Source organism: Sulfurimonas limnophila (assembly GCF_059705345.1).
Window position 1 is genome coordinate 1093762 of record NZ_AP046127.1, and the last position, 230686, is coordinate 1324447.

Below are 230686 nucleotides of genomic sequence, written 5' to 3' on the forward strand. Positions count from 1 at the left end.
CTAAAAAATGTTGAAAAGTATAGAGCACAAGGGTGTATCCCTGGTGGTTCTCGCAAAAATTTTATGAGTTATGGGCACAAGATAAACGCTATGAGTGATGAGCAAAGAGAGATACTTTGTGATGCTCAAACTTCAGGTGGGCTTTTAATTTTTGTGAAAAAAAATGGGGTAGAGGAGTTTTACGAAAGTGCTAAAACTTTTGGAATGAACCTTGAGCCAATTGGTGAGACAACTCCAAGGGGCAAATATTTAGTAGAAGTTTTATAGTGAGCCTTTTATTTGATGATTTTAAATCAATTGTCCTAAACAAAACTCCACTTCTTGATGTTCGTGCTCCCGTAGAGTTTAAAAAAGGGGCTTTTTTAAACGCGGTAAATCTGCCTATCATGAATGATGAAGAGCGCCATAAAATAGGAATATGCTACAAAAATGAAGGCAATGCAAAAGCAGTAGAGCTAGGGCACAATTTAGTTAGTGCAGATATAAGAGAAGCACGTATAAAGTCATGGATATCGTTTATGGATGCTAATCCTTCTGCTTTGCTTTACTGCTTCAGAGGTGGTCAGCGCTCAAGAATCTCTCAAGAGTGGTTGCGCGAGAGAGGCAGAGATATAGTACGCCTAAAGGGCGGCTACAAGGCATTTAGAGCTTATCTTATAAATGAGATAAAAGAGTCAACACAGCACTTTAAACCAATAGTACTTGGCGGAAGAACAGGCTCTGGAAAGACTATCGTACTTAAAAAAATGCAAAACTCAATAGATTTAGAGGGTTTGGCAAATCATAGAGGCTCATCTTTTGGAAGCAGATTTGGTATCCAACCAATGCAGATAGATTTTGAAAATAATTTAGCATATGAGCTAATACAAAAAATTGAAGATGGTTTTAAAACTATTGTTTTTGAAGATGAGGGAAAACATATAGGCAACGCTTTTATGCCAGAAAATCTCGTTACAACAGCTATAAATGCACCGCTGGTTATACTTGAGACAAAAATGCAAGAGAGAGTAGATATAACACTTGATGAGTATGTAGTCCAAGCTCAAGAGGCTTATATAGAAGCTGGTTTTGATGATGCGCTCAAAGAGTGGAGTCAAAACATACAAAATGCTATGAGTAGAATAACGAGACGCTTAGGAAATGAAAAATACACAAAAGTATCTGCTATATTTGAGAGCGCTTTAGATGAGCAAAAAAGAAGTGGTTCATATGATGGGTATAGAGAGTGGGTTAGGTTTCTTTTAGAATACTATTACGATCCTATGTATGACTATCAGATACAAAAACGCGCAGATAAGGTCTCTTTTAGAGGAGACGCTAAAGAAGTTAAGAGCTATATAGAAAATTTTTTATAACTGTTTCCAAGCTTGAGAGCTTGGAAACGATAGAACTAGTGGCTTGAACAACCGCCACCACAACAGCCATTGCTTGTTGAATCATTCATAGCTATTACAAAACTGTTTTCAACTTCTTGAACTTTGAAATTATGTTTTCCACAAAATTCGTTATTCATAAAATCTCTCATCTCAATTGATTTCATAAGTGCTTCATCTTTAGACTCCAACTCAATTCCATTTTTTAGGTCACTTCTAATAAAACAACCACACTCTTTTTCTACAACAACTTTAAACATACTATTTCCTTATTTGATATTGATTATTGAATAATATCTCAAAGTGCTTCTTCTGTTCTTAGTTTTATACAGAGCTAAAAAGATTAAGGAAAAAGTAACATTTATAAATAAACTCTTCACTTATCACAGCACTTTTTATATTTTTTACCGCTTTGACATGGACAGAGGGTGTTGCGCTCTATTTTCGAGTTAAAGAGTTTTCCATCTTTGTATAGCCAGATGCCATCCTTAAATATAAAGTTGCTTCGCTCATGTTGTACATGTAATCCGTCATTATCTTCATAGTAGGCTTTGAACTCAACTATATTTTTTTCTGCTTTTACTATCTCAAGACCTAACCATTTTACACTTCTAGCATACTCTTCAATTAGAGCTATATCGTCTTCATAACGAGCCTCTTTTAAGGCACTGTTTACTATGTAATGACCATCGCCTAAAACATAAGCGCTGTATCTGCTTCTCATCAGTTCAAGCGCATAAAATGGACTTTTAGTGGCACTTAGAAATGGCTCACAGCACTCACTAAACTCTTTTTTACTTTTACAATAACACTCCATAACGTCTCCTGCTAATAAATCTCATATAATTTGTATATTTACTCACTAATGCTTTGCCTTTGGCGAGAGAAGCCATTTCAACTCTCTAAATGATAATATTATAAACAAGCCATGTAGTTACAAAGGAGATTAAAATTCCATAACCAACAATTGCAGAGCTAAGTCTTGGAGCAAGTCCAGCCATGGAAGCGATGGCGGCCGCTGTTATCATGGGTGCCATGGATGACTCCATGATTGAGACTTTTGCTGCCATAGAATCCCAGCCTAAGATAGCACAAATCAAGATTGCAACAAGTGGAGCAAAGAGTAGTTTTACACCAAGTGCCACACCAAATGGTTTTAGCTCATGTGATGGGAGTTTAAACTTTAGTTGAAGCCCAACTGCTACAAGTGCCAGAGGAACTATTGTACTCGCCAAAGATGAGAGCACACTTGAAATAACTGGATGAAAAGAGATTCCCATTAACAAAAAAGCAAGGAGCAGAGCTATAAAAGGGGGAAAAGATAGCATTTTTATAAAAAGTGCTCTCTTGTCAACTTTACTTGTACTTGAGTAATAAACAGAGACAAAAGTTCCATAAGTAGAGAGGGCTATAAATGTACCTAGTTGATCATACATAAGCACATATCCAAGTGCATCACTGCCAAAATAGGCTTCTATGATAGGAATTCCAAGATATGTTGTGTTTCCAAGAACACCCACAAGCATCAAAGAGCCAGTTACCTCTTTTGAAAATTTAAATAGTTTTGATAGATAAAAAATAGCAACAGCACTTGCAGTTAATACAACCCATGCGATAAAAACAGGGATAAGAACTTCAAGTGAGAGAGTGAGTTGTGGAACTTTAAGCAAAACGAGTGCAGGAGCCGAGATATAGAGGATAAATTGGTTTAAGATAAGTGGTGTATTTGCTGCAAATATCTCTTTTTTGCCAATTATATAGCCTATAAAGATAGCGCTAAATATAAGTGCAAAATTATCCATACATAGCTCCATTGGTTGGTTTATTAGGTTTGGAAGTATATAATCTTATAAAATAAAGAGAGGTAAAAGATGAACAATACATTTATGGATGCTATGGATTTTAGACACGCATGTAAGCTTTTTGATGAAGACAAAAAGATAAGTGATGCGGATATTAGAGAGATTTTAGAAGCTGGTAGAAAGTCGCCATCATCTTTTGGTATGGAGCCGTGGAAATTTTTGGTTATTACAAATGAGGAGCTAAAGGCAAGGATTAGACCATATTGTTGGGATCAGCCTCAGATAACTTCATGCTCACATTTAGTCATAATCCTAAGCGCAATTGAGAGCCTGAGAGTAGAATCAGGTGTAGTACAAAAAAGATTTAAAAGAAGAGAGATGTCTCAAGAAAAATTTGACTTTTACGTAAATCTTTATGCAAAACATTTGGAAAATACTCTTTTGAGTGATGATAGTATCTACTGTTGGAGTTCAAGACAGGCATATATAGCTGCTGCAAATATGATGACTTGCGCAGCAACACTAAAGATAGATAGTTGCCCTATAGAAGGATTTGAGAGAGAAAATCTGCAAAATCTATTAAATCTTGATACTAGTAAATATCAAATTGCTTTGCTTCTTCCTTTTGGGTACAGAATAAACCCTCAATCAACGCAGTTAAGAGTAGCGTTTGATGAAGTAGTAGAGTTTATAAACTAGAGTTTAAACTTTCCTCGTTCCCAAGCTATAGCTTGGGAATGCATACATCTAAAATAGAATATAAATTGATGTACATACTCCCAAGCACAGCATGGGAGCAAGATAGAGTTTAAACTTTGCGATTATAGGGTTGTCCCTCGTTCCCAAGCTATAGCTTGGGAATGCATACACGTAATACAAAATATAAATTGATGTACATACTCCCAAGCACAGCATGGGAGCAAGATAAAAATAGAATATAAATTGATTCCTCGTTCCCAAGCTATAGCTTGGGAATGCATACATCTAAAATAGAATATAAATTGATGTACATACTCCCAAGCACAGCATGGGAGCAAGATAAAAATAGAATATAAATTTATGTACATACTCCCAAGCACAGCATGGGAGCAAGATAATCAATGCAGTTAAGAGTAGCGTTTGATGAAGTTGTTGAGTTTATAAACTAGAGTTTAAACTTTGCGATTATAGGGTTGTGGTCTGAAATCTTTTTACTGTTGATAACGTTTGAACTTACAAGCTCAACGCCTCTGTAAAAGATATAATCGAGTCTGTTTGAAAAAACTCTTTTGATATCTTTTTCATTGTTAAAATTTACCTCTTTTAGCTCTAGTGATAGGCTAAATTCTCTTAAGTAAGCAACTCTCTTTGCATTCCATGTGTTAAAGTCACCCGCTACTATCATAGCTCCTTGATGGTTTTTTATGCTTAGATATATCTCATCTAGTTCATGCTTGAAATCACCGCTTTTTACAAAATTTATAGCATGAAGGTTTACGATAAGAAGAGTCTGCTCATTAGAGATTTTATGATTTGTTATGAGAGTTGTTTTATGGGTTGCATAACGCAACTCCTGCTTTTTACTAAGAAGAGATAATTCATTTACGCATGAGGATTTAAATGCGCTAAGAACGCCAAAAATATGCTTTTTAGTCTCTATATTTGGAGAGAGTACATAAGAGTAGTCATGAAGCTCTATCTCATTTGAGATATTTTTTTTAACCTCTTGAAGGAGTAAAATATCTAGTTTATGCTCATTTACAAGCTTATCTACGAAATCTTTAAAAGAGCTCTTTAGAGTTAACTTTGCAACATTCCAGCAGAGAATAGTGAACTCTTCCTCTATTGATATCTCTTGATGTTTTAAAGATTTTATAATACTTTTTGGTTTAAACATTTTTATCTCTTCTAAAGTTGCGGAGAGAAAATTCGCATAAAATTTTCAAAGATTCTTCTGGTTGTAGAGACATCTTTAGCCCCTATAGCAGAGCTTTTTATAAGCATATCGCTCCAGTTTTGTACCTCTTTTATAACTGTATCGTTGTATATAAAAGTAGCTACTTCATAGTTTAGAAAAAGGCTTCTATTGTCAAAATTTGCGCTTCCAAGAACAACAGACGAGGAGTCAAAAATAATTGCTTTTGCATGAATCATAGCCCCTTGATGCAGATAGATTTTTACACCATTCTCTTCAAGCTCTCTCATATATGAGCCTCTGGATAGATTTATAATAATATGATTTGCCTCTTTTGGCGTAATCAGTGTTATCTCTATGCCTCTGTGTTTTGAGATGATAAGTGCTTCCATAAGAGAGCTGTTTGGTATAAAATAGGGAGTGATTATAGAGATTTTCTCTTTTGCTTCATAGATTTTACATAGAAGCATCTCATAGAAAACATCTCTTTGCATATCTGGTCCAGATGGAACAACATGAAGCATAAAATCACCGCCTTGAGGCTCTTGCTTGAGCGGTTTTAGCTTTTCTTTAGAGGCATAAAACCAATCAGATGCAAAAAGCTCAAAGTACTCTCTAGCTGATTTGCCCTCAACTAAAAACATGATCTCTTGCCATCTCTTTTTTGAGTATGTTTTGCCAAGATACTCATCTGAGATATTTCCTCCAGTATTTAAAACCTTTTGATTGTCAAAAATATATATTTTTCTATGGTTTCTGAGATTTATATAGTTTCTAAGTGGCATCTCAAAGATAGGCATAAAAAACTCAACTATAGCTCCAGAATCTCTTAATTTTTTAAGTCTGTATTGCGTGAAATAGAGATATATAGAGCCTATGGAGTCAAGAAGTATCTTTATCTCTACACCATCTTTTGCACGTAATATCAACGCCTCTATAATCTCTTTGGTTGTTTTATCGTACTCAAATATAAAAGTACTGATATAGATAGAGCTTTTTGCCTCATTTATAGAGTCAAGAAGCACTTTATATGCTTGTGTTGACTCTGTGTAGAGTCTAAAATTTTTATTTGCCAAAGGAGAGCTGAAATCTTGATTATCAAGCAAGAGCGGGTCTTTTTTATATCTGTTTTTTCTTTTTCTTAGACCTATTATAAAGTAAAGAGGCAGAGCCACATAAGGCATAACGATGATTGAGAGAATCCATGCGATGATAGCGCTTGGAGAGCGTCTGTGGTAGAGCATGTGAAGAAGCACCACAAAGATAAGTAAAGAGCCAAGTAAAATGAAGCTGTGATATAAAATAATCTCTTGTTTCATAAGGAGATTATAGCACAAGGTTTTATATCTAAAAAAATATTAGTATAATTGCATAAAAAATTAAAGGTTATCAATATGTCAACATATATTTTTGGTCACACAAACCCAGATTCTGACTCAATCGTTGGAGCTATCTCTTTAACATATCTCAAGAATAAGCTAGGCGAGGATTGTATAGCAACACGTCAAGGCGAAATCTCTCCAGAGACTGAGTTTATACTTGAAAAGTTTGGAGTAAAAGCACCTGAACTTAAAACATCTTATGCTGGTGAGAGCGTTTATCTAATAGATTTTTCAGACCTTGCACAAGCGCCACAAGATATAAAAGAGGCAACTATTTTAGGAATAGTAGACCACCATAAACTAGGAGATATCACAACAGATACACCTCTTGAGTGCTGGATTCGTCCAATAGGGTGCTCAAACACTATTGTAAAAGAGATGTATGACTATCACAAGATAGAAATTCCAAAAGAGATAGCAGGGATGATGATGTGCGCTATTTTAAGCGATACTGTAATCTTTAAATCTCCTACATGTACAAAAGCAGACACAAAAGCTGTAAAAGAGCTCTCTGCTATTTGTGGGATTGAGGATTATAAAGCTCTTGCTATGGAGATGTTTATAGCTAAGTCAGCGGTTGATGGCGCTAGTGCTAGAAATCTAAACACAAGAGATTACAAAGCTTTTGATATGAACGGAACTAGAGTTGGAGTTGGACAACTTGAGATGGTTGATATCTCAGTGTTACAAAGCAGAATAGATGAACTTTTTGCAGATATGAGACTTATGAAAGAGGAGGATGGGCTTCATACTATACTTATTCTTTTAACTGACATTATGAAAGAGGGTTCACAGCTTTTAGCACTTAGTGATGATATGAGTAAAGTTGAATCTGCATTTAACATTAAGCTTCAAGACAATCAAGCGTGGTTAGATGGAGTTCTTAGTCGTAAGAAACAGGTCATCCCATTTCTTCAACCACAATTTTAGTATTTATAAATCTTCTGCTTTGCAAGGTCTAGCCAAAAGGTAGCCTTGAAAGTAGTTGCATCCAAGCTCTTTTAATATCTCAAATTGCTCTATCGTCTCCACTCCCTCAGCTATAACTTCATAACTAAACTCTTCTCCAAGCATAATGATAGCTCTTACAATCGTTACATCCGAGCTATTTTCGCTAAGTCCAAAAACAAACGATTGGTCTATTTTTAGTTCATCAATTTGTAGATTTTTTAGATACCCCAAGTTTGAGTATCCTGTCCCAAAATCATCTATGGAAGTTGTGATGCCAAATCTTTTTAACTCTCTTATCTTATCTATTGCTTCTTCTTTATCTTCTATAAACACACCCTCTGTAAGCTCAATTCTCAGCTTTGAAGAGTCTATATTTTTAGAAATTAGCAACTCTTTTGTGTTATGGACAAAGTTCTTTTCTCTAAACTGAAGAGGGCTTACATTTACAGAGATTCTCCACTCTTTTTTGATGCTCTCTTTGCTCCACAGCAGTAGCATATCGGTAGCACTCTCTAGCACAAACGCTCCTATCTCTCTTATAATCCCAGACTCTTCGGCAAGAGGTATGAACTCTGCTGGTGAAATAAAGCCAAGAGATGGGTGATTCCATCTTATAAGAGCTTCAACACCTACTACTTTTTTATCTTTGTCGAACTGTTTTTGGTAATTTAAGAAGAGCTCATTTTTTTTGATAGCCTCTTTTAGATTTTGGAGCATTTGAGATTTCTGCTTTGTCATAATCTGAAGAGATTCATCATAAAACCGTATAGTGTTTTTCCCATCACTTTTTGCTGTTCTCATCGCATATTCTGCTTGATTTAGAAGTTTGTTTGCAGATGTGTTGTCTAAAAATAGAGTAATTCCGATACTACAAGTAAGATAGATAGAATTTTGAAATGGCTCAGTTATTGTCTCTTGAAGAGAGAGCGCACTGTTTTTTACTATCATTGCACTCTGCTTCTCATCTTTTGATATATTTTCAAAAAGAATCAAAAATTTATCACTGCTGTGTCTTGCTATAAGAGATGCAGTTATAGCTTTTTTTATCAGTCGCTTAGATATCTCTTTTAAAATCTCATCCCCAGCAGTTTTGTCCATAATGTCATTTATGTTTTTAAAATTATCTAAATCCACAAATAAAAGAGCACCATATTTAAGCTCTTTTCTGCTCTCTTGCAGAGACTGTTCGAGATGAGTTTCAAAGAGTTTTTGATTTGCAAGAAATGTAAGTTGGTCATAAAAAGAGAGTCTCATAATCGCATCTTTTTGATAAAATGAGTTCATAGCAAAACCAATATCGCCAGAGAGCTCGTTTATCATATCTTGCTCCTCTTTGCTTAGTCCAAACTCTTTCTTTGTGCAGATGCGAAGAACACCAATAGCCTCATTTGAGTGAATATTTTTTCTAAGCGGAACAATATATATCTCAGTTACACCATTTTGTTTCATATTTAATTGACACTGAGGTGATATTTTTTCATTAAAGTTTTTGATTGATACAGAGTTGTTGCTTTTAAAAACATCTCTCTCTATCTCATATATGTCAAACTCTTTATCAAGCCCAAGAGATGCTTTTACGGTTAGCTCATTATCTTCAATTGTCAATATTTTAACAGCAGAAAAAGCACTGTTTGAGTAGATAGATTCGGCTGTATTTTTGATTAGTTCATCTATATCTTGTGCTGTGATTAGTATCTGGTTGCAGTCAGCTACTGTTCTTAGTATGGAGAAGAGCTCTTTTTGAGTTTTATTTGCAACTTCAAGTTGCTCTTTTTGCTCCTCAAGTGTTGCTGTTTTTTTTCTAACTTCATCTTGTAGAACTATCTTTTGTTCTACCTCTTGAGTTGTTATTTTTTTAATAGAGAAGTAGATTACTAAAAGAAGTATAGATATAACGATCCAATTAAAAAAAGTGCTTTTGTAGAAGTTGTTTACTACTATCTTTTCTAAATTTTCTATAGGAATTTTAATACTTGTAACTCCCCTTACATCACCTATCTTGTAGTCATAAGCAGAGTCATATCTGTCTCTTATGTATGGATAAACATCCTCTTTTTTCCCATGACACGATAGGCAGTATCCCTCTATAAGAAGAGGGGCTGTGTATCGAAACACCTCTTTCTTGTTCTCTACTACTTTTTCTATGATTGAGCTTATTTTTGGGTTGTTTTTAAACTGCTCCATAGCTCTTAGCTCAAAGCTATCAGCCATATTTTTAGGATTTCTTGGTCTGTCTGTAACATTTCTGATAGATATTTTGTCTTTTGAAATCTCTGAAAATTTATCGCTTATGGAAGTTGAAGCATGTGCTGGAAGAAAACCTACAGTTGAGTCATTTAGGTCTATACCGCTATCTACAAACTGTTGATGATAAACATACCGCATAGATATAAAATACTCTTTTAGTGATTCAGCTTTTGATAATGCTCTTGTTTGAATATGCTCATTAATTTGCTGGTATGTATGAAAAGTTAAAATAGAATTTGAGATTATGACAAGGGTAGAGGTTAACCAAAAGATTTTTTTATTAAGATGAATAACCATAACTTTACATCCTTATTTTGGATATTTCACATTATTTCAATATATTAGCACAGATTTATATCTTTTGAGGATATGTTTTATTGAACGATAAATTTGTTGAAATAGACCTCTTCAACAGTGCTGTCTTTGAGATTTTGATTTAATTTTTTTTTGATATTTTGACTTATTTTGTTGTTATTTAGATTCATCTCAAAATTTTTACTCTCTAGCATTGCGTCGATAGTTGCATCTCTAAGCAGAGCAGCTTTTTGTCTAAATTCATCTCTTGGGCTATCTAAAAAGGTTACGTTATCTTTTGGTTTGTGGATAATTGAGATATTTGCTATAAGTTTTTTATTTCCAGATACATTAAAGACGAAATCTCCTAAATTTACCTCGTTTTGACCAACTATTGAAACGGACATAGAGTCACTTTTAGAACTACCGATTTGTTGTATAAAACCTCTTGGTGATTTGTCGGCAACATCATATTTTTTTAGTTTGGAAAAATCAGAACTTTGTACTCCTAAAATAAGTAGTAAAACAGTAATTGCTAAAATGACTATAATGATTGCTTTTTTGATTATAACTCTTCTTCTGTTTTTCATATTTGCCTCAATTATATAAATTTTTGATTGATTAACTATTATTACTCAGCTTTCGCACATAAAACCCAACTCTTTTTGAGTATAAGCGTTGAGTACAGCGAGAATAGTCAGTAAATCTTTATTATCCTTGACAACATTTTCAATTTCAGAGATTTTTGTCAGTATTTGAATGAAGAGTTGCATTGATATTGCAAGAGTTTCAAGCTCACACTCTAAGTCTCTAAATAATTCTCCTAGAGTTTGTGGCTCATGTTTTATGCGATTGATATAGCTTACAATGTTGTAGGCAAACATTGAGAGAGTTATTTTTGCAATTAGTGATTCATAGATACGATTCTCTTCTTTGCCAAACCCAAACAGGTTTCGCAAATCTTTGTAACCTTGCTCAATATTCCATCTCTTTTTATAAGTTGCTAGAATCTCTTTGCCTATAATGATAATATCAGTTGAGATAAAAACCAACAAGTCTTTACCTGTGTGCAAAAATACGAGCTTGACTTTGCCTAGAACAGCATGTTCTACAATTGCATCGAAATATTTATAAGATATTTTTCCATGTTTGCCACTCTGTTTATGACGAGAGTTTTTCATACTATCATAGATTGCATTCATAGTTTTATGTTTGCCCTTAAAGTTCCAAATGAGTTTATTATTTGGAAGTCTTGCTATTACTGGCATGCCAAGCTCATTAGCTTGATGTATGAAGTCTGGTTTAGCGTACCAACTGTCTATAAGTAGGTAGTCTGCATCTACCCCTTGCTCTAACGCTCTCTCAAGCATCTCAATAGCTAAAATGTTTTTACCTTTGAGAGATTCAACTTTACGCTTATGAGAATTACTACGATGATGAACAGTTGAAGTGAATTCAGATATATCTTTTCGACGACTATCATTCATCTTGATGGAAAAATCAAGTTGAAATGTTGAATGTGAATCTGCATAATTTAGAGATACGATATTGAGCGCATTTATGCTTCTGTGCTCTTTATTGCTCCAAATATATTTACAGCTTCCTTCAATATGTTTACCACTTTTAGCTTCGACTGTGTCATCAATAATGAGCAAGCGATGTTCACCGTTTTTATGTAGAGGTTTTATTCTTTGCAAAAGCGCAGTAGTGCTTAGTATTAAAAACTTTCGCCAGTTGTAACGACTCTCTTTGATAAATCGGTAATAAGCGTCTTTGCCAAATGCACTATCGCTCTTTTTTATGAATGTAGACTGTCTTTTATTCATGATAAGCATATACACGAAGTGTAAGATTATTTGAAATGGTGGATAGCCGACATTTCGTTTAATGAAGTTGCTCTGCTTGAGTATTTTTGTGATTTTTATCTCTATTAGCACTTCAAGGATTGGATTCTTTAATATGCTTTTCATAGCAGTTTCTATATAATTTGCAAGTTCCATAAAATAGACCTTTATAATGATGTTAGTGGTAACATAATTATACTAAAAAGCGCCTATTTATGGGCTTTCGTAGATAAATTAAACATCAAAATCTATGTGCGAAAGTTGAGTATTATTATACATAAAAAATAAAAAAAGAACTTTGACGCAAAAAATGTTCCACTTCTTACATTCTTTTCAGTTTTATTACTCTACAATATACGAAAAAATCAGGGCAGTGTTTTAAATGAGAATAGATAAATTTTTAAATGCGGTAAATATAACTAAAAGACGCTCAGTTTCACAAGACATGATAGCAAACGGGGTCGTTTTAATTGGTACTACGGTTGCAAAAGCAAGTAAAAATGTTGAAGTCGGCTCAATCATCACTATAAATTACTTAGAGTCCTCAAAAAAATATAGAGTTCTTAAAATACCAACTACAAAATCAACACCAAAAAGTCTTCAAGATGAGTATATAGAGGAGGTAGTATGAGTTACGAGGAGGCAAAAAGAGCGTTCAATGCGCTTTTTATGCATGAGATGAGCGATAATGAGATGCTTGAGTTTTTACTGAGTATAAAGCTTGATGAAGAGACTAAAACAGAGGTTATCGCTGCTGCTGCAGAAGTTATGCGCTCTTTTGCTATCAAGCTACCAATCTCAGATGAACTTCGCTCTAAAGTCATAGATATAGTGGGAACAGGTGGCGATAAGATAGGAAGTTTTAATATCTCATCAACAGTTGCCATCCTATGTGCATCATGTGGAAGTATGGTTGCAAAGCATGGAAGCAGATCTGTTACTTCAAAATCTGGAAGTGCTGATATGTTTGAAGAACTAGGCGTTAGACTTGACTTAAATCTAAAAGATAGCGCAAGGCTCTTAGAAGAGAGCGGATTTACTTTTATGTTTGCTCAAGCACACCATCCAGCTATGCATTTTATCATGCCAATTAGAAAAAAGATACCTCAAAAAACTATCTTTAACATACTTGGCCCTCTGACAAATCCAGCAGAGACTAAAAAATCTCTACTTGGTGTTTTTCATAAATCTTTTGTTTCCAAAATGGCAGAAGCACTCCGCATAAATGGTGCAACTTCTACTATGGTTGTTAGCTCTGCTGAGGGAATGGATGAGATAAGTATAAGTGACATAACGTATGCTTCTCAGTTAAAGAGCGGAGTTGTTCATGAGTTTATAATCGACCCTCAAGAGTACGGCATAAAAAAAGCCCCATTAGCGGCGATAATAGGCGGAGAAGCAAAAGATAATGCACTCATACTACATAATATCTTTAATGATAAAGCGACAGACGCTCAAAGAGATATTGTTATGTTAAATACAGCCTCTGCTTTAATAGTTGATGGTTTGGCTCGTGATATTCAAGATGGCTTAGAGATAGCGCAAAGTGCTATAAAAACAGGAAAAGCCAAAGAAAAGTTAAAACAAATCATTGAAATATCAAATAAATTATGAAAACATACACTTTATCACTTAATGAAATAGATACAATTGTTAGAGATATAGCAAAAGAGTTTAAGAGTGGTGTAGTTATCTTGCGAGGTGACTTAGCAGCTGGAAAAACAACATTTGTCAAAAAGATGGCTCTTTATTTGGGGGTTGAAGAAGAGGTTACATCACCAACTTTCTCACTTCAACACGCATACTCTAAAAATGTATTTCATTACGATATGTATAACCATGGACTTGATCATTTTATATCTTTGGGGATGCTTGAAGAGCTTGAAAAAGAGGGCCTTCATTTTATTGAGTGGGGTGATGAGAAGATTATAGAAATTTTAATGGAAGCAGGAATTGATGTGATGAGTATAGATATAGAAAAAATTTCAACCGATAAAAGAGAGTATAAATTATGCATATATTAAGAGCTGTAAATTTAAAAAAGAGTATCAAAGAGTTAGAGATAGTAAAAGGTATGAGCTTAGAGGTTAAAAGTGGCGAAGTTGTAGGGCTTTTAGGACCAAACGGAGCTGGAAAAACAACTACTTTTTATATGATTTGCGGACTTGTAGAATCAAGTGGCGGAGAGGTCTATTTTGATGATGAGAATTTATCTGGAATGCCACTGCACCAAAGAGCACTAAAGGGTATAGGCTACCTTCCACAAGAGGCATCAATCTTTAAGGATTTAAGTGTTGAAGAGAACCTTTTAATCGCCGCAGAGGTAGAGATAAAAGATAAAGAAGCTCAAGAGAAAAGAATACTAGAACTTCTTGATATGTTCAACATTGAGCCTATTCGCTACCGTAAGGGTGTAAGCCTCAGCGGTGGAGAGCGTCGACGTGTCGAGATAGCACGAGCACTTGTAAATAAGCCTAAATTTCTGCTTCTTGATGAGCCTTTTGCTGGAGTTGACCCGATAGCAGTTATGGATATCCAGACAGTTATAAAACAGCTTGTATCTTATGGAATCGGTGTTTTGATAACTGATCATAATGTTCGTGAGACGCTTGATGTTTGTGACAGAGCTTATGTTATAAAATCTGGCTCACTTTTAGCGAGTGGAACAAGTGATGAGATAGGTAAAAATGCTGATGTTAGAACGCACTATCTAGGCGAGGAGTTTAAGCTTTAAGAGGCTTATATAACCATGGCACAATTAAGGCAGACGCAAAGCGTAGAAAATAAGCATAAATTATCAAATACTTTACGCAATTGGTTACCTATTTTGCACTCAAGTCTGAGCGATTTGGGCGAGGCTATGTCTCCATTTGTAGATGCAAATCCAATCATAGAGATAAGTTCTGGATTTGAAGATAGTTTTGAGAAACTTCTTCCAAAAAAAATAGTTAGCAGTTCTGTTGCCAACACAAGAACTGAACAGATAGAAGCGCTTACTTTTGTCAAAAAATCACTCTATGATGTTTTGGATGAGCAGATAGAAGCGCCACTGTTTCCAACTCCAATTTCGCAAAAAATAGCCTCTTTTGTAGTTTGCAATCTTGATGAAAATGGCTATTATGAGGGCGATAGTGAAGAGTTTTGCGAAAATAATTCTATAACGATAGAAGAGTTTGAAAAGATACGTTTGCGTTTCGCACATGCCGAGCCAGTCGGTATTTGCGCTAAAGGACTCTCTGAATCATTTTTGTTTCAGTTGGATAGCTCAGATATAAGTGATGAAGTCTATCCTTTGGCGATAAAAGTTATAAAAGATATATCAAATATTTATGATTATTCAAATGAGGCTGGATTTTCTGAAGTTATGCGAGTTCTTACTACGTTTAAAAACCCTCCTGCTATTGAGTATCTTGAGGAATCTGCACAGGTTATTCCAGATTTGATGATATTTTTTAATGAAGATGACTCAATAGAGGTAAAACTAAACGATGCCTACTACCCAACCATAACCATTGATACGAACTACTCAGTAGAGCATGATTACATCTCACAAAAAATCAAAGAGGCAAAAAGCTTAGTTGATGCCCTTGATATGAGAAAAGCGACACTCTACAAAGTAGGGCTTATGATAGTTGAGTATCAGTATGAGTTTTTTACAGGTGGCGCTATTATGCCACTCACGTTAAAGACGTTAGCAGATGAGTTTGGACACAACCCATCAACCATATCAAGAGCTATTGCAAACAAATATATCGCATGTGATAGAGGTGTTTACGCTATGAAAGAGTTCTTTACAACTGCCATAGATGAAGATGTCTCAAACGCAGCGATAAAAGAGTTTGTGGTAAATTTGGTAAAGAGTGAAAATAGAAAAAAACCACTAAGCGATATGAAGCTCTTAGAACTTATCCAAGATAAATTCAAAGTCCAAATGGTACGCCGTACTATCGCAAAATATAGAAAACAATTAAACATAGCAGGTTCAAGTGAGCGAAAAAAACTCTATCATCTACATTAAAAATAAAAAAGGGTTTAAATGATTTCAATTACAAACTATCTTAACAGTGTCAATAGACTTTTTCAAACTGGAAATGCAAGAGAACATAGTTATAGAGGCGATTTACAGCATCTTTTAAATGAAATCATAAACGACAAAGATATAGTTGTCACAAATGAACCTGCAAGGATTAGAGAGGTTGGTGCGCCTGATTACAGCATCACAAAAAAAGACATTCCAATCGGCTACATCGAGGCTAAAGACATTGACAAGCCACTTGATAGCAAAGAGTATAAAGAGCAGTTTGAGCGTTATAAAAATGCACTTGACAACCTCATTATTACCGATTATTTGGATTTTTGGTTTTATAGAAGTGGTGAGTTGATAGAAAAAATTTCTATCGCTAAGATAGAAGATGGCAAGATAGTTGCGCAAGAGAAAAACTTCTCTCTTTTTACAAACAACATTTTAAACTTTACCGCGCATGTATCACGAAGCATTACAAGCCCTATAAAACTTGCAAAACTTATGGCAGGAAAGGCACGACTTCTTGAAAATGTGATAGAAAAAGCTATTTTAAGCGATGAAGAGAGTGATGCAAATAATTCACTCCGTAATGAGATGAAAATCTTTAAAGCCAATCTCATCCATGACATAACTCCAAGCTCTTTTGCCGATATTTACGCGCAAACCATAGCCTATGGAATGTTTGCTGCAAGGCTTCATGACACGACTTTGGAAGACTTTTCAAGACAAGAAGCGCAATATCTCATCCCAAAATCTAACCCTTTTTTGAGAGGGCTTTTTAGCTACATAAGTGGAGCGGATTGTGATGACAGACTTATTTGGATAATCGATTCTCTTGCAGAGGTATTTTTAGCGACGGATGTTGCCAAAATTCTTGAGGGCTTTTTTCAAAAAAGCGGAATGAACGACCCGATAATCCACTTTTATGAAACATTTTTGGCGGAGTACAATCCCGCACTTAGAAAAAGCAGGGGCGTTTGGTACACTCCCGAGGCGGTTGTAAATTTCATCGTTCGGGCATGTGATGAAGTGCTCAAAGATGAGTTTGATTTGCCAGAAGGTTTAACAGATGACACCAAAATCAAAATAAGCGTAGATGATTTAGATGCTGGAAGAACAGCAGGTGGAAAGCTCAGACAAAAAGAAAAAGAGGTTCACAAAGTCCAGATTTTAGACCCTGCAACGGGAACGGGAACATTTTTGGCAGAGACTATTAAGTTTATAAAAAAAGACTTTTTTGGCTCGTGGAGCTCTTATGTAGAAAACGACCTTATTCCAAGGCTCAACGGTTTTGAGCTTTTGATGGCAAGTTACGCGATGGCTCATCTAAAACTTGATTTGCTTCTCATGGAGAGCGGATACAAGCCGATTAATCAAAAAAGATTTAATGTTTTTTTAACAAACTCTCTTGAAGAGCATCATGAACAAGCGGGAACACTTTTTAGTTCGTATTTGGCAAACGAAAGCAAAGAAGCAGACCGTGTAAAAAAAGAGACTCCCGTGATGGTTGTGATGGGAAATCCGCCGTATAGCGGAGAGAGTTCCAATAAGGGCGAGTGGATTATGAATCTCATGGAAGATTATAAAAAAGAGCCAGAGGGAAAAGAAAAACTAAAAGAGAAAAATCCAAAATGGATTAATGATGATTATGTAAAGTTCTTACGCTATGGACAGCACTATATAGAAAAAAATAGTGAGGGGATTTTAGCGTTTATCAATCCACATGGGTTTTTGGATAATCCTACTTTTCGTGGAATGCGTTGGAATCTACTCAAAACTTATGACAAGATTTATACAATCGATTTACATGGCAATAGTAAGAAAAAAGAAGTTTGTCTTGATGGAAGTAAAGATGAAAATGTCTTTGACATTATGCAAGGTGTTGCGATTACGATTTTTATTAAAACAGGGAAGAAAAAAGCAAATGAGCTTGGGAGAGTGTTTCATTATGATTTGTTTGGAAAACGAGAGTTTAAGTATGACTTTTTAACAAACAACTCTTTAAAAACTATCTCATTTCAAGAGTTGCCAAATATTGCTCCAAACTATTTTTTTGTGGCTAAAAATTTTGATGAGCAGAAAGTTTATGATAAGGGATTTGCAGTTAATGAGCTTTTTTCTTTAAGTAATGTTGGAATTGTAACAGCAAAAGACGCAATTTTAGTCAATAGCTCAAATGAAGAATTAACAAAGAATGTAGAAGATTTTTATAAAATCGAAGCTAATCAAAGTTTGATTCAAAAAATTTCTTATCGCCCATTTGATGATAGGTTCGTTTATTATGATACGAAACTTATCGAAAGAGCAAGAGAAAAAGTTATGAAGCATTTTTTGATGGGTGAAAATATTGGAATATCACTTTGTAAGCAATTCAAATCAGGTGAAACATATCAACATATTTTACTTACTAATAAAATTATTGAGAGTTCTTTTGTATCAAATAAAACAAGCGAAATTACAAGTATTTTTCCTCTTTACCTCTACCCAGATAATAACTCACTAGAAACCAAGCGTTCGCCAAATCTAAATCTTGAAATAGTTGCTAGTATTGAAAAAGCATTGAATCTAAAATTTGTAAATGAAAAAATAGAAGATAAAACCACTTTCGCACCTATCGATATACTAGATTATATCTACGCAGTTTTGCACTCGCCAAATTACATAGAAACCTACAAAGAGTTTTTGAAGATAGATTTTCCTCGTGTACCGTTTCCACATGCCGACACTTTTTGGCAATTGGTGGCATGTGGAACTGAACTCAGAGCCTTGCATTTGCTAGAAGATGAGAGCTTAAATGAACGAATCATAGAGATAGATGACGGAAACCCGCTCATTACAAATAAACTAAATCAAAAAGATTTTATCGTAGCAAATGAAAAAGTTACCCTGCAAATCAACCCTGAAGTAACCATCTCAAACATTCCTCTCATCGCATGGGAATTTTACATAGGCGGCTATCAACCAGCCCAAAAATGGCTCAAAGATAGAGTAGGGCGAGAACTAAGCAGAAGTGATTTGAAACACTACAACCGCATCATAAACGCACTCATAAAAACAGATGAGATTATGAAAAAAATCGATACGATTTTTGAGGTTTGAGAAGTGAGTGATACTTCTCGTTCCAAGCGTCTTCGTTTGGAATGCATACAAAAAAATATTTCAAAATGACATACTTTTCAATAAAAATAAATTATTTTAGTATTATGTACAAAATCAACACTTGGAAATCTGAACAATGAACAAGTTAGAAACTGTAAATAAACAAAACCTGCAAGACAAAATCCACACTATCAGAGGGCTTCAAGTTATGCTTGATAGAGATTTAGCGGAGCTTTACGAGGTAGAGACAAAGAGAATCAACGAAGCTGTAAGAAACAATCAAGATAAATTTTTAGATGATTTTCATTTCGAACTTAATGATAGTGAGTTTGAGAATTTGCGGTCGAAACTTTCGACCGCAAATTTTTCTAAGACAAGAACAAATCCAAAAGTTTTTACCGAACAGGGTATTTATATGTTGGCAACTATCTTAAAAAGCAAGATTGCTTCACAAATAACGGTATCTATCATAAGAACTTTTGCAAATATGCGAAAACTTGTTTCTCAAAATATTGTTATGTTTGAGAGATTTGAAAGAATTGAACAAAGATTATTCGTTCATGATAAAAATTTTGACAAACTTTTTGATGCATTTGAACAAAAAATGCAAAAACCAGATAAAGGAATTTTTTTCGATGGGCAAATATACGATGCGTATGCCTTTATAAATGATTTGTTTCGTAGTGCAAAAAGTGAAGTGGTGCTGATAGACAACTATATAGACGACACTGTTTTTACATTTTTTAGCAAATATACGAACTTAAAAATAAAAATTTATACACAAACAATCTCAAAACAACTTCGTCTTGACTATCAAAAATATAGTTCCCAATATAAAAACATAGAGTTAAAAGAGTTTAAAAACGCTCATGATAGATTTATGATAATCGACAACAAAGAAGTTTATCATATCGGAGCAAGTCTCAAAGATTTGGGTAAAAAATGGTTTGCATTTTCTAAGTTTGAGATGGAGGCTTTGGAGATTTTGGGCAGATTGAAATAACTTATAAAACTTATTGATATTTTGTGTTAGCATACGCTTAAAAAATTAATGATGTTTTTGAGGTTTAAGAAGTGAGTGATATTGATATTAAAAAACTCCTAGATTTAGAAGTTATAAAACGCAACTGCGAGGGCGAGGTTTGTGAAGAGCGACTAGACCCTATCATGGTCGCGCACCGTTACAAAGACCCAACTATATCGCTTATTTGCGCACTCTTTGCGTATGGAAATGTTAAGCAGATTGTAAAATTTTTAAACTCTCTTGATTTTGAACTGCTTAAAAAAAGTGACGAAGAGATAAAAGAGGCTCTAAAAAACCATTATTATAGATTTCAAAAAAGTGAGGATGTTATAGCTCTGTTTATAGCGCTTAAGAGAGTAGAAGAAAAAAGTACACTAAGAGATATTTTTAAGAGTGGTTACGACAACAATAGAGATGTTGTAGAGGGGATAAATGCACTTATAAAGGCTCTCCAAGAGATATATCCACATTCATCTATGGGATATAATTTTTTAATCTCGCAAATAACTACAAAAACAAAGGGCGCAGGTGCTCTAAAGCGCTGGATGATGTATCTTAGATGGATGGTAAGAGAGGACAATATTGACATGGGGTTGTGGAGTGGAGTTGATAAAAGTGACCTTATTATCCCACTAGACACACACACTTTTAATGTCTCAAAAAAGCTAGGATTACTAAATAGAAAAAGTTATGACTTAGAAGCCGCAATCGAGCTAACTGCTAAGCTTAGAGAGTTTGATGAGAGCGACCCTCTAAAGTATGATTTTGCACTTTATCGAATCGGACAAGAGAAGCTTTTGATAGATTAGATTAGATAGAATTGCTTTATTTGCTTGGCACCCATTTAGATTTTATATCAGCCTTTTTTTTAGCTCGTTGCGCCACTTTTTTGTGACGAGGTTTGTTTATTCTCTCTTTTGGAGTTGTTGTTTTACGGGCTGTATGCTCAAAATGTTCCATCTCAACTTCAGCCATTTCACACTTCACCATTAGCTCAATTGTAGCTAACATTCCCTCATCTTCTGGGTCTATTAGTGATATTGATTGACCAATTTCATCAACTAAAAGCAGAGCTTTAAAATAATCAGGCGCATCTAAAGGAAGATCGTAATTTACAACTGCGTGAATACTCTCAAGTTTTAGCGTTTCTAAGATTCTATTTGTAGTTATTAAGATTTTTGTCTCTTTAGAATTAAACGATTTTTGTGCATCTTCTATTTGAGCAACTCTGTGGTTTCCATGAACTGATATAGATTTAATTTCTTTGGTATTTAGATGTCTCATGATCTCATCAGCATTTCTCTTACTCTTTACAAGAACAATAATTTGCATGTTTTGTAGAGTTTTTAATAACTCCTCAAATATCCTATTTTTGTCATGTTGTTGTACAAAATATGCTGTTTGCTTGGTTCGGTTACCGACACTAATATAGTCATAATATTTTTTAGTTGGTTTAATGCTTTTTTCGCTCATTGGTAGTTGTATCCTTAAATGTAGAAGCGAATTATAGCTAAAGTGCATTTTATATAACTACCTAAAGCTCTTTATAAAAAAAATATTTTGATAAAATACAAAAATAGGAGATTTTATGAAAAAGATAATTTTAATAACTATCGCATTGTTATTTACAGCTTGTGTAGGCACAACACCCGTGACAAATAGAAGTCAAATAGTTTTAATGTCGCCAAGCCAAGAGAATAAAATGGGGGCAGAGGGGTATAGAGAGTTCCTCTCAAGTGCAAAAATAAGCACTGATAAAAAAGAGGCAGAGCGAGTAAAAAGAATTGGGCAAAGAATAGCACTCGCTGCCGATAAAAAAGATTTCGTATGGGAATTTAATCTTGTAGAGGACAAGCAAGTAAATGCTTTTTGTATGCCAGGAGGCAAAGTAGTTGTCTACACAGGCATCCTTTCTATAGCACATAACGATGACCAGCTTGCAACAGTAATGTCACACGAAATTGCTCACGCCTTAGCGCGACATGGAGCAGAGAGAATGAGCCATAATAAGATTTCAAGCGGTGTACAAAATCTCGGAAATATCCTCATAAAAGTAACAGCTCCAGAGTACAGTTCAGCGTTTAATACAGCTTATGGATACGGTACACAGCTAGGCATAATGCTTCCTTACAGCAGAAGTCATGAGTATGAAGCCGATGAAATAGGGATTCACTTAATGAAAAAAGCAGGGTACAACATAAATGAAGCAATCATTTTTTGGCAAAACATGAAACAAGCCAAAGGTGCTCTAAAGCCAGAGTTTCTCTCAACACACCCAAATGATGAGAATAGAATTCAGAGAATCACAGAGATAGTAAAAGAGATTAATAAAAAATAGGGCATACATTATGGGCCAGTGAGGCTATTTGCGCATTTGCTGTTTCGCTACTTGTCATTGCACTTAATAGGTCCTATCATTGTTCTTGGATGGCTTAGAATCTATTTTGGATAGCAAATCATTTCTATCTTAGTTATATCTGATAAGCTCTTTTTCGCTATAATCGCCCTAAATAAAGTAAAAAGGTTTTACCATGGAGTGCGAATTCCCGACAATAAATTCAAATAAAGATGAAATACAAGAAATTTTTAAGATGACTAAAACTATAGCTGTTATAGGGCTCTCTCCAGATGAGAGCAAGGCGAGTAACAGAGTTGCAAAATACCTTCAAGAGCATGGCTTTAAGATAGTTCCTATCTATCCAAAAGAGGAGACTATTTTGGGCGAGAAGGTTTATCGTTCACTTTTAGAAGTTCCGTTTGAAGTTGATATGGTAGATATTTTTAGAAAACCAAAAGAGCTTGATAATGTTGCGAATGACTGCATAACTCGCGGTGATGTTAAAATATTTTGGGCACAAAAAGAGATAGTAAATAATGAAGCTGCCGCAAAAGCAAAAGAGCATGGAATGAGAGTTGTACAAAATATGTGTACGATGGTAGAACATCGCGCTCTTAGTTAGGAGTTCTTTTTGTTTGATGTAAAAAAAATCTATGAAGCAAGAGAGCGAATAAAAGGCGTTGTTGTGGATACTCCGCTCTCTTATGCACCGCATCTTAGTAAAGAGAGCGGATGTGAAGTCTATCTCAAAAAAGAGAATCTCCAAGTCACTGGTGCCTTTAAAATTAGAGGTGCATACAACAAGATAGCAACTCTAAGTGACGCTCAAAGAGCATGTGGAGTAATTGCCGCAAGTGCAGGAAATCATGCTCAAGGAGTCGCACTCTCAGCTTCAATATTTGAGATAAAAGCAGTTATCATTATGCCAGAAGCAACGCCTCTTACAAAGGTAAATGGTGTTAAAAATTATGGCGCAGAAGTTATCTTGCATGGTGCAAATTATGATGAAGCATATGCTCATGCACTAGAATATGCAAAGAAAAACTCACTCACTTTTGTTCATCCATTTGAAGATGAAGAGGTTATTGCAGGGCAGGGTACTTTAGCTCTTGATATTTTAGATAAGTGCCAAGACCTTGATGCTATTGTGATACCAGCGGGTGGTGGCGGACTTATATCTGGAATGGCATGTGCGATTAAGAGTGTAAACCCTAATATCGAGGTAATTGCAGTAAGTGCGAAGGGCGCACCTGCTCTTAAGAACTCTTATGATTTAAAATCACCAATAGATAGCCTTAGTGTAAGAACTATCGCCGATGGTATAGCTGTTCGTGATACTTCTGCTATCACTTTAGCCTACATGCTAGAGAGTGTTGATAGATATATCAGCGTTGATGATGAAGAGATTGCAAGTGCTATTTTATTTTTACTTGAGAAACAAAAACTTGTAGTTGAGGGTGCTGGAGCTGTTGGAGTCGCAGCACTTTTACATGGAAAACTCTCTCATTTAAAGGAAAAGAAAGTAGCTATCGTCCTAAGCGGTGGAAATATGGACGTGACACTTCTCTCTGTTATCATAGAAAAAGGACTTCTAAAGTCTGGCAGAAAGATGAAGCTAACCGTTACACTTGTAGATAAACCAGGCTCACTTATGCGCTTTACACAGATACTCCAAGAATTAAATGCAAATATCGTTCATATCGCCTATGACAGGACTTCTATCTCTTTGGATTATGGAGATGCAAATGTTATGGTTCATGTTGAAACTAAGGGTGAAGAGCATCAACAGCAGATATATAGAGTGTTAAAAGAAGAAAATTACATAAGAGAGTAAAAAAGTATGGTGCCAGTTAAAAAAAGTAGTTTTGAAGAAGCTGTAATATACCTAAAATTTTTAGATTCAAAAACAGTTGTTAGCATAGACACTGCTACTACAATAAGGTATTTTGATACAAATAATTTAACACTTAAAGATGAGTGTAAGATGCTTGTCTTACATCACAGATACTCCACAGAGGTTGTCTCTCTAAGTTCAACTGCTACCTATTTAGCTTCAATAACTCAAGATGCAAAAGAGGCAAGACTCTATGATATTAAACACAAAAAAGTAGTAGCGTCACTGGATAGACATCAAGGGGATATTTCATGTGTTGGTATAGACCCACAAGATAAATATATGTTCTCTTGTGGAGATGATGGAGGTATATTTGGCGTAGATATCAAAACTGGACAATTGGCTTTGACTCTTCCAAGACATCTCGATATTGTCTTAGATATAGCATTTAGCAGTGATGGCAATTTAGTAGCAACTGGAAGTTATGATAAAAATATCTCTATTTTTAATTTAGCAACGAAGCTACCAAAAGGGAAGATAAAAGTTCACTCTGCACCAGTAGTTAAAGTGCATTTTTTAGATAACAACAGACTCTTTAGTATTGATAAAAAATATAGTGCCTATGTCTGGGATGTCAATACTCTAAAGGCCGTTGGAAAGTTTCCTGATATACATGATGATATTACAAGCGTTACCACAGGATATAACAATAATTTTATTTTTTTTGGCACAAGACTTGGTTATATTTTAGTGTATGATATAAATAAATATAAGCTTATTTCAAGAAGATATATAAAATTTGATCGTTTAGTGAGTGCTCTTGCCTTCAATGAAACTACAAATGAATTAGTTGTAGCAACAGAAGATGGAGAGCTTCTTGTTTATAACATTTTTCAAGGTGAAGATGAATTTATAGAGATTATTAAAGAGAAAAGATATAGTGCTATGCTCTCTTATATAGAAAAAAATCCTCTATTAAAATATACAAAAGTATCAATAGCTTTTGATGCTTTATGGGCTAAAACTATAAAAAATGCAAAAGAGTTTCTTCAAAACAGTGATAAAGCAAGTGCAATAAAGTTGTTTGAGAGCTTTAATTCTATCCCTTCAAAACGTCAATTTGCACAAAAACTTATTGAAGAGTATTCAGAATATGATAAGTTTTTAATACTTATTAAACAGAACAAACTTGCTCTTGCTTATGCATTGGCAAATCAACATCCTATATATAAAGAGACGAAAGTTTATAAAGAGATGGAATTGCAGTGGGAAAAGACATTGATTCTTGCAAAAAAATATCTTCTTGATACAAAATTAAGCCATATGGCACAAGAAATTTTCTTGCCATACAGAGGTATAAGTGAAAAAACTATACTTATTCAAGAACTTGTTTTAAATATGCGTGTGTATAAAAGATTTAGAACTGCAATCAGTCAAAAAGAGTTTAAAGTCTCTTTTGAGCTAATAAAACAAAACCCATTTTTAAAAGACTTTCCAGAGTATAACGCTTTAATTAAATACTCTGATTCTCTATATATGAGAGCTCAAACACTCCTTAACAATGGCGATACCCATGCAGCTATAAAAGTCTTTCGTATTTTGTTAGATTTTGATGACTTTAAAGATGAAGTAAAGCAAATTATAACAGAGATAGAAAATAGACACAAATTTTTTAACGCGATTGAGACTCACAATGATCTCTTATCTTATGCTATCTTAGATATATCTCCTTCATTGCAAGATACTGAAGATGGAAAAAAGCTTCAACAGCAATGGGATGATGATTTTATTAAAGCCAGTTTATTTGCACAAGAGACAGATATAGATGCAATGAAAAAAATCTTAGATAAGTATATAAAAATAAGAAGTAAAAATAGCTCTATCGCAACGGTCTTTTCTATTTTACATTTAGCACAAATAAAAAACATAATGAATGGTGAAGGAGATCAAAAAATAGTAGAGAGCGGTATAAAAAACTATCTCTTGTATTATGGTTTAACAGAGCCGATAAAAGAGTTCTTCTTGCTATTTCAAGCACAGTATCCAGAATCAAAGTTAAATATAGATTCTCAAGTATATGGAGATATGAGTAGATGGAGACCATCTATGGCAGTTGATACAATATTGTGATTAAATTGTTACTTTTTGAAGCATTTAGATAAGTTTTTATTATTAATGTAAGAAATTTGTAAAAAGTATAGATAATTTTGTTATTATTTTATCACATTTGTATTTTGTTTATCACTATTTGATAATTAAATTTACAAAAATTAAATTTTAAAAAAAGGAAATTTTTATGAAAATAGTTATTTCAACTCTGCTTTTAATGCTTAGCATGGCAGCAACATTAAGCGCAGAGAGTAGTTCAAACAATGATAAAACAGTTATCATGGGCGATGAAGTTCACCCAGATAAAGGTCTTTTATATTAATAAAAATATATATGCTCTAACTCTTTGAGACTTGTAGGAGAGAATTTTAGAGTTTTTGCATACTATATTTAAAACTTAACAGCAGCAATTAAGCGGATAGCATCAACTACTTTGCCTGTTGCTTGTCTGTTGTCTACATCTTGATGAATATACATCCCAGTTAAATCTACATATTGAGCTATTTTTGCAGTTGCAATTAAGTCAAATTCTGTTCCTTTTTCTTGTTTGCCAACTACAGCAGAACCCATCTCTACACTTTGAAGTGAAGCAGTAAGTTTTAATAAGTCAAATTTGTAACTAGCTGCAACTCTCATCGCATCTGTATCACGTCCACCAACTACTGCACCATCTTGAAAAACAGATTGTGTGTATACTTTTGATTTGTCACCAGTTGCAGCATTTGCAATCGGCGCTGTATCTGCTTCACCTGTTGCAGTTGTCGAATAAGATACGTCTGTACTAAAAGCACCAGCGCTATAACCAACTTTTGCTGCTGTAATTGTTGCATTGTCTATACTTGAATTAGTTAAAGCTATTCCTGCATTTTGAAGACCAAAAGTCAATCCTGAAATTTTATACTCAGCATCTGTCCAATAAGCAGTAAAATTAGAATTTACATCGTAATACCACAAGTTAACTGCTAACTTATCTGTTGGTTTAATCATTGCACCAAACGCATAAGCCCCTTTTTTTCCATCGGTCATTTTGTGTGTAGTTGCATTGTAGCTACTTCCAAAACCATAAAATTCACCGTTATGCATTGTAGTACTTGGGAAACTACTAGTAGCAGTTCCATTTCCTGCATGACCACCACCATTGCTTTGATAAACATATCCTGCAACAAGTGTAGTATATGGAATATCATTGTTAATTAAAACAGCAGCATCAAATGTATTGTAAGTTGCATTCCATCTCTCAGTAAATAAAAGTGGAGTATTTAACGCTTGACGACCAACTATTGCAGAAGTATTACCAATCTTGTAATCAAGATTTGCTTCTGTTACCCAAATTTGTGTTCTGTAATAGCCATTGTCACTATCCCATCCAGCACCTGCAGTTGAGATATCTTTTACGAAACTCTTCTCCAAACCAAGACTATCAGCACCAATAGCGCTAACATTTCCTTTTAACCCTTTAAATAAGTCTGCACTTACCCCTAATTCTGCTACAGCTGTACCAACACTAGTGTTTTGTTGAAACATATCATTGTTAGCAGTATCTTCTGTTGCAGTAGTTTGATACCAGTATTTTACTTCCCCTTTTACTTTCACATTTTCTACGGCGTACACTGACGTTGCTAAAAGTAAAGCTAGAAATGGAGCGGTTGTTTTTGATACTATCATTTGTCATCCTTATTTTTTGTGATACCGACAGTATAACAAAACTTTATATTAAAAAGTGCTTAAAATGTCTTTTTGTTAAAAGATATTCTATAATTTGTTATCACAAAGTTATCACAAAATAAAAATAGCCAAACTTTTTAATTTTTTTATATCCCATTTTTAAACTCCGATATAGTTCATTTTTTATATAATTGGCGAATTTTTTAATATAGGAGACTTTTCATGCAGATTAGTGGCGCACAGATAGTCATTGAAGCTTTAATTGCAGAAGGGGTAGACACAGTTTTTGGTTACCCTGGTGGAGCAATTATGAATGTCTACGATGAGATTTATAAACAAGATAACTTTAAACATATATTGACTAGACATGAACAAGCTGCCGTACATGCTGCAGAGGGCTACTCAAAAGCAAGTGGAAAAGTTGGTGTTGCTATGATAACAAGTGGACCAGGATTTACAAACGCTGTAACTGGACTTGCAGACGCATATATGGACTCAATTCCATTAGTTGTTATTAGTGGTCAAGTTCCTATGAGTTTAATCGGGACAGATGCATTTCAAGAGATAGATGCGGTTGGGATAAGTCGTTCATGTACAAAACATAACTATTTAGTTACAGATGCTAAAGATTTGGCACGTGTCTTAAAAGAAGCTTTTTATATAGCTTCAAGTGGTCGTCCAGGTCCTGTTCATGTTGATATTCCAAAAGATGTCACTGCTCAACTAGCAGATTTTGACTACTCGATAGAGCTTGATTTAGAGACTTATAAGCCTCATACAAAGGGAAATCCACGTCAGATTAAAAAAGCGATGGAAGCTATTGCAAAGGCAAGAAGACCTATCTTTTATCTAGGTGGGGGAATTATAAACTCAAACGCAGCCTATGAAGTAAGAGAGCTTGTTAAAAAAACAGGTATCCCAGCGGTTGAGACATTTATGGCAAGAGGTGTTTTAAGTCACGATGACGAATTGCTTATCTCTATGCTTGGAATGCATGGAAGCTATGCGGCAAATATGGCTATGAGTGAAACTGATTTAGTAATCGGACTTGGAGCAAGATTTGATGATAGAGTAACTGGAAAGCTATCGGAGTTCGCAAAAAATGCAGGAGTTATACATGTTGATATAGACCCAGCTAGTATCTCAAAGCTTGTAGTTGCTGATTATCCGATAGTTGGTGATGTAAAGAACGTTGTAAATGAGATGATAGAACTCTCATCTGCAATAAATCCAGCTAAATATGCTTCATGGAGAGAGACTATCAGAAACTTTGATGAGCTTCATCCTCTTACATATCATGAAGATACTGATAGATTGAAGCCTCAGTGGGTTATAGAGAGGGTTGGCGAACTTCTTGGTGATAGTGCAAACATATCAACTGATGTTGGACAGCATCAGATGTGGACGGCGCAGTTTTATCCGTTTACTCGTCCTCGTCAATGGGTAAGTTCTGGTGGACTTGGAACTATGGGCTTTGGTTTCCCAGCTGCTATGGGCGTAAAAGTTGCTTCACCTGAAAAAATTAGTATCAACTTTACGGGGGACGGCTCTATTCTTATGAATTGCCAGGAGCTTATGACAGCAGTTGAAAAGAAGTTGCCAGTTATAAATATAATTTTAAATAACAACTATCTTGGAATGGTTAGACAGTGGCAGACACTTTTTTATGATAAGCGTCACAGTGAAACAGACTTAAGCGTACAGCCAGACTTTGTAAAACTATCAGAAGCATTTGGCGGAATAGGTTATAGAGTAACAACCAAAGAGGAGTTTGATGCAGCACTCAAAGATGCTGTTGAGAAAAATATAGTCGCTTTTATAGATGTTGTTGTTGAGAGATTAGAGAATGTTATGCCAATGGTTCCAGCAGGTGGAAGCTTATTTAATATGATGTTATTAGAGAAAAAGGAGAGTAAATAATGCAAGATGAAAACGCAAGAAGAGTTATCTCTGTTATCGTGGTAAACGAAGCTAGTGTACTATCTCGTATAACTGACCTTTTCTCTGGCCGTGGATACAATATCACATCTTTAACTGTTGCTCCGATTCCTGATAGCAAATACTCAAGACTTACAATTGTAACGTCTGGATCAATTAGAGTGATAGAGCAGATAACAAAACAGTTGCACAAGCTTATACCAGTTCTAAGAGTATATGAGCATGCAGATTTAGTTGAAAAAGAGATGGCTTTGATGAAGTTTCCAATCTCTGAAAATATTACAGAGATAGCAACGCTTTGTGCGGCTTATAATGGCAAAATAGTAAATGTTGGCGACAATGTAATTATCGCAATGGTTGCGGATGAGCCAAAAAGAGTTGATAATTTTTTAAAAATTATCAACAAATACAATCCAAAAGAGATTGTAAGAAGCGGTGCCGTAGCACTAGAGAGATAAATAGATGCTGCTAAGCAATATCGCACAGCATCTAAAACTCCAATTTATTGGCAAAGATTTGGAAGTTGACTCTATGAATGAGTTGGCTCTATCTTTGCCTACTCAACTTACTTTCGCCATAAATAAAAAATACTCTCAAGAGTTAGAAATATCAAAATCAAAAGCTTTTTTAATTATGGATGCACTAATAGAGAACCTTCCAAAAGATTCTTCTTATATTGTCTGTCCAGATGTCTCTATCTCTATGGCGCAGGTAACAAAACTTTTTAACAAGAGACCAGTAGAACCACAACTACCTCCTCCAAGCATAGGAGATAATTCAATCATTGATACAATGGCAAGAGTAGAAAATGGAACATGGATTGGTTCAAATGTAATAATTATGGCTGGAGCTTATATTGGAACTAATTGTGTTGTCGGTGATGACACAATTATATATCCAAACGTTACTATTTACAGAGACAGCGTGATAGGAAAAGAGTGCATTATACATTCAGGAACAGTCATAGGTGCTGATGGTTTTGGCTTCTCTCATACAAAAGAGGGCGAACATATTAAGATATATCAAAATGGAAATGTTATCATAGAAGATTTTGTAGAAATTGGTGCTAATTGCGCTATAGATAGAGCAGTTTTTAACTCGACTATCATAAGACGCGGTACAAAACTTGATAATTTTATACATATTGCGCACAATTGTGATATTGGTGAACACTGTATCTTTGTGGCTCAAACAGGGGTAGGCGGATCCACAAAACTAGGAAGAAACTGTGTTGTGAGTGGGCAGAGTGCCTTTAGCGATCATTTAACTATTGCGCCATTTTCAACATTTAGTGCAAGAAGTGGTGTTACAAAAAGTATAGAAAAAAGCGGTGGAGTCTACAGTGGTTTTCCACTTATGAATCATAGAGAGTGGAAAAGGCTTCAGGTAAGGATAGCAAAGCTAAACGATTAGGAGTAGATAATGGATTTAAAAGATATAGCAAAAATAATAAATAGTGATTTTAGTGGCGAAAACTTTGAGATTACGAAGATGAATACTCTGCGTGATGCAACAAAGAGTGAGATATCTTTTGTAGCAAATGCAAAATATATAAAAGAGATACAAGACTCAAGCGCAGGTGCGATAATAGTAAGTAAAGAGACAAGAGAGTTTGTTCCTAGTGGATGTATTGTTTTAGAGGTTGAAAACCCTTATCTTTCGATGGCAATATTATCTAAGTATTTTGCACCACCTATTGAAGATAAAACGTTGCCAGAGCCAATAATCGGTGAAGGTACAACTATCTCTGATAAAGCAGAGATAGCAAATGGTGCAATTATCGGTAAAAACTCTACAATCATGGCACACGTATATATAGGAGCTAATGTAGTTGTTGGCGATAATACTATAATTTACCCAAGTGTGACAATATATAGAGATTGTAAGGTTGGCAGTAATTGTATCATACATGCAAATACAACAATTGGAAGTGATGGTTTTGGTTTTGCTACAAATAAAAAAGGCGAACATACAAAGATCTATCAAAACGGAAATGCCCAAATAGAAGATAATGTAGAAATTGGCAGTTCAACGACTATAGACAGAGCGGTATTTGGTACAACTCTTATAAAGTATGGTGTAAGAATTGACAATCTTGTTCAAGTTGGGCATAACTGCGTCATAGGTGAACACTCTGTTTTGGTGGCTCAGTCTGGTATTTCAGGCTCTACTACAATGGGGCGAAATGTTGTAATGGGTGGACAGAGTGCAACGGCAGGACATTTAAGCATTGCTCCATTTACTACAATGGCAGCAAGAAGCGGAGTTACTAAAAGTATTAAAGAGAGCGGCTTAACGTTCGCTGGTTTTCCGCTTATGGAGCATAGATTGTGGCTGAAGCTTCAGGGTAAAATAGCTAGACTAATAAAATAAAATTTAAAGGAAAAAAATATGTCAAAAACAATCGCATTAAATGGAACAAAAAAAGGTGTTATCTCGGTAGCTAAGATAGATGAGCCTTATGGAGCTGGAAGCCATAGTGTAGCTAGTATCGGTATTTCATTGGCTGGAAATGCAAATGAGCCTGAGTGGAAAGTTCATATTCCATTGGAGAATTTAGACGAAGTTATAGAGGCTTTAAAAAGCCTAAAATAGTAAATTATTATATTGGAGTAGCTTTGAGAAAAAAGTTTTTTTTATATCTTTTTGTCTCGACTCTCCTTTTTTCAGATAAGCTAGAGCTCAATTTTAATGGAAACGCTCATATAAACTCTAGCCAACTCTACTCTTTGCTTGATTTATATGAACCATCTTTTTATGAATTTTATAAACCGCCCCCATCTATTGACTCCAAAACAATTGATTTTGTCATACAAACACTCAAGGATTATTACAAAACAAGAGGTTTTTTTGACGCCATAATTGACTTTAAAATAGACAAAGAGAGTATTTTTTTGGTTATACAAGAGAATAAACCAATAGTCATAAAAGATATTTCAAATATTTCAGATTTGGAGTTAGGTAGTGTTATCTCCTTTAAAGTTGGTGATATTTTTGATTCAGAGCGCTTTGTACAAAGTAAAAAAGATATAAAGCTCTTTTATGCAAACGCTAACTTTTGCAATCCCTATCTTGAAGCAAAAGCATGGATAGACACTGAGAATAATGCGGCATATATAACTTATGAATCAAGCAAAAATAAAAAGTGTTATTTTAAAAATATCTCTATAAAACCTTCACGAGATATAGATGAAAATAGAGTGCGTTCAGTTTTGTACATACAAGAGGGAATGGAGTTCTCTTTAGGTGCAATTTCTCAAAGCTATGAGGAGTTGTACTCATATGAGGGCATTTCAAAGGCGATAATTGATACAGATATATCAAAAGATGAGTTTGTTGATGTTAGTGTCAGTATAGTTCAAAATGAGAAACCACTACGTTTTGAGTCTGGGGTAGGAGTAAGTAGTGATGAGGGGGCTATGCTCTCTTTAGGGGTATTAGATAGAAATTTTTTAGGAAATTTAAAGACTCTTAGTTTAAAAACACGAGTGACTCAAGTAAAGCAAAATATAAAGTTAAATTTTGATATGCCAATGGCAAATAGAAATTTTACTGGTTTTGAAGTGGGTTTTGAAAATGAGAAATTTTTAGGATTTGAGGAGTCAAAAGTTTATCTAAATGGGTATTTAAAGCAAAGACGAGATAAGCATACCTTTAAAGAGAGCCTTATCTTTGATAACATCAACACATATAAGAGTGAGGACGTAGAACTCTTCCCAATAAACCAACTTTTTGTGCTATCTCCAAAAATAGAGTATGCTTATGATACAAGAGATAAGATCTTAGACCCAAGCAGCGGCTATTTTATAAAAAGTGAGTTAATGGGCTCACTTAAGGGAAGTGTCTCTGATGCAACATACTACAAGTTTAAGGCAACTGGCGGAACGATAAATAGTTTGGAAGAAACCACACTTGCACTTAAGGCAAATTATGGGGTTATAAAGCTCTTTGATGGAGAGCTTCCAACTTCTTATCGCTTCTTTGCTGGAGGTATGCATAGCAATCGTGGGTATGGTTATAGAAAGCTAGGTCCACAAAACAGCATGGGTGACCCTATCGGATTTGACTCTATTTTTGAAGCAACTGCTGAAGTACGGTTTAAGATTTATGGCGATTTTAAGGGAGTGGTTTTTAATGATAATAGTTTTCTCTCGCAAGATAGTACACCAGATTTTAGCAGCGGTTATCATAGTGTTGGTTTTGGATTTCGTTATCTAACTCCAATCGGACCAATTGCAATTGATGTTGGTTTTGATACTAAAAACCCTACCAAAGAGTATGCTATACACTTTCATATCGGGGAGTTATTTTGATAAAAAAAGTTCTCTCCTTTGCTCAAATAACGCTAATTTTTTTAATTTTAACTATCTTTATAGCAATATTTGTCTTTTTTCAAAAAGACATAGTCCCTGCTTTGGCTGGAAAATATCTAAAAGAGTTAAATATAGAGTACAAATCACTAAGGGGGACTCTCTTTAGTGGAGTTGAAGTTTCTGCTTTTAAGTATGAAGATAGCATAAGTGCAGATAAACTAACTATAAAATATAAGTTTTTATCTCTTTTCAATCCAACTCCAAGGATTGATTATATAGCTGCATATGGAGTTAAAATAGAGCTAGATAAACTACTTGAAAAAATGCAAAATAGTGATGATTCAACATTTATCGCTTTTAATATTTCAAGGGCAACTATTGAAAATGGTACGCTAAATTACAAAAAAGAGAAGATTTTATTTGATGTTATTACAGATGAACTAACCTTTAGGGATTATATAGATATAGAAAAAATTTCTTTAAAGGCAAAGAGTAAATATGCAAATATAGAGTTCTTGGGCTCTTTAAGAGAAGAGACTCTGCGTGGTGTTTCATCATTTGTTTTTTCTGATTTTATAGAAAAAAAGTATCTTCATTTTTTAGAGTATAAGCCAAAAAAAATAAAAGCTGAGATTGAGATAGACTCAAAACATATAAATCTCTCAACAACCATAAACGAGGCAAGTGTGAAGTCTGTTTCAGACTTTTTTATAAAAGATATAAAACTTAACCTTATATATTTTATTGATAGTGAAAACATTACCATTAAAACTAGATATAAAGCGCTATATAGAGAGTTTGAGACCTTAATTAAGCAAGATACTGAGATAGATGAAAAACTGGATGTTAACTCTAGGATGGATGGAGAGATAATTACTAAAGATAGCGATATTCCATTTGATACATTTGCCATAGATGCAAAATATAGCTCAGATAGAACCTATGTAAAGTTTAATGCAAAGGATATTGAGGCTGATTTTACAACGCTTGATTTTAAAAAATATACAATTAATGCAGATACAGCCTATGCTAAGTTTGATGCAAATCTCTCTTATGAAAACAGCGAAACATTTGTGGAGTCAAATATATATCCAAAAGAGGAGCATCTACACTACAAAGAGTACGATTTGATGAGATTTTCAAAAATAACTCTTAATGCACATGAAAAAAACAGCAACATCTCAATATTTGCAAAATCAGATATAGCATCTGTCTCAATGTTTGCAAACGAAGAGAAGGCCGATGGTTATATAAATCTTGGTTCTGCTGTTTTTGATTATAGAGTTGATTTGAATAATAAAACAGCCGTTATAGATACAAAGATAAACTCTGTGGATAAATTTTTAAAAGAGCTAAAAATCAGACCAAATGAAGTCTTTTTTGATGCTAAAGTAGAAGCAAAATCTACTATAAACTTCAAAGATTCACTAGAGATAGCCTCTAGTGTAAAGGCTTCATCTTATATTTTAAAACTTGATTCAACAAGAAGTTTTTCTGGCAAAGATAACAGTTTTGAGTTTGTATATAAAGATAAAGAGCTTATTTTAAACAGATACAACTTAAATATACTGGACAAAAGAGTATCTTCTGATAGAGCGTCAAAAATTGGCTTTAGTGATGACTTTGATATAGAGTTTAAAGAGTTTTGGATATATGACAATATCCTTCTTCGAGGAGTTTTAAAGAGTAGTGATATGAGCGGAGATTTCTATTTATTTAGTGATAAATATCACTATAAATCAAAAGATGCAAATGTTACTCTAAAGCTTGATTTACACGCAACTATTGATGCAGATGGACGACAAGATATTAGCGGAGATGTGGAGATAAAAGATGGCGTGATTATGTATAAGCCTAAAAAAGATTATAGTATTAGAGATAAAGACATCATAATAATCCAAGATATGAAAGAGTTAAAAAAGCAAGACGCAAGAGCCATAAACATAAACATAACCTCGTCAAAACCTCTAAGATATGAGCTAGAGGATATTTCACTATTGGTACGTCCATCTTTGGTTTTATATAAAGAGATGGAGTCAAGTATACAACTTTTTGGTGTTTTAAATATCAAAAGCGGAGAGGTAAATCTTGATGATAAAGTATTTGAGTTTGATGAGAGTGAGATATATTTTTATGGAGGAGATGAGATAGATCCATACCTTAATCTAAATCTTCACTACTATACGATTGATTATGTAGATATTGAGGTGTATATCACAAACAAAGCCAGTTCTCCTGTTGTGCTTTTCTCCTCAAAACCTGCAATGAGCCAAAATGACATACTCTCTTATATACTATTTGATGCAAGTGCATCTTCTATTTTTGATGCGTCTCAGGATAAAGCATCAAAAACATCAGTAAATACACTTCTTCTTGGAAGTGGAATTAAGAAAATGGTAAATAGTTCAGGGGCAATAAAAGTAGATACTATAAATATTTTGACAAATAAAGAGGGTACACTTGGCTATGAAGTTGGAGCTAGATTTAACAAAAATATCCGTATAGTCTATAAAAATGATGAAATTTCAAGTTTGATATTGCAGTATTCGTTAAGTAAATCCTTAAGGGTAGATGTTGATGTGAAAGAGACGGGGCAGGGAGTTAGTATAATTTATATAAAAGATTTTAGCATCCGCACGCCTTAGCGCTTGGATACAAACTCTTCTATTCTTTTTATACCTTTACGAATACTCTCTATATCTGTTGCAAAACTAAATCTAGCATATCCTTCGCTTCCAAAACCAACACCTGGAACCAAAGCCACACCTTTTTCTTCTAAAAGCTCTTTACAAAACTTCATAGAGTCATTAGATATTTTTTTGATATTTATAAATAGATAAAATGCACCGTCTGGCTTGTAAACACTAAGTCCATCTATCGCATTTATAAGCTTTACAGCCTCATCTCGGCGCTCTTTAAATGCCAATCTCATCTTCTCAATATCAGCATCAGCGTCACCGTTTAAGCCAACAATCGCAGCTTTTTGAGTAATAGAGTTAATGTTAGAGGTGCTTTGGCTTTGAAGTTTTTTTGTTGCTTGAATTATCTCTGTTTGGTGCGCAGCCATATAGCCAAATCTCCAACCAGTCATAGCCACTGATTTACTAAGACCATTGATAGTGATAGTTCTTTTATACATATCTTCACTAACAGCTGCAGCAGATGTAAACTCTCCATCATAGATTAGTTTCTCATACATCTCATCACTTGCAACTAAAACATCAGTTCCTTCTAAAACTTTACCAAGTGCTGTAAGTTCATCTTTAGAGTAAACTGAACCAGTTGGATTTGAAGGAGAAGTTAAAATTATCATTTTAGTTTTTGGAGTAAGAGCGTTTTTTAATTGCTCTGGTGTGATTTTAAATGAGCTCTCATCATTTGTTTCAATCTCTACAACAGTTCCGCCATGGTATAAAACTAGCTCAGGATAAGTAACCCAATATGGAGCTGGAATGATTACTTCATCACCTTTTTGAATAACTGCTGCAAAAAGATTAAAAAGGGAGTGTTTTGCGCCGTTGTTTGTGATAATTTGATTTGGTGCATAAGTTAGACCATTGTCTCTTTTTAGTTTGTTTGCTATCGCGGCTTTTAGTGCAGGGATTCCCTCAACTGGTGTATATTTTGTAAAACCTTCGTTTATAGCAGCAATAGCTGCGTCTTTAATAACTCTAGGAGTATCAAAATCAGGCTCACCAGCAGAAAAGCTTAGAATGTCTTTTCCAGAAGCTTTTAATTCACCAGCGAGTGTTGAGATTGCAATTGTAATTGATTCGGATAGTGTGTTTACGCGATCACTAAGCATGAAGAACCCTTTATTAAAAATATTGGGCGAATTATACTAAAATAAATTTAATTTTTCATTGCTCTAATGAAGGATTCGTAAATATTTTCTAGCTGTAAATCTTGCTCTAAGAGCTCTTTGTTGTCTTCAACCAAGATATGCTCAAGCACTGCAACACGCTTTAGTAGATATTCAAACATCTCTTTATTTATATCTGGAAGTAAGTTATGCATAAGTGGGTCTTTACATCTCCCTTTTTCTATCACATGCGCAGGAATACCAATAGCGGTTGCATTGTTTGGAACAGGTTTTACCACAACAGAATTTGCACCTATTTTTGCATATTCTCCGATGACTATATTTCCTAGTATCTTTGAACCTGCACCTAAAACAGCACCTTTTTTTACAGTCGGGTGTCTTTTTCCTTGAGTAAGTGAAACACCACCTAGCGTAACGCCTTGATATATTAGAACATCATCTTCTATTATTGCTGTTTGACCTATAACAACGCCAGTTCCATGGTCTATAAAGACTCTTTTTCCAATTATAGCGCCTGGATGAATATCTATATTTGTTAAAATTTGAGTTAAACCCATTATGATTCTTGCTAAACTTTTAAAGTTAGCCATGTACAGCTTATGTGCTACTCTATACCATGCAACAGCCCAGACTCCTGGATAGTTAAATAAAAAATCTAATTTTGAATTTAACGCTGGATCATTTTTATATGCGTTTGAAAAGTCCTCTTTAATTTCAGTAAAAAGTCCCAAAAGTAACTCCTAGTTCGTGGTTCGTAAATAACCGTTTTGTTGTAAAAAAAGTTCTAATTTTGCAAGTGTATCACTTTTTTCTTGTACTGAAGTAAAGCTAGAGTTTGATAAATCATTTTTAAGTTTTTTTGATACTTCTGCTGCATCGTAACCAAGGGAGTCTAATATATCTAAGATACTTTTTGACTCAACTGCATTTTTAATCTCATAGTCATTTTCATCAATAATAATTGTATATTCGCTTGGGTGAGTAAATAGGTTGTGGTTCATTCCAAGAGTCTCTTGATACGCTCCAACGTTAAAGAAGCCTAAGAAATACTCCTCTTCATCAAGATTTACATCATGAAGATATAGCGGTTTGTCTGGGTTAAAGCCAATTTCACCATCACTGTCACATGTTATATCCCAAAGTGATGCTGCTCTAAGAGGAGTAGTATTTAGGTGGTGTAGTGGCATGACTGGAAAATGTTGGTTTAAGCCCCAATAATCAGGCAAACTTTGAAAGATAGAAGCATTTATAAGATAGCGCTCTTGAAGTTTTACTTGAAGCTGAGCTAACTCATCCGTTGGATTTGATGATTTTAAATATAGAGCTCTTTTTATGATGTTGTGAACTAAAATCTCTGCATTTGAACGGTCTTGAAGGTCTATATAGCCTAAATCAAAAAGAGTTAAAACAGACTCCATGTGATCTAGTGCATCGTGAAGATACTCGATACAGTTTGTATTGTTGAGTAGTTTATTTAGTTCAATTAACTCCTCAATTAAAGGTGGGTTACTGCTTTTAAAATTTAGTAGTTTTTCTTGAAAATCTTGGGTAAAAAGCTCTAAAACAGGCGTGATTAAGACCGCGTGAGAAGCGACAATAAATCTACCAGATTCTGTAAATATATCTGGATGAGAAACGTTTTTTGCGTTCATAATCTCTCCAAGCAAGAAGACAACACTGCTTGAAAACTCATCTATTGAGTAGTTGCGAGAGTTTGAGTGAGTATGTTGGTCGTACTCAACCGCAAGACCACCACCAATATTTATACTGTTTAGTTTAGTTGCACCCATTTTTTTTAGTTCAGCATAGATGTTTCCAGCTTCACGAAGAGCTTTTTTAAGAGGTGCAATGTCAGACATTTGAGAACCAATATGAAAATGAATCATATTTAGATAGTCTAAAAGATTTGCTTCTCTAAGAAGTGTGATTGCTTCTATTATCTCTGTTGAAGTCAATCCAAACTTTGCATCCATACCTCCACTCTTAGCCCAGATACCGCTACCTGCGCTATGAAGTCTTACTCTGATGCCGATATTTGGAACTTTTAAATTACACTCATTTGCTACTTCTATGATAGTCTCTAGCTCTCCCAATCCCTCGATTGTTATCGTGATATTGTGTCCACTTTGAGCTGCCATGAACCCAAGTGTTATCATTTCTTTATCTTTAAAGCCGTTTACAGTTATATTTGCACCAATTGGAGTTTTGCTCATAGCAAGAATTAATTCAGCTTTACTTCCAGCTTCAAGACCATAGTTGAACTGTGCTCCTTGTGCTGTTATAGCTTCAATTGCATGAGGAAACTGATTTACTTTTAGAGGAAAAACAGCGTTAAATGAGCCTTGGTAGTTATTTTGTTGTATTGCTTTATCAAAATAGCTATACAGCGTTCTTATTTGACTCTTTATGAGATGTGGGAACCTAAGTAAAATAGGGCCTCTTACATCATCTGAGCGAATATCTTCAACGATTTGAAGAAGTGAAGGCATACATTTGTAGTTTAATCTGATTTGTCCATCTTCTATTATAAAGTTATTATTTGACCAAATGTCAAGTCCAAAGTTATTCATTTTTCATCCTATATGTGTAATTTTTTATGAAAATATTTATCTATATCAAAATATATTTCACCGCTTCTATTTTTAAAAGTAAGATGTGCTTTGCTTAGCTTACTTATATGGCTAATACCCATAACAGCGAGAACTACTTTCATCCCTTTTATCAAGTTAATATGATAGTTTCCTATCTCTTTTCCCTCTTTTACCACAAGATAAGATGCTCTTTTTTTCTCATCTTGAGTTGCCATTCCAACAGGGCATACATGCGAACCAAAACCAGAACACATTCTAGCACGGATGCAGCCTCCACTCATCATAAAACCTCTTGCAATTCCAATTGCATCAGCACCCATGCACATCGTGATAATCACATCATCAGGTGTTAGTATCTTTCCACTTGCAATGATTTTTATATCTTCTCTTAGGTTGTATTTTCTAAGCATTGTATCTAAGATATAAAGGGCGTTATTTGTAGTTAATCCGACTGATTCCATAAGTTCTAGTGGTGCTGTGGCGCTTCCTCCTTCACCGCTATCTATCGTGATAAAGTCTGGAATATTTCCACCCTTTGATTTTTTTAATGCTATCTCTCTTGCCATATCTTCAACGCTATTTGCGTCAGAGATTACTATCTTAAATCCAACTGGCTTTAAAGATAACTTTTGGAGTATTTCAACAAAATCAAGAAGGTGAGATGTCGTATCTGCATAAGGAAATCTATTTGGAGAGAAGACATCTTTACCCTCTGGAACACCTCTGTAGTACGCAATATCAGCTGTAACTTTAGCACCTGCAAGTTTTCCGCCAGTCTGCTTTGCCCCTTGAGCAATTTTTATCTCAGTCATACGACAAAAGGTCATAACCTTTTTATATTTTTCTGCGTCAAAAGCACCGTGCTCATCTCTTACTCCATAAAGACCAGAGCTCATCTGAAATATCATATTTGCTATATCTTTTGGAGGTTCTTTTGGAAAGCTCTCTAGAGGGGCACTCCAGTTTACGCGAAAGAGCACATGCGAAGCTGTATCGTAGATATAAGTATTTTGAGTTTTTTTATTAAGAAGTATAGTTCTGTATAGTTTCAGTGCAAGTGAACGATTAAATACTTTATTTACAACTTTAAATGCTATCTCGGCGATGAATGAACTTTTAATAATCTCTAAATAATCGCAATCTTTTAAATTTGGTTTATGGGTAAAGAGATGATTTGACGTAAGTGAACCCTCTCCTGTGTTTATAGTTAAGTTTGTAGTGGCTCCTGCAATTGAAAAAGCACGAATAGCTTCAGGACTAAGTGCGCCATCACTCATAGCAGAACGAATAATAGGAGTATGGGAGATGAAAGGAAACTCTCTATCTTTACCAAATACAACAGAAGTATCTTTGCTTACTTCATTGTCATTGAGCACATTTGAAGAGTGTTTTATGATAAATCTTGAACCAGAAAATGGTTGTGAAACTGAAAAAGATTTGTAGTTTGGTACATCTTTTGCCGCCTTATAAACCCAATCAACTTTGTCTTTAGATTCATAAAAAGTCTCATCCGCAAAATATTGACGAAGAGGCTCTCTAAGAGCTTCAAAAAAGTATCTAAACCTGCCTATCACTGGATAGTTTATGAGAAGAGCGTGTTTGCGTTGAACGTATTTATCATATATGTATAAAAATATAATACCAGCAATTATAAGTATAATAAAAAACTCAATAAAGTCTATAAAAATACCCCAAACAAAATGAAGCGCATCCAAATTAAAATGCCCCAATTAAGATAGTATTTTCTGTTTTGTCTTCTAAATTTTTTACCCAGATAGTTCCATCTTTAATCTCGTTTGAGCCAATTACTGCGCAATATTTTACATTTGCTTTATCAGCAGCCTTTAGATGGTTCTTAAGATTTTTTGTTTTGTACTCAAGCGTCACAATGTCATCTTTTCTTTTTTTATGTGCGATTTTAACAATCATATCGAGAGCTTCATCGTCCATAGCACCTAGATAATAGCCATCTTTTTTAACCTCTGGCATAACTATAAGCTCCATGAGTCTCTCGATTCCCATAGCAAAACCAACCGCGGGAGTTGGGCGTCCATCTAAAAACTCAACAAGTCTGTCGTATCTTCCGCCACCAGCTATCGCACTTTGGCTTCCTATATTGTCGCTTACAAACTCAAATGCTGTTTTTGAGTAGTAGTCAAGCCCACGAACCAAATTTGTATCTATCTCAAAATCAATACTGTTTTGTGTAAGAATGTTTTTTAGAACAATAAAATCACTCTCACAAGAAGAGCACAAGCTATTTATAAGCTTTGGAGCATCTTTGTAAATATCTTGACACTTCTCATTTTTACAATCAAGAACACGTATAGGATTAGTCGCTACTCTTCTAGTACAATCTTCACAAATCTCATCTTTGAATTTTGTAACAAAATTAACTAAATTCTCTTTATATGGAGGCATACATTCATTACATCCTAGTGAGTTTAACTGAAGTCTGTAGCCAATGCCAAGCTCTTTTAAAATATCACTTGCCATCATAATCATTGAAGCATCTTCATAGACACTTGCCTCGCCAAAACTCTCAACACCAAACTGATGGAACTGTCTTAGACGACCTTTTTGAGGTCTCTCATATCTAAACATAGCTCCATGATAAAAGAAGCGGTGAGTTCCACCAGCACGGTCAAGTTTTTTTTGTACAAATGCACGAACAACTCCAGCAGTTCCCTCTGGACGAAGGCAGACATCGTTATCGCCTTTATCTATAAATTGATACATCTCTTTGCCAACAATATCGCTAGATTCACCAACAGAGCGTTTAAAAAGAGCAGTCTCTTCCAAGAGTGGAGTTTCAATAAAATGAAAGCCATATCTTTGGGCAACTTTTGTAGCAACGCTTATGAAGTAGGTAAACCTCTCATAATCTTCACTCAAAATATCATTCATTCCTCTTAGCGAACTAATCATCTAAACCCTTTATCCGTAACATAATTTTTAAGTTTGAAAGAATACCATTTTTTTATTTTATATAGGGAATTTTATTTTAAATAAATTTTAATAATAGTATCTTACAACTATACAGAAAAGTAAATTCAAAAAAGTGAGGATAAAGCCATGATAGAGCTAACAAAGTTGCCTTTTGCGCAAGATGCATTAGAGCCATTTATTTCAAAAGAGACAATAGAGTATCATTATGGTAAACATCATACTGGTTATGTAAATAAGCTTAATGAGCTTATTAAAGATAGTGAGTTTGATAAAATGTCACTATCTGCCATTATACGTGACTCTGATGGAGCTGTATTTAACAATGCTGCTCAGGTATTTAACCACACGTTTTATTGGAACTCGCTCAGTGCAATAAAGTTGAAGCCTAGTAAAAAACTACAAGAGAAGATAGATAGTGATTTTGGCTCTTTAGAGAAGTTAAGAGAGGAGTTTATAAAAGCTGGAACAACACTTTTTGGTTCAGGCTGGGTGTGGCTGTGCAGAGAGCCAAAAGGTATGCTTGTGCTAAAACATACAAGCAATGCGCACACTCCTCTATCTTCAAATCTTATCCCTATTTTTGTTTGTGATGTATGGGAACATGCTTATTATTTGGACTATAAAAATCTGCGTCAAAAATATTTAGAGGAGTTTTGGGAACATATAAATTGGGACTTTGCATCACAGACCTACGAAAAAACAGATACTCATCTTTTTATAGGGATAGAGCCTTGTAACGACATACATGACCCATTTTGTCAGGTACTAGATGAGCTTCAAAATCAAGATAGAGTGACTAGTTAAAATAGTTTTTTTTGCGTATAATTGCAAAATATGAACAAAAAGGTTTATGATGCAACAACATGATAGTTTAAAAGCAGATTATAAATTTAGTGAAGAAGAGGCGCGTATCTTAGCGACTCTTCAACCAAAAATGAGTGAGATTTCAGAGAGATTTATAAATGAGTTTTATGACTATATCTGGGGCTTTGGCTCAACTGCAAAATTTCTTAAAAATCAAAAAATTATCGATTATCATAGATCAAAAATAAAGGCATGGTTTGTAAATCTTTTTTGTGGAAAATATGATTTGCAATATTTTATGTATCTTTACAAAATAGGTGAGATACATGTAAGAATAGGGCTTCCAACACACTATGTTAATTCAGCTTTTACTTTTGTAAGAACATTTATAATAAAGAGTATACAAGAGAGTGTGGAGGATGAAGAGAGTCGTTTAATAGCAATAAAAGCAGCTGAAAAGATTGTGGATATAAACCTTGATACACTTACTAGCTCATACAGAGAAGAGGAGCTAAGTAAGTTTTTATCACTATCTAAATTTGAAAAAACAATTTTAGGCGGACTCAAAAAATTTAACTCATATATAAACTTCTTTTTAGCGGGTTCACTGGCTCTTGTTGCCTTTTTTGCTATTGGACTTTTTTCTTATGATATTTATCTTCTATTTTTCTCAGATATAGGAATAGAGAAGGGGATTTTAACAGTTCTTGGAAGTTTACTTGTTTTATGGGCGGCGATTGAGCTTATACATGAGGAGATAAACCATCTTCAAGGCAAAGGTTTTGCGATAGGTGCATTTATAATGTTGGCTATGGCAGCGCTAATTAGAAAAATTCTTATCTATTCTCTCTCATCAGAAAAAGGAAATGAGCTCTTAATAATAGGTGCCGTAATTGTATCTTTAGCAGTTGCTTACTGGCTTGTAAACGTTAAAAACAAAGCCCCTCTTTAGTACCAATAAAGAGGATAGTGTCTTTGTGTATTAGTTGACATATTATTTACCACAAGAGCAATAATAAGCATAATAATAACTCCTAATCCAATCGGAGTAAATGGGTATAACCATCCAAGTGATTGAATATGCTCACTACCAATGACATACAAAAGAGCCGTTGCACCTCCAGGAGGGTGCATAGTTAAAGTAAGATGCATTGCTAAAACCGAGAGAGCCACACTAAGAGAGCATAAAAGCTCTATACTTAATACATCACCAAACATTTTCACTAAAAATACTGCTATAAAAGCAGATATAACATGCCCACCGATTAGATTTCTTGGCTGTGAAAAATGCACCTCTGGAGCTCCATATATCAAAACTGCAGATGCTCCAAATGAGCCAAGAAGAAAGAAACTATCTTTTGCTGAGAAAAAATTGCTAAAAATAGACATTACGTATATACCTATAAATGCGCCTACAACAGACCAAACTATTTTACTAAATGGTTTACGAGAAGGACGTATGTCTTTAGATCTCATTCTGTTGAAGTAGTTTCTAAGACGCATCTAATCTCCATTTGCATATAACAATAACGAATAATAGAGATTTTTTTAATTACAATAGTTGATATATATCAACATTGTAAAAGAAAGAAAGATAGTTTAGATATTTATATTTCTTAATATCTCTTGTGTGATAGAATCAATATCTTTAGTTGCATCAACGATGACAAGCTCTATATTTAGGAGCTTTGAGGCCTCTATGATGGCTTCTTGTATACTCAATAGATACTCTTCACCTCTTAGCTCAATTCCATCTAGTTTTTTTTGTGAGAGTCTAAATGACAGCTCTTCTTTTGTTAGTTTAAGTAGAAAAACTTTTTGTGGATATATACCGCCTGTTGCAAATCTATTTAAGTGAACTATAGCAGTTTCGCTTATCTCGCCTTGAACTAAAGCATAAGCAACCCCACTTATTATACTTCTGTCGGAGATAATAAGTTTGCCTAGATTTGGCTCAATTACCTCTTTTATATGTTCCGCTCTATCAGCTAAAAAGAGCAAAAACTCAGCTTTTTTACTCTTTGTTTTTGCACCAAGAACTATCTCTCTAATCTCTTTTCCAGCTTCTGTACCACCTGGCTCTTTAGTTATGATTGCATCACCAAAATACGCTTTTAGCTTCTCTATCTGGGTGCTTTTTCCAGCAGTATCAATTCCTTCTATTGCAATATACATGATTTTTTATTCCCTATAATTTTTTGAACTTCTTTTGGTACTAAATGCTCTGTTTTTGCGTTAAATTTGAGAAGATTTCTAACAATAGAAGAGCTTATAAAAGCGTGTTGAAGTTTTGGCATAAGATATACAGTTTCGATAGTGTCATCCAAAGAGTTATTTAAGTATCCAAGTTGAAGTTCATATTCAAAGTCGCTAACAGCACGAAGACCACGAATCAAAACAGTGGCATCGTGAGTTTTTGCAAGTTCCACAGTCAAGTTATCAAAACCTACAACAGTTACATTTTTTAGACCGATAAGGGCAGCTTCTACCATCTCTATGCGCTCATTTAATGTGTACATAGGCTTTTTATCAGCAGAGAGAGCGATAGCAACTATCACTTCATCAAAAAGATTTAATGCTCGTTCTATTATGTCAAAATGCCCATTTGTTATTGGATCAAAAGTGCCTGGATATAGTGCTATTTTTTTCATTATTCCCATCTTTTGTAGAGGTTGTTTTCAACACCAAGTAAGTCAAACCACTTGCCGATGATAAAATTTTCCATATCATCGAGCGTTTGTTGTTCTGAGTAGTAAGCCATAATTGGAGGGGCAATTATTACTCCTAGTGTTGAGAGTTTGTGCATATTTTCTAACGCTATCGCAGAAAAAGGCATCTCACGAGGAGCTAAAATGAGTTGCTTACGCTCTTTTATTATGACACTTGCACATCGTGTGACTAAATTGTCAGCTATACCACATGCGATTTTAGCAAGAGTATTCATGCTGCACGGCGCTATAATCATAGCATCAACACCAAATGAGCCAGAAGCGATACTTGAAGCTATATTTTCATTTTCATGCATTGTGATATGCAACTCTTTATCTAAAACAACTTCTGCATGTTGTGTCATGATAAAGTGCTTCTCTATCTCTAATGGGAGAAGTTTAAGAATTTTCATACCTAAATTTACTCCACTAGCACCACTTGAGGCTACTACAATTTTTCTATTTTTCACTCTATCTCCGCCGTGTTACTACCTGTAACTCTTACTTTTAAAATTTTCCCATTGCTGCTTTGAACTTTTATTATATCATTTACTTTAGCGTCTTTTAGAGCTTTTGCACTAAAATTTATTACCATGCCATCCTTGAGTAGCGTAACATTAACAATAGCATCTCTCTTGAGTGCATCTGCTATTTCTACATCTCTTATGGTTAATATCATATCTTTTGGAATATGTCGCTTTGCTTGAAGAGATGTTTTATTGATATTTTGAAGCGGTTTGTCTCTAAATTTTTCTAGTCTAACGCTCTTTTTTATGGTGTTTGATGGAGATAGATTTGTATCTTTTTTTAGACTGTTTCTGCTCTTGTAAACTTCAACATCGGCAATTATGTTGTAGTCAAAAAAAAGCTTTTTGTTATCTGCAGTTTTTATACTGATAACGCCATCCCTTGATAAAAAGTCATCATCTCTCATCTGTATAGTATAAACTTCAGGAATTGATGATAAATAGCCTCTTGGAGCTACGTGTATGGATTTTATCTCTACATTTTCATAGTTTTTTTTGTAATACTCTTCTATTTTTTGCTCTATTTTTGATGTATCAACTGGACTTTTTAAGATAAAGTTTATATAGCTACTATTAGCTGTGTAGTTTTTGTAACCATATTTTGAGAGTAATTTTATAAACTCTTTTGATTTTATTTTTTGAGAATATCTGTTTTCTTCTATTTTTAGAATTGAGGCATCATTTTTTACATATGGGATAATTGTTGAGAGTTTTACATCCTTACTATCAACATAGTAGACCTCTTCAAGTGCGTTGTCCGCGTAAATATTTGATAATATTAAAGATAGAAACAGTATTTTGCTAAACATAAAATAGACTCTTTGGTAATTAAGTTTTTTTGTATTTTAGCATATAAAAGAGGAGTGGTACCAGTGGGCGGACTCGAACCGCCACATATTTCTATACCTGATTTTGAATCAGGCGTGTCTACCATTTCACCACACTGGCTTTGAGCGAAATAATAGTGACTTCTAACTTAAAAGATTGTGAAATCAAGTCAAAATATTTTTTATTTAGCCGATATAAGAGAGATGGAACTTATGTTGCTTTATATAAAACAGTTATGAGTGTGGCAGAGTTAAACTGGAGGTTAGAAGATGAGAGTTACTAGCAATATGTATTATAAAAATGTATTTGGTGAGAGCAATTCACGCTTGAGTCAGAGTCTTTTTGATGTAAATAAGCAGATAGCCTCTGGAATCAAAATTCAATACGCTCAAGAAGATATAAGAACTTTTACTGAAACTATGAGACTTGACAATGAAATCACAACATTAGACCAGAGCAAAAACAGTATAACAAATGCTTTAAAATTTTCAAATCAGACAGATTCAGTTTTAAATGAATTTTCATTATCTATGGACAGAATGAAAACTCTTCTCATAAATGCTTCAAACGCTGCAAATAGCGAGACGTCACTTGACGCTATCTCTCAGGAGCTCAGAGGGCTGGAAGATCATCTTAAAAATTTGGCAAATACATCTATAAATGGTCAATATTTATTCTCAGGTTCGGCTATTGATACGAAACCGATTTCTGATGATGGCTCGTATAATGGGAACGCTGCTTTACTTAAGGCTTTTGGTGGTTCAGGTATATCACAACAGTATAACATTAGCGGTCAAGAGCTATTTTTTGGGGAAAAGCAATCAACAAGAAGAGAGATAACAACAAATGTTACTCAATTGAATTTAAGCTCAAAATATCCAGATTTTACAGATGCAGCGGTAGATGGCGCTACAAAATATCTAAAAAGCAGTGATACTATTAGAGATTTGATGGGTGATACAGATAATATTTCTGATGTCGGAGTTAATAAACACTTTTTTTATATAAGTGGAACAAAAAGTAATGGAGAATCTTTTAAAGAGAAACTTCCAATGTCTGACGATGAAAAGATTAGTGATTTGCTCAAAAAAATTGGAGACATGTATGGAAATACACCTGGAATAGATGTTGTCAATGTAAGTATGAATCCAAATGGACAAATAGTTATTGAAGATAAAATGAGAGGTTCTTCTAATATAGAGTTTCATATGGTTGGTGCAACTGATTTTAGTGGTGGTGCTGCTGCAAATGTTACAAATATAGATGATTTAGGGGTAGGTGAGACAAGCTTTGATAGTATTATTTTGGGTGCTTCAACCGCAACTAACCCAAACTTACATGTAAGAGAGTTTGTTAAATCTTCTATGACTTCTGCTGATAATGTTGCTGCTACAAATATTATAGAGGGTACTCTTTATGATAGAGTGGAATTTAGCAAAGATGGTTCAAATTTGTTGTCTAGTAGTTCTCAAATCATAAAAGGAACTAATGCTTTTGCAACAGCATCTACGAAATTATCAGAAGTTGCGGATCTCTCTCAAGGGACTGCTGGGACATTGGATGGAACTTCTTTTGTGCTAGAGGGTATGGATGTAAACGGAAGTCCATATGCTGCCCAGATAGATTTATTAACTGCTGGTTCGACTTTTACAGTTGGTGGTAATACGTATGATATTTTCAATATGGAATCGCCACGAGTAGCTGTAAAAGCTGATGAAATGACATATAAACAACTTAGTGATGTTATAAATATGGTTGTTACTGGAAACTTTCCTGCTACACCTTCTCCTGCGGGTACAGCTACAGAGTATGATGCTGCCATAATAGATGCAGATTTAAGAGGAAGAACATTTTTAAGTGATGACGGAAAACTAGGATTTGAAGAGATAAATGCAAGCAACACAAAAGCAACAATTGCCATTTATGATTCAAATAGCGGTAACTTTAGCGCAGATGCTTCAGCTATGACATTTAACAGTAATAATGCCCTAACAGTGCGTGATCCAAAAACAGATTTTTTTAAAACATTAAATGATGTTATAAGTTCAGTCGAGAATTATAAACTCTACCCAGATAGTAGCTCTGGAGATGTGAGAAGTATGGGAACCGAGAATGCTATCGCGATGATTGATGATTTAAAAGAGCATATTGGCAAATCTCACTCTCAAGTTGGGGCACAATCAAATACGCTTACAAAGTCGTTAGAGAGAGTAGAGATGCTTAAGATGAGCTCCATAGAGCTTAGATCTTCTGTAATTGATACTGATTTGGCAGAAGCATCACTTACTTTAGCCCAATTAAATACTAATTATCAGGCGATGCTCTCAACTGTAAGTAAAATTTCTAAACTAAGCTTGGTTAACTACCTCTAAAAATAGGCTTTATGGAACACTTTTAGCTATAATTCTTTTTTATTTTATGCTTAAAATATTATAGCAAAAAGGAAGTTTTGGTTTGAAAGATACTCTATTTATACTCTGTTTTGGTCTTCTTATATATTTTGGATTTGCTACAATCTTTGGAGATACCGCTTTAATGGGAAGTTATGGCGCTATCTTCGCTTCATATAATCATAAATATTTTGGCTATATCTCTTACATATATATATTTGCTTCGATGGTTCCTCTCTATATTTTTTATAAACAGATCAAATTTAACAGCAGAGTAGTAGAGCTAACTCTCGCCTCTTTTTTAATTTTCTTTGCATTTTTACTTGCACAAGCACTTCTGGTAACAAATGAGCTAAGAGGAGAGGTCGTTGGTGATTTTGTTGACTTTCTATCCCCATTTATAGGGCTTTTTGGTCTTTGGGTTTTTTGGTTTATTATCACAATCTTGTCTATGGTAATCATTTTTGATAAAAGCGCTCATGAGATGGTGGATGCACTATATGCAAATTTTAAAAAATTAACTATTCAAAGTAGAGAAAAAAGCATAAAAAAACCATCTGAGTCTAAAGCTAAAAGCGACAATATTGCTAAATTATATGCAACTGCTAAAGATGAAAAAATGGAACAAAAAGCCAAAGAAGAGATTGTGCAAAATTATGAGGAGCAGAGTTTTGAGCCAGAAGTGGAGCAAGAGATAGATAAGCCTACTTATATTAGAAACGAGCAACCTCTCGATACAAAAGAGAGTAAAAAAGTAAAAGAACACAATATTTTAGAGCTAGTGCATGAGATAAAAGAGCAAAAAAACACGATAGTTGTAGATGAACTAGAAGAGAATGCAAAGCTCTTGGCTACTATCGAAAAAGGAAGTGTTGAAAAGCCAAAGAACTTTAAACTCCCCTCTGTTGAGTTTTTGCAAAAACCAAACAACAAAGCTCACAGTGTTGATGAGAGCGAACTTGATGGAAAAATAAAATTTCTTATAGAGAAATTAGCACATTTTAAAATAGATGGTGATGTTGTAAGAACTTATGCTGGGCCAGTTGTTTCCACTTTTGAGTTTAAACCTGCTGCAAATGTTAAAGTCTCTAGAATTTTAAATCTTCAAGATGATTTGGCAATGGCTCTAAGTGCTGAAACTATCCGTATTCAAGCACCAATCCCTGGAAAAGATGTAGTTGGAATTGAGATTCCAAACGAGAAGATAGATACTATCTACTTACGAGAACTGATTGATAGTAAACTGTTTCAAGAGTCATCTTCTCCTCTTACTATCGTCTTGGGTAAAGACATAGTTGGCAAACCCTTTATAACAGACCTCAAAAAACTTCCGCATCTTCTTATAGCTGGAACAACGGGAAGTGGTAAGAGTGTCGGTATAAATGCGATGATACTCTCTCTTTTATATAAAAATTCGCCAGACCAGCTTAGACTTCTTATGATAGACCCAAAGATGCTAGAGTTCTCTATCTATAATGATATTCCACATCTACTAACCCCAGTCATCACAAAAGCAAAACAGGCTATTGTAGCACTAAATAACATGGTTCATGAGATGGAGAGACGCTACGCTTTGATGAGTGAGAACAGAACAAAAAATATAGAGAGCTATAACGATAAAGTTAAAAAAGAGGGTGGAGAGCATCTTCCATACATAGTTGTTATCATAGATGAGTTGGCAGACTTGATGATGACAAGCGGTAAAGATGTAGAAATATCCATAGCAAGACTTGCTCAAATGGCAAGAGCTTCAGGGATTCATCTTGTTGTAGCGACACAAAGACCATCGGTTGATGTCGTAACTGGGCTAATTAAAGCAAATCTTCCATCTCGTATATCTTACAGAGTAGGGCAGAAAGTTGATAGTAAAATCATACTAGACCAACAAGGCGCGGAGTCACTCTTAGGTAAAGGCGATATGCTCTTTACTCCTCCAGGTTCAACTGGACTCGTGCGTCTTCATGCACCATGGAGCACTGAAGAGGAGATAGAAAAAATCGTTGATTTTATAAAATCTCAAAGAGCTCCAAACTATGACAAGAGCTTTTTGGTAGAGGAGAATGAAAACAGCTACTCATCAAATGAGAGTTACGAAGAGCTTGACCCTATGTTTGATGAGGCTAAAAATGTAGTACTTAGTGATAGAAAAACATCTATCTCATATCTTCAAAGAAAACTACAAATCGGCTATAACAAATCTGCAAGATTAATTGAACAACTCGAAAATGAGGGTATCTTATCTGCTCCTAACTCAAAAGGGATGCGTGATATTTTATAATGGCAAAAATATACTTTGTCTTTACAAAATTACAAAACTCTTTTAACGTGCATGTTAAAAATTTGGAAGAACTCACAGTTGAACAGATAAAAAGCATAGAAGCATTTGTTAGTCTCAGAAGAGGCTTTTTTGATTTTAATACATACACATTTTCAATCCCAAAAAGAGTTGAATTTATAGAGTTTAAAACTCTGATGGAGACTATTTTTACAAATTTAATCTGTGAAGAGATTATTTTTAAAACCCCACAAATGAGCAAAGTTGAGTATGGAAAATACAAAGGGATGCTCTACTGCGATTTACCAGATGTGTATCTTCTATGGCTAAAAAGTAACTATCATGGAAAAGATAGAGAGATTATTGAGGCAGAATTAAAATCAAGAGATTTATAAAGTTACTATATGAAACATATTTTAAATAAAATATAGAGAATTTGTTTACTATGGTAACACTATGTTTTTTGTGTTTCTTTATTTAGTTACAATCTTACTAAATTTTAAAACAGAGGAATAATGATGTCATTTATTGAAGATTATAAAGCACATATAGCAGAAAGAGAAACCCTTGGAGTCCCACCACTACCATTAAATGCTGAGCAAACTGTTGCTTTAGTAGAGATGATAAAAGATAAAGTGGGCGATATGGCTCAAAATGTAGATCTTCTTACAAATCGTGTATCACCAGGTGTTGATGACGCTGCGTATGTAAAAGCTGCATTTTTAAATGATATTGCTTCAGAGAAGATTAGCATAGCTGAGATTTCAGCTCCTCGTGCAGTTGAGATGATGGGAATGATGCTTGGCGGATACAATGTTAAACCACAAGTAGATGCACTGACTTCTAAAAATATTGCGGTTGTTGAAGCTGCAAAAGAGGCGCTTAAGCATACTCTACTTGTTTATGATGCTTTTAATGACGTAGAAGAACTTTATAAAGCTGGAAACACTCATGCAGCTGAAGTTATAAAATCATGGGCAGATGCTGAGTGGTTTACATCAAAACCAGCATTAGCAGAAAAAATGACTCTGACAGTATTTAAAGTAGCTGGAGAGACAAATACGGATGACCTCTCACCAGCTTCTGAAGCGTTTACTCGCTCAGATATTCCACTACATGCAAACTCTATGCTTGTTGCTAAGATGGATAATCCTATCGAGAGTATCAAAAAGCTAAAAGAAAAAGGCAATCCAATCGCTTACGTTGGTGATGTTGTTGGAACTGGAAGCTCAAGAAAATCTGGTGTAAACTCTGTTCAGTGGCATATGGGTGAAGATATCCCAGGTGTTCCAAATAAGCGTACTGGCGGTGTTGTTCTTGGAAGCATTATCGCTCCAATCTTCTTTGCTACATGTGAAGATTCAGGCGCATTGCCACTTGAGCTTGATGTATCTGAAATGGAAACAGGCGATGTAATTACTATCTATCCATATAAGGGTGAAGCTCACAAAGATGGCAAATGTATCGCTACTTTTAAACTAAATCCTAACACTATTACTGATGAAGTACGTGCTGGTGGACGTATTCCGTTGATTATCGGTCGTGGCTTAACTTCTAAAGCTCGTGGCGTTCTTGGTCTTGGTGCATCTGATAAATTTTTAACGGCTGAACAGCCAGCTGATAGCGGTAAAGGTTATACTCTAGCTCAAAAGATGGTTGGTCGTGCATGTGGCATGAGCGGTGTTCGCTCAGGAATGTACGTAGAGCCTGAAACATCTACAGTTGGTTCTCAAGATACAACAGGACCAATGACAAGGGATGAGATAGTAGAACTTGCAGCTCTTGGCTTCTCTGCTGATTTAGTTATGCAGTCATTTTGTCACACAGCAGCGTATCCTAAGCCATCAGACATTGTAATGCACCACACGCTACCAGACTTTATCTCTAAGCGTTCAGGTGTCGCTCTCCGCCCAGGCGATGGAGTTATTCACTCTTGGTTAAACAGAATGGTTCTTCCAGATACTGTTGGAACTGGTGCTGATAGCCATACACGTTTCCCAATTGGTATATCTTTCCCTGGTGGTTCAGGAATAGTTGCGTTTGCTGGTGTAACAGGCTCTATGCCTCTTACTATGCCAGAATCTGTTCTTGTTCGCTTTAAAGGAGAACTACAGCCTGGTATCACTCTTCGTGACCTAGTAAATGCTATTCCTCATCAAGCGATAAAAGAGGGTCTTTTAACTGTTGAGAAAAAGGGTAAGAAAAACATATTTGCTGGTCGTATCATGGAGATAGAAGGTATGCCAGATATGAAGTGTGAACAAGCTTTTGAACTCTCAGATGCATCTGCTGAGAGAAGTGCAGCTGCTTGTACGGTTTTACTAAATGAAGAGCCAGTAATTGAGTACCTAAAATCAAATGTAACTCTTTTAGAGTCTATGATTGAAGCTGGATACGAGGACAAACGTACTTTAGAGCGCCGTATAGGTAAGATGAAAGAGTGGTTAGCATCTCCATCACTTATGAAACCAGATGCTGATGCAGAGTATGCAGCGGTAATTGAGATAGATTTAAACACGATTACAGAGCCTATTTTAGCTTGTCCAAATGATCCAGATGATGTTGCAACTCTTAGTGAAGTTCTTGCATCTTCTCGTCCTACAAAAATTGACGAAGTATTTGTTGGCTCATGTATGACAAATATCGGTCACTATCGTGCTTTAGGCGAAGTTTTAAAAGGCGAGGGTAAAGTTCCAACAACTCTTTGGGTATGTCCTCCAACAAAAATGGACGAGAAACAACTAATTGAAGATGGTTACTATATAACTTTTGGTGAGTCTGGTGCTAGAACTGAAATCCCAGGATGTTCACTGTGTATGGGTAATCAAGCAAGAGTTGCTGATGATGCGGTTGTATTTTCAACTTCAACTCGTAACTTTGATAACCGTTTAGGAAAAGGCGCTCAAGTTTATCTTGGTTCTGCTGAGTTAGCTGCAGTGTGCTCTATACTTGGACGTATTCCAACTAAAGCTGAGTACTTAGAAAAAACTAAAAAAATCATTGGTAAAGAGAGTGAGATATACAAATATCTTAACTTTAATCTTATTAAAGATTATAAATTATAATCTTCATAGCGCAGATACATCTTCTGCGCTACTAAAAAATATACCTCTCATTATTAAGTAACAACACTCTTTTTATCTTCTTTTGTTAAAATATCTAAAATATTACATATCGGATTTTATTAAAAATGCAAAAAATATATAAATTTATCATTTTAATTCTCTTTTTAATTGGCGGAACACTTTTCTTATTCAACAACTTTATAAGCAACTACAACAGTGAAATAGAAAAAACAAAATATAAAATTAATGGTATTGAGGTTGCTCAAAAAGTCCAAAGATTTATACTTAAAATTCAAAAACTAAGAGGATATAGCCAATTTGATCAATTTTCTGTAAACGAAACAGAATATAACAATATACTAAGCAGTGTTGATATAATTAAGAGTGATGTTAAAAAAGATATTCAAGAGATAAAGGCTCTCAAAGAGTTATATCCAGCGCTTTATGATAACGATTATGACTATGTTATGGATGAAATTAAAAATATAATAGATGCTTCATCGCAAGATAAAACTATTCTTTATGAAAAATACACACACAGTATTGAAGAGCTAAAAGAGAAGGTTTACTACCTTGGTTTTAAATCAAAACTACTCTTAGAATCTGATGGTGACAAATACTTTTTTGTAGAAATTATGCTTAAGCATCTGCCAAATCTCATAGAAGTTGTAGGAAAAATCAGAGCAAAAACAAGCAAGGCGATTTTGGATAACTCTACTGACAATGATCTTTTATACTCTATTAAAAACAATTGTCTATTGTGTGAAGAACATATAAAACAGATATATAAAACAATAAATGAGATACATGATAATGTTGAAAAAACAAGACTTTTAGCACTTCTTGAAAATATAAGCAGTGAAACAAAAAAAATGCAGGAGTACGTTAAAAATACAGTTCTTTTGCATGATGCAAATATTGAGGCTTTAGAGTTTTTTAAAATATCAACTAGCGTCATTGATAAAATGTTTACGCTATATACAACAGATGCAGAATTTTTAAATCAAAAATTAAATCAAAAATTAAATGAGCTTGAAAAAACAAAATTTTATGGAGTTATAATAGGAGCTTTTGTAGTTCTGCTTATATTTATAACGATTGCCTCTATGGTAAGAAGCTATATGCTTTATGCAAGAAGTGAAAATAAGATAAAAAATAATTTAACATCAATAATAAACCTTAAAAATGATTTAGAAAAATGCAAAACAATCGAAGAAATTGCATCATCATCTCTTTACTTTTTTGCAAATAAATTTGATGTTGTTCAGGGTGCAATTTATCTATTTAATGAAGAAAATAATAAACTCTACATTGCTTCATCTTATGCTACAAATGAAATGAAACCTATTGTAGAGCTTGGAGAAGGGCTTATTGGAGAAGTTGCAATACAAAAAAAGAGTATTCATACGGAATTGAGCGATACTAAAAAAGCAAATTTTCGTATGGAAGAAATAACGGTTGAACCATCAAGTATCTGTACGATACCACTTATAAGTTATGAGAAAATATTTGGTGTTCTTCAACTAGGTTTTATTCAAAAACATGAAATAATACATAACGAAGATTTTGCATATTTTATAGATATGATCATAGGTTTTTTACGTGATGCAAAATATTTAGATACAAGTAAACAATATATAGAATTGATAGACAAATATGTAATCACATCAAAAACAAACAAAAATGGAGTCATAACAAATGTAAGTGATGCCTTTACTAAAATATCAGGATATTCAAAAAAAGAGATTGTAGGAAAATCACACTCCATTGTTGCACATCCAGATACGCCAAAAGAGCTCTATAAAAACATGTGGGAGACAATTCTTGCAGGTAAAATATACAAAGGTGAGATAAAGAACTTAAATAAGAGTGGAGCAGAGTACTGGATAGAGACTACAATAACTCCAAAAACAGATAAATATGACAATATTTTGGGCTTCTCGGCAATTATAAGAGATATTACAGATAAAAAAAGGATTGAGGAGTACTCAATTACTGACGCATTAACTGGGCTATATAACAGACGTTTTTTTGATACAAATTTCACTAAAGAGCATAACATATCAAAAAGAGATAATAAAAATTTAGTTTTATTGATTGTAGATATTGACTACTTCAAGCAGTATAATGACCATTATGGACATCAAAAGGGCGACGAGATACTAAAAGCAGTCTCATTGGCTATGAAGTCTTTATTTAAAAGAGCAAATGATTATGTGTATAGACTAGGAGGAGAGGAGTTTGCCATATCTTTTTACGCAAACAATAAAGAAAGCGCCATAGACAGAGCAGACTCTCTGCGTAAAAATATAGAAGATTTAAAAATAGAACATACATCTAGTAAAATCTCAAGCTATCTCTCTGTATCTATTGGAATCTCCTTCATACCAAAAGAGTGCTCAATGGAAGATGATGAGATATATAAGATTACAGATAAGGCGCTATATAAGGCTAAAAATATGGGGAGAAATAGAGTTGAAGAAGCATCTCTTAATCTCTTATGATATCAAATTCTAAAGGATAAAGAGGAGTAAATAGACTCTTATTTATTGATTGATTCTGTTTTTGATTTTTAAAGATAATTGTAACTCTGTTTTCAAACTCATCAAGATACGAGATAGATTCTATTAGATTGTCATTTTTCTTTATCTTAAAGAGTGTCTCTCCGTATGTAGCTGTATAGTTATCTTTTGAACTCTCTTTTGCATTTGCTATCATCTTAAAAAAGTCAAAATTTGATTCAATTTTTCTAATTACTACCTGCTCAATCTCGGGCTCAACAATAGTTACTTCATAATCGTTAATATAAACCTCTTTTTTTACAGGTTTAAAATAACTCCATCTCGCATTTTGTGGTTTAGTTGCCAATATATGACCATTGTAGCTGATTGTTTTATCTTTATCATCTGTAATGCTCTGAACAAAATCTGCATCAAATGAGACGATAGTATCCAAAGAGGCAAAGAGTTCAGCAGTAATGAAAAGTGCTATAAAAAATGGTTTCATTTTTATCCTTTATTTCTAAAAATTATATCTTAGTGACCGTTTACATATTATTTAATATACTTAGAAAAAAGAATGATTTCTTCGTTTATGCAATTTCTAATTATATGTATGATAAAATAAAAATAATTTCAATGATAGGTGCCTATTTCAGGCATTTATCTATAATAAGGTTGCGAATGCTACAAGCATTAATGGGTAAGATTTTTGGTACTACAAATGATAGAGAACTAAAAAGATACAATCAAATAGTAAGTAAAATAAATAACTTAGAGAGCAAATACAAAGCTCTTAGTGATGATGCGTTGAAAAGTGCGTTTAATGAGATAAGAGAGAGTGTTTTATCTGGCGCTAAAAATATAGATAACGTTTTGGTTGAATCTTTTGCGATTACAAGAGAAGCTAGTGTTAGAGTATTAAACATGAGACATTTTGATGTTCAGCTTATTGGTGGAATAGTTCTGCATGAGGGCAAGATTGCTGAGATGAAAACAGGGGAGGGGAAGACTCTTGTAGCTACTCTTCCAATAGTTCTAAATGCCATTAGTGGCAAAGGTGTTCATCTCGTAACCGTCAATGACTATCTTGCCTCAAGAGATGGTAATGAAATGCGCCCATTATATGAATTTTTAGGCTTTAGCGTTGGTGTTATCTTAGAAAATATGAATGACCCTGCTATAAAAAGAGAAGTTTACGGCGCAGATATTACATATGGAACAAATAATGAGTTTGGATTTGATTATCTAAGAGACAATATGAGTTACTCTCGTGAGAACATGGTTCAAAGAGGACACAATTTTGTTATCGTTGATGAAGTTGACAGTATCTTGATTGATGAAGCAAGAACCCCGCTAATTATTTCTGGACCTACAAACAGAACACTCAGAGATTTTAAAGATGCGAACGACATAGCTCTTAAGCTATTAAAAGATGAACATTTTAGCGTAGATGAAAAAGATAAAACAGTTCTTTTAACAGAAGATGGTATTACAAGAGCAGAAGAACTTTTTAAAGTTGAAAATCTTTATAGCCCAGAAAATGCTTCATTGTCTCATATACTCGATCAAGCCCTAAAAGCAAACTATCTTTTTGAAAAAGATGTTGATTATGTTGTAAATAGTGGCGAAGTTGTAATAGTAGATGAGTTTACAGGGCGCTTAAGCGAGGGTCGCCGTTTCTCAGAAGGTCTTCATCAAGCACTAGAAGCAAAAGAGAATGTAGAGATAAAAGAAGAGACTCAAACACTGGCTGATATTACATTTCAAAACTACTTTAGAATGTACAACAAACTAGCGGGTATGACAGGAACAGCACAAACAGAAGCTTCAGAATTTGCACAAATCTACTCTTTAGATGTTATCTCCATACCTACAAATATACCTATTTCAAGAAAAGATTTAAATGACTTGATTTATAAAACAGAAAAAGAGAAGTTTGAAGCAGTTATAAATACTATTAAAAAACTCTCATCTACTGGTCAGCCTATTCTTATAGGAACAGCATCTATAGAGAAGTCAGAGGTGCTACATGAGGTGCTTAAAAAAGAAAAAATTGCACATACTGTTTTAAATGCTAAAAATCATGCGCAAGAGGGTGAAATCATCAAAAATGCTGGTGCAAAAGGTGCTGTAACTATTGCTACTAATATGGCTGGACGTGGTGTTGACATCAAAGTTAATGATGAAGTAAAAGCTCTTGGCGGTCTCTATATTATAGGTACAGAACGTCATGAAAACAGAAGAATTGATAATCAACTTCGTGGAAGAAGTGGTCGCCAAGGAGATAATGGAACGACACAATTTTATCTCTCATTAGAAGATTCTCTTCTGCGTATATTTGGAAGTGATAAGATTAAGAGTATCATGGAGAGACTTGGTGTTGAAGATGGAGAGTATATAGAGTCAAAAATGGTAACACGTGCAGTTGAAAAAGCTCAGAAAAAAGTTGAAAACATGCACTATGAGGGTAGAAAACATATTGTTGAATATGACGATGTTGCAAATGAGCAGAGAAAAATCGTATATAAATTTAGAAATCAACTACTTGACCCAGAGTTTGATATATCTGTAAAAGTTGATGATATTAGAGTTGAGTATGTAGCTCATCTTTTAGCTAATGCTTCTATCTTTAACGGTGGAATAAAAGAGGACTTTAATCTAGAAAAACTATTTAAGCTTCTTCACGAAGAGATAAATTTAGAGCTAAATCCAGATGATTTTACATCTTACGAGTATGAAGAATTGTTAGATGCCCTAACACAAAAGATTAAAAGCAACTATGATAAAAAAATGGGTGTACTTGATGCATCTATTTGCAGTGAAATAGAGAGAGAACTATACTTAAAAGAGCTAGACAATGCATGGAGAGAACATCTTTATGCTATGGATAATATGAAAACAGGTATAAGACTGCGTGCTTATAACCAAAAAGACCCACTTGTTGAGTATAAAAAAGAGAGTTTCAACCTCTTTACAGAGCTTGTTGAAGATATAAAATTTAACACTATAAAAACTCTTCAGATTATTCAATTTAGAGTACAGGACCCAGAAGAAGAGGCGAGAGAAGTAGCCCAGAAACTAGAGCTACAAAGAAAGATAAATGAAGCTGCAATCCAATTTAATCATTATCAAAATGAATTAGAAAATGAGAGTAAAAAAATATCTAGAAATGATCTTTGCCCTTGTGGAAGCGGAAAAAAATACAAACTTTGCTGCGGTAAAAGTGGTCCAAAAAAAGGTATGTTTGCTTCTTGAAAACATCAATAGTCCCATATTTAGTAAAAAGATTTTTACGATTTGACAATGAACAGCCTTTTATATTTCTATCTGCTCTTTTAGCATTTTTGGGAATATCTCTTGGCGTTATGGTTCTTTTAATAGCAATGGCTCTTATGAATGGATTTGATAATGAGTTTAAAAAAAAGCTAACCATTATGAACTATCCACTAACTATAACTCCTAAATTTTATGGTGCTGTTAATGAAGACCTGCTTCTTGATTTAGAGATTAAATTTCCAAACTTGAGCTTTAGCCCTTACGTTCAATCTGCAATTATGGCTAGAAGTGGCTCTAGACTTGAGGGTGGATACCTATTTGGTGTTGATTTTAAGAGTGAAGTAAAAGTAAATAGTGTATTAAAAGAGGCAATAAAAGATCAGAGTTTTGATAAATTTGATGTTCTTATTGGTAAAACATTAAAAGATGAATTTGCACTCTCAAATGATGATAAATTAATGTATATCTTTACTCATGTAGAGCCTGGCGGGATGAATGTTACGCCAAAAATTAAAAGATTTACCGTAAAAGGTGTTTTTGACTCTGGGCTATCAGCTTATGACAAGGCATACAACTATACTACAATTGCTTCTCTTCAAGCGATGCTTAACTTGCCAAGTAATCAGTATAGTGGTATTCATGTTTTTTCACAAAATCCACAAGAGGACATTTTAAAACTTAAAGAACATATCTCTCAAAGCGTAAGTATAAAAGGGTGGTGGGAAGATAATGTAAACTTTTTTGCTGCCTTAGAGCTAGAGAAAGCTTCACTCTTTATAGTTTTAATGCTTATCATACTCATAGCAGCTATAAATATCATCTCATCTCTTTTGATGACTGTTATGAACAGAAGAAGCGAGATAGCGCTACTGCTCTCTTTAGGCGCTACTCCAGCTGAGATTAAAAAAGTTTTCTTATATCTTGGTATTGTTATAGGTACAAGCGGTATTTTAGCTGGTATTGCTCTTGGAATGAGCGGTTTATGGGTTCTTAGTACTTTTGATATAGTACATCTTCCAAAAGATGTATATCCAACATCAACACTACCACTTGATTTAAGCGTAAAAGATTTTTTATCTATTGTGTTTGGAGCATTTGTAATTGTAATTATCTCATCATTTTATCCTGCAAAAAAAGCAAGTGAAGTAGATATTTTAACTGTTCTTAGAAATGAGTAGAGTTAATTTTTATCCTTGTTATCTTTAAATAATTCAAGAGGATACATAAGCGTTCTCTTGATTATATTATAAGGTGCGACCGCAATATCTTTTGCTAATTGAGTGTTTACATCTGGGTCATCAAGCGCTCCAGTAACTGTTAATGTAGTGGAGACACTCTCTTCTCCAAGTAAAATATGTCCAAGAAGCGGTATCTTTGAGAGAGAACTTCCGATTTGTGTCTTCAAGTTAAGGTCTAAATTGACACTATTTTCTTTTATACTAGCTTCTCCAAATCCCGCAATCTCTATCTCTTTTGACTTTAAGTATATATCACTGATTTTATAGACATCATTTTTAAATTTAAAATTCATGTATGTATTTTTAGCTTCGACTCCATTTTTGTTATATCCTGGGAGGGAAAATGTTACAAGAGATGGAACTGTGTTTACAAAGGCAAGGATATTATTTAAGATTTTGTAATCTAGTATGGTTGTGTCTGTAATGTTTACTGTGCCGCCGTACTCATCCAAAAGTCCATTGATATAAAACTCCATTGAGCCACCTTTAAATTTTGAGAGAGAAAAGAGTTTTTCCATAAATTCATCATTGAAGTTTTCTCCATAAAGATGAAAACCATCATCTTTAAGTAAAAATGTTGCTTTACCATCTTTATGTCTTAGCTCTGCTGAGAAAATATTGTTTATATACTTAAAATTTATACTTTGCGATATTACATGTCTGTTCTCACTAAGATAAATATAGCTATCTGTTGCGTTTACATACACGGGAATATTCTCTTTTGTACTCTCTTTTGTAGAGTTTTCATCACTAAATATATTAATGATTTCATTAACATCAACGCCTATATTGTCTGCTTTTATAGTTATCTCATCTTTTATTTTTATATCTATTAGATTATTTATATTTAAAACCGCTTGGCTGCTTTTTGTGTTATATTTTCCATTAACTAGATATTTTTCAATAGGAATATTTTCATCTACAAGAAATTTATGTTCATAGTCCAAATCAAGACTAAATAGTATATTTTCATTATCTTTCTTTTTTTCTACTCTCAATGTTCCATCAACAAGTTTATATTTTTCTAAAAATTTTGAGTTTTTTGAAATCTTATCAAGAGAGTTTAATTGCAATAACCAATTACCATCACTTAATATATACTCTAGTCTATACTCCTTAGAACTTAAGTATATTTTGTTGTTTTTATTTTGAAAAAATAGCTGAGTATTCTTTTCATTTTTAAATACTTCTCCAAAAGTAGAATTTTGTATTGTTGTATTATTCATATCTATAAGACCAAGATTATTCTTGAGATTATAATCCATGCTAACTTTTGATTTTAAAATATCTTTATAATCAAGTGCTAAATTTTTTAGGCTAATAGAGCTATCAGAAATATCAACAAGCATATTGTTTACATTTATCATCTGCTTATCTAAAGCTAAATTTATAGGGCTTTTTGAAGATATAGAAGTTATATCTTTATCATGTGTAAGTTTTAGTTTTGCTACTTGCTTGTCTAAATTTAAGCCTAAAAAATCAAGTTTTTTAACTACTACATCTAAATTGAGCTTTGTTGGTTTTAAAAAAATATCTCCAAAAACACTCAAAGAGGCAAGGTCGGAGAGTTCAACTTTTGTAGGCGGAATTTTTGCTTTTAGATTTTTTATATCAAATGGTATATTTATGGCATCTATTTTTATATTCTGATTTTTATAATTCCATCTTGATTTATCAATTTCTAAGTAATCTTGCTCTGGCGAGATAAAGTATGTTGATAAAAGCGGTGTCGAGCCATTTACTAAAGAAAGATTGCTATCTTTAAATTTAATTGAATCAAACTTGAAAACTAACTTTCCACTTGAGGTTTTACCGCTAAAATCTAAATCTACATGTGAAGAAGCTATATCTTCATATCTTGCTAACATATTTTTAACTTCTACATCTGAGTTATTTATGGAGATATTTGCATCATATATATCTATATCTAGCCCAAGATAGTTTATCTGCGCATCTTTTGCGTATAGGTTTCCAGATGCTTCAACATCAGTTGAGATTAGATTGATTGCAAGTGTAAGCTCTGTATCAAGTAAGCCTCTGTTTTGAATGAACGGAAGGTTTATCCCATATCTATTAAGTAGATATAGTAAATCTTTATTAGCACTTCCCTGAAAAAGTAGATAGAGCGTTAGAAGTTCTTCTTGCTTCGTAAAATCAATATTTAACCAGCTTTTATCAAGAAAAAAATCATACGTGTAAGCATTTTTTGGTCTTATATATAGAACTCCATCTTTAAATTCTAAGTTCGTAGCCTTAGTTCTGATTGGAGATAGTTTTGTGTCGTAAGTGTAGATTAAATCATTTGCGATAGCTTTTGCATAAATATTTAAATATGCTTCTTCTATTTTTTCATACTCAAACCAACCATAAAACGAGTTAATGTTTAGGCTTGAGAGTTTTATAGCGTCATCAACCCAATACTTCACTCTTTCATCAATACTAAAGAGCGTTAATATTTGCTTTGGATTTTTTATTGGTTTATCTGACTCTAGAGCGTAGTACAACTTGTTTTTGTCACTATTTATATATATCTTGAGTATTGCACTTTTTTTTATATCTAGTACAAGTGAAGCAACAAACTCTAATCTGTCTCGTAAATCAAAGATAATATCACCGTCAATGTCTATATCTTTGTCTATGATCTTACATTTTTCAATATCAAGATGAAAAAGAGCATTCCGAAATGAGAGCGTGGCATCCAACTCTGCATATGGAGAAGATATTTTTAAAAATCCATCTTTCGAGTCGCTATAATTAAGTACTATATCTGCTTGATTAAAAGAAATTTTATCTATTGTTATCTCTTTAAATATAGTTAAATAGACTAGATTTATTTTAAGTGATTTTAAAATATCTTGAACGTCATCAATTGTAAAGTCTTGATTTTTCTGCTCTTTTACAGTAATCTCTTTTATGTAGAGCGTTATCTTTTTATCGCATTTTATGTATAATTTATCAACATTGATGTTTGCAAATGATATATTTTGTAAGAAGATTCCATTTTGTAAAAATATAAACAAAGTAAAGAGAAGTAAAAATATGAATGATAAAGCGCTAATAATTATGAAATGGATTTTTGAAATTGTACTAATAATTATATTATCGTTCATGTATTACCTAAATAAGCCTGTAAATTCCCCTAGAGTGATATACATTCCTGAAGGTTCTATTGGCAAGATTATAACACAAATGCATAATAAAAATTACAACGTAAGTAAGCTTGACACTTTTTTACTCAGAATATTTGGCTCACCACAAAGTGGCTGGATAAATATGAAAACTACACTTAACAGTAGATGGGATTTTTTATATAAACTAACAACTGCAAAAGCTGAGCTTCAAGAGATAACACTTATCCCAGGAGAGACGACATATATTTTTTTAGAGCAGTTATCTCAGCAATTAAGACTCAATAGAGATGTTTTAGAAAAAGAGTACGCTCTTCAAACGTCTTGGATTGAGGGTGCTTTTGTTCCAAATACATATAAATTACCAATGGGAATTACAGAAAGAGTTGTTATTAGAGTTTTACTTAATGAGTCTTTATCTCAAATGAAAAATTTATCTCAAAAAGTCTTTGGATTATATAATGAAAAGAAATGGTTTCAATTTGTAACAATTGCCTCTATTATAGAGAAAGAATCTGCCAATATAAAGGAGATGCCACTAGTGAGTTCCGTTATATACAACAGAATTAAAAAAGGTATGAAACTTCAGATGGATGGAACTCTAAACTATGGGCAATATTCACATATAAAAGTAACCCCAGCAAGAATAAGAGAAGACACATCAACATATAACACATACCTACATAACGGCATTCCAGAGTATCCTGTATGTAATGTAAGCGTCAGCGCTATAAGAGCCGCTATATTTCCAGCAAAGAGCGAGTATCTCTACTTTATGAGATCAAAAAAAGGAACACATGATTTCTCGTGTAACTATTCTACACATTTGGACAATATTAACCGTGCTACTAAATGAAACATTATTTAAAGAAAACTAAATACTCAGGTAATGTTTAGCCATATTATTCATCTTGGTGGTAAGATATCCATTGTAAGTTTTTGTAGTAAGTGTTACCTTATTGCAAAAATATAAAATATCACTCAAGGACAATAAATATGTCAAAAATAATTTGGTCAAAAATAGATGAAGCACCAGCTTTAGCAACATATTCGTTATTACCAATCGTAAATGCATTTACTAAAGCAGCAGGTGTTGAAGTAGTTACCAGTGATATTTCACTAGCTGGTAGAGTTATCTCTAAGTTTTCTGATAGATTAAAACCAGAGCAAAGAATTAATGATGAATTAGCTGAATTAGGCAATGTTGTTTTACAACCAGATGGCAATATTATCAAGCTTCCAAATATTTCTGCTTCTGTTGGTCAGCTTATTGAGTGTATTACAGAGCTTCAGGCTCAAGGGTATGATGTTCCAAACTACCCTGAAGATGCAAAAACTGATGAAGAAAAAGCACTTAAAGAGATATACTCTACTTGTTTAGGTTCAGCAGTTAATCCTGTTCTTCGTGAAGGTAATTCAGATAGACGTGCAGCAGCAGCTGTAAAGAAATTTGCACAAAAAAATCCTCATAAATTAAGAGCGTTTGAAAAATCTTCAAAAGCTTATGTAGCGCATATGGACAACGGAGATTTTTATGGCAATGAAAAATCTATTATAGTAAGTGGCAATCAAAAAATCAGTATTGAGCTAAATGGCAAAGTATTAAAAACTATTGATGCTCTTGATAAAGAGATTTTAGATGCTACTTTTATGTCTGCAAAAGCTCTTCAAGCGTTTTTTCAAACAACATTAGATGATGCTAAGAAAAATGGTGTTTTATGGTCACTTCACCTAAAAGCAACAATGATGAAAGTTTCAGACCCTATTATGTTTGGCCATGCTGTAAAAGTATTTTTCAAAGATGTGTTTGCTAAATATGGTGATGAACTAGCAGCAATCGGATATAACCCAAATATGGGACTTGGAGATTTATATAAAAAATTAGAAAAATCTTCAAAAAAAGCTGAAATTGAAGCAGCGTTAATGGCTACTTACGACAAGCAACCTCCAATGGCAATGGTTGATTCTGATAAAGGTATCACAAATTTACATGCATCAAACGACGTTATTATTGACGCTTCTATGCCTGTTGTAGTTCGTGATGGCGGTAAAATGTGGAATCGTGATGGAAAAGTACAAGAGTGTGTATCTGTAATTCCTGATAGATGTTATGCAACAATGTACAAAGAGTGTGTTGATGATTGTGTTAAAAATGGTCAGTTTGATGTAACAACAATGGGTTCAGTTTCAAACGTAGGATTAATGGCTCAAAAAGCTGAAGAGTACGGTTCTCATCCAACAACTTTTGAGATGACTGAAAATGGTGTTGTAGAAGTAAAAGATGCAAGCGGTAAAGTTTTAATGAGCAACAATGTTGAAGCTGGTGATATCTGGAGAATGTCTCGTGTTAAAGATATTCCAATCCAAGACTGGGTTCGTCTTGCAGTAGAGCGCGCACGTCTTACAAATGTACCAGTTGTTTTTTGGTTAGATGAGAAACGCGCACATGATGCAAATATGATTAAAAAAGTTAATGAGTATCTTAAAAACTTTGATACATCAGGTTTAACTATTGAGATAATGGCTCCTGAGAAAGCTATGGCTTACAGCTTAAAAAGAGTAAGAGCTGGAATTGACACTATATCAGCTACTGGAAACGTTTTAAGAGATTACTTAACTGACCTTTTCCCAATTTTAGAGCTTGGAACATCTGCAAAAATGTTATCTATTGTTCCATTGTTAGCTGGTGGTGGCGTATTTGAGACAGGTGCTGGCGGATCAGCTCCTAAGCACGTTGACCAATTCTTAGCAGAGGGGCACCTAAGATGGGATTCACTTGGTGAATTCTTAGCGCTTGCTGAGTCACTTCGTTTTATCGCTCAGAAAAACTCTGATGATAAATTAGCTGCTGTAACTGCTGCTCTTGACGTTGCTAACGCTGCTTATTTGGATAACGATAAATCTCCATCAAGAACAGCTGGAGAACCTGATAACAAAGCTTCTCACTTTTTCTTAGCTCAATACTGGGCAAAGGCTTTAAGTGAAGGTAAAAATACAGAATTAGCTGCAAAATTTGCACCTATTGCAAAAGCTCTTGTTGAAAATGAAGCTAAAATCATTGAAGAGTTACTATCTGTTGAGGGTAAAGCTCAAGATATAGGTGGATACTACCATCCAAATGATAAAAAAGCAGAAGCTGCAATGAGACCATCAACAACATTAAATAAGATTGTTGATAGCATATAGTATTAAACAGAAGTAGAGATTTTTTTTCTCTACTTCCGTTAATCTTTTTCTTTTTTGTGATACTTTTTTAAGTATTATAGAAAAGGCAAAAAAATGTCTTTGAGTACAATATTTTGTTAATATTTTACAATTTAAATTTCAAGGAGTATGGATGAATCAAGGAAAAAGGGTAGGAATTGTAGGCGCTGGAAATGTTGGTGCAACTGTGGCATACTCCTTAGCAATGCTTGGTTCTTGTCATGAGATAATTCTTCGTGATAATAAGATAGATGTTGCTAAAGGAAAAGCTCTCGATATGAGTCAGGCTGCGGCTGCTGTTAGAAGCCACACAATAGTTAGTGTTGCGGAAGAGATGGCAGATTTGACTAATTGTGATGTAGTTGTTGTAACTGCTGGGAGCCCAAGATTACCAGGCATGAGCCGTGATGACCTGCTAATGATAAATGCAAATATTACAAAAGATGTAATAGCTGGAGTTGCAAAATACTCTCCTGATGCGATAATAATTATGGTTTCAAATCCACTTGACGCTATGACATATGTAGCACTTAAAGAGAGCGGTTTTGATAGAAGCCGTGTAATTGGAATGGCTGGAATTTTAGATAGCGCAAGAATGGCTAGTTTTATTCAAGGTAAGCTTGGATACGGTGGTGGACAAATTCGTGCTTCAGTAATGGGTGGACATGGTGATGATATGGTTCCTCTTGCTCGTTACTCGACCGTTGCTGGTGTTCCTTTGACTGACCTTATGTCTGCCGTTGAGATAAATGAAATAGTTACTAGAACTCGTAATGGCGGAGCTGAAATTGTTGGACATCTAAAGACTGGTTCAGCTTATTACGCTCCAGCAAAAGCGACTGCTTTGATGGTAGAAGCTATTTTAAAAGATACAAAGCAGATTCATCCTTGTGCAGTTTTTCTAGAGGGTGAATATGGTTATTCAGATGTAGTTTCAGGCGTACCAGTAATGCTTGGTGCTAATGGAGCTGAAAAGATTATAGAGATGTCTCTTAATGAGTCAGAAAAAGCTATGTTTGAGGGTTCTTGTAACTCTGTTAGAACTTTAATTGATACATTAAATAAAAATAAATTTTTTGATAAAGGGGAGTGATAGATTGAGCACACGTATAGAAAAAGATACAATGGGTGAAATAGCAGTACCGATAGATGCATATTGGGCTGCTCAAACACAAAGATCAATTGAGAATTTTGCAATTGGTGAAGAGAAGATGCCTTATGAGATAACAAGAGCATTTTCATACCTTAAAAAAGCAGTGGCACTCGTAAATAAAGATCTTGGCAAACTTGACGCTAAAAAAGCTGACGCAATCGCGCAAGCTTGTGATGATATGTTGGCTGGAAAACTAGATGGTGAATATCCACTTGTTGTTTGGCAAACAGGTTCAGGCACACAATCAAACATGAACAACAATGAAGTTTTAGCTTCTCGCGCAACAGAGATTTTAGGTGGTGATTTTAGAGTAGAAAAACTTATTCATCCAAATGATGATGTAAATAAATCTCAAAGCTCAAATGATACTTATCCTACTGCACTTCATGTAGCTTCTGTAATCGCAGTTGAAACTCGTGTTTTACCAGCAATTGCAAAACTTAAAGCAACACTTATCGCAAAGTCAAAAGAGTTTGATTCTATCGTTAAGATTGGACGTACTCACCTTCAAGATGCAACACCTCTTACTCTAGGTCAAGAGATTAGCGGCTGGGTAGAGATGTTAAACAAGTGTGAAAAGATGGCAAAAGATTCTCTTGAGGCTGTTCGCGAACTTGCACTTGGCGGAACTGCTGTTGGAACTGGACTTAATGCTCATCCAGAATTAGGTGAAAGAGTTGCTAAAAAATTAACAGAACTTACAGGACACAACTTTATAACTGCTCCAAATAAGTTTCACGCTCTTACATCTCATGATGCTCTTGTATATGCTCATGGTGCATTAAAAGCACTCTCTGCTGATATGATGAAAATAGCAAATGATGTTAGATGGCTAGCATCTGGTCCAAGATGTGGAATAGGGGAGATTACTATTCCTGAGAATGAACCTGGCTCTTCTATTATGCCTGGTAAAGTAAATCCTACTCAAAGCGAAGCTGTAACTATGGTTACATGTCAAGTTATGGGAAATGACACAACTATCGGCTTTGCAGCTAGTCAGGGAAATTTTCAGTTAAATGTATTTAAACCAGTAATTGCTTATAACTTCTTACAATCATGTCGTCTTCTTGGGGATTCTATCATCTCATTTAACGACCATTGTGCTGTAGGAATTGAGCCAGTTGAGGACAAAATAGATTTTTATCTAAATAACTCACTGATGCTTGTAACTGCACTTAACCCTTATATAGGTTATGAAAATGCAGCAAAAATCGCAAAAACAGCACATAAAAACGGTTCAACTCTAAAGCAAACAGCAATAGACTTAGGTCTGCTGAGTGCAGAGGAGTTTGACAAATATGTTATCCCAACAGATATGATAGCACCCAAGGCATAAGATGACAGTGCAGAAAAAACTAAATTTTTTCTGTTAAGCGTAAATTTAAACAAAGGAAAATAGATGAATATACATGAGTATCAAGCGAAACAAATTTTTGCAAAGTACGGCGTACCAACTCCAAAAGGTTTGATGGCTGAGAGCGTTAAACAAGCAGTTGCTAATGCAGAGACACTAGGTGGTTCTATTTGGGTTGTAAAAGCTCAAATACACGCTGGTGGAAGAGGCCTTGGCGGTGGTGTAAAACTTGCTCGTTCCCTAGAAGAAGTAGAGCAGTTGTCTAAAGAGATTTTAGGCATGACTTTAGTTACTCATCAAACAGGACCTGAGGGTAAACTTGTTCAAAAGCTCTACATTGAAGAGGGCGCTGATATAAAAGAGGAGTTATACCTTGGAGTTGTTCTTGATCGCGCTCGTGAAATGCCAGTAATCATGGCTTCAACTGAGGGTGGTATGGCTATCGAAGATGTTGCTCACAATACTCCAGAGAAGATTATCAAAATAGCAGTAGACCCAGCTATCGGTTTTCAAGGGTTTCATGGAAGAGAACTTGTGTTTGGTTTAGGCATTACTGATTCAAATGAGCAGAAAAAACTTATAAGCTTTGCTTCAAAACTATATAAACTCTATATGGAAAATGATGCAGAGATGATAGAGATTAACCCTCTTGTTAAAACTGGAAGCGGTGAGTTTTTAGCACTTGATGGAAAGATGGGATTTGATGATTCTGCTCTTGGTCGCCACCCTGATATTGAAGATATGAGAGATATAAGTGAAGAGGATGCTGATGAGCGTGAAGCTGGTAAATATGGTCTCTCTTATGTAAGCCTTGATGGTGAAATCGGCTGTATGGTAAATGGGGCTGGTCTTGCTATGGGAACAATGGATACTATCAACTATATGGGCGGAACTCCTGCAAACTTTCTTGATGTTGGCGGAAGCGCAAATGCACAAACTGTTGCAAAAGGGTTTGAGATAATTCTTAAAAATCCAAAAGTTAAAGCTATATTTGTAAATATTTTCGGCGGAATCGTTAGATGTGATCGTATTGCAAACGGTATCTTAGAAGCTACAAAACTTGTTGATGTTCATGTTCCTGTAATTGTTCGTCTTGATGGTACAAATGCACCTGAAGCGGCAGAGATTTTAAGAAATGCAAATATTGCAAATGTTATAGCAGCTACAGATTTAGCTGATGGTGCTGCAAAAGCAGTAGCAGCCGCAAAACAAGCTAAGTAAGGAGAGGTTTTTATGAGTATATTAGTAAATAAAGATACAAAAGTAATTGTTCAAGGTTTTACGGGTAAAGAGGGTTCTTTCCATGCTGAGCAGTGTTTAGCATACGGAACTAAAATCGTAGGTGGTGTTACACCAAACAAAGGTGGAACTGAGCATTTGGGACAACCTGTATTTAACACTGTTAAAGAGGCTGTAAAAACTACTGGCGCTACTGTTTCTATGATTTTTGTTCCACCTGCGTTTGTTGCTGATGCTGTTATGGAAGCAGCAGATGCTGGAATTGATCTTGCAGTTATTATCACAGAAGGTGCTCCTGTTCGTGACATGCAAGCTGCTAAAGCTTATGCAATCAAGCACAACATGAAAACAATCGGGCCAAACTGCCCAGGAATTATTACAGCTGAAGAGTGTAAAATTGGAATTATGCCAGGGATGATTTTCAAAAAAGGAAATATAGGTCTTATCTCAAAATCTGGAACTCTTACTTATGAGGGTGCTAACCAAGTTGTAAAACAAGGTTTTGGAATAAGCACAGCAGTTGGAATAGGTGGAGACCCGATAATTGGGCTTTCATATAAACAACTCTTGCCAATGTTTGAAGCGGACCCAGAGACTCATGCAATCGTTATGATTGGTGAGATTGGTGGAGATTTAGAAATTCAAGCAGCTGCGTATATAAAAGAGCATATTACAAAACCTGTTGTTGCCTTTATAGCGGGGCAAACTGCACCAGCTGGTAAAAGAATGGGTCATGCTGGAGCAATTGTAAGTGGTGGTGCAGGAACAGCCGCTGAGAAGATGGCGGCACTAGAAGCTGCTGGTGTAAAAGTAGTTGTTTCTCCAGCAGATATTGGAAAGGCTATAGCGGAAGTTTTAGCTAAGTAGTTCAATAGATTTGTGCGAGCCTCATTAGGTAACATTTATGTTATTTAAGAAGCGTTATTAGCACAATTCAGAGTTACGTTAATAAAAATTAGTTAATCTGTTTATGAAAATTAGATTGATATTGATGGAGAAATCTGTATCAAATATAAGTACAAGTCTACTTGATACTTTAAAAAAACAAAGAGGAGAATAAATGGGAGCTGCTATGACTCAAAATACAGGTAATGCACCTGTATGGGTAAATACAAGCAATTGTAAGGCATGTGATATTTGTGTATCTGTATGTCCTTCAGGCGTACTTGGGATGGTATATGATGCATCATCAACTTTAGGTGCAATGATTTCTGTAAATAACCCTGAATCATGTATAGGGTGTAATGAGTGTGAATTATCATGCCCTGATTTTGCTATCTATGTGGCTGATAAAAAAGAGTATAAATTTGCAAAACTTACAGATGATGCGAAAGAGCGTCAAGCTGCAATTATTGCAAACAACTATATGTCGTTAGACAAAAAAGGAGCTAAATAATGGCAACTAGAGAAATAATTTCAAGTGGTAATGAGCTCTCTGCTCTAGCTGCAAGAGATGCTGGATGTAAATTTTTTGGTGGTTATCCAATTACGCCATCAAGTGAAATTATGCATGAAATGTCTGACATGATGCCTGAAATAGGCGGTGTATGTATACAGATGGAAGATGAAATCGCAGGTGTTGCTGCGGCAATTGGTGCTGGTATGGCAGGCGTTAGAACAATGACAGCTACTTCTGGACCTGGTATTTCACTCAAAGCTGAAAATCTTGGACTTGCGCAAATGACTGAAGTTCCTTTGGTTGTAGTAAACGTTATGCGTGGTGGCCCATCAACTGGTCTTCCAACTCGTGTATCACAAGGTGACGTTGCACAAGCAAAAAACCCTTCACATGGTGACTACAAATCAATCACATTATGCGCTGGTTCATTATCAGAGTGTTATACAGAAACTGTAAGAGCATTTAATTTAGCAGATAGATTTATGCAGCCAGTATTTGTTTTACTTGATGAAACAATTGGGCATATGCATGGCAAGGCTGTAGTTCCAACAGAAGAAGAAATAAGAGATGGTATTGTTCCAAGAAAACAGTTTGATGGACCAGCTGAAGAGTATTTTCCTTATCAGTGTGAACATGATCAACCAGCAGTGCTAAACCCTATGTTTAAGGGATATAGATACCACTTTACTGGATTACACCATGATAAAAAAGGGTTTCCAACTGAAGAGATAGAGACATGTAGAAAACTTATTCAAAGATTAGAGGATAAAGTTGAACTTCATAAAGATGAAATTGAATTAAATGAAGAATTTTTCCTCGAAGATGCTGAAGTTATGATTGTTGCTTATGGTTCTGTTTCTCTTGCTGCAAAAGAGGCTATCCGTCACTTAAGAGCAGAGGGTATTAAAGCAGGTCTATTTAGACCAATTACTTTATGGCCAAGTCCTCAAGATAGAATGAGAGAATTAGCAGCTAGAATCCCAAAAGTTTTATGTGTTGAATTAAATATCGGTCAATACAGAGATGAAGTACAACGCTCAACAGGAAGACTTGATATTGAAGGACTGTTTAAAGTAAACGGTAGACCAATTTCTCCTTATGAAATTGTAAATAAAGTAAAGGAGCTATAAGATGGCATTTAATTATGATAAATATTTAAGATTAGAAAAAATGCCGACACTATGGTGTTGGGGCTGCGGTGATGGTGTTATTTTAAAAGCTTTTGTAAGAGCAATTGATAAACTTGGTATCAATAAAGATGATGTTTGTGTTGTGTCTGGAATAGGATGTTCTGGAAGATTTTCATCATATGTTGACTTTAATACTGTTCATACGACACATGGAAGAACAGTTGCATTTGCTACTGGAATCAAGCTTGTAAATCCTGATAAATATGTTATCTGTGTTGCAGGTGATGGAGATGCACTGGCAATTGGTGGAAATCACACTATACATGGTTGTAGAAGAAATATCGATATAACTATGATTGTAATCAACAACTTTATCTATGGTTTAACAAATTCTCAAACAAGCCCTACAACTCCTCAAGGAATGTGGACTGTATCACAAAAAGCTGGAAATATTGACCCAACTTTTAACGCTACAGATTTGGCTATTGCAGCAGGAGCTTCATTTGTTGCAAGAGAGACTATGCTTGATCCTAAAAAACTTGAAAAAGTATTTGTAAAAGCATTAGAGCATAGAGGATTTGCTTTCCTTGATGTTATGTCAAATTGTCATATTAACCTTGGTAGAAAAAACAAGATGGCTTCTGCTATGGAAAATTTAGAGTGGATTGACAGTATCACTATCCCTAAAAAGAAATATGATGAGCTATCTCCAGAAGAGCAGCTAAATAAGTTTCCAACTGGTATCTTAAAAGAAGATACACAAGCGGCTGAGTACTGTGATATGTACGAAGAGATTAAAAAAGTACATCAAGGTAACAGAAAAACAATTACTCAAAATGATTTTGAGAAAAAAATATAAGGAGAAACACAATGGCTAGAACATTAATGAGATTTACAGGTGTTGGCGGACAAGGTGTTCTTCTTGCAGGTGAAATCTTTGCAGCTGCAAAGATTAAAGTTGGCGGACATGGATTAAAGACAGCAACGTACACTTCTCAAGTACGTGGTGGTCCAACAGTTGTTGATATAACACTTGATGATGAAGAAATTTTTTATCCTTATGCAAATGATGGTGAAATTAACTTTATGCTTTCAGTTGCACAAGTAAGCTACAACTCATTTAAAGGTGGAGTTAAAAAGGGCGGAACAATCGTTGTTGATCCAAACTTGGTAAAACCTACTGATGAAGATAGAAAAACATGGAAAATTATAGAAATTCCAATTATTACTATAGCAAAAGAAGAGGTTGGTAATGTTATTACTCAATCTGTTGTTGCTCTTGCTATTGCAAATACTATAATGAAACCTATCGATAAAGAGTCTCTAATTGATACAATGCTATCAAAAGTACCGCCAAAAGTTCATGCAGCAAATAAACTTGCTTATGATCTTGGTGAAAAATACGCTCTTGCATCAATAGCTTAATTTTAAAACGGCTCCAAAAGAGCCGTTTTTTTTAACAAATTAAATAATACTATACAATATCAATAGCTATACTCGAATACTTTCCCAAAAAAAGTCAACGTGCTTTTCAAATTGTGTTGATAATACATTAGTGGATAATGAATCAAATCTAAGCATAGTAACTTGCAATCTAATATAGAATAGGGTGGATAAAAACTCATAGGCTACCATCATTGGATCTGCTGAACGTATAAGCGAGTTCTGCATCATTATAAAAAATACCTCTGACAAAATCTTTATATTTTCATTATGAAACTCATTCATAAACTGCTCTCTAAGTTCTATATTTTGAAAAAGTTCAATCATTAGCAACCTAAACATATTTTCGTTGTTTTTATCAAATGTAAGGAGCTTATACTGCATAGAAAACTTCTGTAAAAATACTTTTCCCTTGAGTGCAGACTCTTTAATATCACTATCAACTTGAGAGAAGGGCGTGGTAAAAATATCTTTAGCTACAGATAAAAATATCTCTTCTTTATTTTTAAAGTGATTATATAAAGCGCTCTCTCTTATCCCAACTTCTGATGCTATTTTTCTTACACTTGTAGCTTTAAATCCATACTCTGAGAAGAGCCTAGATGAAGCTTTTAATATCTTTTGTTTTGTACCCGTTCTCTCTTTAGCTATGCTATTTTCTGGCATTTTAAACCTTTTATATTAATATGAACGACTGTTAATCTAATATGAATTATATATGAACACTTGTTAATTAAACCTTATACTAAAAGAACAAACGTTCATATCTAAACTTATATATATGAACGTTTGTTAACCATATTTAAAAACAGATATAAAGGAATGATTCTGTACTATTTCACAGGTACAACAGATAGTTACTTGAATTTATTTCAAGAGGAAAGTCCGAGCTGCTATAAGAGAGTGTTCCATTTAACTAATGGCCGTAGCAATACGAGGGAAAGTGCAACAGAGAGAAGACTTCCGCCTAGAGCGGTAAAGGTGAAAGGGCGGTGTAAGAGACCACCAGTCTCTATAGCAATATAGAGAGCTTGTAAACCCAACATGGCAGCAAGAAACAGATGGTCAGCCTCTTATATGGAAATTTGCGCTTTGTCGCAGATTTTCTCGCTACTGTTTCGCTAGAGTTACTGCGTGAGCAGTAAAGTAGATTAATGCTATCAAAACAAAACTCGGCTTACGTTGTACCTATTCATTTTAAAAGCCTATTTACATGGCTTATCTCACTATTTACTTTTTAGTTGTAACCGTGGCGTAACTGCTACTATTGTCAAACAAAGATAAATTAGCTCCCAAATTTACATTTTAGACTCTATAACACTTGCATAATGCTCTAATTGGAGATTCATATTTAGACTTACTTTTAATATTAAGAGATATTAGATATTCTTTGATATCCAATCTTGATTCAGCAAAAAGCTTTTATTGCTATCTTTGACGTAATAAAAAAATGAGAGACTGAATTATTGTATAATCTAGTTAAATCATCTTTTGAGAGTTCAAAGTGATTTGAAATATCGCTTTAAGTTTTGTGGAGTGAAGTACATTTTTGCCTCTTTCTTTAGAAGAGCAAAGCCAAAATAATAGGCACTTTTAGGCATATTTTTTTCAATAGAATTTACATTATGTTAATCATTATATAAATTTATCTTAATACAATAAAAGAAGAGCTATAAAACACATGGATAGAAAAGAACTACTAATTAATGACATTCAAAATCTGCTAAACAGCTATGAAGACATTCATAAAACAGCTATAAATCCTAATTTATTGGAATTTATGGATGAGCAAACTTTACTTAATATTATAGATTCGCTACTTTATCAAAAAGAAGACGCAAAAGAGTCTGATTTAGAGTGGTTGGAGACATTTAAAAAATATAATTGAATAAGTGTAGTTTTTATTAACCAAAAACAGTTTGATTTGTTACCCAATTATCTGCTATAATCTCTCCATTATATATAAAAAGGATCGTGCAATGTCTAATGTGGATTTAGTACAACTAACACAAGAAACTAAAAAACTATCAGCTATGGTTGTTGAAGATGAGAAAGTAGCAAATGAGTTATTGAGCTCTACTTTTAAAAACTTTTTTTCAGATGTAAAGTCATGTTTTAATGGAAAAGAAGCACTTTAGGCTTATTTGAAATCGGCTCCAGATGTTGTTTTCGTAGATATTATAATGACTGAAATGGATGGGATAGAACTTTCACGTAAAATTCGTGAGATTAACCCTACTCAAATCATTATTGTTATCTCTGCAAGTAATGATATAGAGAAAATATCAGAATCAATTGAAGTTGGTGTAAATAGCTTTATTCAAAAACCAATTGATACAAAAAAAATTATAGAACTTTTAACAAGCGTTGTTGCTATGGTAGCTAAAAAGAAAAAAATAGAGACAAAAACATTCTCTATATCTCTTCCATTAGATTTATATGAGATTGTAAATGAAAATGCTAAGGCAGAGAGTATCTCTAAAAACGCCGTTATCATAAGAGCCCTCCGTAGTTTTTATGAATAATTAAAAAAAAACTGGGCTTTTTTTGAAATTTTATATTTTATTAAGAATAAAATCTATATAATTTCGGCTCAGTAATTAAAACTGAAAAAAACGCTGTAAAGTGGCCCCGTCGTCTAGCGGTCAGGATCCATGGTTTTCATCCATGTTACAGGAGTTCAATTCTCCTCGGGGTCACCACTTTTTACTAAAACTCCCCTACTTTAAACACTTCTATAAATTAATTTTCAAGACATTGCTATTTAGTACGCTTTTTGGTTCACAAACAGTACTCAATTATTGGCAAATACTTCTTTGAATGAAACAAAAAAATATATTATCGTAGACGAATTCCCAAAGAACTTAAAAAATTGCACCTATTTTTAGAATTGGCGAATAGTAAGTGCAACGCCTGATAAAAACCTCTCCTCAGCTAAATTGCGATAAAATCACAAAAATTATTTTTAGGATTTTTAATGTTAAGATTTGCTCCAAGTCCGACAGGTGATATGCATATAGGTAATTTAAGAGTTGCCATATTTAACTATATTGTCTCAAAACAGAGAAAAGAAGATTTAGTAATAAGAATAGAAGATACAGATAAAGATAGAAATATAGAAGGTAAAGATAAAGAGATACTAGATATATTAAATCTTTTTGGAATTGATTACTCTGTGGTTATGTATCAGAGTGAGAATTTCCGTTTTCATAGAGCTTTAGCACTTCAACTTCTGCATGAAAAAAAAGCTTTTAACTGTTTTTGCTCATCAGATTGGCTAGATAAAAAAAGACAAGAAGCAAAAGATAGTAAAACTGCCTACAGATATGACGATGCATGTGCCTCACTTCCTGATGAACTTGTTATAGACAATGAAAATCCTTTTACGGTTAGAATAAAAAAACCACTTGAGCCAATTATAGTAAAAGACCATATTAAGGGTGAGATTAAATTTGAGCCAAACGATATAGATAGCTTTATTATAATGAGACAAGATAAAACACCAATGTATAATTTTGCATGTTCGGTTGATGATATGCTAAGTGATATTTCACTAGTTATAAGGGGTGAAGACCATGTAAGCAATACTCCAAAGCAAATTCTTATAAGAGAAGCCTTAGGTTATGGTAAAAATATAGAGTATGCACATTTACCAATTATCTTAAATGATGATGGTAAAAAAATGAGTAAAAGAGATGACGCATCTAGCGTAAAGTGGCTTCTTGAAGAGGGTTATCTTCCATCTGCAATCGCAAATTATTTAATATTAATAGGAAATAAGCCGCCAAAAGAGATATTTACTATGCAAGAAGCTATAGAGTGGTTTAGTTTGGACAATATATCTAAGTCCCCTGCCCGTTTCGATTTAAATATGCTAAAACATATAAATAAAGAGCATCTTAAAATGTTAGACGCAAAAGAACTCTCAAGATATGTTGGCTTTGCAGATGCACAAATTGGTGAAGTTGCAAAAATATATCTTGAAGAAGCTAGTACGACAAAAGAGTTGAGAGCTAAAATAGCACTAATTTTTGCGCAAAAAAATATCCCTGATGAGTTTAAAGAGTATGCACAAGCAATAGTTGAGATTATAAAAAAAGCGCCCTACTTTGAAGAGTATGAGGATTTTAAAAACTACATCATGCAAGAGTCTGGATTTAAGGGAAAAAATCTTTTTAAACCTCTAAGAATTCTTCTAATGGGCTCAGAGCATGGTCCAGATATTGCAGCCGTATATAAACATATTAAAAATTATTTAGGGGAGATTGTAAAATGAGTATTTTAATAGAAATATTTCAAGGTATTGGTTCAATTGCAATTGGGATAATAAATATATATATTTGGGTGGTAATTATTGCTGCACTACTTAGTTTTGTAAATCCAGATCCATTCAACCCTATCGTTCAGTTTTTATATAGAGTTACAAATCCAGCTTATGCGTTAGTTAGAAGATATATAAAGACAGATTTTAATGGCTTGGATTTGGCACCACTGATTATCGTTGTTGGATTACAGATAGTTATAGTGCTACTTAGCTCTCTTTTGCATGCGTTATAAACTATTTATCTTTTGTGTATTTTAATATTACAGCAGATGAGGATTGGTTGTCTTCTATGGAAAGATTCATCGATTCTGCCTGTTCAAATGCTACTATATAACAATCATTCCAATCATTTCTTCTATCAATAAGGTGTGAAAATTGATTCTCTTTAGGTAGTTTTTCTACCTTTATCGGCAATTGTGAGTTCATAGTTAGTTTCAAATTACTCTGAGAAGTAGTGTTTGGATTGTAAAGCTCTTTTGTCTCTTTTAGATATAAAAAAACTATGAAATATTCATATCCATTAAATGATTCTGGATAGACTTCATTAAGATATATAGAAGATAAAACCCCTCTTACTTCACCCTCTTTTGAGACTATTTTACTGCTTTGAAGACTTGCAGCACTGAGCTCTTTTGTTCTATCCATTTTAAATGCAAAAAAAGCGTTTTTCTTAGAACATCCGCTAAAAAGTATCAATAAAGTAAAAAAAAGTAAAAAAAATTTCATTTAAATCCCCAAAAATAGTGTACGAATTATATCTTATTAAACAACCTTTTAAAGACTATTTTGTATAATCACTTAATTTATAAGAGGGTTGGTATATTGAAAAAAAGATTAGCAGTTGCATTTACAGGCCCATCAAATAGTGGAAAAACTACGCTTATTCTCAAAGTCGCAAGAAAACTTATACATGAGTATAAAATGGATGTTGCCATTATAAAACATGACCCAAAAGATAAAGCTCGTTTTGATGTTGAGGGCAAAGATAGTTACAAATTTGCGGATACTGGTGCGGAAGTTATAGTAACTTCTCCAAATCGTACAACATACTTTTCTCAAAGACACAAAGAGCTTGATGAGATGATTAGACTCTTTGACAAGTTTGATATTTTATTAGTTGAAGGTCTTAAAAACCTACCTCTTCCTAGAATAAGTGTCTTTAGAGATTCTCTAGATGCTGAGTATTTTCCATATATGGATGCTTTAGCTACTGATGGAAGTATAGATATGAATAAGTATGATTTTCCAAAACATGTTGCTATTTTAGACATAAACAATTGCCAAAATGTAATAGAGTGGATATTAAAAAATGCAAAGGAAGTTTAAATAGATGACTGATATATTTAGTGCGATACAAAGAACGGCTATAAGAATAAAAGATGCGATAGACACTAAAGATATAGGCTATTCTCAACAAGAGAACAGCTCTGGAGAGACTCAACTTCAGCTCGATATAAAATGCGATATGATAATTGAAGAGGAATTTTCGCATGTTGCTTCAATTCACACAATTGCAAGTGAAGAGAAAGAAAAAGAAGTACTTTTGCATAAAGATGGCAAATACTTTATTGCTTATGATCCACTTGATGGCTCATCTTTGATTGATGTAAATCTTAGTGTTGGCTCTATTTTTGGAATATATGAAGGTGCGTTTGGGGCAAAAAATATGGTTGCTTCATGCTATGTTGTCTTTGGCCCTCGCGTTGAGATGGTATTTGCACACAACAAAGCAAAGCTGCATCTTCTTCAAGGCAGAGAATTTGAGTTTGTAAAAGAGATTCGCCTTAATGAGAAAGGTAAACTAAACGCGCCTGGCGGAACACAGCAAAACTGGGAACCTTACCACAAAGAGATGGTTGATGGCCTATTTAGTGAGGGCTATCGCCTAAGATACTCTGGCGGAATGGTTCCAGATTTGCACCAAATACTGCTAAAAGGCGGTGGTCTTTTTAGTTATCCAAACACTTCTGACAAGCCAGATGGAAAACTTAGAAAGCTTTTTGAAGTTTTCCCTTTTGCTTTTGTGTTTAAAAAAGCTGGTGGGGAAGCGATTGATGGCAAAAATGATTTAATGGATCTTGAATATGCACATATACATGATACTTCTGCATGCTTTTTTGGCTCAAAATATGAGATACAAAGAGTAAGAGAAGTTTATGCAAAGCATAAATAGTAAAGAGTTAGATAAGTTTGAAATTTATCTTGTTGAGATGATTGCAAAACTTCAAAATTGTCAGCAAACAAAAAATCTTAAAAGTTGCAGTAAATGTGAGCTTTATTTTAGTTGTGAGCTTAGATCTGATTATGTTAAAGCGGTTTATAACAGTATGTCCAAGGGAGATACTGGTGGCTTTGAGTTTTAAATTTGAATTTTAAGGATAAAAATTGAGTAAATACATTACAACACCTATCTACTATGTTAACGGAGAGGCGCATATTGGGCATGCATACACTACTTTCATAGCTGATACTATGGCTAGATACGAGAAGCTTAAAGGTGAAGATACCTATTTTTTAACTGGTACAGATGAGCATGGTCAAAAGATAGAAGAGTCTGCTCAAAAGAATTCTAAACCAACACAAGAGTTTGCAGATGAGATAAGCGCTACTTTTAAAAATCTTTGGGATGAGTTTGAGATAAGTTACGATAAGTTTATTCGTACAACTGATGAGTCCCATAAAAAAGGTGTGCAGAGAGCTTTTGAAGTTATGTATGCTAAAGGTGATATATATAAAGATTTTTATGAAGGTCACTACTGTGTAAGCTGTGAGACTTTTTTTACCGAAACTCAACTAGTAGATGGCGAATTTTGCCCTGATTGTGGCAGAAGTACAAATATCGTCAAAGAGGAGAGCTACTTTTTTAGACTCTCAAAGTATGAAAATGCCCTTTTAAAGCACTATGAAGAGAACCCTGATTTTATCCTTCCACGTTCTCGTGCAAATGAAGTTATAAACTTTGTAAAAGGCGGACTTAGAGATTTGTCGGTCACAAGAACATCTTTTACATGGGGTGTTGGTATGCCAGAATCGATAAAAGATGACAAACACGTTATGTATGTTTGGCTTGATGCTCTTATGAACTATATAACAGCTCTTGGATATGGAACTACAGAAGAAAATATGCGTTATTGGCCAGCATCTGTGCAGTTTGTTGGAAAGGATATACTCCGTTTTCATGCGATCTACTGGCCAGCATTTTTAATGAGCCTAGATTTGCCTCTTCCAAAACACATAGGTGCTCATGGATGGTGGACTAGAGATGGCGAGAAGATGAGTAAATCAAAAGGAAATGTTATCTCTCCAAAACAAGTTGCTGACGTGTATGGAACAGAAAACCTAAGATACTTTATGCTTAGAGAGGTTCCATTTGGGCAAGATGGAGACTTTTCTCAAAGAGCATTCATAGATAGAATAAACTCTGAGCTTAGTAATGATTTGGGAAACTTACTAAACCGTATCATCGGGATGAGTGGCAAATACTCAGACTTTGAGATAGATAGTGTGGATGTTTTAAAATATCATAAAAAAGAGATTGATGCGATGAATATCGTACTTGATTCTCTTGATGCTTTTATGCAAAACTTTCAGACACATCGCTACTTAGAAGAGCTATGGAAGCTATTCTCTATTGGAAACAAAGCTATTGAAGAGCATGCTCCATGGGTTAAGATGAAAGATGATAAAAAAGATGAAGCATTAGCTACTGTAGCTCTTGTTGCAAATATCTTAGCAAAAGCCTCTCTTATGCTCCACGCAATCATGCCAAACACTACAAATACTATTGCGGATGCCCTAAACTTCGCTATTTCCCATGAGAGCTATAATGAGCTTATAGTAGAGAAAAAACTACTAAAACTATTTAATATCAAGCCAGTTCCACCGCTATTTCCTCGTGTTGAAGAACCGCTTATGGCTGAGGCTCCACTTGCTCAACCAAATATTACAAAAGAGAGCGTGAAGGCTGCAGAGCAAAGTCTGTGTGAAGATGACAATCTTATAGAAATTGGGCAATTTTTTCAAACTTCTCTTAAAGTTGGAACTGTAATAAAGGCAGAGGAAGTTGAAAAAAGTAAAAAACTTCTAAAACTTCAAGTTGATTTGGGCGAAGAAAAACTCAGACAAGTTGTAGCTGGAATAAGAGAGTTTTATAGTGCAGAGTCTCTAATAAACACTCAAGTTTGTGTTGTTGCCAACCTAAAACCTGCAAAACTTATGGGAATGGTCTCAGAGGGAATGCTTCTTGCTGCTAAAGATGAAGATGGTCTATGTTTAATTAGACCTGAGAAACCTAAAAAAGTAGGCACGCCAATTGGATGAGACTTGAAAACTTTCTAGCACTTACTCAAACTACCATTATCAATGAGCCTTGTGTTCATAGCTTTGAAAATATTGTTTTTGAAGCGCTCAAGATAAAGAGAGGTGACCTTTTTTTTGCGTATAACACGCAAGATATTCCACTTGCAGTTGAGAACGGTGCTTATGGGGTTATCTTTGATAAACCTGCACAAATCAGTGATAATGAAATTGCTTGGATTAAAGCAGATAGCTTAGATAGCGCTCTTAAAAAACTTATCCGTTTTAAAACTATCGAGAGAGAGATTGTTGCTTATGAGTGCAACGAGATTATCCTAAAACTCTCTATGCAAGTGATAACACTGCCGAACTTCCGTACTATTTCTGGAGATTTAAGATCTATTTTTAGAACTATTTCAGAAGCAGAAATAGGCACTACCTTACTCTTTAGCTCTGCTTTGACCGCTAAAGATATATTTGCTGTTATCAAAAAAATGCCAATTGCAACTTTTGAGCCAATTGAGATAATGGAGCAGACTCTTTTTGAAACATCTTTTATATATGACAATGTTTTTTATGAGAGACAGCTTATTTCACCATTTTTTATTCCTTACCTAGAAGAGCTTTTGCATCTATATAAAACTCTAAAAGTTGAGTATAAACTAAAAAAATTCACTCCGATTGAACATTTTGAGCCAGTATTTACAAATAAAAGATTTGAGATAAAAAACTTTGGCACAAGCGATAAGGTACTTATTTTTGAGCCAAATATAGAGCTTATAGAAGAGCAAATCTCTTTTTTAGAGCGTCATGCTTCATGGGCAAATACAATTTTTATCTTGCCTTATGGAACAGACTCAAAAGATAGTAAAAATATATTAAGATATAAAAACGAAAAAGAGATTATAAATATTTTAAGAAATACGCTGTTTAACTTTGCCCTAATTGTAGGTGTTGATAAGTCAATTTTAAGCAGACCACTTGTAAGTCAAACACAACTAACAATAGATTTTTAAGGTACAACCCCATGAACAGAAGAGATTTTATAACAACCGCTACTACTGCATCAGCGGCATTAGCGCTAAGCGGATGCAATGATACCAATCGAGAGGCTATTGACTACTCTAAGCATCCAAAAGCTAAAAGTGGTGATGAAAAAAGAGTAAACATAAATAGAAATAAAAAAACTGTTATAAAACTAGCAACAAGTTGGCCTGGGAGTTTTCCAATAATGGGCGTTGGTGTTGAGAAATTTGCACAAAGAGTCAATGATATAAGCGGTGGCTCTTTAGAGATAAAAATCTATCCTAAAAATGTACTTGTTCCAGACCTTGCCGTGTTTGATGCCGCAAGTAGTGGGCAGATAGATGCTTTTCACTCTGGTCCATACTACTGGAAGGGAAAAAATAGCGCCTTTTCACTATATAGTGGTATCCCTTTTGGTTTTACTTCTGAAGAGATAAACTCATGGATGCTTTTTGGCGGAGGTCTAGAGCTATGGAGAGAGCACTATGCAAAGTACAACCTCTATCCTTTTATGGGTGGAAATACAAATATCCAAATGGGTGGATGGTTTAGAAAAGAGATAAATTTGCTCTCAGATATGAATGGACTCAAGATGAGGATTCCTGGACTTGGTGGAGAGGTTTTTTCAAAGATGGGTGTAAACTCTGTCCTTCTTCCCGCTGGAGAGATTTATACTTCTCTTGAGAGAGGTGTAATTGACGCTACTGAGTGGGTTGGACCTGCCCTTGATATAAAGATGGGATTTTATAAAGTAGCGCCATATTACTACTCTGGATGGCATGAACCAGGCTCTATACTTGAACTTACTTTCAATAAGCAGTTCTGGAATAAATTAGCATCTGAACATAAAAGTATGATAGAAGTGGCATCTAATGAGATGAACTCAAATATGACGTACGAGTTTCACTATGAAAATATTCATGCACTCAAGCGCCTTCGCGAATTAAATATAGAGATAAAACAGTTTCCTCTTGATGTAATTGAAGCTGGAAAAGTTGCTCTCAAAGAAGTTCTTAATGAGCTTAGTCAAAAAAATAGAGATTTTGAGATAGTAAATGAATCTATACAAAAACATCTAAGTCTCTCTAAAGAGTGGAGCGATGCTAGTCTTCGATACTTTTTAAATGTTAGATAACTTATAAGAAAAGATAAATTAATGAAAATTTTTCTACTAAGTTCACTACTTTTACAAAACATACTTTTTGCCTCTTTTAGCGCAAATATCATTGATGCAGTTAGCTTAAAACCTATAAAAGATGTAACTATCAGCGATTCTGTTTTAAGTGTTAAAAGTGATATCAATGGGAGTTTTACGATAAATAGTCTTGAGAGACCATTACATGTAAAAGCATGTGGATATAGACCATACAAAATTACACTAGATTCAAAAGGTAGTGTTTTTAAACTAGAACCTATCGTTGTAAAAGCTCTATATTTGGGTTTTTGGCATACAAGTAATAAATCTCCAAAGCTAAGAGATATTTTAAAAATAATAGATGATACTGAGATAAATACAGTTGTTGTTGATGTTAAGAATGAGTATGGATATACCTCATTTAAGACATCTTTTGAACAAGCAAACAGATATGGTGCTGATAAAAGTGTCATAAATAGAGATATTCAGGAGTTTATGTCACTTCTAAAAACTAAAAATATATATACAATTGCAAGAATAGTGGCGTTCAAAGATGAACTTCAAGCTACAAATAATGTAGATTATGCAATAAAAAATAGAGATGGAACTATCTGGAGAAACCACGATAATATGGCATGGGTTGATCCATTTGACATAAGAGCGCATAACTACATTATCTCAATTGCACAAGAAGCTGCAAAAGTAGGCTTTGATGAGATAAATTTTGACTATGTACGATTTCCTGCGAAAGACGGGCTACTTTACTCAAAAGAGAGCACACAAGAAAATCGTATAAAAGCAATTGGCGATTTTTTAAATTTGGCACAAGATAGACTTAGAAAATATGGTGTCTTTATTTCGGCGGACACTTATGGAAACATATGCTGGACAAAAGATGACAACAATATTGGTCAAACAGTGAGTTCAATGGAGGCGCATGTAGATTATTTAGCTCCAATGCTCTATCCATCTGGATTTGCAAGTGGTTCATTTTATTTTAAAAATCCATCAAATCATCCACACGCAGTAATTTACAGAAGTATTAAAAATATTGAAGATCGAATTGATACAAAGAGAGTTAGACCATGGCTACAATACTTTAAAGATTATGCACATGAAAAGCGTCGCTATGGAGAGTTTGAGATAAAAGAGCAGATAAGAGCAACCAAGGAGATTAATACTAACGGATGGATGATGTGGTCACCATCAAGTAGATACAACACCGAATACTTTATAAAAGATGAATCGCTTTAAGCTCTCTGTTTAGGGCTTTTGCCTCTGGTATATACTCACAAACATGAGCGTGAAATTTTTTTGAGTGATTCATATGTACAAGATGTGAAAGCTCATGGACTACTATAAAATCTATAAGTTTTTTATCTATCTTTACTAGTTCTATATTTAAAGTTATAACCCCTCTAGAGCTACAACTTCCCCATCTACTTCGCATTTTCTTAAATTTTATCTCACTGAAACTAAGTTTCATAACCTCTGCAAAATACTCTACTCTTTGCGTTAAGTAAAAAGTTGCAAAACTTTTATAAAATCTATAATAGCACTTTAAAATAGCCTCTTCATTTGAAGTGTCAATTTTTGCAAGAGACTCTCTAAGCTCCTCTGCTTCATCACTATCGATACTAAAAATCTCACCAAATAGTAAAACTTCATCTTGAAAATTTATACTCAAAGAGTTAAAAGACTCTATATTTTTCAACTGTTTTCTTATCCAAGGCTCTCTTTGAATAAGAAGTTTTTGAATAAATGCGCTAGATACTTTTGGGGTTTTAAGGAGTATCTCTCCATTTTTTTTTACACTTATGTAACTATTTTTTAGAGTTGGTTTTTGTAGATGCAAAATCTCCAAATCGTTAAAATTTATCTTACTTGTATTCAATTGGGTCTTTTGCATTTGCTCTTTTGAATCCATTTAGTCTCAGACGACAGCTATCACAAACTCCACAAGCTTTATCTTCATCTTTATAACAACTCCAAGTAAGTTCAAGTGGAACATTAAGTCTAAGTGCTTGTTCAACTATCTGAGATTTACTAAGATGAACTAGAGGCATATATATTTTAATTTTTGTCTCATCTTTTGTACCTAGACTTATGCTCTTCTCCATACTGGCGATGAAAGATTCTGTACAGTCTGGGTAACCGCTACTATCCTCTTGTACAACGCCGATAGAGATAATTTCTGCACCCTCTTTTTCTGCTAACGCACTTGATATACTTAAAAATATACCATTTCTAAATGGCACATAAGTAACTGGAACGCCCTCTTCTACGCCATTTGTAGGCACTTCTATGCTTTTATCTGTAAGAGCTGATGCTCCTATTTGAGAGAAAAAATCTAAATCTAGGACATAGCTCTTCTTAACATCAAGTGCGTCACATATCTTCTTAAAACAAGATAGCTCTTTATCCATAGTTCTTTGCCCATAATTAAAGTGCAAAGCTATAATCTCATAGCCCATCTCTTTGACCATATAGGCCCCTAGTGTGGAATCCATTCCGCCACTCATAATGCAAATTGCTTTTTTATTTTCTAATTTCATAAAGCAATTCTAGCATATTATTTTAACCTTCATTAAATGCAATACCTAATATAATGCCCTAATATTCAAAAGAAAAGGGGATATCATGGAAGTTTCATCATCAAATACAACTACTCAATCATCAGTTGGAGTAGAAGCTATCAAAAAAGCTACTGAGATACAAGAGCGAGATGTCTTAAAAGTTTTAGAATCAGCAAAAGAAGCATCTCAAAAAGATGTTGCACAAAAAACAGGGTTAGGGACTAACCTAAATTTAGCTGGTTAAGGTAGAGTATATAACTTGATAGAATTTGACAACAGAACCTCGCTAACCCTCCAAATAGAGACGATAGAAGCTATCGCCTCTTCTCTTAGCAATAAAGAAATAGAGTTGATTATTACAGATGAAAACGAGATGAGAGAGATTAACAAAACTCATAGAAACATTGATAAAGCAACAGATGTATTAAGTTTTCCTTATGAGGAAATGCCGCTTAGTCCTTTAGGAAGTATCGTTATATGCTCCTCGTTCATACAAGAGAAATCAAAAGAGCTTGGGCACACAAATGATGACGAATTTGCGCTTCTTTTTATACATGGAGTACTTCATCTTCTTGGATATGACCACGAAGTTGACGATGGAGAGATGCGAGAAGAGGAGGCAAAAATTATAAAAGATTTTAATTTGCCTCAAAGCTTAATAATTAGAACAGAGGGCTAAGAGTATATGGATTTTATCATTTTTACAGTTGCGATGGCTGCGCTTATTTATGGAGCAGATTTTGTTATAAACGAGTCACAAAGAATAGCTCTTCATTTCAATATATCACACTACGTTATCGGTGCTACTCTTGTAGCGTTTGGAACTTCAATGCCAGAGATGGCGGCTTCAATGATGGCATCATATGGAGGCAAAAGTGAGATGGCTATAGCGAATGTTGTCGGTAGCAATATTTTCAATATAGCACTTATTTTAGGAGTTGTGTTTTTTATATCAAAAAATATGAACCCAGAGCGAGACATCTTTAAAAAAGATAGTGCTTGGATTGCAGTGCCTGTTGTTGTTTTCATGTTGATGATTCAAGATAGCACTATAAGCAGAGCTGATGGGGTTTTATTTCTCTTAATAATGGTTTCATATATTATATTTCTGTTTACTGGTCCAAAAGATGATTTTGAAGATGCAATAGACGAAGATTTAGTTAAAGAGAAGTTTAATTGGTCAAAAACTATTCTGCTTTTGAGCGTAGGATTTGTACTAACCATTGGCGGTGCAAATTTTGTTGTTGAGAGCGGAACAAATATAGCTAGAGTGTTTGGCGTAAGCGAGTGGATTATCGGATTGTTTCTTATCGCACTCGGTACCTCTTTGCCTGAACTTGTAGTCTCTTTAACTGCCGTAAAAAATGGAAATGCAGAGATGGGTATAGGAAATATTATAGGCTCAAATGTTGCTAACTTTTCTATGGTTTTAGGGGCTGCATCAATAATAAATCCATTAACTGTAAACTTAATTACTTCACAATTTGACATTTATGTGATGATTGGTGTCTCCATTACTCTTCTTTTCATTACAGCAAACAGACTTTATAACAAAACAGGAGCAATATTTTTATTAACAATACTTGCTCTTTTTCTACTTAACTCTTTTTAATATACCCCTTAGAGATGAACACTCATCTCTGAAGCGTACTACTTTTTATCTTCTATCTCTTGTTTTATATACCCAAGCTCTAAGAGTTTATTATAGATTCCAGATACAATATCTCCAGTTGCAGCTCCACCATGTCCGCCATGCTCAACCATAGCTAAAACTACATACTGAGGATTGTCATATGGACCATATGTTGTAAACCAAGCATGTGAACGAGTGTAGTACTCCATCGTATGTTCTAACTCTCTCTCTTTAATATCTTGAAGTATCCCAACAACTTGAGCAGTTCCAGTTTTACCAGCAACTTTAACTTTTGTTCTAAGGTAGTTTGTAGCTGTTCCGCCTGGGACATTACAAACCTCATACATTGCTCTTTGAATTGTGGGCAGCCTCTTTAGCTCATTTTCAGTAAGTACATCTTGTAGTTCTGGCTCAACGACTTTGTCTCCTATCGTATTTGCAAAATGCGGAACTGGTAGTTTGCCAGTAGCCATAAGTGCTGTAAACTGTGCTATTTGCATAGGAGTCGTTAAGAAATCGCCCTGCCCAATCGACGTGTTTACTGTTTCACCTATGTACCATGGTTTATTATACTTCTTTTTTTTCCACTCACGAGATGGAACCGTACCTATAAATTCATTTGGTAAATCAACACCTGTTTTTTTTCCAAGCCCATATCGCATAAGACCATCGCTCATTTTCTCTATTCCAAGCCTTAGGCTACCTTTATAAAAAAAATCATCACAACTCTCTCTAATGGCTTTTTTTATATCTGTACTTCCATGCCCATCTTTCTTCCAGCATCTAAATACACGTGAGCCAAGTGGCATAGAAGCTGTACAAAACACATTAAAGTTTGGACCAACTTCTGGTGAAGTTATATAGAGTAGTCCAAGACCTGTTTTTATAACTGAACCAGGAGGATAAAGTCCATGGATAAGCTTATTTGTAAAAGGTTTATCAAGGCTATTTGAGAGCTTATCCCAGACCTCATTGCTTATACCAGTTACAAAAGTATTCAAATCATACTCTGGAAAACTACTAGCAGACAAAATAGCACCATTCATTGCCATAACAATAACTGCTCCAGCCTTGTTCACAAAGAGTGATGATATATATTTTTGAAGTTCAATATCAATATTTAAAGTAAGCTTTGTGTCCTCAGAAGGTTTTTGGCTTGATAATTCTTCTACTTCTTGGTTATTTGCATTTACTTTAATCTCTCTTTTTCCAGATAATCCTTGAAGATATTCATTATAGTATTTCTCAATGCCAGATTTACCGCTGTATCCAATTAGCTTAACAAGATTATCATCTGCGACATCATCTTTATTTGCACGTCCAACGTAGCCAATAGCATGTGCGCCTATTTCGCTATATGGATAGTATCTCTTTGGAGATGAGACAATATTTATGTTTTCTCTTAGGCTTAAAATCGAGTATATAGGCATAATCTGCTCATATGATACAAAATCAACTATGTCAATAAAGTTATGGTTGTAATATGAATCAACCTTTTTATACTCTTTAATTATCTTCTCTTTATCTAAGTTAGGCAGTAAAGATATTAGTTTATTTAGCTCATCTTCAAAAACTTCAGAGTTTTTCTCAAGCCCTAAATGAGGCGCTAGTTGTATCTTAAATCCAAGCTCATTAATTGCAATAGGTCTATTGTTTATATCAACTATCTCGCCCCTTACTGGCGGTATCTGTTCTATTTTAATTGTATTGTTATATGATAGCTTCTCGTAATAACTGTTTGATTGAACTGAGAGAAAAAACACTCTCACCAAAAGAGCAAGCCATAGAGACGCAAAGATAAAAAGTATAAATTTTATTTTCATAATATGCTCAAAATTAAAAATTCAATAACTATATAGTAAATTACATAGTAGTTTATACTAGGTAGTGGAAATAAAAAAATATTTGACAAAAACGAGTAAAAAAGAAAAAAGCCTATATATACAAAAACAACAATCATAAAATTTATACATGCTGTACAGCTAGAGCTTTTAACTATTTTTGGAATAATATATTTATGTAAAATTGAAAAATAAATTATAGTGCTAAATAAAACATAGCTATTTTCTGATTCAAAAAGTAAGAGACAAAAAATGACAAGAAAAAGAGTTATCGAGTCCTCTTTTTTAAGTGATTTTGAAAAATAGAAGTAAAGCACCGTAAGTAATGGTGGTAAAAAAAGATATATACCGCTTAGTGCAGTATACAGAAGAAACAATACACCATAAAGGTATATTGCTAGAGGGTTTTTATAAGAGAGACTTCGTTGCATATTGGAAAATGTTTACATTTAATACAGTCTGCCCATATTTTATGTTCTGGAAGTGACTCTTTTGGAATCTCAATAAAACCTAGATTTTCAAAAAAAGATTGCTTATAAGTCAAACTAAGCACTTTTTGAAGTCCTAATATTTTTGCATTATCTGTTGCTTTTGTAACTAAACTCTGCCCTATTCCTTGACCTCTTCTTCCATCTTTTACAACAAGAGATCTGATCTCAGCAAGCGTTGGTGTATGAATATGAAGAGCACAAAATCCAACTATCTCTGAGTCATCTTTAGCTAAAATATAAGACCTGATATTTGTTGCAATCTCGTCTGAACTTCTTGCAAGAATAACACCAGCCTCGACTTCAGCTGCTACTAATCTTTGCATCTCTTGTATATCTGAGAGTTTTGCATTTGTTAATTCAATCTTCATTGACATGCTCCTGTTCCTTCTCATTTAAAATATCGTAAATAAGCGTTACCACTTTTGACATTCCCTTTTTCTTGGAGCTAGAAACCATAAGAGCCTCTGGAAAAATTCTTCTTAACTCATTTTGCTCTTTTTGATTAAGCTTATCTACTTTGGTAAAAATCTGAACTATATGTTGAGTAGGGTTTGCACACTCAAGCAAAAAATCACTTACAGATTTATCTATTTCTAAAAAAGGGTGTCTGCAATCGACAAGATGTATAAAAATTTTAATCTGTTTTCTTAGTGCTATATAGTCTGTTAAGTTTCTCTCCCAATCATATTTGATAGATTTTGCTACTTTTGCATAGCCAAATCCAGGTAAGTCAACAAACTTAGCTAAACTTTTTGTGCTATCTTCTCTGTTTATGAAAGTTACATCAAAGTAGTTTATAAGTCTTGTTTTACCAGGTGTTGATGAGACTTTAGCCAAGCCTTTATGGTTTGAGAGCGCATTAAGCAGAGAGCTCTTACCAACGTTTGAACGAGCCATAAAAACAACCTCATTATGCTCATCACTAGGTGGCGCAGCACTTATATTTGGGGCAGATGTAATAAACTTTGCCTCTACAATCTCAATCATTTGTTTTCTTTCTTGTCATCTTTTGTCTTATTTTGATCTTCTGGCATATTAAAAATCATAATTACAGGCTCTTTTTCTGCACCTTTCGCATATGCTTTGCCTTCGATAGTTTTTAAAATAACTTCATCCCCTATTATCTCTTTTTTGTCATCTATCTGTTTTAGATGCACATCTTGATAAAAGTAGTACTCTTTTGTTTGTGGAAGATAGATTACTTTATGAGCTTTTCCAGTATATAAAGAACCTTCTAAAGTTTTTATCTTAAACGAAGAGTTACCCTCAGCTATAAATTTAGTAGGCTCTTGATTACTATTTGTGTGAATGGTTACTTTTGAGGCATTCAACTCATCAGCTCCCTTGATGATGTTAACATCGCCTTCAAATATAGAAATTCCAGCTTTTTGATCTGCGTTAAAAAGTTTTGCTTTTATTTGTAACTCTTGCGCAAAAAGTGATGTTGCCAATAAAATTATTATTAAAACTCTTTTTTTCATTTATCTCTCTTTTAGTTGATATTTTGCAGTTACATTTTTTGATGCAACTTTCTCAAGGGAGCTATTATAATGCAGCCCTTTTCCTATTACTCTATTCGCTCCTCTGTATAGAAGATAGTCTCCATCAGCAATAGCTATGCTTGTTTTTTTGTTATATGTCGCTTTTTGTGTCTCAAATGTTAAACCATCTTCTCGTACATAGACAATATCTCCATCAAGATATACGATATCACCTTTATAAATTCCACTATTTGATTTCATATTTGCAACATACTCTTTAGAGTTATCTGTATAATCTATATCATCAACTCTGTATCTATCACTGTATCTAATAGCTTTTGTGCCATTCATTAACGTAATAAGACCATGAGAGTCAAATTCATACATAGTAAATGATGAGATACTGAAGAGTTCAACATCTCCAAAAGAGCTCTCTTTAATCTCCAAAGGTTTAAATAAAAAAAGTATCATCATAAGAGAAAAAGAGATAATAAGAAAAAAATAGTTTATATTCATATTATTATAACCAAAGAGCCATAAATTGCTCTCTTAAATCATTCTCATCAACGAGAGTATCTATCATCTCCCTGACTGCTCCATCTCCGCCATTATGCGTTAAAGTTGTATCAACTATCTCTCTAATCTCTTTTACGCCATCTTTTGGAGTAAAGCTTCTGCCGACACTGCGCAGCATTTTAAAGTCATTTAAATCATCGCCGATTGCACCAACTTCATAATACTTTAAGCCCAAAGAATCAATAAGCTCTTTGAGTACGCTCTGCTTATCTTTAATACCTTGAAAAAGATATTTAATTCCAAGCTCTGTGGCTCTTTTTTCTACTATTTTAGAGTCTCTTCCTGTGATTATTGCTACATTTAAACCCATTTTTATCCATGAGCTGATTGCTAAACCATCTTTGACATTGAAGTTTTTTGTCTCAGAGCCATCAGAGTGATATATTATTTTTCCATCACTCATACATCCATCAACATCAAGCACAATCAACTTAATCAAAGAACATCTTTCGTGCTTGGAATTCCAACTCTATCATTTTTTTGCATTGCACGGCGAATTGCTACGGCAAGAGCCTTAAAAGCTGCTTCGATAATATGATGTTTATTTTTACCTCTAAGAAGAACTATATGTGTGCTTATTCTTGCATTTAATACAAAAGCTCTAAAAAATTCTTCTACAAGCTCTGTGTCAAATTGCCCTACTTTTCCAGTAACATCAACATTATAAACCAAATAAGGTCTATTGCTGAGATCTAAATCACAACTTACACAAGCCTCATCCATAACTATATTTGCACTTCCAAAACGCTCCATATTTGCAACTGGGTAGATTGCTTCTGCGATAAGTGCACCAAGAACGATTCCTATATCTTCTACGCTATGGTGATCATCTATATGTGTATCACCCTTGCATATAATCTCGATATCAATCAAAGAGTGTTTTGAAAAACTATCAAGCATGTGGTCTAAAAATCCAACACCCGTATCTATTTTACTTTTGCCACTACCATTTACATCTAACGAAACAGTAATATCCGTCTCTTTTGTTTTTCTGCTTTTACTAATCATCTTAATCCTCTCTCACTATAAATGAGCCTTTAAAATTACCTAATGCAAGGTAGTCTCTAGCCTCTTGTTCACTTCTGAAGCCTTTTAGCCATACTTTAAACATTCTACCACTTTGTGTCTGCATATCTTTTATAATTGTCTCGTATCCGTCAGTCTTATTATACTTTTGTTGTGTTTCAATAGCACCCTCAACTCTTGAAAAAGATGCAATTTGTAGTGCAAATCCATCAATAACTTGATCTGGAGGCGATATTTGTAAATCTTTTTCAAGTGGAATATCTCTTTTGTCTTTTGAGTGGAAACCAAGAACTTCAACCTTAACTGGAGCCGTTCCAGCACCAAGCATATCTATCTTTTTTGCTGCTGTGTTTGAGAGATCTATAATTCTTCTCTCGATAAATGGACCTCTATCGTTTATTCTTACAACTACACTTTTCTTATTTCTCTGATTTGTTACTTTCACTATTGTATTCATAGGTAGTGTTTTATGAGCAGCTGTCATATCATACATATTGTAAGTTTCGCCATTAGAAGTTAGTTTGCCATGAAAATCAGGACCATACCAACTGGCAAAACCATCAAACTCATCTCCAACGCTTACTACAGTAGGGTAATACTTTATTCCTCTTATCTCATAAGGTCTCATTGTTGGGTGACTATAATTTTTTTTATCTACAGATGAGTTATAAGCGTTTTTACTTGAAGAGTAGCTAGTTGGTGAATCTGAAGATGTATAAACTCTTGTACCCCTTGTGCTACACCCTGTAATAAGCAGAAGCACTAATAGAGTTGAAAATATATACAATTTATTCATGCGTTATAATCTTTATAGTTATTTTTTAAATATTTGCTTTAGTTGACTCAAGAAGAGATTTTATACTCTCTCCTTTTTTCATAGAATAGGGAAAATTTCCGCTAATTCTTTGATTGTCACCCTTAATGCTTATAGGAATAATAAGCTTCTGATTTAAACTTAGTCTATCTCCCTTTAGAGCATTAAAATCTTTAATAGTCATATGGCTAACATTATATTTTTTACCTATACTGTAAAGACTGTCACCTCTTGCAACTATATGAACTCTATAAAATTTATTTAGTTTCTCTTCAAAATACTTTTGTTTAAATGCAGATAGTTTTATATATGGAATATAGATATTGTAGCTATTTAGATATGGTGGTGCGAAGTCATGTTTTAGATGTCTGTTTAATTTTTGTAACTCTTCTAATGGAATATCAATAAGCGATGAAACTCTCTTTAGAGATTCTCCTCTTGGTACTTGAACCGTGGAGATAGAGTATGCATTTGCTCTATTTAAAAGGTACTCATATTCACTATTTAATAAAAACTGCTCATCATTTCCTATCATTGCAAGAGAGACAACTTTTCTTATGTAAAATCTACTCTCTTTTGGTATATATTGCTTTTGTGGATTTAGCAAAACTGAGAGCTCATCACTATTTGCATTTTTTATGGCTCTAGAGAGTCTTCCATCACCGCAGTTATAAGCAATTGCGGCTAAATACCACTTGCCAAACTTATCATAAAGTTTACTAAGATATTTTGCAGCTGCTTCTGTTGACTTTATCAGATCTCTTCTCTCATCAACATACTGATCGATTCTTAACCCATATAACTTAGCAGTTTCAGGCATAAACTGCCACAAACCAGATGCTCGTTTTACAGAATATGCTTTTGTTGAAAAACTAGATTCAGCCATTGCCAAAAAAAGAAATTCAGGTGGTATGTTATATTTTGCCAATATATTTTTAATTGCAGGTATAAAAATATATGCCTCATCCATGGCTTGAAAAAATTGTTGATCTGAATAAATATCTCTTTGAGAATTTTTCATCTGGTTCATAATTGGGTCATATAAGAAAGAAGCTTCTATGTCGAAAGACTCCAATATTGCTATCTCTTTAGTCTGATTTGTAAGGTAAGAAAGGTTTGCGCTGAGCAAAAGTGGGAAAAAAAACATAAAGATATATTTCAATTTTGCAGCTCCTCTTTAATAAATTTGAAGATTGATTTTATCTAAAAATTATTAATAATATAATAAGAACTGCTGATACTAAGAAATATGAAAAAGTTTAAAAGCATTTTTTGTACTTATTTCTTCTATTTTCTGCTCTGTAATTTCTAAAAGTTCTGCTATTTTTTTTACCACAAACTGTGTATAAAGAGGCTCATTTCTCTTGCCTCTGTGGGGAGTTGGTGTCAAATATGGAGCATCGGTTTCGATTAAAAGTTTTTCAAGTGGGATTTTTGGTAACACTTGAATGAGTTTTTTTGCATTGCTAAATGTCAAAACACCGCCTATCCCAAAATAAAAGCCCTCTTTTGCCAAACTAAGAAGCTCTTCATCGGCATTATAGCAGTGCAAAACACCGCCAACTTCTGACGCATTGTGCTTTAAAAGTAACTCTTTTGAGTCTCTTGAAGCATCTCTTATATGAACTATTAGAGGTTTTTTATACTTCTTTGCAAGTTCTATTTGAGTAACAAAGAGCTCTTTTTGTCTCACTTTTTCTGCCTCTTTTTCCTCTTCGCTACCATCAAGCCTGAAGTAATCCAGCCCACACTCTCCAACTGCTACACACTTCTCGTGCATAAGAAAGTCTTTAAAATCGTTATCGTTAAAAGAATCCATATCATATGGATGAACACCAACAGCAAAATATACATCACTGTTCTTCTGTGCTATTGAGATAGCTCTTTGCAGATTTAATGGATCTGCGCCAGGAATTATAAAACGCTCTACCCCACCTTCCCTTGCACGATTTAGAACTTCATTTAAGTCCTCTACAAATCTCTCATCATCAAGATGTACGTGTGTATCAACTACCATTTCTACTCTCTTATTTGTAGATTTAAAAGCTCTTTTGCAAAGCCTCTTGCTTCTTGAGTTATGCTTTCTCCGCTGATAATCCTAGCTATCTCTTCAACTCTTCTCTCAAAATCAAGCTCTTTGACTAAAGATTCACCACCCTCTTTATAGACTAAAAAGTGTTGGTCTCCCATAGATGTTAATTGTGGCTGATGAGAAATTACAAATATCTGAAAATGTTTTGAGAGCTGTTTTAAAACTTTAGCAACGCTCATTGACTCCTCACCGCTAAGATTTGCATCAATCTCATCAAGAATTAAAACACCGCCATCTTTACTCATGGTCTCAGACTTTAGAGCCAAAATAGCGAGTCTTAGTCTGTTAAACTCTCCTGTGCTTATCTTTTGTAAATCAGTACTATTTAGTTTTATAGTTATCTCATCTTTTCCAAAAGCGCTAAATTCGCTCTCGTTAATCTCAACAAGAGCATCTCGTAGATATAAATCTTTTAGATATTTATTTAACTCTTTACTAAAAGAGTCTCTCTCTTCATAACGAGCGCTACTTAGTTCTGAAGCTAAATATGTTACTTTTTTATCTAACTCTTTAACTCTTGCTTCTAGGTCACCCTTTGTAAACTCTATATTTTCATACTTTTGAAGCTCTTGAATCTTCTCTTGCTTATATATGAGAGCTTCTTCTATGCTCCCATATCTTCTCTTTAGTTCGCTAAGCTCTTCAATGCGGTTTAAAACTTCCTCCACATCAATCTCTTCAAGCATACTAAATCTCTCTTGTGCGCTCTCTAGAACTGCTCTTAACTCATTCATTGCATCACTAAAAAAAGAGCTCTCTTTATCTAGTAAATCAAGTGCGTTAAACACAGAATGTTCATGCTCAAAAATAGCATCCGCTTGCGAGAGGCTCTTTAAAACTTTCTCTTTTTTTGAGAGCTCTTTTTTTATCTCTAAAAGCTCTATGTCTTCTGAGATTTTAGGATTTATCATCTCGATTTTTTTTATCTCATAAGAGGCAAACTCTTTTAGCTCGACTATCTTTTTTTGCTCATCTTCTATAATAAGCAACTCTTTTTTAACTCTTTTATGCTCTAAAAAAGCCTCTTTATACTCACTTTTTATCTTCAACAACTCTTTATTTCTTATACTTATTCTAGCATCTAAAATTAGAAGTAAATTCTCATTTTCAAAATCGCTAAAATCACGCAAAGACAGATGTCTTAAGTAGCTTGAAGAGAGTTCACTCATCGCTTTTTTTGAGATACTTTGGTTATTTATAAAATATCTTGATTTCTCTTTTTTTATATGTTTAAAAACATTTATATCGTCACTCTCAACAGCGTACTCTTCGCCGTCTAACTCCCATGCTACACTAGATTCACAAAGTGAGGCTTCACAAGAAGTGTGTCCAAATGAAGATAAAATAGAACTCATCAAAATTGACTTACCACTTCCACTTGGACCCGTAAACACAACAAGCCCACTGCTAAGCTCAAGCTCTACCTCTTTAAAGCTAAGATAATCTTTTAGGTAAAATCTCTCTATCATTTAACTGCCTTGCTTAAATATTTGCGAATTATACTTTCTTTCAAACAATCACTCGCCCCATCTTAGCTTCTCTTTTAATACGTCAAAGTAGTTGTACTCCTCTTTGTGCATCAGTTTAACTGTTTTAGCAGCTAGTTTTATATGAACGCTCTCGCCAAGTTCTAGCTCATGTACATCTTGCCCGTCTATGATTATGAGAGCTCTCTCTTCTGATGTTTTCATCTCTATTGCAAATTTTCCAGGTAGAACAACTGGTCTTTGAGTGAGTGAATGAGGGCAGATTGGAGTTAGAGCAAAAACATTGCTCATGGGAAAGAGAACTGGTCCTCCAGCTGAGAGGTTATATGCAGTTGAGCCTGTTGGAGTAGATACAACTACGCCATCTCCATAGTATGTGTTAAAAGAGCGAGAGTTTACAAGCGTCTCAATATGAATCATATTTGAAACTCTTGTGCGAGTTAAAACTACGTCATTAAAAGCGTACATTTTTATCTCTTTTTGATTTTTTATAACTGTTGCTTCAAGAACTGCTCTCTCATCTATTTTATATCTATTTTGAGTTATTTTCTCTACAAAAGAGTCAAGTTCATCTAAAGATAAATCAGCCAAAAAGCCGAGATTTCCAGCATATATGCCTAATATCGGAATGTCATAATCAAAAGACCTTCTAACAGTAGAGATAAGCGTACCATCTCCTCCAAAAGTTACTAAAAAATCAGCCTCTTCACACATTTTTTTAAAACTGCGTCCAGAAACACCAATCATCTTGGCACTTTTATCTTCTATCAAAACTTCTATATTGTAGTTTTTAAAGATTTTTTCTAATTTTTCATAGCCACTTTTTAAATGCGGGGATGATGGTCTTAAAACAACGCCAACTTTTTTTATAGTTTTATTATCCAAAATTGCTCTTTAAATTTTTTTGTTCATTATACACTCTTTAGTACTAAAAAATAAATGCCTCTCTCTCTAATTATACGATAAGAGTAGTTTAGATATAATCCGCGAAAATTATTTACTAGGACTCTATATCTATGAGAAGTCATTATTGTACAGAATTAAGTGAAGCAAACGTAGGACAAGAGGTTGTTCTAGCTGGTTGGGCAAATAGCTACCGTGATCATGGCGGAATTATTTTTATCGATTTAAGAGACAAAAGCGGTTTAATGCAGCTTACATGTGACCCTGAAGATAGTGCTTCTGCTCACAAAGTAGCAAGTACGATTCGTGATGAGTTTGTTCTCGTTGCAAAAGGCAAAGTTCGCCTCCGCGGGGAAGGACTTACAAATCCTCGCCTAAAAACTGGTGCCGTTGAGATTGTTGTTAGTGAGATTATCATTGAGAATCGCTCAGCAACTACACCATTTGTTATTGGCGATAAAAATGTAGGTGAAGAGACAAGACTTAAGTATCGTTATTTAGAGCTTAGAGACCCAGCTATGTATGAGACTTTTCGTCTTCGTTCAAAAGCAGCAATCGCAGCTAGAAATGTACTAGATGAAAATGGCTTCTTAGAAGTTGAAACTCCGATACTTACAAAATCAACTCCAGAGGGCGCAAGAGATTATCTAGTTCCTTCTCGTGTTCACAGTGGCGAATTTTACGCACTTCCGCAATCTCCACAGCTATTTAAACAGCTTTTAATGGTTGGCGGATTTGATAGATATTTCCAAATCGCAAAGTGTTTTAGAGATGAGGATTTAAGAGCAGACAGACAGCCTGAATTTACTCAGATAGACGTTGAAATGAGCTTTTGTAATCAAGAAGATGTAATGCTTATTGCTGAAAAACTTTTAGTCTCAATGTTTGGCGCTTGTGGCGTTGAAATCAAGCCTCCGTTTAACCGTATAGCTTTTAGAGATGCTATGGAGTGGTATGGATCTGATAAACCAGACCTTAGATACGACCTGAAAATGGTTGATGTTATCGATATATTTGAGAGATGTGATAACGAAATATTTACAAATATCGCTAAACAACCGCACAAAAACCGTATAAAAGCTCTTAGAGTTCCAGGTGCAGACTTAGTGTTTTCTAAGCGCGAGATGAAAACTTTTGAAGATTTTGTTCGTCAGTTTGGTGCGCAAGGTCTCGGATACTTCCAGATGAAAGAAGATGGTCTCAAAGGTCCACTTATCAAGTTTTTCTCAGATGCGGATATCGCACTTCTAGTTGATAGACTCGGTATGAAAGTTGGAGACGTTGTTTTCTTTGGTGCGGGTGATAAAAAAACTGTATGGGATTATATGGGTCGCCTTAGAATATTTATAGCTGAACATGAGAAGATGAATCTTGTAGATAAAGATGCTTTTGAATTCGTGTGGGTTGTTGATTTCCCTATGTTTGAAGTTGAAGAAGGCCGTGTAAAAGCGCTTCACCATCCGTTTACGCAGCCAAAAGACACAGATAAAGATGATATAGAAGAGATTGATTCTATCGCTTATGATATCGTTTTAAACGGTACAGAGCTTGGTGGCGGAAGTATCCGTATCCATAAAGAGGAGATGCAAGAAGAGATATTCAAACTTCTTGGAATCGGTGAAGAAGAGGCAAAAGAGAAGTTTGGCTTCTTGCTTGATGCTCTAAAATTTGGCGCTCCTCCACATGGCGGTTTTGCTATCGGATTTGACAGACTTATGATGTTAATTTCTAAAAAATCAAGTATCCGTGATGTTATTGCATTCCCTAAAACACAAAAAGCTTCTTGTATCCTTACAAAAGCACCGAGTGAAGTTGATGCGACTCAACTTAGAGATTTGCATATAAAACTTAGATAACCCCCAACACAGTAGCAACTCTTTGTTGCTACTAAAAAACCACTCAAAAGTACTAAAATGAAAAAACTATTTCTAATCATCGGCGCCCCAGGTTCTGGTAAAACAACAGATGCAGAGTTAATCGCTAAAGAAAATGAAAACATAACGCACTACTCAACAGGCGATATGTTAAGAGCAGAAGTTGCAAGCAACTCAAAACTCGGTGCAGAGATAGGTGGCTACATATCTAAAGGTCTTATTGTTCCTATAAAAATAGCAATAGAAACCATAGTAAATGCCATAAAAAACGCCCCTACTCCAATCATCATTATAGATGGATACCCAAGAAGCATTGAGCAATTAAACGCACTAGACGAGTATCTAAATGTAGATTCATCTTTAGAGCTTATAAGTGTTATAGAGGTTTACGTAAGCGAAGAAACAGCAAAAGACAGAGTTCTAGGTCGTGCACGTGGAGCCGATGACAATACAGAAGTTTTTGATAACCGCATGAAAATCTACATAGAACCACTGGCTGATATACAAGCTTTTTACAAAGCTAAAAATCTTTTACATGTTATAAATGGTGAGAGAACTATTGAAGATATAGTTGTTGAGATGGGGAGTTTTGTAAAGAGTAAGATATAGTTATATCTACTCTTCAAATATTTTATCAACCTAGTTTAGAGATGATTGCTGCTTCAACATCAGCTATTTTTGCTGTGCCATCTACTGTTATGTAAGTTAGGGTGTCAAGTTTTGATGCTTGGTTTTTATAGTAGCCTATTAGTGGGCTTGTTTGTTCGTGATAAACTTTAAGACGATCGAGTACAACCGACTCTTTATCATCGTCTCTTTGAACCAAATCTTCACCAGTTATATCATCTTTGCCGTCAATTTTTGGAGGATTATAAACTAGGTGGTATGTTCTACCACTTGCTAAGTGAGCACGGCGACCGCTCATTCTGCTTACTATCTCAGAGTCAGCAACATCTATCTCGATTACTGCGTCTATGTTAATTCCTGCGTTTGTAACAGCGTCTGCTTGAGCAAGTGTTCTAGGAAAACCATCAAGAAGGTAACCATTTTTACAATCATCTTCCGCAATTCTATCTTTTACGAGTCCGATAATAATCTCATCAGTTACAAGCTTACCAGTATCCATAGCTTCTTTAGCCATTTTGCCCATTTCAGTTCCAGCTTTTATAGCAGCTCTGAGCATATCTCCCGTAGAGATTTGAGGGATGTTATATCTTTTTGTTAAAAATCCAGCCTGTGTGCCTTTTCCAGCTCCTGGAGCGCCAAGTAGTATTATTCTCATGATTATCCTATATATTTTGTTGATGAAATTATATGTAAACGAATTTAAAACTAGCTATAAAAAGAGACTTATCTTTTTATAAACTTATTTAAATTATTTGTTAATCTTCTTCAAATCCAAAATCATCTTCTTCGTCACTACTTTGAGCCTCTAAAATATCATCAATCAGCTCTTTACACTCATCTTCTTCCATATCTCCACTAGCTAGGTCTTGAAGTACATCTTGAAGGTCTGCTTTAAACTCTCTAAGATCTTCTATCTCTTCCTTAGCGTCTTCACTTGCTTCTTTGTTATTGGAAATTTCCTCAAAAATCTCATCCAATCTCTCATCGATATCTGGAATAACACTCTTAGTTATTAGCTCTTCTAATTGTTGTGCGTAAGACATAAAAAACACCTTTTATAATTTAGTTCTGCAATTATACTCTATATAAGACTCTTCTAACAATCCCTAAACTATAATTTGGCAAAAAACAAGAGAGCAATATGAACTTTTACGCTTGTATAATTGGCAGCGAGATACTAAACGGACGCAGAGTTGATAAGCACTTTGAGTTTTTAAAAAATGAGCTTCAAAATTATGGGCACGACCTTTTTGCCTCTTTTATCATAAAAGACGATGAAGCACTTATAAAAAGTATCTATCAACTTGTAAAAGAGGATGAAAAAAGTGTCATGTTCTCTTTTGGCGGTATTGGAGCTACTCCTGATGATTTAACAAGAGAGATTGCCGCAACTGTTTTTACAAACAAACCGCTCCAAAGACATAAGCAATTTGAGCAAGACATAATAAAGCGATTTAAAGAAGAAGCTTATCCTCATAGAATTCATATGTCAGATTTACCTCAAAACTCTAAACTTCTCTTTAACCCTATAAACAACATGTCAGGCTTTTCTCTTGAAGATAGATACTTTTTTACTCCAGGATTTCCACAGATGGCTCATCCGATGATAAGTGAAGTTATCAAAGATTTATTTTCTCAAAGCATAAAAAAATACAGATTTACGCTACTTGCGCAAACAAGTGAGAATACTCTTATAGAAGTTATGAAAATTGTTCCAAAAGAGATAGAATTATCATCTCTTCCGATTTTAAAAGATGGCAGCGCATCAGTTGAAATATCTTTATGTTTTAAGGACGAGAGCTATGTCAAGAGCTACTTCAATCTATTTATTGAGCATCTTGAAAAACTCGGGATACAATATAATTTAATTTAATATTTGTATAGTCGATACTTGTCATTATAAACAAACAAAAATCAAGGAGCAAAGCCATGTTAGTTTGGTTATTCATACTTTTGACAATAACTGTTTTTGTCTATATTATTTATCGGTTTTCTATTTCTAGCAAGAGAAATTTTCACAAAAAGAGTGATTCTCACTATACTTTTAAAATTTAAGAGGTACAAATGATTGTGACTGTAAACAAGAATCATCATACATTTAAAGGGCATAAAACGCTTCTTGGTGCAAAATATATTACATATGGTGAGCTGGAACTTCCACTTAGATATGATATTTTTGCTATTTATAATGGCTTTGACTGGGGAAATAGATCTCTTGGAGCCCAGCAGCTAGCATTTTCAATGCTCTATCAAGTCACAAATGAAGAGTTTGCTAGAGATAATATATCAAAATTTACACAAGATTTTGTTTCAAAATTTAATGGCAGAGATTGGGTTGTAACTGGATTTGATGTACTTAAATGGGTTGATGACAACAGAGAAAAAACGTATGTTTTAGAAGAAGAAGCATCAAAATCAAAAGAAGAAATGATAGCAGATGAAGAGCTAATTTTAAAACCAAAAGCTCTTAAAAAAGAGAAAAAAATAAAATCAAACATTGTTAAAGATGCTTGCAGTGAGCTTGGTATTACACAAAAAGAACTCGCAAATATTTTGCAGATTCCAGAAGGAACCATAAGCAGTTGGGCTGTTAAAAATGAGATACCAAGACTTGGAAAAAAAGCTATAGAGTTCTACACTCAAAATCAAAAAAATCAAAAAATTATAGAAAACTACAAAAATTTTGTTAAGCTTTTAGACAACTAGCTTATAGAGTCTAGTTATCTCGCATAGTTCCTATTTATTGGTGCCTCTTTATCATAGCCCAAAAGATTTAAGATTGTTTTTTTATTCATTTTTCTTGCAAAGTCTATAACACTAATGCCCTTTGCATCTACAGCTTTTGTATTTGCGCCCTGCTCTATCAAAAATTCTACCATATCTACTCTACCATAACAAACAGCTGCCATAAGTGGCGTAAACTTACTTCTTCTTTGCGTAGTATTTACATCAACTCCTTGAGATATAAGATACTTAACTACCTCTATGTTGTCATAAGTAACAGCCATATCAAAGATGCTAACACCCTCTTCATCAAAGTCAAATATATCTGCACCGTTATCAATCAAGAGCATAACTAAATCAAAATCGCATCTATATCTCAGCGATGAGGCTAATACTGACTCTCCGCTCTCATTTGCTTCATTTATATCAGCACCATTTTTTATATACTTTTTTATACCAATTAAGTCATTTTTTTTTAATAATTCAATCCATTTATTCATGGGCAAAGTATATACTAAAATATTATTAGTAATGTTTAAGTATAATAATTGCCACAAATCACTTAAGAGAGAATTTATGGAAATTATTCAAACTACGGAAGCTTTTAAAGAACTTATTCAAGACATTAAAACATCAATCAAGAATTATAGAGAGCCTTTGGCTTTTGGTATATGTAGAGTAGATATGGGGCAACTGAATCTTGAAAAAACACTTCAGGCAACATACCCAGTAATTAACTGGAATGAAAATTTTGGCAGCGCAGCTATATTTATTAAAGCACTTGAAGAACAAGGTGTTGAGATAGATTTTAGCCAAAGTGAAGTAGTTTGCAATATTAACAGTACTTTTTTAAAGAGCGCTCTAAATGCTTTTTCTCCTTATTCAGATGAAGCTTACGGAGATGCTCATAAAAATATACAAGTTGTTTCTGCACTTTACAATCAGATAGCTACAAACGGTTCAAAAGATGGTGAGTTTAGAGTAACATTTATCTTTGCTGATGAGCCACTAAAGAGCGTTGAGGCAGCATACTTAAAACTTTATGCCCTCTCTCAAGCAAAAGTAGAAATTAGAAGTATAAATCTCAATGGCGCTTTTGGAGCACTTCCAAATGTTGCATGGTCAAATGGAAAGCCAATAGAGTTAGATTATCTTCGTGAGTTTGAAATAGAATTAAAACTTGCAAATGAGTACCCGCATATTGACTTTGTTGATAAATTTCCAAGATTTCTTCAACACATTATTCCTGCCGATAACACTCGTATACTAGATACATCAAAAGTAAGATTTGGTGCACAATTAGCGGCTGGAACTACTGTAATGCCAGGTGCTTCTTACGTGAACTTTAACGCTGGAACAACAGGCGCTGTAATGGTTGAAGGAAGAATTTCAAGCTCTGCTGTTGTTGGTGCTGGAAGTGACGTTGGTGGAGGAGCTTCTATACTTGGTGTTCTTAGCGGAACGGATGGAAATCCTATAACTATCGGTAAAAATACACTTCTTGGTGCAAACTCTACATGTGGGATCCCGCTAGGCGATGGTTGTATTATTGATGGTGGCTTAGCAGTTTTTGCTGGAACAAAGTTTCATATAAACGATGAAGAGATAAGTGAACTCAAAGAAGTAAATCCAAATACAAAATTTGATAACTACATGAAGGGCTGGGAACTTGCAGGACTAAATGGTATCCATTTTAGACAAAACTCTCTAAATGGACAATACGTTGTTCAAAGAAGCACTAGAGAAGTAAAGTTAAATGCCGATTTACATTAGTATTTTATCTTAAGAGGAAGGTTGCAATATGAATATATCAAATAATATTTCATCAATTCAAGCGCATCAGAGTATGTTAAATAACAGTGCAAATAATGTTGCAAATGTAAATACAGATGGGTTTACTCCTACAAACAGTAGAATTTCTGGCGGTGATAATTATGTCAGAGCAGAAGACTCAAAAGCAGATAATAACGGCTCAAGCAGAAGTCAGACAGATTTAGCTAATGAAATAACCAATCAAATAGTCGCTCAAGACGCCACGTCTGTAAATGTAACTGCAATTAAGACACAAGATGAGATGTTTGGCTCACTTTTAGATATTAAAGCCTAAAAACACTCTAGGAGCGAGAGATTTGCTCTCACTCCTTGCAACTACTTAATCACGATAGAAACTTCATCTCCAATATACTGTTTTGTTATTTCATCAGATGTAAGTTCTAATTTTTTTGCTATATTTGGATTTACAACATAACTTACCCACGTTGATTTTATAATATCACCTTTTTGAAGGCTTGGTACGCTGTAGAGAACTATTTTTGAACTCATAGCTTTTAGATTTTGATTTAATTCGTAACCAACTGCATTATGAGGCATTGCCTGTTTTTCTTCACTATCTTTAAAAACTATTATAAAGGTTGCTTCTTTGTCCTCTTTTGGGCTTTGGCTAAAATTACTCCAGATAGTTTTGCCATCTCTTAGCACAACTGTTTTTACAAATTTTAGTCGCATTGGATGCGTAATTATGGCATGTCCCATCTTGTTTTCTATACTTAACTCTATATTTTCATTTTTATAAGATAAGCCTAATTTAACACTTTTTTTAACCATCTCATCTGAACGGATACCTAGGAAATTATGTGTTGTATACTCACTTCTACCCTTTTTGTTAAAGTTTTCATTTCCTCCTGTAGCTTTTGGCATATGACACCCTATACAATCGCTTCTTGAGTCATGCTGATCTTTAGAGTTGCAGACTTCAAATCCATTACTATTCTCTTTGTGAGAGTGACATCCCATACATACTTCACTGTTTTTATATATATCACTACTTTGAGAATTATGTTTATTGCTTGAATCTGGATTATCTAAATTTCCAAACATGGTAGGTTTATCATCAAAGGCAGTGCTTGAAAAATTTATATTGTATGACTTTCCATAATGAATCTTACTGATTTGATGACAAAAAGAACAAGAAACTCCATCGCTATTGCTTATCTCCTCTGCTTTTGGGTTCTCTGTTCCGCGAATAATTGCAGATAAATTTTTTGCTGCTGGCATATGACAGAGTGCGCATGAGTATTTTTTATCATCTGATAACTCTTGTACTTTTCTATGCACTTCATCGCTAAATAATGATGCTTTATGATGCATTGATTTAGTATGTTGATTGTATATATTTTCATGGCACTCTTTACAAGATTCGCTATCAAGGTATTTTGCCTCAACAACAATAAACAATAGCAAGAATATTAAAATAATTTTTTTCATTTAAACTCCATTTTTTAGTTCAAATTATACTATATATTTTTTATAATTATTATTCTTAGAGCTTATTTTAAGTGTAATATATTAATAGTTACTCTGTAATAATATTCATACTTGTCATATTTTTTAAAAGCTCTGAGCTCTTATCATAATCTTTTTGCTCTTCCCCAAGCTTTAGTGTACTAAAAATTGCACGACCAATAATCAATCTACCCTCAACACCATCTTTCTTTGTTTTTATACCCCATGTGTTGTGAAAAACAACTATATCATCATTGTACGTTCCTACGTAAAGGACAATATGCCCTTTTTTATAGAGCAATGTCTGAAATGGGATAGCTTTCTCTTTTATAGTTATTATCTTCTTTTCCTCGCTCATATCTTTTAAAGAGATAATCTTTCCTACCTTGCTTTGCTGATATGAATTTCTAGGCAGCCATATACCAAAAGGAGTAAACATATCTCTAAGCATGGAAGAGCAATCTCTTTGCTCATACATTCCACCCCATCCATAGTTTGTTTTTGAAACCTCTTTTGTAATCTCTGACAAGTTCTCTGCACTTAAGTTCAGAATCTCTTTTGTTGCTATCTCTTTTGGTATTGTTGAGCTAGAATATATCGCTCTTGTGCCTATACGTGATGCAACAGTTAATGCCTTGTAGCTTGTTTCATCTTCTGATATTATGGCAAAGCTCATTCCTATTTTTGACTTGTAGAGAAAATCTCCATTCGCGTCATAGATGGCAGCGCCCTCTTTTACTATATAAATTTGTTCTGATTTTTGCCAAAACTCTCTATCATCATCTTCTAAGATAACAAACTCACTGGCCCTAATCCAACCTGATGCAAAACTACTAAATACATAAGCCCACGCTCTATCTTCTGAATAGTGTGAGATAAAAATTGGGCTGTTTGCATGAACAGTACTATTTTGAAGATAATCAAAAGGGAAACCCTCTCCTGCCATAGATGGGTCTCTTAGCAGTGGTCTGATAGTCGGAAAAGCCCTTAAATCAACCTCGTTTAAAGTTACACCTTTTTTATTTAATGTTGCATACTCTTGGAAATTTGCACTTTGAATCATCTCATCAAAAAAACTTTGTTTATGTAACTGTAAGTTTTCACCATAACTTCTTGATGGAGTAAATGCGATAAAAGGCCATACTATTGACTCTATACTCTCTCTTGGTTTATCAATGTTCCAAACACTAAAGTATCTCGAGTTATATTTCTTTTGAATATCGTAAATAGAAACATTGTTCTCTATAAACTTAGAAAAATAGTCTGCATCTTGCGGAATATTTGCTAAATCATATATATCCAATGATTTTGGAACACTTTTTTTAATATCGGGCTTACTGACATGTTGTGAGCACCCAGCAAATAAAAATAGAATAAAAACTATAAAAAAATATCTCACATAACACTCCTAATCAACGTTTCCAAATCTGCTTACTACTCGCCCTATAACCTCTATCTCACCAAGATTTAATGTTTGTGTTGAGTAGATTGGATTGTCTGAAATTACATCTATTTTTCCATCTATTCTCTTTTGAACTCTCTTTATAAATAGTCCAGCTTCAGTTCTGATAGTAAAAATTCCACCTCTTTGAAGATCTACTTTAGCTCTATTTATAAAAACAATGTCGTTATAACTAAAAGTCGGCTCCATAGAATCCCCAGATACATTTACTGCCTCTATATTTCTAAGTTCTCTCTCTCCGCCTAATATCGCCACAAACTCTGGAGGAATTTTTATCATCTCATTCTCTTCATCTTCACCTTCAGCTCCACCTCCAGCAGAAGCACTTACATTGCTAAAATATTTAATCATAAAAAATTTGTTTGTGGCCTCAACTAAACTCTCAGGAGACTGCCCATAAAGAAGCCAGTTTATAGATATAGATTTTAGTGCACAAAAATCCAAAAGCTCACTAAATGGTATTTTGTCTCTTTTTTTCATTGTCGCAAAATTCATCTGCGAAACTCCAAGTATATCAGCTACATCTTTGTCGTATATCTTTTTGCCGTTATATTCATTTGAGACTATACTTTTTATCTCTTCAACAATATCAAGAAAACTTTTCATCCAAACCCCCAATTAATCGCTTATATATGAAAGATTATAGTAGTTTTTTGAAATTTAGTCAAAATAAATATGACAAAATGCAATACTTTTTATCATTATTTTAAATAATGTGTACTATTTGACAAATTAAACAATAAAATCAAAGGATTTAAAATGAAAGTTGTAGTAGATAACGCAAAAAACTTATTTGATAAATTTGAGGATAAATTAGAGCAATGGGCAAAGATACTATTTTAAAACAGTATCTTTTGTATCCTTCTCTTTTTGCTCATCAGCCTCTCTTTGTGCTTCTCGCTGGGCTGATTTATTTTTATGATATCCGCCAAAGATAAAAATCATAAAAAGTACAAAGAGAATTGACATAGCTATATCGATAAATGTACTCATACATCCTCCAAAAAGGTAGTGTAATTTTGTCTTATGGCTTCATACAAAATTATGCCCGTACTTATGGCTAAGTTAAGGCTTCTACCCTCGTTTGTCATTGGAATAGTGATATTTAGCTCTTTGTATTTGGTTAGTATCTCTGCAGGAATTCCAGCTGTTTCACTTCCAAAAAATATATAGTCACCATCATTAAACTTTGCATCAAAATATGGTTTATCAGTTTTTGTAGTTGCAAAATGAGCATTAGCTGTTATGTTGTTGTTTTGGAAAAATTCTTCAAGACTCTCCCAAACATGTAAATCAAGCTTATGCCAATAATCAAGCCCTGCGCGACGCACAGCTTTTTCATCCATATCAAAAGCTATCGGTTTTATGATATGCAAAGCTGCCCCTGCGTTTACACAAAGCCGACCTATTGCACCAGTATTATTTGGAATTTGAGGATTTACTAAAACTAAATTAAATTTTGCAATCATTAATAACCTCTCAAAAACTTTGTTTTTCTAAAGAAACATTTTTGCTACGCGAAAACCGCATTTGCTTGTTTTGTAGCTTTAGCGCGCATATTATCATCTAGAAGATTACAGTTTTATTTGCATAAACAAAAATTCTATCTTCAAGTGCCAATCTTAAAGCACGCGAGAGTACAACTTTTTCAACATCTTTACCCATACGTTGCATATCTCTCCAGCTATTTGCATGATTTACATGTATAACTTCTTGAGCAATAATTGGACCTTCATCAAGATTATTATTTACAAAATGTGATGTAGCTCCTATAATCTTAACTCCTCTCTCATAAGCCTGTTTATAAGGGTTTGCACCTATAAATGCTGGTAAAAATGAGTGGTGTATATTTATAATTCTATTTTCATATATCTCTATAAATTTTGGCGTTAAAATCCTCATATATTTTGCTAAAACAATATAGTCAATATCATCAAACTTTGCTAAAAAATCTATAATTTTTTCTTCATGCTCTTCTCTATCCAATCCTACGTGCGAAATTTCAATAAAAGGGACATTAAACTTCTCTACAAATGAGCCCAACTCTGCGTAGTTTGATATTACGCATAGGATATTTGCCTCAAGCTCACCCGCTTCATGTCGTACTAAAATATCTCCGAGCGCATGCATCTCTTTTGTAGCCATGATTACTATATTTTTATTTTTTGGTGCAATTACGTCTATATTTGCACTCTTAGGCATTACTTCACTTATTGATTGGTAAAGCTCATTAAGAGCCATATCTCCCTCAACAACACTTCTCATAAAAAATTTATTATTTTCACTATCAACAAATTCGCTATTTGAGAGGATATTGAAATCATTTTTATAAAAAACAGTTGATACTTTATGTACCAAACCTTTTTCATCATTTGCATCTATAAGTACTCTATATTGGCTCATCTACGCTTTCCTCTCTCTAGCTCTTCCACTCTTGAATCAATCGTCACTAAAACATACTCTAAAAAGTTAAGTGTCATATCTACTTTAGCTTCTATGTTTGTGTTATTTGGTGCTTGAAATCCTTCAAAAAGCACAAGCAATCTCTCTCGCATCGATGTCAAAAACATCATTTCATTACTGAGAACTTGCTCAACTTCAGGTTCCATATCTATCTTTACTTCTTCTTTGATTTTTAGTTTGAACTTATTTTCAGCTATCTGGTTGTCAACATCTGGTTTCATATCTTCTAACTCGGCTAAAGTTGAGAGAATTACATCTTTTAGTTCCATAGTTTTAATAACCACCTTTCAAATTCATTAAACTCCACATCCTCTTCCATTTTTACAAAGTAATCTTTCATCTGAGTATTTACGTTTAAAAACTTTTTTCTCATACCAGAGAGTCTTCGTATGGCAATCTTTGCATCACTATTTGAGGAGTCTTTTTTCAAAATCTCTTTGTAAATTTCAAGAGCTTCTTCTTTGAGCCCTTGAAGTTCATAAATATTTGCTAGAGTGAGTGTTTTCATTTTGCCGCATAATTAGCGATAATCGAACCCATTTCACTAGTTGAACATACCTCTTTAGCATCATACTGTGCCAAATCTTTTGTTCTGTATCCCTCTTTTAGAGCTCTCTTTACAGCAGCATCTATTTTATCTGCAGCTTTATGTTCATCCAAGGCATAGCGGAGCATCATTGACGCTGACAATATAGTAGCAATTGGGTTTGCTACTCCTTGCCCTGCTATATCTGGCGCAGAGCCATGAATCGGCTCATAAACACCTATTTTAGCACCAACAGACGCTGATGGAAGAAGTCCGATAGAGCCAGAGAGCATACTTGCCTCATCACTTAAAATGTCACCGAAAATATTTCCAGTTAGCATTACATCAAACTGTCTTGGGTCGCGGATAAGTTGCATAGCAGCATTGTCAACATACATATGAGTAAGCTCAACTTCAGGGTACTCTTTTGAAACCTCAATAACAACTTCTCTCCAGAGTTGTGAAACATCTAAAACATTTGCTTTATCGATTGAACATACTCTTTTACTTCTGTTCATTGCTATCTTAAAGGCTTGATGGGCTATTCTTACAATCTCTTCGCGAGTATAAACCATGGTATTCCAACCTTTGTTCTCATCTCTACCTTTTGGCTCTCCAAAGTAAATACCACCAATAAGCTCACGAACAACCATTAAATCTACACCCTTTATAACTTCAGGTTTAAGTGATGAAGCATTTATAAGTTCGTCAAAAACATTTGCAGGGCGAAGGTTTGCATAAACACCAAGCTCTTTACGAAATCTTAGCAGTCCGCTCTCAGGTCTCTTCTCGCGTGGTAGATTGTCCCATTTTGATCCACCAATCGCACCAAAAAGTACAGCATCACTGTTTAGCGAAATGTTAATTGTCTCTTGAGGAAGCGGATCACCTGTTATATCATAAGCACATCCACCCATTAAAGCCTCTTCGTAAGAGAACTCCAAATCACAACATGACGCAACAGCATCCAAAACTTTTACTGCTTCATCTATAATCTCAGGACCAATTCCATCACCTTTAATAAGTGCGATTTTGTATGTTTTCATAACTATTTACCTTTAATTTCATTTTGAGCAAAGTTCATAAGTCCACCAGCATCAATCAACTCTTGCATAAAGTCTGGAATCGGGATAAATTTATACACTTTTGAAGATGTTTTATTTGTAACTGTTCCATTATTCATATCAACACTTATCTCATCACCTTCAGCTATCTCTGCACTCTCTTCTAACTCAAAAATAGGAAGTCCCATATTAAAAGCATTACGATAAAAAATTCTTGCAAATGTAGGTGCGATTACTGCGGCAACACCAGCAGCTTTTAGTGCTATTGGAGCATGTTCACGAGAACTTCCACAACCAAAATTCTCACCAGCGACTATAACATCTCCGCTTTTCATCTTTTTAACGAATTCAGGGTCTGCATCTTCCATAACATGCTTTGCAAGTTCTTCTGGAACCGAAGTGTTTAAATAGCGAGCTGCTATAATTAAATCTGTATCGATATCTTTTCCAAATCTCCAAACTTTTCCATCAATATTTGCTTTTTGCATTTTAAATCCTAACTTCTATTTTTAAATAATTTTCGCGATTATAACTAAAATGTTGTTTGAGTTTTATAAAAAGAGAGGTTTTGCAGAGAGTAAAAAATAAAAAAGCGACATCATATTAAATGGTATTATGCCGCTATTAGAGAGTTGTTATCTTTTTAGATTATTGGTTGTTTGAAGCATTTCATCACTTGTTGTAATTACTTTTGAATTAGAATCATAAGCACGTTGTCCAGTAATTAGGTCTGTTAACTCAACAACAAGTTCAACGTTACTTAGCTCAACAAAACCTTGTCTTAAAACACCAAGACCATCAAGACCAGGAGTCCCTTCAACTGGTTGGCCCGAGCTGTCAGTCTCGATATAAAGATTATCTCCCATTGAGTGAAGACCTGCTGGATTTATAAAGTTTGTAAGTGTAATTTGGCCTATCTGAGTTGCTTGTGCTTGTCCTGCTTGAACAACACTTACAGTTCCATCTGTACCGATACTTACGTTTGTTGCATCAGGCGGAACAACCACTTCTGGAACCATTCTATAGCCGTCACTGTTTACAATAGAGCCATTTTCATCAACTTTAAATGCACCATTTCTTGAGTAAACTTCACTGCCATCTGGAAGTTCAAGTTTAAAAAAGCCATTTCCAGTTACAGCAACATCAAGTTGATTATCTGTCTGCTTTAGGCTTCCCTCTGAAAATATTTTGTTAATTGCAGTTGGACGAACACCAAGACCAACCTCTATACCAGTTGGGCTTTTAGTAACATCACTTGTTGATGTTCCTGCGTATTCCATTACTTTATACATAAGATCGGCGAACTCTGCACGAGATTTTTTAAATCCAATAGTATTTACGTTGGCAATATTATTTGCTGTTGTGTTGATTTGTGTCTGCATTCCTATCATTCCAGTAGAAGCAGTGTAAAGTGATTGCATCATGGTCTATTCTCCTTAAGATTTTTTAGCAAGTTTTTCAATTGCATCGCGGTTCATATCATTCATCTGTGTATCCATTGCTTTTTGATACATTCCAACTAAACGATTTGTCTCTATCAGTTGCGTCATCATTTTTACAGCATTTACATTACTCTTCTCGACAAATCCCTGTAAAACTGCTTCACTTCCATCAAGACTCACAAGCCCTTCTGTGCCACCTGCACCATCATATCTATAAAGACCATCACCCTCTTTTTTTAGAAGATTGATATTGTCTGGCTGTGCAATAAAGAGTCTATTAACCTGATTAAGGTTCATAGAATTTGGAATATTTGTAAGAATTTGTCCATTTTTATCTATCTCTATCGCACTATCGCCCTCATTAAAAACAATAGGTTGATTTGAAATAAAATAATCACTTGGCAAAACTTCATACCCTTGTTTTGTGATTAACTTGCCTTCATCATTCTTTGTAAAAGTTCCATCTCTTGTGAGGCGAATACCCTCTGGAGTTTTTACTAAAAAAAACATTCCCTCTTTAGATAGAGCCATATCTAGCGGGTTATCGCTCTTTTGCATCGTTCCCAAAGAGAAGTCTGTATATGCATCAACAACTTGTGGTGCTTTATTCATTGCTCTATTTAAGAACTGTGCTGCTTCTTTTGTGTGATTTGCATTTGGAAGCTCATCTCTGGCTTCTTTATAAAGACGCATAAAGTCACCAACAATAAGATTATCTTCTTTGAATCCTGCTGTATTTACATTGGCAAGATTATTTGCAATAGTATCAAGTCTATTAAACTGTGTAACCATCCCAGCTGCTGAGCTGTAATATCCGCTTTGCATAAGGTACCTTTTAACAAATATTTTTTAGGTAATAGCAAAGATTGTTCCAAATTTTAAACAAGTGCTATTTAAGTATATCTCGGTATAATCCACCTTTAAAAAATCTTAATAGACCAACAAGGTGTACTTCCACATGACAGCAAAAGAACTCAACAAAGCTATTGAAGCATTCTTTGCCAATCAAAAACCAAAAGAGTGTTCTACTTATGAATCACTTATAGAACTTTTTGACAAACAACCAACAGCCGCACAAGCTGCAAGCATCCATAAACTAATACAAAAACATAAAGCTTGTATATACACATCATCAGAACACGCAAAACTGCTTAATGATAAAGAAGCAGAAGCAAGAAAAAGTGCTCAAAGAAAGATGATTGAAAACAACGAAACAGATAGTTTTGACATACTAAAAGAGCATGAGCTCCTAGAGTGGTCAAGATCTGATTCTCCTGTTCGTATGTACCTTCGTGAAATGGGTCAAATTCCGCTTTTAACAAAAGAAGAAGAGATAGAGATAAGTAAAAAAATAGAGGGCGGGGAGAGTATTATTATCGATGCAATCTGTTCTGTTCCATATTTAATAGATTTTATTCTTGATTATCGAGAACCTCTGATAAACAGAGAAAGAAGAGTTAAAGAGCTTTTTAAAAGCTTTGAAGATGAAAAAGATGACGGCGACGATAGCGATGAGAGTGATGACGATACAGATGATAATGATGATGAAGAAGTTGTTGAAAAGACATTAACAGCTAAAGATAAAAGTAGAGTTGAAAAAGTAACTATAAGCTTCAAAGCTTTAGAAAAAGCAAAAAAAGAGTGGGTAAAACTTGCTGAGAAGTTAGCTGAAAGCACAGATAGTGAACTCACTGCCGATCTTGTAATGCACTATTTGAGTGTTACTTATAAAAAAGGTGTTCTAAAAGAGAAACTATTAGACCTTGGACCTACTTCAAAGCTGATAAATGAACTTGTAAAAGCGATGGAAACAGCCCTAAAGAGTGATGAAGGCTACGATAAAGAGCTAAAGAGATTAGAATACAAACTGCCACTTTTCAATGCAACTCTAAAAGCAAACCATAAAGTTTTAGTTGAAAAAATTTGTGATTTAACAAAAGAAGACATATCAGCTATGGTGCCAGAAGCAACTATGGTCAGCACTTATATGGAGATCAAAAAACTAGTTCAAACAAAAGAGGCTTCAAAAAACAGCTTTGATATGGAACCAGAAAAGTTAGCAGATATTTTAGAGCAAATTAAACGTGGAAAAAATATCTCTGAAATCTCTAAAACTAAAATGGCAAAGTCAAACCTTAGACTTGTTGTATCTATTGCAAAAAGATACACAAATCGTGGATTGCCTTTCCTTGACCTTATTCAAGAGGGAAATATAGGGCTTATGAAGGCTGTTGATAAGTTTGAATACCAAAAAGGTTATAAGTTCTCAACTTATGCTACTTGGTGGATTCGTCAAGCAATCAGCCGTGCAATTGCAGACCAAGCAAGAACTATTCGTATTCCAATTCATATGATTGAAACTATAAATCGTATCAATAAAATTATGCGTAAACACCTTCAAGAACACGGCAAAGAGCCAGATGTTGAAGTAATCGCACTAGAAGTTGGTTTATCTGTTGAGAAGGTTAAAAACGTAATTAAAATTACAAAAGAGCCTATAAGTCTAGAAGCACCTATTGGAAGCGAAGATGATGGGCGTTTTGGTGACTTCATAGAAGATAAAACATCAATTTCTCCATCTGATGCAATACTAAAAGATGATTTAAGAGTTCAAATCGAGAATGTTTTAGAACAGCTAAATGAGAGAGAAAAAGCAGTTATCAAACTTCGCTTTGGAATTATGGATGATGAGTCAGATAGAACACTTGAAGAGATTGGAAAAGAGTTAAATGTCACTCGTGAGAGAGTGCGCCAAATCGAGTCAAGCGCAATCAAAAAACTAAAGCACCCTAAAGTTGGAAGAAAACTTAAAAACTACATAGAAGAGTAATGGATTAAACATGACGTTTGAACAGCAATGGATAGAGTATGATTATAACCCCTTCATACTCTTTAGTGCGGCTGGAAAAATACTATCTCTTAATGCAGAAGCACAGTTTTTACTAGGCTACACATGCACAGAAGAGATATTTACTCTTGCAACTACACACGCCAACATATCATTTGGGTTTAAAACGACTTTTTTAGAGTTAGATTTTGGACGTTACAAGTTTTTTGCTATTACTGTTGGATATGAAAATGATGAAACAATTGGCATAAAACTATATCAAGCACCATCTTTTAAAATTAATAAACCTAAACCTGTTGGTGAAGCAACAAATATCTATGCGCTTGTTGATTTATGTATTTTGACTTATTCGATAAACTCAAAAATAGTTTTTGAAAAGGATTTTGATCCAACTATTCCTGAGGTTATTATTGACTCAAATAGCTTTATTAAAGTTTTAAATAAGATTTACTCTTGCTATGAAAATAGTAAAAAAATTACAACAAAAGTATTTTATAGAGTTGGTGAGCATATAAAATTTGAAGAAAAAAAATACTCTATCTTTTCAGTAGAAATAAGCGCTAAAGAGCTAGATGAAGAGAGATTAAGTGAACTAAAGGTCTTAATTTCAAATAGCAATTTTTATATTGATATTCAAAAGAAAATAACTATAAATATTCCTATGATTTTATCTTAACGTTTAAATCTCTTGATATAAAATAACCTGCCATTATGCCAATAAAGAGTGCTGGAAGATAGATTTTTATATCTAATAATTCATTGTTTTTAAGCGCTATAAACCCCAAAATCAAAAATAAATATGGAGCTAGTCTAAAGAGAGAAACAGAAGCTCTTGAACCTTTTTTAATATCTTTTAGGTTTAAGATTTTTATCCTCTTTTTCTCCTCTTGTACGATAGCCTTTAAGTCGAGTTCTTCTACTGGAGCCTCATTTATAGGAGTTTCATCATATAACTCGTATGGGTCTTCCACTTCATCTAAAAAATCTCTTTTTTCATCTATATTTTCTAATTCAATCTGCGCTTTAATCATCTTTTTATAGGCGTAAGAAGAACCAGCTATAACCAAGAAACTGCTTAGTGCAGCAATCTGAATATTTATAAAAAGAGTAAAAGATAGCAGAGTTGTTGTTAAAATTAAAAACTCAAGAGCTAAAAGATATTTAATGGTTTTTTTCACCATAATCCTCTTCGTCATCCTCATCATCGCTAAGCTTTTTTTTAATCGCATATCGTGGCTCTTTTGCTAACTCTTCGTAAGCTTTATACTGTTTTGAGTAAGCTTTGTAGACATTAAGTACTGCGGCTGCTATACCTATGAAGACACCTATCCAAAGTGTCCAAAAGTGACCAGTCATATTTTTTAGTATCAAGCCTATTCCAACACCCATCAGAACAGCCACAACCATAGAAATACCTAAAGAGAGGCTATCAGCCGCCTCAATAATCGGTTTTATTCTAGGAGCTTTTTCTTCTTTTTCAGCCATTTGTAATCTCTTTAAATACTCTAGCACTAGCTTTAATAGTATCTTCAATCATCTCATCGGTAACAGCAGTTGAGATAAAACCTGTCTCATAAAGTGAACATGCGAAGTAAAAGCCCTCTTTGAGCATCTTAGAGTGAAATAAGGCAAATAGTTTCTCATCAGAGTTGCACGCATCTGCGAAGTTTTTTACTGGCTTATCATTGAAGAAAAAGCCAAACATACTTCCTCTTGTGTCTATCTGCATAGTTATACCACAAGCTTTTGCCTCTTGTTGCATACCCTCTACAAGTCTTGTAGCGCGAGAGTTTAAAACAGAGATAATTTGTCCATTTTGTTTGAGTTTTCTAATAGCCGCAAGACCTGCTGCCATAGCAACAGGGTTTCCACTTAGCGTTCCAGCTTGATAAACTGGACCATCTGGTGAGAGTTTTGCCATAATCTCGGCTCTTGCACCAAATGCACCAACTGGCATTCCGCCACCGATTACCTTTCCAAGGGTAACTATGTCAGGTTTTACTCCAGTGATAGACTCTGCACCGTTTAGCGTTGCTCTAAATCCACTCATTACTTCATCAAAAACAAGTAAAGTTCCATTTGCATCGCAAAGCTTTCTTAACTCATACAAGAACTCTTTATCAGCAGGAACAAGCCCCATATTTCCAGCTATTGGTTCTATAATTACACATGCTATATTTTTAGAATCAGCAAAGCACTTCTTAACGCTCTCTATATTGTTATACTCAGCTAAGAGTGTATGTTTTGTAAAATCAGCTGGAACTCCTGGAGAGCTTGGGTTTCCAAATGTAGCCGCTCCGCTTCCAGCTTGAACCAATAGTGAGTCACTATGACCATGATAACAACCTGTAAACTTTACAATATCATCACGATTTGTATATCCACGAGCAAGGCGGATAGCGCTCATAACAGCCTCTGTCCCACTGCTCACAAATCTAATCTTCTCAATTGAGTCAAACATAGAGATAACAAGAGCAGCCAAATCACTCTCAGCCTGTGTTGGAGCACCAAAACTAAGTCCGTGTTTTACAGCTTCTATAACAGCACTCTCAATAGTCTCATCTCTATGACCAAAAAGAAGCGGTCCCCAGCTTTGAACAAAATCAACATATCTGTTTCCATCTATATCTGTTAAATACGCACCGCTTCCCTCTGCTATAAACAGTGGTGTTCCACCTACACTTTTAAATGCTCTTACAGGAGAGTTTACGCCTCCTGGGATTAAGTTTTGTGCTTCTTTAAAAGCTTTTAATGAATTATCTATGCTCATAAAATGACCCTCTATTTTTTTTGTAATTATATCGAAGTACTATTAATCTACATTAGTTATAATTGCCCAAAATTTTATATCTAAATGGAACTGCTTGAATCGTTCATATTTCTCCCTATTTGTTGCTATTTTAGTACATACTTTATTGATGCTTCTTTTTTGGCTACTTGGAACTATGACGCCTGATATAAAAAAGGTAGAAAAACCAAAAGAGAATAAAATAAAACTCTCACTCAAAGAGATAGAAAAAAAAGTACAAAAAGATAATGATGGTATGAAAAAGAGTGTAGATAAAACTCCAGATATTGCTCAACCAATGCCAAAGGGAAAACAACTAAAAGAGATAACAAAGCCTCAAAAAAAAGAGCCAATAATATATGATGAAAAGAAAATATCTCAGACAAAAAGCACTCCACAATTAAATAAATCTCAAAGCACACCAAAAGAGACCCCTAAACCAAAAATAGAGCCTCTGCCTTCTACTAAGCCATATATTCCGATTGTGAAACAAGAAGATGAAAAAAAAGAGCAAAGCAACGACCCTCTTGCATGGATGCATGAGGATAAATCAGCTCAAGAGAGTAAAGAGAAAAAAACAAAAAAAACATCTGGAAGCAGTGTTGGTAACTCTGATTTAAAAGAACTTTATGGAGATGAGTTTTCAAAATTTACAGAGGGACAGCAGAAGTACCTTATAGATAATCAAGAGATTATGCGAAGGATAACTCAAGAGGTTTTAAATAGAGTAGCACAAGTAAATTTACGACATGATATGAATGTAAATAGAGTAAATATAGTTGAATTTCATCTTCATCCAAACGGCGATATGAGCGACTTTAGATTTTTACAAAATAGCGGTTATCATATACTTGACTCAACTACTCAAGAAACAATTGAATTTGCATACAGCAGATATCCAAGACCTACAGAGATGATTGTTATCAGATATAACGTATTTTATAATCTAGCGAGGTAGTGTGTCTTTAGCAATCTTTATTTAGATATGCCAAAGCACCTTTGTATATAGGCTCATCTATAAAACCAAACTCTTCATCTTCAAAACCGCTAATCCCCTCTTCTCGTTTTAGCTCAAAGAGTTTTATAATTATCTTTGCACGTTTTATCTCTGCTTCGCTGTTGGAAAAAGCTATGTTTACAAGAGAGGTTTGAGCAGGAGAGATACACCCTTTTGCTTCGTAGCCTATACTTTTTTCTAAAGATAACCACATCTCAAATTCAGGCAGTTTTTTAAACTCTTGATAAACAAACGAGACAGGTTTTACATCTATAGATTTACAGCTAATTAAAAAATGAGAGAGCATATATAAAACTGTTGGGTTTTCTCTTGTGATAAGAGTTTGAGGCAGCTTCATATCAGCAAAAAGATCTAAAATCCCAAGATAAAAAGTAGTTACTTTTTTATCAACCTTTAGCTCTAAAATATTGTTCCATGCCTCTTTCGTCTCAATTGAGAGGTGTAGCTCTATATTTTCATCCAAGAGTTCATATACAGATTCTACCTCTTTTTTATTTCTGATTTTTGGAACTCTTATAGCATCTGGCATAAATTGATTTAGATATGTTATCTCATCATATCCGCCCTCATCTAGTGCATTTACACGAACTATTAATTTTTTATCACATCTTTTGTAGTGTGAGAGAAAAATTGCACATAACACGAGCCCAAATGGTTTATCTTTCTTGCTTACGCCGTCTTCAAGATTTAAGATTATTGCGTCTGCTTCAAGAGTATCAATTTTCGTTAAATGTTTTAAATTATTGCAAGAGAGCATTAAAGCGGAGCGAAAGTCTAATCTTTTGTTTAGTGTTCTATAAGTTGGAAGAGCTAGTGCATCAAGGGCTACTAAATCTCTTGCCTCGTATGCTTGTGTTATTTCATATAAATTACTTATCACCCAAAGCGCCCTTTTTTTTCTTCTCTTGAAGATAAAAATATAGTGCTTTAATCTCTTTTTGTGTTAAAAAGTATCTTGGCATACCATTTTTTCTAACACTTAAAGCTCTATAAAATTCATTAAAATCCATGCTGTTGATACCTGGTCCAAAAAAAGTTTTTTGCTCTCTTTTATGCTCATATCTTGCAACGATTTTACCCTCTCCAAATTCACCATGACACTTATGACAACCTATACCTCTTGGATTCTTATATAGTGATGAAGAGTACTCCATTGGTGTTATAAAACTGCTTTGAGCAAAAAGGGACAATGGCAATAAAAGTAACAACATTTTTCTCATAAAAGCGACCCTTTAATATATAAAGGTATAATAACAAAAAAATAATATTATGAGGTTTAAATGCAACTTCTTGATGGAAAAGCACTCTCAGCGAAGATAGAAACAGCCGTAGCAACAGAGGTAAAAGATCTAAAAAACAGTACTGGTTTGGTTCCTGGACTTGCAGTTATCTTAGTAGGTCAAGACCCTGCAAGTGCTGCTTATGTAAATATGAAAAAAAAGGCATGTGATAGAGTCGGTTTTTACTCTGTAACACATGAGATGCCAAGTGATATATCTCAAAGTGCCATAGAAAACACAATCACTATGATGAATAACAACCCAAACATTGATGGTATTTTGATTCAGCTCCCACTTCCTGCCCAGATAGATACAACAAAAATATTAGAGCTCGTAGAGCCTAGTAAAGATGTAGATGGTTTTCATCCATATAATGTAGGAAGATTGACTACTGGTTTAGATGGTTTTGTGCCTTGTACCCCACTTGGCGTTATGGAACTTTTAAATGAGTACAACATTGACCCTAAAGGTAAAAACTGCGTAGTTGTTGGCGCATCAAACATAGTTGGAAAGCCGATGGCTGCGCTACTATTAAACGCAAATGCGACAGTTGAAGTTTGCCATATTTTTACAGATGATTTGAAAAGACACACACTATGCGCAGATATGATTTTTGTAGGAGCTGGTGTCATAAACCTTATAAAAGAAGATATGGTTAAAGATGGCGCTATCATAATAGATATCGGTATAAATCGTGCGCAAAACGGCAAACTTGTTGGAGATGCCGACTTTGAAAATGTAGCAAAAAAATGCTCATTTATAACTCCAGTTCCAGGGGGTGTGGGTCCGATGACGATCGCAATGCTCCTAAGCAATACATTAAAAGCCGCAAAAGCAAATGCAAAAATAAAAGAGGGTAAATGAAAGAACTTTTACACAAAACATACAAATTTTCAAACTCATGGACAGGAACTATTATAATTGTTCTTTTTGTTATATTTTTTATTGCTCAAGCCTTTAAAATCCCAAGCGGTTCTATGAAAGACTCTCTCTTAATCGGGGACCATCTTTTTGCTAAAAAATTTGCTTATGGTGTTTCTATGCCTCATATTCCATTTTTAGAAGTCTCTATTATGCCATGGAGTGATAGTTTGCGTCTAATGGATGGAGATAAGCCAAAACGAGGTGATATAGTGATTTTTAGACCTCCTCACAACATCAAACAACACTTCGTAAAGAGATGTGTAGCGCTTCCAAACGATGAGCTTTTTGTATCAAATAAAGATCTGTATCTTCATCATAGTGAAGGTGATGAATGGATAGAGAAGAACTTTAAAGGGTATGAGATAATTACTTTTGCAGGAAAGTTATGGGTAAAAAATCCATATACACAAAAACATCCTGGAATTCATCATGATGAAAAAATTGTAAATAATGGCAGATACCCGATGCCAATTTTTCACTTTGCACCGATTAAAGTTGATGAAGATTTCTATTTCATGATGGGTGATAACCGTGACCACTCAAACGACAGCCGTTTTTGGGGTGCAGTTCCTTATGAAAACATAGAGGGAACTCCTTGGTTTGTCTATTTTAGTATCGATGAGAACTGGGAAATTAGATGGGATAGAATCGGTAAAACACCTACTGATTTAGAAGATGCTTCTCATCTGCAAAAAGCTACCGCAGAGAGAATCAAACAAGATAAAGATGATCATGGAATCTATTGATTTATTAAAGATACTAACTGCCATCTTAGCTCTAGCCGTGGCTATTATAGGGCATGAGATAATGCATGGATGGGTTGCTTATATGTATGGCGACACAACCGCAAAAAATGCTGGAAGATTATCTATAAACCCTATCTCGCATGTTGATTTAGTTGGTACAATTATCGTTCCTGCAACTATGTATTTTTTGCCTATGCTTCTTGGAGCAGATAGTGGATTTTTATTTGGTTGGGCAAAGCCTGTTCCAATAAATATGTCAACTGTTGTAAAAAATGGCGGATACAATGCTGCTATGCAAGTTGATTTAGCTGGAATTGTTTATAACTTTACACTTGCAGCTCTTGCTTCTGTGGCTATTGTTGCTATGAATCAGCCAACGAGTGAAGACTCTTTTGTTTTACAGCTTTTAGTGATAAATGTAGTTCTTGGAGTATTCAATCTTCTTCCAATACCGCAGTTTGACGGTGCTCACTTTATCATGCACCTAAGTATGAAATATAAGGTTGATGCTATTGCAGAGTTCTTTTATAAATATGAAAGATATGGAATAATTATAGTTCTAATAATTCTTATGACACCGCTAAAAAACTTTGTGTTACTGTTACCTGTGCAGACTATTTTAGCTCTGCTATTACCATAAAATAAGGAAAATAATGAAATTTTATATCGCAACAGATCACGCTGGTTTAGACCTAAAAGAGTATACAGTAGAGCTACTAAAATGCAAAAATCATGAAGTTGTAGATCTTGGTCCTTTTTCTAAAGATAGAGTTGACTACCCTGATTATGCTACTAAAGTGTGTGAGGCTGTCTTAATTGATAAGAACTCATTTGGCATCTTAATTTGCGGTTCTGGTATAGGCATGAGTATGGCTGCAAATCGCTACTCTGGCATACGTGCTGCGCTTTGTCATGATGCATATACAGCTAGTGTTGCGCGTGGACACAATGACGCAAACGTTCTTTGTTTTGGCGAGAGAATCATAGGAAAAGGTGTAGCTGAGTCTATCATAGATGCTTGGATTGCAGGATGTTTTGAGGGCGGTCGTCATGAAGGCCGTGTTGCAAAAATAGAAGCAATAAACGCTTAAATTGCCTACTTAAGGAAAAAATATGTTTTTGGAATGGTCACTTTTAACACTATTATCGGCATTAGCTATCTACCTTTTTGTAAAGATGTTTTACTTCAAAAGTATCACTAACAAAGAAAAAAGAAGTAATGACTTGATGAAACTCACCCTTCAAGAGGCAGAGATACTCATAAGAAAGTATCAGATTCAACTTCAGCGCGCTCTTGGTAATGTTGATATTTTGAGTGATGAATTAACAAAACTTAGAAATGAACTTAAAGTTTTAAAACAGAGAAATACAAAACATAGACAAGAGACAGACCGTCTAAACAATAAAATAAAAGCACTAGAGAGTCGTATAGACGCTCTACTTTAGAGGATAGATTATGACATTAAGCAACTTAGAGAGAAAAATAATAGAAGAGTCAATAAGAGATATAAAAGATTTTCCGCAAGAGGGAATTATTTTTAAAGATATAACAACCCTTTTAAACAATGCAGAAGCTTTTGGTGTCACTATGAATCATCTTTACCAAAAATACAAAGAGTACAATTTAGATTATGTAGCAGGAATTGATGCAAGAGGCTTTATCTTTGGTGCGGCTCTTGCACAGATGCTGGGAATTGGTTTTGTGCCAATTCGCAAAAAAGGGAAACTTCCATACACAACCATAAGTGAGAAGTATTCACTTGAATATGGCTTTGATGAAGTTGAAGTTCATCTGGATGCTTTTAGTGCAAAACCAAACGCTAAAGTGCTTCTCATTGATGATTTGATAGCTACTGGCGGAACAGCAAATGCAGCTGTAAAGCTTATAAATCAAACAGGTGCATCATGTGTAGAGGCTTGTTTTATCATATGCCTTGGTTTTTTAGACGGATATAAAAAATTACAAGAGTTAACTGAAGTTTACTCATTAGTAGAGGTAAAATAATGTACATTCCATCAGCTTCAAAATTTGATCCAAAAAATGGACATTTCGGTATATTTGGCGGTAGATATGTTCCCGAAACTCTCATGCCTGCACTTTTAAAACTAGAGCAAGAGTATGAAAAAATCCGCTTTGACAAAGATTTTTGGGCAGAGGTAGATTACTATCTTGTAGATTATGTTGGCCGCCCTTCCCCGCTTTACTATGCAAAAAATATATCTGATGAGCTTGGCGCAAAGATTTATCTTAAGAGAGAAGACTTAAACCATACTGGAGCGCATAAAGTAAACAATGTTATCGCTCAAGGTCTTATGGCAAAACGTCTTGGATATAAAAAAATCATAGCTGAAACTGGTGCAGGTCAGCACGGTGTTGCAACTGCTACTATCTGCGCACTTCTTGATTTGGAGTGTGAGATTTTTATGGGTGCAAAAGATGTTGCACGTCAAGAGCTAAATGTATTTCGTATGAAACTTCTTGGCGCTAAAGTAAATAGCGTTGAGAGTGGAAGTAAAACTCTTAAAGACGCTATGAACGATGCAATTCGTCACTGGGTAACAAATGCAAGAGACACATTTTATATCATCGGAACGGTTGCAGGTCCTCACCCATATCCTATGATGGTTAGAGATTTTCAAGCAATCATTGGATATGAAGCAAGAGCTCAGATACTTGAAAAAGAGGGTCGTTTACCAGACCATGTTATAGCATGTATTGGCGGTGGAAGCAATGCGATAGGGATGTTTCAACACTTTTTAGAAGATAAAGAAGTTGAGTGTATCGGTATAGAAGCTGGTGGACATGGCATAGAGACACTAGAACATGGATGCTCACTTGAAAAAGGAAGAGCTGGAGTTCTTCATGGACAGATGAGCTATCTTTTGCAAGATGAAGATGGGCAGATTCAAGAAGCGTACTCTATCTCAGCTGGACTTGATTACCCTGGAATTGGGCCTGAACACGCATTTCATTTTGAGAATAAAAGCGTAAGTTATAATCATGCAACAGATAAAGAAGCCCTAGATGCCTTTGTTTGGTTATCACGCAAAGAGGGAATCATACCAGCGTTTGAAAGTGCCCACGCAGTGGCTTATCTTAAAAAAATGCCAAATATAAAAGGTAAACTAATCATAGTAAACCTATCTGGTCGCGGCGATAAAGATATGATTCAAGCAAAAAATATTTTAAAGTTTGATTGATAAAAGTTCTTATTTAATAGTTTAGATTCTTAGTATTGTAGATAACGCTAATTCGACAAATAAGTGTAACAAAAAAAGTTTTGTAGGCATTTAAAACTAAAACATTTTAGTAAATATAAATTTATAATTATTAGATAGACTTACATTAAAAATCAAGGTAATAGTAAAAAATGAATATTAAACTAATCGAAAAAGAACTAAACGAAGTATCGGCAGATGTAAATGTAATTTTTGTAAAAAAAGATGAATTAGCAGAGTGTGAACATGCGGATATCTTAGAGAAAGCTGGGTTTAAGGCAGAGCAAGAGAGTATCTGTTTTTTATACGAGAGAGGATTACTCTTCTGTGGAGTTGATAGCAAAAAAAGTGATGATATTAGAGCTGCAACAGCTGTTGTTATAAAAGCGCTAAAGAGTTCAAACTTTAAATCTGCAAAAATTTCAATCTTGAGCAAATCAGTTATTACTGCTCTTGTTGAGGGCGTTGTACTTGGCGGATATGAGTTTAATGACTATAAATCAGAGCCTAAAAAATCAGCGTTTGAAGAGATTTTCTTAGTATCTAATGATTTGGATTATACTAAAGTTGAAGAGAGTTTTGCTGAGGCTCTAATAGTAGCAAATGCTACAAATTTTACTCGTGATATAGTAAACAAAGCACCACAAGAGATTAACCCTCAAACGCTTAGCGGTGTTGCAAAAGAGTTGGCAAAAGAGAACTCTTTAGAGTGTAACATCCTAAACGAAGATGCTCTAGCAAAAGAGAATATGGGTGCAATGCTTGCAGTTGGACGTGCTTCAATTCATGAAAGTGCACTGATTCATCTAGCATATAAACCGCAAAATCCTAAAAAAATTATCACACTTGTTGGAAAAGGTTTAACATACGATAGCGGCGGACTTAGCCTAAAAGCTGCTACTTCTATGGTAACTATGAAAATGGATAAGGCTGGTGCTTGTGCAGTTTTAGGAATTATCAAAGCTGTAAGTGAGTTAAAGCTTGATGTTGAAGTTCATGCATTTATCGGTGCAGTTGAAAATATGATTGGCGGAAATGCTTACAAACCTGATGATGTTTTAGTCTCAAGAAGTAAAACTACTATTGAAGTCAGAAACACTGATGCTGAGGGTCGTTTGGTCTTAGCAGACGTTCTTGATTATGCACAAGATGCGGTTAAATCAGATTATATCTTTGACTTTGCAACACTAACAGGTGCTTGTATGGTGGCTCTTGGTCAATACACAACAGGCTTGATGGGACACTCTCATAAGTTAAAGCACGATATATCTCGCGCAGGTAGCGAATCTGGAGAGTTGATAAGTTCACTTCCATTTAATAGCCACCTTAAAAAACTTCTAAAGAGTGAAATAGCAGACATAAGCAATACCTCTTCAAAGCCTTATGGCGGAGCCATCACTGCTGGACTATTTTTAGATAAATTTATCCGTCAAGAGAATAAAAATAAGTGGATGCACTTTGATATAGCTGGGACAGCATATACGGAAGCTGCGTGGGATTGTAACGTTTATGGCGGAACTGGCGCTGGAGTTCGCCTTATGTGTGAGTTCATTAAAGAGATAAAATAAATCATATATGCTTTATGTAGATAGATTAAAACCAACATTTTTTCTATTTACAGATGCAAGTGCAAGTCCGCAGACAAATATCGGCTATGGAGCATATATGCTCTTAGCCGAGTATGAGTTTAACACTCCATACCCTCAAGATAAAATCCTAACAAGAAGATTTATAAATACAACTTCATCAAAACTTGAACTGCAAAGTTTAATATGGGCGCTTGGCAAGATTAAGTTTAAAAAACGAAAGATTATAATCTATACAGACTCACAAAATATCATCTCTCTCCTTGATAGAAAAGAGAAGCTTATAAAAAATGGCTTTATGAACAAAAAAGCAGAGCTCTTAAAAAACCACAAACTCTACAAAAGATTTTTTAAACTCATAACATGCAATGATTGTGATCTTATAAAAGTCAAAGGTCATAAAAAGAGTGAAGACAAAGATAGTGTTGATAAGCTTTTTACACTTGTAGATAGAGCCTCAAGAGATGCGCTAAGAGCAGAATTACGAAATAAACCTCCTAAAATTTAGAAGCTAAACGCTATCTTATGACTCTCTATGCTTATTTTAGCTAAAATACAAAACTAATTAATAATATAAAAAAGGTCAATTATGGGTTTAAGTATCGGTCTTGTAGGACTTCCAAACGTAGGTAAATCAACAACTTTCAACGCACTCACAAAAGCGCAAAATGCAGAAGCGGCAAACTACCCGTTTTGTACAATTGAGCCAAACAAAGCAGTAGTTCCTGTTCCAGACAACAGACTTCAAGCTCTTGCAAAGATAGTAAATCCAGAGAGAATACAGTACTCAACACTAGATTTTGTTGATATCGCAGGTTTGGTTAAAGGTGCTAGTAAAGGCGAGGGTTTAGGAAATAAATTTTTATCAAATATTCGCGAAACAGAAGTTATCCTACATATCGTTAGATGTTTTGAAGATGACAATATAGTTCATACAGAAGCTAGTATCGACCCGTTAAGAGACGTTGAGATTATAGAGGGCGAACTTATTTTAGCTGATATAGAAGTTTTACAAAACAGAGCAGACAGACTAAAAAAACAGGCAAAAACAGATAAAACTGCTGCTGCTCTTTTAGCTCTGGCAGAGGAACTTTTAGAGTATTTGGCAGATGGAAATTTAGCTAGAAACTTTCACAAATGTGATAGCGAAGAGTACAAACAGCTAAACCACGAAGTAAGACTTTTAACAGGTAAAGAGATAATGTATGGAGCAAATGTTGATGAAGATGGTCTGCTAGAAGATAGCGATTTTGTTATCAAACTAAAAGAACATGCTGCTAAAAACAACTGCGAACTTATAAAGCTTTGCGCAAAGATTGAAGAGGAACTGATAGGTCTTAGTGATGAAGAAGCTGCAGAGTTTTTAAGCTCACTTGGTGTTGAAGAGTCAGGTCTTAGTCAAATCATACAAAAAGGATTTGATAAACTAGGTCTTATGAGCTACTTTACAGCTGGTGTTAAAGAGGTTCGTGCATGGACTATCCGTAAAAATACAACAGCACCAAGAGCAGCAGCTGTTATCCATAATGACTTTGAAAAAGGCTTTATCCGCGCCGAAGTTATCGCATATAATGACTATATTGCATGTGGCGGAGAGAACAAAGCTAAAGATGCTGGAAAGATGCGCTTAGAGGGCAAAGAGTATATAGTTCAAGATGGCGACATAATGCACTTTAGATTTAATCTTTAATGTTACACAACACAACAAACTGGGAGAGACAAAAGTCCCTTCCAACCCACTGAAGCTACGAAAAAAAGAATTTTTCGAGAATTATAAGAACTTTTGTACGCTTTTTTTACGAAAGTACATAAGGTCAGTTTATCTCTCTATTTCAGAACTACTCTATTTCTACCGCTATTCTTTGCTTCGTAAAGGGCATCATCAGCTCTTTTAAATATCTCTTTTGAGTCTTCACCTGCGATATATTTTGTTAAACCAAAAGATGCTGTAACTTTTATATCTTTTTTGATGATACTTTTTTCAATATTTACTCTAATTTTTTCTACAATTATCTCTGCTTCATCAATAGTTATATTTTTAAGCATGATTACAAACTCTTCTCCACCCCATCTTGCAACAAGATCATTATCTCTAAGTGAAGATTTGAGTGTTTTAGCTACAGACACAAGAGCTTCATCACCCACTTGATGTCCATATGTATCATTTATAGATTTAAAATGATCTATATCTACAAGCACTAAAATAAAATCACTATCAACTTTTCTTTGATGCTTAACAATCATATTTATTGTTTCATCAAAGTGAGCACGGTTGTATAGTTTTGTAAGAGAATCTGTAATATAGAGTTCTGCAAGAAGCTTCTCATTAGTTATATCGTGATACACAGCGCTAAATTCATGAATCTCTCCATGTGTATCAAAAATTGGCATTATTCTTGATTGTAGCCACTTCTCTTGAGCCCTTAAGCCTTTATATTTCAGCTCTCCATTCCAAGGTTTTTTATTTTTGATAGTTTCCCAAAGTTCTTTATAAATTAGTTCTGAGACGTCATCTGATTTAAAAATAGATATATTTTTACCTATAATCTCATCTCTTTGAATATCAAAAGAGCTACAAAAGAAGCTGCTGACATCTTTAATAATTCCATTTACAGAAGTTTTCATAATCATAATATTTTTATCGATTATCTCTCTATCTGCTTCTAGTTTTTGATTTAGTTTATTTACTGTATTCATCTCTTTTTTTATCAACAGTTTTGCTTCAAAGAGCTCACTAATATCATAAATAGAGATCATAACTCTATTCTCAGAAGCAATATATGGAGATATAGTAACTTGTTGCTGCATTAGCTTAAGTGAAGATGTTGTTACTTTATTGCGATTTATAGATATAAATTTTTTACTGCTGTTTGTATCATAAAAAGTAGGTGTGCCAATCGTTAGTGCAGTTTTAATCTTTCTATAAAGGACTTTATAGTTTATATCTGGATAAAACTCTTGTAAATTTTTACCTACAATATCTTCTTTATTGATTTGAGTATTTATAGCAAGCCATCTGTTCCAGTAGTTTACAACAAAGTGTTCATCAATTATCATATGCCCATTTTCTAATGAGTCTAGCAAGACATCAGGATATCTAATCTCAATCATCCATAAATCTCTTCTATTTTTTTGTCAATCAATACCTTCAAGCTCTCTATAGCTTCATCTTTTGTCAATATATAAATATTGCCTACAATCTGTTGATCTTTAAAATCTAAAATTGTACTAATTATTATAATTTTTGAGTACTCAACAACATCTTCTTCATCTACTATCGAAGCAGAGTCTAAAAACTGCAGTGATGGAACAAAAAACTGTACTTGAGTGCTTAGCTCTTCAGTCAGCCTACTTACTATTGTTGATGTTAGTATGTTTGTGAGCTCTATAACTGCATCATTTATTTCATCAAAAGATGGGTTTTCTATGCCATAGAGGTATCTTCCAAGATTCATTGATGAATCTTCGCTGATAACAAACATACACTCTCCGCCAAACTTACCAGTAAAGAGCTGTTTTGATACAAAATACATTGATCTCATATCTATAGATTCTTGAATTTTAGCCCCAAGTTCATTACTATTACAAATATCTATCTTAGGGATATGCATAGTTCCAAAAGCATCTAATAAACTTGCCATACTAGCTGTAGCTGCCCCAATTGAGACGTTCATAAACTCTCTTAGTGCATCAAGTTGGTCTTCATTAAATTGTAAATTCAATACATTTTACCTCTATAACAATAAGTCGTGTTCAAAAATTTGCACCATAATATCAACATTTATTGGTTTTGGATACATATTTTTAGCACCTGCGACTAAAACTCTTAGCTTTGCTTCACTTTGAATATCTGCGCTTACAACTATAACCTGAGCATCTTTGTCTATCTCTCTTATCCTCTTTAGTGCCTCATAGCCATCCATGACTGGCATAGTAAGATCTAAAAAAACAACATCTGGACGCTCTTGTTTATAGAACTCAACAGCCTCTAGTCCGTTTGTTGCTTGGATAAGTTCTGCATTTGGATGCACCTCTTTGAGACTTTTTATAACGCCCATTCTGGCTATTTTTGAATCATCTACAATCAAGACTTTCAATAAATACCTCTTTTTTTTTATCTTTTGTAAGTTAATTGTATGATACTTTTAATTAACTACGCTTTAGTATTTTAATTTTGCTATATTTTGAGCAAATTTAACATTGTCACCTGCTTTTACATTAAGCTCCAACATCTCTTTTTCGGCCAATATTACTATGGTTGAACCCATCTCAAAACAGCCAAAATCATCGCCTTTATTAAGGTTTAAATTTTCATAACTATAAAGAGTGCTTTTTTGTGCGTCTACATTTGTCTTTATCTTTGGCTCAAATGAAACCTGCATAACACCGACATTTAATGCACTAACAAGCACCATATAAAATCTCTTTTTTGAAGCGCTCTCACAAAGCAAAATAACTCTCTCGTTCTCTATAAAAAGATTGATTCTTTTTTTAAGAGATGGCATATTGACTGGATAAAATTTTCCTGGTATATGAACAGCTTTTAAAACTTTTAAATTTGTCGGTATATGATAACGATGGTAATCTTTTGGCGAGAGGTAGAAGTTTACAAAAGTTCCACTCTCTACTAACTCTTTTTCCTCTTTTGTAAAATGCTCTCCCAAGAGTTCATCACTTCTGTATCTCATCCCTTTTATTTGCAGAGCATACTCTTTATCTAAATTTCCACACTCAGAAATCAAAGAATCACATGGAGAGATAAAATCCTCACTATCAAGTGAATAAGCTCTAGGCTCTCTTAGTTTTCTAGTAAATAGAGCATTTAAGCTTTTATATGTACTTGCGTCATGGAACTCTCTCATGTCAAGTCCCATTATGTTTACATAACCGCTGTTTATAAAATTTTGTATCGGTTTTGCAAACTCTTTATTTGCAAATTTACCAAAAGCTTGTGATAAAGCTGATGTTATATGTTTTTTCATGACTTACTCTCCTTAATCTCTATTTTTCTAAAGAAGCTTACGCTTTGCTATCTCTTCTATAAGAACTGTTGCGTAACAACCCTTTGGAAGATAAAAATTTAACTCATATTGTGCTTCTTCATTTTTATATCTTCCATCAATATCTTTAGGAAAAACCCAAGCGTATCTTCTTGTGCCATCTTCATTTATCTCATCATCAAAATCTTTTTCTATCTCTCTTGATAAACCAGTTGAGAGCTTTGCTTTTTTACCGCATAAAAGCCCAGTTACAGTTATATCTTTTGCATTAAATCTATCCAAATCATGCTCTTGTGAAGCAAATTCAAAAAGTCTTCCATATGGATAATGTTCCATAATATCCCCGCTAATTAGTTTAAAAGGGTGTTTTTGTGCTTTCATTTTAAGAAGTTCATCTTTAGGCATATTTAAAAGTGGCTCTAACTCTTTTACTTCAAAATTTTGAATTAAATTATTTATCTCTAGCCTTCTACTTAACCAAAGATTAAAAAGGTGGCTCTGATATGCACTGATAAGAAGCTGTTTTACTTTTGGATTTCTCTCTTTTTTCTCGCCTTTTGCAATTAGTTCACCATCAATATGGTTATTTCCATCTGTGCCAAATCTTTGATAACCAAAGTAATTAGGCATACCAAAAGAGGCTATATTTTTTAGTGCTTCATCTATTTTTTGAGCTGAAGTAGGATTTACTTTTTTTAGTTTTATGTAAAATTTATTTCCATTTAGATGCCCTATTCTTATCTTGTTATTGTGATAAGTTTTAGATAGTATTTTTACATCCTCGTGTTCAAACGTATCCATCTTTTCTTCATACTTTTTATGCAAAGAAATATACTGTTTTGTCATAGCGTGTTTATCTTTTAGCCCTGCATAACCTATCTCTTTATTTTTTATACCTAAATATTTTGCTATCATAGATACAAGCTCAAGAGTTGAGATTCCTTTTTTTCTAACAAAAAGAACAAGATGCTCACCCTCACCACAAAACTCATAAAGAGGTACTTCTTCGACAACAAAATCTCTTGGTGTCTGCTTAAAATGAAAATCTATACTTGAATGAGAGAGCGAATAAAATCTATCCATAATGTTCCTGTCTTTTTTAGTTTTTTTTAAAAATGATGCGCTTTGCATCTGTTTTTGTAAGCTTTTCTTACACACTCTCCGATAATATTTATAGGAGTTCTACTTAGTTTTGCACGCCTTAGAAGAGTTTTTTTAAATCTTCTGTCAAATCCAAAGAGCATCTCATACTCTTCACCGCTGCACCCTACTCTTGTTTGAATCTTTTTATAAAATTTAAAACCAATCCCAGAAGCAGAAGATAGCTTTTGTAAGTCGCTAAAAATCCCATCTGATATATCCATACCAACTCTGAGAAAGCGTCTATTTTCATAGATAAATTTATCTCGCAGAGCTATATTTACAAACTTGGAGTTTATGTTGATTTTTCCTAAATTCATCAATTTTTTAAGCTCTTTTGCACTCCTGCCAAGAGTTCCACTGTAAGCTATCAAATCGCCTTTTTTTAGACCTTTTCTCATCAACGGCCTAATAGTTTTTGAGATAACTGTTACAGTTATGTCAAGCTTTGTATTACCTATCGTATCTCCGCCAATAATCTCTACTCCATATTTAGCACAAGCATCTTGAAATCCTCTGGCTAAATCTCTCATTTGAGATTTTGTGATACTTTTTGGCATAGCTACACTAAGAAGTGCATATTTTGGTACAGCATTCATAGCAATAGCATCCGAGATATTTACTATCATAGCTTTGTAACCTATCTGATAGTGGCTCAGCCAACTTGTTTTAAAATGAATATTTTCAAAAAAAGCATCTTTTGAATAGACCATGCCATCTATAAAAGCACCGTCATCACCGATATTTATACTTTTAAATTGTGAGATAAAATAGTTTTCTAAATTCAACAAATCTTCTTAAAATATATGATAAAATAACTCCTTATTATACCATCTATATCAGGAAACCTTTATGAAACACTCTATAAAAAATATTTTTAAGAATCTTTCTATATTTTTTGTACTTGCGACCATATTCGCTGGTTTTGGTGTACTTGTAGCGATAGACCATACAAGCTCATACACAAAAGTAGAGAATCTTACAAATCAAAAAACTATTATTTTAGAGATTTTAAATCTTTCAAAAGAGAGTATTGAGATATCGCTTATCAAACTTCAAGGTAAAACAACACAGCTTAGATATGACGTTGAGAAGCTTCACTCTTTATATGAATACAGTATATTAGAAAAACTTTTACTCTCTAATTCAAAGGAGTATCTTAGCGATTTAGATACTCTAGATAAGTTAAGAGTTGATTTTACAAAAAAGGCTGATGCTTATTACAATAGTTCTCTTGATTCAGAGATACATATAAATGAGTTGCAAGAGAGTTTTAACTCTTTAAACAGCCATATAACCGCCATTATTATCAGATCTATATACTATGATCAAGCCAAATTCAATGTGCATAAAAAAGTGACATACTTTGCTTTTTTAGTAATTTTATTTGCAACTCTTTGGTATAGAAAAAGATTGGCTTTGATTTATAAAGATTTAGAATTTTTAAATAATGTAAACCTGCAACGTTATGAGACATTTTCACAAGAAGCAGAATCTATTTCACTAAAAATAAAAAGAAAGCCTGTTATAGCAGAAAATCCCGCTATGCTTGATGCAGTAACTGGAATCAATAACCTAAAAGGGATGATGAACTCTTACTCTGAGAGAAAAGGTATCAAAGATAGCAACTTTACATCTGTGACAGTTTTTGAAGTAGATAACTTCTCTAAAACAAACAAAGCATACTCTCAAGAACTAACTCAGAGCATACTTAAGAAAATCGCATTTTCTATTTCTCTGCATGAACAGTTAACTGACGTAATAGCACGAACTGACTACAATCAATTTACCGTTATTTTATCAAGAGCAACTAAAGATATATTATTTAAAGATGCTGAGAACATACGCCAAAGCATCTCTGAACTAAAATTAAACTCTGCAGAAATGGGAGATATTGAACTCTCTATTAGTGGTGGACATGTAATTAAACCAAACAATCTCTCACTAGAAGAGGCAATAAGACAAGCTAAGAAAGTTTTACTTCATGCTCAAAAAACATCTAAAAACAGAATTTCTCAAGTAAAAGATTTAGCACATAGCGAATTGTGAGAAAAATTTTCACACTTCGCTATTTTCCACCATCTTAATGTGACGCATTAAGTAACATCTTCTTGTTAGAAAAACACTTTTTATTATACACAAAGGCTAAAAACAGTACAATCCACCTTATTTTATTACATTTAACAAAGGAAAGCTAATGGGTATTCCTATTTATACTTACGATGCTATTGTTGTTGGTGCAGGCCTTGCTGGTTGCGCTGCTGCAAGAGAACTACAAATTGCAGGAAAGAAAGTTGCTGTAATTACAAAACTTCATCCTCTTAGAAGTCATTCAGGAGCTGCTCAAGGCGGTGTTAACGCTGCGTTTAGCGATAAAGACAGTGTTGAACTTCATGAGTTTGATACAGTAAAAGGAAGTGACTATTTAGCTGACCAAGATGCTGTTGAATTCATGTGTAAAAATGCGCCAGAAACTATCCGCTGGATAGAGAGAATGGGTGCTGCTTTTAGTAGAACTCCTGATGGCAAAATTGCTCAACGTCCTTTTGGTGGGCAGTCATCACCTCGTGCATGTTACGCAAAAGACAGAACTGGATTAACACTTCTTCAAACTATTTATGAACAAGCATTTCGCGCTGGAGTAAAGTTCTGGGATGAGTGGTACGTAGCTGATATTATATACAAAGATGGCAAAGTATCTGGTGTAATTGCTTTTAACCTAAGAGATTTACAAATTGCTATTTTTAATGCAAAATCAGTAATGTTTGCAACTGGCGGTTATGCTCGTTCATACAAAATTAATTCAAACGCACACGCAAATACTGGTGATGGATTATCAATCGTTGCTCGTCATGGACTTCCTCTTGAAGATATGGAGTTTGTACAGTTCCATCCATCTGGATTATCTGGAAATGGTGTTCTAATCTCTGAAGCAGCTCGTGGTGAGGGTGGACGTCTGTTCAACTCAAATGGCGAGAGATTTATGGAGAAATACGCTCCTAACGCAATGGAACTTGCAAGCAGAGATGTTGTAAGCCGTGCCATTTTAAATGAGATACGCGAAGGTCGTGGTGTAGGACCTAGAAAAGATGCTGTTTATCTTGATGTAACACATCTCGGACGTGATTTAATTATGGAGAGATTACCTGAACTTCGTGATTTAGCTATCACTTTCTTAGGGCTTGATATGATAAAAGAGCCTATTTTAATCTCTGCAACTGCTCACTACTCAATGGGTGGAATTCCTGTAAATATCGCAGGAAACGTACGTAAAAACAACACTGAGTTTGTAGAAGGATTCTATGCGGCTGGTGAGTGTTCATGTGTTTCAGTTCATGGTGCAAACCGTCTTGGTGCAAACTCAGTTCTTGAGGCACTTTTATTTGGTCGTTATGTTGGTAAAACGATGGTTGAAGAGATAGATAAAATCTCTCTAAGAGTTGCAACCACAAATGATGCAAAGATCGCAATAGAGGAGATAAACTCTATTTTAGATAATAACGGAAGCGAGACTATACCAAACTTAAGAGAAGAGCTACAGCAGTGTATGACTGCAAATGCTGGAGCCTTTAGAACAAAAGAGACTTTAGAAATTGCTGTTGCGAAAGTAAAAGAGTTAAGAGAAAGATTTAAAAATATACGTATTAAAGATAAATCAAAAGTATTCAACACTGAGCTTCAAGAAGCTATTGAATTTGGTCATATGATTGACTACTCTGCATTTATAGTTGAGAGTGCGATTGCTAGAAATGAGAGTCGTGGAGCTCACTATAGAGAAGATTTTATAGATCGCGATGATGAGAACTTCCTAAAACACACTATGGCTTACATGGAAAAAAATGGAAATATTTCACTTGATTATATGCCTGTCAAACTCGGTAAGCACGAACTAAAAGCAAGAAATTATTAAGGAGCACTAATGAGTACAAATAAAATTAGCACACAAAAAGTAAATTTCAAAGTGTTTCGTTTTAATGCTGATGTAGATTATCTTCCGTACTATGAAAACTATACTATGGATGTAACTTCTGAAGAGGTTGTTTTAGATGTTTTAAACAGAATAAAATGGGATCACGATGGAAGTTTTTCATATAGAAGAAGCTGTCGCCACGGTATCTGTGGAGCATGTGCCATTAAAGTAAATGGTCGCTCTACTCTTGCATGTAAAGAGAGTATGACAACTATGGTTGAGTATTTTGGAAACGAGATAACTCTTGAGCCACTAAGCACAAAAAGAGCCGTAAAAGATATGATTATCGATAAAGGTGATTTTTGGGAAAAGCATGCCGCAGCTACACCTTATCTTGTTGCAGATATAGATGAATGCCCTTCTTGCGAAAACCTTGTATCACCTCATGATGCTGAAGAGTTGGATGAGGCAGATTTATGTATTCAATGTGGTGCATGTCACTATGCATGTCCTGTTGTAGAGATAAACAGCGACTTCTTCGGCCCTGCGGCATTTGCAGCGGCTTACCGTTTTGAATCAGATGTGCGTGATAACGATAAACAAAGACTTATAGATGTAAATGAAGAGAAACAAGGTGTTTGGGATTGTGTTAAATGTTTTGAGTGTGCAGAAGTGTGTCCAAAAGATATAAATCCAATTGATAAAATTACAAAACTTCACCAAATGGCATTTAAGAGAGGTGTTGCAAAAAACAATGTTGCAACTCGTCATGCAGTTGGATTCTTGCACTCTATCAAAAAACACGGTATGCTTGATGAAGGCGGCTTAGTGCTCTACTCTGAGGGAGCTCACATAGTAAAACATATTCCTGTTGCACTTCAAATGTTTAGAAAAGGCAAAATTGTAATGCCTTGGAATATGCCAAAATCTGATAATTTAGATGAGATTCAAAAACTTATCAAATCATCATCAACAGTAAAGTTCTAGGAGTAATATAGATGAAAAAATTAAAATACGCACTCTTTACAGGATGTACAGCAAAACAGAGTACTCCAGAGCAGATGATGTCAACTATGGCAGTAGCTAGAAAGCTCGATATCGAACTTATAGAATTGACCGAAGCATCATGTTGTGGAGCTTCTCATCTTCAAGATTATGATGACTTTTTATCACTTGTTTTAAATGCAAGAAATATAGCTTATGCTGAAAAGCATGGTTTAACTATGGTTACAATCTGTAATACATGTCAGCTAAATACAGCAATGACAAAACATAGGTTAGATAAAAATCCAGAACTAAAAGCTAGAGTAAACGAGAAGCTATCAGAAGTAGGTTTAGAGTATAAAGGTACTTCAAACGTTATACATTTCTTATATGCTATCATAGATGATTTTGGACTTGATAAGATAAGAGAGATGGTAGTAAAACCACTAAGCCAGTTTAATATCGCACCATTTTACGGTTGTCACAATATCCGCCCATCAGAACTACATGATGAGTCTCATAAGCAAAAAGAGAATCCTTACAACCCTACTTCACTTGATGATTTAATCATAGCTTGTGGTGGTAAAAATGTTGATTATGAAGAGAAAAACAAATGTTGTGGCTTCCATGTAGAGCTTCAAGCACCACACACTGCTGCAGTTCTAACAGGAACGGCGATAGCAGGTGCGACAGACAACAATGCAGACATGATGGTAACCCCATGCCCACTCTGCCACCTAAAACTAGACACTCAAACAAAAAGTGCTTCAGAAGCCATAGGCAGAGAAGTATCTCTTCCTGTTTTACACATGCAACAGATGATAGGACTAGCTCTTGGATGCTCTGCTGCAGAGTTAGGTCTAAAACACCACGTTACAGAAGTTAACTTTATCTAAACCTACAATAGAGAGAATTTCTCTCTATTGACTCTTTTTTTTCTTCAATAATATTATGTACTTTTTATCCATCTTAATATTTTATATACTATTCAAATAGATATTTTTTTGTATTCATATATTATTTAAATACGTTAAATTGTTAGAAAAAAAATGTATTGTTTTTCTTCATGGTTTTCACCAAATCCGATTATAGGCATAAGGGGATGCTCATTTGAGATTTTTACCACTACTTCGTACATCATCGCTTGTATCTCTAAAGCGTCTAAACACTCTAATAAATCTTTTGTTGTGATATTTTCATCAAGAAACCCAAGCTGTAACTGCTTTGTATCATGATCAAGATATAAAGATGTGATAACTTTTTCACCTGCGTTTTGAAGATTTTGCTCTTTATCTTCCCTTAGAAGCATGGCAAGAAGCGTATACTCTTTAGAATTTTGTAGATTTTCGCGCATATCATCTATCATGTCTATAATATATTTCACTCTTAGCCTTCAATAAAAATATAAATTAAGACTTACTTAGCTTTAGGTCTAAAAGCTTTTATTACTTTCTCATTTGTCTCTATATATGGCCCTTCAATCAAATCTATACAGTATGGCACAGCAGGAAAAACTGCATCAAGGCACTCACGAATAGATTTTGGTTTTCCAGGCAGATTTATGATGAGGCTTTTTCCTCTGATACCTGCAGTCTGTCTTGAGAGTATAGCTGTTGGGACATACTGTAAGCTTACTTGACGCATAAGTTCGCCAAAGCCTGGCATCATCTTCTCACATATATTTTCAGTTGCTTCTGGTGTGACATCTCTAAGTGCTGGTCCCGTTCCGCCAGTTGTAACAATCAAACAACAGCCCTCTGTGTCACATAGCTCTATCATAGTTTTTTCTATCATATCTTGCTCATCAGGGATACATCTATAGACTATTTCAAACTCACTAACTAGATATTCTTTCATTGTATCTTGGATGGCAACACCAGATATATCTTCATAAATTCCTTTACTTGCTCTATCACTTGCTGTTATTACGCCTATTTTTATATTACTCATATCTTTTTCTCCTAATTTATTAATAAAAAATGGTTTGCATCTTTTATGTAAGTTACTGTAGCAAACTCTAAAAAGAACTCCCTAGCAACATCTGCATTTATAACCATATCCTTCTCTCCAAGATATACTTCTATCTTTACGCCACTTTTAGCTATTTCTTTTAGTTCTTGCTTGTCCCACTCATAAAACAGCAACTCTTTTAGCTGATTTACATCATCTTCATTATGATCTAGATTTTTTTGAAGGTATGGATAAAAACACGTTTTAGTAAAATTATCTATATACAAATCTCTATTTTTTATAAACCCAACTATTTGCGTTTTTTTAAACTTTTCATCTCTATTTTGAAAGAAAGCTGGTGAAAATAGTTGAAGAGTATCTACTCTTTTTAAATCTCTTAGATGCTCTTTAGTATCCTCTATCGCTCTTATAGCCCCATAGCTAAATCCGCAAATCGTATATCTGCTTTTGTTTATATATTTATCAAAATATATCTCTTCATTTTCTAGAGTAAAACCGCTATAAAACTTCATTTATATACTTTTTTACTTCCATTTTTGTTATGCTCTCTCTATCGTTTAAAACATCTTCAACTTTTCTAATAACCCTATCAAGTGACTCTAAGAGGCTTTTTGTTTCGTTATATAGTCTATTTATAAGTATCTCTTTTTCGCTCTCATTTGCAATCAAAGTTGAGCCCATTCCATACTCTGTAATCATCTTTTCAACAACTTCTTTTGCTTCATCTAAGTCAGCTTTTGCACTACTTGCATGCTCAGAGTATTTGATATTACATGCAACTATACCAGCTAAGAGCATTTTCACTCTTGATTCAAGCTCATGCTTTATGAGTGGTTCGTCAGTAGAAGGTGTCAGTTTCTCATTGGAGAGTAATATCTTCTCAAAAGGAAGATCATAATAAGTTGCACAAACAACCTTTGCAGCCTGATATGTAACACGGTATCTCTTTTGTGTATCACTTAAAATCTGAAGCTTTTTCTTACCAAACATAACTTTGTCTTTTACTTGGTCAAAATGATCTATAGTTACTTGAAAATCATGCTGCCTGATAGCCAGAAGTGAAGCTTCGTTTACAAGTGCAGCCAAAGATGCGCCATTAAAGCCTACTGTCATATTTGCTATCGTTTTTACATCTACATCATTTGGAACTTTTTCTAAGTATTTAGATAGTATCAAAGCTCTCTCTTTGTTTGTTGGAAGCTCTACAAAAATTCTTCTATCAAATCTTCCAGCTCTAAGGAGCGCTGAATCTAAAACATCAATCTTGTTTGTTGCAGCTATGACAATGATTCCGCTTGAGTTTTCAAAGCCATCCATCTCGGTTAGAAGTTGGTTAAGTGTTGCTTCTCTCTCATCACTTCTTTGACCATCTCTTTTTTTACCAACAGCATCAATCTCATCTATAAAGATAATTGCAGGTGCGCTATTTTTAGCAGCGGTAAAAAGTTCATGAACTCTTTTTGCGCCCATTCCAACATATATCTGAACAAAAGATGCACCACTTTGGTAGTAAAATGGCACACCAGCGGCGTTTGCAACAGCTTTTGCAATCATAGTCTTTCCAACTCCAGGAGGACCAACTAAGAGCACACCACGAGGCATTCTAGCACCAAAACTTTTATAACGTTTTGGTTTTTTCATAAAATCTATAATCTCTTCTAGTTCACTTTTAACATCACTTATTCCACCGATATCATCAAATGTAACATCACTCTTTATGGACTCAATAGGTCTTGAGCTCTCTTGTTTAGAGCCGTAATTACCACTCTCTACTTTTGCAACACTGAAGTAATTATTTGCTCTAAACCATCTATAGAGTAGCGTGGCAAGACCTAAAAATAGAACTAAAAAAAGAAAATAAAGTACTATATTTGAGCTATTTTTTATAGTAACTTGATAGTTTGAAAACATTTTTGGTGATACTTGAGATGAGGCAATTTTATATATTTCACCATCAGTTTTCAGATACACATACTCCTGTGATGCTATAACACTTTTTACGCTTTTATTATCTAAAATTTTTGTTGCATCTTTAAGAGTTATTAGTTCTGCATTGTCCCTTAACATAGCAAATAAAATAAGCATAATTACCAAAGTAGCAGATACATAAAGTATTACTCTATTTGTTTTAGACCCTACCATAGTTAGACTCCTCTTTTACTTCATAGTCATTAATATTAATCCAATTACCCAGCAAATCCTCGTTAGAGCGTACCATTATTTTGTTAAAGTGTTGATCATATCCTACATATAAATCATCTTTTTGACTCTCTATTAGAACATCAAGTGTGCCTCTGAAGGCTTTTCTAAAAGCAAAATTTTTCTCTTTAACTATACTTTCAAGCTCATGAAGTCTCTCTTTGGCAACATCCCCATTTACTTCTGGCTTCATTGTAGCAGATGGAGTACCATCACGCTTTGAGTAAGTAAATGCGTGTAAATGAGTGAGTGGAAGCTCTCTCACATTTTTCATAGCTTCATCCCATAGTGCACTGCTCTCCCCTGGATGACCAGTTATAAAGTCTGTTCCGACTGCGAAACCCTTGCTTGAGAGTAATTCAAAGAGCTCTCTGTCATGCTTATAAACATTTCGTCTATTCATAAACTTTAACATCTGCGGAGATGTGTGTTGAAGAGCAATATGAAGGTGTTTCTCAAGCCATGGCTCGTCTAATATCTCCTTAAACTCATCACTGATTTGAATTGGTTCTACGCTTCCAACTCGTATACGTCTTACACCGCGAATTTGAGATATTTTTTTCATAAGTGAAGCAATTGAACTATCACTATTTTGACCATAACTTCCTACATTTGTTCCAGTTAAGATAAACTCTCCAAAGCCATTACGAGCAAGTCTTCTTATCTGCTCTAAAATCTTCTCTTCATCCATGCTTCTAGCATCACCACGAACATAAGGGATGATACAGTAAGAGCAACGAAAATTACACCCCTCTTGAATCTTTATAAAAGCTCTGCTCTTACCAATAAAATCATCTACAACGCTCTCATCTATATGGTTCAAATCCCCAGGCTCATAAAAAGGCTCTTCTTTGTTTAGCATCTCGTCTATTTTAACTTTTTCACTCTGTCCAAAAACTCCAGCAACTCTTCCTTGCTCTAGTAGTTTTTCACCCTTTGTATGGGCACCGCATCCTGTTAAAAAGATTTTAGCACCACCATTTTTTTCTACATGTGAGATATATGAGCGTACGTGTGAATCGGCTCCATTTGTAACTGTACATGAGTTGATGACCACAACGTCTGCTTCGTTTTCATCCTCAGTTATATCGTACTCTTTAAGTGAGCTCATCATTACCTGAGAATCATATAGATTTGTTCTGCACCCAAAGGTTTTAAAATATACTTTTTTCTTCATTTATACTACTTCATCGCTCTCAAATGGAGGCTTTCTCTTAGCAGAAGCTTCCATATGAAGCATCTGAGTAGGATATGCAATAGTTATGTCATCTTCTGCTAAAAAAGCGTCTATTATCTCCGTAGAAATAACACTTCTGAGCGTTAGTGTGCCATACGCATTTGTCAAATACCAAGCATCTATACAGATACCATTTGGCTCAATAAAAGAGAAAATTCTAGGCTCAACATTTGTATTTTTGAGGCTATAGTTGCTTCTTAGTTTATTGAGCTGTTTTCTTGTGATGTCTGTATAGCCTTTTGAGAATTTTTTAGTTATCTCTTTTGCTAAATGCATCGCCTTTTTGTGGTTAGAATCAAAGGTTATAGTTATCTTAACCCCATCCCAAACAGTCTTTAGTGAGCTGTGTGTGTAGTTTGCTATCATTCTTGTAAAGATGTAGTTGTTTGGTATGAAAATAATTCGCCCAGCTCTTCTATTTTGAGTAACTGCGGTGAGTGTTATATCTTCAAGTATAGTCATACGAAGCAGTGAAATATCCATAACATCACCAACATACTGCATACCATCCATATCAACACGAATTCTATCTCCTACATGCACGCTTCCGCCAAAGACGATTACAAGCCACCCAAGTATGCTCATAAACCAATCTTTCATGGCAATTGCGATACCAGCAGAAGCAAATCCCAAGATTGTAACAAGGTAGTTTACATTTTCGATATAACTAAAAAACAGTATTAAAATAATCAATGTAAAATTAACAAAAGTGATAATTTTATTTGCCATATAGAAGCGTTCATTATCTTTGATGTATCTTTTTATAATTAGCTTCAACGAGAAGAAAATAAGAAAAACAACAAAAACTGTAACAACTATTTTAATAAGCTTTACAATTTGAACTTCTATCTCTTTGTTTATATTTACCTCTATAATGTCTAATCTTTTTTCATAAACATCAGCTGTAACATTCATCGTATCTTGCGCTGATTCAAATCTCTCTAGCTGTTTTAATTTAAAATCTAACTGCTCTTTATATTTATTCTCGGTATCGATAACTTCTAATTGGGTATATATATTTATCTCTGCACGTAGAAGTGTTATCAGCTTGTTTAATTCATCTTTTTTTAGAACATAATCATTGAAACCTTTATCTAAAGTTTTCATCAAAGAGATTCCCATGAAAATATCTAGCGGATTTGTAACAGAAGGAATTTCGTCTATATTTGGTGGAGTTATAAGATTTGAAAATGGTGAACTATCTTTTCTTTTTAATTTCTCAATTTGTGATGTTAAAATCTTCTCACGCCCTATAAGCGCATTTAATTCATCTGCTTCACTAAGAGTTTTATCTCTCTTTTTTTGAAGATAGTGAATTCTCTCAGTAATCTTATCAAGGCTCTCTCTAACTTCTAAAGATGTAAGATAAGAGGCGTAACTCTTAATCCAAACACTATCTTTTTTAGATATTCCCTCCTCAACAACTTTTAAATCTGTTGTTAATTGAGATATTTTCTCTCTTACAACTCTCTCTTGCTCTATTTTTATACGCTCTAACTCTTCTTGAGTTGGTTTTGTTTCAGTTTTTAAAGTATCACTAAAAAGTAGTGATGAAGCTATTAGTATATAAAAAAATATTTTTCTCATCTACTATATTCCAAACTTATTTAATACGCACATAACAGTACTTTTATCAACTTTATCTGTAATCACAACATCGCCTATTCCAAGAGGAAGTATGAAAGTTATAGCAGAGTCAGAACTCTTTTTATCCAGAAAGAAGGCTTCATAAAATGATTTTACATCTTTTATAGTATAAGTTGTTGGTAGAGCATATTTTTCTAAAAGAGCTCTAACTCTGTATGCTTCTTTCTCGTTCATATAGTTCATCTTTATAGCCATCTCATTTGCCATAACCATTCCAATAGCAACGGCTTCACCATGCAAAAACTCTTTATACGCAGTCTCATTTTCTACAACATGACCAAACGTATGTCCATAATTTAGAGCAGCTCTAATCCCCTGCTCTTTTTCATCCTCGGTAACAACCTTAGCTTTTGTTTGAACTGCTCTTTTTATCGCCTCTTGAAGCACTTCTGGCTTGTTTAGTTCTGCGGTTTCTAAAAACTCAAAAAACTCTTTGTTGAACGTCACAGCCATTTTCACAATCTCTGCTACTCCAGCACCAAACTCTCTTGACGGTAGAGTTGTTAAAAAATATGGATCGATATATACAGCACGAGGTTGATGAAAAGCACCTACTAAGTTTTTTCCATATCTATTATTCATCCCTGTTTTACCGCCGACACTTGCATCTACTTGGGATAAAAGTGTAGTTGGTATCTGGATAAAATCTATCCCTCTTTGATAGATACTAGCAACGTATCCGCTCATATCACCAATAACGCCGCCTCCAAATGCGATAATCATTGACTTTCGGTTAAAGCGGTGTTCAAAAAGAGAGTCCAAAATAGCATCTATGCTCTCTTGATTTTTATACTGTTCTCCATCTTGCAGAGTTACAACATGAAGCTCTTTTGCGCTTATCTTTTTTAGAAGATACTCTAAATGAAGAGCAGAGACTGTCGAGTTTGTAACAACAGCTACTTTTGTATCAAAATGGAGTTTAGGAAGAGTGTCTATCGTTATGTCGTAAGAGTTATCTACAACTTTTTTAAGCTCAATATGTACTTGCATTATATGTCCAAAAATTAATTAAATTAAGTGGATATATAATACTTAAAAAAGGATAAAAAGTCGCTAAAGAGGCTACCTAAATCTGTATCGGTATAAAGATTTGATGATTGCTATCTAGCTTATGATAAAGCCTTTCGCTATCTGTAGAGAGAAGAGAATATAGAGTTTTTTGTGTCAATTTTTTACTAAATGGTAAAATCTGAATAAAATCATCTTTATGTTTTAGCTTTTTAATCGGGTTTTCACTCTCTTTTAGAACTTTAATTGTCTTTGAAAAAATAGCAGATAAGTTATAGTAATGCTCTATCACAATCTCTTTAGCATCTTGAGGCTCATTCATATAATTATATAACTCTATGTTTAGATTCATTTTTTCAGAGATGTCAAAAATAGTAGATGATATTTTTTCTAAGTCGCGATTGTCTCCAAGAATAATAGAAGCATCTTTGACTGAAGATATCTGCTTTTCTGCTATTTTAAGGACAGGAACATGCGCTTCATAAAGCACACTGCGCATGTTGTAGTTTTTAAATATCTCATTAGAGACAACTACAAGTCCAATATGATATATTTTTATATCATTAAAAAAACTCTCTTTTAAATTTTTACTATCGTAATTAATATCGATGGTTACGTTGTCACTTCTATACTCTTTTACTTTCCAGATAGTTTCAATATTATTTGGATTTACAATTTTTATAATCAAAGAGTGTCCAAATTTTTCATGTGAAAATATTGCTCTTTCTATGAAGTCTGGTATTTTCTTAGAATCAATCAAATCCATATCTAAATATATATAGATATTTGAACCAAAAGGCTCTGGAAATTGACCTAATTCTCTTTTTATAGCTCTATAAACAGATCTCAAAACTGCTGGTTCACCGACTAAAACCAACAAATCGTTTGGTTGAATCATACGACGACGGTTTGGCATAATAAGCTTTCTATTTCTATAAATAGCGACTATTCTCCACTCTTTTTGTTCAATAACGCCAATATGTTTATATACAAATGAGCTTCCAAATGGAACTAATACTTCCATTATTTCACCCTCTCCAATGCCGACATTTTGGGCAATTACAGGAACATTTGGCAGATAATCAAGAAGTCTTGAAGATAGAATCTCTTTTGAATTAATCAAAACAATATTTGGGTCTTCATTTTTTAGCTTCCACTTATTGAGGATGATAATACGCAGATTCTTTTTTATGCTTCTTATATTTTGAATTGTATTTTCAACATCTAGCGGATTATCCATAACTATGATGACTTGAACAAACTCCATTTTTAGTAAATTTGCTAGTTTATAGAAGCTAGTTGGATCAAACTCATAAAACTTAAAACGTGAAGGATTTGCATTTGGAAATTTTTTATGTTTTGTTTGAACTATATAGTATATATTTTCACTCGTATAGGCGTCTACAACTCTATCAATAAAGTGTTCTGCAACCTCACCATCGCTAATTATTAGTATTTTTTTCATAATGCTGTCTTTAAATTATTTGCGCCATTATAGCATTAATATTTTTGCTATTTTTTAACAAGTTTCACACCCATTTCAGCATGATGTGTATATGGAAATTGGTCAAAAAGAGCCATATCTATTACTTTATGTGTCTTTGTTAGTAACTCTAAGTCTCTAGCTAGTGTTTGAGGATTACATGATATATATATGATATTTTCATACCTTGCGGCAAATCTGCATGTAGCCTCATCCATTCCACTTCTTGGAGGGTCTACAAAGATAGTTTTAATCTCATACGAGTCTATATCTATCTCTTTCATTCTGTTAAAAACTCTCACACCATCTAGTGCTTCTACGAACTCTTCAACTCCCATGCGAACAAAGGAGATATTTTCCACTTCATTTAAGGACATATTTGATTTTGCAGCATTTATTGAAGATTTTGATATCTCTGTTGCTAAAACTTTTCTAAATTTTTTTGCAAAAGGTATTGTAAAATTTCCAGCACCACAATATAGTTCTAACAAATCAGAGTCTGTGTTTATAAGCTCTTTAAGCGCCCACCCTATCATCTGCTCATTTACTTTTGAATTTGGCTGTGTGAAGCTATTTTCTATATAGTTAAATCTAAATTCATCGCCATTTACGTGTAAGACTTCAGTTACATAATCTTGTTTTATTATGATTTTTTGACCTCTGCTTCGTCCTATTATATAGATACCAAGCTCATCAGAAATCTTTTGTGCTATCTCTTTAAAAGTAGCATCTAAAGCTCTATGGTAAAGCAAAGAGACTACTATCTCACCACTGCTTGAACTTAAAAAATCCACACCAAATAGCTTAAAGTCTATCTTCTCATTTTTAAGTGCTTTTAAGAGTTTTGGCATAAGAGTGAAAATATGATTGTTAACTTGTGGACACTCATCAATAAAAACAACACCATTTTTATCTGCTCTATTCATAGCATAATGGATTATTTCATCTCCTTTATGCCAGATTTTAAACTCACTTCTTGAACGGTAGTTACTCTGAGGAGATTCAAAAACAGATATTTCATCTATATAAAAAGGTCTGAAAAGTTCTCTATTTAACTCTGTTTTTTTGAGAAGCTGAGCCTCATACCCGCCATCATATACTATACATGCACCACATATTCCAAAATATTTACAATTCAATTTATCTACTTTATCTATTTTATTGACGCTATTAAATTGCCAATAAGCAGATTCCATCCATCTATAAGAATAAAAATGAGTATCTTAAAGGGCAGCGCAATCATAACAGGCGGTAACATCATCATACCCATGGACATGAGGATGGATGCAACAACCATATCAATTACCAAAAATGGTAAAAATAGCAAAAAACCTATCTCAAAAGCCGTCTTTAACTCACTTATAACAAAAGCTGGAATAATAATAGAGAGAGGAACTTCTGCAATAGTTGTAGGATTTTGCATCTTTCTTATTCTAAAAAATAGCGCCAAATCTTTCTCTCTTGTATTTCTAATCATAAAATTTTTAAAAGGAAGAGCTGTTTTATCAAATGCCTCTTCATAGCCTATCTTCTCTTCTATATATGGTTTTATTCCATCTTCATAAGCTTTTATGCCAACTGGCTCCATTACAAAAAATGTCAAAATCATACCAAGCATAACTAAAAGCTGAGTTGGAGGTACTTGTTGTGTTCCCATTGCTTGACGTAAAAAACCAAACACAATAACAAATCTTGTAAAAGTTGTCATAACAAGCACCATACTTGGTGCTAAAAAGAGAAGAGTTAAAAGAACAAGAACATTGAGTGAACTAACTAGTTGTTGTGGCGAGTTAGGTGCTGAGAGTTCAAAATTCATAGTTGGAATAGCAATATTATCAGCACCAAAAAGAGAGATTGCACCAAGCAGTAAAATAGATAGAAAAATTCTAAACATTATTTTGCTGCTGCCTTTTCTAAAACACTCTGTTCTACTTTTGACTTACCTTCAGCTTTTGAACCATAAAAACGGAGTTCAACTCTACGATTTTGTTCTCTTCCGTTCTCTGTTGCATTTGTTACTTTTGGCGAAAACTCTGCGTATCCTGCAGCGCTAATACGTTTTGGATCTACTCCATCAAGCAGTAACTCTTGCAAAACAGATATAGCTCTAGCTGATGAGAGTTCCCAATTGTCTTTATATGGACTCTTTGCACCTGGCCCTTGATCATCAGTATGTCCGCATACGCTTACGGTTGTCTCATTTGGCAACTCGCCAATTATAAGAGCGATTCTTTTTAAAAACAGAAGTGAATCTTCATTTTGAATAACTGCGCTACCTTGTTTAAAAAGAAGAGAAGCTGGAAGCTCTATCACAAAGCCATCTTGTGCCTCTTCTAAAGATACAACCGCACCATTTCCTTGTGTAGAAGCCTGAGACTCTTGTATCTCATTCATCTCCTTCATAGCAGCTGAAATTCTATTTACCTGATCTGAAGTCTCATCAGCTGACTCAATCGGAGTAGCTTCCTGAATACGTCTTTTTGAAACTTCGGTTTTTATACCACCTTCTAAAACGCTCATCGCGCCAGATAGTGAACCAATAGCTTCAGATACTTTTTTCGCATCCATACTAGACATAGATAAGAGAAGAACGAAAAAACATAAGAGCAGAGACATTAAATCCCCAAATGCTGCCAACCACTCTGGCATACAAGTAGGGCAATCTGGACACTTATTTTTTGCCATTAGTTAAATTGGCTCACACGCTCATTTGGAGCTAAATAACTTAAAAGTTTTGCTTCTAATGCTCTTGGTGCATCACCTGATTGTATAGACATAATCCCTGTTAAAATCATCTCTTTAACTAGCGACTCCTCATCATTTCTAATACCCAAAATATTAGCAATTGGATTTCCAAAAACATTTCCAATAATAGCACCATACATCGTAGTAAGCAATGCAACAGCCATTGATGGTCCGATTGCAGATGGGTCAGCCATATTCAAAAGCATCGCAACAAGTCCAATAAGCGTTCCAACCATACCCATAGCCCCAGCAAGTCCAGCCCACTGAGAAAAAATAGAGCCGTTTATCTTATGTCTAGTACTAGTCTGCTCCATCTCAATCTCTAGGAGTTCTCTTATGCTATCTGGTTCATTTCCATCAATTGCCATAGAGAGACCTTTTTTTAAAAAAGCATTTGGCTCATCATTTACTTCGCCCTCAAGCGCCAAGATACCATCTTTTCTCGCCTTTGTTGCAAACTGTACAAGTTTTTTAATAAGTTCTGCTTTATCTTCTTGTGGAGGCTTAATAGCTATCATAAAAATTTTAACAAAAGATTTCATTTGCGCAGGTTTGAACGATATCATCAAAGCACCGATACTTCCACCGATAACGATTAAAACAGAAGGAATATCTACATATGGACCAATACCAACACCCATCGCCATAGCGCCTAAAAGAACCACCATAATTAGAACAATACCTATAACCGTACCTAAATCCATTCAAATACCTTATAACAAAATATTGAGCTCATAATACCACAAAATATATTAGGCTCTACACTAAAAGAATATTTTTCATATTTTAATTTCAAATATAAGCGCTAGAAGATATAATTTTATCAATTAAAAAAAAGAGCAGATATGAATAAAAATCAAATAAGTATAGTTATCTTGGCAGCTGGAAAAGGCAGTCGTATGAAATCCCCTAAAGCAAAGGTTTTACACTCGATTTGTGGCAAAGAGATGCTCTACTACATCATAAAAACATCAAGAGAGATAAGCAATGACGTAACCGTAGTTGTTGCACATCAAAAAGAAGCAGTCATAGAGTCTATGAGTAGCTATTTTAACGATATAAATTTTGTCATACAAGATGCTATAAACTTCCCAGGAACTGGCGGAGCTATGAAAAATGTATCAATAAAAAATGAGAGAGTACTAGTTCTAAATGGAGATATGCCACTTTTAGAGAAAAACTCACTAGATGGATTTCTTGAAACTAAAAGTGATGTAGTAATGTCTATATTTAATCTGCAAAACCCTAATGGATATGGTCGTGTTATCATAGAAAATGGTGAAGTCAAAAAGATAGTTGAACAAAAAGATGCAACAGATGAGGAGCTAAGAGTTCAGAGTGTCAATGCTGGGATATACGCATTTTCTAAAAAAATATTGGAAAAATATATTCCACTGCTACAAAATAACAATGCCCAAAAAGAGTACTATCTAACAGATGTAATCTCAATGGCAACAGATGATAAAATCAAGATAACCCCGCTGCTGGTAAATGAGGAGCAGTTTAAGGGTGTAAACTCAAAAAAAGATTTATCTGATGCCGAAATAATTATGCAAGAAAAAATCAAAAACTCACTAATGGAGTCAGGCGTAATTATGCAACTTCCCTCAACCATATACATCGAAGAGGGTGTTGTTTTTGAGGGTGAGTGTATAGTTGAGAATGGCTGTCGCATAACTGGGAAGTCAAAAATAATCAACTCACACATAAAAGCGCACTCTGTCATAGAAGATAGTATAGTTAAAAGCTCAGATATTGGACCATTAGCGCACTTGCGTCCTGCTTCAAATATAGAAGATACTCATGTTGGAAATTTTGTAGAGATAAAAAAATCTACTCTCAAGGGTGTTAAAGCTGGTCATTTGAGCTATATCGGCGATGCCACTGTTGATGAAGGTACAAACATAGGTGCTGGAGTTATAACATGTAACTATGACGGCATAAACAAATATAAAACTACTATTGGTAAAAATGTATTTATTGGTAGTGACTCACAGCTTATAGCTCCAGTTACACTTGAAGACAATGTTATGGTTGCTGCTGGGACTACCGTTAGAAGCGGAACTATACATAGTGGAGAGCTTGCTGCTAGCAGTTCAAAACTAAGAGTAATAAAAGATTTTTATTATAAGTTTTTTTCAAAAAAACACTCCTAAGTATTAAATTTTAATAAAAACTTCTACTTTTTTGATAATAAATATCATAATCAGAAAATATTAAGCTCTTATTGGTTATTGTTTTGATAACAATTATCATATAGGAGAATTGAATGTCTGATATATCCATTAGAAGTGAAATCAACAAGCTTATACAAGAGTCTGGATTAGCAAAAAACCAAAAAATGGTCTGCCCAATCACAAAAATATTTAAGATGCGGCACCCAGATATCGATAGTTTGAAAATATCTCGATTTGCATTTGATGCTTTAAGATAGAGGGTTTTACATGAGTGTACTAGTAATCGGTGGGGATAAAATCAGTTCTATTGAGCTAATGCTTATGTCTCTTGGAGTCTCATCAATAATTCACTGGGATGCAAGAAAAAAAGCAAGTGCATGCAAAAAAATTATACCAATCGAAATAGAGTGTGTAGTTATGCTTACATCTTTTTTAAATCATAATGCTATGAAGTACTTTAGAAATGAGGCTAAAAAAAGAGAGTTGCCTATAGTTTGTTCAAAAAATAGCAGTAGTTGCCTTTATAATGAATATGTAAAAGTTATGAGAGAGTCGAACTGTTTTGATTGTCAAAAATATATAGATTGTAATAATAAAAAAATATAGGAGTAAAAAATGGCACAACAGATTATTAATGAGATAAATAAATTTGTCACTTTTAAATTTGACAATAAAAAAAATAGAGTTATAAATATAAAAACAGCTAGAGATCTTGAAGTTGATGAATTTTTGGATATACAGTATATTTTAGATTGTAATAATGTACGTTACAAATTTGAAAAAGGTTTTGAAATTCAGATATTTAATTAAAAAAGGATGCTTATTTAGCATCCTTTAAAAAAGATTATCGTAGCTTCAAAAATCCATCATTTAAAGATATTGATACTTTTTTTGTTGCATTTTTTAGTATCGCGCGTTTATCGCCCACTGTATCTGCTTCTGTTTTGAAGCCCAATATCTTTGATTTATCTATTACTAGTTCACTTTTTGCATTTGCAGAGACTCTGCTTGTTTTGTTGTGTGCCAAAAGTGAAACAATCATAAGAAGTTTCTCTTTTTCAACTTTTTTAAATAAATTTTCCTCAATTACTTGCTTATCTTGAGAAAGGCTTACTTTTGCATCAAGCAAATAGTCACTTTTAGACTCCAAAGAGTTCTCATTATCTATCTTTGACGTAGATACAACAAAACAGTTTGTCTCTTTTAGAGCGTTAATCAAGGAGAGAGTTAGCTCATCATGAGTTATATTGAATGTTTGAGAATTATTTTGTATCTCAACATCATTTATATGAAGAATTACTGAAGGCTTTGTACAAAGACCCATATTATCGATAAAGATAACGTTTTTTTTATCTACACACCCTGAAAAAAACAGAAAAAACAGTGGAATCAAGAGAACTTTTATCATTTTAAAATCCTAATTTTTAGATGTAGAAGTATAGCATAAGGGGTGTTTTAAAAATCATTAAATATAATGTCCAATAAGTGATAAATTAAAGGAGTTCATTATGTGTAAAGATGCAGTAGTATTTAGCAACAAACCAAAGGGTGTTACATTAGATGCTTGGATTCCATACTATATTTGTACATGTGGTAAAAGTGAAGGCGGAGTGTTTTGTGATGGAAAACATGAAGGAAGCGGTTGTATGCCAAAAAAAGTAACGGTTGAAAAAACTAAGCAGTATCATATCTGTATGTGTAAATCAAGCAAAAATTTTCCTTTTTGTGATGGAACGCACAGCACTTATAAAGATGAAGATATTGGGAAAAAAGTTAGATATGAAGAGGTTGCAGAGTAGCTCTAGGCTACTCTACGATAAAGCTTTTTTGCTTAAGAACGGTAAACTTCTCAGCTTCTTTGTTTCCATCTAGATTTAATTTTTTGAGTGCTTTTGGATTTACAAGATAGTATCCAAGCTCAACTTCAACTTTATCACCTTTTTTTATTACATCAGTGTAAGGCACTGCTCTTTTTTCATTAGCTTTTAACATAGTATCAACTAGTACTTGATTTGCTAACCATGGCATTGCTGGACCACTCTCGTTGCCTATAACTTTGATAAATGTAAATGTTTTTAGAGATTTACTCTCTTTTGCGCTTATTACTTTTACTCTTAATTCCGTAACTCTAAGAGGGTGAAGCATTAAATCATGTGGAGCTTTATTTGTAACCAATATATCAAAACCACTACTATTTTTACTAAACTCTAACTCAACATATTGTGAAAGAAGTTCTGGCTTTTTATGAGCACCAGCAAAACCGTGATAAGCATGTTTTTGGCTATGTCTGATTGTTGTAGCAGTTCCTTCAACTTTTGGCATATGACATGTTATACAGTTTTCTTCTTTAGTTTGTGCGCCATTTTCGCCTGTTTCACAAATCATAAACTCTTTAGAATTTTGTCTATGTGAGTGACAACCCATACACATTTGACCATTATAAAACTTCTCATTTGTGTAATCTATATCATGATAAGGAGAACCTGTTGTAGTCTTATTCATACCAAACCATGAGCTCTCCTGCTTGTAGACTACTTTTTCACCTTCTCTTCCTGCTTCAGCTGAGTAGAAAGTTTTTTTATCTTTTGAGTATACATTTTTATTTGCACCAGCATGTTGTTCCACATCTTTTATAGTGTGACAACTTGTACAAGTTATACCATTTTCAACTTCTTTTTCATTTTTTGCATTTGGAGCATGACACTCAGCACAGCTATAATCGCCACTTGGTTTTGATGGATGCATATCCCATACAGCTTTATGAATCTCATCATCATAGTAAGTTGCATTTCTATGCATTGAGCCTTCAAACTCATTTACTATGTCTGGATGACACTTCATACATGTTTCATTTTCGCTTTTAGCAAACAGCAATGACGATAGCGTAATCACTAACAATAAAATCTTTTTCATATAAACTTTCCTTTTAATTATTATAAGTTGAAATTCTAACACACAAAATATTTAAATAATTGATTATAATCAACTAATCATAAAACAATAGCTAAAAATGCAAAAATAAAATAATAAGATTTTTCCTGCTAAAATACACCTTTATGTTATAAATAAGAGGTTTTAGATGGTTATTCCAGTAGATTTATTAGAAGGTAAAAAGATACTTTTAGGAGTCACTGGCTCAATTGCGCTCTATAAATCACTCGAGCTTGTAAGACTTTTTACTAAAGCTGGAGCGGAAGTAAAAGTAATAATGAGCGAGGCTTCTAAAAAGTTTATAACACCTCTTAGCTTTGAAGCTATCAGTTCAAATATGATTCTTGATGATACAAATGAGTCATGGTCAAATGAACATAACCATATCAAAATCACGCAATGGGCAGACCTTTTTGTTATAGCTCCAGCAACTGCAAATACAATAGCAAAACTTGCAAATGCAATCGCTGACAATATTTTACTAGAGTCCGCCCTAGCCTACCCAAACCTAAAGATAATCGCACCATCTGCAAATACAAACATGATAAATAATCCAATCACAAAAGCAAATTTAAAGATGTTAGCGATTGCAAACTATGCGATAGTTGACACTCAAACCAAAGAACTCGCATGTAAAACAGTCGGTGATGGTGCTATGGCGGAGCCACAAGAGATATTTTGGCACTGCGCAAAAGCACTTCTTAGAGATGAGTTTTGGATGGATAGAAGAGTTATAGTTACTGGTGGAGCTACTATTGAAAAAATTGATGACGTTAGGTATCTATCAAACTTCTCAAGTGGAAAAATGGCCTCTGCCATGGCAACTGCACTATACTGCAAGGGTGCGGATGTAAATCTAATATCTAGTAAATTTGAGCCTGAGTTACCGCTTGATTTATATACAATTGAAGTAGAGAGTTCTGCTGAAATGGTTGAGTACCTAAATGACTCTATTCGAGTTGCTAAAAAAGGAAAACTCTCAAAAGCAACACTTATGAGAGATGAGCAAATTCATCTTATTCAAAAAAAACCATATCTTTTTATGGCGGCTGCCGTTAGTGACTATGTTGTGAGTTACGTTCAAAGTGGAAAACTAAAAAAAGAGTCTATTGGCAGCGAATGGGATCTGAAGCTCAAAGAAAATATAGATATTTTAAGCTCAATAGATAAAGACGGCATCACAACTATCGGTTTTAAAGCTGAGATGGATGAAGACAATGCTCTTAAAAATGCCTTGAAAATGTTAGAAAACAAGGGCATTGATGCAGTATGTCTAAATATACTAAAAGACTCATCTAGCTTTGGAACAGATACTAACGAGGTAGATTTTTTATCAAAAGACGTACACGAAAAGATAGCTGTATCAGATAAGCTAAGTGTTGCATTTGAGATTTTAGAACACGCAAAAAATATATGAACAGAGCAAGACATATAGCCATCATCATGGATGGTAACGGGCGATGGGCTGAATTAAGGGGAGAAAAAAGGGTAAAAGGGCATGAAGTTGGTGCAAAAGTAGTAAGAAGCATCACTGAGTTCTGTGCACAAAACAAAGAGGTAGAGAGACTTACTCTATATGCCTTTTCAACAGAGAACTGGAAAAGACCTAGACTTGAAGTTGAATTTTTAATGAAACTTTTACAAAAATATCTTGAGAGTGAACTTGATAGTTATCTAAAAAACAACATTAGATTTGAGACTATTGGCGACCTTAGAGCTTTCTCGCCTTCACTTGTAAAAACTATAAGAGATGTAGAGAAAAAAAGTGCCCACTGTGATGGCTTGGTTCAGTCTCTTGCCCTAAACTACGGTGCACACGATGAGATACTCAGAGCAATAAATAAGATTAAAAAAACAGATGATGATATAACAGAGACTATGCTCTCAAATGCGCTTGATTGTAACGATAGTGTTGATTTGCTAATTAGAACTGGCGGAGATCATAGGCTTTCAAACTTCTTGCTTTGGCAAAGTGCTTATGCAGAACTCTTCTTTACAGATACACTTTGGCCAGACTTTAGTGTAAAAGAGCTAGAAAAAACATTAAATGATTTTACAAAAATTGAGAGAAGATTTGGAGGGTTAAAATAGTGGAACTTATATATGCTTTTATTTTAGGGCTTCTTTTTGGCTCATTTTTAAATGTTGTGATTTTGAGAGTTCCAAAAGGTGAGAGCGTTGTATTTGGAGTATCTCACTGCCCAAAATGTAAAAACAGCCTTAAACCTTGGCATAACATCCCTCTTTTTTCTTGGATTTTCTTAAGAGGAAAATGTGCTTTTTGCAAAACTAATATATCCTCTCAATACCCTATTATAGAGCTTTTAAGTGGTGTTATAGTTCTTAGTATAGCTTCAAAAATGGGATTTAATTTATCAGCAATCTTGGTAGCATGTAGTTTTTTAACCCTTCTTGCACTATCGATGATAGATTTCAGATATAAGATGATTCCAGACTCTCTAAACCTTTTAGCCATGTTATTTGCAATCTTTGGCGCTTGGAGCCTACCTGGCATAGCGCTAAACTTTAAAAACGCCCTACTCTTTGCTGGTGCTTTTACTCTTCTTAGATTTTCACTCTCATATATTTTGACATCATCCGCTCACAGAGAAGCTAAAAAAACTATGACTTCATGGACAAAAAATTATCACACCTACCCTTTTATAGAAGCTATGGGAGAAGGCGACATCATGGTTGCAGCTACCATGGGCGCTCTGCTTGGAGTAAAACTCACTCTTGTAGCAATTTTTCTCTCTGCACTTCTGGCTCTTCCTGTTATGCTTTTGGTTTTAAGAGGTTCACGCGAGGAGCAGAGAGTTCCTTTCGTTCCATTTTTGGCAATCGCAACGTTTATAATATATATTTATGATAGCCCTATAATGCGCTATATTGAGGCTAACTACTGATGAAAACTGTTCAAAACTACATAAGAGAATCTATCTCAATTCTATTTTTATCTATCTTTTTGCCATTGTTCTCAATCGCCTCGATTGTGTTTCTTATAAAGCTTGCAACTTACACAGCAGTTATTCAACTTACTATTTTTGAGATGGCAAAGCTCTTTTTCTTTATGTTGCCAGAACTCCTTTTTTACACTCTTCCAATCTCTTTTTTCGTGGCAATAACTCTAGCTCTATTTAAACTCTCAAACGACAATGAGATAGTTGTACTTTTTGCACTTGGCATTAGACCTAAGTTCATACTGCAAACGCTTTTTAAACCAGCTCTATTTTTATCTATCATTCTTCTTTTAAACTTTTTTGTACTCTTTCCTCACGCAAAAGTGTTATCTAGTAACTTTATCTCTTATAAAAAAAGTGAAGCAAAATTCAATCTCTCAGCTTCAGAGTTTGGACATAAATTTGGCGAGTGGTTACTATATTTAGGAAAAGATAATCTAGATGAGACATATTCAGATGTTGTTTTGTTCAACAAAAAACAGAATGAAGAGGTGCTAATTAGAGCAGAAAAAGCCGAGATTATAAACGATGCAGGTGTTTTAAGACTAAAATTAAGCGCTGGAGAGGGGTACAGCTACTCAAATGAGAAATTTACACAGATAGATTTTAAGACTATGTTTATCAACGATACAATGAAAACAGATTTAGATAAGTATGAAACACCTATGGAGTATTGGCTTCCAGAGAATCCTTCTGTAAAAAAAAGAAGAATGTTAATCGCAAATATTTTATTTAGCCTTTTCCCTGTTTTGAGTATATTTTTATCAGCAACTATCGGTATAGTACATGCAAGACATCAAAAGGGGAAAATTTTTCTCTTTATGTTTATGGGAATAATTATCTACTATACCCTAGCAGTGGCTCTTCAGCTTGTCATATCATCATACGCCCTTCCAATTTTATTTTTTGGATACTTAGCATCTACATATATACTCTACAAAAAGATTATAGTAGCCAAGTTTTAAATGAGATGCTCTTTAACTATCGCCTATGATGGCACAAATTTTTTAGGCTCTCAAACACAAAAAGAGTCTAAAAACACAGTTCTAGGCGCTTTAGAGTCTGCTTTAAAAAAAATAAATATTGAGACAAAGATAGTTGCAAGTGGCAGAACAGACAGAGGTGTACATGCAACTGGTCAAGTTTGTCACATAGAAATCCCTACATATTGGGCTAACACAACAAAACTTCAACTTTCACTACAAAAGATACTTCCGCCATCAATATTAATAAAAAAAATAAAAATCACAGATGATACTTTTCATGCAAGATATAGCGCAAAAAGGCGTGTTTACAGATATATTATCAAAGTTGCAAAGAGTAACCCTTTTGAAGATAATTTTGTTACATTTGTAGATGATATAGATTTTTTAAAAATTCAAAAAAATATAAAACTCTTTTGCGGTACATTTGATTTTAAACTTTTTATGAAGAGCGGTAGTGATGTAAAAAGCACCTCAAGAGTTATATATAGAGCTTTTGCATATAGGCACAAAGGCTTTGTCATCCTAAATTTTGAGGCAAACGGTTTTTTAAGAAGCCAAATCCGCTTAATGGTTGGTGCTCTTTTAAAGCTAGATGAGCAAGAGATTACACAACAGCTAGAGTGCAGAGTAAACCACAAAATTAAACCAGCAAAAAGCAATGGACTATACTTAAGTAAAATTAAATATTAATCTTTTTTTGCTAATATTTTGACAATTTTAAAAGATTGGCAAAATATGAACTATGAGATAACAAAAGCATACGAAAATGAAAAAGTAGAGTTTAAAAATCCATCATCATCGTTTTATGAAGCGCTTGGCTATGAGGGAATGCGTAAGCTTATGTATGAGTTTTATGACAGAATCTACGAGAGCAATATTGCACATTTTTTCCCTCAAGACCCTGATGAATTTGAAAAAGTAAAGCAAAAAAATACAAAATTTTTTATCCAAATCTGCGGTGGACCATCTATTTATGATGAAGAGATGAAGCAAAAAGATTTAAATCAGTATATGATTGATATTCATAAAAATTTCTCTATCTATGAAAAATCAAGAGATGAGTGGTTAGGCACTTTTAGGGAAGTACTAATGGAGCTAGATATAGAGCAAGAGATCAAAGATGACTTCTGGCACTATCTCGATAAATTTTCAAAACTAACAGTAAACAGATACTTAAAAGAGTCTGCTTACGTATAGCTCTAAATTAGCTAAGTAAGCCAACAACTCAATGTAACAACAACTGCGTAACCATGTTATAAGAAAAAATAGTCCCAAAATCTCTCTACTTTAATATCTTGGATTACTTCAGATTGGTTATATGTAATGATAATTTTTTCATCTACACTAAATGGCAGTTTTACAAGTCCGTTAACCTCTCTTTTTCTGTTTTGTTCGTTTAGTTCATAACAAACTTGTATAGCTATAGTTTTGCCCTCTTTTGTAGCGATTAAATCACATTCACTATCTTTATTGTAAAAAAAGAGTTCATACCCCTGTTTTTGCAGTTCGCTAAAAACAAGATTTTCTAAAAGTTTTCCATAATTTGCAGAGAAATTAAATCCTAAATTCATAAAACCATTATCACTTAAGTAGAGCTTTTTCTTGTTGTTTTGCTGCTCTTTTAGTGAATATGAAAAAAGTTTGAGTTCATTAAAAAGATAACTATTTTGAAGATATGAAACATACTCTTTTGCAGATTTATCATTTATATCCAAAGCCTTTGCCAATGAAGCATAGGAGTAGAGAGAGGTTAGATTTGTGATGGAGTAAAAGCTTAGTTCTTTAAAGCTTTTAACATCTCTTATTGCGTTGTTTGCAACACAATCTTTTAATAAAATTGTCTCATAATAGGTACTTAAGAGTTCGCGTTTTAACTCTTCGTCTAGTTCATAAACTTCAACAAATGAACCAAATTTCATCATATTATCAACAATATTTAAAACCTTTGGCAACTCTTTATTGAGCTTCATGTAGCTATCTATCTTATTTATTTGCATTATCTCTTTAAAACTAAGCGGATAGACCATTGTTTTTAAATATCTTCCACTTAGCAATGTAGCTAGTTCTGAGTTTAAAAGTGATGAATTTGAACCAGTGATAAATATTTTTTCAAACTCATTGCTATCATAAACACTTTTTACATATCTCTCCCAACCTGTTATGGCTTGAACTTCATCTAAAAAAATATATTTTATCTCTCCGCTTGTAAGTTTTTTTGCAGCTTGAATTATTTCATAAAATCCTGTTGCATCATTAGAGTACTTAATAAAAAATGGATCATCAAGATTTACATATAAAATCTCTTTTGGATCAATATTTTGAGCAAGATGATTAATGAGTAGTTTAAAAAGTGTAGATTTTCCGCTTCGTCGTATCCCTTGAAGCACCTGAATATGTTTTGTTTTTAGATTTACAATAAGTTTTTCAAAGGCATCTCTATTGTAAAGATTTTCATATCTATTTTCCCAATGTTTATTTTGAGATATTAATATTTTTTCCATATTATATTCCTCTTTACAATCTAATATCTCGTATTATAGTACATATTATTGTTTTACACAACTATGAATACCGTTATCATGTAAATTATTTATAATAAGCGGGATTGAGATAAGTAAGAGAGTGTATATTTTCAACTAAGTACTATATAAGGCCCAATAATAAAAACCTCCCACACGCCAACAACTCAACATGTAGAGTTAGGTAGAAGAGTTACTAAAAGCTCAAACCGCCCTGCACTAAAACACTAGTGCTGTACTTAGGTTCACCAGTTACATCTTCACCACCTACAAATGGATTAAAAGTTTCCAAAAACAACACCAAACCGTATATTATAAATATGCTACAATACTTTCATAAATTTGATGCAAGGATAAAACAGTGCAAACCATTCAGTTAAATGTTGATGATAGTTTATTCGCCCAAGCCTTGGAACACATAAAAAGTTTTGTTTCACATCATAAAAATGAAAGCAACTTTGAATATAAAAATGATGCCAATGAAGTTATAGAAGTCATAAATGGCAAAGAGTATGTTGTACCCACAAAAAAAGATATAGAGCTTTTAAGCGAAACAATCAACAAAGATGATTATATCTCAAGTTCAGAAGCAAGAAAGATGCTCTTGAATGTATAAACTTGATTATCATAAAAAAGTAATCAAATTTTTAGCAAAACAAGATTTAAAATTTAGAGAAAAAGTTTTAGATATATTTGAAGAAATCGCTCTAAATCCATATAACTCAAATTATGATATCAAACCTTATAAAAGCTCTCAAAACAATCATTACAGATTAAGAATTGGCAAGTACAGATTCATATATAAAATAGACTCTGATGAAATTATTATTTATGTCAGTGATGCAGATAGTAGAGGCGATATTTACAAATAGCCATTGCATCATAATGCGATATTTGCGAGAGGTGTTACAGAAAAAACCTCCCACATGCCAACAACTCAACATGTGGAATTAGGTAATAGTCACTAAAAACTCAAACCGCCCTGCACTAAAACCCTAGTACTGTACTTAGGTTCACCAGTTACATCTTCACCCCCTACAACGGTAGCAACTTGTGCTTTTGCAAATAGTGATTTATATGAAGCATAGTAACTTACTCCTACATCTTGAAGTGTTCTGCTGATAGATGTAGGAACTTTGCTGTTGTCTTGCATTGAAGCATATCCTATAAACAACTATATTTTTCCTTATAAAAAGAAAGAAAAGATATAAAAAATGCGCAAGAGAAGTTTTTAAAAAACTGCATAGATATCAATCAACAAGTTTATAAATGGGTTATTAAAATATAGTTTTACATATAGATTTCTGCTCTGTTCTTACCGTTTTCTTTAGCTAGATGTAGTGCTGAGTACCCTCTTTTTAAAACTTCTTCTACGGTATCATCGCCATGACTTGACGCTACACCAAAACTTGTAGTAGCAGTTCCTATAAAGAAAAATTTACTTTTTAAAACACTATCTTTTAATTTATTTGCAACAGTGAGTCCATCTTTTATATCTGTTTGTGGACATAGTATCAGATACTCTGTGTCACTCCAGCGACTGATAGTATCTATATAGCGTAAATTACGCATAAGAATCTCACCCATCTCTTTTATAAGAGAGTTTCCAACCTCATATCCATGTTTTTCGTTTATGCTTCCCAAATTATCTATGTTGATGACAATAATGCTAAAAATATAGTTATATCTCTTTGTTCTATATAGCTCGTTTGTTAGTATCTCTTCATGCTTTATTCGTTTGTAAAGACCAGTTAATTCATCTTTTTGAGCCAAAGTCTCTTTTGTATTTTCTTTTAATTCAATCTTTAATTTAGATATTTTTTGCTGAAGTCTCTCATTTAGCTCTTTTAGCTCTTTTTTTGAAAGATTTAACTTATCGCTTAGCTCCTGCTCTTTTTCAACTTCTTGCTCATATTTTGTCTCATCATCTTTTATTCTTGTTGCCAATGCAGATGAGATCATAAGCGTGTTTAACATTACCATAAATGCAAAAAAGTTGTATGTGTAGTGGTTGTAGCTTACAAAACCCATAGTTGTTAAAAATGCAACCAACTCTCCGAGTGCTAAAAAAATCCAGCCTGAGAGAAGATATTTAGAGCCTGAAATCTCTTTTTGAAGAGCTTTTGCAGAGATAAAAACAAGTATCAAAAAAACAAACAAAGAGAAGATAGCAAACGGATATATGATAGCTGAGCTACTTCTTACAATTAATGAGATTATTGATATAGCAAGTGACAAAGCTATAAAACCTAGGATAAACTTATCTATTTTTTCAAAGTTATCTTTAGTATCTACAAAACTTCTAACAAAGAGAAGCGCTCCAAAAAGAGTAAATGAGACGCTAAAGGGTGCAATATCAGCATACTTTAAAAAGAAATTTGTGTTATATCCATAATATGTTCCCATCAAAAAAATCAACCCAAACAAGTATAATCCATAGTATAGATAACTGCTCTTCTTTAGTGCAAGATAGTTTATGAAGTTGTATAAAATCATAATCAGAACCATTCCTATTAAAAAACCATTTAACAAAGTAGTCTGATTTAGACGCTCATTGGCACTTTTTTGAAGATGCAGAGCTGGTGCTAGTAGAAGCGGATTTTGAGTTTTTACTTTTACATAGACGATAACACTTTGCATTGGTTTAATACTAAGCGGAACAAAAAAAGAGCTCGAATCAAGATAAGAAAAACTGCTTAAGCCATCATTTGAAGCTATGTAAGCATCTACTCTTTGTGTCCAAGGTGTTGGCATCTCTATTTGCCCCTCATAACTCCCCTCTTGTTCGTTTGATATCTTAAAGCGCATCCACAGAGTATCCTTTAGAGAGCCAATTGCAATTGATTTGGCATTTGCAGGTTGAAAATTATCACTAAAAGAGTCTTGTGAAACCGCTTCGTATGAAAAATGGTTTTGCGCATCAATAAAAATTTCGGAATTTTGTGAGAGATTTATGTTATTGCTATTGGCATTTATCTTTATATCTTCAAGTGCAAAAAGATGTGTTGTTAAAAATATAGCTATTAAAAAAATTGGCTTCAAACAGTTTTGCATAAACAATCCTTACGTGTGTGTATATATTTTATATCAAAAAAACAAAAAGTTCCCTTTTTAAGGCTACTTTCTAAGCATATTCCATACGATACCTATATACTCATGCATCGCCATTTGAGAGTTTTGCAATGAGCTTATATCTGGCGCTTGTATATATCCGTTAAACTCTTTTTTACAAAAAGCACTAGGAGCGGCGATTGGATTTAGTCCAAGTGATTTAAAAAGCTCCATTGAGCGTGGCATATGGGTTGCTGAAGTAACAAGCACAAAAGCACTCTCCCCAACTATATCTTTAGTAAAATATGCTTCTTCTTGCGTATCTTTTGGCTTACCACCTATGATAATATTCTCTTTGTCAACACCAAGAGCAATTGCAAGATTTGCATTCATCTGCGCATTAGATGTATTTGTATCGCCTTCATAGCCAGTAAAAATAAGTTTTGAGCCAGAGATACTTTTGTGTATAAGCACACCTTCAAGGACTCTTTTCACACCACTGTTACTGATATTAGATGATATGGGCTGAGATGGGTCTGTATTGTGTCCGCTTCCAAGTACGTGTATATACTTTATATCTGTATTGTAGGCATATTTTGGATATTTATCTTCTAAATTTTTAACTAAAAAATTAGAAAATGGCTCATATGAAAAAAGCAATAAAAAGATAAAAGATGCGCTAATAGAGAGCTTTGCAAACCTGTTTTTATTAAAAAACATAAACACTAATCCGATAAAAAAAAGAGTTACAACTATACCTAATGGTTCAACAAAAAAAGTAACCATCTTTTTTAAAAAAAATCCTATATCCAATGAAAACCCCTTAAGTATGCGAATTATAGTATAATTGCAATAAATATTAGAGGATTTAAATTGCAAGCATTTGGAAAATTTTCAACAAGTTTAGAGATAGAGTATGTAAGTGAGCAGTATATTTATATACCCGAAGCAGATGAAGTTATAACGATAGCAGAGCTTGAAAAAATGCTTGAGGTTAAACGTAAAACTGTCATAGGAACTATCTTTTTATATAACCCTACAATTGCACCTATTGGATACAACACAAATACAAAACTTGCATCTCAAGGATACAACTTTGATGGAAAGTTTTGTGAGATAAACTTTGATAACAACTGTACGCTATTTGCATCTGCTATCAAAAATGGATATAGAGGAAAACTTATAGAGATAAAGTATCTATTTGGATTAAACAGACCAAACATTGAACCAACATCAGTGCTTGAAGAGTTTGATGCTGATTTGGACAAATATGCAAGTACTCAGCTAACAAGATATGACAAAGAGTTAAATTATCAAGACTATTTAAACATACGTCTTAGCGGGAAGTTTGTATTTTTTGCATCTGGAAATAAGTTTGATAGACACCATAAACATATAATCACTTATGTAAGAAACATATCTGCTCAAACTGCTAAGCTAGGTAAAACGATAGCATTTATGCATGACAATAATTATGATGCCAAAGAGAGTGCTGAGGGTGGATACTTTCTACCAGCTGTTGCCACTGGAAAGTTTAGGGACGTTCGTGCAAACGCTTTTAAAAAAGCGTTCTCATCATTTCCGCCTTCTATAATAAAGAGTTCATAAAAGAGTTAAAGCGCTATCTCTTTTATGTCTGCTATTTTTAATATACTCTTATAGATAGAAGCTATAAGAGCCTTTCTGTTCTCTCTTATAGACATATCTTCTGCATTTACCATTACATCATTAAAGAAAGTATCTAACTCTGGCTTTAGGCTAAATAAAGCATCAAGTTCTTCTTCATAAGAGTTGTATGAGATAGCACAAACTTCGTTATATCTATTAAAGAGAGCATTTTCTGCACTATTTTCAAAAAGCTTTTCATTTATAACTTTTATATTTGACATATCTATATCTTTTGTGATGTTTGCAACCCTTTTAAATGTTGAGAAGTATTCACTAAACCCTTGGCTATTTACCATACTCTCTAATGCAGCTATTTTTTTAGAGATTCTAAGAAGTTCTCTCTCTCCTGAGATTAAAACAGCTTCAACGATAGATGGATTTACTTTGAAGTACTGTCTAACTCTCTCTAGAAAAAACGCTTCAAGTTTTGAGATGTCAAATGAGTCATAGTTTTTACTAAGAAGTGTAAGTGTTTTAACTATATCGAACTCTAAATCATGCTCTTTTGTAACTCTTATAAGCCCATTTACTGCGCGGCGCAGAGCAAATGGGTCACGTGAGCCTGTTGGTATCTGGTTTATACTAAATAGTCCTAAAAGTGTATCTAGTTTTAAACTCATGGCAACTATTGCGCTCATCTTATTTGATGGAAGTGCGCTATCCTCACCATCTGGAAGGTATTGCTCTCTTATGGCAGTTGCTACATTTTGGCTCTCTCCAAGTAAAGAGGCATAGTATGAGCCCATCAAACCTTGAAGCTCTGTAAACTCATAAACCATCTCACTCATAAGGTCAGCTTTTGCAAGAGTTACAGAACGATCTAGTTCTTCAATAGTAACATTTTGCGGTTTATATATATCAAAGAGAGTATGTGCGATTTTTCTCTCACGCTCTATCTTATCTGCAACACTTCCAAGCCCTTTCATAAAGACAACTTTTTCAAGTCCAGCTGTGCTTAACCCTTTTTTTAGGTCATTGTTATAAAAGAAAAGAGCATCTGAGAGACGAGGACGCAGAACTCTCTCATTTCCCTCTATCACTTTTGAAAAATCACTAGTAAACGCATTTGAGACAACAACAAACCTGTTTATAAGTTTGCCATCTTTAAATACTGGAAAATATCTCTGATGCTCTTTCATAGATGTGATGATAACCTCAGGAGGAAGTTTTAAAAACTCCTCATCAAAAGAGCCGATAATTGCAGTAGGATTTTCTGTGATGGCTACAACTTCATCAAGCAAATCTCTATCTATCTCAATTTTTACTCCATTTTCTCTCTCAAGCAGGGCGAAATCTTGAAGTATCTTTGTTTCTCTATCTGTTGCAAAAAGTGTTACACCACCATTTTTCAGAACTTCAAAATACTCTTTTGCGCCACTTATCTCGATAGATTCAAAGTTGCTTATACGATGCACAAATGTTTTTTTAGCAGATTTTACGCCAAAAATTTCCATCTCTACTAGTTCGTCGGCTAGTTGTACATTTACCCAGCGAATCGGTCTGATAAAGCTCTCTTCTAAGCTTCCCCATCTCATTGATTTTCCAAACTCCAAAGAGCTTATCCACTCTTTGATAATAGTTGGAAGCAAAAGAGATGACTCTTGTGCCATCAAAGCTCTTTTATAGTAGAGAACCTCTTTGTTATCTTTAGTAGTTTTAGTTATTTCACTTATATCAACACCGCACTTCTTTGCAAATCCAAGCGCTGCTGGAGTTGCTACGCCATCTTTATATGCTACGCTAAGAGGAGCACCAAAAAACTCCTCTATACTCTCATCTTGCATACTTTTAAACTCTCTATGCCAAAGAACTAGTCGTCTTGGTGTATAGTAAAACTCAAACTCCCCCAAAAGAGAGTGCTTCTCTAAAATATCAGCATATTTTTTTTCAATATTTTTTAGTTCTCTTAAAAGCGGAACCGCTGGTAACTCTTCTACGCCTATCTCAATCAGTAAAGTTTTTAACATTTTTAGCTCTTTAATTTATATTTCATTTAGGCGCGATTCTATCAATTTTTTGCTTTAAGAGCGATTATTGAAGAGTTTTAAGAGATTTGAATTAGTATTAAAGATTTTGTTTATTGTAATTAACTTAGGGCTACAATTGCGTTGTAATTAAAAATAAAAGGAATTAATATGCCAAAGATTAACAAATATGTTGATATCGACACTGTAGAAAGAGAAGCTAAAAAAGACTTAATTGACCGTCACTCTCCATTTATTCACTGTGCAGACACAGCAAAAGCTGGTGAACCATTTGAAGTAACTGTAAAAATGGGTAACGAATATTCACATCCAGATGATTTTGATCACTATATCGAATCAGTAACTCTTTTCAACGGTGAGACTAAGTTAGCACAAGCTACTTATGTTCCTGGAACTCTTGGAAATGTTAAAGCACACAATACTACAACTTTTACTATCATCCCAACTGGTAAAAAACTGACTCTTATCGCTCATGGTTATTGTACAAAACATGGTGTTTGGGAAGGTACTCCCGTAGAAGTGGCTGTAGCTGAATAGTAATTAAAGCCCTATATCAAGGGCTTTAATTAAAGAAGTTTTCCTCTTTATTTTATCTAACCTGCCATCTCATCAAGTATAACAAACAGATCTTTTGAAGATTTTTCTGCATCTGTAAAAGATGTGATAATTTTTGCAGAATTTTTAAGAATTCCGCCTTGAATATAATCAGGAATTGCTCTTATTCTATCATGAACAATTTTATGAATCGGATCAACTTTAGTATATGAAGCTGTCTTAGCAAAAGTATCACGTCCACCAGCAACATACCATTTTCCAAAACGACAATTTGTGTGGTCCGAGAACTTAAAGTTATGGTCATCTTTAAAGACTGCGCTGTATCCGCTTAACTTAAATGCTATATGGTCAAGTTTTGCAAGAGTAATAAATAGCTCATTTGAGATTTTCTTGTTTGCAAGTTGAATATCTTTTGCACCATCTACTAAGTCATGTAGGCTATCATTAAATTGATCAAGTTTTTCTAATGACGCAGAAACTTCTACACTCATCTGTTCTGAAAACTCCTGCATTGAAGAGCTGTTTTGTTTTAGTAGATTTATATTTAACTCTACTTCATTTGTAGCTCTTTGCGTTCTCTCTGCAAGTTTACGAACTTCATCTGCAACAACTGCAAACCCACGTCCATGCTCTCCTGCACGAGCTGCTTCAATAGCTGCGTTTAGAGCAAGAAGATTTGTTTGATCACTTATATCTTTGATAAGTGATATAACATTTGAAATCTCAACAACACTTGTGTTTAACTGATCTGAATTTTCTTTGGAAGAGTACATTTTTTGAGAGATACTATTTAGTGAGCCAACCATCTCCTCTGTTGAGTTTTTAACTTCATCCACTATAACTTCAGTACGTGCATTTTTATCGTTGATATCAGAGAGTGCCGACATATTGTGAGCAAGTCCCTCTTGAACGCTTCCTACACCTGAGACCGCTCCTTCATTTAAAAGTTCTGTTAAAGCTAGTGTTAGATTATTTGCCTCTAATCTTTTTTCACTCTCATTAGAGTGCTCTTTTGTTTTTTGCAGACTTATTCTAGCCTCTTCGATAGCTTCATTTGCAACACTTGCAAGATGGTTTGCAGATTCTTGGATAAAACCTATCTCATCAGTAGCACAACTTGTGATTTTTTTTGAAAAATCTTTTGAAGAGACTATATCGTCTATCTCACGCTTAAAACGCTCAATTCTAGAAGTTAATCCATTTGAGATATAAAAACTAAATCCAGCTACAAAACCAAGAATTACTATGCTTAAAACGATACCAACAATCATACTCTGAAATGCTCTGTTTTGTAAATCAGATATATTCTCTTTTAGATGTCCAGATATTTCATCTTCAACTTTTTTAAGAAGATTTATCTTAGATGTTATAGTCGCAAACCAGTAAGTAGCATCTATCTCAAATCCGCCATTAGGTCTTGATAGCGCTATTTTACGCATCTTCTCAACTTCATTTACCTCTGGAGCACTCATAGTTTGAGTATAAAATGCAGTAAGTTCTTCTGGAGCTAAGAACAAAAACTTATTCATAAAAATTTCTTGAGCGTTTAAGAGACCTATAAATTTCTCATAAAACCCCTCTGCAAAATTGTCTCTTGAAAAAGTAGATGATAAAACGGCTCTCTCAAGCCCTGCTCTCTCTTTTGAAGCTAAAAAATTTACAAAGGCATTTGTCAGATTGTTCATCTGTGCATTTGTACTCATTTTTGCTATCTCTTCTATTGAAGCAATAAAATCATTGTTTGTATTTGTGTAGTAACCAACAGGAATTCCAACTGCGACACTGAGTGAAGAGACACCTTCTCTTATCTCTTGAAGTTTTGAGAGGTTAGAGATAGCTTTTGTCATTTTACTTTGCACAGAAGCGATATAGCTCTCTTTATTCATTGTTGCGTAGAACTCTTCTAGCTCTTTGTATGTTGCATCTGTATCTTTACGTATAGATTCAAGCTCGGATGAGAATTTCTCTCCCTTTGAGCTTATAAACCCAGCAGAAGCACCACGCTCTTTTTGAAGGTTGTGAACAAGGGCACTACTTTTTTGACTAAAGGCAACCATCTCTTCTATCTGTTTTAGAAGTTTTACTTCACTATAATTTTTACTGCCATCAATTCCTAGAAAAATCAGTATAACCGTTATCGGCACAATCAACATCAAAACCATTTTTAACTTAATAGAAATATTATTAAACACCGTCACTCCTTATCTTTTTTGAGTGATATATTCTAACATATTTATCTATATTTCTGCTCTTTTTTACTAAAGTGCATATAGCATCCCCTCTGTATTTTCTAAAACATCATTTAGAGTTCTACTATTTTGCATATTCTCTTTTATAAAAATTATATTAAGGGGCAGTCCACTTCCAAAAGCGTAATTATATATTTTTCCAAAATTTAATAATTTTTTATCTATTAAATTATCTGGATTTTTCTCTACTAGAAATATATACCTGTTTGTTTCAAAAAGATATATTGAAATCTCTTTTTTTGCCAACTCATCAGTAAACTCTTTTTTGATACTTTTCGCCAATGAGTTTAAAACAGAGTGCATCTTAGCACCTCCATACTTATCAATAAATCTTTTAGTATTTTGTAAACCAACACAAAAAATCTCATAATCCTCCTGTGAATTATTTTTTATCTCTAAGAGAGCTTCCAAAAAAGCCTCTCTTTTTGGGAAGTAGTTTGTTTGACTCTTAAATCTGTTTATCTCTGCATTTATTGCATCAAGATTTACAAGACTAAGCAGACATCCTTCGTTGTTTTGTAAGTTTGTAACACTGAGATTATATTTTTTTACAATCTTTTTACTTAAATCCATTATGGAATATATCTTATCTTGAGATTTATCTATCTGTTGTATTAATTCGTCATTGTTTATGAAGACATACTTTTTATTTTCAAAAAGATACCCTAGTCTAAATCTGCTAAAGTCGCTTAAATCTATCTCTGTAAAAAATTGCTTTTTAAAGCTGTTGTTTGCATATATGACTTTATCGCCTTGAAAATATGCAACTGGAAAGGACATTGCATTTATCATCTCTTTATGTAAATCTTGTTGTGATTTTAGTCTGTTTTCTAGGTCAATTTCTCTTTTTTCTCTATATATACTAACAGCCATTTTTGAGATACTAGATAAAAAGTTATTCATATCTATGGGCTTTGTTATAAATTTATCAACACCAATTTCTATAAGCTTTATAAGATACTCTGTATCATTATGAGCAGATGTAACTAGGATATTTTGCTCACTGTTTATGAGCTTTATTCTCTTTGACATCTCTATACCATCCATAATAGGCATTGATATATCTGTGATAACTATATCTTGTCTGTTTGCAGTGTAGTTTTTAATTCCTAAAAGTCCATTTTTTTCAACTTCTACATTACTGAAAATTTTTCTGATAAGCTTTTCAACCTGAGTTGAAATATTTACGTCATCTTCCACATAGAGTACAGATATATTTCTACATATAGCTCGAAGTTTTTTAACTTGATCCTTGTCCACTTTTTATCCTTTTAATTAGTATATGGAAATTTGATTGTAAATGTAATGCCATCCTCTGTATTTGAAGCAGTTAACTCGCCGTCCAAGCTCTCTTCTACTATTGTTTTTGTCATATAAAGACCAAGTCCTGTTCCATTTTTTTTACTTTTTGTTGAGAAATACGGTGTAAATATTTTTGGCAATATCTCATCATCTATGCCACCTCCATTATCTGAAATAGCTATAGAGATAACTTTTTTATCATTAATGCAGACAATTTTTATCTTTGGCTCTTTTATACTATTTTGTACAAGTGCGTCTCTTGAATTTGTAATTATGTTTATTATGGCTTGAAGCAACTCATCTTTTAGAGTTTTAAACTCTATAGAAGTACATCTATCATCTATTTCATACTCTATTTTTGCATCCTTAAACTCTTCTGCAAGTATTAAAATAGCCTCTTTTATTATATTTTTCATAACCACGGTACCTCTCTTTTTATTTTCTTTAAGAAAGTCTTTAAAAACATCTATCGTACTTGAGAGATGTTTTACATGCGAATCTATAACTTTTAAATTTTCTTCCAAAATACCATTATCCAACTCATCCATTACAATATCAAACTGCAAATTATTTGCAATCATACCGATTGAAGTTATGGGTTGACGCCACTGATGAGCTATCATCGCAATCATCTCACCCATAGCCGCATGTTTTGATTTAGATTGAAGTTCTTGAGATGTTCTCTTTAGCTCAGTTGTATCCATACCAGTAGCACTGTATCCTATTAGCCTGTTTCTAAAATACATAGGAGAAATAATCATATTTATACTATATAGCGAACCATCTTTTCTTCTGTTTGTAATCTCTCCTTGCCACTGCTTATATGAGCTCAAATTTCTCCACATCTCTTTATATGTAGATTCTGTTGTTTCTCTGCTTCTTAATATAGCATGTGTACTTCCGATAAGATCATCTTTTGAGTGTCCGCTTATTCGTTCAAATGGTTTTGAGACATATTGGATAATTCCGTTTTTATCAGTCTCTGAATAAATTATGTCATTATCTATCATAGCTTTTTTTGTTGCAAGTTCTCTCTTTACAAACATTGCATCTATAGTATCATCGATACTGTTTAAAAGTTTAAATTTATCTATAGGCTTAGATAAAAATGCACCGATAGAGAGCTCAAGCATCTTCTCTCTCTCCATGTACTCATCGTACCCAGTAGTTACTATAACAGGAACACTGCACCCGCCATCTCTTATCTGTTTTATCATCTGTTTGCCATCTAAAATTGGCATTATCAAATCAGTTACAACTATATCTATCTCAGAATTATACTTTCGTAAAAGCTCTAAGCCCTCTTCTCCATCATGTGCGATATATATCTTATTGAAATAATCACGAATGGAATAAACAGTCATTTTAGATAAAAATTTACTATCTTCAACATATAGCAAGGTTATAGATTTTAATCTCTCGTAGTTTCTCAAAACTCAAATCTCCTCTTTGGCACAATCTTGATTAAGTGGCATAGTTATACTAAAGAGGGCTCCGTTATCTTGATTTACTACTGCTATTTCAGATGATAGATGTTTTTGTAATATTATTTTTGACATATACAGACCAAGCCCAGTACCATTTTTATCTTTTTTAGTTGAGAAATATGGCTGAAATATTTTTGTCATAACATTTTTATCTATACCTCCAGCATTGTCTTTTACTTCTATAATAAGTTTCTTGTCTTGTGTAAAAGAGTTAATAATTATCTGTTTATTTTCTATTTCTTGCGTTTCAAAAGCATCTTTTGAGTTATGTATAAGATTTAAAAGTACTTGTGTCAACTCATTTTTGTATGTACATATAACTAAATCGCTACACGTACTTTTTACTTCTATATCTATTGAGTTTTGTTCTAACTGTTTTTTTGTCAAAGAGATACTCTTTTGCAAAATATCATTTACTAAAACTTTCTCTTTTGTTTTGCTCTCCTTAAAGAAGCTTCTAAAATCGTCTATTGTGCTAGAGAGATACTTTATCTGCTTGTTTATATCCTCTAGCTCCTCTTTAAATAGATCTTTGTCAAGATTTTCATCTTCACTAATGACTATATTAAAGAGCATATTGTTTGAAATCATACCTATTGAAGTTATGGGCTGACGCCACTGGTGCGCAATCATTTCAAGCATTTCACCCATTATGGCGCTTTTTGATTGAAAAAGCAGCATCTCTTCATGTTCTCTTATCTTTTTTACTGCTTCAAAAACTCTATCTTCTAGCTTCTCATTTAACTCTTCAAGCTCTTTTACACCTTCACATGCACTTAGGGCAAAATTTATTTTTCTTCTAAATTTGCATAACATTAAGTAGATATTTTCTATATCTACATCTTTTTTATAGATTAATTTTATATAACCTTTTTTAAGCGGTAAAATTATAAAAAAATTCTCTTTCATCTCTATCAAATTACACTTTTTACCTTCGATAACAAACTCAACCTCTTGATTTAATCCAAATGAGACCATAGCGCTCTTAGAGTCATCCTCTTTATAGTAACCAGAGTATGTAGCTTTTGTTTCACCATAAAAAGTTATAACAACTTCACTCATCATGCTCTCTATTTCAAAAGAGTTGCCTATGGCACTTAAACATTCATATGAAATTTCTAAATAATTTGTCTGCATCAATTATTCCATTATCTCTTTTGGATAGCCTATATAATACCCCTGCATTGCATCTATATCTAAAGCAACTAAGGCATCGTGCAACTCTTTTGTACTTACATGCTCAGCTACTACTTCAACTCCTAATTTATGTGCAAATATAATTATCGTTTCAACAAATATATACATATTTTTATTGCTTAACATATCTTTTATCAAAGAACCGTCAATCTTTATGAAATCTGGATTTAGCAAAAATATATGAGAAAAGTTAGAGTAACCGCTTCCAAAATCATCTATAGCAAATTTTACATCAAAGGCTCTAAAACGCTCTATAAAAGCTTTTACTATATTTATGTTGTCCAACTGATCACTTTCTACTATCTCAAATATAAGCCTCTTTCCAAGAGCATTTTGAACAATCTTATCCTGAAGATTTTGAAGCAACTGGATGTTTTTCATATCTGCATATGAAAAATTTATAGATAAAACTATATCTCTATCCACTAGCATCTTATCTATTGCTTTAAATATTACCATTTGAGAGATTTCGTTATAGTAGCTATGATTTTTTGCTATCTCTAAAAATAACGCTGGAGACAAAAGATTCGCACTATCTTGAGAACTTCTTATTCTCATCAGAACTTCATATTTATACTCTTTGTTTTTCATCATAATAGGCTGATATACTGGAATAATCAAATCTTTCTCAATAGAATTTTTTAAAAGTTCTTTGATTTCAATAATATTTTTTACACTCTCTCTGTCATCTGGAACATCTCCATAAATGGCATAACGCAAACCATATCTCTTTGCATGAATAAGAGCACGTTGAAGATACTCTATGAGATGATGTTGACTCCTTGCTATTCCCATAGTTACACTAACAGAGATATTGCTGACTCCGATAAGCGTATATCTCTTTTTATCCAATGCTCTTGAGATATTTACTGCCTCTTCTTTTAGCTCTTCACAATCTTTTGGGGTCTCTTTTCTTAGAAGGACAAATTCATCATTTGAGAGCCTAAAGAGTCCATATCCGTACTCTTTTGCCTCTACCCTTAGAAGTTCTGCAATCTGAAACAAGAGATGATTCCCATGTGCATAAGAGTAGTAGTCGTTTATGAGTCTAAAGTCGTTTATATTGATTAGTATCGCCCATTTTACAGTCTCATTATTTATAACTTTTAAAAAATACTTTTGATTATATAGAGATGTAAGCGCATCTCTGTGTTCAAGCTCTTCTTGTGAAGAGGCTGTATTTTCTAAGATCTCTTTCTCAATCTCCTCATAGTGATACTTCATCATCTTGTTTGCATAGATATTTTTTACAACTGAGTGAAGTTTGTCGAGCATAATTGGCATATCTATAGGTTTTAGCAAAAAGCCAGAGACACCAATATTTAAGAGTTTTAAAACTTCATCTGCTTCTTTGTGTGCAGATATCAGGACTATACTCTGGTCTTTGTTTATCTCTACTAGTTTTTTGCACAGTTCAACTCCATCCATGTTTGGCATCTTTAAATCTGTAATAATTAGATCATATTTCTTCTCTTTATGCATACTTAGTGCTTCAACTCCATCAGTTGCTACATCAACGCAGTCAAAAAGATTAAGAAGTGTTTTTCTTACCTGTTTACGGATACTATCTTCATCTTCAACATACAAAACTGTTATAGAGCTTCCAAAGAGACGAATTTGCTTGATTAGATTTATGTCCATGCCGTTTCCTTTTTTTTATTTTATATCATGAGCCATTGTGTTTTATCCGTATATTTGCGGATAAAATTAAATTTTGAGGAAAACTTCTCTACAGCAACACGTTCTTTTTGAAAATTATGAACAAGAATAATAAACGCCATTTTTAACTTGATAGAGATGCCACTAAGCATTAAAATTTCCTTATATTTTTATTTTAATACAGTATACTATGAAGATGTCGTCTTATTGTCACTCTTTATATATTTTTTTCTAAAACTTCTTTTGGTATCAGTATCTTAAAACTCATGCCATCTTCTGTATTTTTTGCATTTATACTTCCGTGAAAAAGTTTTGTAACAATCAACTTGCTCATATAAAGACCTATTCCACTTCCATTTTTATCTTTTGTACTAAAGTATGGCTCAAAAATATTATCTATCATACCAAGTTCTATGCCTCCGCCATTGTCAAAAATCTCTATACAAAAGTCTTTGTCATCAACACTGCACTCAATGTTTATAAGCGGATTTTGAATATTTTTGCTTATAAACTCGTCTATAGAATTTTTTATTATGTTTAACAAAACCTGATTTAGCTTAGATTCTAACAAGAAGAGTTCGCTAAATTCGCTTAAAGAGTCTCTGTACTCGACATTTATATTGCATTTTGATTTAGCTATATATGACTCTAGAAGTTTTTGCGGATTTAGCAGGAGAGTGCCCAAGAAGATATGTTTTTTTCTCTCATTGTCTTTAAAAAATGTCATAAAATCATCTATAGTCTTATTTAGATACTCTACTATGTTTTCTATCTTCTCTATTGACTCATCTATATTTTCATCACTTAAGACTTTTAGCATCTTTTTGGCTTTGATTTTTAAGCTAACAGATGCAAGAGTAGCTAGAGGCTGTCTCCACTGATGAGCTATCATATGTATCATTTCGCCCATGCTCGAAAAGCGTGTCTCTTTTTGTGAAGCAGTTATATCATGAAAAGAAAAAATAGTACATTCATCGCCTAATGTAGAACTATGCACAGCTAATAACAAGTTTTTATATCTATATGTTTTATTTAGGCATACTGAGGTATGTTTTAGCTCTTTTATATCTTTTCCAAGCGGACCGCTTAGTATAGTATCTAGCTTTATAAACTCTTCGAGTGGTTCAAAAAATATTTTTGCCAATGAGTTAAATTCTAAAACTCTAAGTGAATCATCACAAACTATCATTGCTTCATTTGAAGCTTCAAGAAGAGAATCTACAAAGATATTTCTGTTTTTTAACTCTCTATGTGACTCAACTATCTTAAGATAACTCTTTAGTTTTGATACTAAGAGTTTGTTGTTTATAGGCTTTGATATAAAGCCTATAGCTCCAGATTCATACGCCTCTATCTGATTTTCATCACTCTTGTCTATCGCAGAGACAAGAACAACAGGAATATCTTTTGTCTCATTTTTGCTCTTTAACTCTCTTAATAGTCCATACCCGCTCACAAGAGGCATTTGAATATCACTTAAAATGATGTCTATAGGCTCTCTAAGCACAATAAGCATAGCCTCTTTAGCGCTCTGCGCTTGATAAACATTATGTTCAAAATTACATGTTATGATAGCCTCAAGAAGCAATAAATTTGTTGCGTTGTCATCAACTATCAATATATTATACATTTTATCTGCCTACCGTGTATGACAAAAGAAATGCACTAAAAGCCAAAATGGCTAAACTAAATGTAAAAAACATATCCTACTCCTTGTTTGTTTGTTTAAGCATCTCATCTAAGAGAGCAAACATCTCGCTTGATGAACTCTCCATTGCATCAAAATTAGCAATTATTTTTTGAGAATTTTGAAGAGTTGTTATCTCTGGCTCTTGATTTATAAACGCTAAGTTGTTATTTGCATTTTTATGAACTATCTCATGCGGTATAGCTATCTGCTTATAGGCTGTTGTCTCAGAGAATCTTCTTCTGCCCTCTTTCTCATACCACAATCCAAGTTCACACTCATGCGTATCTTGTGTTTTAAGCATTTTGCTAAGCGATATGATAGAGTTGTAAACACGTGATTTGTAGAGTATATGCTCTAACTTTGCTAGAACTATAAATATGCTGTTTTCCATTCCATAAGAGTAGTTAACCATTTTTAGAGAGTTTTGGCTTAGTTCTATCAACGTATCTTCAAAGCCGTTTATTTTATCAGTAGAGCGTTCGACTGTTGTCTTCATACTAGAAGAGCTCTCTTGAATCTCATTCATATCCTGCTGAAGTGATTTGATAGAGACAGAAATCTCTCCTGTTGCCCTGTGTGTTCTCTCAGCTAGTTTGCGTACTTCATCTGCAACAACTGCAAACCCTCTTCCGTGCTCTCCTGCACGTGCAGCTTCTATCGCTGCGTTTAGTGCTAAGAGGTTTGTCTGGTCTGCTATATCTGTGATAAGCTCGATAACTGAAGTTATCTCATTTGTTCTTTTGGCTATCTCTAAAACACTATCGTTGTTGATGGTCACTTGTTCGCTTAGCGCATGTAGTTCGCCTACTACGACAGATATATCATCTCTTGACTCATTTGCAGAAGACGATGCCTCTTTTGTAGCCGATGTTATGATTTTTAAATCCTCAATATTCTCATTTAAATCAGAAATAATAAGAGATAAAGACTCCGATACATTTACGCTTTTTGTACTTATTTTTGCGTTAAATATATCTCTTTGAGCTTTTTCATGTTGAAGTTTCATGAAATCTATACTCATTCCAACACTCTCTATAGCCTTAACAAATTCGCCTTGCATACCATAAGAAGAGATTTTATGTTCAAAGATGCCTTTTGAAGCATCTGTAATTGTCCCATTTATCTCACTTATGAGATTTTGCGTATGGGTTATCAAAGAGCTAAGTTCCCTGCCCATTATGCCTAGCTCTGTATCTTTTTCATTTGTAGAGTTTTGCTTATGGCTAAAGTTACCCTTTGCAACATAACCTATTAGTGATGTAAACTCATTTATACCAGATATGATTGATTTTCTTATAGCAATCGCCAAAATAAAAACAGCTATAGCTACTATAATACCCGCTACTAAAACTATATATTTAAAGAAATTTATCTCTACACCAAGTGAATGTGAGTCACTATCAAGCTCTTGAGCTTTTAAATCTACTAGTTTTTGAAATGATTCTCTTGAAGCATTTGCAAGGGGAGTAAGCTCTTTTGAGTAAGAGGCGTATATGCTCTCTTTCTCATTTTTTATCTTATCCTCGCTAAAAGACTCCATCATAGTGTATGATCTGTTTAAAAACACCATAGTAGACTTTTTCGCTTCACTAAGAAGTTTAACTGAACTCTCTATCTCCATTAACTTCTCTAAATCATTAAAAAGAGTCTCTATCTCATTAATCTTCTCTTTTAACTTTTTAATATTTTTTACATACTCTCCACCGAGCATAATATCTCTTGTCAAGCGACTTGTATAGTTTAGATTTTTCTCAATTTTTAACGTACTTAGTTCACCTGTCATAGAGTTATGATGAAGGTGATTATATTTTGATGCCAGATGATTCATAGCAAAATATATAGACAAAGCAGCAACAAACACAAAACCAGTAACCATCACTATAAAATAGTTCATCTTCTTATAAATACTTAAGTTTTTAAACATTTCAAACCTCTACTTTAAAATTTTTAACTTGCAAATTGAGCCAATAAAGCCTCAATCTCATCATTTGACACAAGAGTATTGTTAATATCTCCTGCAATATGCAAAGCGGACGAGGCTCTGCTTGAATCTTGGGTTTTTCCCTCAAGAAGATTGTTCATATAGCTTGACAATGAACGCATTACATTTACAACTCTCTCTATTTTCTGGCGGTGGATATCTTGATACTGAAAAATATCCATACAGCCAAGCAGTGCATCACTGTTTAATTGGCAATTTTGAAACATTTTGTTTGCATCCTCTAGAGATGCTCTACTTTTTTGAAGAGTATTGCCAAAAGCTTTAACTTCTGGAAAGCTTAAACTAAGCTTTTCTAAAAGCATAATATTTCCGCCTAAAACCTCTACTATGTGTGTTAGTTTCTGCTCTTTTTCTGATAATTCATTATATATCTCTTCTATGATGTCAAATATCTCTACTGCTTTTTCTTCACTCTCACGTGTGACTTCATCAAGCTGTATAACCATCTTGTTCTCATCTACTGATGGCAATGGCCAGAGATAGGATGTATCTATTGAGTAACCAGAAGGATACTCTAATGCTATTTTTTGGTTATCGTTCATACAGACTCCTCGGGCATAAAAAAATATTTCACTCTTTGAGTAGAAATTGTATTTTATAAGTGTCGCAGATGTGTCGCTTCAGGCTAAATTATCATCTTTTATCTTTAAAAAGATGGCAAAACATGCACCATTATCACTATTTTTTACACTTATTCTGCCTTCTAGGAGCTCTTCAATAATTTTTTTTGACATATATAGCCCAAGACCTGTTCCGTTTTTACTTTTTGTAGAGAAGTATGGCTCAAAAATCTTATCAATAATCTTCTCATCAATACCTAGAGCGTTGTCACATACTTCTATAACCAGTTCATCATCTTTTGTATAGACATCTACTTTTACTTCTCCATTTTCTATATTTTTTTCTACTATTTGATCAATAGCATTTTTGTATAAATTTAAAAAAACTTGTGATATTTTTGAGAGTATAGTCATAACCCTCATACTCTCATCTACTCTAAAATTAACTTCAAATGAGATACTTTTAGTGTTTAGAATTGCATCTACTAGATTTTTTGCACTATATACTATATCTTTTACCTCTACACTCTCAAATATATCGCTATCTTTAAAAAAGTCCCTAAAATCATCTATCGTTTTTGACATATAGTTTATCTGTGCATAGAGTTTATCTAGTGCATCTGCAATGACTTTATCATCAAGCATCTCCATCTCATGCATAACTCTTATCCTAGATAAAACTGCACTCTGTACACTAAGTGGTTGACGCCACTGATGAGCTATCATAGACATCATCTCACCAATTGCTGCATCTTTTGACTGCACAACAAGGATTCTGTTTTTCTCTTCTAGCTCTGTTATATCATTAAAGACGATAACCTCTTCATCTTCATCTTCAAAGAGATTTCCTGATGTTTTTACATCATAAATCTTCTCTATACCATCTTTGTTTATCATCATGACGTGATAGCTTTTTGTGCTGTCTTGTTGCATATACTTATTCCACATCATTCCATCAACACTCATGGAGAGACAGTGGTAGCCATTTTTTTGGCGGAAAAGTTCACATATACAGTTATGTTTTGATTTAAAATCACTGAGATTTGCAAATCCAAACTCCTCAAAAAAGATAGAGTTTATATTTTTTATATTTTTGCCATCAGTTACTACAACTATCGCTTTTTGTGAGTTATAGATAGCATCTTTTCTTTTTAAATCTTGTATTTGGTGAGTTATATCATAAAAAGAGATGATAAAAGTGCTAAGATTTAACATCTTGTATTTCATCTTGTAGTATTTTTTATGATAAAAAAAGACCTTCTCGCTTTTTAAATGCAGCTCATAATCATTTAAAAAAGAGAGGAAAGTAAATATCTCTTTTTTTTGTTCGACATCTTCAAGCAGTTCTGAGAGTTCTATACCTTTGTTTATCTTTGAAAATATATTTTTTGTATTTTTATTAAAATCTATAACGATAAAGGCATTATTTACAATAACCTGCGCCTCATCAGAAGCTTGAAGTAAAGAGTCTATATAGTTATAACTTTTTTGCAAAGAGAGAGTTTTTTCTTCCACTTTTAGTTCTAACTCATTATTTAGTTGCTTTAACTCTCTTTGAGCATCTTTAGCGAGTTTTGCAGCAGGAAAAAACATGTAATGTACAAATAAAAAAGTCATTATCATACTGCTTAGTATAAAGAGTAGATTTAATATAATCAATTTTTCTTGTTTGGAAGAAAAATTTTCTTTTACTATTTCTACTACTTCTGAGACTCTATTAAATGTAATCTCTGCGCTTATTTCTAGATTATCATAATTTTCTCTGCTTTGATATTCTATAAACTGCTCTACACTGCCTAAAAATTTCTCTACTTCACTCTTTACGCCAACCAATTTTTCATTATGTATAAAGTATTTTTCATGTAAAAAATATGTATTTTCTCTCATCTGTGTGTAAATACGCAAGAGAGTATTTTTAGAACTACTATTGCTATGCATATATACCTTATGTGTTTCAAGGAGTATTTTTTGCGTTAGCATTCTCTGTTTTGCAGATATATCTATCTCTTCTTTAAAACTATCCCTTAGCCCTTTTGCCTCAATAGCAAAAAAAATAGCAAATAAAACCCACATTACAAATAAGATTATCGGAGCTATTTTTAAATTACTTGATTTAAGTATGTTTTTTATCATCTTTTCTACTTTCTCTCATTTAGAAGTGAGACTATTTTTACATCTATGTTAGAGAGTGACTCTACAAAATCAACTGCGCCTATATCGTAAGCGACTTTTGGCATCCCCCACACAACTGAACTTTTTTCATCTTGAGCTATTGTTGAAGCACCGCTTGTTTTCATCTTTAACATCCCTTTTGCGCCATCACTCCCCATGCCCGTAAGAAGCACACCTATAGCATTTGCTCCAGCATGAGAGGCAACAGAGTTGAACAAAACATCAACAGATGGTCTGTGTCCGCTTACTTTATCGCCAGTTCCAAGCTTTACTCTGTAGTTTCCGCCATCTCTTCGAACTACCATATGCAAATCTCCTGGAGCAATTAAGACTCTTCCACGCCCTATAATGTCGCCATCCTCTGCCTCTTTTACTTCAACCTCACAAAGAGAGTTTAGTCTCTGAGCAAAAGAGTTTGTAAACCCCCCTGGCATATGCTGAACTATCACAACACCAGGAGTATCTTTTGTAAAACGGCTAAGAAGCTCCGCTAATGCTACCGTTCCGCCAGTTGATGCGCCTATGGCTATTAGTTTGTTTGTTGTTTGAGCTAAAGAGTAAGATAGTCTTGGTTTGTGCTCAACAACGGCATTTTTTGCTTTTCTTGCCTCTATCCTTGCCCCTAGATTTGAAGAAGCGACCATTTTTACTTTTTGGATTAACTCTTTTTGTATCTCATCTATACCGTCATAGATGTTTGAATGAGGCTTTGCAACATAGTCGATAGCTCCAGCTTCAAGTGCATCTAAAGTTACCTGCGCACCATCTTGAGTAAGTGAAGAGACCATCAAAACTGGTGTCGGAAAGTACTTCATAACCTTTTTTAAAAAGCTGATTCCATCCATACGAGGCATCTCAACATCAAGGCAGATAACATCAGGTTTTAGCTGAACTATCTTATCTCTTGCTACGTAAGCATCTGGTGCTGTGGCTATTACTTCTATCTCGCTGTCTTTGCTTAAAACATCCTTTAGTACTGTTCTAGCAGTTGCACTATCATCTACTATAAGAACTCTAATCGCCACAATTCACCCCTTAAAACTCTGTTTTTTGAACGTATTTGAGCATTACACGCCCACTGTTTGACTCAAGAGATATTTTTCTGCCTCTTGTTCCGCCCAAATCACTAGCTGTTATTTTTATACGTTGTTCGCTTAGCAAATGGTGTGCGATTTGGATATTTTTCTCTCCAACCAACATTCCATTTGCTGCATTGAAGTTGTTGGGACTAGCGCCGCCAAAAACCTTTGCAACCATATCTCTTCTTTGACACCCAACCGCTTCCATCGCCTCTATAAGCTTTGCAATTGCTATATTTCCATACTTAGGACTAGCTAGACCCTCGTTGTTCCAAAGAGGCAAAAGGTAGTGGTTCATCCCAGAGATTTGCATCTTTGAATCATATAGACAAACCGCAACACATGAGCCTAAAACCGTCTGTATAACGGATGGACGCACTGCTACAAAAAGCTGACTTGAGTGGATATACTTTTTTTCGTACTCCATCTCTAAAACTCCTCACCAGCACTATCCGATACAAATAAAAAATCATCATCATCAAAAAGGTTATTATCACTTTTTAATGATTTTGCAAGAGTGACTTCAAATTTTGTTGATTTTAAAAGAGTGCTCTCAAAATGGATAGAACCATCAAGCAAATCTACCAAATCCCTAACGATAGAAAGCCCCAAACCTTGCCCTCTGTGAGCCCTGTTCATACCACTGTGAGCTTGATGAAAACGCTTAAATATGTTCTCATAATCACTCTCATCAATCCCCTCCCCAAAATCTTGAACAATAAGCTTTATATCGTTATTCTCTTCAGTTATAAAGACATTTACCTTTGAGCCACTTGGAGAAAACTCAACTGCATTTGAGATTAGATTTAGAAGTATGAGGTATAGCTTTTCTCTATCTAAATATATTATGTCCTCTGTTGAGATTTTTGTCTGTAAATCTATCTTTTTATGTTGTAGCGGATATTTTAGCTCTTCTTTGATTTGGAGTAAAATATCTAAAAAATCTATCTTTGATGATTCAAGCCCTATGGTACCTGACTCTATCTCTGCGGCTGTTATGATGTTTTTTATCTGAAAATTAAGCATCAAAGACTCTTCATATAAAGATTCTCCTATAAAACTTACTCTCTCATCGTCACTTGCTTTTAGGAGTGATTTTGATAGGCTTATCATGCTAAATATAGGGTTGTTGAACTCATTTTTGATGATAGACATAAACTTGCTTCTGTTCTCTTCTGATTTTGTAAGTCTTTTGTTTACATCTTCGAGTTTTTTTAACATCTTTGCACTGTCAGCTATGATTAAATCTCTATCTAAAAATCTCTTTTGAATCTCTTCTAAAAGTATCTCGTTTGTAATTTCACCCAAATTCATAACTCTTCCTTTTACTGTTTTTTATAGATAGATGGTTTTTGCATTTTTAAAATTCCATCTTTCATTGTTACCAAGCTCTCACTGTGTCCTATGAAAAAATATCCGTCTTTGAGGATTTTTGAACTAAGATTTCTAACAACACCATCTTTTGTCTCTTTGTCAAAATATATCATTACATTTCTACAAAAAATCATGTCAAAACTTTGAGGAATCTTTGAATAATCCCCATAAACAAGGTTAAAACTCCTAAATGTAATCATAGATTTTACAAATGGTTTTATCTCATAGCAGAGTTCATCTCCCTGCTTAGTTTTAATGTTTTTTTTATCAAAAAACTTGACCAGCATACTTTTTGGCAAAGTGCCTATCTCTTGAGTACTATAACACCCGTCCATAGCTTTTTGGAGGATATTTTCAGATATATCAGTAGCTAAGATTTTTATATCCCAATCTTTTGGATTTTTTAGAGTTGAGAGCAAAAATATAGCTATGGTGTATGGTTCTTGACCGCTAGAACAAGCTGCCGACCAGATTCTAAGCGTTCTTTTTTTTGCCGCTTCAAACTCTTTTACCTCTTTTTCTAAAAAATCCCACTGTGACTGTTCACGAAAAAAGCTTGTGACATTTGTGCTTATCTCATTTATAAGCATAATCATCTCTTCGCCAGAATCATCTTCATGCAGATACTCTAAGTACTCTTTAAATGAACGCAGATTTAAATCTCGCAACCTTTTTGAGAGCCGACTTCGAACCAACATAATTTTATGTTCAGCCAAGTGAATGCCTACTTCTTTGTAGACAAATTCACTAAGCTCTTTAAACTCTGATTTTGAGATTTCATACGCTGCCATATTCATGCGTTATACTCAAAATCTAGATGTTCTCTCACGCCTTCAGTGTTTAAGATAAGAGCAATCTGCCCTGTTCCCAAAATCGCTGCACCTGAAATCTCTTTTACATTGTTGCTTAGAACTCCAAGAGATTTGATAACCACCTGCTGACGTCCGAGTAATTCATCTACTTGAATGATATATTTTCCTCTTTCATGGTCTATGCATATAAAAGTAGAGTACTCAAACTCTGTTTTAGAACTGTTTAGTGCTAGGAGTTTGTTTAGTCTAACGATTGGCAAAATCTCGCCTCGATAGTTTATAAACTCCCCTTCGCCTTTTACATAATGTATATCTTTGATTATCGGGCTGAAAGATTCAACAACAGATAGTGTTGGAACGATTAACATCTCATTATCAACTCTAACTGTCAATCCATCAATAATTGCAAGAGTAAGCGGAAGTATGATTCTAAATACAGTTCCAACTCCAATCTCACTCTCAACAGTTATCTTTCCTCTTAGCTCTTCGATAGATTGCTTAACCGCATCAAGCCCTACTCCGCGTCCGCTTATGTCAGTTATAGTTTGCGCAGTTGAAAACCCAGCACAAAAGAGAAAGTTTATAATTTCATCTTGAGTATATGCCACATCATCTTTTGCAAACCCTTTTTCTATCGCTTTTTGAAGGATTTTTGATGTATCGATGCCTCTGCCGTCATCTCTTATCTCTATAACGAAAGAACTACCTTTGTGTGCAGCACTTAGATATATATCTCCACACCCCTCTTTGCCAAGAGAGATTCTCTCATGAGCGCTCTCTTCTATACCGTGATCAACAGAGTTTCTAAGCAGATGGATTAGAGGCTCTGAGAGCTTGTCAACCATTGTTTTATCTATCTCTGTGTCTTCTCCGCTTAAGAAAAGTTCTATCTCTTTGCCTGTTTTTAGACTTACATCTCTTACAACTCTCTTCATCTTTAAAAAAGTATCTTTGATAGGAATCATTCTAAGGCTCATTACCTTGCTTTGAATAATTCTAGTTGATTTGCCAAGCATCTCTAGGTACTGGTTTAGTTCGTTGTTGTTTATTGCACGAATCTGCTCGTTTTGGCTAATGTAACTCTGTGCGATTACAAGTTCACCTATGGAATCAAAGAGTTCATCAAGTTTTGCAGACTCAACACGAATAGAGCTTTTTGCTACGCTTTTATGCTCTTTAGCACTCTCGTCACTGCTCTCGTTTATACCTTGTAATGCCTCATTAATTGGCTTTTGTACTTCTATTTCTTTTATATCTTCTAGCTCGACAACACTTAGTGAGACTTCATGCTCTTGCGCTATAAACTCAAAAATATCTAAAATATCCATCTCATCACTCTCGCTTAAGAGATACATGTAGAGCGCTTTTATATATGAGTGTTCTGTATTAAACTCTTCTAATGTTGGGACGCTCTCATTAATAATATAGTTTGAGTAGATGATAGTCCCAAAATTCTCAAGCAGTCTAAAAAATATCTGATGATTGTATCCTCTTAAATATATATCGCTATCAAGCTCCAGTTTTATCTCATATATCTTTTTGCCGTCTATATTTTTTAAATCATATTGCGTATGTTCAACCATTTTTTCAACAATTTGTCTCTCTTGCGATGCATGAGCAAATGAAGAGGCACTAACTATCTCTTCAAAACTCTGCTCATGGCTCTCTTTTATATTTAGTGCCTTTTTTATCTCGCCTAAAATCTCATAATAATTCTGCGGATAACCATTAATACCCTCTTCTTCATACTCAAAGACACTCCCCACAATGTCAAAAGAGCGAATAAAGAGATCAACCTCGCTTGAGTCTAGCACACTCTCTTCTTTTCTATAGATAGAGAGTAAATCTTCAAAGTGATGTACAAATTCGCCAAGTTTTACAAAGCCAAATGAGTTTGCATTTCCCTTTAGCGTGTGAATACCTCGAAATATATCATTGATAAGGATTTTATCATTTGGAGTATCTTCCAAATTTAAAAGTTTTGGAGCAATCTCCTCTAAAATCTCTTTACACTCGTTTAAAAAAATCTCCATTACTCTGTCATGCTTATCCATCTCTTATCCTCTTATATCTAACGACACTATTCCAATTCCCTCTACATTTATAGAAGGCTTATCCAAAAAATCTATCGCTATATTTGGAGCTGTTTTTCTAATTGAGACCAAAAGAGAAAAGAGCGCACTTGATTCTACTCCTAGAGCGTCATCAACAATTACCTCTTTTACATCTTCTATGTTTAGCAAAATCTCTTTTGCCAAACTCTCTAAAGAGTCATTGCTCGATTTTGCATCTATAATTAATACTCCATCTCTTAAGTTCATAGTTAAAACTCTCTTAAATCGTCATCATCTAATGGAAGAACTTCAGATGGCTTTTTAGTCGCTACTACCAAAGTATTTTTTTTGTTTTGTTTTGTATTTGATTGAAAAGCTGTTTTTTGCTGATGATGAATCACCGACTTTACAGAGTGAGCAGAAGATGCAACTATGCCAAAGATACCAGCCAATTCACCAATAGTTACTTTCATACTAGTAGCTTGTGCGCTCATCTCTTCACTAGCCGCTGCACTCTCTTCTGAATTACTCGCTATAACTTGAGTGATAGAGTCAACTTGACTCATAGCCTCGCTTAGTTGGTTGATACCCGTTGCTTGTTCTTTCGATGCTATGGCTATCTCGCCTACGATATCGCCTGTCTTTTTAACTTTATCTAAAATCTCAACAAACGCTTTATTTGTCTGCTCAGTGATTTGGTTACCTTTTCGTACATCATCAATAGACTTCTCAATAATAGCCGCTGTATCTTTTGCAGCAGTTGCACTTCTTTGAGCAAGATTTCTAACCTCTTCTGCAACAACAGCAAACCCTAAACCATGCTCACCAGCACGTGCCGCTTCAACCGCTGCATTAAGTGCAAGAAGATTTGTTTGAAACGCAATCTCATCAATAGTTTTGATGATATTTGATATTTTTCTACTGCTATCGTTAATCTCAACCATAGAAGTACTAAGTTCTCTGATATGCTCGTAACCCATCTTAGCAGCTTCATTTGCATCTTTGCCCAACATATCGGCTTCTCTTGCATTTTCAGAGTTTTGCTCAATTGTCGCTTTCATCTCTGTTAGTGAGCTCGTAATCTCCTCAACTGAAGCAGCTTGTTCTTGCGCACCCTCTGCTAGTTGTTGTGAAGATGAACTTATCTGATTTGAAGCACTTGCAACCTGCTCTGCATTCTCGCTTACATTTGTAACACTGCTTGAGATAAGAGCCATCATCTGACGAACCATAAATATAGCAATAATTAGTGCAAGTGCTATGCCCCCTACTGCAATGGCAATGTTTGTATTTCTTAAGTTTTCATAATCTTTTGTTGTTTGAGCATCAATCTCATTTAAAAGGTCTTGATTGTTTTTTAGTATAGTAGTTACGCTAGAACTAACAGCCTCTCCATACTCTAAACCTTTTGTAGCAGAGAGCTCAACACTTTTTTTCTGAGCCGCAATTGCCTCCTCACCCTCTCCAAGTGAAGTGATAGAGAGCGCTTTTATCTCAGTTATAAACTCATCATATTTTTTCAAATCACTTTGCAAAGTCTGAATCAATGCTCTGTTTTCCTCTTTTACTATCAACTCTTTGATGCTGATAAGAAGCTTGTCCATCTCTTGTCTTTCTGTTTTCATGATGTTTGCATACGCAGCTATCTCATCTGTATTTTTTGAGAGAACAATATTTTTCTCATTTTTTCTGCATGACTCTGAGTATCTTCCTACGATTCCCATTTCAGTAAGTTTTTTAGCCTCTTTTTGAGTTAAATTTGTAATAGAGTCATTTAAGCTTGATGCCCCGCTTAAGCCAGACCACGCGATTGTTATCGCAACTATTACCAACACCGCAATTATCATAGACAACTTTTGAGTAAATGTCATTTTCATTTTTCTTCTCCTGTTTTTATATCTTTTATTTTTTCTATCTGTTTTACACTGTTTAACTCTGATTCTGAAAATATTTTCATAAGATTCACAATCATAACAACACCATTAGCTGTTTTTGCCATAGATTTTAAAAATGTAGTATCTATTGCTGTACCAAACTTTGGAGGTGGAGCCATTTCCTCTTGAGTTATATTTAAAACATCAGCTGTTTTATCTACAATAAAGCCTATCAAGCTATCTTCAACTATCCCTATTATGATTGTAGTTCTCTCGTTATACTCAATCTCAGAGAGTTCAAATTTAACCCTTATGTCTATTATTGGAATAACTAAACCCCTTAAGTTAATAACACCTTTTACAAAAGTTGGCATTTTTGGCACTTTTGTAAACTTCATCATCGCAATAATTTCTTTGACATCAAGTATCTCAACTGCATACATCTCCTCATTTATCTCAAATGAGAGATATTTTTGAGCACTTGAAGCCGTTAACTTTGTCTTGGCTGTTGTTTTTTGGGTTATCGCCATGCTATATCCCTAAAACTTTTTTAATTGCTAAAACTATTTTGTCGTTACTAAATGGTTTAACAACCCAACCAGCTATGCCTATATCTTTTCCAGCCTGTTTTATCTCTGGCGAATTTTCAGTCGTTAGAGCTAAAATAGGTTTTTGCCTAAGAGATGCAACACCTTTTAATTTTGTAGCTAGTTCAAGACCGCTCATCTGTGGCATATTTATATCCGTAAAGAGGAGGTCATAATCAACGTTTCCAGATGTAACTTTTTCTAAAAATTCAACTGGATTTAAATATGTATCAAAAGAGATACTTCCATTTGCCACAAGCTCTTCAACAGCCAACTCAACAGACGCTAGAACTGCTTTACTATCATCCACAAACACTACTTTTTTTGACATTTTTCATCCTTTTTTTTAAAATTTTTGTCACTTTTTTTTATAAGTTAAAATAGCTCAAACTCCTCCTCTTCTAATGGGAGATTTTGGACTGAATTTTTTAACTGTTTGATTGAACTAGCTAGTGAATCTTGAAGATAAAAAATATCTATCGTATCTTTGTAAACAAAAACCGTCTGAATAAATCTCGATATATCATCATAGATAAACTCAACCATCTTGAATTTGTTTTTTTGCTCATCTTTTAATGAATCAAAATCTATATCTTTTAAAAATGTCGCCAAATCCAAAAAGAGTCCAGCCATTTGTCTCATAAAATCTATCTGAGAAAGTATGGTCTGCATTCTCTTTAGAAGTCCGCTTATCTTTAAGAGTAGCCCATAAGATAAATTTCCCTCAAAAATATCATTTATATAGACTTCAAAATCATCATTTATCTCAATTAGAGTTGTTATATCATCCTCTATCACACCCCATGCTGAGCCACTGTTTTGCAAGTTTGTTAAGAAGCTCTTACTGCTCAGACGTTTTTGGCTAAGAACATCATCTACTTTTTTTGGCTTTGCTTGAGCCGTTGCAGATGGAGTCTCTTCATCCATAATAAACTCCTTCTCCTCTTTATAAAATTTAGCTAAAGATACATTTTCACAAACCTTAAGAAGCCTATATAAAAACTCATCATCTTTAAAAGGCTTATGTATAAATTGACGTATTCCTATATCAATCAACTCAACAAAATACTCAACTTCATTATGTGCAGAGAGTACGATAATGGCTTGGTCTTGATTTATGATTTTTACTTTTTTACAAAGCTCCACACCATTCATAATTGGCATAGTTACATCACTTAGGATTATGTCAAATTTTTCTTTGTTATATAAGTCAAGTCCTTCTTGCCCATTATTAGCAACTTTTACATCCATAAAAAAAAGTTTTGATAGCTCATATAGTTCCCCGTTAAGAGCTATATCATCTTCAACTATAAGAAGAGTCAAATCTTTTGCAAACTCTTTTAACTCTTTAAAAATATTCACAACATCCCCTTTTTTTTAAAATAACTCAAGCTCTTCTTCTACTAAAAAGTCATCAAATACACTCTGCTTTAACTGCGTTAGTGAAGAACGCAAAGAGTCTTCAAGATATGAAGTATCCTGCACCTCTTTTTTTACAAATACCAAATCTATAAATTTTGCAATATCATCATATATAAACTCTATCATTGAAAGTTTTGATTTTTGCTCATCACTTAGCAGCTCGAAATTTATACTCTCTAAAAAGTTTGCAAGTTCAAATATAACTATAGATATATTTGTAGTAGCCCCTATTTGAGACAAAAGCGTGTATATCTTTGATAAAAGCGCACTTATGGCATTTATATCTTTTGCATCTGCTCCATAGTGTATGCCATCTACAAGAGTTTGCAAATCATCTCTTAACTCCAATAAGTACTCTATGTCCTCATTCATCTCAGAATTCAAAGTAAATATAGTTTTGTTTGTATGCTTATAGATTGTTTTTATATTCTCATGATTTTTATTTAACGTAGATTTGTCACTGATCATAGATGAACAATCTTTTTTATAATCATCCATACCATTTGAGAGAACCTTATCCTCACATACTCTAAGAAGTCTGTAGAGCAACTCTTGATGATCAAATGGTTTATATATAAGCTGTTTGATTCCTATATCTACAAGTTTTACGAGATACTCAATATCTCTATGAGCAGAGATAATTACAATATCTTGATTTGGATTTATCTGTTTTAGATTTTTACTAAGAACCACGCCATCCATTTTTGGCATCGTTATATCTGTGATAACTATATCAATGCTGTTATTTTTATATATAGTAAGTGCTTCTACACCGTTGTAAGCAAAAAAGACTCTCTTAAAGAAAAGCTCGGCAACATTTACCAACTCTTCATTAAGTGCTTTATCATCTTCAACAATTATGACACTAAGATTTTTTGCAAAATCTTTTAACTCTTTTACAATACTCATTTTCAATCCTATCTCTTTTGGAAATATTTTTTAAGTATGTAATCTTAGTCTGATAGTGTCGCTGATATGTCGCTGTTTGGATTTTTTTTGTAAAAACTTATTGCTTTTTACAAACTTATTGAAGATAGACTCGCATCTTTGTTTATCATCTCATAAAGAATAGATGTCTTTGCACATCTTCTGACGCCTATAAGTGTAATAATTTTGTTTGTACCTAGCGGTGGTTGTAGTGAGCGAGATTTTACATCAAAATCATTAGTAAGATGAAAATCTTATGATAAATTCAGCACCGCCATCATCACTGTTTCTGGCGGTTATAGTTCCTTGACATCGCTGTTCAACTATGGTTTTTGCCATATACAGCCCAAGCCCTGTTCCATTTTTTTCATTTTTTGTAGTGAAGTATGACTCAAAGATTTTCTCTAGCAGCTCCTCTTGTATTCCATCTCCGTTATCTTTTATGCTTATAGTAACTCCTCTCTCATCTTCATAACTATGTATCGTTATAGTTGGGTTTTTAGTCTCGGCATAAAGCAGTGCGTCATTTGCATTTTTTAGTATATTTAAGAAGACTTGCATCATCTCATTTTTATATATGTTTATAGCTCTTGTCTCTTCTAATATCTTAATAACTTTTATATTTGAGTTCTGCAGAGTTGCCTCTATAATAGATAGCGCAGACTCTATAGCATCTTTTACAAATGTCTGCTCCTTTGATTTGTTTGGTGCGAAAAAGCTTCTAAAATCATCTATTGTTTGCGATAGATGCGAAACTTGTTTTTTTATCACAGACAAGCCCTCTTCAGTATTCTCTCTACTCTGCTCTCCTAGCATCATATCCATAAGAATATTGTCCGCTACAATAGAGATAGTAGCTATAGGCTGTCTCCATTGATGTGCTATCATACTTATCATCTCTCCCATAGCAGCTTGACGCACATGTTTTAAAAGCATATTTTCTTGCTCTTGTCCTTTTTGTATCTGTTGCATTAAACGCTCTTCTAGTTGAGCATTTGTATTTTTTAACTTCATTTGTGAGCTGATTATTGTCTCTAATTTTGATTCAAGCTCTTTGTTTCCATGTTGGAGTTGCTCTTCTAGCTCTTTTCTTTTTGTTATATCTGAGTGAAATCCAGTAACTCTTATAGGTTTTGCATCCGAATCAAACGATGCCTTTCCTCTGTCAAGTATCCAGATATAGTTGCCATTTTTTGCACGAATCCTATGCTCTGAGATATAGTAATCATTTTTTTGCTCCAGATGCATTTTTAATGTTTGCATTACATCTTGTATATCATCTGGATGAACTCTGCTTGACCACTCCTCTAGAGTGTTTTTTATCTCATTCTCACTATATCCAAGCATCTGTTTCCACTTTGGCGAGTAGTAAACCTCATTTGTTACAGGGTTCCAATCCCAAAAACCGTCCTGTGTTGCATCTATAGCAATATCATTCATAATATCGCTAACACCGCAGTTTGTTTGATAGTTTCTAACTCCTGTTGTAACAAGTACAAGCAGTTCATCGTGTCTAAATGGCTTGTGAAGATAGTAAACATTTTTCTCTATTCTGCCAAGTATCTCATCAACTGAAAAATCTGCAAATGCTGTTACGATAATGATGTTCATATTTTCATCAATTTCTCTAGCTCTCTTTGCAACTTCGAGTCCGTGCATCTGAGGTAGACGCATATCTATGATAGAAACTGCAACCTTCTCTCCTCGTTCATAAGAGTCGCCAAGTGCCTTTAAATACTCTTTTGGAGTCTCAAAAGTATGCAAATCAAACTCATTTTTTATCTCATCTTTTGATTCAAGAGAGTCGAAAAAATTCTTTGCCTTACTCTCTTTAGGCTTTAATATATTTCTATAAAATTCGAGTATATGTATCTCATCATCAAGAGCAAATATCTTAAAGTTGCTCATTTGTAGGTATCTCCATTATTAAAGTTGCTCCATTTTCATTTTCATTATTTACTATACTTATGGTTCCGCCTATGCTGTTTAAAAAATTATTTAGTGTATGAAGTCCAAAACCATTACCGCCCTTTTTAGTTGTATATCCAAAACTAAATATCTTATTTATTTCATCTATTTTAACTCCGCAGCCACTGTCTTTAACTCTCAAAAGTACCATATTTTTCTCTATTTTTATAGTTATGTCTATGGTACCTCTCTCTTTGGTCAAAGATATAGACTCTATAGCATTTTTGATAACATTTTCAACTCCGCTTTGAAGCCTGTATTTCATCATTTGCAGTACCACTTCATCATATTCATGAAATCTTATTGCTATATTAAATCTAAGAGATTCCAAATGATAATCTTCTATAAGTTCGCCAACCATTTTATTTAGTGAAAAACTATATATGTAACTTTCGCTATCATCACTGTTTGCAAGTCTGTTTTGCTGGTCTCTAATCATATCTGAAGCATGGTTTTTAACTCTCTCTATACCACAAGATGCATCAAGTATCTGAGAAGTTATATCCTCACTTAATGCCTCTTTAAACTCTTCTAAGAAAACCTCAATTGAGACTTTTTCATTGCTGTTTGCATTAGAGTTTTGTACCATCTCTATGACCTTGTTAAACCCAAGCTCACTCTTTTGCAAAGACAACGCACTGCTATTTAATATAAAAAGTTTTGAATCAAGAACAGCCAAAGAGTTTCCAACATTGTGCAAATATCCTCCAGCACTCTCTAAAAGTCCCTCTCTATAAGCTGATATAGCCTCTTTTTCTTTCATTTTCTCACGCATTTGAGACTCTATATAGGCATTTGTTCTATCATCTAGTTCACTGCTAAGAGTGTTGAAGTTTTGTACTAGTTTATAAATCTCTTCTATATTGCCTGATTCCATTAGTTTAGTATTTTGCTTACTTCCAAGATTGCTAGTAAGGATAGATAACTCGTTTATTGGCTCTGCTATATATTCTGAAATAGCGTTAGATTTTCTCATAAGATACATAAAAAAGATAAGATAAAAAAATATCATAAGAGCGATAACTACATAACCTATAATCTGTGCTTGAGATTTAAACTCTATAATTGGTCTATATATAATAGATTCATCCACAACTATCATCAAACGCCAAGATGTCTGAGGAATGCTTTTTTGAGAGATGATATAGTTAGCACCTTTTATAGTAAATGTCTCTATCGGAGTTGCTTTTTGAAAAAATATTTCCATCTCTTTTGAGTTTTTAAGAAGATTGAACTCTTTTGGTTTCTCTATAGTTGTAGATATAGTGTTTGTATATTTATGCCCTTTTAGCTCTTTTATGGAAAAAAGCTCTTCAATACGCTTTGGCATAGCTAAAATAGTTCCATCTTTATCTATCAAAAATGCGCTACCACTCCATGGTATATCAAGTGAGAGAACATTTTTTATAAGCGACTCTATTGTAACATCTACTCCGCTTACACCTTCTAAAAAATCGCCTCTGTATATTGGTGCAATAAGTGATATCATCCACCCCTGCCCCGCTGGATCAAGATATGCAGTTGTCCAGACATCGTCTCTTTGCGGATTATAATTTGCATCTGCTAAATAGTAAAAATTGTAAGTTGTAGCATCAAGCTCTGCGCCATATTGAGCTGCAGCATCACTCATAAATGGGTAGAGTCTGTTTAATTTGTCATAAGTATTTATGTATGCTTGTGTAATAATTGGATTTGTATCCACTATAGACTTCATAAGAGGGTCTATCGCCTCACTGCACTCTATCTTTCTCATATTTTTTGGTGTTGCTTCAAAATCTTTTGGTGCATATATGGATGAGCCTCCATTATCTACTAACTTATAAAATGCACCATTTTTATGTCTGCCAAACTCTGCTTTAGCGTTTGGGTTACTACACTCATTTGAAATAAAAAATCTCTCATGGTCTCGTTTTAATATAGCCATATCTCTTTTGACTTCACTAAAGAGCATATCTATATTTCCAGCCTCTCTACTGGCTATTTCACCAAGTGAGAATTTTGCTTCGCTAAGAAGTATATCTTGAGATTTTTGAGATATAAAAAAAGTTACTCCAAAGTATAAAAGAAGAAGCACAAGTTCTATGGCAAACACAGGAACAAGTGCGCTCGATAAATAGCTTTTATGGATAAGTGACTTTAGAGAGATGTTTTTTTGCATATAAGCTCATCGGCAATATTTTTTAATACTTTTTTACTTTTTTTAAAAAGTATAAGAAGTATAACTAGCCAATGTCGCAGTTATGTCGCTGTTTTGTCTTTTGTTTAAAGCTATATCTTGATGCGGTAACCTATTGAGTGAACATTCTCTACTAACTCATTTGAGAGTTTTTTTCTAAGCTTGTAGACAATTTTGCGAACATTATCAAGTTCTACATCAGCTCCGTTAAAATATAGATGATTTATGATTTCTATATTTGATATAGCGCTGTTAGTCTTGGATAGGAGCAACTCTAAAATAAGCCTCTCATAAATTGATAATTTTATGGATTTTTCATCTATAAAGAGCTCCCTCTCGTTTTTATAGTAGTAAATATTACTTCGCATAACTATCTTGTTTGAGAAGTCCTTTTTGCTATAAACACTCTTGCATACCAAAAGAAGCTCATTAAACAGATGTTTAAGCGAAATCGGCTTTTCCAAAAAGCGTCTTATATCAAGATTTATAAGTTCAATTAGATATTCAGAGTCTTGATATGCTGAAAATATAAAAATAATCTGCTCCTTATCCATCCCTCTTATATGCTTTGTCATCTCCACACCATTCATATTTGGCATAGCTATATCACTTAGGATAATCTCATATTTGTCATCTTTTGAAACTTTATCATTATAAAGTTTTAACCCCTCGACTCCATCTGAAGCCACTTCTACATCTTTAAAAAGAGGTGTAAAAATCTTCTTCAGACTCTGCTGTAAAACTAAATAATCTTCAACAATGAGTACGCTAAACTCTTTTGTATATTTTCTTAACTCCACAACTTGCTCTTTAAACTCGTAAAGGTCTATCTCTGGCGAATATATATCTTCATTCATACTAAAACTTTTTTGGTGTAATTGAAGGTTCGTCAATATAAAAACCTTGAGAAAAATCAACTCCCAAATTTTTTACAACATCCATAATAACGCTCGAGTGTACATACTCTGCAACAGTCTCAATACCCAATTTTTTTGCAAAAGATACGATAGTTTCTACAACTGTAAATGCATTTTTATCTACATCTATATTTTGAATTAGACTACCATCTATTTTTATAATATCAACATTGACTCTTGTAAGATAGCTAAAGTTTGAGTAACCGCTTCCAAAGTCGTCTATTGCCACTTTAGCGCCATATCTTTTTACTTCAGATATAAAACGGTCAACCTTTTTATAATCCTCTATTGCATCAGATTCAAGAAGCTCAAAAATAACTCTGTGTGAAGCTTTTGAGTGCTTTAGTTTTTCTATTATAAAATTAAAAATTTCACTGCACATAATATCTTCGATAGAGAGATTTATGCTAAATTCATACTCACTATCTTCAAATGCAGCAAATGACTTATCTATAATTGTTTTTGTAACAATGTTGTAAACTTTTATCTTTTTTGAAATAGGTATAAAAAGATTTGGAGAGAGTATTTTGTCATTTTTGTCAATTAACCTTGCTAAACACTCATACTTTTTTATCTCAAATGTTTTAGAATCAACAATAGTTTGAAAATATGGGATAATTCTTAGGTTTCCGACCGCTTCTCTGACAACAACTGAAAGCTTTAGATTTCTCTCATAGATATTTTCAAAGTTCATTCTATCTTCATAAATCCAAAACTTAACGCCCTTCTCTTTTGCATATTTTAGAGCCATAGATACATTTGAGAATATATTTTTATTATCTTTGTTGATAGAAGAAGCGAGAGTAAAATCAACATAAATCTCTATATCCTGATAAAAAACAACTATATTTCTGATTCTTGCATAGAGGTCTTCTAAAAAATCTTTAAGCTCATAAAAACCTATCTCTTTATCAATTATAAAAGCAAATTCATCTCCTGATAATTTATATATATGATGCTCGGAGATAGTTTCTTGAAGGTATTTTCCAACCTGCTCTATCACAAAATCACCTACAACATAGCCGTAAAAATTATTTATAGTCTGAAAATTGTCTATGTTGAAAACAACAAGCGCGAAATCTTTATAATCTTGTAAATCACTTCTTAATCTATACAAGTTTGGAAGGTTTGTAAGATGGTCTGTAAAGTATCTGCTAAGAAGTTTGTTTCTATATTCGCCTATACTCAAATCTTTTTTTGCTACTTGAAGATATAGCTCTTTTAGTATCTCGCTCTCGATATTTTCTTCGTCTATCTCTCTTGTAATAGAGTAAAATGTAAGATCTGTTCTTAGTTTGTCATCATGTTTAAGGAGTACTATTTTGGTATCTGAGAACATTTTTTGTAGTTCACTCTTTAGGGTTTGAACTAAAACAGTATTGTGCATAAATGAAGCTATTTGTATAAGAAGCCTATCTTTTTTTAAACCTCTTACATTTTCTAAAACTCCATCTATTTCTCTTGAAGAAGTTAACACAAAATTTTCAACCGCTAAGGCGCTGTTCTTGATATCCAAAATTATTTCCAAAATATAAATTTGCACAATTCTATCTTAAAAATATAAAGTAGATTTTAACCACACTTTAAATATACTCCCATTATCAACATTCGATAAAAAAAGGGTATTATTGAAATCTTTTCAGAATTTACTTCTTTTAGAAAATCTATACAGGCTAAGAGCATTGGGGTTTGAGTATATAGACCCATTTTCTATAAATCAAAAAACACAAAATGAAAAACCAAAAACCATTAATGCCCTTGCTAAAAATATCTCAACATGTTACTTGTGTGATTTGAGCAAATCAAGAACACAAAGCATGAGCGGCTATGGAAATCCAAATGCTGACATTATGATAATAGACTACGCTGTCTCTCTTAGTGAAGATAGTTCAAACTCCTATTATACTGGAAGAAGTGGTGAGATATTAAAAAATATGATAGAGAATGTTTTAGAGCTAAAAGTAGAAGATGTCTACTTTACACATGCCATAAAATGTAAACCACTAAACTCAAAAACACCTTCTGATTCTGAGTGGGATTCATGCAAAAACCACCTTTTTTCACAAATAGAGTTTATAAATCCAAAAGTAGTTGTAACTTTAGGTAAAGATGCTTATGCTAAAGTTACATCAGAAAATGACAATTTTCAAAGTGTAAGAGGTCATGTTATAGACTTTAAAAACTATAAACTTGTCCCAATACACCACCCAAATCATCTACTAAGAAACCCTGATGATAAAAAAATTGCATTTAATGATTTAAAAACTATAAAGAGTTGTATATGATAAAACTAATTTTTTTAACACTGTTTCTGCTTCCTATCACTCTGTTTTCAAGGAGTACACAACCATCAAATGTTCCTCTTCCTGAAATTACAGTACAAAACTTAGACCCATATCCTTGTAATGAAGCGTGTATGCAGAAGTATCTTGATAATGGCTTGATATTCTCTTATCTGTCATACACCAGCATTGAGATGCAAAGCGAATTTTTATCAAAAGAGAAAGTTTATTATGCTCCTGTTATAAAAAACGAACCAACCATAAAGAGAAAGAAAATTCGTATAGCTCTTCTTATGCCATATAAAACGATTGGCAGATACGCAGCCTCAACTACAAATGCCTCATTTGCTTATCTAATTTCAAAAGAGTCTCCATTTGAACTCAAAAGCTATAAGATAGAAGATGAGAGTTATGAAGAGATATTTAAAGCGTTAAATAAAATAAAAGATGATGGCTTTGAGTATGTGATTGCGCCTATGACACAAGTTGGAGAGAAAGTTATCTCAAAAATAAATCCAAGCATCAATATCTATTTTCCTACAATCAACAAAAAAGATACACAAAATTCATCTAGCTATCTCTACTATGGTGGTATAGACTATAGAGCGCAGATAGATATGCTACTGAAATTCTCATCTTCACCGCTTGTAATCTTCTATGATAACTCAGAAGTAGCGCAGCAGTTATCACTCTATGAAGAGTTTTCGTATAAACAAAATGCTCAAAGAAGCGTTATCAAGTTTGAAATTCCTCAAAAGATAACAAACCTAGAGAAACAGATAAAAGATAACTCAAGAATCTCTGGCGGCTCTTTCTTCTTAAATACACCAATTGTTAAAAGCGGAATGATAATGTCACAATTAACGCTTTACGATACAAGTGTAACAAATATCCTCTCAACTCAAGCAAACTACAACCCTCTTCTTCTCTCTATGACGCAATACAGAGATAGAAAAGAGATGATAATAGCAAACTCAATAACTATAAACGATGATCTTCTAGTTGAAACAAACTCAATTTTACAAAATGACATAGTTTATGATTGGATAAACTACACAACAACTGTCGGTATGGACTACTTCTCTCATCTCATCAACAATGAAAAGCGAAGTTACGATATAGAGATAAAATCAAACCAGATGATATATCCTATAAAACTATTTCAACCATCAGTATCAAGATTTATACCCTATAATTAACGCTAAAATATAAGCTATCAAGGAAGAAATTACGTGCAAACAAATGAAACAAATAGCTTAGAGATTTGTACAAAATTTATTCTTGGCTTTTTCTTTGGAGAAGTTGAGTACTCCACTATAGCTCTTTTAAAAGATAATTCAAAAGATGCCTTTGATATAGAAGACGCAATAGAAGTGTTTAAAAATTATCAACTCTCATCAACAATCAGAGAGATGTATGTAAAAGATATACCCGCTCATTTCTTGCCATCTATAATCATTTCTCCAACAGATGAAGCTCTGGTTTTACTTGAGATTAAAGCAGATAATGCGATAGTTTTAAATCCAATCAAAAACACGCAAGAGGAGATTCCTCTAAAGAATTTCAAAAAAAACTCTAAAATTTTACTAATTTTTAGAAGTAAAAACGAAGAAGAATTTTTAGAATCAAAGAGCTCTAAAACTTGGTTTAGCACTCCGCTTAGGGCTAGTTGGAGAACTTATGTTGAAGTTGGCATACTGACTCTTTTTATAAATATTTTTGCTCTTGCAATTCCTCTTTTTGTTATGAGCACATACGATAGAGTAATCCCAAACAAGGCCTACGCAACACTTTTTGTTCTTGCTCTTGGTGCTTTGATAATTCTTATATTTGACATAATTTTAAAATATGCAAGAAATCATATACTAGAAGATTTCTCAAAAAAAATAGGGCTATTTTGGGAAGAGGAACTTATGAGAAAGATGATTCTTGCAAATGCGCATTTTGACCATTTTACAACTGGCACAAAAGCAAATCTCTTCAAAGAGCTACATCATGTTAGAGATTTCTTTACTATACGCTCATTGATGCAAGTGATTGACCTACCATTCTTCTTCATTGCTCTGCTAGTGATATATATAATATCGCCAACTATGGCGGCTGTTCCTTTCATTTTTTCTATTTTAATTATAGGTTTTAATATACTTATGCAGCTACCAATAGCAAAACTAGGTGCAAACAACTCACAAAATATTCAATCTAAAAACAACTTTATTTTTGAATCCATTCAAGGAACAGAAGCTATCAAAGCCTCAAACGCACTCTCAAGCAGGATGTTTTTGTGGAAAAGTATTGTTTCATTTACGGATAGCATCAGTATGAGAATGCAGTCTCTACATATGCTATCTATGAATATTTCACAATTTATGGTTCAGCTCGTTGTCATCAGCGTTGTTGTTGTTGGTGTTTTTGAGATAGCTGACCAAAAACTCTCTATTGGCGGATTAATTGCTATAACAATTTTAGCAAGTCGTGCGATAGTTCCTATCGTTAATCTCTCAGGAATTTTAATCAGACTCAAAGAGATTGGAGAATCAGTAAACAGAATAGATGAGTTTTTATCTCTGCCTTCTGAGAACATCTCTGCTGCTGAAGCAGGGCTTGGCAAAATTGATGGAAAAATTGAGTTTAAAGGCGTAAGTTATAAATTTAAAAACAGTAAATATGACTCTTTGCAAAACGTATCATTTACACTTCAAGCTGGAGAAAAAGTAGGAATCATAGGACAAACTGGTGCTGGAAAGAGCACGATTGCAAAACTTATCTTAAAAACCATCTCTCCATCTGAGGGTTCAATCTACCTTGACAATCACGAACTATCAACTCTTCATCCAGTAGAAGTAAGAGAAAACATAGGCATCATGCCTCAGGACCCTTTCTTGTTTAATGGCTCCATAAAAGAAAATATTGGACTTTTTAAACCCATCAGCAAAGCTAAAATGATGGAAATTTTAAAAACAACAGGTCTAGAAGAGTTAATAAAAAAGGCTGGAAAAGGAGATGGTCTGCAAGTTGGAGAGCGTGGCTCAAACTTATCTGTTGGGCAAAGACACTTAGTTGCACTTGCAAGAGCTTTAGTAAACAACCCTTCTATCTTGATTTTGGATGAGCCAACAACTGGGCTAGATATTGGGCTTGAAAAGAGAGTTATAGAAAAACTAAAATCAAATCTTAATCTCAAACAGACTCTTTTGGTTATCACACACAGAATGGCGGCTCTTGAGTTAGTTGATAGACTTATAGTTATAGATGATGGCAAAATAGTTGCCGATGGTCCAAAAGATAGAGTTTTACAACTACTTAACTCTCCTAAAAAGGGTGAAATATGAACTATATGTACACCCAAAAACAGAGCTGGAACTATCGCATAGTAACTATTCCAATCATTGCTTTTACGACTATCTTTTTTATCTGGGCATATTTTGCTGAGATTGATGAGAGCGTTAAGGGAAGCGGAAAAGTTATACCCTCTGGGCAAACTCGCTTAATACAGCATTTAGAGGGTGGTATAATCACCCACATTTTAGTAAATGAGGGAGATACTGTTCAAGAGGGGGACGTTTTATTTCGTATAGAAAATCAATATTTTATCTCTGAAAAAAAAGAAAACAGCATAAAACTTATAGCCCTTAGAGCAAAACTTATTCGCATTGACGCACTTCTTAATAATATAGAAACACCAATATTTGACAAAGAGATGTTTGCAAGTATCCCACAAATTATTCAAAATGAAAAAGAGGTTTTTCGTGAACAAAAAAATAAGTATAGTTCCCAAATCTCTGTTTTAAATAGCCAATTGCAACAAAAAGATGCTGACTTAAAAGAGCTGCAAGTTCGTTTGGAAAACTTAACATTAGAGTACAACCTAACTCTTGAAAATATGAAAATACAAGAAGAATTGGTCAATAAAAAGATCATCTCAAGAGAGAAATTTCTTCAACATCAATCTACAAAACAGAAAATTTATACACAATTCCAAGAAGCTAAGTTTAAAATTCCTGTTGTAAATCGAGAAATTGAAGAGTGGAAGAAGAAGATAGAGGGAAAGAACTTTGAGATTAGAACTGAACTTCTTGAAGAAAACAGTGAGATTCAAGTAGAGATTCAAAAACTTCAAGAAGCTATCAAAACGCATATAGATAGAGATAAACGCATGGATGTACTTAGCCCAACAAAGGGGATAATAAACAAAATTTATTATAACACCATCGGCGGAATTGTTAGGTCTGGCGAAACTATCGCAGAAGTATCTCCAATTGATGATGATCTTATGATTGAGGCAAAGATAAACTCTTCAGACAGAGCCTATATACATCCAAAACAAGATGTTTCAATTGAGATAACTGCTTATGACTACTCAAAATATGGTCTGCTTGATGGAAAGCTCATCAGTATATCTCCAGATAGCACAACTGATGAACTTGGAAACAGTTACTACACTATAAAAGTAAGAGCAAACAACTATAATTTTGATGAAAATTCACCAATTCTAATAGGAATGTCAGCAAATGTAAATATATTAACTGGCAAGAGAACTGTTCTATATTATCTCTTAAAACCGATAAAAAGCATTAAATATAAAGCATTAAAGGAACATTAATGCTTTATACTATAAACTCACAGACTTTATCTATAGGAAATTATTATGTTTGGTTTTATAAAAACAATGCAACAGTTTATTAGGAAACTAAAAAACAATAAAAGATTATGGTTTACAACAATTTTTATTTTTGCAACAATTGGTGTTATTTTATCAACATATATGCTAATACTTACAACTTCAAAGACATCAAACAAAGTATATGAAACTCAAACAAGAGCTTATGAGCTTCACTTAAAAAGCCTAGAGAGCTTAACAGAGACAAAACTTCACCAGATTGCCTTAGCCCTCTCACATAACAAAGAGATTATTACCGCTCTTTTTGCAAACGATAAAGCAACTTTAGAGCAGATAGAAAATGAGTTTAACTCAGAGATAAAAGAGGAAGAGAAAAACTCACTTCTTATAAAAATACACTCTACTACAAATCAAAATGATATACTCAGACACTCTCTTATGTCAACGATGCAAACAAAAAACAATATCTTTGGTCCAGAGGTAATCTATAATGGTATTTTTTATATATTTCTTATGCCAATTATAAAAGATGAAAAAGTTATTGGCATAATCGAAGTTAGACAAAGTATCTATGCATTAAAAGATAGTTTTAATAGACTAAAACAAGAACAGGTTTTTTTACTTGACTCAAAAATGCTTCCTCTTTTATCAATTCAAAACAGAGAAGGAATTTATCTGCAAGTTGGAAAAAACTATCTTGTAAACTCTAAACTTTATGACTCTACAACACTAGGACATCTTGATAGTGTAGATTTACCATCTTTACAAAAAATCATCTCTGGTGAGTACGTTGTTACAAAAGACTTATATCTAAATGGAGTGGTTGTAAGAGATACAAGTGGAGTCGACATTGGTCTTATTATTATGGGGCAGAGCGTTAATCAAGACGGAAGTTTTATAGATATGTCTAAAAACATGACAAATCAAGTAGTAATGATAGCGCTTGGACTTATAGTCTCTTTGCTTCTTTTTCTATTTTAAGGCGATTAAATGAGAAGATTAAAAATACTTAGAGTATATGCAATTTTATGGCTATTTATATTTTTTATTATATTTAACAATTTTGAAATGCTGTATGGGTTTTTTCTCTCAACAATTGCTTTTAACGTATCGGTTATGACTGTACTTGGTATTGGTTTGATGATTATAATGAAAGCATCAATTGACTTAGTTATGCTCACAGGCACTTTTGCAGTAATTAGATATAAAAAAGATGATACATTAGAGTTTTATCTAAGTGGTATAGATAAAATATTTCCAGAAAACGTAGCAAAAATGTTTTCAAAAAGAGCTTCTCATCACAATGTATATTTTACGCATACAGAAGCAAATGATGTAGTAGAGTGGCTTCAAGAAAAATTTGTAAATCAAAAAAGTTATGTTGGTTTTTTCGTAAGCATGTGTTTGATGATTGGTCTACTTGGAACTTTTACAGGTCTTCTAGCAGCACTTAATGAGATGGGGGCAATCGTACTATCTCTAAAAGGTGATGTAAATATCGGTGAAATTATGAAGCGACTAAACAACCCTATCGTTGGTATGTCTGTTGGTTTTGGTTCATCTCTCTTTGGAGTTGCTGCTGCGATTATCTTAAGCATCAAGGGTTATATTTTAGAAAAAAATCAAGCAAGTTTTATAGAAGATGTTCAAGACTGGATAAACTCTCTAATCATAGAGAGTGCAACAACTAGCGAAGATGGTGTTGTATCTGGTGGTGGTTCAATGTCACAAATGATGGATGTTTTTACAGAAAAAATGAGCAGTTTTACAGAAAATATGGATAAATCAAACAAATCAAATGAAGCTATGTTAAAAATACTTCTGCAAAGTATGGATGGCGAATCAAAATCAGCAAAAGATATGATGGTAGCACTTGAGAAGATTGCCAATGGAACAAAAGATTTAAATATAAACCAGTATCAAAGCTCAAAAGCACTTGTGGAGACTATTCAAGACCTCTCAACTGCGACAATGAGTTCAAATAGAAATTTAAAATCTATACTAGAGTTACAAGAAAAAAATAATCAAATATTAGAAGAACTACTACAAAATTCAAGGCTCAAATAGATGGCAAAAAAGCATTTAGAACCTTTCAATCCTTGGCCTGGATTTGTTGACCTTTTTGCATCTGTCATCATGGTTGTTCTAATCTTTATGCTTGTTCTAATCGTAAACATAACTTACTACGCACAATTCAAATATAAACTCTCTTATACAGGTTCCGCTGCTGTTCAAGAACTCTCAAATGAGCCTATAATAAAAAAAGAGGCTATTTTAGAAGAAGCTCCACAGATAGAAGAAAATGACTCTATAAAAGATTTACAAGCCGTCGCTGGTATGGACTTGACAGTTGCTGATAACAATCTCACAAGACAAGAGAACATAATCTATGATGATTGGATGTTAATAAAGTACCATAATAAAGAGATAATTCTAGATCAGCAAACCATCAAAGATGTGGCATCATTTTTAGAAAAAGTAAAAATAAAATTTCCTAAACATTACATCTCTATATTTACAGCGGAGCCAAAAAATCAAGTTAGTGCATCAATATCTAAGCAAATTGCTCTCTCAAGAGCGCTAAACATTAGAAATCTTATCCGTTCAAAAAATTACAAAGATGATGATGTTATTGTTAGGCTAAAAGATAAGATTCCAGATGCACAAAGTGTAGATTATGATTCTGGATATGGAATCATTATGGTAAATACAAAAAAATGATGGTTTATGAAAATATGAAAAAAAATACCCTACTCTTTTTAAAAATTAGTTTCATAACTCTTTTTTTAAGTGCAAATTTAAATGCTAAAGAGCCTGATACTGGATATAATTTAAATATTTTTTCAAAAGATTTAAGCCCTTCTACTGCAGAAAAAAAGCCTCAAGAAACTAAAAATACTCAAGATACAAATGAAACAAACGTAAAAATTGAACTTATTGACGCTGTTTTACAAGCTGTCTCTATTAGCTACAAGGTTAAAGCCTCTAGAGAAAAAATGATACAAGCAAAACACAATATCGATATAGCATATGGCAGCTATCTACCTTCACTTGACGCTACCTATACAAAAATAAGAACGCAAGAGAGACCAGGAAACTTAACTCCTGAACAAGTTTACGCAAGCTCAAAATACTTTGATGATGAAAAATACGCACTTACTCTCTCTCAAAACATATATGCAGGTGGAGAAACACAAAATGATATACAAAGACTAAAAGCACTCTACTCTGTTGCAAGAACTGATTTTGAGAGACTTTTAGAAGATGAGATAACAAAAGCAATAACGTCTTATATCGATGTTGTCTTTACAAAAGACTCAGTAGAAGCAAATAAAAAAAATATGGAAGCTCTTGAGACTATATTTGAAATAGTAAATGCAAAATATGAAGCAGGTGCCCTATCTATTGGTGAATTAAGTAGTATAGAGGCAAGTGTATCAAATGCAAAATCACAACTCTCAAAAACAAATTCAAAATACAATAACGCACTTGAATATTATAAATTTATAACTGGCGAACTCTTTAAAAACACTACTCCTTATGAGAAAATAGTTCATGTTGATGTTACTCCGCTAGAGAGTGTTTTAGAGAGTATTCCAGAGAAAAATAGTGCGATTAAGAGCTATAACTACTCAATACTGAGCAAAAAATTTAATCTCAAAAAGAACGAGGCTGCATTTAAACCTAAAGTTGACCTTGTCTTAGCAGCAGAAAAAGTATCCGATCAAGAAAACTTTGAAAAAGTAGAAGATAGCTATATCGCAAAGATACTTGTTAGTTACAATATTTTTAATGGAAACAAAGATAAAAATACATACTTAAAAAACTTCTCATCTATACAAGAAGTTACATTTGAAAAAGAAGCAGAGATGCAGAAGATAAAATGGGAACTTGAAAAACTATACACATCTATAACATCTCTACAAGAAAATCTCTCAAATGTAGAAAATGAAGTTGATTCTTCTAGAAAAATGGTAAGTTCATATTGGGAAAGTTTTAGAAATGGTGAGCAAGATTTGCACGTACTACTTCAAGGGCAAAGACAGCTAAATGCTGCGGAATTAGCACTTGTTCAAAGCCAACAAGACACTATGAAAGACTATTTTTCAATCCTAAAACACTCAGGCGGCCTTTTAGCATATTTTAAAATTGATACTAATGAAGCAAATTTTATAGATATGGCAAAAGCTTCATACAGAGCGCAATACAAACCAGAAACAAAAAACTCTCCACTGCCTAAAAAAGCTCCAATAAGCAAAGATGATATAAATGCCACTGAGATTGCAAAGATTGCACATACTCCTAAAGAGAGTGAAAAAGAGCTCACGCAACTGCTCTCGTTTCATGAGAAGTTCTTAATTGAAAGTCCAGATAAATTTACAATAGTTTTAGATGGATTTGCGACTCCGCTTGAAGCGCTAGAGAAAATTTCTGAGCTAAACATCTCTAAAGAGTCATTTATATATGAACATTTTGAAGATAAAAAAATAAAAACAAAAATAGCATTTGGTATCTTTGACCTTAGTGAAGATGCGAACACCTCATTAAAGAAAAAACTCTCAAATGAGCCACAAAACAGAGTAGAAATCTCAAATGTAAAAGAAGTACAAGATGAGTTTAAAGAGTTCTCGACACTCTTTTTCATTGATGCAAACAATATACCAAAAGTTATTCTTCCGCCAAAAGTAGAAAAAGTTCCTGAAGCGCCTTTTGAGACTGACCTTGCATTTAAAGATAGATTTGTAAACGCTCCTAAAGATTTTTTCACTATAAATATAACAACAACCTCTTCTATAGACTCGGCGGCGAAACTAGTAAAAGAAGAGGATATAGCGCTAGAGAGTTTTGTTTTTAAATTTGGTAAAAATGGTGAGTGGTATAAACTTATGTATGGCATTTATCCAACTTATGAAGAGGCAAAAACTGCATTAGAATCTCTTAAAAAACTAGGCACTGCTTATCTGCCTGTAATAGAGAAAATATCTCAAAAGCAAGAGTTATATAAAAGGTTTAATGAAAAATGAAAAAGTTTCTTTTTTTCATCCTTCTTATAGCTCTCTCTATTTTTAGCAGTGGTTATTTTTACTACTTTTCTTTAGTTAAAGAAGAAACCTTTAAAAAAGAGTCTTCCCTAGAAGCTATGAAAAAAGAGTTGCTAGAGTCTGCACATGAGAGTATTACATCAAAAAATCTTTTTTTATTTGAAAAAATAGTTACAAACCTTCAACAAAGAAGTGATTTAAGAAACGTTAATATTAAACTAAAAAAATACTATTTAAATGATGAGTTACTTCTAAAAAGCGTTGCTTCAATTGATGCTTCTTGGAGCATAATTGAAGTATCAATGGATGTTATGCAAGGTGTAATTGAGTATATGCCAGATGGCGGTTACGAGATTTTAGTAAATGATAAAGAAAATCTTGCCTCAAATATAACAATTAAATTTCAAGTAGAAAAAGATTCTACAATTAAAGAGTTTCTTTATATATATGCAACACAAAAAGAGATTAAATCAAATCAAAGCGCAATAGAACTTAAAAATATAAAATATGAAGATAATGACTTTGTTCTTGAGTATGATTATGCTGATATGGTTATAAATAAAGAAGATATAGCTGAAAAAACATACTTGTTTTTGATAAATATTTTATTTATCACTATCTCTCTTCTTGTTTTATTTATCTTAATTTACAACTATATCATCCGCCCTAAATTTATAAAAACCATAGATTCACTAAATATATATATAAAAAATACACTTGATGGAAAAATCATAAAAGAGCTCTCTGTATCAAAAGAGCTCTCAAATGAGTTTGGAGTGTTAAACGAAAACATTATGAACATAGCAAATAATTATTTGAGCCTATCTAACGAGTTAGCCATCAGTAAAGATATTATTTATCAAAAAGAGAGAACTGACGAACTAACAGGATTGCCAAACAAAAAATCTTTTGAAAATGACCTCAAGTATATGTTTATCGCAAATAAAAGTGGCTTTATTATCCAGTTAAAAATAGACAAAATAGGATTATTTACAAATAACTATGGGCCAGAAATTGTAGATACTTTGATTGAAGATTTTTCACATTTAATCAAAAACTTCTTAGATACTAACCCAAAGTATGATGGGGTTATTTATCGCTTTTTTGGTGCTGAGTTTGCTATGATTATCTATGATGTTAACTCTCAAGAGATAGAAGATATGCTAAGAGACATTATAAAAATAACTGAGAGTCTTAGTCATAAGTACTACTTTTTTGATAATAGAGTCTACTATGGTGCAACACCATTTGATAACTATGGTACAATCGAGTCAATTCTACAAAGTACAAGAGACACTTACGAGAGTGCCATCAAAGAGAAATCAAAGTACTACTTTATAGCAGATGAGAAAAATCAACAAGAGCTAAATGACAAGCTCGAACACACGGTAAAAGACATTATCTCTCGCAAAGATTTTGTATTGCAGTACCTGTATGATACTTATGATTTTCACTCATCGCCTCAGTTACTTATGCAAGAAGTCTCTCCACTTATCATTGACAGTTTAACTTTTGAGAGTATTCCTAGTAGTAAATTTTTATCTGTTGCAGAAAAACTCGGCTTTATCAGTGATTTTGACAAGGCTCTTATAGAAAAAGTACTTGAGCAGATAGAGTTTGGTGAACTTACACATAAAATCTCCATACCACTATCCGTTACATCACTCTCAAATCAACTCTTTTTATCTTGGCTTGAAGAGGCTCTAAAGTCAACTCCTTATAGAGAAAATCTTATCTTTGTTGCTCATAGTTATAGTATTGTTAGTAACTATAATAAGTTTGTCTCTTTTTGTAGTTTTCTTAAAAAGAATGAGCTTGAATTTATGATAAAGCAGTATCATATATCTGATTTGGAACTAGAAAAACTCTTGCCTCTCTCTCCTACTTATCTAAGATTAGAGAGAGCCTACTGTCAAGATTTTAAAAGAGATAGTTCAAAACAGCACATCGTAAAACAGATTGTTCTCTTTTGTGATGAAAATGGGATCAAGGTTCTTGGGGACTCTGTTAAAAATGAGCAGGACTATTTGGCATTTGAAATGCTTGGATTATATGGAACAAGCAGATAAGGAGCTTTTATGAAAAAACATCTACATCTTTTACTACTTTGTCTCTTTTTAAATGTATCACTTTTTTCTAATGATGATTTAAATGTTTCTGCAAAAATATATCAAAAAATTGATGAGCAAAAAATTTTTAACATTATAAAAAAGATATATAGAGAAGAATCTACGGAGTATATAATCGATACTACGTGGGATAAACTTCATATAATGGAACGCTCAACAAATGCTTTTTTAACGATTGGTATGCAGGTTGATAATATTATTTTATCGGTTGTACCGACAGAAGATAAAAACAAAACTCAAATGCACCTAGAGATTTTTACAATGATAGAAGATGAAAAAACTCTTACACCGCCAGACTCTCTGGCTCATAAGATTTTTTGGAATCGTATCGATTATGCTCTTGGTTTGGATGAAAATTGGCTCTATTGTGATAAAAATTTTGATTCAATCTTGCATGTTGCATATCCATATTGTGATATAAAAAAAGATGAACTTCTGCCATGATAAAAAGATACGCTCTCGTACTGCTTCTTCTATTTTTATCTTTAAATGCAAACGATACTTTAGCGCCAAAAATTACTGCTTTTTTAAAACAAGCCGATAAAGGAGACATAAATGCTATGTACAACCTTGGTTTTTGCTATTTTTATGGATTAGATACAAAACAAGATTATAAAAATGCTCTTGTGTGGTACAAAAAAGCTTCTGAAGCTGGTCATCTTGAAGCTACAAACAACATCGGTTATATGTATGAAAATGGTTTTGGTCTGATTAAAGATAAAACATTGGCTCTAAAGCATTATAAAAAAGCAGCAGATGGCGGACTTGTTATAGCAAAGCTAAATATTGGGCTTTTTTATGAAAAAGATCCTACAACACAAAACATGAAACAAGCATTTTTTTGGTACAAAAAGGCTGCTGAGGGTGGAAATAAGGTAGCACAAAACAACCTTGCAAAGCTCTACTATAATGGTGTTGGAACTTCTACTGATTATCAAAGAGCGTTTTTTTGGTTTCAAGAAGCTGCTTGGCAAGAGGACCCATTGGCGCAGTATAATCTGGCTATGATGTACTTCTCATCTGAACATGTCTCTTATGATAGAGATAAGATACTATTTTGGTTAGAAAAAGCCGCTCTTAATGGAAGCGTACATGCACAAACAAAGCTTGGAGATTTTTACGCTCAAGGAGAAGTTGCTCCAAAAGATTTAAAAATTGCTTTTGACTACTACATAAGAGCGGCTACACAAAACTACCCAAAGGCAATGTTTCAAGTTGGCGTATTTTACTTTTATGGGCATGGAGTAGCAAGAGACATTTTAAAAGCCAAAGAGTGGATTTTAAAAGCTACTAAAACTGGCTACGAAGATGCTATATTGTTTCAAAAACGAAACAATATCTAATCTAACTCTTCTTGCATTTTTCTTATGATACCCTCGAACTCTTCTGGTTTTAAGTTGTATTGTTTTGCATACTCTAGTGCGGCTTGAATAGACTCTTCTTTAAAGGGAGAGACGATATTGCAAACAAGATTAACAGCATGTATGATGTGACTTACTTCTAAACTGTTGTTATCTGCATTTAGAGGCTCATCTACATACTTTATATCATCAATTAACTCTTGAGACAACCCCCACTTCTGAAATATAGCAGCTGTAATCAACGATGTAGATGAGTCAAGATACTTTCTCTCAACTTCACAGATATTTATACTATCTTTTACCTCTTCATAAAACTGCTCACTAAGACCCTTCTCTTTTAAAATTCTAGCAATTACAAATTTACCTGTTTCTAGTAAAAATGTTGGAAGCATAAGTCTCTCTTTTAAATCTGGGTTTAAAACATTTGCCCATCTTGTAGCTAGCATCACCGCCCTACTCGCAGTACTTAAAAATGCATCAGAGTTCGCACCGTATGGTTCAAGAGAAGTCTCAACAAGGTTTTTTATAGCACTACCAAGAGCTACTGAAATAGTAAAATTTACACCCATCAAACTCACAGCCATTTGTGATGTCTCTATCTTTTTTTTAAACCCAAACATCGGCGAGTTTGATACTTTTAGTAAAGTTGAAAATATAAGAGGATCACCACCTACTATCTTTGCAAGTTCCGCTGGACTTTTGTCCTCTTTTCTCTTAAATGTATCTATCTGTATAACTGTTTGTGGTAAAGGCGGTAAAGAGTCTATCTGAGCCAATATATCGTGTTGCATCTATCTGTTTCTCCAAGTTAAAATTTATGTTTTATATATTTATATGCATTCACCAAGCTAGAGCTTAGGAACGAGGGAAAATTTATATCTATTTTTTAAACTACATGTAACTGTAAATCAGTAATATCGTGATTGCTATCTAAATCTATCCAGTAGCTGTTTGCTGCAGTGTCAATATTTAAAGCTCCATTTGTGCTTTTTTGAAGCCAAGTTGAATCTGCATCACTTCTATAATAGTAGTCACTGTTATTTACAGAGAGTTCTAAACTACCCGCTGAGCTCCAATTATTAATAGTAGTTTCGCTAATGGTTACATCCGCAAAACCTGATAAATTCAACACTTCAAAAGCACTAAAGCTACCAATTAATGTTTTTGTACCACTTCCTGATACACTAAGCGTATCACTTCCAGCGCCACCATCAACAGTAAAATTAGCTATATTTGTAAAATCTAAAGTAACTGTATCGTCACCTCCAAGAGCATTGATTGTTGTCGGTTTATCTCCGATTATTGTTAAATTATCAGCAGAAGATGAAAGATTTATGGTATCTAAATCAGAAATGTTTGAAAAATCAAGATCTCCAAATACTGCATCACTGAAACTTATACTGTCATCATTGCTACTTCCAAAATCTATAGTTGCAAATTTTGCACTCCATGTATCAAAACTGCCTTTATCTGTAAATGTTACCACATCTGCACTATTGGCAAAATTAAGATTTTCAAATCCAGTGATATTAAAATCTGTACTTGCGATAGTTCCATTTCCATTGATATTAAATGTATCTGTTCCACTCGTATCTGTTATATTATCAGCACTTGTTAGATTGCTCATAGTTGCGACATTGATTGTGTCATTTCCAGCACCAAGATTGACTGCATCATTTCCGCTTGATAGATGTAAAATATCATCTCCAACCGAACCTATGATATTTATATCGCTTGAGCTATCATTGACGGTAACTGTTCCAAGAGAGCTATTTACATTTGATAAATCAACACTTGCATCATCTGCATTGACTGTAAGATTTCCGCCGCCATTTACAATTGTTGTTCCTAAAATACTATCTGCTACAGTCATCGTACCGCTTGAGATAGTCAGGGTATCCACATTTGTAAGATTTCCTGTATATATTCCTGTTCCGCTCGCCCAATTTGCATTTACTGTTGTAGTTGCGATATTTGTGAAATCTGAAGTCAATCCACTCTGTAAATTTGTAATGCTTACTGTTCCAGCTCCACTGATTGTATCTCCACTTAATTTTGTGGCATCTGCACTCAGTGTTGCTCCACTACTTACGCTTACAGTTCCACTTCCTGCTATTGTTCCAGTGCTTACAGTCATAGTTCCGCTGCTTACTGTTAGGTTTGCAGTTGAAAGGTTACCTGTAAATGTGGCAGTACCTGACCAATCAGCGTTTATAGTTCCGCCTGTGATTTTTGTTAGGTTTATAGCAGGTACTGCTTCAAGGTTTGTAATAGCCAGTGTTGCATTGTTTGTGATAGCTGTTGCGACATTTAAAATACTCGCATCGGAAGTCATAGTTCCACTGCTTAGAGTTAATGTATCTACATTTGTAAGATTTCCTGTATATATTCCTGTTCCTGACCAATCTACATTAAGTGTTGTCGGGTTTACATTTGTAAAGTTAGCACCAAGTGTAGCATCTAAGTTTGTTACGCTTAAAGTTCCTGCTCCGCTTACTGTTTTAGCTGTGACTATTGAAGCATCTGTTGTTACCGTTACTCCAGTGTCAATTGAAACTACTGAATTTTGGAAATTACCTGTAAATGTAGAATTTCCTGTAAACTGTATAGTCTCTGTTCCGCTAAGTGACAAGTTTGCAAAGTCTTGTGAAGAGCTGCTATTAACTTGTACTACTATGCTTCCTGCTCCGCTTGTTGCCAAAGTTCCTAAAATATCATCTGTTACAGTCATCGTACCGCTTGATACAGTTAGAGTATCCACATTTGTAAGATTTCCTGTATATATTCCTGTTCCGCTAAAGTCTGCGTTTATAGTATTTACAGTTAAGTTTGCAAAGTCTGCAGCTAATGCAGCATCTAGGTTGTTAACAGTTAAAGTTCCGCTTCCGCTTATTGTATCGCCTGTCACTTTGCTTGCATCCGCTATCATAGTTGCGTTTACAACTATTGAGCTTGCACTGTTGATTGTAGAAGCATTGTCAATAGTCATAGTTCCGCTGCTTACTGTTAGGTTTGCAGTTGAAAGATTGCCTGTAAATGTAGCACTTCCTGACCAATCAGCGTTTATAGTTCCGCCTGTGATTTTTGTTAGGTTTATAGCAGGTACTGCTTCAAGGTTTGTAATAGCCAGTGTTGCATTGTTTGTGATAGCTGTTGCGACATTTAAAATACTCGCATCGGAAGTCATAGTTCCACTGCTTAGAGTTAATGTATCTACATTTGTAAGATTTCCTGTATATATTCCTGTTCCTGACCAATCTACATTAAGTGTTGTCGGGTTTACATTTGTAAAGTTAGCACCAAGTGTAGCATCTAAGTTTGTTACGCTTAAAGTTCCTGCTCCGCTTACTGTTTTAGCTGTGACTATTGAAGCATCTGTTGTTACCGTTACTCCAGTGTCAATTGAAACTACTGAATTTTGGAAATTACCTGTAAATGTAGAATTTCCTGTAAACTGTATAGTCTCTGTTCCGCTAAGTGACAAGTTTGCAAAGTCTTGTGAAGAGTTACTTGATACTTTTACTATCACATTTCCAGCTCCGCTTACGCTTGCAATAGAGGCTAGTTGAGAGTCAGCCAAAGTTAAAGTATTGCCATTTGTAACGGTAATCAAGCTTATGGTTCCAAGGTTTTGTCCGCTTAAATCAACACTGTTAACTACATCCAAAGTAACATTTCCGCTTCCAGATTTTGTAATACCTGAGAAATTGTTATTTGCTGGTGTTGTAGTATCTGCTGTAATTATCACATTGCCATTTGCGTTGGTGTTGATAGCTATAGTATTACCATTAAAATCAGCTGCACCTACTGTTAGTGTCTTGTTGTTTGCTACAGATATATTTGACACTTGATTATCAAGCTCTCCAGTCAGATTTGAATTGCCATTTACACTGATAGTCTCAAAGTTTGTAATGCTTAGACTAGCAAAGTTCATATTGTCTGCCGCTAGAGTTACAGTATCATTTCCACCACTCCCACCATCAGCTACACTAAGTCCTGTTATATCTGTGATTGTGATATTATCATCTCCACCTCTTGCATACACATAGCTAAATCCAGCACCTTTAACTTCTGTTCCACCCAAGGTAATAGTATCATTTGAGCCATCTCCAAGATTGAGTGTTTCAAAGTTACTTAAATTTGTAAAATCTGCATCTGTAAAGCTTAAACTTCCGCTTGTATCGGTAATATTTAGAATATCAGAGTCTCCCGCCCCTGCATCGATATTATCAGTAGTGCTGAGATTTGTTTTTGCAATATTTACCGTATCACTTCCTGCCCCAAGGTTTAGAACAACGCTATCAAGTTTATTGTCACTAAGAGTAAGTGTATCAGCTCCGCTACTAAATACTACACTATCTATTCCGCTTGTATTGGCAAATGCACTACTATTTATACTTCCGCTATTACTAAACCCTATAGTATCCGTTCCACCGCCTGTGATTTTATCAGCAACTGTGAAATCACTGATATAGGTATAAATCACACTGTTTGTTCCACTGCCAAGTTTAAGCTCAACATTGTCAAGCTTTGTGTCATTGCCTGCTATAGTAATCGTATCGTTTCCTATGTGGAAATTTACAACATCAATATTACTTACATTTGTAAATTGTTCACTTGTAATAGATGTACTTGAGTCCGTAAATGTAATCTCATCTGTTCCACTTCCACCATTTACAGTATCTGCTGACGTTAGATTTGCAACTGTGAATTTAAATATATCACTTCCACTATTTCCAGTAATTGATGTATTGTTTGCTCCCATTGTTACAGTGTTATTTCCAGCACTTAGTGTTATATTTTCAACTCCGCTTACATTTGTAAGATCTATGGCTGTTCCTGCTGTGGTTATATTTAATGTATCACTGCTAGCTCCACCAGCGATAGTCAATGCGCTTGTAATATACGTAGCATCTGCATTTATGCTATTTACTCCCCCGCCAAGATTGATAGTTCTAATCCCTGCATTAAACTCATCACTTCCAAATGTTACGGTGTCAGCATTGTCACCAAATGTAAGTACTTCAAAGCCTGAGAGTTTAGACATATCAAGGTCTGTTGTCACTGCATTTGTGAAAGTAAGAGTATCAGTCCCTGTCGCCCCGCCATTGATAGAAGTTGTAAATTTGTCCGTAAAATCACTAAATGCCGCAGCATCTGTAAATGTTAGATTATCTGCATTTGTACTCAATGTAAGAGTTTCAAATTCACTGTATTTACTAAAATCAAGTGTTCCGCTTACGGCTGAACTAAATGTAATCGCATCTGTTCCTGCGCTTCCTCCATTAATAGAAGTAAATTTACCACTTAAAGTTGTCATACTTGCTAAATCTGTAAAGGTTAAAGTATCATTTCCGCTAAAGAAGTTTAGATTATCTACATCAGTAACATTTGCAAATGCACTGCTAGCTATTGTGCCACTACTTGTAAATGCAAGATTGTCTGTACCACCGTTTCCATTTATCGTATCACTTGTACTAAAATCAGCTATCGCATAGTTAAATGTATCAGCTCCTGCATTACCTGTGATATTGAAATTTTTTGTTCCAACCGTGATAGTATTAGTACCATTTGCCAAACCTATATTTTCCACATCTATATTTGTTAGCTGTGAGGCAACAATAGTTCCAGCATCTATAAATTCTAAAGTATCAGTGCCACCATTACCCACTACGGTATCACTGCCTGAAAGATCTGCAATATTAAATTTAAATGTATCAGCTCCCGCATTACCATTTATTGTGCCACTATTTGCACCAACCGTAACTGTATTTGTTCCATTTGCAAGATTAATAGTTTCAATTCCACTAACTCCTGTAGTATTTGACACTCCTGCTGTTGTGATATTGACTGTATCTGTTCCAACTCCGCTTATATTATCAGCAGATGTTAGATTTGCAGCTGCAATATTTACTGTGTTTGTACCAGCACCGAGTGTTACTGCATCATTCCCACTCGTTAGATTTACTACATCATCTTTATCACTCATCACTATTACATTGTCAGCCGTACTATCATTTAGAGTGATAGTTCCAGTGAAGCTGTCATTGTTAATACTACTTAAGTCTGTGTTCGCCGTAGCGGTTGTATTGAGAATAATAGCTCCAGCACCTGCTATTATCATAGCACCTGTGAGTTGGTTATTGAGTAATGTCAATGCCTGACTGGCAGCAACTGTATATTGATTGACTCCACCTAAGTTTTGTCCACTTAAATCAACACTGTTAACTACATTTAGATTAATATTACCAGTTGTTGTTTTTGTAACTCCTGCAAAGTCATGGTCTGCAGGTGTTGCAGTGGCATTAATAGTTAAGTTTCCTGCACCTTTAATATCTACATTTTTACCATCAAGTTGAGTAGCACCAAGAGTAAGAGTTTTACCACTTGCTATATCATACACATCAAATAAGTTTGTGTCAGTGCCATCTATATCTTTAGTGCCGAGATTTACACTATTGTTTACTATTAACTCAGCTTTTGCACCTGTATTTTTAGTAAATGTTATCGCATCAAAATCATGGTCATTTATAATATCTGTCGCTATGACTTTAAGTATAGCATTGTTTCCAAACTCTATGGTAAGTGTTTTATCATCAAGCTGAGTTGCACTAAGTGTTAAAGTCTCTCCATCAGCGATTGTAATTGTGTTAAAATTTAAAATCTCAACACCAGACAAGTTAACATCTCTTGCTATTTGAAGTGTATTTTCTCCTCCATCTCCATCTAAGGTAGTTATCCCTGTTACATTTGAGACACTAAATATATCATTTGCATTACCGCCGACAATTTTCTCAATACTTTGTAGTGTATCACTATGACCTCCGCCTCTAACAGTAGCGCTTGTGTTGTCATTGTCAATAGTCACATTTAAAACTGTCGCACTATTGCCATAACTCACTGTATCTACCGATGCACCACCGTTTATCGTACTTCCATAAACATCATCTACATTAAAAGTATCGCTGTTTGCAGAGAGTGTATAGTTTTCAAAGTTGCTAAATGTATCCGCTCCATCGCCACTTGCAGTTCCTGCGCCATCTGAAGTAACATTTACTATAACACTTCCAGTAGCGCCTGAAAAACTAAGAGTATCTACTCCAGCTCCACCATCTAATGTGTTAGCAAATTGATTTCCCTCTACGGTGTCATTGCCTACACCCATAACAACATTATTTATTCCAGATAGTGTATCTACACTGCCATTACTATATGTTGCGCCTAGCGTTCTTAGATTTACATTTACATCTAAAGCGCCTATTTCTGTATAGTTAAGTGTATTTGTCCCTGTTCCGCCAGTAAGAGTGTCGCTTCCAGTTCCTGCAAAGAGAGTATCATCCCCTGCTCCACCATCAAGAGTATTATTTCCACTTACTCCTTTTAGTGTATCTGCAAGATTTCCGCCCGTTAAAACATTGTCAAGATTATTTCCAACTAGCGTATTTGCTTGAGAGAGTGAACCTTTTAATCCTTCTACGTTTGTTACGCTATCTGTATAAGCTCCACCGATATTATGCGCTATATTTGTAGTTGCGCCATTATCTAGCAGTGTTACATTTAGCCCTGTAGAGCTTGAGCTATAATCAACTAAATCACTACCAATGCCACCATCTATAATATCTGCTCCTGCACTAGCTATAACCGTATCATTTCCCTCTTGAGTATTGATAGTATCAACTCCGCTACCGCCATAAACAACATCATCTCCATTTGCGCTATATATGGTGTTTGTTCCAGCTTGTGCATAGATAGTATCAGCTCCTGCGCCAGAGAGTATAGTATTGTCTGTGCTACTTGCCCAAATAGTATCATCCCCAGAACCTGTGGTTATGTTTTGAATATTTGCCAATGTATCTGTCATAGATATAGTTTTAGCGGTGTTATTTAAAACAGTGCCTTGAGTTGAACCACTGATATTTACCTGAACGCTTATGTTATTTGAGTATGAGTAATCAACCGTATTTACTCCAGTTCCGCCATCAATAGTATCATTGCCAGTTCCACTGTATATGGTGTCATTGCCACCATCTCCATTTAAAACATTCGCGTATCCTATACCGTATATCTTATCATCGCCATCGCCACCATAAATGGTGTTGTTTACTTCCAAACCACCTTTTAAAGTATCATTTTGAGCTGTTCCTACGATGTTTTCTATACCAAATAGTGTTTGATTATACCCATCGACTCCAGAGGTAAATACAGCATTGTTTTGTGTCATAAGGTCAACATTAACACCACTTACAGTTGTAATCAAACTAAAATCCAACCAATCTGAACCCACCTCTCCATGAATCTCATCATTTCCAAGACTTGCAACTATTCTATCATCACCGGAACCTGAATATATGATATTTCTAGCGTCACTTCCTCTTATGGTATCTGCATAAGTTGTGCCATAGACATTTTCTATATTTATCACACTACCTATCTGATTAGAGCCTCCACTTTGATATGAATTTATAAAGCTCTCAGCAGCAATTCCGCCATAAGCATCACTTCCAAGATTTACTAAAACGCCCTGTGTGCCACTATCAAATTTTAGAGTATCTACTCCATTACCGCCATCTATTGTATCTCGTCCAGTCCCAGCAAAGATAGTGTCATTATTGCTTCCGCCTGTTACGGTGTTATTTCCAGCTTTTGCATAAAGTGTGTTATATCCAGAAATACCACGAATAGTGTCATTGCCACTTCCGCCAAAAATAAGGTCATTTCCAGCACCGCCTTCTAAAACATTGACTCCTGATACTCCAAAAATAGTATCATCACCATCTCCGCCATAGATGACATCATTTCCGCCATTACCAAAGATAGTATCGTTTCCGCCATTTCCGCTTACAACTTCAGATAAATCACTTCCACTAAATACATCAGCGACATTACCCAATGTAAAGTTCTCAAAATCTGGATTTACTCCATCTTGATATAGATAATCTGTAAATCCACGACCATCAGTAATGTTATAAAAAGTATAATCTCCATCTGCGAGTGTAACTAAACCAGAGATAGCCAAACTTGTAGTTACAACTGATAGATTAGATAAGCCTAACGAGGCGCCCCCAGTTGCATAGCCGTTATAAGTAGCAGCTGTGATATTGTTAAATATGATTCTTGAGCCTACTGAAGAGCCAAGATTGTTATACATATCTAGTATATCAGTTCCAGCTCCACCTATGATAGTGTCGCTTCCGTAGTTATTTGAAACTCTGTCGCCTCCATCACCCATGTCATAGATGTCATTGCCACTTCTACCAAGAGCATAGTCGTCTCCGCCATACATTATAAAAGTATTTGCGCTGTTTGTTCCCCAAACTGTTTGACCTCTTACTTCGTTAAAATCTATAACATTTTCTATATTATAAACTTTGCTATCCCCTGCATTGTTATTTTCTAAGTCAAAGTTTGAAATAGCTCCGCTCATATTTTCTAGACTTAGCCAGTCGCTTCCGCCCTCGCCATCGAGATAATCTTGTCCACTGCTCAAAAACAGCGTATCATCTCCAGTTCCAGCCATAATGGTGTTGTTTTCTAAATGATTACCCATCAACTGATCTGCACCGCTACTTCCGACGATATGCTCTACTTGTTTTACATAGTCAAAATTTGCACTAAGCGCACCACTTCCATCAAGCTCAAATATTTGTGAATAGCTACCATCAAGGTATCCTCTATCGCCAACACTATCAGTAAAAGTAACTACTGTATTTAGATTTACAGAGACTCCATAACCGCCATTTAGTGCCATTGCAGAGTAGTTTACCCAGTCGCCTTCAACATCTGCACCAGCTTCTGTACCGCCAATTAAAAAATCATTGTTAAATGAGCCAATTAGAGTATCTGTTCCTTCTCCGCCATATACAACATCCCCTCTATTGCCAATATTTTTTATAGTTGCAGTTGTTATAGTATCGTTTCCTGTACCACCATAGAGCGTGTTTTCCCCGCCTGTACCAACAATAATATCAGCACCGCCAAGTCCTCTTATGACATTATTTGAAGAGTTTCCTATAAGTGTATCTGAGTAATCAAGTGTTCCTGTAAGATTGTTGATATTTCTTATATATGTCTCTACATTTGAATATCCGTCATTTAAAACTCTACCAAAAGTGCCATCTCCATTAGCATAGCCCAAATCAACACTAACTCCAATTGGTGAGTAGTAAAAACTAAGTGTATTTACTCCATTAGACCCAGCAGAGACATAACTGCCAACAGAAACATCTCCACCGTCATACTTATCTATTCCGCTTCCTGTATATAAAGTATCATCTCCAGCACCACCGATTAGGAAGTTATTTCCTGCTACTCCATATATAGCATCATTTCCGCTGTTTCCATGCAGAGTATTGTTGGTGCTATCTCCTCTTAAAACATCATTTGAGTCTGAACCAAAGAGGTTTTCTATCTCAAAAATAGTAGTTGTTCCAAGTCCGCCAGTAATAGCTCCTGCCGTCATAGTAGCATCAATTCCAGAACCAACATCTTCAAAACTTAGCCAATCCCCAGTAGACAATGTTCCGTTCCAAGCTGTATTTGTGCCACCTCTTATAGTATCGCCACCATCAGTAGCTATAATCCAGTCATCTCCTGCACCTGCGCTAATCTCATTCCAAGCGCTTGAACCTTTTATAATATCTCCCAGATTAGAACCTGTGATGCGAGTAATGTCAAAGAGTTTATCAGCGCCTCCAAAACCATTTGCTGTTACATTATTTGTAGTAGCATTAGCTGTAATACTTAAATCTACATTTATACCGCTAGTAGCCAGTGAGTAATTTACTCTATCATCTCCACTTGCACTGCTTCCAATGATGTCTCCATTTCCATCAAAAGTAGCATTTCCTCCATAGTATGAGT

216 protein-coding genes, 2 tRNA genes, 1 other RNA gene and 2 pseudogenes (2 of these 221 running past the window's edge) are annotated in these 230686 nt (G+C 34.1%); 109 read left to right on the plus strand and 112 right to left on the minus strand.

What is annotated here, in order from left to right; genetic code table 11:
- Together selD and mnmH are read left to right on the plus strand one after the other, a co-directional pair.
- Window positions 1–267, plus strand: the 3' portion of a protein-coding gene (gene selD, locus AC6H33_RS05600; protein ID WP_497605982.1) for a selenide, water dikinase SelD. 768 nt of this gene lie to the left of the window's left edge; the window shows 267 of its 1035 coding nt (coding positions 769–1035); the start codon falls outside the window, past its left edge; its stop codon occupies window positions 265–267.
- Entirely contained in the window at window positions 267–1355 is a 1089-nt protein-coding gene (gene mnmH, locus AC6H33_RS05605) for a tRNA 2-selenouridine(34) synthase MnmH (protein WP_497603898.1), read from the plus strand. Before selD ends, mnmH begins: the two co-directional genes overlap by 1 nt.
- A gap of 35 nt (window positions 1356–1390) precedes the next feature.
- On the opposite strand, the gene AC6H33_RS05610 is transcribed toward mnmH, so the two are convergent.
- From AC6H33_RS05610 to AC6H33_RS05620, 3 genes are all read right to left on the minus strand, one after another.
- Complete coding sequence (locus AC6H33_RS05610) at window positions 1391–1633, minus strand: hypothetical protein (protein WP_497603899.1); 243 nt, start codon at window positions 1631–1633, stop codon at window positions 1391–1393.
- A 116-nt stretch (window positions 1634–1749) separates the two neighbouring features.
- Window positions 1750–2190 (minus strand): YchJ family protein, encoded by a 441-nt coding sequence (locus AC6H33_RS05615; protein ID WP_497603900.1) that lies wholly within the window; start codon window positions 2188–2190, stop codon window positions 1750–1752.
- Window positions 2191–2275: 85 nt separating this feature from the next.
- Window positions 2276–3175 (minus strand): AEC family transporter, encoded by a 900-nt coding sequence (locus tag AC6H33_RS05620; protein WP_497603901.1) that lies wholly within the window; start codon window positions 3173–3175, stop codon window positions 2276–2278.
- Between the two features lie 69 nt (window positions 3176–3244).
- Between AC6H33_RS05620 and AC6H33_RS05625 the strand changes: the two genes are divergently transcribed.
- Window positions 3245–3874, plus strand: a complete 630-nt coding sequence (locus AC6H33_RS05625; RefSeq protein WP_497603902.1) for an NAD(P)H-dependent oxidoreductase — start codon at window positions 3245–3247, stop codon at window positions 3872–3874.
- 445 nt (window positions 3875–4319) lie between these two features.
- Here AC6H33_RS05625 and AC6H33_RS05630 read toward each other — a convergent pair whose 3' ends face one another.
- Together AC6H33_RS05630 and AC6H33_RS05635 are read right to left on the minus strand one after the other, a co-directional pair.
- Window positions 4320–5051 (minus strand): endonuclease/exonuclease/phosphatase family protein, encoded by a 732-nt coding sequence (locus tag AC6H33_RS05630; RefSeq protein ID WP_497603903.1) that lies wholly within the window; start codon window positions 5049–5051, stop codon window positions 4320–4322.
- A gap of 11 nt (window positions 5052–5062) precedes the next feature.
- Window positions 5063–6388: a phospholipase D-like domain-containing protein gene (locus AC6H33_RS05635; RefSeq protein WP_497603904.1), complete on the minus strand. Its 1326-nt coding sequence runs from the start codon at window positions 6386–6388 to the stop codon at window positions 5063–5065.
- A gap of 75 nt (window positions 6389–6463) precedes the next feature.
- On the opposite strand from AC6H33_RS05635, the gene AC6H33_RS05640 reads away from it, so the two are divergent.
- The gene (locus tag AC6H33_RS05640) at window positions 6464–7381 is read left to right on the plus strand and encodes a manganese-dependent inorganic pyrophosphatase (protein WP_497603905.1); all 918 of its coding nucleotides are present in this window, start codon (window positions 6464–6466) and stop codon (window positions 7379–7381) included.
- A 3-nt stretch (window positions 7382–7384) separates the two neighbouring features.
- Here the strand turns inward: AC6H33_RS05640 and AC6H33_RS05645 are convergent, their stop codons facing one another.
- From AC6H33_RS05645 to AC6H33_RS05655, 3 genes are all read right to left on the minus strand, one after another.
- The gene (locus AC6H33_RS05645; RefSeq protein WP_497603906.1) at window positions 7385–9946 is read right to left on the minus strand and encodes an EAL domain-containing protein; all 2562 of its coding nucleotides are present in this window, start codon (window positions 9944–9946) and stop codon (window positions 7385–7387) included.
- Between the two features lie 77 nt (window positions 9947–10023).
- Window positions 10024–10533, minus strand: coding sequence for a flagellar basal body-associated FliL family protein (locus tag AC6H33_RS05650; RefSeq protein ID WP_497603907.1), 510 nt, complete (start codon window positions 10531–10533; stop codon window positions 10024–10026).
- Window positions 10534–10578: 45 nt separating this feature from the next.
- Window positions 10579–11943, minus strand: coding sequence for an IS4 family transposase (locus tag AC6H33_RS05655; protein WP_497603908.1), 1365 nt, complete (start codon window positions 11941–11943; stop codon window positions 10579–10581).
- Window positions 11944–12169: 226 nt separating this feature from the next.
- On the opposite strand from AC6H33_RS05655, the gene AC6H33_RS05660 reads away from it, so the two are divergent.
- The 8 genes from AC6H33_RS05660 (at window position 12170) to AC6H33_RS05695 (ending at window position 20743) form a co-directional block, all read left to right on the plus strand.
- Window positions 12170–12418 (plus strand): S4 domain-containing protein, encoded by a 249-nt coding sequence (locus tag AC6H33_RS05660; RefSeq protein WP_497603909.1) that lies wholly within the window; start codon window positions 12170–12172, stop codon window positions 12416–12418.
- Entirely contained in the window at window positions 12415–13401 is a 987-nt protein-coding gene (gene trpD / locus AC6H33_RS05665) for an anthranilate phosphoribosyltransferase (protein ID WP_497603910.1), read from the plus strand. Before AC6H33_RS05660 ends, trpD begins: the two co-directional genes overlap by 4 nt.
- Complete coding sequence (tsaE, locus tag AC6H33_RS05670; RefSeq protein ID WP_497603911.1) at window positions 13398–13811, plus strand: tRNA (adenosine(37)-N6)-threonylcarbamoyltransferase complex ATPase subunit type 1 TsaE; 414 nt, start codon at window positions 13398–13400, stop codon at window positions 13809–13811. The genes trpD and tsaE overlap by 4 nt, the downstream gene beginning before the upstream one ends.
- The gene (gene lptB / locus AC6H33_RS05675; RefSeq protein ID WP_497603912.1) at window positions 13799–14521 is read left to right on the plus strand and encodes an LPS export ABC transporter ATP-binding protein; all 723 of its coding nucleotides are present in this window, start codon (window positions 13799–13801) and stop codon (window positions 14519–14521) included. Before tsaE ends, lptB begins: the two co-directional genes overlap by 13 nt.
- Window positions 14522–14536: 15 nt before the next feature.
- Window positions 14537–15805, plus strand: a complete 1269-nt coding sequence (locus tag AC6H33_RS05680) for an RNA polymerase factor sigma-54 (RefSeq protein ID WP_497603913.1) — start codon at window positions 14537–14539, stop codon at window positions 15803–15805.
- A gap of 18 nt (window positions 15806–15823) precedes the next feature.
- Complete coding sequence (locus tag AC6H33_RS05685) at window positions 15824–18910, plus strand: type ISP restriction/modification enzyme (RefSeq protein ID WP_497603914.1); 3087 nt, start codon at window positions 15824–15826, stop codon at window positions 18908–18910.
- Window positions 18911–19046: 136 nt separating this feature from the next.
- The gene (locus AC6H33_RS05690; protein WP_497603915.1) at window positions 19047–19913 is read left to right on the plus strand and encodes an ORF6N domain-containing protein; all 867 of its coding nucleotides are present in this window, start codon (window positions 19047–19049) and stop codon (window positions 19911–19913) included.
- A 71-nt stretch (window positions 19914–19984) separates the two neighbouring features.
- Window positions 19985–20743, plus strand: a complete 759-nt coding sequence (locus AC6H33_RS05695; protein ID WP_497603916.1) for a TIGR02757 family protein — start codon at window positions 19985–19987, stop codon at window positions 20741–20743.
- A 16-nt stretch (window positions 20744–20759) separates the two neighbouring features.
- Here the strand turns inward: AC6H33_RS05695 and AC6H33_RS05700 are convergent, their stop codons facing one another.
- Complete coding sequence (locus AC6H33_RS05700) at window positions 20760–21407, minus strand: helicase-related protein (protein WP_497603917.1); 648 nt, start codon at window positions 21405–21407, stop codon at window positions 20760–20762.
- Between the two features lie 115 nt (window positions 21408–21522).
- On the opposite strand from AC6H33_RS05700, the gene AC6H33_RS05705 reads away from it, so the two are divergent.
- The 5 genes from AC6H33_RS05705 to AC6H33_RS05725 all read left to right on the plus strand — a co-directional run bounded on the left by AC6H33_RS05705 (window position 21523) and on the right by AC6H33_RS05725 (window position 26537).
- A complete protein-coding gene (locus tag AC6H33_RS05705; RefSeq protein WP_497603918.1) occupies window positions 21523–22272 on the plus strand; it encodes a M48 family metallopeptidase in 750 nt (249 codons plus the stop codon).
- A 193-nt stretch (window positions 22273–22465) separates the two neighbouring features.
- A complete protein-coding gene (locus AC6H33_RS05710) occupies window positions 22466–22894 on the plus strand; it encodes a CoA-binding protein (protein WP_497603919.1) in 429 nt (142 codons plus the stop codon).
- A 9-nt stretch (window positions 22895–22903) separates the two neighbouring features.
- Entirely contained in the window at window positions 22904–24106 is a 1203-nt protein-coding gene (ilvA, locus tag AC6H33_RS05715; protein ID WP_497603920.1) for a threonine ammonia-lyase, read from the plus strand.
- Between the two features lie 6 nt (window positions 24107–24112).
- The gene (locus AC6H33_RS05720) at window positions 24113–26236 is read left to right on the plus strand and encodes a WD40 repeat domain-containing protein (RefSeq protein WP_497603921.1); all 2124 of its coding nucleotides are present in this window, start codon (window positions 24113–24115) and stop codon (window positions 26234–26236) included.
- Window positions 26237–26402: 166 nt separating this feature from the next.
- On the plus strand, window positions 26403–26537 hold the full coding sequence (locus AC6H33_RS05725) for a hypothetical protein (protein ID WP_497603922.1): 135 nt from the start codon (window positions 26403–26405) through the stop codon (window positions 26535–26537).
- Window positions 26538–26605: 68 nt separating this feature from the next.
- On the opposite strand, the gene AC6H33_RS05730 is transcribed toward AC6H33_RS05725, so the two are convergent.
- Window positions 26606–27880 carry a hypothetical protein gene (locus AC6H33_RS05730; RefSeq protein WP_497603923.1) on the minus strand — a complete coding sequence of 425 codons (1275 nt, stop codon included), beginning with the start codon at window positions 27878–27880 and terminating at the stop codon, window positions 26606–26608.
- 222 nt (window positions 27881–28102) lie between these two features.
- Between AC6H33_RS05730 and AC6H33_RS05735 the strand changes: the two genes are divergently transcribed.
- The 7 genes from AC6H33_RS05735 to AC6H33_RS05765 are packed head-to-tail and all read left to right on the plus strand — an operon-like array spanning window position 28103 to window position 36776.
- Window positions 28103–29800, plus strand: a complete 1698-nt coding sequence (locus AC6H33_RS05735; protein WP_497603924.1) for an acetolactate synthase large subunit — start codon at window positions 28103–28105, stop codon at window positions 29798–29800.
- Complete coding sequence (gene ilvN / locus AC6H33_RS05740; protein WP_497603925.1) at window positions 29800–30276, plus strand: acetolactate synthase small subunit; 477 nt, start codon at window positions 29800–29802, stop codon at window positions 30274–30276. Before AC6H33_RS05735 ends, ilvN begins: the two co-directional genes overlap by 1 nt.
- 4 nt (window positions 30277–30280) lie before the next feature.
- Window positions 30281–31231 carry a UDP-3-O-(3-hydroxymyristoyl)glucosamine N-acyltransferase gene (gene lpxD, locus AC6H33_RS05745; RefSeq protein WP_497603926.1) on the plus strand — a complete coding sequence of 317 codons (951 nt, stop codon included), beginning with the start codon at window positions 30281–30283 and terminating at the stop codon, window positions 31229–31231.
- Between the two features lie 9 nt (window positions 31232–31240).
- Window positions 31241–32191, plus strand: coding sequence for a UDP-3-O-(3-hydroxymyristoyl)glucosamine N-acyltransferase (gene lpxD, locus AC6H33_RS05750; protein WP_497603927.1), 951 nt, complete (start codon window positions 31241–31243; stop codon window positions 32189–32191).
- Between the two features lie 18 nt (window positions 32192–32209).
- Window positions 32210–32413, plus strand: coding sequence for a hypothetical protein (locus tag AC6H33_RS05755; RefSeq protein WP_497603928.1), 204 nt, complete (start codon window positions 32210–32212; stop codon window positions 32411–32413).
- Between the two features lie 23 nt (window positions 32414–32436).
- Window positions 32437–34131, plus strand: coding sequence for a BamA/TamA family outer membrane protein (locus AC6H33_RS05760; RefSeq protein WP_497603929.1), 1695 nt, complete (start codon window positions 32437–32439; stop codon window positions 34129–34131).
- Entirely contained in the window at window positions 34128–36776 is a 2649-nt protein-coding gene (locus AC6H33_RS05765) for a translocation/assembly module TamB domain-containing protein (RefSeq protein WP_497603930.1), read from the plus strand. Before AC6H33_RS05760 ends, AC6H33_RS05765 begins: the two co-directional genes overlap by 4 nt.
- Here the strand turns inward: AC6H33_RS05765 and AC6H33_RS05770 are convergent.
- Genes AC6H33_RS05770 through hisS form a run of 5 tightly spaced genes read right to left on the minus strand, consistent with a single transcriptional unit; the run spans window position 36773 to window position 43473 of the window.
- The gene (locus AC6H33_RS05770) at window positions 36773–37936 is read right to left on the minus strand and encodes a pyridoxal phosphate-dependent aminotransferase (RefSeq protein ID WP_497603931.1); all 1164 of its coding nucleotides are present in this window, start codon (window positions 37934–37936) and stop codon (window positions 36773–36775) included. The two genes, AC6H33_RS05765 and AC6H33_RS05770, sit on opposite strands and share 4 nt — an antisense overlap.
- 47 nt (window positions 37937–37983) lie before the next feature.
- Window positions 37984–38685: a serine O-acetyltransferase gene (gene cysE, locus AC6H33_RS05775; RefSeq protein ID WP_497603932.1), complete on the minus strand. Its 702-nt coding sequence runs from the start codon at window positions 38683–38685 to the stop codon at window positions 37984–37986.
- A gap of 9 nt (window positions 38686–38694) precedes the next feature.
- Complete coding sequence (speA, locus tag AC6H33_RS05780) at window positions 38695–40524, minus strand: biosynthetic arginine decarboxylase (RefSeq protein WP_497603933.1); 1830 nt, start codon at window positions 40522–40524, stop codon at window positions 38695–38697.
- An 8-nt stretch (window positions 40525–40532) separates the two neighbouring features.
- A complete protein-coding gene (locus AC6H33_RS05785) occupies window positions 40533–42260 on the minus strand; it encodes a glutamate synthase-related protein (protein WP_497603934.1) in 1728 nt (575 codons plus the stop codon).
- 1 nt (window position 42261) lies between these two features.
- The gene (gene hisS, locus AC6H33_RS05790; RefSeq protein WP_497603935.1) at window positions 42262–43473 is read right to left on the minus strand and encodes a histidine--tRNA ligase; all 1212 of its coding nucleotides are present in this window, start codon (window positions 43471–43473) and stop codon (window positions 42262–42264) included.
- A 147-nt stretch (window positions 43474–43620) separates the two neighbouring features.
- Here hisS and AC6H33_RS05795 point away from each other — a divergent pair, with 147 nt between their 5' ends.
- The gene (locus AC6H33_RS05795) at window positions 43621–44298 is read left to right on the plus strand and encodes a superoxide dismutase (protein ID WP_497603936.1); all 678 of its coding nucleotides are present in this window, start codon (window positions 43621–43623) and stop codon (window positions 44296–44298) included.
- A gap of 49 nt (window positions 44299–44347) precedes the next feature.
- The gene (locus AC6H33_RS05800) at window positions 44348–45250 is read left to right on the plus strand and encodes a protoglobin domain-containing protein (RefSeq protein ID WP_497603937.1); all 903 of its coding nucleotides are present in this window, start codon (window positions 44348–44350) and stop codon (window positions 45248–45250) included.
- Here the strand turns inward: AC6H33_RS05800 and AC6H33_RS05805 are convergent.
- The 6 genes from AC6H33_RS05805 to AC6H33_RS05830 form a co-directional block, all read right to left on the minus strand.
- A complete protein-coding gene (locus AC6H33_RS05805) occupies window positions 45247–45801 on the minus strand; it encodes an HPP family protein (RefSeq protein WP_497603938.1) in 555 nt (184 codons plus the stop codon). The genes AC6H33_RS05800 and AC6H33_RS05805 overlap by 4 nt on opposite strands.
- 96 nt (window positions 45802–45897) lie before the next feature.
- Complete coding sequence (gene tmk, locus AC6H33_RS05810; protein WP_497603939.1) at window positions 45898–46473, minus strand: dTMP kinase; 576 nt, start codon at window positions 46471–46473, stop codon at window positions 45898–45900.
- A complete protein-coding gene (gene coaD / locus AC6H33_RS05815; RefSeq protein ID WP_497603940.1) occupies window positions 46458–46949 on the minus strand; it encodes a pantetheine-phosphate adenylyltransferase in 492 nt (163 codons plus the stop codon). The genes tmk and coaD overlap by 16 nt, the downstream gene beginning before the upstream one ends.
- Window positions 46949–47476 carry a UbiX family flavin prenyltransferase gene (locus AC6H33_RS05820; protein WP_497603941.1) on the minus strand — a complete coding sequence of 176 codons (528 nt, stop codon included), beginning with the start codon at window positions 47474–47476 and terminating at the stop codon, window positions 46949–46951. Before AC6H33_RS05820 ends, coaD begins: the two co-directional genes overlap by 1 nt.
- Entirely contained in the window at window positions 47473–48342 is an 870-nt protein-coding gene (gene flgA / locus AC6H33_RS05825; protein ID WP_497603942.1) for a flagellar basal body P-ring formation chaperone FlgA, read from the minus strand. The genes AC6H33_RS05820 and flgA overlap by 4 nt, the downstream gene beginning before the upstream one ends.
- Window positions 48343–48397: 55 nt before the next feature.
- Window positions 48398–48481 (minus strand) — tRNA-Leu (locus AC6H33_RS05830).
- A gap of 149 nt (window positions 48482–48630) precedes the next feature.
- Here AC6H33_RS05830 and AC6H33_RS05835 point away from each other — a divergent pair.
- The 5 genes from AC6H33_RS05835 to AC6H33_RS05855 all read left to right on the plus strand — a co-directional run bounded on the left by AC6H33_RS05835 (window position 48631) and on the right by AC6H33_RS05855 (window position 58595).
- Entirely contained in the window at window positions 48631–50733 is a 2103-nt protein-coding gene (locus AC6H33_RS05835; RefSeq protein ID WP_497603943.1) for a flagellin N-terminal helical domain-containing protein, read from the plus strand.
- 82 nt (window positions 50734–50815) lie between these two features.
- A complete protein-coding gene (locus tag AC6H33_RS05840; protein ID WP_497603944.1) occupies window positions 50816–53029 on the plus strand; it encodes a DNA translocase FtsK in 2214 nt (737 codons plus the stop codon).
- Window positions 53029–53421 (plus strand): putative quorum-sensing-regulated virulence factor, encoded by a 393-nt coding sequence (locus AC6H33_RS05845; RefSeq protein ID WP_497603945.1) that lies wholly within the window; start codon window positions 53029–53031, stop codon window positions 53419–53421. The genes AC6H33_RS05840 and AC6H33_RS05845 overlap by 1 nt, the downstream gene beginning before the upstream one ends.
- 123 nt (window positions 53422–53544) lie before the next feature.
- Entirely contained in the window at window positions 53545–56091 is a 2547-nt protein-coding gene (gene acnB, locus AC6H33_RS05850) for a bifunctional aconitate hydratase 2/2-methylisocitrate dehydratase (protein ID WP_497603946.1), read from the plus strand.
- A gap of 125 nt (window positions 56092–56216) precedes the next feature.
- Entirely contained in the window at window positions 56217–58595 is a 2379-nt protein-coding gene (locus tag AC6H33_RS05855) for a diguanylate cyclase (RefSeq protein WP_497603947.1), read from the plus strand.
- Here the strand turns inward: AC6H33_RS05855 and lolA are convergent.
- Window positions 58582–59097, minus strand: a complete 516-nt coding sequence (gene lolA / locus AC6H33_RS05860; RefSeq protein ID WP_497603948.1) for a LolA-like outer membrane lipoprotein chaperone — start codon at window positions 59095–59097, stop codon at window positions 58582–58584. The two genes, AC6H33_RS05855 and lolA, sit on opposite strands and share 14 nt — an antisense overlap.
- A gap of 176 nt (window positions 59098–59273) precedes the next feature.
- Here lolA and secA point away from each other — a divergent pair, with 176 nt between their 5' ends.
- Together secA and AC6H33_RS05870 are read left to right on the plus strand one after the other, a co-directional pair.
- Entirely contained in the window at window positions 59274–61847 is a 2574-nt protein-coding gene (gene secA, locus AC6H33_RS05865) for a preprotein translocase subunit SecA (RefSeq protein WP_497603949.1), read from the plus strand.
- On the plus strand, window positions 61844–63046 hold the full coding sequence (locus AC6H33_RS05870; RefSeq protein ID WP_497603950.1) for an ABC transporter permease: 1203 nt from the start codon (window positions 61844–61846) through the stop codon (window positions 63044–63046). Before secA ends, AC6H33_RS05870 begins: the two co-directional genes overlap by 4 nt.
- 2 nt (window positions 63047–63048) lie before the next feature.
- On the opposite strand, the gene AC6H33_RS05875 is transcribed toward AC6H33_RS05870, so the two are convergent.
- On the minus strand, window positions 63049–66216 hold the full coding sequence (locus AC6H33_RS05875; protein ID WP_497603951.1) for a YhdP family protein: 3168 nt from the start codon (window positions 66214–66216) through the stop codon (window positions 63049–63051).
- On the opposite strand from AC6H33_RS05875, the gene mltG reads away from it, so the two are divergent.
- The 10 genes from mltG to AC6H33_RS05925 all read left to right on the plus strand — a co-directional run bounded on the left by mltG (window position 66146) and on the right by AC6H33_RS05925 (window position 77138).
- Window positions 66146–67090, plus strand: a complete 945-nt coding sequence (mltG, locus tag AC6H33_RS05880; protein ID WP_497603952.1) for an endolytic transglycosylase MltG — start codon at window positions 66146–66148, stop codon at window positions 67088–67090. The two genes, AC6H33_RS05875 and mltG, sit on opposite strands and share 71 nt — an antisense overlap.
- A 140-nt stretch (window positions 67091–67230) precedes the next feature.
- Complete coding sequence (locus tag AC6H33_RS05885; protein ID WP_497603953.1) at window positions 67231–69420, plus strand: NADP-dependent isocitrate dehydrogenase; 2190 nt, start codon at window positions 67231–67233, stop codon at window positions 69418–69420.
- Window positions 69421–69571: 151 nt separating this feature from the next.
- A complete protein-coding gene (gene mdh, locus AC6H33_RS05890) occupies window positions 69572–70531 on the plus strand; it encodes a malate dehydrogenase (protein ID WP_497603954.1) in 960 nt (319 codons plus the stop codon).
- Between the two features lie 4 nt (window positions 70532–70535).
- Window positions 70536–71927: a class II fumarate hydratase gene (fumC, locus tag AC6H33_RS05895; RefSeq protein ID WP_497603955.1), complete on the plus strand. Its 1392-nt coding sequence runs from the start codon at window positions 70536–70538 to the stop codon at window positions 71925–71927.
- Window positions 71928–71990: 63 nt separating this feature from the next.
- A complete protein-coding gene (gene sucC / locus AC6H33_RS05900) occupies window positions 71991–73166 on the plus strand; it encodes an ADP-forming succinate--CoA ligase subunit beta (protein WP_497603956.1) in 1176 nt (391 codons plus the stop codon).
- A gap of 12 nt (window positions 73167–73178) precedes the next feature.
- Window positions 73179–74051 carry a succinate--CoA ligase subunit alpha gene (gene sucD, locus AC6H33_RS05905; RefSeq protein ID WP_497603957.1) on the plus strand — a complete coding sequence of 291 codons (873 nt, stop codon included), beginning with the start codon at window positions 73179–73181 and terminating at the stop codon, window positions 74049–74051.
- A gap of 193 nt (window positions 74052–74244) precedes the next feature.
- Window positions 74245–74580: a 4Fe-4S dicluster domain-containing protein gene (locus tag AC6H33_RS05910; RefSeq protein ID WP_497603958.1), complete on the plus strand. Its 336-nt coding sequence runs from the start codon at window positions 74245–74247 to the stop codon at window positions 74578–74580.
- Window positions 74580–75713, plus strand: coding sequence for a 2-oxoglutarate synthase subunit alpha (locus AC6H33_RS05915; protein WP_497603959.1), 1134 nt, complete (start codon window positions 74580–74582; stop codon window positions 75711–75713). The genes AC6H33_RS05910 and AC6H33_RS05915 overlap by 1 nt, the downstream gene beginning before the upstream one ends.
- Window position 75714: 1 nt before the next feature.
- A complete protein-coding gene (locus AC6H33_RS05920; RefSeq protein ID WP_497603960.1) occupies window positions 75715–76572 on the plus strand; it encodes a 2-oxoglutarate ferredoxin oxidoreductase subunit beta in 858 nt (285 codons plus the stop codon).
- A gap of 11 nt (window positions 76573–76583) precedes the next feature.
- Window positions 76584–77138, plus strand: a complete 555-nt coding sequence (locus AC6H33_RS05925; RefSeq protein ID WP_497603961.1) for a 2-oxoacid:acceptor oxidoreductase family protein — start codon at window positions 76584–76586, stop codon at window positions 77136–77138.
- Window positions 77139–77204: 66 nt separating this feature from the next.
- On the opposite strand, the gene AC6H33_RS05930 is transcribed toward AC6H33_RS05925, so the two are convergent.
- Complete coding sequence (locus AC6H33_RS05930) at window positions 77205–77822, minus strand: TetR/AcrR family transcriptional regulator (protein WP_497603962.1); 618 nt, start codon at window positions 77820–77822, stop codon at window positions 77205–77207.
- Between the two features lie 175 nt (window positions 77823–77997).
- Here AC6H33_RS05930 and rnpB point away from each other — a divergent pair.
- From rnpB to AC6H33_RS05965, 7 genes are all read left to right on the plus strand, one after another.
- Window positions 77998–78351: RNase P RNA component class A (gene rnpB, locus AC6H33_RS05935), an RNA gene on the plus strand.
- Between the two features lie 486 nt (window positions 78352–78837).
- Entirely contained in the window at window positions 78838–79044 is a 207-nt protein-coding gene (locus AC6H33_RS05940; protein ID WP_497603963.1) for a hypothetical protein, read from the plus strand.
- Between the two features lie 91 nt (window positions 79045–79135).
- Window positions 79136–79294 (plus strand): hypothetical protein, encoded by a 159-nt coding sequence (locus AC6H33_RS05945; protein WP_497603964.1) that lies wholly within the window; start codon window positions 79136–79138, stop codon window positions 79292–79294.
- A 45-nt stretch (window positions 79295–79339) separates the two neighbouring features.
- On the plus strand, window positions 79340–79681 hold the full coding sequence (locus AC6H33_RS05950; protein WP_497603965.1) for a response regulator: 342 nt from the start codon (window positions 79340–79342) through the stop codon (window positions 79679–79681).
- A gap of 102 nt (window positions 79682–79783) precedes the next feature.
- A tRNA-Glu gene (locus tag AC6H33_RS05955) sits at window positions 79784–79858 on the plus strand.
- 275 nt (window positions 79859–80133) lie between these two features.
- Window positions 80134–81432 (plus strand): glutamate--tRNA ligase, encoded by a 1299-nt coding sequence (gene gltX / locus AC6H33_RS05960; RefSeq protein ID WP_497603966.1) that lies wholly within the window; start codon window positions 80134–80136, stop codon window positions 81430–81432.
- Window positions 81429–81713: a YggT family protein gene (locus tag AC6H33_RS05965; RefSeq protein ID WP_497603967.1), complete on the plus strand. Its 285-nt coding sequence runs from the start codon at window positions 81429–81431 to the stop codon at window positions 81711–81713. The genes gltX and AC6H33_RS05965 overlap by 4 nt, the downstream gene beginning before the upstream one ends.
- Window position 81714: 1 nt before the next feature.
- On the opposite strand, the gene AC6H33_RS05970 is transcribed toward AC6H33_RS05965, so the two are convergent.
- The gene (locus AC6H33_RS05970) at window positions 81715–82206 is read right to left on the minus strand and encodes a hypothetical protein (RefSeq protein ID WP_497603968.1); all 492 of its coding nucleotides are present in this window, start codon (window positions 82204–82206) and stop codon (window positions 81715–81717) included.
- Between the two features lie 96 nt (window positions 82207–82302).
- Here AC6H33_RS05970 and mobB point away from each other — a divergent pair, with 96 nt between their 5' ends.
- Genes mobB through AC6H33_RS06005 form a run of 7 tightly spaced genes read left to right on the plus strand, consistent with a single transcriptional unit; the run spans window position 82303 to window position 89191 of the window.
- Window positions 82303–82806: a molybdopterin-guanine dinucleotide biosynthesis protein B gene (gene mobB / locus AC6H33_RS05975; protein ID WP_497603969.1), complete on the plus strand. Its 504-nt coding sequence runs from the start codon at window positions 82303–82305 to the stop codon at window positions 82804–82806.
- 4 nt (window positions 82807–82810) lie between these two features.
- Window positions 82811–83653, plus strand: coding sequence for a class 1 fructose-bisphosphatase (locus AC6H33_RS05980; protein ID WP_497603970.1), 843 nt, complete (start codon window positions 82811–82813; stop codon window positions 83651–83653).
- On the plus strand, window positions 83637–83843 hold the full coding sequence (locus AC6H33_RS05985) for a hypothetical protein (RefSeq protein WP_497603971.1): 207 nt from the start codon (window positions 83637–83639) through the stop codon (window positions 83841–83843). The genes AC6H33_RS05980 and AC6H33_RS05985 overlap by 17 nt, the downstream gene beginning before the upstream one ends.
- A gap of 22 nt (window positions 83844–83865) precedes the next feature.
- Window positions 83866–85800, plus strand: coding sequence for a methionine--tRNA ligase (gene metG / locus AC6H33_RS05990; RefSeq protein ID WP_497603972.1), 1935 nt, complete (start codon window positions 83866–83868; stop codon window positions 85798–85800).
- Window positions 85797–86792 (plus strand): hypothetical protein, encoded by a 996-nt coding sequence (locus AC6H33_RS05995; protein WP_497603973.1) that lies wholly within the window; start codon window positions 85797–85799, stop codon window positions 86790–86792. The genes metG and AC6H33_RS05995 overlap by 4 nt, the downstream gene beginning before the upstream one ends.
- 11 nt (window positions 86793–86803) lie before the next feature.
- Window positions 86804–87937 (plus strand): TRAP transporter substrate-binding protein, encoded by a 1134-nt coding sequence (locus AC6H33_RS06000; RefSeq protein ID WP_497603974.1) that lies wholly within the window; start codon window positions 86804–86806, stop codon window positions 87935–87937.
- Window positions 87938–87958: 21 nt separating this feature from the next.
- Entirely contained in the window at window positions 87959–89191 is a 1233-nt protein-coding gene (locus AC6H33_RS06005; RefSeq protein WP_497603975.1) for a putative glycoside hydrolase, read from the plus strand.
- Here the strand turns inward: AC6H33_RS06005 and AC6H33_RS06010 are convergent.
- Window positions 89169–89831, minus strand: coding sequence for a M48 family metallopeptidase (locus AC6H33_RS06010; RefSeq protein ID WP_497603976.1), 663 nt, complete (start codon window positions 89829–89831; stop codon window positions 89169–89171). The two genes, AC6H33_RS06005 and AC6H33_RS06010, sit on opposite strands and share 23 nt — an antisense overlap.
- A complete protein-coding gene (gene queC, locus AC6H33_RS06015; protein ID WP_497603977.1) occupies window positions 89818–90492 on the minus strand; it encodes a 7-cyano-7-deazaguanine synthase QueC in 675 nt (224 codons plus the stop codon). The genes AC6H33_RS06010 and queC overlap by 14 nt, the downstream gene beginning before the upstream one ends.
- An 85-nt stretch (window positions 90493–90577) precedes the next feature.
- On the opposite strand from queC, the gene AC6H33_RS06020 reads away from it, so the two are divergent.
- From AC6H33_RS06020 to AC6H33_RS06030, 3 genes are read left to right on the plus strand one after another with little or no spacing between them, the layout of a single operon-like run.
- A complete protein-coding gene (locus tag AC6H33_RS06020; RefSeq protein WP_497603978.1) occupies window positions 90578–90757 on the plus strand; it encodes a hypothetical protein in 180 nt (59 codons plus the stop codon).
- A gap of 15 nt (window positions 90758–90772) precedes the next feature.
- Window positions 90773–91192 (plus strand): rRNA maturation RNase YbeY, encoded by a 420-nt coding sequence (gene ybeY, locus AC6H33_RS06025; protein WP_497603979.1) that lies wholly within the window; start codon window positions 90773–90775, stop codon window positions 91190–91192.
- Between the two features lie 6 nt (window positions 91193–91198).
- The gene (locus AC6H33_RS06030; protein WP_497603980.1) at window positions 91199–92125 is read left to right on the plus strand and encodes a calcium/sodium antiporter; all 927 of its coding nucleotides are present in this window, start codon (window positions 91199–91201) and stop codon (window positions 92123–92125) included.
- A 38-nt stretch (window positions 92126–92163) separates the two neighbouring features.
- Here AC6H33_RS06030 and mrdA read toward each other — a convergent pair whose 3' ends face one another.
- The 12 genes from mrdA to AC6H33_RS06090 form a co-directional block, all read right to left on the minus strand.
- Complete coding sequence (mrdA, locus tag AC6H33_RS06035) at window positions 92164–93969, minus strand: penicillin-binding protein 2 (protein ID WP_497603981.1); 1806 nt, start codon at window positions 93967–93969, stop codon at window positions 92164–92166.
- A gap of 415 nt (window positions 93970–94384) precedes the next feature.
- Window positions 94385–94846, minus strand: coding sequence for an N-acetyltransferase (locus AC6H33_RS06040; protein WP_497603982.1), 462 nt, complete (start codon window positions 94844–94846; stop codon window positions 94385–94387).
- Window positions 94836–95465, minus strand: a complete 630-nt coding sequence (yihA, locus tag AC6H33_RS06045) for a ribosome biogenesis GTP-binding protein YihA/YsxC (RefSeq protein ID WP_497603983.1) — start codon at window positions 95463–95465, stop codon at window positions 94836–94838. The genes AC6H33_RS06040 and yihA overlap by 11 nt, the downstream gene beginning before the upstream one ends.
- Window positions 95462–95959 (minus strand): lipopolysaccharide transport periplasmic protein LptA, encoded by a 498-nt coding sequence (gene lptA / locus AC6H33_RS06050; RefSeq protein ID WP_497603984.1) that lies wholly within the window; start codon window positions 95957–95959, stop codon window positions 95462–95464. The genes yihA and lptA overlap by 4 nt, the downstream gene beginning before the upstream one ends.
- Window positions 95960–96475, minus strand: coding sequence for an LPS export ABC transporter periplasmic protein LptC (lptC, locus tag AC6H33_RS06055; RefSeq protein ID WP_497603985.1), 516 nt, complete (start codon window positions 96473–96475; stop codon window positions 95960–95962). It abuts the gene before it with no gap.
- A 4-nt stretch (window positions 96476–96479) separates the two neighbouring features.
- Entirely contained in the window at window positions 96480–96974 is a 495-nt protein-coding gene (locus AC6H33_RS06060) for a KdsC family phosphatase (protein WP_497603986.1), read from the minus strand.
- Window positions 96971–97543, minus strand: a complete 573-nt coding sequence (gene hisB / locus AC6H33_RS06065; protein WP_497603987.1) for an imidazoleglycerol-phosphate dehydratase HisB — start codon at window positions 97541–97543, stop codon at window positions 96971–96973. The genes AC6H33_RS06060 and hisB overlap by 4 nt, the downstream gene beginning before the upstream one ends.
- Before the next feature lies 1 nt (window position 97544).
- Complete coding sequence (locus tag AC6H33_RS06070; RefSeq protein WP_497603988.1) at window positions 97545–98357, minus strand: septal ring lytic transglycosylase RlpA family protein; 813 nt, start codon at window positions 98355–98357, stop codon at window positions 97545–97547.
- A 25-nt stretch (window positions 98358–98382) separates the two neighbouring features.
- Window positions 98383–99537: a lytic transglycosylase domain-containing protein gene (locus AC6H33_RS06075; RefSeq protein ID WP_497603989.1), complete on the minus strand. Its 1155-nt coding sequence runs from the start codon at window positions 99535–99537 to the stop codon at window positions 98383–98385.
- Between the two features lie 78 nt (window positions 99538–99615).
- Window positions 99616–100392, minus strand: a complete 777-nt coding sequence (locus AC6H33_RS06080; protein ID WP_497603990.1) for a TatD family hydrolase — start codon at window positions 100390–100392, stop codon at window positions 99616–99618.
- A gap of 2 nt (window positions 100393–100394) precedes the next feature.
- Entirely contained in the window at window positions 100395–101936 is a 1542-nt protein-coding gene (locus tag AC6H33_RS06085) for an AAA family ATPase (RefSeq protein WP_497603991.1), read from the minus strand.
- A gap of 48 nt (window positions 101937–101984) precedes the next feature.
- Window positions 101985–102839, minus strand: coding sequence for an NAD(+)/NADH kinase (locus AC6H33_RS06090; RefSeq protein WP_497603992.1), 855 nt, complete (start codon window positions 102837–102839; stop codon window positions 101985–101987).
- Between the two features lie 131 nt (window positions 102840–102970).
- Between AC6H33_RS06090 and aspS the strand changes: the two genes are divergently transcribed.
- Together aspS and AC6H33_RS06100 are read left to right on the plus strand one after the other, a co-directional pair.
- Window positions 102971–104713: an aspartate--tRNA ligase gene (gene aspS, locus AC6H33_RS06095; RefSeq protein ID WP_497603993.1), complete on the plus strand. Its 1743-nt coding sequence runs from the start codon at window positions 102971–102973 to the stop codon at window positions 104711–104713.
- Window positions 104714–104770: 57 nt separating this feature from the next.
- Window positions 104771–105340, plus strand: a complete 570-nt coding sequence (locus AC6H33_RS06100; RefSeq protein ID WP_497603994.1) for an adenylate kinase — start codon at window positions 104771–104773, stop codon at window positions 105338–105340.
- 25 nt (window positions 105341–105365) lie between these two features.
- Here AC6H33_RS06100 and adk read toward each other — a convergent pair whose 3' ends face one another.
- Both adk and AC6H33_RS06110 read right to left on the minus strand, forming a co-directional pair.
- Window positions 105366–106013 carry an adenylate kinase gene (adk, locus tag AC6H33_RS06105; protein WP_497603995.1) on the minus strand — a complete coding sequence of 216 codons (648 nt, stop codon included), beginning with the start codon at window positions 106011–106013 and terminating at the stop codon, window positions 105366–105368.
- 100 nt (window positions 106014–106113) lie between these two features.
- Window positions 106114–106401: a hypothetical protein gene (locus AC6H33_RS06110; RefSeq protein ID WP_497603996.1), complete on the minus strand. Its 288-nt coding sequence runs from the start codon at window positions 106399–106401 to the stop codon at window positions 106114–106116.
- Between the two features lie 98 nt (window positions 106402–106499).
- On the opposite strand from AC6H33_RS06110, the gene AC6H33_RS06115 reads away from it, so the two are divergent.
- A complete protein-coding gene (locus AC6H33_RS06115; protein ID WP_497603997.1) occupies window positions 106500–107231 on the plus strand; it encodes a competence/damage-inducible protein A in 732 nt (243 codons plus the stop codon).
- Between the two features lie 191 nt (window positions 107232–107422).
- On the plus strand, window positions 107423–108064 hold the full coding sequence (locus tag AC6H33_RS06120; RefSeq protein ID WP_497603998.1) for a DUF6166 domain-containing protein: 642 nt from the start codon (window positions 107423–107425) through the stop codon (window positions 108062–108064).
- 14 nt (window positions 108065–108078) lie between these two features.
- On the opposite strand, the gene AC6H33_RS06125 is transcribed toward AC6H33_RS06120, so the two are convergent.
- Entirely contained in the window at window positions 108079–108582 is a 504-nt protein-coding gene (locus AC6H33_RS06125) for an ankyrin repeat domain-containing protein (RefSeq protein ID WP_497603999.1), read from the minus strand.
- A gap of 76 nt (window positions 108583–108658) precedes the next feature.
- Here AC6H33_RS06125 and AC6H33_RS06130 point away from each other — a divergent pair, with 76 nt between their 5' ends.
- Both AC6H33_RS06130 and AC6H33_RS06135 read left to right on the plus strand, forming a co-directional pair.
- On the plus strand, window positions 108659–109855 hold the full coding sequence (locus AC6H33_RS06130) for a tetrahydrodipicolinate N-succinyltransferase N-terminal domain-containing protein (RefSeq protein WP_497604000.1): 1197 nt from the start codon (window positions 108659–108661) through the stop codon (window positions 109853–109855).
- A gap of 28 nt (window positions 109856–109883) precedes the next feature.
- The gene (locus tag AC6H33_RS06135; protein WP_497604001.1) at window positions 109884–110189 is read left to right on the plus strand and encodes a flagellar basal body rod C-terminal domain-containing protein; all 306 of its coding nucleotides are present in this window, start codon (window positions 109884–109886) and stop codon (window positions 110187–110189) included.
- A 41-nt stretch (window positions 110190–110230) separates the two neighbouring features.
- Here the strand turns inward: AC6H33_RS06135 and AC6H33_RS06140 are convergent, their stop codons facing one another.
- The 12 genes from AC6H33_RS06140 to AC6H33_RS06195 all read right to left on the minus strand — a co-directional run bounded on the left by AC6H33_RS06140 (window position 110231) and on the right by AC6H33_RS06195 (window position 119146).
- The gene (locus AC6H33_RS06140; protein WP_497604002.1) at window positions 110231–111346 is read right to left on the minus strand and encodes a multiheme c-type cytochrome; all 1116 of its coding nucleotides are present in this window, start codon (window positions 111344–111346) and stop codon (window positions 110231–110233) included.
- Between the two features lie 88 nt (window positions 111347–111434).
- On the minus strand, window positions 111435–112763 hold the full coding sequence (locus AC6H33_RS06145; RefSeq protein WP_497604003.1) for an NlpC/P60 family N-terminal domain-containing protein: 1329 nt from the start codon (window positions 112761–112763) through the stop codon (window positions 111435–111437).
- Between the two features lie 9 nt (window positions 112764–112772).
- Window positions 112773–113432 (minus strand): LexA family transcriptional regulator, encoded by a 660-nt coding sequence (locus AC6H33_RS06150; protein WP_497604004.1) that lies wholly within the window; start codon window positions 113430–113432, stop codon window positions 112773–112775.
- 228 nt (window positions 113433–113660) lie between these two features.
- Window positions 113661–113819 (minus strand): hypothetical protein, encoded by a 159-nt coding sequence (locus AC6H33_RS06155; protein ID WP_497604005.1) that lies wholly within the window; start codon window positions 113817–113819, stop codon window positions 113661–113663.
- Window positions 113816–114295, minus strand: coding sequence for a tRNA (cytidine(34)-2'-O)-methyltransferase (locus tag AC6H33_RS06160; protein ID WP_497604006.1), 480 nt, complete (start codon window positions 114293–114295; stop codon window positions 113816–113818). The genes AC6H33_RS06155 and AC6H33_RS06160 overlap by 4 nt, the downstream gene beginning before the upstream one ends.
- Before the next feature lie 97 nt (window positions 114296–114392).
- Window positions 114393–115229, minus strand: coding sequence for a formyltetrahydrofolate deformylase (gene purU / locus AC6H33_RS06165; RefSeq protein ID WP_497604007.1), 837 nt, complete (start codon window positions 115227–115229; stop codon window positions 114393–114395).
- Window positions 115226–115558 (minus strand): CiaD-like domain-containing protein, encoded by a 333-nt coding sequence (locus AC6H33_RS06170; protein ID WP_497604008.1) that lies wholly within the window; start codon window positions 115556–115558, stop codon window positions 115226–115228. Before AC6H33_RS06170 ends, purU begins: the two co-directional genes overlap by 4 nt.
- Window positions 115549–115797 carry a hypothetical protein gene (locus AC6H33_RS06175; protein ID WP_497604009.1) on the minus strand — a complete coding sequence of 83 codons (249 nt, stop codon included), beginning with the start codon at window positions 115795–115797 and terminating at the stop codon, window positions 115549–115551. Before AC6H33_RS06175 ends, AC6H33_RS06170 begins: the two co-directional genes overlap by 10 nt.
- The gene (gene leuB / locus AC6H33_RS06180; protein ID WP_497604010.1) at window positions 115794–116861 is read right to left on the minus strand and encodes a 3-isopropylmalate dehydrogenase; all 1068 of its coding nucleotides are present in this window, start codon (window positions 116859–116861) and stop codon (window positions 115794–115796) included. The genes AC6H33_RS06175 and leuB overlap by 4 nt, the downstream gene beginning before the upstream one ends.
- 2 nt (window positions 116862–116863) lie before the next feature.
- Window positions 116864–117367: a 3-isopropylmalate dehydratase small subunit gene (locus AC6H33_RS06185; protein ID WP_497604011.1), complete on the minus strand. Its 504-nt coding sequence runs from the start codon at window positions 117365–117367 to the stop codon at window positions 116864–116866.
- 147 nt (window positions 117368–117514) lie between these two features.
- A complete protein-coding gene (flgG, locus tag AC6H33_RS06190; RefSeq protein WP_497604012.1) occupies window positions 117515–118303 on the minus strand; it encodes a flagellar basal-body rod protein FlgG in 789 nt (262 codons plus the stop codon).
- A 12-nt stretch (window positions 118304–118315) separates the two neighbouring features.
- The gene (locus tag AC6H33_RS06195; RefSeq protein ID WP_497604013.1) at window positions 118316–119146 is read right to left on the minus strand and encodes a flagellar hook-basal body protein; all 831 of its coding nucleotides are present in this window, start codon (window positions 119144–119146) and stop codon (window positions 118316–118318) included.
- A 133-nt stretch (window positions 119147–119279) separates the two neighbouring features.
- Between AC6H33_RS06195 and rpoD the strand changes: the two genes are divergently transcribed.
- A complete protein-coding gene (gene rpoD, locus AC6H33_RS06200) occupies window positions 119280–121151 on the plus strand; it encodes an RNA polymerase sigma factor RpoD (protein ID WP_497604014.1) in 1872 nt (623 codons plus the stop codon).
- A gap of 10 nt (window positions 121152–121161) precedes the next feature.
- Complete coding sequence (locus AC6H33_RS06205) at window positions 121162–121845, plus strand: hypothetical protein (protein WP_497604015.1); 684 nt, start codon at window positions 121162–121164, stop codon at window positions 121843–121845.
- Here the strand turns inward: AC6H33_RS06205 and AC6H33_RS06210 are convergent.
- The 3 genes from AC6H33_RS06210 to hemL are packed head-to-tail and all read right to left on the minus strand — an operon-like array spanning window position 121829 to window position 123939.
- Complete coding sequence (locus tag AC6H33_RS06210; protein ID WP_497604016.1) at window positions 121829–122347, minus strand: hypothetical protein; 519 nt, start codon at window positions 122345–122347, stop codon at window positions 121829–121831. The two genes, AC6H33_RS06205 and AC6H33_RS06210, sit on opposite strands and share 17 nt — an antisense overlap.
- Window positions 122331–122654, minus strand: coding sequence for an AtpZ/AtpI family protein (locus AC6H33_RS06215; protein WP_497604017.1), 324 nt, complete (start codon window positions 122652–122654; stop codon window positions 122331–122333). The genes AC6H33_RS06210 and AC6H33_RS06215 overlap by 17 nt, the downstream gene beginning before the upstream one ends.
- The gene (gene hemL / locus AC6H33_RS06220) at window positions 122647–123939 is read right to left on the minus strand and encodes a glutamate-1-semialdehyde 2,1-aminomutase (protein ID WP_497604018.1); all 1293 of its coding nucleotides are present in this window, start codon (window positions 123937–123939) and stop codon (window positions 122647–122649) included. The genes AC6H33_RS06215 and hemL overlap by 8 nt, the downstream gene beginning before the upstream one ends.
- A gap of 94 nt (window positions 123940–124033) precedes the next feature.
- Between hemL and AC6H33_RS06225 the strand changes: the two genes are divergently transcribed.
- Complete coding sequence (locus tag AC6H33_RS06225) at window positions 124034–124915, plus strand: energy transducer TonB family protein (protein WP_497604019.1); 882 nt, start codon at window positions 124034–124036, stop codon at window positions 124913–124915.
- 7 nt (window positions 124916–124922) lie between these two features.
- On the opposite strand, the gene AC6H33_RS06230 is transcribed toward AC6H33_RS06225, so the two are convergent.
- Window positions 124923–125855, minus strand: a complete 933-nt coding sequence (locus AC6H33_RS06230; RefSeq protein WP_497604020.1) for an HpcH/HpaI aldolase/citrate lyase family protein — start codon at window positions 125853–125855, stop codon at window positions 124923–124925.
- Window positions 125845–126195 (minus strand): c-type cytochrome, encoded by a 351-nt coding sequence (locus AC6H33_RS06235; protein ID WP_497604021.1) that lies wholly within the window; start codon window positions 126193–126195, stop codon window positions 125845–125847. The genes AC6H33_RS06230 and AC6H33_RS06235 overlap by 11 nt, the downstream gene beginning before the upstream one ends.
- 60 nt (window positions 126196–126255) lie before the next feature.
- On the opposite strand from AC6H33_RS06235, the gene folD reads away from it, so the two are divergent.
- From folD to ychF, 10 genes are all read left to right on the plus strand, one after another.
- Window positions 126256–127119: a bifunctional methylenetetrahydrofolate dehydrogenase/methenyltetrahydrofolate cyclohydrolase FolD gene (folD, locus tag AC6H33_RS06240; RefSeq protein WP_497604022.1), complete on the plus strand. Its 864-nt coding sequence runs from the start codon at window positions 126256–126258 to the stop codon at window positions 127117–127119.
- On the plus strand, window positions 127116–127925 hold the full coding sequence (gene lepB / locus AC6H33_RS06245) for a signal peptidase I (RefSeq protein ID WP_497604023.1): 810 nt from the start codon (window positions 127116–127118) through the stop codon (window positions 127923–127925). The genes folD and lepB overlap by 4 nt, the downstream gene beginning before the upstream one ends.
- Entirely contained in the window at window positions 127912–128565 is a 654-nt protein-coding gene (locus AC6H33_RS06250) for a site-2 protease family protein (RefSeq protein ID WP_497604024.1), read from the plus strand. Before lepB ends, AC6H33_RS06250 begins: the two co-directional genes overlap by 14 nt.
- Before the next feature lie 13 nt (window positions 128566–128578).
- Window positions 128579–129016 (plus strand): ribose 5-phosphate isomerase B, encoded by a 438-nt coding sequence (gene rpiB, locus AC6H33_RS06255; protein WP_497604025.1) that lies wholly within the window; start codon window positions 128579–128581, stop codon window positions 129014–129016.
- Window positions 129017–129038: 22 nt separating this feature from the next.
- Window positions 129039–129371, plus strand: coding sequence for a hypothetical protein (locus tag AC6H33_RS06260; protein WP_497604026.1), 333 nt, complete (start codon window positions 129039–129041; stop codon window positions 129369–129371).
- Between the two features lie 10 nt (window positions 129372–129381).
- On the plus strand, window positions 129382–129930 hold the full coding sequence (locus AC6H33_RS06265; protein ID WP_497604027.1) for an adenine phosphoribosyltransferase: 549 nt from the start codon (window positions 129382–129384) through the stop codon (window positions 129928–129930).
- On the plus strand, window positions 129930–131126 hold the full coding sequence (gene trpB / locus AC6H33_RS06270; protein WP_497604028.1) for a tryptophan synthase subunit beta: 1197 nt from the start codon (window positions 129930–129932) through the stop codon (window positions 131124–131126). Before AC6H33_RS06265 ends, trpB begins: the two co-directional genes overlap by 1 nt.
- Before the next feature lie 170 nt (window positions 131127–131296).
- On the plus strand, window positions 131297–132712 hold the full coding sequence (locus tag AC6H33_RS06275) for a leucyl aminopeptidase (RefSeq protein ID WP_497604029.1): 1416 nt from the start codon (window positions 131297–131299) through the stop codon (window positions 132710–132712).
- A 7-nt stretch (window positions 132713–132719) separates the two neighbouring features.
- Window positions 132720–133238, plus strand: a complete 519-nt coding sequence (locus AC6H33_RS06280; RefSeq protein ID WP_497604030.1) for an RNase H family protein — start codon at window positions 132720–132722, stop codon at window positions 133236–133238.
- 81 nt (window positions 133239–133319) lie between these two features.
- Complete coding sequence (gene ychF, locus AC6H33_RS06285; RefSeq protein WP_497604031.1) at window positions 133320–134420, plus strand: redox-regulated ATPase YchF; 1101 nt, start codon at window positions 133320–133322, stop codon at window positions 134418–134420.
- A gap of 137 nt (window positions 134421–134557) precedes the next feature.
- On the opposite strand, the gene AC6H33_RS06290 is transcribed toward ychF, so the two are convergent.
- The 6 genes from AC6H33_RS06290 to AC6H33_RS06315 all read right to left on the minus strand — a co-directional run bounded on the left by AC6H33_RS06290 (window position 134558) and on the right by AC6H33_RS06315 (window position 139658).
- Window positions 134558–135841 carry a diguanylate cyclase domain-containing protein gene (locus AC6H33_RS06290; RefSeq protein WP_497604032.1) on the minus strand — a complete coding sequence of 428 codons (1284 nt, stop codon included), beginning with the start codon at window positions 135839–135841 and terminating at the stop codon, window positions 134558–134560.
- Window positions 135838–136452: a chemotaxis protein CheC gene (locus AC6H33_RS06295; protein ID WP_497604033.1), complete on the minus strand. Its 615-nt coding sequence runs from the start codon at window positions 136450–136452 to the stop codon at window positions 135838–135840. The genes AC6H33_RS06290 and AC6H33_RS06295 overlap by 4 nt, the downstream gene beginning before the upstream one ends.
- A gap of 12 nt (window positions 136453–136464) precedes the next feature.
- The gene (locus AC6H33_RS06300; protein ID WP_497604034.1) at window positions 136465–136827 is read right to left on the minus strand and encodes a response regulator; all 363 of its coding nucleotides are present in this window, start codon (window positions 136825–136827) and stop codon (window positions 136465–136467) included.
- A 63-nt stretch (window positions 136828–136890) separates the two neighbouring features.
- A complete protein-coding gene (locus tag AC6H33_RS06305) occupies window positions 136891–137712 on the minus strand; it encodes a phosphatidylserine decarboxylase (protein WP_497604035.1) in 822 nt (273 codons plus the stop codon).
- Window positions 137713–137739: 27 nt separating this feature from the next.
- The gene (gene truD / locus AC6H33_RS06310) at window positions 137740–138813 is read right to left on the minus strand and encodes a tRNA pseudouridine(13) synthase TruD (RefSeq protein ID WP_497604036.1); all 1074 of its coding nucleotides are present in this window, start codon (window positions 138811–138813) and stop codon (window positions 137740–137742) included.
- Between the two features lie 26 nt (window positions 138814–138839).
- Window positions 138840–139658 (minus strand): thiamine-phosphate kinase, encoded by an 819-nt coding sequence (locus AC6H33_RS06315; RefSeq protein ID WP_497604037.1) that lies wholly within the window; start codon window positions 139656–139658, stop codon window positions 138840–138842.
- A gap of 64 nt (window positions 139659–139722) precedes the next feature.
- Between AC6H33_RS06315 and AC6H33_RS06320 the strand changes: the two genes are divergently transcribed.
- The 4 genes from AC6H33_RS06320 (at window position 139723) to AC6H33_RS06335 (ending at window position 144660) form a co-directional block, all read left to right on the plus strand.
- A complete protein-coding gene (locus tag AC6H33_RS06320) occupies window positions 139723–140919 on the plus strand; it encodes a diguanylate cyclase (protein ID WP_497604038.1) in 1197 nt (398 codons plus the stop codon).
- Window positions 140920–141067: 148 nt separating this feature from the next.
- Window positions 141068–142780, plus strand: coding sequence for a succinate dehydrogenase flavoprotein subunit (gene sdhA, locus AC6H33_RS06325; protein ID WP_497604039.1), 1713 nt, complete (start codon window positions 141068–141070; stop codon window positions 142778–142780).
- A gap of 9 nt (window positions 142781–142789) precedes the next feature.
- On the plus strand, window positions 142790–143767 hold the full coding sequence (locus AC6H33_RS06330) for a succinate dehydrogenase/fumarate reductase iron-sulfur subunit (protein WP_497604040.1): 978 nt from the start codon (window positions 142790–142792) through the stop codon (window positions 143765–143767).
- Window positions 143768–143778: 11 nt separating this feature from the next.
- A complete protein-coding gene (locus AC6H33_RS06335; protein WP_497604041.1) occupies window positions 143779–144660 on the plus strand; it encodes a CoB--CoM heterodisulfide reductase iron-sulfur subunit B family protein in 882 nt (293 codons plus the stop codon).
- A 134-nt stretch (window positions 144661–144794) separates the two neighbouring features.
- On the opposite strand, the gene AC6H33_RS06340 is transcribed toward AC6H33_RS06335, so the two are convergent.
- The 12 genes from AC6H33_RS06340 to AC6H33_RS06395 all read right to left on the minus strand — a co-directional run bounded on the left by AC6H33_RS06340 (window position 144795) and on the right by AC6H33_RS06395 (window position 156758).
- The gene (locus AC6H33_RS06340; RefSeq protein WP_497604042.1) at window positions 144795–145148 is read right to left on the minus strand and encodes a hypothetical protein; all 354 of its coding nucleotides are present in this window, start codon (window positions 145146–145148) and stop codon (window positions 144795–144797) included.
- Window positions 145149–145180: 32 nt separating this feature from the next.
- On the minus strand, window positions 145181–145714 hold the full coding sequence (mog, locus tag AC6H33_RS06345) for a molybdopterin adenylyltransferase (RefSeq protein ID WP_497604043.1): 534 nt from the start codon (window positions 145712–145714) through the stop codon (window positions 145181–145183).
- 11 nt (window positions 145715–145725) lie between these two features.
- Window positions 145726–146247 carry a pimelyl-ACP methyl ester esterase BioV gene (bioV, locus tag AC6H33_RS06350; RefSeq protein WP_497604044.1) on the minus strand — a complete coding sequence of 174 codons (522 nt, stop codon included), beginning with the start codon at window positions 146245–146247 and terminating at the stop codon, window positions 145726–145728.
- On the minus strand, window positions 146234–147877 hold the full coding sequence (locus tag AC6H33_RS06355) for an AAA family ATPase (protein ID WP_497604045.1): 1644 nt from the start codon (window positions 147875–147877) through the stop codon (window positions 146234–146236). The genes bioV and AC6H33_RS06355 overlap by 14 nt, the downstream gene beginning before the upstream one ends.
- Window positions 147864–149111: a tRNA (N(6)-L-threonylcarbamoyladenosine(37)-C(2))-methylthiotransferase MtaB gene (mtaB, locus tag AC6H33_RS06360; protein WP_497604046.1), complete on the minus strand. Its 1248-nt coding sequence runs from the start codon at window positions 149109–149111 to the stop codon at window positions 147864–147866. Before mtaB ends, AC6H33_RS06355 begins: the two co-directional genes overlap by 14 nt.
- Window positions 149112–150758: a mechanosensitive ion channel domain-containing protein gene (locus tag AC6H33_RS06365; RefSeq protein WP_497604047.1), complete on the minus strand. Its 1647-nt coding sequence runs from the start codon at window positions 150756–150758 to the stop codon at window positions 149112–149114.
- Between the two features lie 3 nt (window positions 150759–150761).
- Window positions 150762–151808 carry a 3-dehydroquinate synthase gene (gene aroB / locus AC6H33_RS06370; protein WP_497604048.1) on the minus strand — a complete coding sequence of 349 codons (1047 nt, stop codon included), beginning with the start codon at window positions 151806–151808 and terminating at the stop codon, window positions 150762–150764.
- A gap of 76 nt (window positions 151809–151884) precedes the next feature.
- Window positions 151885–153291 carry a COG3400 family protein gene (locus AC6H33_RS06375; protein ID WP_497604049.1) on the minus strand — a complete coding sequence of 469 codons (1407 nt, stop codon included), beginning with the start codon at window positions 153289–153291 and terminating at the stop codon, window positions 151885–151887.
- A 47-nt stretch (window positions 153292–153338) separates the two neighbouring features.
- The gene (gene trmA, locus AC6H33_RS06380; RefSeq protein WP_497604050.1) at window positions 153339–154448 is read right to left on the minus strand and encodes a tRNA (uridine(54)-C5)-methyltransferase TrmA; all 1110 of its coding nucleotides are present in this window, start codon (window positions 154446–154448) and stop codon (window positions 153339–153341) included.
- A 14-nt stretch (window positions 154449–154462) separates the two neighbouring features.
- A complete protein-coding gene (fliP, locus tag AC6H33_RS06385) occupies window positions 154463–155203 on the minus strand; it encodes a flagellar type III secretion system pore protein FliP (protein ID WP_497604051.1) in 741 nt (246 codons plus the stop codon).
- Window positions 155203–155994 (minus strand): OmpA/MotB family protein, encoded by a 792-nt coding sequence (locus tag AC6H33_RS06390; RefSeq protein ID WP_497604052.1) that lies wholly within the window; start codon window positions 155992–155994, stop codon window positions 155203–155205. Before AC6H33_RS06390 ends, fliP begins: the two co-directional genes overlap by 1 nt.
- The gene (locus tag AC6H33_RS06395; protein WP_497604053.1) at window positions 155994–156758 is read right to left on the minus strand and encodes a motility protein A; all 765 of its coding nucleotides are present in this window, start codon (window positions 156756–156758) and stop codon (window positions 155994–155996) included. Before AC6H33_RS06395 ends, AC6H33_RS06390 begins: the two co-directional genes overlap by 1 nt.
- A 141-nt stretch (window positions 156759–156899) precedes the next feature.
- Here AC6H33_RS06395 and glmU point away from each other — a divergent pair, with 141 nt between their 5' ends.
- From glmU to AC6H33_RS06415, 4 genes are all read left to right on the plus strand, one after another.
- Window positions 156900–158210, plus strand: a complete 1311-nt coding sequence (gene glmU, locus AC6H33_RS06400) for a bifunctional UDP-N-acetylglucosamine diphosphorylase/glucosamine-1-phosphate N-acetyltransferase GlmU (RefSeq protein ID WP_497604054.1) — start codon at window positions 156900–156902, stop codon at window positions 158208–158210.
- Between the two features lie 113 nt (window positions 158211–158323).
- Window positions 158324–158488: a hypothetical protein gene (locus AC6H33_RS06405; protein ID WP_497604055.1), complete on the plus strand. Its 165-nt coding sequence runs from the start codon at window positions 158324–158326 to the stop codon at window positions 158486–158488.
- Window positions 158489–158498: 10 nt separating this feature from the next.
- Window positions 158499–158837 carry a DUF2325 domain-containing protein gene (locus AC6H33_RS06410; protein WP_497604056.1) on the plus strand — a complete coding sequence of 113 codons (339 nt, stop codon included), beginning with the start codon at window positions 158499–158501 and terminating at the stop codon, window positions 158835–158837.
- Between the two features lie 9 nt (window positions 158838–158846).
- The gene (locus AC6H33_RS06415) at window positions 158847–159041 is read left to right on the plus strand and encodes a hypothetical protein (protein WP_497604057.1); all 195 of its coding nucleotides are present in this window, start codon (window positions 158847–158849) and stop codon (window positions 159039–159041) included.
- A 34-nt stretch (window positions 159042–159075) separates the two neighbouring features.
- On the opposite strand, the gene AC6H33_RS06420 is transcribed toward AC6H33_RS06415, so the two are convergent.
- Window positions 159076–159639, minus strand: coding sequence for a hypothetical protein (locus tag AC6H33_RS06420; RefSeq protein WP_497604058.1), 564 nt, complete (start codon window positions 159637–159639; stop codon window positions 159076–159078).
- 100 nt (window positions 159640–159739) lie between these two features.
- Here AC6H33_RS06420 and AC6H33_RS06425 point away from each other — a divergent pair, with 100 nt between their 5' ends.
- Window positions 159740–160030 (plus strand): CDGSH iron-sulfur domain-containing protein, encoded by a 291-nt coding sequence (locus AC6H33_RS06425; protein WP_497604059.1) that lies wholly within the window; start codon window positions 159740–159742, stop codon window positions 160028–160030.
- A gap of 7 nt (window positions 160031–160037) precedes the next feature.
- Here AC6H33_RS06425 and AC6H33_RS06430 read toward each other — a convergent pair whose 3' ends face one another.
- Window positions 160038–161144, minus strand: coding sequence for a multiheme c-type cytochrome (locus AC6H33_RS06430; RefSeq protein ID WP_497604060.1), 1107 nt, complete (start codon window positions 161142–161144; stop codon window positions 160038–160040).
- Between the two features lie 166 nt (window positions 161145–161310).
- Between AC6H33_RS06430 and coaBC the strand changes: the two genes are divergently transcribed.
- From coaBC to AC6H33_RS06460, 6 genes are read left to right on the plus strand one after another with little or no spacing between them, the layout of a single operon-like run.
- Window positions 161311–162579: a bifunctional phosphopantothenoylcysteine decarboxylase/phosphopantothenate--cysteine ligase CoaBC gene (gene coaBC, locus AC6H33_RS06435; protein ID WP_497604061.1), complete on the plus strand. Its 1269-nt coding sequence runs from the start codon at window positions 161311–161313 to the stop codon at window positions 162577–162579.
- Window positions 162576–163253 carry a polyprenyl diphosphate synthase gene (uppS, locus tag AC6H33_RS06440; RefSeq protein ID WP_497604062.1) on the plus strand — a complete coding sequence of 226 codons (678 nt, stop codon included), beginning with the start codon at window positions 162576–162578 and terminating at the stop codon, window positions 163251–163253. Before coaBC ends, uppS begins: the two co-directional genes overlap by 4 nt.
- On the plus strand, window positions 163253–164068 hold the full coding sequence (locus tag AC6H33_RS06445; protein WP_497604063.1) for a prepilin peptidase: 816 nt from the start codon (window positions 163253–163255) through the stop codon (window positions 164066–164068). The genes uppS and AC6H33_RS06445 overlap by 1 nt, the downstream gene beginning before the upstream one ends.
- The gene (locus AC6H33_RS06450; protein ID WP_497604064.1) at window positions 164068–165087 is read left to right on the plus strand and encodes an LptF/LptG family permease; all 1020 of its coding nucleotides are present in this window, start codon (window positions 164068–164070) and stop codon (window positions 165085–165087) included. The genes AC6H33_RS06445 and AC6H33_RS06450 overlap by 1 nt, the downstream gene beginning before the upstream one ends.
- Window positions 165088–165798 (plus strand): tRNA pseudouridine(38-40) synthase TruA, encoded by a 711-nt coding sequence (gene truA, locus AC6H33_RS06455; protein ID WP_497604065.1) that lies wholly within the window; start codon window positions 165088–165090, stop codon window positions 165796–165798.
- Between the two features lie 45 nt (window positions 165799–165843).
- Complete coding sequence (locus AC6H33_RS06460) at window positions 165844–166305, plus strand: globin domain-containing protein (RefSeq protein ID WP_497604066.1); 462 nt, start codon at window positions 165844–165846, stop codon at window positions 166303–166305.
- A gap of 56 nt (window positions 166306–166361) precedes the next feature.
- Here AC6H33_RS06460 and AC6H33_RS06465 read toward each other — a convergent pair whose 3' ends face one another.
- Entirely contained in the window at window positions 166362–167609 is a 1248-nt protein-coding gene (locus AC6H33_RS06465) for an ATP-binding protein (protein WP_497604067.1), read from the minus strand.
- A gap of 379 nt (window positions 167610–167988) precedes the next feature.
- Between AC6H33_RS06465 and AC6H33_RS06470 the strand changes: the two genes are divergently transcribed.
- Window positions 167989–168243, plus strand: coding sequence for a hypothetical protein (locus AC6H33_RS06470; RefSeq protein ID WP_497604068.1), 255 nt, complete (start codon window positions 167989–167991; stop codon window positions 168241–168243).
- Entirely contained in the window at window positions 168236–168499 is a 264-nt protein-coding gene (locus AC6H33_RS06475) for a type II toxin-antitoxin system RelE family toxin (RefSeq protein ID WP_497604069.1), read from the plus strand. The genes AC6H33_RS06470 and AC6H33_RS06475 overlap by 8 nt, the downstream gene beginning before the upstream one ends.
- A gap of 92 nt (window positions 168500–168591) precedes the next feature.
- Here the strand turns inward: AC6H33_RS06475 and AC6H33_RS06480 are convergent, their stop codons facing one another.
- The 3 genes from AC6H33_RS06480 to AC6H33_RS06490 all read right to left on the minus strand — a co-directional run bounded on the left by AC6H33_RS06480 (window position 168592) and on the right by AC6H33_RS06490 (window position 171491).
- A complete protein-coding gene (locus AC6H33_RS06480) occupies window positions 168592–168801 on the minus strand; it encodes a hypothetical protein (RefSeq protein WP_497604070.1) in 210 nt (69 codons plus the stop codon).
- Window positions 168802–168917: 116 nt separating this feature from the next.
- The gene (locus AC6H33_RS06485; RefSeq protein ID WP_497604071.1) at window positions 168918–170681 is read right to left on the minus strand and encodes a sensor domain-containing diguanylate cyclase; all 1764 of its coding nucleotides are present in this window, start codon (window positions 170679–170681) and stop codon (window positions 168918–168920) included.
- 63 nt (window positions 170682–170744) lie between these two features.
- Window positions 170745–171491, minus strand: coding sequence for an ElyC/SanA/YdcF family protein (locus AC6H33_RS06490; protein WP_497604072.1), 747 nt, complete (start codon window positions 171489–171491; stop codon window positions 170745–170747).
- A 60-nt stretch (window positions 171492–171551) separates the two neighbouring features.
- Between AC6H33_RS06490 and AC6H33_RS06495 the strand changes: the two genes are divergently transcribed.
- The gene (locus AC6H33_RS06495) at window positions 171552–172286 is read left to right on the plus strand and encodes a hypothetical protein (protein WP_497604073.1); all 735 of its coding nucleotides are present in this window, start codon (window positions 171552–171554) and stop codon (window positions 172284–172286) included.
- Between the two features lie 5 nt (window positions 172287–172291).
- Here AC6H33_RS06495 and glyS read toward each other — a convergent pair whose 3' ends face one another.
- Window positions 172292–174313, minus strand: a complete 2022-nt coding sequence (glyS, locus tag AC6H33_RS06500; protein ID WP_497604074.1) for a glycine--tRNA ligase subunit beta — start codon at window positions 174311–174313, stop codon at window positions 172292–172294.
- Between the two features lie 168 nt (window positions 174314–174481).
- On the opposite strand from glyS, the gene AC6H33_RS06505 reads away from it, so the two are divergent.
- Entirely contained in the window at window positions 174482–174868 is a 387-nt protein-coding gene (locus AC6H33_RS06505) for a class II SORL domain-containing protein (RefSeq protein WP_497604075.1), read from the plus strand.
- A gap of 56 nt (window positions 174869–174924) precedes the next feature.
- Here the strand turns inward: AC6H33_RS06505 and AC6H33_RS06510 are convergent, their stop codons facing one another.
- The 26 genes and pseudogenes from AC6H33_RS06510 to AC6H33_RS06635 form a co-directional block, all read right to left on the minus strand.
- A complete protein-coding gene (locus AC6H33_RS06510; RefSeq protein ID WP_497604076.1) occupies window positions 174925–177078 on the minus strand; it encodes a methyl-accepting chemotaxis protein in 2154 nt (717 codons plus the stop codon).
- A gap of 66 nt (window positions 177079–177144) precedes the next feature.
- Complete coding sequence (locus tag AC6H33_RS06515) at window positions 177145–178395, minus strand: response regulator transcription factor (protein WP_497604077.1); 1251 nt, start codon at window positions 178393–178395, stop codon at window positions 177145–177147.
- Window positions 178396–178406: 11 nt separating this feature from the next.
- Window positions 178407–179870: a hybrid sensor histidine kinase/response regulator gene (locus AC6H33_RS06520; RefSeq protein WP_497604078.1), complete on the minus strand. Its 1464-nt coding sequence runs from the start codon at window positions 179868–179870 to the stop codon at window positions 178407–178409.
- Window positions 179871–179873: 3 nt separating this feature from the next.
- Window positions 179874–181061, minus strand: coding sequence for a sensor histidine kinase (locus AC6H33_RS06525; RefSeq protein WP_497604079.1), 1188 nt, complete (start codon window positions 181059–181061; stop codon window positions 179874–179876).
- Window positions 181062–181064: 3 nt separating this feature from the next.
- A complete protein-coding gene (locus AC6H33_RS06530; protein ID WP_497604080.1) occupies window positions 181065–182762 on the minus strand; it encodes an EAL domain-containing response regulator in 1698 nt (565 codons plus the stop codon).
- A 20-nt stretch (window positions 182763–182782) separates the two neighbouring features.
- Window positions 182783–182932: a hypothetical protein gene (locus AC6H33_RS06535; protein ID WP_497604081.1), complete on the minus strand. Its 150-nt coding sequence runs from the start codon at window positions 182930–182932 to the stop codon at window positions 182783–182785.
- 65 nt (window positions 182933–182997) lie between these two features.
- Window positions 182998–184410, minus strand: a complete 1413-nt coding sequence (locus AC6H33_RS06540) for a response regulator (RefSeq protein WP_497604082.1) — start codon at window positions 184408–184410, stop codon at window positions 182998–183000.
- 76 nt (window positions 184411–184486) lie between these two features.
- On the minus strand, window positions 184487–186394 hold the full coding sequence (locus AC6H33_RS06545; RefSeq protein WP_497604083.1) for a methyl-accepting chemotaxis protein: 1908 nt from the start codon (window positions 186392–186394) through the stop codon (window positions 184487–184489).
- 23 nt (window positions 186395–186417) lie between these two features.
- A complete protein-coding gene (locus AC6H33_RS06550) occupies window positions 186418–187014 on the minus strand; it encodes a chemotaxis protein (RefSeq protein WP_497604084.1) in 597 nt (198 codons plus the stop codon).
- A gap of 78 nt (window positions 187015–187092) precedes the next feature.
- Window positions 187093–189165, minus strand: a complete 2073-nt coding sequence (locus AC6H33_RS06555; RefSeq protein WP_497604085.1) for a sensor histidine kinase — start codon at window positions 189163–189165, stop codon at window positions 187093–187095.
- A 5-nt stretch (window positions 189166–189170) separates the two neighbouring features.
- Window positions 189171–190229 carry a protein-glutamate methylesterase/protein-glutamine glutaminase gene (locus AC6H33_RS06560; RefSeq protein ID WP_497604086.1) on the minus strand — a complete coding sequence of 353 codons (1059 nt, stop codon included), beginning with the start codon at window positions 190227–190229 and terminating at the stop codon, window positions 189171–189173.
- A 10-nt stretch (window positions 190230–190239) separates the two neighbouring features.
- Window positions 190240–190710, minus strand: a complete 471-nt coding sequence (locus tag AC6H33_RS06565) for a chemotaxis protein CheD (RefSeq protein ID WP_497604087.1) — start codon at window positions 190708–190710, stop codon at window positions 190240–190242.
- A 2-nt stretch (window positions 190711–190712) separates the two neighbouring features.
- Window positions 190713–191597, minus strand: coding sequence for a sensor histidine kinase (locus AC6H33_RS06570; protein WP_497604088.1), 885 nt, complete (start codon window positions 191595–191597; stop codon window positions 190713–190715).
- 11 nt (window positions 191598–191608) lie between these two features.
- Window positions 191609–192448, minus strand: a complete 840-nt coding sequence (locus AC6H33_RS06575) for a CheR family methyltransferase (protein WP_497604089.1) — start codon at window positions 192446–192448, stop codon at window positions 191609–191611.
- 2 nt (window positions 192449–192450) lie between these two features.
- A complete protein-coding gene (locus AC6H33_RS06580) occupies window positions 192451–194523 on the minus strand; it encodes a chemotaxis protein CheA (protein ID WP_497604090.1) in 2073 nt (690 codons plus the stop codon).
- 3 nt (window positions 194524–194526) lie between these two features.
- The gene (locus tag AC6H33_RS06585) at window positions 194527–194790 is read right to left on the minus strand and encodes a hypothetical protein (RefSeq protein ID WP_497604091.1); all 264 of its coding nucleotides are present in this window, start codon (window positions 194788–194790) and stop codon (window positions 194527–194529) included.
- Window positions 194791–194792: 2 nt separating this feature from the next.
- Window positions 194793–195776 (minus strand): annotated as a pseudogene (locus tag AC6H33_RS06590) (methyl-accepting chemotaxis protein); the annotation flags it as partial.
- Between the two features lie 228 nt (window positions 195777–196004).
- Window positions 196005–196400, minus strand: a pseudogene (locus AC6H33_RS06595) (MCP four helix bundle domain-containing protein); the annotation flags it as partial.
- On the minus strand, window positions 196397–196927 hold the full coding sequence (locus tag AC6H33_RS06600; protein ID WP_497604092.1) for a chemotaxis protein CheW: 531 nt from the start codon (window positions 196925–196927) through the stop codon (window positions 196397–196399). The pseudogene AC6H33_RS06595 and the gene AC6H33_RS06600, both read right to left, overlap by 4 nt.
- A gap of 1 nt (window position 196928) precedes the next feature.
- Window positions 196929–197315 (minus strand): response regulator, encoded by a 387-nt coding sequence (locus AC6H33_RS06605; protein ID WP_497604093.1) that lies wholly within the window; start codon window positions 197313–197315, stop codon window positions 196929–196931.
- Window positions 197316–197359: 44 nt separating this feature from the next.
- The gene (locus AC6H33_RS06610; RefSeq protein WP_497604094.1) at window positions 197360–198346 is read right to left on the minus strand and encodes a response regulator transcription factor; all 987 of its coding nucleotides are present in this window, start codon (window positions 198344–198346) and stop codon (window positions 197360–197362) included.
- A 15-nt stretch (window positions 198347–198361) separates the two neighbouring features.
- Window positions 198362–199315 carry a response regulator transcription factor gene (locus AC6H33_RS06615; protein WP_497604095.1) on the minus strand — a complete coding sequence of 318 codons (954 nt, stop codon included), beginning with the start codon at window positions 199313–199315 and terminating at the stop codon, window positions 198362–198364.
- A 255-nt stretch (window positions 199316–199570) separates the two neighbouring features.
- A complete protein-coding gene (locus AC6H33_RS06620) occupies window positions 199571–201241 on the minus strand; it encodes a PAS domain-containing sensor histidine kinase (RefSeq protein WP_497604096.1) in 1671 nt (556 codons plus the stop codon).
- The gene (locus AC6H33_RS06625) at window positions 201228–203459 is read right to left on the minus strand and encodes an ATP-binding protein (protein ID WP_497604097.1); all 2232 of its coding nucleotides are present in this window, start codon (window positions 203457–203459) and stop codon (window positions 201228–201230) included. The genes AC6H33_RS06620 and AC6H33_RS06625 overlap by 14 nt, the downstream gene beginning before the upstream one ends.
- A 110-nt stretch (window positions 203460–203569) precedes the next feature.
- Window positions 203570–204334, minus strand: a complete 765-nt coding sequence (locus AC6H33_RS06630) for a response regulator transcription factor (RefSeq protein WP_497604098.1) — start codon at window positions 204332–204334, stop codon at window positions 203570–203572.
- 1 nt (window position 204335) lies between these two features.
- Window positions 204336–205910, minus strand: coding sequence for an EAL domain-containing protein (locus tag AC6H33_RS06635; RefSeq protein ID WP_497604099.1), 1575 nt, complete (start codon window positions 205908–205910; stop codon window positions 204336–204338).
- 112 nt (window positions 205911–206022) lie between these two features.
- Between AC6H33_RS06635 and AC6H33_RS06640 the strand changes: the two genes are divergently transcribed.
- The 11 genes from AC6H33_RS06640 to AC6H33_RS06690 are packed head-to-tail and all read left to right on the plus strand — an operon-like array spanning window position 206023 to window position 219808.
- Window positions 206023–206679, plus strand: a complete 657-nt coding sequence (locus AC6H33_RS06640) for a uracil-DNA glycosylase (RefSeq protein ID WP_497604100.1) — start codon at window positions 206023–206025, stop codon at window positions 206677–206679.
- Entirely contained in the window at window positions 206676–207875 is a 1200-nt protein-coding gene (locus AC6H33_RS06645) for a hypothetical protein (protein ID WP_497604101.1), read from the plus strand. The genes AC6H33_RS06640 and AC6H33_RS06645 overlap by 4 nt, the downstream gene beginning before the upstream one ends.
- 33 nt (window positions 207876–207908) lie before the next feature.
- Window positions 207909–210005: a type I secretion system permease/ATPase gene (locus AC6H33_RS06650; protein WP_497604102.1), complete on the plus strand. Its 2097-nt coding sequence runs from the start codon at window positions 207909–207911 to the stop codon at window positions 210003–210005.
- Window positions 210002–211276: an HlyD family type I secretion periplasmic adaptor subunit gene (locus AC6H33_RS06655; protein WP_497604103.1), complete on the plus strand. Its 1275-nt coding sequence runs from the start codon at window positions 210002–210004 to the stop codon at window positions 211274–211276. The genes AC6H33_RS06650 and AC6H33_RS06655 overlap by 4 nt, the downstream gene beginning before the upstream one ends.
- A 45-nt stretch (window positions 211277–211321) precedes the next feature.
- A complete protein-coding gene (locus tag AC6H33_RS06660) occupies window positions 211322–212275 on the plus strand; it encodes a hypothetical protein (RefSeq protein ID WP_497604104.1) in 954 nt (317 codons plus the stop codon).
- Between the two features lie 9 nt (window positions 212276–212284).
- A complete protein-coding gene (locus AC6H33_RS06665; protein ID WP_497604105.1) occupies window positions 212285–213361 on the plus strand; it encodes a hypothetical protein in 1077 nt (358 codons plus the stop codon).
- On the plus strand, window positions 213362–214015 hold the full coding sequence (locus tag AC6H33_RS06670) for a hypothetical protein (protein WP_497604106.1): 654 nt from the start codon (window positions 213362–213364) through the stop codon (window positions 214013–214015). It begins immediately after the preceding gene.
- Window positions 214016–214029: 14 nt separating this feature from the next.
- The gene (locus AC6H33_RS06675) at window positions 214030–216318 is read left to right on the plus strand and encodes a TolC family protein (protein ID WP_497604107.1); all 2289 of its coding nucleotides are present in this window, start codon (window positions 214030–214032) and stop codon (window positions 216316–216318) included.
- Window positions 216315–218405, plus strand: coding sequence for an EAL domain-containing protein (locus AC6H33_RS06680; RefSeq protein WP_497604108.1), 2091 nt, complete (start codon window positions 216315–216317; stop codon window positions 218403–218405). The genes AC6H33_RS06675 and AC6H33_RS06680 overlap by 4 nt, the downstream gene beginning before the upstream one ends.
- A 9-nt stretch (window positions 218406–218414) precedes the next feature.
- Window positions 218415–218909 (plus strand): hypothetical protein, encoded by a 495-nt coding sequence (locus tag AC6H33_RS06685; RefSeq protein WP_497604109.1) that lies wholly within the window; start codon window positions 218415–218417, stop codon window positions 218907–218909.
- Window positions 218906–219808, plus strand: coding sequence for a tetratricopeptide repeat protein (locus AC6H33_RS06690; protein WP_497604110.1), 903 nt, complete (start codon window positions 218906–218908; stop codon window positions 219806–219808). Before AC6H33_RS06685 ends, AC6H33_RS06690 begins: the two co-directional genes overlap by 4 nt.
- Here AC6H33_RS06690 and AC6H33_RS06695 read toward each other — a convergent pair.
- Window positions 219805–220617: an HDOD domain-containing protein gene (locus AC6H33_RS06695; RefSeq protein ID WP_497604111.1), complete on the minus strand. Its 813-nt coding sequence runs from the start codon at window positions 220615–220617 to the stop codon at window positions 219805–219807. The genes AC6H33_RS06690 and AC6H33_RS06695 overlap by 4 nt on opposite strands.
- 95 nt (window positions 220618–220712) lie before the next feature.
- A protein-coding gene (locus AC6H33_RS06700) for a hypothetical protein (RefSeq protein WP_497604112.1) crosses the window boundary here: on the minus strand, window positions 220713–230686 show its 3' portion. The gene runs 6199 nt beyond the window's last position; 9974 of the gene's 16173 nt are visible here — the last part of the coding sequence; the start codon falls outside the window, past its right edge; it ends in the stop codon at window positions 220713–220715.

Excerpts from the sequence above, each read along its gene's own strand:
- AC6H33_RS05610 (WP_497603899.1), bottom strand. The coding sequence starts at position 1,633 with ATGTTTAAAGTTGTTGTAGAAAAAGAGTGTGGTTGTTTTATTAGAAGT.
- AC6H33_RS05615 (WP_497603900.1), bottom strand. The coding sequence starts at position 2,190 with ATGGAGTGTTATTGTAAAAGTAAAAAAGAGTTTAGTGAGTGCTGTGAG.
- AC6H33_RS05620 (WP_497603901.1), bottom strand. The coding sequence starts at position 3,175 with ATGGATAATTTTGCACTTATATTTAGCGCTATCTTTATAGGCTATATA.
- AC6H33_RS05625 (WP_497603902.1), top strand. The coding sequence starts at position 3,245 with ATGAACAATACATTTATGGATGCTATGGATTTTAGACACGCATGTAAG.
- AC6H33_RS05630 (WP_497603903.1), bottom strand. The coding sequence starts at position 5,051 with ATGTTTAAACCAAAAAGTATTATAAAATCTTTAAAACATCAAGAGATA.
- AC6H33_RS05635 (WP_497603904.1), bottom strand. The coding sequence starts at position 6,388 with ATGAAACAAGAGATTATTTTATATCACAGCTTCATTTTACTTGGCTCT.
- AC6H33_RS05640 (WP_497603905.1), top strand. The coding sequence starts at position 6,464 with ATGTCAACATATATTTTTGGTCACACAAACCCAGATTCTGACTCAATC.
- AC6H33_RS05645 (WP_497603906.1), bottom strand. The coding sequence starts at position 9,946 with ATGGTTATTCATCTTAATAAAAAAATCTTTTGGTTAACCTCTACCCTT.
- AC6H33_RS05650 (WP_497603907.1), bottom strand. The coding sequence starts at position 10,533 with ATGAAAAACAGAAGAAGAGTTATAATCAAAAAAGCAATCATTATAGTC.
- AC6H33_RS05655 (WP_497603908.1), bottom strand. The coding sequence starts at position 11,943 with ATGGAACTTGCAAATTATATAGAAACTGCTATGAAAAGCATATTAAAG.
- AC6H33_RS05660 (WP_497603909.1), top strand. The coding sequence starts at position 12,170 with ATGAGAATAGATAAATTTTTAAATGCGGTAAATATAACTAAAAGACGC.
- trpD (WP_497603910.1), top strand. The coding sequence starts at position 12,415 with ATGAGTTACGAGGAGGCAAAAAGAGCGTTCAATGCGCTTTTTATGCAT.
- tsaE (WP_497603911.1), top strand. The coding sequence starts at position 13,398 with ATGAAAACATACACTTTATCACTTAATGAAATAGATACAATTGTTAGA.
- lptB (WP_497603912.1), top strand. The coding sequence starts at position 13,799 with ATGCATATATTAAGAGCTGTAAATTTAAAAAAGAGTATCAAAGAGTTA.
- AC6H33_RS05680 (WP_497603913.1), top strand. The coding sequence starts at position 14,537 with ATGGCACAATTAAGGCAGACGCAAAGCGTAGAAAATAAGCATAAATTA.
- AC6H33_RS05685 (WP_497603914.1), top strand. The coding sequence starts at position 15,824 with ATGATTTCAATTACAAACTATCTTAACAGTGTCAATAGACTTTTTCAA.
- AC6H33_RS05690 (WP_497603915.1), top strand. The coding sequence starts at position 19,047 with ATGAACAAGTTAGAAACTGTAAATAAACAAAACCTGCAAGACAAAATC.
- AC6H33_RS05700 (WP_497603917.1), bottom strand. The coding sequence starts at position 21,407 with ATGAGCGAAAAAAGCATTAAACCAACTAAAAAATATTATGACTATATT.
- AC6H33_RS05705 (WP_497603918.1), top strand. The coding sequence starts at position 21,523 with ATGAAAAAGATAATTTTAATAACTATCGCATTGTTATTTACAGCTTGT.
- AC6H33_RS05710 (WP_497603919.1), top strand. The coding sequence starts at position 22,466 with ATGGAGTGCGAATTCCCGACAATAAATTCAAATAAAGATGAAATACAA.
- AC6H33_RS05720 (WP_497603921.1), top strand. The coding sequence starts at position 24,113 with ATGGTGCCAGTTAAAAAAAGTAGTTTTGAAGAAGCTGTAATATACCTA.
- AC6H33_RS05725 (WP_497603922.1), top strand. The coding sequence starts at position 26,403 with ATGAAAATAGTTATTTCAACTCTGCTTTTAATGCTTAGCATGGCAGCA.
- AC6H33_RS05730 (WP_497603923.1), bottom strand. The coding sequence starts at position 27,880 with ATGATAGTATCAAAAACAACCGCTCCATTTCTAGCTTTACTTTTAGCA.
- AC6H33_RS05735 (WP_497603924.1), top strand. The coding sequence starts at position 28,103 with ATGCAGATTAGTGGCGCACAGATAGTCATTGAAGCTTTAATTGCAGAA.
- ilvN (WP_497603925.1), top strand. The coding sequence starts at position 29,800 with ATGCAAGATGAAAACGCAAGAAGAGTTATCTCTGTTATCGTGGTAAAC.
- lpxD (WP_497603926.1), top strand. The coding sequence starts at position 30,281 with ATGCTGCTAAGCAATATCGCACAGCATCTAAAACTCCAATTTATTGGC.
- lpxD (WP_497603927.1), top strand. The coding sequence starts at position 31,241 with ATGGATTTAAAAGATATAGCAAAAATAATAAATAGTGATTTTAGTGGC.
- AC6H33_RS05755 (WP_497603928.1), top strand. The coding sequence starts at position 32,210 with ATGTCAAAAACAATCGCATTAAATGGAACAAAAAAAGGTGTTATCTCG.
- AC6H33_RS05770 (WP_497603931.1), bottom strand. The coding sequence starts at position 37,936 with ATGCTTAGTGATCGCGTAAACACACTATCCGAATCAATTACAATTGCA.
- speA (WP_497603933.1), bottom strand. The coding sequence starts at position 40,524 with ATGAATAACTTTGGACTTGACATTTGGTCAAATAATAACTTTATAATA.
- hisS (WP_497603935.1), bottom strand. The coding sequence starts at position 43,473 with ATGATTAGTTCGCTAAGAGGAATGAATGATATTTTGAGTGAAGATTAT.
- AC6H33_RS05795 (WP_497603936.1), top strand. The coding sequence starts at position 43,621 with ATGATAGAGCTAACAAAGTTGCCTTTTGCGCAAGATGCATTAGAGCCA.
- AC6H33_RS05800 (WP_497603937.1), top strand. The coding sequence starts at position 44,348 with ATGCAACAACATGATAGTTTAAAAGCAGATTATAAATTTAGTGAAGAA.
- AC6H33_RS05805 (WP_497603938.1), bottom strand. The coding sequence starts at position 45,801 with ATGCGTCTTAGAAACTACTTCAACAGAATGAGATCTAAAGACATACGT.
- tmk (WP_497603939.1), bottom strand. The coding sequence starts at position 46,473 with ATGTATATTGCAATAGAAGGAATTGATACTGCTGGAAAAAGCACCCAG.
- coaD (WP_497603940.1), bottom strand. The coding sequence starts at position 46,949 with ATGAAAAAAATAGCACTATATCCAGGCACTTTTGATCCAATAACAAAT.
- flgA (WP_497603942.1), bottom strand. The coding sequence starts at position 48,342 with ATGTTTAGCAAAATACTGTTTCTATCTTTAATATTATCAAATATTTAC.
- AC6H33_RS05835 (WP_497603943.1), top strand. The coding sequence starts at position 48,631 with ATGAGAGTTACTAGCAATATGTATTATAAAAATGTATTTGGTGAGAGC.
- AC6H33_RS05845 (WP_497603945.1), top strand. The coding sequence starts at position 53,029 with ATGGCAAAAATATACTTTGTCTTTACAAAATTACAAAACTCTTTTAAC.
- acnB (WP_497603946.1), top strand. The coding sequence starts at position 53,545 with ATGTCATTTATTGAAGATTATAAAGCACATATAGCAGAAAGAGAAACC.
- AC6H33_RS05855 (WP_497603947.1), top strand. The coding sequence starts at position 56,217 with ATGCAAAAAATATATAAATTTATCATTTTAATTCTCTTTTTAATTGGC.
- lolA (WP_497603948.1), bottom strand. The coding sequence starts at position 59,097 with ATGAAACCATTTTTTATAGCACTTTTCATTACTGCTGAACTCTTTGCC.
- secA (WP_497603949.1), top strand. The coding sequence starts at position 59,274 with ATGCTACAAGCATTAATGGGTAAGATTTTTGGTACTACAAATGATAGA.
- mltG (WP_497603952.1), top strand. The coding sequence starts at position 66,146 with ATGAATGATAAAGCGCTAATAATTATGAAATGGATTTTTGAAATTGTA.
- AC6H33_RS05875 (WP_497603951.1), bottom strand. The coding sequence starts at position 66,216 with ATGAACGATAATATAATTATTAGTACAATTTCAAAAATCCATTTCATA.
- AC6H33_RS05885 (WP_497603953.1), top strand. The coding sequence starts at position 67,231 with ATGTCAAAAATAATTTGGTCAAAAATAGATGAAGCACCAGCTTTAGCA.
- mdh (WP_497603954.1), top strand. The coding sequence starts at position 69,572 with ATGAATCAAGGAAAAAGGGTAGGAATTGTAGGCGCTGGAAATGTTGGT.
- sucC (WP_497603956.1), top strand. The coding sequence starts at position 71,991 with ATGAATATACATGAGTATCAAGCGAAACAAATTTTTGCAAAGTACGGC.
- sucD (WP_497603957.1), top strand. The coding sequence starts at position 73,179 with ATGAGTATATTAGTAAATAAAGATACAAAAGTAATTGTTCAAGGTTTT.
- AC6H33_RS05910 (WP_497603958.1), top strand. The coding sequence starts at position 74,245 with ATGGGAGCTGCTATGACTCAAAATACAGGTAATGCACCTGTATGGGTA.
- AC6H33_RS05915 (WP_497603959.1), top strand. The coding sequence starts at position 74,580 with ATGGCAACTAGAGAAATAATTTCAAGTGGTAATGAGCTCTCTGCTCTA.
- AC6H33_RS05920 (WP_497603960.1), top strand. The coding sequence starts at position 75,715 with ATGGCATTTAATTATGATAAATATTTAAGATTAGAAAAAATGCCGACA.
- AC6H33_RS05925 (WP_497603961.1), top strand. The coding sequence starts at position 76,584 with ATGGCTAGAACATTAATGAGATTTACAGGTGTTGGCGGACAAGGTGTT.
- AC6H33_RS05930 (WP_497603962.1), bottom strand. The coding sequence starts at position 77,822 with ATGCCAGAAAATAGCATAGCTAAAGAGAGAACGGGTACAAAACAAAAG.
- AC6H33_RS05940 (WP_497603963.1), top strand. The coding sequence starts at position 78,838 with ATGGATAGAAAAGAACTACTAATTAATGACATTCAAAATCTGCTAAAC.
- AC6H33_RS05945 (WP_497603964.1), top strand. The coding sequence starts at position 79,136 with ATGTCTAATGTGGATTTAGTACAACTAACACAAGAAACTAAAAAACTA.
- AC6H33_RS05950 (WP_497603965.1), top strand. The coding sequence starts at position 79,340 with ATGACTGAAATGGATGGGATAGAACTTTCACGTAAAATTCGTGAGATT.
- gltX (WP_497603966.1), top strand. The coding sequence starts at position 80,134 with ATGTTAAGATTTGCTCCAAGTCCGACAGGTGATATGCATATAGGTAAT.
- AC6H33_RS05965 (WP_497603967.1), top strand. The coding sequence starts at position 81,429 with ATGAGTATTTTAATAGAAATATTTCAAGGTATTGGTTCAATTGCAATT.
- AC6H33_RS05970 (WP_497603968.1), bottom strand. The coding sequence starts at position 82,206 with ATGAAATTTTTTTTACTTTTTTTTACTTTATTGATACTTTTTAGCGGA.
- AC6H33_RS05980 (WP_497603970.1), top strand. The coding sequence starts at position 82,811 with ATGACTGATATATTTAGTGCGATACAAAGAACGGCTATAAGAATAAAA.
- AC6H33_RS05985 (WP_497603971.1), top strand. The coding sequence starts at position 83,637 with ATGCAAAGCATAAATAGTAAAGAGTTAGATAAGTTTGAAATTTATCTT.
- AC6H33_RS05995 (WP_497603973.1), top strand. The coding sequence starts at position 85,797 with ATGAGACTTGAAAACTTTCTAGCACTTACTCAAACTACCATTATCAAT.
- AC6H33_RS06000 (WP_497603974.1), top strand. The coding sequence starts at position 86,804 with ATGAACAGAAGAGATTTTATAACAACCGCTACTACTGCATCAGCGGCA.
- AC6H33_RS06005 (WP_497603975.1), top strand. The coding sequence starts at position 87,959 with ATGAAAATTTTTCTACTAAGTTCACTACTTTTACAAAACATACTTTTT.
- queC (WP_497603977.1), bottom strand. The coding sequence starts at position 90,492 with ATGAAATTAGAAAATAAAAAAGCAATTTGCATTATGAGTGGCGGAATG.
- AC6H33_RS06020 (WP_497603978.1), top strand. The coding sequence starts at position 90,578 with ATGGAAGTTTCATCATCAAATACAACTACTCAATCATCAGTTGGAGTA.
- AC6H33_RS06030 (WP_497603980.1), top strand. The coding sequence starts at position 91,199 with ATGGATTTTATCATTTTTACAGTTGCGATGGCTGCGCTTATTTATGGA.
- mrdA (WP_497603981.1), bottom strand. The coding sequence starts at position 93,969 with ATGAAAATAAAATTTATACTTTTTATCTTTGCGTCTCTATGGCTTGCT.
- AC6H33_RS06040 (WP_497603982.1), bottom strand. The coding sequence starts at position 94,846 with ATGAAGATTGAATTAACAAATGCAAAACTCTCAGATATACAAGAGATG.
- yihA (WP_497603983.1), bottom strand. The coding sequence starts at position 95,465 with ATGATTGAGATTGTAGAGGCAAAGTTTATTACATCTGCCCCAAATATA.
- lptA (WP_497603984.1), bottom strand. The coding sequence starts at position 95,959 with ATGAAAAAAAGAGTTTTAATAATAATTTTATTGGCAACATCACTTTTT.
- lptC (WP_497603985.1), bottom strand. The coding sequence starts at position 96,475 with ATGAATATAAACTATTTTTTTCTTATTATCTCTTTTTCTCTTATGATG.
- hisB (WP_497603987.1), bottom strand. The coding sequence starts at position 97,543 with ATGATTAGTAAAAGCAGAAAAACAAAAGAGACGGATATTACTGTTTCG.
- AC6H33_RS06070 (WP_497603988.1), bottom strand. The coding sequence starts at position 98,357 with ATGAATAAATTGTATATATTTTCAACTCTATTAGTGCTTCTGCTTATT.
- AC6H33_RS06080 (WP_497603990.1), bottom strand. The coding sequence starts at position 100,392 with ATGGTAGTTGATACACACGTACATCTTGATGATGAGAGATTTGTAGAG.
- AC6H33_RS06085 (WP_497603991.1), bottom strand. The coding sequence starts at position 101,936 with ATGATAGAGAGATTTTACCTAAAAGATTATCTTAGCTTTAAAGAGGTA.
- aspS (WP_497603993.1), top strand. The coding sequence starts at position 102,971 with ATGAGAAGTCATTATTGTACAGAATTAAGTGAAGCAAACGTAGGACAA.
- AC6H33_RS06100 (WP_497603994.1), top strand. The coding sequence starts at position 104,771 with ATGAAAAAACTATTTCTAATCATCGGCGCCCCAGGTTCTGGTAAAACA.
- adk (WP_497603995.1), bottom strand. The coding sequence starts at position 106,013 with ATGAGAATAATACTACTTGGCGCTCCAGGAGCTGGAAAAGGCACACAG.
- AC6H33_RS06110 (WP_497603996.1), bottom strand. The coding sequence starts at position 106,401 with ATGTCTTACGCACAACAATTAGAAGAGCTAATAACTAAGAGTGTTATT.
- AC6H33_RS06115 (WP_497603997.1), top strand. The coding sequence starts at position 106,500 with ATGAACTTTTACGCTTGTATAATTGGCAGCGAGATACTAAACGGACGC.
- AC6H33_RS06120 (WP_497603998.1), top strand. The coding sequence starts at position 107,423 with ATGATTGTGACTGTAAACAAGAATCATCATACATTTAAAGGGCATAAA.
- AC6H33_RS06125 (WP_497603999.1), bottom strand. The coding sequence starts at position 108,582 with ATGAATAAATGGATTGAATTATTAAAAAAAAATGACTTAATTGGTATA.
- AC6H33_RS06130 (WP_497604000.1), top strand. The coding sequence starts at position 108,659 with ATGGAAATTATTCAAACTACGGAAGCTTTTAAAGAACTTATTCAAGAC.
- AC6H33_RS06135 (WP_497604001.1), top strand. The coding sequence starts at position 109,884 with ATGAATATATCAAATAATATTTCATCAATTCAAGCGCATCAGAGTATG.
- AC6H33_RS06140 (WP_497604002.1), bottom strand. The coding sequence starts at position 111,346 with ATGAAAAAAATTATTTTAATATTCTTGCTATTGTTTATTGTTGTTGAG.
- AC6H33_RS06150 (WP_497604004.1), bottom strand. The coding sequence starts at position 113,432 with ATGAAAAGTTTTCTTGATATTGTTGAAGAGATAAAAAGTATAGTCTCA.
- AC6H33_RS06155 (WP_497604005.1), bottom strand. The coding sequence starts at position 113,819 with ATGAGTACATTTATCGATATAGCTATGTCAATTCTCTTTGTACTTTTT.
- AC6H33_RS06160 (WP_497604006.1), bottom strand. The coding sequence starts at position 114,295 with ATGATTGCAAAATTTAATTTAGTTTTAGTAAATCCTCAAATTCCAAAT.
- purU (WP_497604007.1), bottom strand. The coding sequence starts at position 115,229 with ATGAGCCAATATAGAGTACTTATAGATGCAAATGATGAAAAAGGTTTG.
- AC6H33_RS06170 (WP_497604008.1), bottom strand. The coding sequence starts at position 115,558 with ATGGAACTAAAAGATGTAATTCTCTCAACTTTAGCCGAGTTAGAAGAT.
- AC6H33_RS06175 (WP_497604009.1), bottom strand. The coding sequence starts at position 115,797 with ATGAAAACACTCACTCTAGCAAATATTTATGAACTTCAAGGGCTCAAA.
- leuB (WP_497604010.1), bottom strand. The coding sequence starts at position 116,861 with ATGAAAACATACAAAATCGCACTTATTAAAGGTGATGGAATTGGTCCT.
- AC6H33_RS06185 (WP_497604011.1), bottom strand. The coding sequence starts at position 117,367 with ATGCAAAAAGCAAATATTGATGGAAAAGTTTGGAGATTTGGAAAAGAT.
- flgG (WP_497604012.1), bottom strand. The coding sequence starts at position 118,303 with ATGATGCAATCACTTTACACTGCTTCTACTGGAATGATAGGAATGCAG.
- AC6H33_RS06195 (WP_497604013.1), bottom strand. The coding sequence starts at position 119,146 with ATGCAAAGCGGATATTACAGCTCAGCAGCTGGGATGGTTACACAGTTT.
- rpoD (WP_497604014.1), top strand. The coding sequence starts at position 119,280 with ATGACAGCAAAAGAACTCAACAAAGCTATTGAAGCATTCTTTGCCAAT.
- AC6H33_RS06205 (WP_497604015.1), top strand. The coding sequence starts at position 121,162 with ATGACGTTTGAACAGCAATGGATAGAGTATGATTATAACCCCTTCATA.
- AC6H33_RS06215 (WP_497604017.1), bottom strand. The coding sequence starts at position 122,654 with ATGGCTGAAAAAGAAGAAAAAGCTCCTAGAATAAAACCGATTATTGAG.
- hemL (WP_497604018.1), bottom strand. The coding sequence starts at position 123,939 with ATGAGCATAGATAATTCATTAAAAGCTTTTAAAGAAGCACAAAACTTA.
- AC6H33_RS06235 (WP_497604021.1), bottom strand. The coding sequence starts at position 126,195 with ATGAGAAAAATGTTGTTACTTTTATTGCCATTGTCCCTTTTTGCTCAA.
- folD (WP_497604022.1), top strand. The coding sequence starts at position 126,256 with ATGCAACTTCTTGATGGAAAAGCACTCTCAGCGAAGATAGAAACAGCC.
- lepB (WP_497604023.1), top strand. The coding sequence starts at position 127,116 with ATGAAAGAACTTTTACACAAAACATACAAATTTTCAAACTCATGGACA.
- AC6H33_RS06250 (WP_497604024.1), top strand. The coding sequence starts at position 127,912 with ATGGAATCTATTGATTTATTAAAGATACTAACTGCCATCTTAGCTCTA.
- rpiB (WP_497604025.1), top strand. The coding sequence starts at position 128,579 with ATGAAATTTTATATCGCAACAGATCACGCTGGTTTAGACCTAAAAGAG.
- AC6H33_RS06260 (WP_497604026.1), top strand. The coding sequence starts at position 129,039 with ATGTTTTTGGAATGGTCACTTTTAACACTATTATCGGCATTAGCTATC.
- AC6H33_RS06265 (WP_497604027.1), top strand. The coding sequence starts at position 129,382 with ATGACATTAAGCAACTTAGAGAGAAAAATAATAGAAGAGTCAATAAGA.
- trpB (WP_497604028.1), top strand. The coding sequence starts at position 129,930 with ATGTACATTCCATCAGCTTCAAAATTTGATCCAAAAAATGGACATTTC.
- AC6H33_RS06275 (WP_497604029.1), top strand. The coding sequence starts at position 131,297 with ATGAATATTAAACTAATCGAAAAAGAACTAAACGAAGTATCGGCAGAT.
- AC6H33_RS06280 (WP_497604030.1), top strand. The coding sequence starts at position 132,720 with ATGCTTTATGTAGATAGATTAAAACCAACATTTTTTCTATTTACAGAT.
- ychF (WP_497604031.1), top strand. The coding sequence starts at position 133,320 with ATGGGTTTAAGTATCGGTCTTGTAGGACTTCCAAACGTAGGTAAATCA.
- AC6H33_RS06290 (WP_497604032.1), bottom strand. The coding sequence starts at position 135,841 with ATGATTGAGATTAGATATCCTGATGTCTTGCTAGACTCATTAGAAAAT.
- AC6H33_RS06305 (WP_497604035.1), bottom strand. The coding sequence starts at position 137,712 with ATGAAAAAACATATAACATCAGCTTTATCACAAGCTTTTGGTAAATTT.
- truD (WP_497604036.1), bottom strand. The coding sequence starts at position 138,813 with ATGGATAGATTTTATTCGCTCTCTCATTCAAGTATAGATTTTCATTTT.
- AC6H33_RS06320 (WP_497604038.1), top strand. The coding sequence starts at position 139,723 with ATGAAACACTCTATAAAAAATATTTTTAAGAATCTTTCTATATTTTTT.
- sdhA (WP_497604039.1), top strand. The coding sequence starts at position 141,068 with ATGGGTATTCCTATTTATACTTACGATGCTATTGTTGTTGGTGCAGGC.
- AC6H33_RS06330 (WP_497604040.1), top strand. The coding sequence starts at position 142,790 with ATGAGTACAAATAAAATTAGCACACAAAAAGTAAATTTCAAAGTGTTT.
- AC6H33_RS06335 (WP_497604041.1), top strand. The coding sequence starts at position 143,779 with ATGAAAAAATTAAAATACGCACTCTTTACAGGATGTACAGCAAAACAG.
- mog (WP_497604043.1), bottom strand. The coding sequence starts at position 145,714 with ATGAGTAATATAAAAATAGGCGTAATAACAGCAAGTGATAGAGCAAGT.
- bioV (WP_497604044.1), bottom strand. The coding sequence starts at position 146,247 with ATGAAGTTTTATAGCGGTTTTACTCTAGAAAATGAAGAGATATATTTT.
- AC6H33_RS06355 (WP_497604045.1), bottom strand. The coding sequence starts at position 147,877 with ATGGTAGGGTCTAAAACAAATAGAGTAATACTTTATGTATCTGCTACT.
- mtaB (WP_497604046.1), bottom strand. The coding sequence starts at position 149,111 with ATGAAGAAAAAAGTATATTTTAAAACCTTTGGGTGCAGAACAAATCTA.
- AC6H33_RS06365 (WP_497604047.1), bottom strand. The coding sequence starts at position 150,758 with ATGAGAAAAATATTTTTTTATATACTAATAGCTTCATCACTACTTTTT.
- aroB (WP_497604048.1), bottom strand. The coding sequence starts at position 151,808 with ATGCAAGTACATATTGAGCTTAAAAAAGTTGTAGATAACTCTTACGAC.
- AC6H33_RS06375 (WP_497604049.1), bottom strand. The coding sequence starts at position 153,291 with ATGAAAAAAATACTAATAATTAGCGATGGTGAGGTTGCAGAACACTTT.
- fliP (WP_497604051.1), bottom strand. The coding sequence starts at position 155,203 with ATGTTTAGAATTTTTCTATCTATTTTACTGCTTGGTGCAATCTCTCTT.
- AC6H33_RS06390 (WP_497604052.1), bottom strand. The coding sequence starts at position 155,994 with ATGGCAAAAAATAAGTGTCCAGATTGCCCTACTTGTATGCCAGAGTGG.
- AC6H33_RS06395 (WP_497604053.1), bottom strand. The coding sequence starts at position 156,758 with ATGGATTTAGGTACGGTTATAGGTATTGTTCTAATTATGGTGGTTCTT.
- glmU (WP_497604054.1), top strand. The coding sequence starts at position 156,900 with ATGAATAAAAATCAAATAAGTATAGTTATCTTGGCAGCTGGAAAAGGC.
- AC6H33_RS06405 (WP_497604055.1), top strand. The coding sequence starts at position 158,324 with ATGTCTGATATATCCATTAGAAGTGAAATCAACAAGCTTATACAAGAG.
- AC6H33_RS06410 (WP_497604056.1), top strand. The coding sequence starts at position 158,499 with ATGAGTGTACTAGTAATCGGTGGGGATAAAATCAGTTCTATTGAGCTA.
- AC6H33_RS06415 (WP_497604057.1), top strand. The coding sequence starts at position 158,847 with ATGGCACAACAGATTATTAATGAGATAAATAAATTTGTCACTTTTAAA.
- AC6H33_RS06420 (WP_497604058.1), bottom strand. The coding sequence starts at position 159,639 with ATGATAAAAGTTCTCTTGATTCCACTGTTTTTTCTGTTTTTTTCAGGG.
- AC6H33_RS06425 (WP_497604059.1), top strand. The coding sequence starts at position 159,740 with ATGTGTAAAGATGCAGTAGTATTTAGCAACAAACCAAAGGGTGTTACA.
- AC6H33_RS06430 (WP_497604060.1), bottom strand. The coding sequence starts at position 161,144 with ATGAAAAAGATTTTATTGTTAGTGATTACGCTATCGTCATTGCTGTTT.
- coaBC (WP_497604061.1), top strand. The coding sequence starts at position 161,311 with ATGGTTATTCCAGTAGATTTATTAGAAGGTAAAAAGATACTTTTAGGA.
- uppS (WP_497604062.1), top strand. The coding sequence starts at position 162,576 with ATGAACAGAGCAAGACATATAGCCATCATCATGGATGGTAACGGGCGA.
- AC6H33_RS06450 (WP_497604064.1), top strand. The coding sequence starts at position 164,068 with ATGAAAACTGTTCAAAACTACATAAGAGAATCTATCTCAATTCTATTT.
- truA (WP_497604065.1), top strand. The coding sequence starts at position 165,088 with ATGAGATGCTCTTTAACTATCGCCTATGATGGCACAAATTTTTTAGGC.
- AC6H33_RS06460 (WP_497604066.1), top strand. The coding sequence starts at position 165,844 with ATGAACTATGAGATAACAAAAGCATACGAAAATGAAAAAGTAGAGTTT.
- AC6H33_RS06465 (WP_497604067.1), bottom strand. The coding sequence starts at position 167,609 with ATGGAAAAAATATTAATATCTCAAAATAAACATTGGGAAAATAGATAT.
- AC6H33_RS06475 (WP_497604069.1), top strand. The coding sequence starts at position 168,236 with ATGTATAAACTTGATTATCATAAAAAAGTAATCAAATTTTTAGCAAAA.
- AC6H33_RS06485 (WP_497604071.1), bottom strand. The coding sequence starts at position 170,681 with ATGCAAAACTGTTTGAAGCCAATTTTTTTAATAGCTATATTTTTAACA.
- glyS (WP_497604074.1), bottom strand. The coding sequence starts at position 174,313 with ATGTTAAAAACTTTACTGATTGAGATAGGCGTAGAAGAGTTACCAGCG.
- AC6H33_RS06505 (WP_497604075.1), top strand. The coding sequence starts at position 174,482 with ATGCCAAAGATTAACAAATATGTTGATATCGACACTGTAGAAAGAGAA.
- AC6H33_RS06525 (WP_497604079.1), bottom strand. The coding sequence starts at position 181,061 with ATGCAGACAAATTATTTAGAAATTTCATATGAATGTTTAAGTGCCATA.
- AC6H33_RS06530 (WP_497604080.1), bottom strand. The coding sequence starts at position 182,762 with ATGGACATAAATCTAATCAAGCAAATTCGTCTCTTTGGAAGCTCTATA.
- AC6H33_RS06535 (WP_497604081.1), bottom strand. The coding sequence starts at position 182,932 with ATGCTTAGTGGCATCTCTATCAAGTTAAAAATGGCGTTTATTATTCTT.
- AC6H33_RS06540 (WP_497604082.1), bottom strand. The coding sequence starts at position 184,410 with ATGTATAATATATTGATAGTTGATGACAACGCAACAAATTTATTGCTT.
- AC6H33_RS06545 (WP_497604083.1), bottom strand. The coding sequence starts at position 186,394 with ATGTTTAAAAACTTAAGTATTTATAAGAAGATGAACTATTTTATAGTG.
- AC6H33_RS06550 (WP_497604084.1), bottom strand. The coding sequence starts at position 187,014 with ATGAACGATAACCAAAAAATAGCATTAGAGTATCCTTCTGGTTACTCA.
- AC6H33_RS06555 (WP_497604085.1), bottom strand. The coding sequence starts at position 189,165 with ATGATAAAAAACATACTTAAATCAAGTAATTTAAAAATAGCTCCGATA.
- AC6H33_RS06565 (WP_497604087.1), bottom strand. The coding sequence starts at position 190,710 with ATGGAGTACGAAAAAAAGTATATCCACTCAAGTCAGCTTTTTGTAGCA.
- AC6H33_RS06570 (WP_497604088.1), bottom strand. The coding sequence starts at position 191,597 with ATGAATTTGGGTGAAATTACAAACGAGATACTTTTAGAAGAGATTCAA.
- AC6H33_RS06575 (WP_497604089.1), bottom strand. The coding sequence starts at position 192,448 with ATGGCAGCGTATGAAATCTCAAAATCAGAGTTTAAAGAGCTTAGTGAA.
- AC6H33_RS06580 (WP_497604090.1), bottom strand. The coding sequence starts at position 194,523 with ATGGATAAGCATGACAGAGTAATGGAGATTTTTTTAAACGAGTGTAAA.
- AC6H33_RS06585 (WP_497604091.1), bottom strand. The coding sequence starts at position 194,790 with ATGAACTTAAGAGATGGAGTATTAATTATAGATGCAAAATCGAGCAAT.
- AC6H33_RS06600 (WP_497604092.1), bottom strand. The coding sequence starts at position 196,927 with ATGGCGATAACCCAAAAAACAACAGCCAAGACAAAGTTAACGGCTTCA.
- AC6H33_RS06605 (WP_497604093.1), bottom strand. The coding sequence starts at position 197,315 with ATGTCAAAAAAAGTAGTGTTTGTGGATGATAGTAAAGCAGTTCTAGCG.
- AC6H33_RS06615 (WP_497604095.1), bottom strand. The coding sequence starts at position 199,315 with ATGAGTATTGTAAAAGAGTTAAAAGATTTTGCAAAAAATCTTAGTGTC.
- AC6H33_RS06620 (WP_497604096.1), bottom strand. The coding sequence starts at position 201,241 with ATGAGCAACTTTAAGATATTTGCTCTTGATGATGAGATACATATACTC.
- AC6H33_RS06625 (WP_497604097.1), bottom strand. The coding sequence starts at position 203,459 with ATGCAAAAAAACATCTCTCTAAAGTCACTTATCCATAAAAGCTATTTA.
- AC6H33_RS06630 (WP_497604098.1), bottom strand. The coding sequence starts at position 204,334 with ATGAATGAAGATATATATTCGCCAGAGATAGACCTTTACGAGTTTAAA.
- AC6H33_RS06645 (WP_497604101.1), top strand. The coding sequence starts at position 206,676 with ATGATAAAACTAATTTTTTTAACACTGTTTCTGCTTCCTATCACTCTG.
- AC6H33_RS06655 (WP_497604103.1), top strand. The coding sequence starts at position 210,002 with ATGAACTATATGTACACCCAAAAACAGAGCTGGAACTATCGCATAGTA.
- AC6H33_RS06660 (WP_497604104.1), top strand. The coding sequence starts at position 211,322 with ATGTTTGGTTTTATAAAAACAATGCAACAGTTTATTAGGAAACTAAAA.
- AC6H33_RS06665 (WP_497604105.1), top strand. The coding sequence starts at position 212,285 with ATGAGAAGATTAAAAATACTTAGAGTATATGCAATTTTATGGCTATTT.
- AC6H33_RS06670 (WP_497604106.1), top strand. The coding sequence starts at position 213,362 with ATGGCAAAAAAGCATTTAGAACCTTTCAATCCTTGGCCTGGATTTGTT.
- AC6H33_RS06675 (WP_497604107.1), top strand. The coding sequence starts at position 214,030 with ATGAAAAAAAATACCCTACTCTTTTTAAAAATTAGTTTCATAACTCTT.
- AC6H33_RS06680 (WP_497604108.1), top strand. The coding sequence starts at position 216,315 with ATGAAAAAGTTTCTTTTTTTCATCCTTCTTATAGCTCTCTCTATTTTT.
- AC6H33_RS06685 (WP_497604109.1), top strand. The coding sequence starts at position 218,415 with ATGAAAAAACATCTACATCTTTTACTACTTTGTCTCTTTTTAAATGTA.
- AC6H33_RS06690 (WP_497604110.1), top strand. The coding sequence starts at position 218,906 with ATGATAAAAAGATACGCTCTCGTACTGCTTCTTCTATTTTTATCTTTA.
- AC6H33_RS06695 (WP_497604111.1), bottom strand. The coding sequence starts at position 220,617 with ATGCAACACGATATATTGGCTCAGATAGACTCTTTACCGCCTTTACCA.